Origin of the sequence: Kitasatospora griseola (assembly GCF_044999035.1) — a bacterium.
Lineage (GTDB): Bacteria > Actinomycetota > Actinomycetes > Streptomycetales > Streptomycetaceae > Kitasatospora > Kitasatospora griseola.
Window position 1 is genome coordinate 1113567 of sequence record NZ_CP173360.1, and the last position, 228263, is coordinate 1341829.

Annotated in this window: 198 protein-coding genes, 1 tRNA gene and 3 pseudogenes (2 of these 202 cut by a window edge); 97 read left to right on the forward strand and 105 right to left on the reverse strand. The window is 72.6% G+C overall.

What is annotated here, in order from left to right:
* The 9 genes from ACI1MP_RS05395 to ACI1MP_RS05435 all read left to right on the forward strand — a co-directional run.
* Positions 1–687: the 3' portion of an FAD binding domain-containing protein gene (locus tag ACI1MP_RS05395; protein ID WP_404867866.1), read on the forward strand. 189 nt of this gene lie to the left of the window's left edge; only the last 687 of its 876 coding nucleotides appear in the window; its start codon lies beyond the left edge, outside the window; its stop codon occupies positions 685–687.
* Positions 684–1169, forward strand: coding sequence for a (2Fe-2S)-binding protein (locus tag ACI1MP_RS05400; protein WP_363469953.1), 486 nt, complete (start codon positions 684–686; stop codon positions 1167–1169). Before ACI1MP_RS05395 ends, ACI1MP_RS05400 begins: the two co-directional genes overlap by 4 nt.
* Positions 1166–3523, forward strand: coding sequence for a xanthine dehydrogenase subunit D (gene pucD, locus ACI1MP_RS05405; protein WP_404867867.1), 2358 nt, complete (start codon positions 1166–1168; stop codon positions 3521–3523). The genes ACI1MP_RS05400 and pucD overlap by 4 nt, the downstream gene beginning before the upstream one ends.
* A 15-nt stretch (positions 3524–3538) precedes the next feature.
* Entirely contained in the window at positions 3539–4969 is a 1431-nt protein-coding gene (locus ACI1MP_RS05410; protein ID WP_404867868.1) for an NCS2 family permease, read from the forward strand.
* Between the two features lie 63 nt (positions 4970–5032).
* Positions 5033–5947, forward strand: coding sequence for an IS982 family transposase (locus tag ACI1MP_RS05415; RefSeq protein ID WP_404867869.1), 915 nt, complete (start codon positions 5033–5035; stop codon positions 5945–5947).
* Between the two features lie 43 nt (positions 5948–5990).
* On the forward strand, positions 5991–7070 hold the full coding sequence (locus ACI1MP_RS05420; protein ID WP_404867870.1) for an XdhC family protein: 1080 nt from the start codon (positions 5991–5993) through the stop codon (positions 7068–7070).
* 293 nt (positions 7071–7363) lie between these two features.
* Positions 7364–7903: a winged helix-turn-helix domain-containing protein gene (locus tag ACI1MP_RS05425; RefSeq protein WP_404867265.1), complete on the forward strand. Its 540-nt coding sequence runs from the start codon at positions 7364–7366 to the stop codon at positions 7901–7903.
* Entirely contained in the window at positions 7900–8427 is a 528-nt protein-coding gene (locus tag ACI1MP_RS05430; protein ID WP_404867266.1) for a transposase, read from the forward strand. The genes ACI1MP_RS05425 and ACI1MP_RS05430 overlap by 4 nt, the downstream gene beginning before the upstream one ends.
* Before the next feature lie 38 nt (positions 8428–8465).
* Positions 8466–8651 carry a winged helix-turn-helix domain-containing protein gene (locus tag ACI1MP_RS05435; RefSeq protein WP_404867871.1) on the forward strand — a complete coding sequence of 62 codons (186 nt, stop codon included), beginning with the start codon at positions 8466–8468 and terminating at the stop codon, positions 8649–8651.
* A 339-nt stretch (positions 8652–8990) separates the two neighbouring features.
* Here ACI1MP_RS05435 and ACI1MP_RS05440 read toward each other — a convergent pair whose 3' ends face one another.
* Positions 8991–9203 carry a hypothetical protein gene (locus ACI1MP_RS05440; RefSeq protein ID WP_404867872.1) on the reverse strand — a complete coding sequence of 71 codons (213 nt, stop codon included), beginning with the start codon at positions 9201–9203 and terminating at the stop codon, positions 8991–8993.
* Between the two features lie 179 nt (positions 9204–9382).
* The gene (locus ACI1MP_RS05445; protein WP_404867873.1) at positions 9383–15562 is read right to left on the reverse strand and encodes an RHS repeat-associated core domain-containing protein; all 6180 of its coding nucleotides are present in this window, start codon (positions 15560–15562) and stop codon (positions 9383–9385) included.
* 644 nt (positions 15563–16206) lie between these two features.
* On the opposite strand from ACI1MP_RS05445, the gene ACI1MP_RS05450 reads away from it, so the two are divergent.
* A complete protein-coding gene (locus tag ACI1MP_RS05450) occupies positions 16207–20094 on the forward strand; it encodes a hypothetical protein (protein WP_404867874.1) in 3888 nt (1295 codons plus the stop codon).
* A 117-nt stretch (positions 20095–20211) separates the two neighbouring features.
* Here ACI1MP_RS05450 and ACI1MP_RS05455 read toward each other — a convergent pair whose 3' ends face one another.
* Positions 20212–21099 carry a hypothetical protein gene (locus ACI1MP_RS05455; RefSeq protein WP_404867875.1) on the reverse strand — a complete coding sequence of 296 codons (888 nt, stop codon included), beginning with the start codon at positions 21097–21099 and terminating at the stop codon, positions 20212–20214.
* Positions 21100–21199: 100 nt separating this feature from the next.
* Positions 21200–22351: a Dyp-type peroxidase gene (locus ACI1MP_RS05460; RefSeq protein WP_380340206.1), complete on the reverse strand. Its 1152-nt coding sequence runs from the start codon at positions 22349–22351 to the stop codon at positions 21200–21202.
* A gap of 31 nt (positions 22352–22382) precedes the next feature.
* Between ACI1MP_RS05460 and ACI1MP_RS05465 the strand changes: the two genes are divergently transcribed.
* Complete coding sequence (locus ACI1MP_RS05465; protein WP_404867876.1) at positions 22383–23717, forward strand: nitrous oxide reductase family maturation protein NosD; 1335 nt, start codon at positions 22383–22385, stop codon at positions 23715–23717.
* A 7-nt stretch (positions 23718–23724) separates the two neighbouring features.
* Here ACI1MP_RS05465 and ACI1MP_RS05470 read toward each other — a convergent pair whose 3' ends face one another.
* Together ACI1MP_RS05470 and ACI1MP_RS05475 are read right to left on the reverse strand one after the other, a co-directional pair.
* The gene (locus ACI1MP_RS05470; RefSeq protein ID WP_404867877.1) at positions 23725–24501 is read right to left on the reverse strand and encodes a hypothetical protein; all 777 of its coding nucleotides are present in this window, start codon (positions 24499–24501) and stop codon (positions 23725–23727) included.
* A gap of 126 nt (positions 24502–24627) precedes the next feature.
* The gene (locus ACI1MP_RS05475; RefSeq protein WP_404867878.1) at positions 24628–27318 is read right to left on the reverse strand and encodes an SdrD B-like domain-containing protein; all 2691 of its coding nucleotides are present in this window, start codon (positions 27316–27318) and stop codon (positions 24628–24630) included.
* Positions 27319–27884: 566 nt separating this feature from the next.
* Here ACI1MP_RS05475 and ACI1MP_RS05480 point away from each other — a divergent pair.
* Positions 27885–28745 (forward strand): LysR substrate-binding domain-containing protein, encoded by an 861-nt coding sequence (locus ACI1MP_RS05480; RefSeq protein ID WP_404867879.1) that lies wholly within the window; start codon positions 27885–27887, stop codon positions 28743–28745.
* 12 nt (positions 28746–28757) lie between these two features.
* Here ACI1MP_RS05480 and ACI1MP_RS05485 read toward each other — a convergent pair whose 3' ends face one another.
* The 4 genes from ACI1MP_RS05485 to ACI1MP_RS05500 all read right to left on the reverse strand — a co-directional run bounded on the left by ACI1MP_RS05485 (position 28758) and on the right by ACI1MP_RS05500 (position 31971).
* Positions 28758–29987 (reverse strand): MFS transporter, encoded by a 1230-nt coding sequence (locus ACI1MP_RS05485; protein WP_404867880.1) that lies wholly within the window; start codon positions 29985–29987, stop codon positions 28758–28760.
* Between the two features lie 177 nt (positions 29988–30164).
* Positions 30165–30587, reverse strand: a complete 423-nt coding sequence (locus tag ACI1MP_RS05490; RefSeq protein ID WP_404867881.1) for a universal stress protein — start codon at positions 30585–30587, stop codon at positions 30165–30167.
* Between the two features lie 37 nt (positions 30588–30624).
* A complete protein-coding gene (locus ACI1MP_RS05495) occupies positions 30625–30891 on the reverse strand; it encodes a WhiB family transcriptional regulator (protein WP_380340224.1) in 267 nt (88 codons plus the stop codon).
* A gap of 246 nt (positions 30892–31137) precedes the next feature.
* Positions 31138–31971: a sterol desaturase family protein gene (locus tag ACI1MP_RS05500; RefSeq protein WP_404867882.1), complete on the reverse strand. Its 834-nt coding sequence runs from the start codon at positions 31969–31971 to the stop codon at positions 31138–31140.
* A 75-nt stretch (positions 31972–32046) separates the two neighbouring features.
* Here ACI1MP_RS05500 and ACI1MP_RS05505 point away from each other — a divergent pair, with 75 nt between their 5' ends.
* Together ACI1MP_RS05505 and ACI1MP_RS05510 are read left to right on the forward strand one after the other, a co-directional pair.
* Entirely contained in the window at positions 32047–32757 is a 711-nt protein-coding gene (locus tag ACI1MP_RS05505) for a FadR/GntR family transcriptional regulator (protein ID WP_380340230.1), read from the forward strand.
* A 303-nt stretch (positions 32758–33060) separates the two neighbouring features.
* Entirely contained in the window at positions 33061–33435 is a 375-nt protein-coding gene (locus ACI1MP_RS05510; RefSeq protein WP_380340232.1) for a nuclear transport factor 2 family protein, read from the forward strand.
* Between the two features lie 189 nt (positions 33436–33624).
* Here ACI1MP_RS05510 and ACI1MP_RS05515 read toward each other — a convergent pair whose 3' ends face one another.
* Positions 33625–34290, reverse strand: a complete 666-nt coding sequence (locus tag ACI1MP_RS05515) for an alpha/beta fold hydrolase (protein ID WP_404867883.1) — start codon at positions 34288–34290, stop codon at positions 33625–33627.
* A gap of 107 nt (positions 34291–34397) precedes the next feature.
* On the opposite strand from ACI1MP_RS05515, the gene ACI1MP_RS05520 reads away from it, so the two are divergent.
* Positions 34398–35432, forward strand: coding sequence for a helix-turn-helix transcriptional regulator (locus ACI1MP_RS05520; RefSeq protein WP_404867884.1), 1035 nt, complete (start codon positions 34398–34400; stop codon positions 35430–35432).
* On the opposite strand, the gene ACI1MP_RS05525 is transcribed toward ACI1MP_RS05520, so the two are convergent.
* The 6 genes from ACI1MP_RS05525 to ACI1MP_RS05550 all read right to left on the reverse strand — a co-directional run bounded on the left by ACI1MP_RS05525 (position 35410) and on the right by ACI1MP_RS05550 (position 41773).
* The gene (locus ACI1MP_RS05525; RefSeq protein WP_404867885.1) at positions 35410–36048 is read right to left on the reverse strand and encodes a LysE family translocator; all 639 of its coding nucleotides are present in this window, start codon (positions 36046–36048) and stop codon (positions 35410–35412) included. The two genes, ACI1MP_RS05520 and ACI1MP_RS05525, sit on opposite strands and share 23 nt — an antisense overlap.
* 6 nt (positions 36049–36054) lie before the next feature.
* A complete protein-coding gene (locus tag ACI1MP_RS05530) occupies positions 36055–36906 on the reverse strand; it encodes a DUF3626 domain-containing protein (protein WP_404867886.1) in 852 nt (283 codons plus the stop codon).
* Between the two features lie 116 nt (positions 36907–37022).
* Positions 37023–38756, reverse strand: a complete 1734-nt coding sequence (locus ACI1MP_RS05535; protein ID WP_404867887.1) for an SDR family oxidoreductase — start codon at positions 38754–38756, stop codon at positions 37023–37025.
* A complete protein-coding gene (locus ACI1MP_RS05540) occupies positions 38753–39604 on the reverse strand; it encodes a M24 family metallopeptidase (protein ID WP_380340247.1) in 852 nt (283 codons plus the stop codon). The genes ACI1MP_RS05535 and ACI1MP_RS05540 overlap by 4 nt, the downstream gene beginning before the upstream one ends.
* A 4-nt stretch (positions 39605–39608) precedes the next feature.
* Positions 39609–40523, reverse strand: a complete 915-nt coding sequence (locus tag ACI1MP_RS05545) for a PDR/VanB family oxidoreductase (RefSeq protein WP_404867888.1) — start codon at positions 40521–40523, stop codon at positions 39609–39611.
* A 332-nt stretch (positions 40524–40855) separates the two neighbouring features.
* Positions 40856–41773: a metal-dependent hydrolase gene (locus ACI1MP_RS05550; protein ID WP_380340252.1), complete on the reverse strand. Its 918-nt coding sequence runs from the start codon at positions 41771–41773 to the stop codon at positions 40856–40858.
* Between the two features lie 223 nt (positions 41774–41996).
* Between ACI1MP_RS05550 and ACI1MP_RS05555 the strand changes: the two genes are divergently transcribed.
* The 3 genes from ACI1MP_RS05555 to ACI1MP_RS05565 all read left to right on the forward strand — a co-directional run bounded on the left by ACI1MP_RS05555 (position 41997) and on the right by ACI1MP_RS05565 (position 43213).
* A complete protein-coding gene (locus ACI1MP_RS05555) occupies positions 41997–42548 on the forward strand; it encodes a pyridoxamine 5'-phosphate oxidase family protein (protein ID WP_380340255.1) in 552 nt (183 codons plus the stop codon).
* Positions 42549–42650: 102 nt separating this feature from the next.
* Positions 42651–42932: a hypothetical protein gene (locus ACI1MP_RS05560; protein ID WP_189272240.1), complete on the forward strand. Its 282-nt coding sequence runs from the start codon at positions 42651–42653 to the stop codon at positions 42930–42932.
* Positions 42929–43213, forward strand: coding sequence for a hypothetical protein (locus ACI1MP_RS05565; protein ID WP_380340259.1), 285 nt, complete (start codon positions 42929–42931; stop codon positions 43211–43213). Before ACI1MP_RS05560 ends, ACI1MP_RS05565 begins: the two co-directional genes overlap by 4 nt.
* 25 nt (positions 43214–43238) lie before the next feature.
* On the opposite strand, the gene ACI1MP_RS05570 is transcribed toward ACI1MP_RS05565, so the two are convergent.
* Positions 43239–44174, reverse strand: coding sequence for an alpha/beta hydrolase (locus ACI1MP_RS05570; RefSeq protein ID WP_404867889.1), 936 nt, complete (start codon positions 44172–44174; stop codon positions 43239–43241).
* A gap of 103 nt (positions 44175–44277) precedes the next feature.
* Between ACI1MP_RS05570 and ACI1MP_RS05575 the strand changes: the two genes are divergently transcribed.
* On the forward strand, positions 44278–45447 hold the full coding sequence (locus ACI1MP_RS05575) for a UDP-N-acetylglucosamine--N-acetylmuramyl-(pentapeptide) pyrophosphoryl-undecaprenol N-acetylglucosamine transferase (protein ID WP_404867890.1): 1170 nt from the start codon (positions 44278–44280) through the stop codon (positions 45445–45447).
* A gap of 7 nt (positions 45448–45454) precedes the next feature.
* Here ACI1MP_RS05575 and ACI1MP_RS05580 read toward each other — a convergent pair whose 3' ends face one another.
* The gene (locus tag ACI1MP_RS05580; RefSeq protein ID WP_380340267.1) at positions 45455–45889 is read right to left on the reverse strand and encodes a low molecular weight phosphotyrosine protein phosphatase; all 435 of its coding nucleotides are present in this window, start codon (positions 45887–45889) and stop codon (positions 45455–45457) included.
* A 129-nt stretch (positions 45890–46018) separates the two neighbouring features.
* Positions 46019–46750, reverse strand: coding sequence for a TetR/AcrR family transcriptional regulator (locus tag ACI1MP_RS05585; protein WP_404867891.1), 732 nt, complete (start codon positions 46748–46750; stop codon positions 46019–46021).
* A 71-nt stretch (positions 46751–46821) separates the two neighbouring features.
* On the opposite strand from ACI1MP_RS05585, the gene ACI1MP_RS05590 reads away from it, so the two are divergent.
* The 3 genes from ACI1MP_RS05590 (at position 46822) to ACI1MP_RS05600 (ending at position 48744) form a co-directional block, all read left to right on the forward strand.
* A complete protein-coding gene (locus ACI1MP_RS05590) occupies positions 46822–47274 on the forward strand; it encodes a PaaI family thioesterase (protein WP_380340272.1) in 453 nt (150 codons plus the stop codon).
* 50 nt (positions 47275–47324) lie between these two features.
* On the forward strand, positions 47325–48056 hold the full coding sequence (locus tag ACI1MP_RS05595) for a hypothetical protein (protein ID WP_404867892.1): 732 nt from the start codon (positions 47325–47327) through the stop codon (positions 48054–48056).
* A gap of 85 nt (positions 48057–48141) precedes the next feature.
* Entirely contained in the window at positions 48142–48744 is a 603-nt protein-coding gene (locus tag ACI1MP_RS05600) for a dihydrofolate reductase family protein (protein WP_100585052.1), read from the forward strand.
* A 66-nt stretch (positions 48745–48810) separates the two neighbouring features.
* On the opposite strand, the gene ACI1MP_RS05605 is transcribed toward ACI1MP_RS05600, so the two are convergent.
* Positions 48811–49095, reverse strand: coding sequence for a hypothetical protein (locus ACI1MP_RS05605; RefSeq protein ID WP_380340277.1), 285 nt, complete (start codon positions 49093–49095; stop codon positions 48811–48813).
* Positions 49096–49424: 329 nt separating this feature from the next.
* On the opposite strand from ACI1MP_RS05605, the gene ACI1MP_RS05610 reads away from it, so the two are divergent.
* Positions 49425–50582, forward strand: a complete 1158-nt coding sequence (locus ACI1MP_RS05610) for a glycosyltransferase family 2 protein (RefSeq protein WP_404867893.1) — start codon at positions 49425–49427, stop codon at positions 50580–50582.
* 222 nt (positions 50583–50804) lie between these two features.
* Here the strand turns inward: ACI1MP_RS05610 and helR are convergent, their stop codons facing one another.
* The 3 genes from helR to ACI1MP_RS05625 all read right to left on the reverse strand — a co-directional run bounded on the left by helR (position 50805) and on the right by ACI1MP_RS05625 (position 54598).
* Complete coding sequence (gene helR / locus ACI1MP_RS05615; protein WP_404867894.1) at positions 50805–52970, reverse strand: RNA polymerase recycling motor ATPase HelR; 2166 nt, start codon at positions 52968–52970, stop codon at positions 50805–50807.
* 197 nt (positions 52971–53167) lie between these two features.
* Positions 53168–54229 (reverse strand): DUF2776 family protein, encoded by a 1062-nt coding sequence (locus ACI1MP_RS05620; protein ID WP_404867895.1) that lies wholly within the window; start codon positions 54227–54229, stop codon positions 53168–53170.
* Between the two features lie 111 nt (positions 54230–54340).
* The gene (locus ACI1MP_RS05625) at positions 54341–54598 is read right to left on the reverse strand and encodes a hypothetical protein (protein WP_404867896.1); all 258 of its coding nucleotides are present in this window, start codon (positions 54596–54598) and stop codon (positions 54341–54343) included.
* 285 nt (positions 54599–54883) lie between these two features.
* On the opposite strand from ACI1MP_RS05625, the gene ACI1MP_RS05630 reads away from it, so the two are divergent.
* Positions 54884–55885, forward strand: a complete 1002-nt coding sequence (locus tag ACI1MP_RS05630) for a helix-turn-helix domain-containing protein (RefSeq protein WP_380340290.1) — start codon at positions 54884–54886, stop codon at positions 55883–55885.
* Between the two features lie 228 nt (positions 55886–56113).
* Here the strand turns inward: ACI1MP_RS05630 and ACI1MP_RS05635 are convergent, their stop codons facing one another.
* The 5 genes from ACI1MP_RS05635 to allB form a co-directional block, all read right to left on the reverse strand.
* Positions 56114–56647 (reverse strand): tetratricopeptide repeat protein, encoded by a 534-nt coding sequence (locus ACI1MP_RS05635; RefSeq protein ID WP_404867897.1) that lies wholly within the window; start codon positions 56645–56647, stop codon positions 56114–56116.
* On the reverse strand, positions 56590–56934 hold the full coding sequence (locus ACI1MP_RS05640; RefSeq protein ID WP_404867898.1) for a hypothetical protein: 345 nt from the start codon (positions 56932–56934) through the stop codon (positions 56590–56592). The genes ACI1MP_RS05635 and ACI1MP_RS05640 overlap by 58 nt, the downstream gene beginning before the upstream one ends.
* Positions 56935–57178: 244 nt before the next feature.
* Positions 57179–57964, reverse strand: a complete 786-nt coding sequence (locus ACI1MP_RS05645; RefSeq protein ID WP_404867899.1) for an IclR family transcriptional regulator — start codon at positions 57962–57964, stop codon at positions 57179–57181.
* Positions 57965–58152: 188 nt separating this feature from the next.
* Entirely contained in the window at positions 58153–59286 is a 1134-nt protein-coding gene (gene alc, locus ACI1MP_RS05650; RefSeq protein WP_380340300.1) for an allantoicase, read from the reverse strand.
* A gap of 22 nt (positions 59287–59308) precedes the next feature.
* On the reverse strand, positions 59309–60658 hold the full coding sequence (allB, locus tag ACI1MP_RS05655) for an allantoinase AllB (protein ID WP_380340302.1): 1350 nt from the start codon (positions 60656–60658) through the stop codon (positions 59309–59311).
* Between the two features lie 154 nt (positions 60659–60812).
* On the opposite strand from allB, the gene ACI1MP_RS05660 reads away from it, so the two are divergent.
* The 6 genes from ACI1MP_RS05660 (at position 60813) to ACI1MP_RS05685 (ending at position 65460) form a co-directional block, all read left to right on the forward strand.
* On the forward strand, positions 60813–61340 hold the full coding sequence (locus ACI1MP_RS05660; RefSeq protein WP_380340305.1) for a GNAT family N-acetyltransferase: 528 nt from the start codon (positions 60813–60815) through the stop codon (positions 61338–61340).
* Between the two features lie 332 nt (positions 61341–61672).
* Complete coding sequence (locus tag ACI1MP_RS05665; RefSeq protein ID WP_100585053.1) at positions 61673–62071, forward strand: helix-turn-helix domain-containing protein; 399 nt, start codon at positions 61673–61675, stop codon at positions 62069–62071.
* A gap of 123 nt (positions 62072–62194) precedes the next feature.
* Positions 62195–62713, forward strand: a complete 519-nt coding sequence (uraD, locus tag ACI1MP_RS05670; RefSeq protein WP_404867900.1) for a 2-oxo-4-hydroxy-4-carboxy-5-ureidoimidazoline decarboxylase — start codon at positions 62195–62197, stop codon at positions 62711–62713.
* A 35-nt stretch (positions 62714–62748) separates the two neighbouring features.
* Positions 62749–63099 (forward strand): hydroxyisourate hydrolase, encoded by a 351-nt coding sequence (uraH, locus tag ACI1MP_RS05675; RefSeq protein ID WP_380340311.1) that lies wholly within the window; start codon positions 62749–62751, stop codon positions 63097–63099.
* 35 nt (positions 63100–63134) lie between these two features.
* Positions 63135–64046, forward strand: coding sequence for a factor-independent urate hydroxylase (pucL, locus tag ACI1MP_RS05680; RefSeq protein WP_404867901.1), 912 nt, complete (start codon positions 63135–63137; stop codon positions 64044–64046).
* A 28-nt stretch (positions 64047–64074) separates the two neighbouring features.
* Positions 64075–65460: an 8-oxoguanine deaminase gene (locus ACI1MP_RS05685; RefSeq protein ID WP_380340317.1), complete on the forward strand. Its 1386-nt coding sequence runs from the start codon at positions 64075–64077 to the stop codon at positions 65458–65460.
* A gap of 156 nt (positions 65461–65616) precedes the next feature.
* Here ACI1MP_RS05685 and ACI1MP_RS05690 read toward each other — a convergent pair whose 3' ends face one another.
* Positions 65617–66831: an MFS transporter gene (locus tag ACI1MP_RS05690; RefSeq protein ID WP_404867902.1), complete on the reverse strand. Its 1215-nt coding sequence runs from the start codon at positions 66829–66831 to the stop codon at positions 65617–65619.
* A gap of 56 nt (positions 66832–66887) precedes the next feature.
* Here ACI1MP_RS05690 and ACI1MP_RS05695 point away from each other — a divergent pair, with 56 nt between their 5' ends.
* Both ACI1MP_RS05695 and ACI1MP_RS05700 read left to right on the forward strand, forming a co-directional pair.
* Complete coding sequence (locus tag ACI1MP_RS05695) at positions 66888–67886, forward strand: ArsR/SmtB family transcription factor (RefSeq protein WP_404867903.1); 999 nt, start codon at positions 66888–66890, stop codon at positions 67884–67886.
* Positions 67887–68028: 142 nt separating this feature from the next.
* On the forward strand, positions 68029–68568 hold the full coding sequence (locus tag ACI1MP_RS05700; protein WP_380340326.1) for a hypothetical protein: 540 nt from the start codon (positions 68029–68031) through the stop codon (positions 68566–68568).
* Between the two features lie 7 nt (positions 68569–68575).
* Here ACI1MP_RS05700 and ACI1MP_RS05705 read toward each other — a convergent pair whose 3' ends face one another.
* The 3 genes from ACI1MP_RS05705 to aceB all read right to left on the reverse strand — a co-directional run bounded on the left by ACI1MP_RS05705 (position 68576) and on the right by aceB (position 72293).
* Positions 68576–70174, reverse strand: a complete 1599-nt coding sequence (locus ACI1MP_RS05705) for a TROVE domain-containing protein (protein WP_404867904.1) — start codon at positions 70172–70174, stop codon at positions 68576–68578.
* Positions 70175–70539: 365 nt separating this feature from the next.
* Positions 70540–70601, reverse strand: a tRNA-Ser gene (locus ACI1MP_RS05710).
* Between the two features lie 51 nt (positions 70602–70652).
* Positions 70653–72293 (reverse strand): malate synthase A, encoded by a 1641-nt coding sequence (gene aceB / locus ACI1MP_RS05715; protein WP_404867905.1) that lies wholly within the window; start codon positions 72291–72293, stop codon positions 70653–70655.
* 125 nt (positions 72294–72418) lie between these two features.
* Here aceB and ACI1MP_RS05720 point away from each other — a divergent pair, with 125 nt between their 5' ends.
* Complete coding sequence (locus ACI1MP_RS05720; RefSeq protein ID WP_100584915.1) at positions 72419–73189, forward strand: IclR family transcriptional regulator; 771 nt, start codon at positions 72419–72421, stop codon at positions 73187–73189.
* Between the two features lie 109 nt (positions 73190–73298).
* Positions 73299–75791, forward strand: coding sequence for a patatin-like protein (locus ACI1MP_RS05725; RefSeq protein WP_404867906.1), 2493 nt, complete (start codon positions 73299–73301; stop codon positions 75789–75791).
* Positions 75792–75829: 38 nt separating this feature from the next.
* Here the strand turns inward: ACI1MP_RS05725 and ACI1MP_RS05730 are convergent, their stop codons facing one another.
* On the reverse strand, positions 75830–76354 hold the full coding sequence (locus tag ACI1MP_RS05730) for a hypothetical protein (RefSeq protein ID WP_380340339.1): 525 nt from the start codon (positions 76352–76354) through the stop codon (positions 75830–75832).
* Positions 76355–76425: 71 nt separating this feature from the next.
* Positions 76426–77688, reverse strand: coding sequence for an esterase/lipase family protein (locus tag ACI1MP_RS05735; RefSeq protein ID WP_404867907.1), 1263 nt, complete (start codon positions 77686–77688; stop codon positions 76426–76428).
* 273 nt (positions 77689–77961) lie between these two features.
* Here ACI1MP_RS05735 and ACI1MP_RS05740 point away from each other — a divergent pair, with 273 nt between their 5' ends.
* Both ACI1MP_RS05740 and ACI1MP_RS05745 read left to right on the forward strand, forming a co-directional pair.
* Entirely contained in the window at positions 77962–78357 is a 396-nt protein-coding gene (locus ACI1MP_RS05740) for a ribonuclease domain-containing protein (RefSeq protein ID WP_380340345.1), read from the forward strand.
* Between the two features lie 102 nt (positions 78358–78459).
* Positions 78460–78786, forward strand: coding sequence for a MoaF-related domain-containing protein (locus tag ACI1MP_RS05745; protein WP_043911147.1), 327 nt, complete (start codon positions 78460–78462; stop codon positions 78784–78786).
* A 116-nt stretch (positions 78787–78902) separates the two neighbouring features.
* Here the strand turns inward: ACI1MP_RS05745 and ACI1MP_RS05750 are convergent, their stop codons facing one another.
* Positions 78903–80090 carry an alpha/beta hydrolase gene (locus ACI1MP_RS05750; protein ID WP_404867908.1) on the reverse strand — a complete coding sequence of 396 codons (1188 nt, stop codon included), beginning with the start codon at positions 80088–80090 and terminating at the stop codon, positions 78903–78905.
* 191 nt (positions 80091–80281) lie between these two features.
* Positions 80282–81046 (reverse strand): SDR family NAD(P)-dependent oxidoreductase, encoded by a 765-nt coding sequence (locus tag ACI1MP_RS05755; protein ID WP_404867909.1) that lies wholly within the window; start codon positions 81044–81046, stop codon positions 80282–80284.
* Between the two features lie 221 nt (positions 81047–81267).
* Between ACI1MP_RS05755 and ACI1MP_RS05760 the strand changes: the two genes are divergently transcribed.
* Positions 81268–81894 carry a TetR/AcrR family transcriptional regulator gene (locus ACI1MP_RS05760; protein ID WP_100584921.1) on the forward strand — a complete coding sequence of 209 codons (627 nt, stop codon included), beginning with the start codon at positions 81268–81270 and terminating at the stop codon, positions 81892–81894.
* A gap of 243 nt (positions 81895–82137) precedes the next feature.
* Here ACI1MP_RS05760 and ACI1MP_RS05765 read toward each other — a convergent pair whose 3' ends face one another.
* The 3 genes from ACI1MP_RS05765 to ACI1MP_RS05775 all read right to left on the reverse strand — a co-directional run bounded on the left by ACI1MP_RS05765 (position 82138) and on the right by ACI1MP_RS05775 (position 84985).
* Positions 82138–83001: a universal stress protein gene (locus tag ACI1MP_RS05765; protein WP_380340352.1), complete on the reverse strand. Its 864-nt coding sequence runs from the start codon at positions 82999–83001 to the stop codon at positions 82138–82140.
* A 166-nt stretch (positions 83002–83167) separates the two neighbouring features.
* The gene (locus ACI1MP_RS05770) at positions 83168–84415 is read right to left on the reverse strand and encodes an alpha/beta fold hydrolase (RefSeq protein WP_404867910.1); all 1248 of its coding nucleotides are present in this window, start codon (positions 84413–84415) and stop codon (positions 83168–83170) included.
* Positions 84416–84712: 297 nt separating this feature from the next.
* On the reverse strand, positions 84713–84985 hold the full coding sequence (locus ACI1MP_RS05775) for a hypothetical protein (protein WP_404867911.1): 273 nt from the start codon (positions 84983–84985) through the stop codon (positions 84713–84715).
* A 78-nt stretch (positions 84986–85063) separates the two neighbouring features.
* Between ACI1MP_RS05775 and ACI1MP_RS05780 the strand changes: the two genes are divergently transcribed.
* Both ACI1MP_RS05780 and ACI1MP_RS05785 read left to right on the forward strand, forming a co-directional pair.
* On the forward strand, positions 85064–85228 hold the full coding sequence (locus tag ACI1MP_RS05780) for a hypothetical protein (RefSeq protein WP_404867912.1): 165 nt from the start codon (positions 85064–85066) through the stop codon (positions 85226–85228).
* Between the two features lie 305 nt (positions 85229–85533).
* Positions 85534–86796 (forward strand): MFS transporter, encoded by a 1263-nt coding sequence (locus ACI1MP_RS05785; RefSeq protein WP_404867913.1) that lies wholly within the window; start codon positions 85534–85536, stop codon positions 86794–86796.
* A gap of 68 nt (positions 86797–86864) precedes the next feature.
* Here ACI1MP_RS05785 and ACI1MP_RS05790 read toward each other — a convergent pair whose 3' ends face one another.
* Complete coding sequence (locus ACI1MP_RS05790; RefSeq protein WP_404867914.1) at positions 86865–87446, reverse strand: recombinase family protein; 582 nt, start codon at positions 87444–87446, stop codon at positions 86865–86867.
* A gap of 125 nt (positions 87447–87571) precedes the next feature.
* Positions 87572–90874 (reverse strand): NACHT domain-containing protein, encoded by a 3303-nt coding sequence (locus tag ACI1MP_RS05795; protein ID WP_404867915.1) that lies wholly within the window; start codon positions 90872–90874, stop codon positions 87572–87574.
* 207 nt (positions 90875–91081) lie between these two features.
* Here ACI1MP_RS05795 and ACI1MP_RS05800 point away from each other — a divergent pair, with 207 nt between their 5' ends.
* Complete coding sequence (locus ACI1MP_RS05800; RefSeq protein ID WP_404867916.1) at positions 91082–91258, forward strand: hypothetical protein; 177 nt, start codon at positions 91082–91084, stop codon at positions 91256–91258.
* 17 nt (positions 91259–91275) lie between these two features.
* On the opposite strand, the gene ACI1MP_RS05805 is transcribed toward ACI1MP_RS05800, so the two are convergent.
* The 3 genes from ACI1MP_RS05805 to ACI1MP_RS05815 are packed head-to-tail and all read right to left on the reverse strand — an operon-like array spanning position 91276 to position 95244.
* Positions 91276–93780, reverse strand: a complete 2505-nt coding sequence (locus ACI1MP_RS05805; protein WP_404870768.1) for a Tn3 family transposase — start codon at positions 93778–93780, stop codon at positions 91276–91278.
* Positions 93720–94634: an IS982 family transposase gene (locus tag ACI1MP_RS05810; RefSeq protein WP_404867869.1), complete on the reverse strand. Its 915-nt coding sequence runs from the start codon at positions 94632–94634 to the stop codon at positions 93720–93722. Before ACI1MP_RS05810 ends, ACI1MP_RS05805 begins: the two co-directional genes overlap by 61 nt.
* A gap of 55 nt (positions 94635–94689) precedes the next feature.
* A complete protein-coding gene (locus tag ACI1MP_RS05815) occupies positions 94690–95244 on the reverse strand; it encodes a DUF4158 domain-containing protein (protein WP_404867917.1) in 555 nt (184 codons plus the stop codon).
* A gap of 219 nt (positions 95245–95463) precedes the next feature.
* Between ACI1MP_RS05815 and ACI1MP_RS05820 the strand changes: the two genes are divergently transcribed.
* The 4 genes and pseudogenes from ACI1MP_RS05820 (at position 95464) to ACI1MP_RS05835 (ending at position 100715) form a co-directional block, all read left to right on the forward strand.
* Positions 95464–95985 carry a hypothetical protein gene (locus ACI1MP_RS05820; protein WP_404867918.1) on the forward strand — a complete coding sequence of 174 codons (522 nt, stop codon included), beginning with the start codon at positions 95464–95466 and terminating at the stop codon, positions 95983–95985.
* Positions 95982–96173, forward strand: coding sequence for a hypothetical protein (locus tag ACI1MP_RS05825; protein ID WP_404867919.1), 192 nt, complete (start codon positions 95982–95984; stop codon positions 96171–96173). The genes ACI1MP_RS05820 and ACI1MP_RS05825 overlap by 4 nt, the downstream gene beginning before the upstream one ends.
* 50 nt (positions 96174–96223) lie before the next feature.
* Positions 96224–96654 (forward strand): annotated as a pseudogene (locus ACI1MP_RS05830) (transposase); the annotation flags it as partial.
* Between the two features lie 425 nt (positions 96655–97079).
* The gene (locus ACI1MP_RS05835; RefSeq protein ID WP_404867920.1) at positions 97080–100715 is read left to right on the forward strand and encodes an ATP-binding protein; all 3636 of its coding nucleotides are present in this window, start codon (positions 97080–97082) and stop codon (positions 100713–100715) included.
* 49 nt (positions 100716–100764) lie between these two features.
* Here the strand turns inward: ACI1MP_RS05835 and ACI1MP_RS05840 are convergent, their stop codons facing one another.
* Complete coding sequence (locus ACI1MP_RS05840; RefSeq protein ID WP_380340377.1) at positions 100765–101715, reverse strand: LysR family transcriptional regulator; 951 nt, start codon at positions 101713–101715, stop codon at positions 100765–100767.
* Positions 101716–101885: 170 nt separating this feature from the next.
* On the opposite strand from ACI1MP_RS05840, the gene ACI1MP_RS05845 reads away from it, so the two are divergent.
* The 3 genes from ACI1MP_RS05845 to ACI1MP_RS05855 are packed head-to-tail and all read left to right on the forward strand — an operon-like array spanning position 101886 to position 104217.
* Positions 101886–102581, forward strand: coding sequence for a type 1 glutamine amidotransferase domain-containing protein (locus tag ACI1MP_RS05845; protein ID WP_404867921.1), 696 nt, complete (start codon positions 101886–101888; stop codon positions 102579–102581).
* A gap of 4 nt (positions 102582–102585) precedes the next feature.
* A complete protein-coding gene (locus ACI1MP_RS05850) occupies positions 102586–103161 on the forward strand; it encodes a TetR/AcrR family transcriptional regulator (protein ID WP_404867922.1) in 576 nt (191 codons plus the stop codon).
* A gap of 42 nt (positions 103162–103203) precedes the next feature.
* Positions 103204–104217: an NADP-dependent oxidoreductase gene (locus ACI1MP_RS05855; RefSeq protein WP_380340387.1), complete on the forward strand. Its 1014-nt coding sequence runs from the start codon at positions 103204–103206 to the stop codon at positions 104215–104217.
* A 524-nt stretch (positions 104218–104741) separates the two neighbouring features.
* Here ACI1MP_RS05855 and ACI1MP_RS05860 read toward each other — a convergent pair.
* From ACI1MP_RS05860 to ACI1MP_RS05870, 3 genes and pseudogenes are all read right to left on the reverse strand, one after another.
* Positions 104742–105452 (reverse strand): annotated as a pseudogene (locus tag ACI1MP_RS05860) (IS701 family transposase); the annotation flags it as partial.
* 20 nt (positions 105453–105472) lie between these two features.
* Positions 105473–106678: a serine hydrolase domain-containing protein gene (locus tag ACI1MP_RS05865; protein WP_404867923.1), complete on the reverse strand. Its 1206-nt coding sequence runs from the start codon at positions 106676–106678 to the stop codon at positions 105473–105475.
* A gap of 379 nt (positions 106679–107057) precedes the next feature.
* Entirely contained in the window at positions 107058–107408 is a 351-nt protein-coding gene (locus tag ACI1MP_RS05870) for a hypothetical protein (RefSeq protein ID WP_380340393.1), read from the reverse strand.
* Between the two features lie 59 nt (positions 107409–107467).
* Here ACI1MP_RS05870 and ACI1MP_RS05875 point away from each other — a divergent pair, with 59 nt between their 5' ends.
* Positions 107468–107914 (forward strand): MarR family winged helix-turn-helix transcriptional regulator, encoded by a 447-nt coding sequence (locus tag ACI1MP_RS05875; RefSeq protein ID WP_380340396.1) that lies wholly within the window; start codon positions 107468–107470, stop codon positions 107912–107914.
* Positions 107915–108009: 95 nt separating this feature from the next.
* A complete protein-coding gene (locus ACI1MP_RS05880; protein WP_380340399.1) occupies positions 108010–108321 on the forward strand; it encodes a hypothetical protein in 312 nt (103 codons plus the stop codon).
* A 114-nt stretch (positions 108322–108435) separates the two neighbouring features.
* On the opposite strand, the gene ACI1MP_RS05885 is transcribed toward ACI1MP_RS05880, so the two are convergent.
* Together ACI1MP_RS05885 and ACI1MP_RS05890 are read right to left on the reverse strand one after the other, a co-directional pair.
* Positions 108436–109086 carry a tetratricopeptide repeat protein gene (locus ACI1MP_RS05885; RefSeq protein WP_404867924.1) on the reverse strand — a complete coding sequence of 217 codons (651 nt, stop codon included), beginning with the start codon at positions 109084–109086 and terminating at the stop codon, positions 108436–108438.
* Positions 109083–109952 (reverse strand): sugar phosphate isomerase/epimerase family protein, encoded by an 870-nt coding sequence (locus ACI1MP_RS05890; RefSeq protein WP_404867925.1) that lies wholly within the window; start codon positions 109950–109952, stop codon positions 109083–109085. Before ACI1MP_RS05890 ends, ACI1MP_RS05885 begins: the two co-directional genes overlap by 4 nt.
* Before the next feature lie 149 nt (positions 109953–110101).
* On the opposite strand from ACI1MP_RS05890, the gene ACI1MP_RS05895 reads away from it, so the two are divergent.
* Genes ACI1MP_RS05895 through ACI1MP_RS05905 form a run of 3 tightly spaced genes read left to right on the forward strand, consistent with a single transcriptional unit; the run spans position 110102 to position 112241 of the window.
* Positions 110102–110428, forward strand: coding sequence for a hypothetical protein (locus ACI1MP_RS05895; RefSeq protein ID WP_404867926.1), 327 nt, complete (start codon positions 110102–110104; stop codon positions 110426–110428).
* A gap of 35 nt (positions 110429–110463) precedes the next feature.
* Entirely contained in the window at positions 110464–111579 is a 1116-nt protein-coding gene (locus ACI1MP_RS05900) for a sensor histidine kinase (RefSeq protein ID WP_380340411.1), read from the forward strand.
* A complete protein-coding gene (locus ACI1MP_RS05905) occupies positions 111570–112241 on the forward strand; it encodes a response regulator (RefSeq protein ID WP_404867927.1) in 672 nt (223 codons plus the stop codon). Before ACI1MP_RS05900 ends, ACI1MP_RS05905 begins: the two co-directional genes overlap by 10 nt.
* A 20-nt stretch (positions 112242–112261) precedes the next feature.
* Here the strand turns inward: ACI1MP_RS05905 and ACI1MP_RS05910 are convergent, their stop codons facing one another.
* The 5 genes from ACI1MP_RS05910 to ACI1MP_RS05930 all read right to left on the reverse strand — a co-directional run bounded on the left by ACI1MP_RS05910 (position 112262) and on the right by ACI1MP_RS05930 (position 118888).
* Positions 112262–113914, reverse strand: coding sequence for a bifunctional aspartate transaminase/aspartate 4-decarboxylase (locus tag ACI1MP_RS05910; RefSeq protein WP_404867928.1), 1653 nt, complete (start codon positions 113912–113914; stop codon positions 112262–112264).
* 55 nt (positions 113915–113969) lie between these two features.
* On the reverse strand, positions 113970–115640 hold the full coding sequence (gene aspT, locus ACI1MP_RS05915) for an aspartate-alanine antiporter (RefSeq protein WP_380340420.1): 1671 nt from the start codon (positions 115638–115640) through the stop codon (positions 113970–113972).
* A 72-nt stretch (positions 115641–115712) separates the two neighbouring features.
* Positions 115713–116063 (reverse strand): DUF488 domain-containing protein, encoded by a 351-nt coding sequence (locus tag ACI1MP_RS05920; protein ID WP_404867929.1) that lies wholly within the window; start codon positions 116061–116063, stop codon positions 115713–115715.
* A gap of 118 nt (positions 116064–116181) precedes the next feature.
* The gene (locus ACI1MP_RS05925) at positions 116182–118329 is read right to left on the reverse strand and encodes an MMPL family transporter (RefSeq protein WP_404867930.1); all 2148 of its coding nucleotides are present in this window, start codon (positions 118327–118329) and stop codon (positions 116182–116184) included.
* 124 nt (positions 118330–118453) lie between these two features.
* Positions 118454–118888, reverse strand: a complete 435-nt coding sequence (locus ACI1MP_RS05930; protein ID WP_404867931.1) for a winged helix-turn-helix domain-containing protein — start codon at positions 118886–118888, stop codon at positions 118454–118456.
* Between the two features lie 430 nt (positions 118889–119318).
* Here ACI1MP_RS05930 and ACI1MP_RS05935 point away from each other — a divergent pair, with 430 nt between their 5' ends.
* Positions 119319–119534 (forward strand): hypothetical protein, encoded by a 216-nt coding sequence (locus ACI1MP_RS05935; RefSeq protein WP_380340432.1) that lies wholly within the window; start codon positions 119319–119321, stop codon positions 119532–119534.
* A 386-nt stretch (positions 119535–119920) separates the two neighbouring features.
* Here ACI1MP_RS05935 and ACI1MP_RS05940 read toward each other — a convergent pair whose 3' ends face one another.
* Complete coding sequence (locus tag ACI1MP_RS05940; protein ID WP_363470178.1) at positions 119921–120361, reverse strand: group III truncated hemoglobin; 441 nt, start codon at positions 120359–120361, stop codon at positions 119921–119923.
* A 105-nt stretch (positions 120362–120466) separates the two neighbouring features.
* Here ACI1MP_RS05940 and ACI1MP_RS05945 point away from each other — a divergent pair, with 105 nt between their 5' ends.
* Positions 120467–121456 carry an aldo/keto reductase gene (locus tag ACI1MP_RS05945; RefSeq protein WP_380340434.1) on the forward strand — a complete coding sequence of 330 codons (990 nt, stop codon included), beginning with the start codon at positions 120467–120469 and terminating at the stop codon, positions 121454–121456.
* A 60-nt stretch (positions 121457–121516) separates the two neighbouring features.
* Here the strand turns inward: ACI1MP_RS05945 and ACI1MP_RS05950 are convergent, their stop codons facing one another.
* The 6 genes from ACI1MP_RS05950 to ACI1MP_RS05975 all read right to left on the reverse strand — a co-directional run bounded on the left by ACI1MP_RS05950 (position 121517) and on the right by ACI1MP_RS05975 (position 127251).
* A complete protein-coding gene (locus ACI1MP_RS05950; RefSeq protein ID WP_380340437.1) occupies positions 121517–122584 on the reverse strand; it encodes an LLM class flavin-dependent oxidoreductase in 1068 nt (355 codons plus the stop codon).
* Positions 122585–122589: 5 nt separating this feature from the next.
* Entirely contained in the window at positions 122590–123498 is a 909-nt protein-coding gene (locus ACI1MP_RS05955; protein ID WP_100584942.1) for an ABC transporter substrate-binding protein, read from the reverse strand.
* 44 nt (positions 123499–123542) lie between these two features.
* On the reverse strand, positions 123543–124259 hold the full coding sequence (locus ACI1MP_RS05960; RefSeq protein ID WP_380340443.1) for an ABC transporter ATP-binding protein: 717 nt from the start codon (positions 124257–124259) through the stop codon (positions 123543–123545).
* A complete protein-coding gene (locus tag ACI1MP_RS05965) occupies positions 124256–125122 on the reverse strand; it encodes an ABC transporter permease (protein WP_380340446.1) in 867 nt (288 codons plus the stop codon). Before ACI1MP_RS05965 ends, ACI1MP_RS05960 begins: the two co-directional genes overlap by 4 nt.
* Positions 125119–126150, reverse strand: a complete 1032-nt coding sequence (locus ACI1MP_RS05970) for an ABC transporter substrate-binding protein (protein ID WP_404867932.1) — start codon at positions 126148–126150, stop codon at positions 125119–125121. Before ACI1MP_RS05970 ends, ACI1MP_RS05965 begins: the two co-directional genes overlap by 4 nt.
* Before the next feature lie 90 nt (positions 126151–126240).
* Complete coding sequence (locus ACI1MP_RS05975; protein ID WP_404867933.1) at positions 126241–127251, reverse strand: ABC transporter substrate-binding protein; 1011 nt, start codon at positions 127249–127251, stop codon at positions 126241–126243.
* A 363-nt stretch (positions 127252–127614) separates the two neighbouring features.
* Between ACI1MP_RS05975 and ACI1MP_RS05980 the strand changes: the two genes are divergently transcribed.
* Positions 127615–128388, forward strand: coding sequence for an IclR family transcriptional regulator (locus ACI1MP_RS05980; RefSeq protein WP_380340453.1), 774 nt, complete (start codon positions 127615–127617; stop codon positions 128386–128388).
* Positions 128389–128602: 214 nt separating this feature from the next.
* The gene (locus ACI1MP_RS05985) at positions 128603–129883 is read left to right on the forward strand and encodes a hypothetical protein (protein WP_404867934.1); all 1281 of its coding nucleotides are present in this window, start codon (positions 128603–128605) and stop codon (positions 129881–129883) included.
* Here the strand turns inward: ACI1MP_RS05985 and ACI1MP_RS05990 are convergent.
* Positions 129877–130236, reverse strand: coding sequence for a winged helix-turn-helix transcriptional regulator (locus ACI1MP_RS05990; RefSeq protein WP_404867935.1), 360 nt, complete (start codon positions 130234–130236; stop codon positions 129877–129879). The genes ACI1MP_RS05985 and ACI1MP_RS05990 overlap by 7 nt on opposite strands.
* An 83-nt stretch (positions 130237–130319) precedes the next feature.
* On the opposite strand from ACI1MP_RS05990, the gene ACI1MP_RS05995 reads away from it, so the two are divergent.
* The gene (locus ACI1MP_RS05995) at positions 130320–131213 is read left to right on the forward strand and encodes an NAD(P)-dependent oxidoreductase (protein ID WP_404867936.1); all 894 of its coding nucleotides are present in this window, start codon (positions 130320–130322) and stop codon (positions 131211–131213) included.
* 302 nt (positions 131214–131515) lie between these two features.
* Here ACI1MP_RS05995 and ACI1MP_RS06000 read toward each other — a convergent pair whose 3' ends face one another.
* The 5 genes from ACI1MP_RS06000 to ACI1MP_RS06020 all read right to left on the reverse strand — a co-directional run bounded on the left by ACI1MP_RS06000 (position 131516) and on the right by ACI1MP_RS06020 (position 136842).
* Positions 131516–132142, reverse strand: a complete 627-nt coding sequence (locus tag ACI1MP_RS06000) for a winged helix-turn-helix domain-containing protein (RefSeq protein ID WP_063856556.1) — start codon at positions 132140–132142, stop codon at positions 131516–131518.
* A gap of 538 nt (positions 132143–132680) precedes the next feature.
* Positions 132681–133289 carry an ATP/GTP-binding protein gene (locus ACI1MP_RS06005; RefSeq protein WP_380344830.1) on the reverse strand — a complete coding sequence of 203 codons (609 nt, stop codon included), beginning with the start codon at positions 133287–133289 and terminating at the stop codon, positions 132681–132683.
* Entirely contained in the window at positions 133270–133779 is a 510-nt protein-coding gene (locus ACI1MP_RS06010; protein WP_380344833.1) for a DUF742 domain-containing protein, read from the reverse strand. The genes ACI1MP_RS06005 and ACI1MP_RS06010 overlap by 20 nt, the downstream gene beginning before the upstream one ends.
* Before the next feature lie 7 nt (positions 133780–133786).
* Positions 133787–134206, reverse strand: coding sequence for a roadblock/LC7 domain-containing protein (locus ACI1MP_RS06015; protein WP_189276164.1), 420 nt, complete (start codon positions 134204–134206; stop codon positions 133787–133789).
* The gene (locus ACI1MP_RS06020) at positions 134203–136842 is read right to left on the reverse strand and encodes a nitrate- and nitrite sensing domain-containing protein (protein ID WP_404867937.1); all 2640 of its coding nucleotides are present in this window, start codon (positions 136840–136842) and stop codon (positions 134203–134205) included. Before ACI1MP_RS06020 ends, ACI1MP_RS06015 begins: the two co-directional genes overlap by 4 nt.
* Positions 136843–137216: 374 nt before the next feature.
* On the opposite strand from ACI1MP_RS06020, the gene ACI1MP_RS06025 reads away from it, so the two are divergent.
* Both ACI1MP_RS06025 and ACI1MP_RS06030 read left to right on the forward strand, forming a co-directional pair.
* On the forward strand, positions 137217–139040 hold the full coding sequence (locus ACI1MP_RS06025) for an AMP-dependent synthetase/ligase (protein ID WP_404867938.1): 1824 nt from the start codon (positions 137217–137219) through the stop codon (positions 139038–139040).
* Positions 139041–139248: 208 nt separating this feature from the next.
* Positions 139249–140379: a polysaccharide deacetylase family protein gene (locus tag ACI1MP_RS06030; protein WP_380332870.1), complete on the forward strand. Its 1131-nt coding sequence runs from the start codon at positions 139249–139251 to the stop codon at positions 140377–140379.
* A gap of 135 nt (positions 140380–140514) precedes the next feature.
* On the opposite strand, the gene ACI1MP_RS06035 is transcribed toward ACI1MP_RS06030, so the two are convergent.
* Entirely contained in the window at positions 140515–141312 is a 798-nt protein-coding gene (locus ACI1MP_RS06035; RefSeq protein ID WP_100587879.1) for an SGNH/GDSL hydrolase family protein, read from the reverse strand.
* A gap of 855 nt (positions 141313–142167) precedes the next feature.
* Here ACI1MP_RS06035 and ACI1MP_RS06040 point away from each other — a divergent pair.
* Positions 142168–142596: a hypothetical protein gene (locus ACI1MP_RS06040; protein WP_380332873.1), complete on the forward strand. Its 429-nt coding sequence runs from the start codon at positions 142168–142170 to the stop codon at positions 142594–142596.
* 149 nt (positions 142597–142745) lie between these two features.
* On the opposite strand, the gene ACI1MP_RS06045 is transcribed toward ACI1MP_RS06040, so the two are convergent.
* Together ACI1MP_RS06045 and ACI1MP_RS06050 are read right to left on the reverse strand one after the other, a co-directional pair.
* Positions 142746–143354 carry a TIGR03086 family metal-binding protein gene (locus tag ACI1MP_RS06045; RefSeq protein ID WP_404867939.1) on the reverse strand — a complete coding sequence of 203 codons (609 nt, stop codon included), beginning with the start codon at positions 143352–143354 and terminating at the stop codon, positions 142746–142748.
* A gap of 89 nt (positions 143355–143443) precedes the next feature.
* Complete coding sequence (locus ACI1MP_RS06050) at positions 143444–144037, reverse strand: hypothetical protein (protein ID WP_380332877.1); 594 nt, start codon at positions 144035–144037, stop codon at positions 143444–143446.
* 228 nt (positions 144038–144265) lie between these two features.
* Between ACI1MP_RS06050 and ACI1MP_RS06055 the strand changes: the two genes are divergently transcribed.
* A complete protein-coding gene (locus ACI1MP_RS06055; RefSeq protein ID WP_404867940.1) occupies positions 144266–145438 on the forward strand; it encodes an exonuclease SbcCD subunit D in 1173 nt (390 codons plus the stop codon).
* Positions 145439–145460: 22 nt separating this feature from the next.
* A complete protein-coding gene (locus ACI1MP_RS06060; protein ID WP_404867941.1) occupies positions 145461–148487 on the forward strand; it encodes an AAA family ATPase in 3027 nt (1008 codons plus the stop codon).
* 29 nt (positions 148488–148516) lie between these two features.
* On the opposite strand, the gene ACI1MP_RS06065 is transcribed toward ACI1MP_RS06060, so the two are convergent.
* Positions 148517–149344 (reverse strand): alpha/beta fold hydrolase, encoded by an 828-nt coding sequence (locus ACI1MP_RS06065; RefSeq protein WP_404867942.1) that lies wholly within the window; start codon positions 149342–149344, stop codon positions 148517–148519.
* A 22-nt stretch (positions 149345–149366) separates the two neighbouring features.
* The gene (locus ACI1MP_RS06070; RefSeq protein ID WP_100587873.1) at positions 149367–149588 is read right to left on the reverse strand and encodes a hypothetical protein; all 222 of its coding nucleotides are present in this window, start codon (positions 149586–149588) and stop codon (positions 149367–149369) included.
* 127 nt (positions 149589–149715) lie between these two features.
* Between ACI1MP_RS06070 and ACI1MP_RS06075 the strand changes: the two genes are divergently transcribed.
* The 5 genes from ACI1MP_RS06075 to ACI1MP_RS06095 all read left to right on the forward strand — a co-directional run bounded on the left by ACI1MP_RS06075 (position 149716) and on the right by ACI1MP_RS06095 (position 156064).
* Positions 149716–149898, forward strand: a complete 183-nt coding sequence (locus ACI1MP_RS06075; RefSeq protein WP_404867943.1) for a hypothetical protein — start codon at positions 149716–149718, stop codon at positions 149896–149898.
* A 9-nt stretch (positions 149899–149907) separates the two neighbouring features.
* Positions 149908–150606: a pyrroloquinoline-quinone synthase PqqC gene (gene pqqC / locus ACI1MP_RS06080; protein ID WP_189276184.1), complete on the forward strand. Its 699-nt coding sequence runs from the start codon at positions 149908–149910 to the stop codon at positions 150604–150606.
* A 3-nt stretch (positions 150607–150609) separates the two neighbouring features.
* On the forward strand, positions 150610–152046 hold the full coding sequence (gene pqqE / locus ACI1MP_RS06085; protein WP_404867944.1) for a pyrroloquinoline quinone biosynthesis protein PqqE: 1437 nt from the start codon (positions 150610–150612) through the stop codon (positions 152044–152046).
* A gap of 19 nt (positions 152047–152065) precedes the next feature.
* Positions 152066–152956 carry a pyrroloquinoline quinone biosynthesis protein PqqB gene (pqqB, locus tag ACI1MP_RS06090; RefSeq protein ID WP_404867945.1) on the forward strand — a complete coding sequence of 297 codons (891 nt, stop codon included), beginning with the start codon at positions 152066–152068 and terminating at the stop codon, positions 152954–152956.
* Between the two features lie 75 nt (positions 152957–153031).
* Complete coding sequence (locus tag ACI1MP_RS06095) at positions 153032–156064, forward strand: choice-of-anchor D domain-containing protein (RefSeq protein ID WP_404867946.1); 3033 nt, start codon at positions 153032–153034, stop codon at positions 156062–156064.
* Between the two features lie 48 nt (positions 156065–156112).
* Here the strand turns inward: ACI1MP_RS06095 and ACI1MP_RS06100 are convergent, their stop codons facing one another.
* Positions 156113–156535: a secondary thiamine-phosphate synthase enzyme YjbQ gene (locus ACI1MP_RS06100; protein WP_189276190.1), complete on the reverse strand. Its 423-nt coding sequence runs from the start codon at positions 156533–156535 to the stop codon at positions 156113–156115.
* Between the two features lie 213 nt (positions 156536–156748).
* The gene (locus ACI1MP_RS06105) at positions 156749–157018 is read right to left on the reverse strand and encodes a hypothetical protein (RefSeq protein WP_100587868.1); all 270 of its coding nucleotides are present in this window, start codon (positions 157016–157018) and stop codon (positions 156749–156751) included.
* An 820-nt stretch (positions 157019–157838) separates the two neighbouring features.
* Here ACI1MP_RS06105 and ACI1MP_RS06110 point away from each other — a divergent pair.
* Entirely contained in the window at positions 157839–160019 is a 2181-nt protein-coding gene (locus ACI1MP_RS06110; RefSeq protein ID WP_404867947.1) for a CDP-glycerol glycerophosphotransferase family protein, read from the forward strand.
* Between the two features lie 234 nt (positions 160020–160253).
* The gene (locus tag ACI1MP_RS06115; RefSeq protein ID WP_083462242.1) at positions 160254–160925 is read left to right on the forward strand and encodes a 1-acyl-sn-glycerol-3-phosphate acyltransferase; all 672 of its coding nucleotides are present in this window, start codon (positions 160254–160256) and stop codon (positions 160923–160925) included.
* 16 nt (positions 160926–160941) lie between these two features.
* Here the strand turns inward: ACI1MP_RS06115 and ACI1MP_RS06120 are convergent, their stop codons facing one another.
* Together ACI1MP_RS06120 and ACI1MP_RS06125 are read right to left on the reverse strand one after the other, a co-directional pair.
* Positions 160942–162744, reverse strand: a complete 1803-nt coding sequence (locus tag ACI1MP_RS06120) for an ABC transporter ATP-binding protein (protein ID WP_404867948.1) — start codon at positions 162742–162744, stop codon at positions 160942–160944.
* A 171-nt stretch (positions 162745–162915) separates the two neighbouring features.
* Positions 162916–163689: an SDR family NAD(P)-dependent oxidoreductase gene (locus ACI1MP_RS06125; RefSeq protein ID WP_380332898.1), complete on the reverse strand. Its 774-nt coding sequence runs from the start codon at positions 163687–163689 to the stop codon at positions 162916–162918.
* Between the two features lie 499 nt (positions 163690–164188).
* On the opposite strand from ACI1MP_RS06125, the gene ACI1MP_RS06130 reads away from it, so the two are divergent.
* The gene (locus ACI1MP_RS06130; RefSeq protein ID WP_380332900.1) at positions 164189–166252 is read left to right on the forward strand and encodes a discoidin domain-containing protein; all 2064 of its coding nucleotides are present in this window, start codon (positions 164189–164191) and stop codon (positions 166250–166252) included.
* 114 nt (positions 166253–166366) lie between these two features.
* On the opposite strand, the gene ACI1MP_RS06135 is transcribed toward ACI1MP_RS06130, so the two are convergent.
* Genes ACI1MP_RS06135 through ACI1MP_RS06145 form a run of 3 tightly spaced genes read right to left on the reverse strand, consistent with a single transcriptional unit; the run spans position 166367 to position 169820 of the window.
* Entirely contained in the window at positions 166367–167257 is an 891-nt protein-coding gene (locus tag ACI1MP_RS06135; RefSeq protein ID WP_043911090.1) for an SDR family oxidoreductase, read from the reverse strand.
* The gene (locus tag ACI1MP_RS06140; protein WP_404867949.1) at positions 167254–168240 is read right to left on the reverse strand and encodes an alpha/beta fold hydrolase; all 987 of its coding nucleotides are present in this window, start codon (positions 168238–168240) and stop codon (positions 167254–167256) included. The genes ACI1MP_RS06135 and ACI1MP_RS06140 overlap by 4 nt, the downstream gene beginning before the upstream one ends.
* On the reverse strand, positions 168237–169820 hold the full coding sequence (locus ACI1MP_RS06145) for a flavin-containing monooxygenase (RefSeq protein ID WP_380332904.1): 1584 nt from the start codon (positions 169818–169820) through the stop codon (positions 168237–168239). The genes ACI1MP_RS06140 and ACI1MP_RS06145 overlap by 4 nt, the downstream gene beginning before the upstream one ends.
* A gap of 234 nt (positions 169821–170054) precedes the next feature.
* On the opposite strand from ACI1MP_RS06145, the gene ACI1MP_RS06150 reads away from it, so the two are divergent.
* Both ACI1MP_RS06150 and ACI1MP_RS06155 read left to right on the forward strand, forming a co-directional pair.
* Positions 170055–170804, forward strand: a complete 750-nt coding sequence (locus ACI1MP_RS06150) for a MerR family transcriptional regulator (RefSeq protein WP_380332906.1) — start codon at positions 170055–170057, stop codon at positions 170802–170804.
* Between the two features lie 373 nt (positions 170805–171177).
* The gene (locus ACI1MP_RS06155) at positions 171178–171978 is read left to right on the forward strand and encodes an inositol monophosphatase family protein (protein ID WP_380333205.1); all 801 of its coding nucleotides are present in this window, start codon (positions 171178–171180) and stop codon (positions 171976–171978) included.
* Positions 171979–171993: 15 nt separating this feature from the next.
* Here ACI1MP_RS06155 and ACI1MP_RS06160 read toward each other — a convergent pair whose 3' ends face one another.
* Both ACI1MP_RS06160 and ACI1MP_RS06165 read right to left on the reverse strand, forming a co-directional pair.
* Complete coding sequence (locus ACI1MP_RS06160; protein ID WP_380332908.1) at positions 171994–173439, reverse strand: pyridoxal phosphate-dependent decarboxylase family protein; 1446 nt, start codon at positions 173437–173439, stop codon at positions 171994–171996.
* Between the two features lie 388 nt (positions 173440–173827).
* Positions 173828–175201, reverse strand: coding sequence for a diaminobutyrate--2-oxoglutarate transaminase family protein (locus ACI1MP_RS06165; protein WP_100587859.1), 1374 nt, complete (start codon positions 175199–175201; stop codon positions 173828–173830).
* Positions 175202–175378: 177 nt separating this feature from the next.
* Between ACI1MP_RS06165 and ACI1MP_RS06170 the strand changes: the two genes are divergently transcribed.
* Complete coding sequence (locus ACI1MP_RS06170; protein ID WP_380332910.1) at positions 175379–175993, forward strand: class I SAM-dependent methyltransferase; 615 nt, start codon at positions 175379–175381, stop codon at positions 175991–175993.
* 64 nt (positions 175994–176057) lie between these two features.
* On the opposite strand, the gene ACI1MP_RS06175 is transcribed toward ACI1MP_RS06170, so the two are convergent.
* Positions 176058–176774, reverse strand: coding sequence for a response regulator (locus ACI1MP_RS06175; RefSeq protein WP_404867950.1), 717 nt, complete (start codon positions 176772–176774; stop codon positions 176058–176060).
* On the reverse strand, positions 176771–178426 hold the full coding sequence (locus tag ACI1MP_RS06180) for an ATP-binding protein (protein ID WP_404867951.1): 1656 nt from the start codon (positions 178424–178426) through the stop codon (positions 176771–176773). Before ACI1MP_RS06180 ends, ACI1MP_RS06175 begins: the two co-directional genes overlap by 4 nt.
* A gap of 191 nt (positions 178427–178617) precedes the next feature.
* On the opposite strand from ACI1MP_RS06180, the gene ACI1MP_RS06185 reads away from it, so the two are divergent.
* Positions 178618–179979, forward strand: a complete 1362-nt coding sequence (locus ACI1MP_RS06185) for a cation:dicarboxylate symporter family transporter (protein WP_404867952.1) — start codon at positions 178618–178620, stop codon at positions 179977–179979.
* A gap of 154 nt (positions 179980–180133) precedes the next feature.
* On the opposite strand, the gene ACI1MP_RS06190 is transcribed toward ACI1MP_RS06185, so the two are convergent.
* The 4 genes from ACI1MP_RS06190 to ACI1MP_RS06205 form a co-directional block, all read right to left on the reverse strand.
* Positions 180134–181090: a hypothetical protein gene (locus ACI1MP_RS06190; RefSeq protein WP_404867953.1), complete on the reverse strand. Its 957-nt coding sequence runs from the start codon at positions 181088–181090 to the stop codon at positions 180134–180136.
* Positions 181091–181612: 522 nt separating this feature from the next.
* Positions 181613–181873: a hypothetical protein gene (locus ACI1MP_RS06195; RefSeq protein WP_404867954.1), complete on the reverse strand. Its 261-nt coding sequence runs from the start codon at positions 181871–181873 to the stop codon at positions 181613–181615.
* Between the two features lie 549 nt (positions 181874–182422).
* The gene (locus ACI1MP_RS06200) at positions 182423–183130 is read right to left on the reverse strand and encodes a response regulator (RefSeq protein ID WP_404867955.1); all 708 of its coding nucleotides are present in this window, start codon (positions 183128–183130) and stop codon (positions 182423–182425) included.
* Positions 183127–184308, reverse strand: a complete 1182-nt coding sequence (locus tag ACI1MP_RS06205) for a sensor histidine kinase (protein WP_380332924.1) — start codon at positions 184306–184308, stop codon at positions 183127–183129. Before ACI1MP_RS06205 ends, ACI1MP_RS06200 begins: the two co-directional genes overlap by 4 nt.
* Before the next feature lie 159 nt (positions 184309–184467).
* Between ACI1MP_RS06205 and ACI1MP_RS06210 the strand changes: the two genes are divergently transcribed.
* Positions 184468–185121 (forward strand): DUF2306 domain-containing protein, encoded by a 654-nt coding sequence (locus tag ACI1MP_RS06210; protein ID WP_380332926.1) that lies wholly within the window; start codon positions 184468–184470, stop codon positions 185119–185121.
* Between the two features lie 41 nt (positions 185122–185162).
* Here ACI1MP_RS06210 and ACI1MP_RS06215 read toward each other — a convergent pair whose 3' ends face one another.
* A complete protein-coding gene (locus ACI1MP_RS06215) occupies positions 185163–186377 on the reverse strand; it encodes an MFS transporter (RefSeq protein WP_404867956.1) in 1215 nt (404 codons plus the stop codon).
* Positions 186378–186853: 476 nt separating this feature from the next.
* On the opposite strand from ACI1MP_RS06215, the gene ACI1MP_RS06220 reads away from it, so the two are divergent.
* Complete coding sequence (locus ACI1MP_RS06220; protein WP_404867957.1) at positions 186854–190051, forward strand: NACHT domain-containing protein; 3198 nt, start codon at positions 186854–186856, stop codon at positions 190049–190051.
* A 17-nt stretch (positions 190052–190068) separates the two neighbouring features.
* On the opposite strand, the gene cynR is transcribed toward ACI1MP_RS06220, so the two are convergent.
* The gene (cynR, locus tag ACI1MP_RS06225) at positions 190069–190977 is read right to left on the reverse strand and encodes a transcriptional regulator CynR (RefSeq protein ID WP_404867958.1); all 909 of its coding nucleotides are present in this window, start codon (positions 190975–190977) and stop codon (positions 190069–190071) included.
* A 125-nt stretch (positions 190978–191102) separates the two neighbouring features.
* Between cynR and ACI1MP_RS06230 the strand changes: the two genes are divergently transcribed.
* From ACI1MP_RS06230 to ACI1MP_RS06240, 3 genes are all read left to right on the forward strand, one after another.
* Entirely contained in the window at positions 191103–191762 is a 660-nt protein-coding gene (locus ACI1MP_RS06230) for a carbonic anhydrase (protein WP_404867959.1), read from the forward strand.
* A gap of 19 nt (positions 191763–191781) precedes the next feature.
* Positions 191782–192252, forward strand: coding sequence for a cyanase (gene cynS / locus ACI1MP_RS06235; RefSeq protein ID WP_404867960.1), 471 nt, complete (start codon positions 191782–191784; stop codon positions 192250–192252).
* Between the two features lie 79 nt (positions 192253–192331).
* Positions 192332–192832 carry a nucleoside deaminase gene (locus ACI1MP_RS06240; RefSeq protein WP_380332940.1) on the forward strand — a complete coding sequence of 167 codons (501 nt, stop codon included), beginning with the start codon at positions 192332–192334 and terminating at the stop codon, positions 192830–192832.
* A gap of 12 nt (positions 192833–192844) precedes the next feature.
* Here ACI1MP_RS06240 and ACI1MP_RS06245 read toward each other — a convergent pair whose 3' ends face one another.
* The 6 genes from ACI1MP_RS06245 to ACI1MP_RS06270 all read right to left on the reverse strand — a co-directional run bounded on the left by ACI1MP_RS06245 (position 192845) and on the right by ACI1MP_RS06270 (position 198049).
* Positions 192845–193276 (reverse strand): CBS domain-containing protein, encoded by a 432-nt coding sequence (locus tag ACI1MP_RS06245; protein ID WP_380332942.1) that lies wholly within the window; start codon positions 193274–193276, stop codon positions 192845–192847.
* Between the two features lie 120 nt (positions 193277–193396).
* Positions 193397–193987, reverse strand: a complete 591-nt coding sequence (locus ACI1MP_RS06250) for an ATP/GTP-binding protein (protein ID WP_043911071.1) — start codon at positions 193985–193987, stop codon at positions 193397–193399.
* Complete coding sequence (locus tag ACI1MP_RS06255) at positions 193968–194294, reverse strand: DUF742 domain-containing protein (RefSeq protein ID WP_229848276.1); 327 nt, start codon at positions 194292–194294, stop codon at positions 193968–193970. Before ACI1MP_RS06255 ends, ACI1MP_RS06250 begins: the two co-directional genes overlap by 20 nt.
* Positions 194295–194398: 104 nt before the next feature.
* The gene (locus ACI1MP_RS06260; RefSeq protein ID WP_100587842.1) at positions 194399–194809 is read right to left on the reverse strand and encodes a roadblock/LC7 domain-containing protein; all 411 of its coding nucleotides are present in this window, start codon (positions 194807–194809) and stop codon (positions 194399–194401) included.
* Complete coding sequence (locus ACI1MP_RS06265) at positions 194806–197235, reverse strand: nitrate- and nitrite sensing domain-containing protein (RefSeq protein ID WP_404867961.1); 2430 nt, start codon at positions 197233–197235, stop codon at positions 194806–194808. The genes ACI1MP_RS06260 and ACI1MP_RS06265 overlap by 4 nt, the downstream gene beginning before the upstream one ends.
* Positions 197236–197266: 31 nt before the next feature.
* Positions 197267–198049 carry an MHYT domain-containing protein gene (locus ACI1MP_RS06270; protein ID WP_100587840.1) on the reverse strand — a complete coding sequence of 261 codons (783 nt, stop codon included), beginning with the start codon at positions 198047–198049 and terminating at the stop codon, positions 197267–197269.
* 294 nt (positions 198050–198343) lie between these two features.
* Between ACI1MP_RS06270 and ACI1MP_RS06275 the strand changes: the two genes are divergently transcribed.
* Entirely contained in the window at positions 198344–199219 is an 876-nt protein-coding gene (locus tag ACI1MP_RS06275) for a hypothetical protein (protein ID WP_404867962.1), read from the forward strand.
* 65 nt (positions 199220–199284) lie between these two features.
* Here ACI1MP_RS06275 and ACI1MP_RS06280 read toward each other — a convergent pair whose 3' ends face one another.
* The gene (locus ACI1MP_RS06280) at positions 199285–200661 is read right to left on the reverse strand and encodes a cytochrome P450 (protein ID WP_380332948.1); all 1377 of its coding nucleotides are present in this window, start codon (positions 200659–200661) and stop codon (positions 199285–199287) included.
* A gap of 272 nt (positions 200662–200933) precedes the next feature.
* Here ACI1MP_RS06280 and modA point away from each other — a divergent pair, with 272 nt between their 5' ends.
* The 5 genes from modA (at position 200934) to ACI1MP_RS06305 (ending at position 205751) form a co-directional block, all read left to right on the forward strand.
* Entirely contained in the window at positions 200934–201722 is a 789-nt protein-coding gene (gene modA, locus ACI1MP_RS06285) for a molybdate ABC transporter substrate-binding protein (protein WP_189276245.1), read from the forward strand.
* Positions 201719–202558 (forward strand): ABC transporter permease, encoded by an 840-nt coding sequence (locus ACI1MP_RS06290; protein WP_404867963.1) that lies wholly within the window; start codon positions 201719–201721, stop codon positions 202556–202558. The genes modA and ACI1MP_RS06290 overlap by 4 nt, the downstream gene beginning before the upstream one ends.
* Complete coding sequence (locus tag ACI1MP_RS06295; RefSeq protein ID WP_404867964.1) at positions 202555–203610, forward strand: ABC transporter ATP-binding protein; 1056 nt, start codon at positions 202555–202557, stop codon at positions 203608–203610. The genes ACI1MP_RS06290 and ACI1MP_RS06295 overlap by 4 nt, the downstream gene beginning before the upstream one ends.
* A gap of 138 nt (positions 203611–203748) precedes the next feature.
* Positions 203749–204627 (forward strand): glycosyltransferase family 2 protein, encoded by an 879-nt coding sequence (locus tag ACI1MP_RS06300; protein WP_404867965.1) that lies wholly within the window; start codon positions 203749–203751, stop codon positions 204625–204627.
* A 215-nt stretch (positions 204628–204842) separates the two neighbouring features.
* Positions 204843–205751: a DMT family transporter gene (locus tag ACI1MP_RS06305; protein WP_404867966.1), complete on the forward strand. Its 909-nt coding sequence runs from the start codon at positions 204843–204845 to the stop codon at positions 205749–205751.
* 35 nt (positions 205752–205786) lie between these two features.
* Here the strand turns inward: ACI1MP_RS06305 and ACI1MP_RS06310 are convergent, their stop codons facing one another.
* Positions 205787–206320 (reverse strand): winged helix-turn-helix domain-containing protein, encoded by a 534-nt coding sequence (locus tag ACI1MP_RS06310; RefSeq protein ID WP_100587833.1) that lies wholly within the window; start codon positions 206318–206320, stop codon positions 205787–205789.
* A gap of 57 nt (positions 206321–206377) precedes the next feature.
* Here ACI1MP_RS06310 and ACI1MP_RS06315 point away from each other — a divergent pair, with 57 nt between their 5' ends.
* Positions 206378–207289, forward strand: coding sequence for a S41 family peptidase (locus ACI1MP_RS06315; RefSeq protein WP_404867967.1), 912 nt, complete (start codon positions 206378–206380; stop codon positions 207287–207289).
* 149 nt (positions 207290–207438) lie between these two features.
* Here the strand turns inward: ACI1MP_RS06315 and ACI1MP_RS06320 are convergent, their stop codons facing one another.
* Positions 207439–213330 (reverse strand): TIR domain-containing protein, encoded by a 5892-nt coding sequence (locus tag ACI1MP_RS06320; RefSeq protein ID WP_404867968.1) that lies wholly within the window; start codon positions 213328–213330, stop codon positions 207439–207441.
* A gap of 171 nt (positions 213331–213501) precedes the next feature.
* Between ACI1MP_RS06320 and ACI1MP_RS06325 the strand changes: the two genes are divergently transcribed.
* A complete protein-coding gene (locus tag ACI1MP_RS06325) occupies positions 213502–214710 on the forward strand; it encodes an SLC13 family permease (protein ID WP_404867969.1) in 1209 nt (402 codons plus the stop codon).
* 56 nt (positions 214711–214766) lie between these two features.
* Here ACI1MP_RS06325 and ACI1MP_RS06330 read toward each other — a convergent pair whose 3' ends face one another.
* Genes ACI1MP_RS06330 through ACI1MP_RS06340 form a run of 3 tightly spaced genes read right to left on the reverse strand, consistent with a single transcriptional unit; the run spans position 214767 to position 217288 of the window.
* A complete protein-coding gene (locus ACI1MP_RS06330) occupies positions 214767–215651 on the reverse strand; it encodes an inositol monophosphatase family protein (protein ID WP_380332957.1) in 885 nt (294 codons plus the stop codon).
* Positions 215629–216288 carry a hypothetical protein gene (locus ACI1MP_RS06335; protein ID WP_404867970.1) on the reverse strand — a complete coding sequence of 220 codons (660 nt, stop codon included), beginning with the start codon at positions 216286–216288 and terminating at the stop codon, positions 215629–215631. The genes ACI1MP_RS06330 and ACI1MP_RS06335 overlap by 23 nt, the downstream gene beginning before the upstream one ends.
* A gap of 28 nt (positions 216289–216316) precedes the next feature.
* A complete protein-coding gene (locus ACI1MP_RS06340; RefSeq protein ID WP_404867971.1) occupies positions 216317–217288 on the reverse strand; it encodes a hypothetical protein in 972 nt (323 codons plus the stop codon).
* A 257-nt stretch (positions 217289–217545) separates the two neighbouring features.
* Between ACI1MP_RS06340 and ACI1MP_RS06345 the strand changes: the two genes are divergently transcribed.
* The 3 genes from ACI1MP_RS06345 (at position 217546) to ACI1MP_RS06355 (ending at position 219636) form a co-directional block, all read left to right on the forward strand.
* The gene (locus ACI1MP_RS06345) at positions 217546–218064 is read left to right on the forward strand and encodes a MarR family winged helix-turn-helix transcriptional regulator (RefSeq protein WP_100587827.1); all 519 of its coding nucleotides are present in this window, start codon (positions 217546–217548) and stop codon (positions 218062–218064) included.
* Between the two features lie 155 nt (positions 218065–218219).
* A complete protein-coding gene (locus ACI1MP_RS06350) occupies positions 218220–218684 on the forward strand; it encodes a hypothetical protein (protein ID WP_404867972.1) in 465 nt (154 codons plus the stop codon).
* An 88-nt stretch (positions 218685–218772) separates the two neighbouring features.
* Positions 218773–219636, forward strand: a complete 864-nt coding sequence (locus tag ACI1MP_RS06355) for an NmrA family NAD(P)-binding protein (RefSeq protein WP_404867973.1) — start codon at positions 218773–218775, stop codon at positions 219634–219636.
* Between the two features lie 70 nt (positions 219637–219706).
* On the opposite strand, the gene ACI1MP_RS06360 is transcribed toward ACI1MP_RS06355, so the two are convergent.
* The gene (locus ACI1MP_RS06360) at positions 219707–220423 is read right to left on the reverse strand and encodes a class I SAM-dependent methyltransferase (RefSeq protein WP_404867974.1); all 717 of its coding nucleotides are present in this window, start codon (positions 220421–220423) and stop codon (positions 219707–219709) included.
* A gap of 268 nt (positions 220424–220691) precedes the next feature.
* Between ACI1MP_RS06360 and ACI1MP_RS06365 the strand changes: the two genes are divergently transcribed.
* On the forward strand, positions 220692–221495 hold the full coding sequence (locus ACI1MP_RS06365; RefSeq protein WP_404867975.1) for a phytanoyl-CoA dioxygenase family protein: 804 nt from the start codon (positions 220692–220694) through the stop codon (positions 221493–221495).
* Positions 221492–221968: pseudogene (locus ACI1MP_RS06370) on the forward strand (DUF6309 family protein); the annotation flags it as partial. The gene ACI1MP_RS06365 and the pseudogene ACI1MP_RS06370, both read left to right, overlap by 4 nt.
* A 36-nt stretch (positions 221969–222004) precedes the next feature.
* On the opposite strand, the gene ACI1MP_RS06375 reads toward ACI1MP_RS06370, so the two are convergent.
* Positions 222005–222754 carry an SDR family oxidoreductase gene (locus ACI1MP_RS06375; protein WP_404867976.1) on the reverse strand — a complete coding sequence of 250 codons (750 nt, stop codon included), beginning with the start codon at positions 222752–222754 and terminating at the stop codon, positions 222005–222007.
* 88 nt (positions 222755–222842) lie between these two features.
* On the opposite strand from ACI1MP_RS06375, the gene ACI1MP_RS06380 reads away from it, so the two are divergent.
* The 5 genes from ACI1MP_RS06380 to ACI1MP_RS06400 form a co-directional block, all read left to right on the forward strand.
* The gene (locus ACI1MP_RS06380; protein WP_404867977.1) at positions 222843–224186 is read left to right on the forward strand and encodes an aspartate aminotransferase family protein; all 1344 of its coding nucleotides are present in this window, start codon (positions 222843–222845) and stop codon (positions 224184–224186) included.
* Positions 224187–224864: 678 nt separating this feature from the next.
* Positions 224865–225215 carry a calmodulin gene (locus ACI1MP_RS06385; RefSeq protein ID WP_404867978.1) on the forward strand — a complete coding sequence of 117 codons (351 nt, stop codon included), beginning with the start codon at positions 224865–224867 and terminating at the stop codon, positions 225213–225215.
* 366 nt (positions 225216–225581) lie between these two features.
* Positions 225582–226607 carry a ferritin-like protein gene (locus ACI1MP_RS06390; protein WP_404867979.1) on the forward strand — a complete coding sequence of 342 codons (1026 nt, stop codon included), beginning with the start codon at positions 225582–225584 and terminating at the stop codon, positions 226605–226607.
* Positions 226608–227018: 411 nt separating this feature from the next.
* On the forward strand, positions 227019–227375 hold the full coding sequence (locus ACI1MP_RS06395; protein ID WP_043911048.1) for a helix-turn-helix transcriptional regulator: 357 nt from the start codon (positions 227019–227021) through the stop codon (positions 227373–227375).
* Positions 227376–227483: 108 nt separating this feature from the next.
* Positions 227484–228263, forward strand: partial view of an MFS transporter gene (locus ACI1MP_RS06400; RefSeq protein WP_404867980.1) — the 5' portion only. 576 nt of this gene lie beyond the right edge of the window; only the first 780 of its 1356 coding nucleotides appear in the window; its start codon is at positions 227484–227486; its stop codon lies beyond the right edge, outside the window.

The window sequence follows — 228263 nt, forward strand, 5'->3', positions numbered from 1 at the left end:
GTGCGGCTGGGCGCGGCCGTGCCGTACGCCCGGATCATCGACGAGCTGTCCGTTCCGCTGCCGGGGCTGGCGTTGGCGGCACGGACCGTGGGCTCGCCGCAGATCCGCAACCGGGGCAGTGTCGGCGGCAACCTGGGCGCGGCCTCGCCGGCCGGCGACGCGCATCCGGCGCTGCTGGCCGCGGGCCGCGGGGTGCGGGTGGAGGCGCACTCGGTGCGCGGGGTGCGGCTGATCCCGATCGACGAGTTCTACCTCGGGGTGAAACGCCACTGCCTGGCCCCGGACGAGCTGATCCGGGCGGTGCGGATCCCGGTCGCCGACGGCCCGCAGCAGTTCTCCAAGGTCGGCACCCGCAACGCGATGGTGATCGCGGTGTGCGCGTTCGCCCTCGCGCTGCACCCGGCGGACCGCACGGTCGGCACCGGCCTGGGCTCGGCCGCGCCGACGCCGCGCCGGGCCGCGCGGGCCGAGGCGTACCTGGCGGACGCGCTGGCCTGGGAGTCCGGCGACCCGCCGGCCCCGGAGGTGGTGCGGCGTTTCGGCGAGCTGGTGGCGGCCGCCGCCGATCCGATCGACGACGTCCGGGGCACCGCCGCGTACCGGCGGCACGCCCTGGCGGTGCTGGCCCGGCGCACGCTGGCCTGGTGCTGGAACGACTACCGCGAGCAGCTGGGGAGGACCGCATGAGGGTGGTGTTCACCGCGAACGGCCGGCCGGTCGAGGCCGACGACGTGTGGGAGGGCGAGTCGCTGCTGTACGTGTTGCGCGAGCGGGTCGGCCTGCCGGGCTCGAAGAACGCCTGCGAGCAGGGCGAGTGCGGCTCCTGCACCGTCTACCTGGACGGGGTGCCGGTCTGCGCCTGCCTGGTGGCGGCCGGTCAGGTGCAGGGCCGCGAGGTCCGCACCGTGGAGGGCCTGGCCGGCCCGGACGGCGGGCTGGGCCCCGTCCAGCAGGCGTTCCTGGACGCGGGCGCCGTGCAGTGCGGCTTCTGCACGCCCGGCCTGCTGGTGCAGACCGACGCCCTGCTGGCCCAGCACCCGCGCCCGTCCGACGCCGACATCCGCGAGGCGCTGTCGGGCAACCTGTGCCGCTGCACCGGCTACGAGAAGATCATGGACGCGGTGCGGCTGGCCTCGGCCCGCATCGCAGGGGCGGGGGGCGGGGAATGACGACGACCCGTCCGGTCCAGGCCGAGAAGAACCTGCAGCGGATCGACCAGGCGTCCAAGGACGGCATCGGGCAGTCCCCGCTGCGGCCCGACGGCACGTTGAAGGTGAAGGGCGAGTTCGCCTACTCCTCCGACCTGTGGCACGAGGACATGCTGTGGGGCACGGCGCTGCGCTCCCCGCACCCGCGCGCGAACATCCGCTCCGTCGACGTCTCGGCGGCCCTCGCCGTCCCCGGCGTCCACGCGGTGCTCACCCACGAGGACATCCCGGGCGCCAAGTTCTACGGTCTGGAGATCGCCGACCAGCCGGCCCTGGCCGTCGACAAGGTCCGCTACCAGGGCGAGCCGGTCGCCTTGGTGGCCGCCGACCATCCGGAGACGGCCCGCCGGGCGGCGAAGCGGATCGTCGTCGACTACGAGGTGCTCACCCCGATCACCACCGAGCAGCAGTGCCTGGATCCGGAGACCCACGGGTACGTCCACGAGCCGCACGAGTACAAGGCCCGCGCGCACGGCAACCTCTGCCACGAGCAGCGGCTGGTGGCGGGCCGCGGCGTCACCGACGAGGTGCGGGCGCTGGCGGACGTGGTCGTGGCGGGCGAGTACGAGGTCGGCATGCAGGACCAGGCGTTCCTCGGCCCCGAGTCGGGTCTCGCGGTGCCCGCCGAGGACGGCGGCGTGGACCTGTACATCGCCACCCAGTGGCTGCACGTGGACCGGCAGCAGATGGCCCCGGTGCTGGCCCTGCCGGAGGAGAAGATCCGGCTGACGCTGGCGGGGGTGGGCGGCGCGTTCGGCGGCCGCGAGGACCTGTCGATGCAGATCCACGCCTGCCTGCTGGCGCTGCACACCCGAAAGCCCGTCAAGATCGTGTACTCCCGCGACGAGTCGTTCTTCGGCCACGTGCACCGCCACCCCGCCCGGATGCGCTACGAGCACGGCGCCACCCGGGACGGGAAGCTGGTCTTCGCGGACTGCCGGATCGTGCTGGACGGCGGCGCGTACGCCTCCACCTCGGCCGCCGTGGCCGGCAACGCCGCCTCGCTCGGCCACGGCCCGTACGTCATCCCGAACGTCCGGATGCACGCCCTCGCGCTGTACTCCAACAACCCGCCCTGCGGCGCGATGCGCGGCTTCGGCGCGGTGCAGGCCGCGTTCGGCTACGAGTCGCAGATGGACCGGCTGGCGGCCGCGCTCGGCATGGACCCGGTGGAGCTGCGGCAGCTGAACGCCGTCGCGCAGGGCGACCTGATGCCGACGGGGCAGCCGATCGACGCGCCCGCGCCGGTCGCCGAGCTGCTGCAGCGCGCCAAGGACCGGCCGCTGCCGCCGCCGCTCGACCCGTCCGACCAGCGCGCGCTGCCGGGCGCGCTGTCCAACACCTCGCACGGCGAGGGCATCGTGCGCGGCGTCGGCTACTCGGTGGGCATCAAGAACGTCGGCTTCTCCGAGGGCTTCGACGACTACTCGACCGCCCGGGTCCGGCTGGAGGTGATCGGCGGCGAGCCGGTCGCCCTGGTGCACACCGCGGCGGCCGAGGTCGGCCAGGGCGGCATCACCGTGCACGCCCAGATCGCCCGCACCGAGCTCGGCGTCGAGCGGGTCACCATCCACCCCGCCACCACCGGGATCGGCTCGGCCGGCTCCACCTCGGCGTCCCGGCAGACGTACATGACGGGCGGCGCGGTCAAGCTCGCCGCCGAGGCCGTCCGCGAGGTGCTGCTCGACCGGGGCCGCCGCCGGTACGGCTGGACGCACCGCGACCTGACGCTGACGGGCGGTCAGGTGGTGTCCGCCTCCGCCGGGGTGCTCGCCCCGCTGGCCGAGCTGCTCGGCGACGAGCCCGTCGAGCAGACCCGGGTGCACCGCCACCGGCCGACCGCCGCGCTGGACCCGGAGACCGGCCAGGGTTTCGGCCACGTCCAGTACTCCTTCTGCGCGAACCGCGCCGTGGTGGACGTGGATGTGGAGCTCGGTCTGGTCAGAGTGGTCGAACTGACGGCCGTTCAGGACGTCGGCCGGGCGCTCAACCCGCTCGCCGTGGTCGGCCAGATCCACGGCGGCTGCACGCAGGCGCTGGGCCTGGCGGTGATGGAGGAGATCGTGCTGACGGACGGCAAGGTGCGCAACGCCTCGTTCACCGACTACCTGATCCCGACCATCCTCGACACCCCGCCGATCCCGGTGGAACTCCTCGAACTCCCCGACCCGCACGCCCCGTACGGGCTGCGCGGCGTCGGCGAGGCCCCGACCGTCTCCGCCACGCCGTCCATCGTGGCGGCGATCCGGCAGGCCACCGGGAAGGCGCTCACCCGCATCCCGGTGCGGCCGGAGCACCTCACCGACACGCCCTGACCCCTTGGAACCGACATGGCACAGACCCCGGCGGAACCCGGCCCCATCTCGCGCGGCACGCTGGACCGGTACTTCCTGATCTCGGCGCGCGGGTCCACCGTGGGCACGGAAGTCCGCGGCGGCCTCACCACCTTCATGGCGATGGCCTACATCCTGCTGCTCAACCCGATCATCCTGAGCGGCGCGGACGTCACCGGGCACCGCCTCGACCACGCCCAGCTGGTCACCGCCACCGCGCTCGCCGCCGCCGTCACCACCCTCGTGATGGGCGTGTTCGGCAAGGTGCCGCTCGCACTCGCCGCCGGCCTGTCCGTCTCCGGCGTGATCTCCGCGCTGGTGGTGCCGCACAGCACCTGGCCGCAGGCGATGGGCCTGTGCGTGATCTACGGTCTGCTGATCGTGCTGCTGGTGGTGTCCGGCCTGCGCGAGAAGATCATGCACGGCATTCCGCTGGCGCTGAAGCACGCGATCACCATCGGCATCGGCCTGTTCATCTCCGTCGTCGGCTTCGTCAAGGCCGGATTCGTGCACACCGGCGGGCCGACCCCGCTCTCCCTCGGCCCGTTCGGCGAACTCGTGGGCTGGCCGGTGCTGCTCTTCTCACTCACCCTGCTGCTGATCTTCGTGCTGCTGGCCCGGGGTGTGCGCGGCGCGATCCTGATCGGCCTCGCGGTCGGCACCGCGGCCGCGATGATCGTCAACAAGGCCGCCGACCTGACCGCCGACGACTGGGGCGGCTCGGCGCCGGTCTGGCCGGGATCGCCGGTCGCCGCACCCGACTTCGGCCTCTTCGGCCACGTCGACCTGTTCGGCGCGTTCGGCGCGCAGGGCATGGGCGCGATCAGCGCCTCCGTCGCGGTGTTCACCCTGGTCCTGGCCGGCTTCTTCGACGCGATGGCCACCATCATCGGCGTCGGCACCGAGGCCGGCCTCGCCGACTCCAAGGGCCGGATGCCGGGCCTGTCGAAGGCGCTGTTCATCGACGGTGCGGGCGGCGCGATCGGCGGCGTGGCCGGGGCGTCCGGACAGACCGTCTTCCTGGAGTCCGCGACCGGCGTCGGCGACGGCGCCCGCACCGGCCTGGCCTCCGTCGTCATCGGAGCCGTCTTCTCCCTGATGCTCTTCTTCTCCCCGCTCGCCGCCATCGTGCCGGTCCAGGTCGCCGCCGCCGCGCTGGTGGTGATCGGCTCGCTGATGATGAGTCAGGCCCGGCTCATCGACTGGTCGGACCGCGAGGTCGCCGTCCCCGCCTTCCTCACCAGCGTCGTCATGCCCTTCACCTACAGCATCACCGCGGGCGTCGCGGCCGGCATCGTCTCCTGGACGGTCGTCCAGGCCGGCACCGGCAAGTGGCGCGAGCCCGGGGTGCTGATGTGGATCCTCACGGTCGTCTTCGTCGTCTACTTCGCCCTCGCCCCGATCAAGTCCTGGCTCGGCGTCCACTAGATGATTGATGCCAAGGGCTCGCTGGCGTGCATGAAATGACGCGAGGGAGTCCAAAGGTCGGTTGTGACGCCTGACCTGGACTCCCTCGCGACCGCACTCTACGTGAAGACCGACGACCTGCTGAAGGAATCGCCCCATCTGGCGCCGTGGCGACCCGAGATCGGGATCGCGCCCCGGCTCAGCGATGCCGAACTGGTCACCCTGGCGGTGATGCAGGCCCTGCTCGGCTTCACCTCCGAGCGCCGCTGGATCCGTTACGCCACCGCCCGCCTGCGGCACCTGTTCCCGTACCTGCCCGGGCAGTCCGGCTACAACCGGCGCCTGCGCAAGGCCGCCGGCCTGATCGCCCGCGTCAACCGCCTGGTCGCGATCGACACCTCGCTGTGGACCGACAGCGTGTGGGTCGTCGACTCCACCCCGGTGGAATGTGGGCGCTCACGCGAGACCGCCAAGCGCTCCGACCTGGCCGGATGGGCCGAGTACGGCTACTGCGCCAGCCACTCCCGCTACTTCTGGGGTCTGCGCCTGCATCTGGTGTGCACCCTGCACGGCCTGCCCGTCGCGTTCGCGCTGACCGGCGCGAAGGCCGACGAGCGCCAGACCCTGCTCGGCATCCTCCACGCCGAACCCGACCTGGCCGGTTCCCGACCGGGCCAGACCCTGATCGGCGACCGGCACTACTACGGCCGCGCCTTCGAACACGAACTCGCCGAGTGGGGCGTCCACCTGCTCCGCCCGGCCCGCAAGGGCGAACCCGAGCGGGCCGGAGCCAGGCTGTTCAAGCCGCTGCGGCAGATCATCGAGTCGGTCAACCAGACGTTCAAGGCCCAACTCGACCTCGAACGCCACCAGGGCCGCACGCCGGCCGGGGTGATGGTCCGTGTCCTGCAACGCATCCTCGCACTGACCTCGGCGATCTGGCACAACGACCGGACCGGTCAGCCCGTCATGCGCTCGCTGACCGCCTACGACCACTAACCCTTCGCATCATTCATCTAGCCACCCGGAGGGAGCACCTTTCGTGCAGGACATCGCCGCGCAGCTCCACGACTGGCACACCACCGGACGCCCCTTCGCCGTCGCCACCGTGGTCCGCGCCTCCGGCAGCGCCCCGCGCGGCCCGGGCGCGGCGCTCGCCGTCGACGCGTACGGCGAGGCCGTCGGCTCGATCTCCGGGGGCTGCGTGGAGAGCGCGGTGTACGAGTCCTGCCAGGAGGCCCTGGCCTCCGGCACCCCCGTCCTCGAACACTTCGGCTACAGCGACGAGGACGCCTTCGCCGTCGGCCTGACCTGCGGCGGCTCCCTCGACGTCTTCGTCCACCCCGTCGTCCCGGGCACCTCCCCCGGCCTGGACGCCGCCGTCCGCCTGGTCTCCTCCGGCGTCCCCGTCGCGGTGGCCCGGATCGTCGACGGGCCGCCGGCCCTGCTCGGCCGCACCCTCGCCGTCACCCCCGAGGCCTCGTACGGCGCCCTCCCGCTCGCGCACCCGGTGGTCGGCGAGACCCGCGCCATGCTGGCCGCCGGCCGCACCGGCCTCCTGCCGGTCGGCGACGCCACCGTCTTCGTCGAGTCCTACGTCCCGCCCCCGCGCCTGCTGATCTTCGGCGCCATGGACTTCGCCGCCGCCCTCGCCCGCATCGGCAGGTTCCTCGGCTACCGCGTCACCGTCTGCGACGCCCGCCCGGTCTTCGCCACCCGCCGCCGGTTCCCCGACGCGGACGAGATCGTCGTCGACTGGCCCCACCGCTACCTCGACGCCGAAGCCCCCCGGCTCGACGCCCGCACCGCCGTCTGCGTCCTCACCCACGACGCCAAGTTCGACCTCCCCCTCCTCGAACGGGCCCTCCGCCTCCCCCTCGCCTACGTCGGCGCCCTGGGCTCCCGCCGCACCCACCACGACCGCCTCACCCACCTCCGCGAAGCCGGCCTCACCACCGCCGAACTGTCCCGCCTCCACTCCCCCATCGGCCTCGACCTCGGCGCCCGCACCCCCGAGGAGACAGCCGTCTCCATCGCCGCCGAACTCGTCGCCCACACCCGCGGCGGCACCTGCCTGCCCCTCACCACCACCAGGGGGCCGATCCACCACGAACAGGCCTGACAGGGTGTCCGATCGGCACATCAGTCGGTGTGCAGATCTCACTGCCTGCGGAACGGACGGGCCGGTGCCGGCCCGCTGGTGGGCGTCAGGCTGTCCACTCGCTCCCCCGACTTCTCGAAGAGCGGTTCGATATCACATGAACTACCAGGCTTATAGAAGTCCGGCAGGACGATCTCAATGCCCGACCCTGAGTCGGAAACCTCCTTGTAGTGCCAGGTGCTACTGAACTTGATTGGGTGATGTCGGAGCCGTTCGCCTGACAGTGGTGGGTGGGCTCCGGTAGCTCTGGGTTCGTGAGGTACGCGCAGGGCGGCGGGCTGACCGACGCCGAGAGGGCCGCGCGGGAGCGGATCCGGCTGCAGGCCGTGGAACGCTTCGAGGGCGGGCAGAAGAACCGGGAGATCGCTGTCGCGCTGCGGGTGAGCGAGCGGTCGGTCGAGCGGTGGCGCCGGTCCTGGCGCGAGCGGGGCGAGGCCGGCCTCCAGTCGAAGGGCTCACCAGGCCGCCCGAGACTCGGCCCGGACCAGATTGCCAGGCTGGAGAGGGAGTTGGAGCGTGGCCCGCTCGCCCACGGCTGGGCGGATCAGCGGTGGACGCTCGCGCGGATCAAGACGCTGATCGGCCGACTGTTCCACGTTTCCTACACGGTCGAGGGCACGTGGCAGTTACTCAAGCGGCACGGCTGGTCGTGGCAGCAGCCCGCCCGCCGGGCGATCGAGCGCGACGACGCGGCGGTCGAGGTGTGGAAGAAGGAGACCTGGCCGCGGGTAAAAGCTGTGCGGCGGCCCTCGGAGCCTGGATCGTCTTCGAGGACGAAGCAGGGCAGTCGATGACGCCGCCGCGCGCCAGGACATGGGGCCGGATCGGCCGGACCCCCGTCGTTCGAGTCCGGGGGCGGGGTTCCGGCCGGGTGTCGATGGCGGGCATGACCTGCTACAAACCCGGCGAACGGTCCCGGCTGATCTACCGCATTCGCGAGTACCGGGGCCGCAAGGACGAGCCGAAGGGCTTCGGCTGGCGCGACTTCCGGGACCTGATCGTCCGCGCCCGGATCCAGCTCGGCGGCCCGATCGTACTGGTCTGGGACAACGTCCGCCTCCACCTGACCAAGCCGCTGCGGGAGTTCATCGCCGCGAACTCCGACTGGCTCACCGTGTTCCAGCTGCCCACCTACGCGCCGGACCTCAACCCACAGGAGGGCATCTGGTCGCTGGTCAAACGCGACATCGGCAACCTCGCCGCCGCCGACCTCGGCCAGATCACCCGAGCCGTGAAGCACCGGCTCAAACAGATCCAGCACCACCCCGACCTCGTCGACGGCTGCCTCGTCGGCACCGGCCTGATCATGGACGGCTGACCGACATCACCCAATCAAGTTCAGTACTACCGACTTCCTTGACAGATGCAGACCCGCGGTGGACGCTCGCGCGGATCAAGACGCTGATCGGTCGGCTGTTCCGGATCTCCTACACGGTCGAGGGCGCGTGGCAGCTGCTCAAGCGGCACGGCTGGTCGTGGCAGCAGCCCGCCCGCCGGGCGATCGAGCGCGACGACTCGGCGGTCGAGGTATGGGAGAAGTAGATCTGGCCCCAGGTAAGAGCACCGCGGCGGCGTGCGACGGCTGGATCGTCTTTTGAGGACGAGGCCGGGCATTCGATGACGCCGCCGCGCGCGCGGGGCTGGGGCCGCAAGGGCGAGCCGAAGGGCATCGGCCGACGCGACCTGCTGGTCAGGGCGCACATCCGGCTCGGCGGCTCGATCGTGCTCGTCTGGGACTACCTGTGCATGCCCCCTGGAACGGCAATTGGCCGGTGGATCTGGGGGGCAGCACCCTCGCCAACATATCCCAGCAGAAAGTTCCGAGCGTCGGCGCTCGCCGACAACAAATGCCTATTGCAGACCCTCGCGGTCGCTTTTACTTCATCGAATAATAAAGTAGGCAGCACAACCGATGAGCCCGACGCCGAAGACGGTAAAGAAAAATCCTGGGGCCATCATCGATGCCGCGGAGATTTTTCGCGCACGGTCCGGCGAGACATCCTTGAGTCGCAATCTCCAAAATTCTGCAATGCGCTCCGAGGCAGTGATGAAAACAATTCCAATCGTCAAGAACACGACACCAGTGAAGGCCATGGGAATATACTCCCCCACGGCTGATTCCGACGGCGCAGATATGAGCAAGTGGTGCATGATGATTCCCGCTTTCCTGGCGAGGCAGGTCGAGGCCGGTGAATTGTATCACCAGGACAGTCGGGCGCCGGGGCTGCATGTCGATGCAGCCCCGGCGCTCTATGATTCCCGCTCCACATGTTCTAGTTGAACCGGTACAATACGTCGGTTTTTCCAGCCCCACCCGACATCGAAATCGGAAGCCCTGGCGGAAGATAGTCATAACCGCCAGCCAGACCTATCTGGCCGGTATAGACCATTCCGCCGTGACTATTTATCGACCCTCCTGTACCAATGGATTCGTGAAGCAGCATTCCCTCACCGGCGGTAAAATCGAATTGCCCGCCCCACCCTTCCAGTTGAGCCAGGTCGTCCGCATTGGAGAAGAGCATGTCGCCACCATAGTTGACTCCGACCCCTCCGAGCCCGATAGGACTGACCGTGCTGGTCAGCGCCGAATGCCTTTCCCCGTCCGGGCCCTTTACCGAGACAATACAAACACTCGCGCTGGCTGCGTATCCGACCGCGAATCCACCTGTCAGACAGAAGCCCTCGGTGTGCGGCAGGTACTGGTGGGCAAATTCCTCGAGACCGGACTTTATGCCGTCATACCAGTGCTTCTTGGCGGGCTTCTTCGGCTTGTCGCCGCCCTTCCCCTTGGGGGTCGGGCGCACGTCCGGGTGCGGCTCGTTCGCAACGTCCTCCTGGGACTTGGTCCCGTTTCCGGGCGCGGGTGCATTCGGCCTGCTGGTGGCCGCCGTGTTCGATCCACCGGTCTCCTCGACGCAGCTGGCGGTGACGCACCAGTCTCCATAGAGGCCGTCGGCGTCCACGCGGCTGAGCGGGTTGCTCGCCCCGTAGGTGTAGCCGCCGAGTTGCTGGGAATCCGTCGTGTCGAACAGTGGGTCCGGACTGATGAAGCGTCCGGTAAGCGGGTCGTACTGGCGGACCCCCAGGGTGGTGAGGCCGGTGGTGGTGTCTGTGGGCTTGTTGAGGAAGCCACGGTTGTCGAACCAGGCCACGGCCGCTCCGCGCGAGGCACCGTACGGGGTGAACTGACGCCAGGTCGGAGTCTGGCACGTATTGTCGAGCGCCAGGCCGGCAGTGCCGTGCGGGTCGGCGATCTCGAACTTGTAGTTGGTTCCGGCGCCGGTGCGGACGGCGGTGCCGCCGCCCGGGAGGGGGATGTAACGGACGCCGCTGACCGTGGTTCCGGTCAGGGTGATCTGCTCACCCGGCAGGTAGAGGGTGGTCGAGCCGGGGTCCTTCTGGAGCAGGACCTTGCCTTCGGCGTCGTAGACGTACTTGGTGTCGCCCGCCGGTCCGCTGACCTTGCTGAGGCGGTGAGCGTCGTCCCAGGTGAGGGTCTGTGTGCCGTTGGCGGGAGTGGTGCGCTTGGTGGTGTTGCCGGCGGTGTCGTAGGAGTAGCTGGAGCCGTTGCTGGTGGAGGTCAGGGTGTGTGCCTGGCCCGCGTTGTTGCCGTTGTAGGTGTAGGTGGTGGTGGTGTCGGCGCCGCCGGTGGTGGAGTGCTCGGTCTGCTTGGTGCGGTTGCCCAGCGGGTCGAAGCTCCACTCGGTCCAGTACGCGCCGCCGCTGATCGCGTCGCCGACCTGGGAGTGGTTGAGCGCGGTCGGGACGGCCGCGCAGGAGTCGGTGGCGGTCCAGGCCTGGGTGAGGCGGTCGAGCTGGTCGTAGGTGTAGCACTGCGTCTCGGTGGTCGCACCGAGACGGGTGGACGTCTGGCGGGTGATGTTCCCGGCCTGGTCGTAGTCGTAGTGCTGCTTGTCGACGTCGCTCGCCACACCGGTGTTGGAGCGGGAGACGAGCTGGTCAGTGAGTTTGCCGGTGTGCGGGTCGTAGGTGTTGGTGATGTACGCCAGGTTCGTGTCCATGCCGAGCGTGGTCTGCTCGACCCGGCTGTGGGCGTCGTACGTGGTGCCCTGGGTGTAGCCGATGCCGCCGATGATGCCGAGTCCGTTGGGCAGGTCGAACGCGGTGGCGTACGTGCGCGTCACGGTCTCCAGCGGCAGACCGCCGCCGGCGGGCGAGGTGTCGCCCAGCGGCAGGCCCTTGATGGCGCTGTAGTCGTGCTTGAACGTGTAGGACTTGCCGAGCTGGGCGCCCTCCGTGGCGGAGGGGATGGTGATGGTCTCGCCCTTCGACCTGCCCATCGTGGTGAACCCGGTGGCCTGGGTGACGTAGGGCTGGCCGCCGTCGTAGGAGGTGACGGTGGTGGCCTGGCCGACGGCATTGGTGACGCCGGCGACGTTGTTGTCGTTGTCGTACACCCACGAGGCGGTCTGGTTCGCGGCGCTCCTGTTGGCCAGCGTCGCGGCGTACGTGCCGGTCTTGCGGTTCAGCGCGTCGTAGGTGGTGCTGACGCTCTTTCCGCGCGAGTCGGTGCTCTGGACGAGGTTGCCCACGGCGTCGTACTGCATGGTGCTGGCGCCCGCGTCGGGGTCGCTCTTGGCGACCGCGTGTCCGAGCAGGTTGTACGTCGTCGTCCAGGTGGAGCCGTTTGCGGTGACGGTGTTCTGCTTGCCGTGGCCGTCGAAGCCGTAGGTGATCGCCTGGCTCGTGCCGCCGCTCAGGGTGAAGTCACCGGTGAACGTGTTCGCCGGGGTGTTCACGGTCGGGCGGGCGGTGTAGTCGTCCAACTCGACCGTGCGCCCCAGCGGGTCGGTCACCGTGCTCTTCACGGTACCGCCGGTCGGCGGCACCACAGTGATGCGGTCACCGCCGTAGACCGTGGTGGTGACCTCCTTGACCTGCGAGTACTGGTACGAAGTGGACACCACCGCACGGCCCAGACCGTCGAGTGTCGACACGACCTGGTTCGGAATCTTCGAGTCCTGCACCGACCCCACCGACAGGGACGGCGAATTGTCCGGATCCCAGTAGCCATTGCTGGTCTTCCACGCCCAACCATGCGAGTCGAAGAACGACTCCGTGATCAGACGTCCGCCCTTCGGCGTCGATGCCTGAGTCTGCCGCTTCCGGCCGAGCGAGTCGTACACCGTGTAGGTGTCCACGTAGCCGCTGGAGTCGTTCAGCGCTTGCGTTCTGGTCCCCGACACCCCGGCCTGCGACACCGTGTACGAGAACAGGAGGTTCGCCTTGTCGCTCGTCGCCCGAGAGTTCTGCCACACAGCAGTCGGCCGACCCAGCGCGTCGTAGCGAACGGTCGTGACAACGCCATTGGCATCGGTCGACGTAAGACGCAGTCCGCGTGCCGGAGACAGCGAGTTGCTTACCGCCTGCCCCTTTGCGTTGGTGACAGACTGAGCGGTCGTCAGACCGACGGAGTTCACGGAATAGGCAGTGGTGCTGAGGTTCCCATTGCCGTCGTATCCGGCCAGCTGGCGGCCGTAGCCGTCGTAGGTCGCCCGCTTGACGGTCTGCCAGGAGAACGACCCGTTCGCATAGTCCGCCGCCTGCTGCGACATGGTCACGTTGCCGACGCTCGGAGCGTTGGTCTGTGGGAAGGCGGTGTTGTAAGTGGCGTCGTCATAGAACGTCCGGATCGCGGAGACGACCTGCGCCGGGCGGTTCACCGACGACGGCGCCTCAAGAGTGTTGAACGATCCTGGAACGGACGGCTTCGCGCCGGCCGTATAGCCGGAGCAGGCCACCGAGTCCGTCTCCTGTGAGGCCACCAGACCCACCAGGTTCTTCGCCGTGTTCGCCGGTGCGTACGTGGTGACAGTGCAGCTGTCGTACACCGGATTCGCCGGGACAGTGTGGGTGTAAGTAGCCTTCAGCAGACCGAAGTTGACATCGCCTACAGCGGCATAGTAGCTGCTGTCCGTCTCGGTGTACCGCCAGCCGGAGCCGACCGCCTGCCGGGTCAGGACCTCCACCGGCTTGACCGTGTTGGCGGTCAACGTTGGCAGACCCGTCCGGCTGCGGCTGGCAGTGGCCGAAGACACCCAGTAGGACGTGATCGTCGAGTTGTCGACGTTGCCGCCGTCGCCCTTGTACGCGGTGGCCTCCAGAGGAATCCCGCTGAGCCGATCGCTGTCCGAGTGCACACCGCCCTGCGAATCGGTCAACGTGACTGTTCGAGTGGTGGTCGGGGTGAGGTAGTCGCCGTCCATGCCCCGGTAGAAGGCGGTGACGTTCTTGGTCTTCGGATTGCTGGTCGTGCCATCGCCGGTCCGGACGGTGGTGGTCGCATAGCCGCGGAACTGGCCCCAGCTGCGGTCCTTGGCCTTCACGATCTCATTGTCGTCGTAGTGCCAGGCCGCGCCGCCCCCGTACTCGTAGCTGGTGGCCTTCTGCAGCGCGCCACCCGTCTTGTCCGCTTCCAGGACCTGGGTGACCGCGTACTTGTGGAACCAGTCGGTGATCGGCGCCGTGTAGAACTTCGGCGTCCACCGCACCGGGTAGCAGGAGTTGGTGTTGGTCGAGGCGTTGGCCGAGGCTACGTACGCTGCGGTGCAGGGGTTGGGCAGGCCGTAGGTGATGCCGGTGACCGCGCCCATCTCAGTGGTGATCGAGGTCAGCCGGTAACGGAACATGCCCGGATAGTTCGCGGTGTCGACGCGGTTCTGCATCGTGGTGCCCGCAAACTTCACCGGCGGCAGCGGAACTGTGCCCGTGCCACCGCCGGAAACGTCGCTCGCCGTGCGCGTGATGGAGTTCAGCCACAGGGTCGGCGACGTGCCGTCACCTGTGGGAGGCTCGGTCTGCGCGAGGTCGTACGTGTCGACGGCCCGGTACTTCGACAGCGCAACATCCCACTGCTGAGCGGTGATCTGCTTCAACCGCGCCGTCGAGAAGAACGACGGCGACTTCGGCGTGCAGGTAGCACCCTGGTTGCAGATCAGGTCGAACGGCACGTCCGGGTACTGGGTGGCATTGTTCGCCGCCGAGATCGGATCGCAGGTCGCCGCCACACAGCGCGAGCCAGGCGTGAACACCACTTGGTCCGGAACGGTGCCGTACGCGCCGCCGTCCTGGAAGCCGTAGTCGATCCGAGACAGGTACGAGTCGCGCACGTACTTCGTGTTCGACGCCCCGTTGTTCTGCCCGTAGTAGTTGCTGTCCTGCGTGTAGTAGTACGCCATCGCACCACCGCGGACGTCCTTCACGTAGTCCAGGTGCCACTTGTAGGCCATCGTGCACACCGAGGCGTCGAACCCGGAGGACTTGTAACACGGATCGCCCGCGTGCGCAGAGTAGACGGGCATCGAGTCGACGGAGTTGGTGACCGGTTTGCCTGACGACCAGCCCGGCAGTTGGTTGCGCCCGAAGTAGTACGTCGTGCCCAGACGGTCCGTCAGCGTCCAGTAGTCCGTGTTATACGTCCCCGTCCCGTTGTTCGCCCCTGTGACATGCGCGACCTTCGAACCGTCGTCGTTGGCGGCTGTGAACGTACCCTTGTCCTTGTCCCACACCAGAGCCGTCGAGGAACCGTCCAGTGACATCGTCAGGATCTGACCCGCGAAGCACTGGTCGCCGGTCGCCTTCGGCGCGGCCGAACCCTCCGGTTCCTCGGAGCATGACGTGAAGGTCTGCTCGATGAACGAGTCCGGGGCCGCCCAACCGTCGCCCACCCATGACGCCTGTGCCTGCGTGCTGGCGGTCTTCCCGTCCACCGACGCGGAGTTGTAGCTGAGCGACAGCTTCGGCGCCAAGGTCGTCGAGGACTCCGGCGTCACCACCGGATACGAGTACGTGAACGAGCCGGAGGATGCGCCACCGGTCCACGTCCCGCTGGGGCTCAGCGCACTCGCAGCGTACGAGCCCGCTCCGTCGGTGTCAGTTGAGGCCGAAGCGGCCAGCACCAGAGGCGCGGATGCCGCTCGGGCCGCCTGACCGGTCGGAGCCGACGTACCGAGATCGATCTCGGCCGAGACCGACTTGGCGCTCACATCGCGGTCCGTGACCAGCGGCGTCTGGACCTGACACGCCGCCACCTCGGGCGTCGTCAACGCGCACGCCGGCAGCGACACCAACTGGAGCCGCGAGGCGTAGTTGCCGCCGAACGCCTCCGCGAAGGACGAGTAGTCGACGCCGACGCGCACGATCCCGTGCGCGTCACCGCTGTCCACCGTGAACACCGTGCCCGAGACGCCGAGCTGGGTGCTCCTGGTGTGGTCGAGGACCTTGACGTCCACGCCGGAGTCAGACGACTGCTTGCCGGCCTTCACCCAAACCGGGGTTCCGGTGACCTGCGCCTTCGTGCCTTCCGGCTTGCCCTTCAGGCTCGCCTGTCCCGACGCGGCCTTCGGCCATGCCGTCGCCTTCGGGGTGAACACTCGCTGCGCATCGCCCGGCACGTCGATCTTCTTCGCACCGAGGGACTTCACCCCCTTCACCGGCGCTCCATCCGGCACACCGGGCTTGCTTGGGCCGGACGATGCGGCAAACGCGGGCGTTGCCACCAGGGACGCGATCAAGGCCGCGGCCGTCAGCGTCCCCAGCCCCCTCAATCTGGGCGGTTTGGGCAGGCCCCGTGCCCTGCCCCCTCCCCTGCCGGTTGGGCCAAAAATGGGCATGCGAATGAAACCCCCTCCACTGCGGGCTGCGTGGACACAACCCTCCACCCCCGGCAGATGCCGGCTCGCCAGCGACTATGGCAGTGCACGACCAGCCCGGTCACCTGAAGTTTCGGATCAACTCTGCATACTTGATCAAATCTTTACATAATCTCTAGATGAAAAATCGGGCAAAGCATCAGTAATCCGCCGCCCGTCGACTTTTGCCTCCGGGCGACCCGCCCAGATGCCCGTCTGTCGTGGCAGGCTGCTCCCACTTGATCATCGAACACTCCTCTCACCAGGCTGTTTACCCCAAGTGGAAATGACTCACCATGACCAGACCGATGTCGGTCGCCCTACCTGAACGCCTTCTGGCCGGAGTGGTGTCCGCCGCCTTGACTGCAGCTGCACTCGGTGCACTCACTACTTCTGCACATGCGGATGCAGCCACTCCTGTTCCTGAACCAGCCACGCAGACCGAATTGCTGACCTCCGATCAGGCCTCCGCGCTGGCCCGGCAGACGGGCAAGGCGGTCAAGGCGGACGCCGCCACCACCGCCACCGACGAACTGGTAGCCAACGCCGACGGCACGTTCACGCTCACGCAGTCCGTGATGCCGGTGCGCCGCTACCAGGGCGGTGAGTGGAGGAGCCTCGACGCCACCCTGGTCAGGCACAAGGACGGCACCGTCGGTCCGACACTCGCGAGCACGGACCTGGTGCTCTCGGGCGGCGGCTCCGGCCCGCTCGCGACCATGAAGTCCGGTGCGTCATCGATGTCGCTGGACCTGCCCGCCGACCTCGGCACGAAGCTACCGGCCCCGACGCTGGAGGGTGCGACCGCGACGTACGCGCTCCAGCCGGGCATCGACCTGAAGGTCACCGCCGACACCCTCGGCGGATTCTCCGAAGTCCTCGTCGTCAAGGACGCCACCGCCGCCACCAACCCGGCCCTGAAGAAACTGGCGTTCAAAACCACCGCCAAGGGCGTCGATCTCGCCATCGACCCGGCAGGCAACATCACCGCCAAGGACAAGGCCGGCAGGACCCACTTCTCCGCCCCCTCTCCCGAACGGGGTGTCTGGGACTCCGCCACCGACCCGAGTGCCGCGACCACTCCGGATCCGCGTACCGGCATCCTGCTGGACGCCAAGTCGGGTACCCCGGCCGCCTCCTCGCACCTTGAGCCCGGAGCGCACGCCCGCATCGGGCGGCTGAAGAGCGAGTACCAGGACGGCGCGATCACGCTTGCGCCCGACCAGGAGCTCCTCGCCGGGAAGGACACGGTCTGGCCGCTGTACATCGACCCGTCGTACGCGGCGGGTAGCTCTCTGCAGAACTGGACGTACGTCAGTTCCGCGTTCCCGAACCAGAGTTACTGGCGCACCACCGACGCCAGCGGCCTGCGGGTCGGCTACAACGGCTGGGAGTCCCCGTACTTCGCCGCCCGCGCCTTCGCTCAGATGAGCATGCCGTCGCAGCTGTCCGGCGCGCAGATCATCAGTTCCACCTTCTATGCCACCGAGACCTACGCCCCGTCCTGCGGAGGCCGAAACGTCGAACTGTGGTTGACCGGTGCGGTCAACTCCGGCACCACCTGGAACAACCAGACGAGCTGGATCAACAAGCTCGACACCAAGAGCGAGGCCCACGGCTACAGCAGCGACTGCCCGGCCGCAGGCATCGGCTTCAACTCCCAGGCCGCCGTCCAGGCCGCCGTCAACATCAACGTGGACAACGTCACCCTCGGCTTGCGTGCCACTGACGAGTCGGACAGCTACGGCTACAAGAAGTTCCAGCCGGGCTCGATGTACATGACCACCACGTACAACCACGCGCCGAGTACCCCCGACGGGCTGAACACTTCGCCCCCCACCTCCTGCTCGGCCAACCCGCCCAGCCTCGTCGGCAACGGCGACATCGCCCTCTACGCGAATGCCAACGACTCCGACGGCGGTGCTCTCAACGCCGCGTTCAAGGTAGTCAAGGACGGCACCAGCACGGTGGTTGCGTCCGGAACTCCGGGGGCGACGGCGGGCACCACCGCCTCGTTCCTCATTCCGCGCAACACGCTGGTGAGCGCCGCGAACGGTGCGGCCACCACCTTCGCCTGGAACGTGTACAGCAGCGACGGCAGCCTCAACAGCCCCACCAGCACCACCTGCAAGTTCACCTTCGACCCCACCGTCCCCGGTGCGCCGAGCATCACCCCGCCCGCCAACCCGACCTACACGGTCGGTACAGCAGCCACCTTCACGTTCAAGTCGAACGCGTCGGGTGCCACGCCGTCCAGCTTCCTGTACCAGCTGAACGGCGCGGCACCTGCCTCGGTGACCCCCGTCTCGGGCGCGGCCACGGCGTCGATCAAGCCGACCCGGGCCGTCAACACGCTCACCGTCACCTCGGTCTCGCCCGGCGGCAACATCGGCAACACCGCGGTCCTAATCTTCAACGCGGCCGCACCCGCCACCGCCGCGGAGAACGACCTGACCGGCACCGGCCGAGCCGACCTCGCCGTGGTCGGCGGACAGGTCGGCCTGCCGTCCGGCTACTGGCTCTCCTCCGCCGCGTCCAACCGCTCCATCAACGCGGCCGCGGACAACATCGGCACCAAGGGCACCGGCCTCAACGCGCCCGGCTCCGCCGCCGACTGGAACGGCAACCAGGCGATCACCGGGCGCTACGCGAGCGGCACGGGCTTCAACGACGTCCTCGCCTACAACCCGTCGACCGGCTCCGGCAGCATCCTCTACGGCAATGGCGACGGCTCACCCCTGTCGCCGAACAGCGGCTCCCAGGTGAACGTCAACTCGGCGGTCTTCGTCGACAGCAACACCAGCGCCAAGGCCACCCAGGTCGCCAACGCGGGTGCGCTGTACCAGATCGCCAACGAGATACCGGGCACCCGGCCGGGCATCCTGATGCTGATCAACGGCCAGCTCTCACTCTCCGGCCCGGCCGGCATCCCTGGCGCGTTCGAGCTTGCCGCGAACAGCGTGCCGCTCACCACCGCCAACCCCACCGGAGCCGGCAACTGGACCGGCTGGACCATCACCAGCGCCCTGGTCAACAACAGGCCCGCCCTGTTCGCCCGCAACGCCACCACCGGACAGCTCTGGTACTACAGCCCCACCGTACTGACCAACCTCGCCACCAATGCCTTCCTCGGCACCGACAACGGCCCGACCGCCCCGGTCAAGGTCGCCGCCTCCGGCTTCACCGGCAGCGCGTTCCCCGTGCTCCAGGCCGCCGACATCAACCGCGACGGCACCGTCGACCTCTGGTCGGTCGCGCCCACCGGCACCGTCACCGCCCGCCTGTTCAACGGGTCGGCACTGACCGTCCAGACCACCCAGACCCTCACCCCGCCCACCCATGAATGGGCACTGGCCGAAGGCGGCACCGAGGGCAGCCGAGTGGCATCCACCGCCGACCTGGCCAGCGGCCTCACGCTGACCGGCAGCACGGGCGCGACCTGGAGCAACCGCGGCCTGTTCACCCCGAACGTCCGCCTGAACACCGCCTCGTCCGGTGTGCTGAGCGCGTCCGGGCCGGCGGTCAACGCGTCCACGAACTTCAGCGTCTCGGTGTGGGCCAACCCGGACGACGTCAGTGGTGGTGTGGTGCTGTCCCAGGACGGCACCAACAACTCCCGGTTCATGCTGTTCAGCGACGGCCCCGGTACCAAGCAGTGGCGGTTCTGCATGGCCACGCGGGAAGACGGCTGGTACTACGACTGTGCCCGGGGCGAAGGCCCGCAAGGTCTGATCCAGACCGGTGTCTGGACCCACCTGGGCGCGACGTACAACGCCACCACGAAGATCATGGCGCTGTACGTGAACGGCCTCTGCGTCGCCACCGCCGTCCACGCCCCGGTCACCGGAACCGACCGCGGCTTCCGGGTCGGCGACTACATGTACACCGGCAACCACGAGGTGTACTTCCCGGGCGCCGTGTCGGACGTCCGCACCTGGGCGGGCACCACACTGGGCACCGACCAGATGGCGATCCTCTCCGGCACCCCCGGCTACGTGCTCTTCCCCAGCGACGACACCAACTACCCCAGCAAGTCCACCTGGACCAGCGGACGCGCCACCATGACGTTCGACAGCGGCGTGCTCACCGTCCGCTCGGTGACCGGCGCCACCTGGACGGGCGGCAAGGCCGGCTACCCCAACGCAGTGCTGTGCCTGCAGTCGGACGGCAACCTGGTCATCTACCCGGACGCCAGTCGCACGTCCGGAACCGCTCTCTGGACGTCGAACACAGGCCCGCGGAGCAACGCCAGCATGTTCCTGCAGCCCGACGGAAACCTGGTGATCTACAACTTCGACGGCCAACCCCTTTGGAGCACAGGCACCTGGATGTAACACCCACTCAATGACCGACAGCCGGTGCCCCGTTGCCCTTCCGGGCGGCGGGGCACCGCTCGTTTCCTGCGGAACCGGTCGGGCGACGCCGGCCCGGGGCCCGGAACCGACGGTAGATCAGGAATCGAACGCCCGCGTCGCGCCGTACTTCTCGGCGTCCTCCAGGACGACCGGGCTCACCTGCGATGGCGCGCCCAGCCACTCGCGCTGGGTCGGCAGGCCGGTGGGGAGCATGGGGGCCACCGCTTGGAACATCGCCCACACCGCCGAGCCGCGGTAGTCGGTGAACTCCTCGGTGGCGGCCAGCCAGAGGGCGCCGGACGGGAGTTCGTCGACGGTGGAGAGGGCCGAGCCGGCGAACGCTGCGGCGCCGCCGTGTTCGGCTGCCAACTGCCGTGGTACGACGGTGATCCAGTCGTAGCCCCGGAGGATCCGGCGGGCGTCGTCGTAGGTGTCGCCGAGATCGCGGAGGCCGAGGGCGCGTTCCAGTTCGGTGCAGGTCATGTCCCCGCCGTGGCCGATGGATCCGAACACCGGGTCCACCTGCTCGGCCAGCGTGCGGATGCTGTCCACCAGGGCGCCGGAGTCCGGGGTCTCCATCCGCAGGACCGCCCACCGGTCGTCGGCGTCGTCCCGCCACGCGCGCAGATGGCACACCACGTCGACGTGGATGCCGCCCTGGCCGGCGACCTCCGCCAGCGCGGACACGATCCGGCCCTCCGCCGCCCGGTCGGCGAGCCAGGCGAGGTTCTCGGGGCTGTACGGGCGGTGCTGGTACATGCCGCCGAGCTCCAGCGACGCGGCCGACAGCTTGATCCGGCCGGTGAGCGCGTCGCCGTGGACCCGCCCGGCGCTCCCGTCCGCCAGTTCCTCGACCCGCGCCTTCAGCAGGACCTCGACGCGACCGAGCGCGTCGCCGAGGAACCGCAGGACGACCGCCCGGTACTCCTCGGGGCTCCCGACGTCCAGCAGGACTTCCCCGGAGAGGCGTGCGTTGTCGGACATGTCCATCCCCATCCAGGCAAATCCTCGGTCCGTCAGATCTCGGCGCCGTCGCGGTAGTTGCGCACGTTCCCGGATCGGCGGCCCCAGGGTACCGAGGACCTCAGAGGGCCGCACCCAACGGCCGGCCGGGCTGGGAGCCGGGGAGGACCCAGGCGACGGCGGAGGCGTTGTGGGTGAGGAAGGGGTTGAGGGCGTCGTTCCCGGCGAGGCGGTTCTGGACGCGGGTGAAGAGGGCGGGGTCACGCATGAAGGCGCAGAAGAGGAGGCCCCGGTCGTCGGGGGCGTCGTCGTAGGAGTAGCCGCGACGGAGCATCCGGGCGCCGCCGTCGAGGCGGGGGCTGCTGAGGCGGACGTGCGCGTCGGCGGGGATGACGTAGGAGCCGTCGGGGTGCTTGATGTAGATGTCGGGGTCGTCGTGCTCGGCGGTGCCGGTGAGCGGGGCGCCGGAGGCGAGGCGGCGGCCCATCGCCAGTTCCTGACGGTCGGTCGGGAGCGCGGTGAAGGCGGCGCTGTCCATGCGTATCCGGCGGTAGACCAGGATGGTGCCGTCGGAGTGCCAGAGGCCGGGGTCGGCGGGGTCGGGGTTGGCGCTGCCGTCCTTGAAGCCGAACAGGTTGCGCGGGGTCTCGCCGTCGGGGACGGGCGGCAGCAGGCCGGCCTGGCTCCATCGGGACGAAGCGCCGAAGGGCTTGGCGGCGGCGAGCAGATGCTCCGTCAGGACGCCGGTGGTCCAGGGCTGTTCGGCCGAGACCTGGAGCAGCAGGTCGCCGCCGCCGCGCTTCTCGTCGAGCCGGTCACCGGGGAAGGCCGGGAGTTCGGCGAGTTCGGCGGGCGCGTCGAGCTTCAGCCGGGCGGCCAGTGCGGGGCCGATCGCGACCAGCGATGAGATCGGGGCGGCGGCCAGTCGCGGGTCGGCGAGGCTGCCGTCGGACGCGGCGGCGAGCACCTTGTCGAGGCCGGCGAGCAGGCCGCGCAGCGCCTCGCGGTCGACGGAGGCCGGCAGGTCGAGGGCCAGCAGCCTGGTGGCGGGGAGTTGGCGGTACGTCAGGCCGGACTGTCGCGCGCCGTGGTGCGGAATCGGGGCGGGCGGCGCGGCGGCCGGCGCGGGCCCGGGGTTGCGGCCGAAGGCGGTGGCGGTCGCGGCGCCCGCCCCGGCGGCCAGCACGGCGCCGGCCGACAGCAGCGCCCGACGGCCGATCCGGGGCCGGGCAGTGGCGGCGGCGTCCTGCGGGTTCCCCGATTCGATGTGCATGGCCGCTATTGGAGACGATAGAACACGTTTCATGCAACTCCTCCATGATTTCCACCCGTTGATGCGCCGTCGGACCGGTCCGCGCCGGTTCCGGGCCGGCCTCGTGGCACTGGGCCTGCTGCTGCCGGCGCTGGCCGCCTGTTCCTCGTCGGCGTCGACGTCCGCCGACCGCCACCCGCCGGGCACGGTAATCCAGGTGCCCGAGGACGTCCCGACGGTGCAGCGGGCCGTGGACGTCGCCAACCCGGGCGACCTCGTCCTGGTGCATCCCGGCGTGTACAAGGAGAGCGTGCGGATCACCAAGCCCCGGATCGTGCTGCGCGGTTCGGACCGCAACACGGTGGTCTTCGACGGCGACCTGAAGCTGATCAACGGGATCACCGCGACCGGCGCGGGCACCGTGGTCGAGAACCTCACCGTGCGGGGCTTCCTGGCCAACGGCGTGCTGTTCACCGGCGTCACCGACGAGAAGCTGCAGCGCCACGGCGCGGGCGGCTCCGCGTACGACCCGCTGGACACCACCCGGTTCCCGGCGGTGCAGGGCTTCCGGGCGAGCAAGGTGACGTCGTACGGGAACGCGCTGTACGGCATCTACGCGTTCGACGCGCGGGACGGGATCATCGAGGACTCGTACGCGTCCGGGATGGCCGACTCGGGGATCTACGTCGGCCAGTGCAAGCCGTGCAACACGCTGGTGCGGGGCAACACGGTGGAGCGCAACGCGGTCGGCATCGAGATCACCAACGCCTCGGAGAACCTCACCGTGGTGGGCAACCGGGCGGTGAACAACCGGGTCGGCGTGACCGTCAACTCCAACGACCTGGAGTCGCTGGCCCCGCAGCACGCCGCGGTGATCGCCGGCAACGTGGTCGCGAACAACAACTCGGCGGACTCGCCGCAGCAGGCCGACGGCGGTTTCGGCATCGGGATCGGCATCGGCGGCGGCACCGACAACCGGGTCGAGCGCAACCTCGTCCAGGGCAACCGGGCGGCGGGCGTCGTGGTCACCGACCCGCCGGGGCACCCCGCGTCGGGCAACCGGGTGACCGGGAACCGGGCCACCGGCAACGGTGTGGACCTGGTCAGTTCGGCCGTCGACCCGGGCAACTGCTTCTCCGGCAACGGCCCGGGCACCCAGAGCCCCGCCGACCTGGAGCAGCTGGCCGCATGTGGGGCGAGCGGCGGCGGCAAGGTCCCGCCGGGCCGGGCCGCCGGGGTGCAGGCCCCGCCGGGGATGGCGTTCAACGCCGTGCCGGTGCCGCCCGCGCAGCCGTCGATGGCCGACCCGAACGCCCCGGCCGTCCCCGCCGTGGACCTGCCGGGCAAGGTCGACCCGGACAGCTACCCGCTGCCCGCCGCGGTCTGACGGCATCTCAGCCCGCGGTCGCCCAGGGCGCTTCCGGGAGCTTGGCCCCGGCGTCCTGACCGCCGATCTCCAGGGTGGTCGGGGTGCCGAGGCCGGCCATCCGCATGGTGACCCGGCGCAGGCCGCCGTCGCCGTCGAGCCAGTAGGTGATCGGCGAGGTGGCGCCGGTGTCCTTGTCGGCGGCGTCGCGGGAGCGCGGGCCGGCGATCCGGTCGTAGTCGCGGCCGTCGATCCGGTCCCGGCCGAGCCAGCGCGGCCCGGACTGGACCAGCAGCAGCGGGTTGTCGGGCCGGTCCGCGCCCAGCTGGATCAGCAGTTGGAGCCCGGCGTCCAGCGGGTCGGTGCCGTAGCTGCGCGAGGACCAGCCGGCCCGCGGCACGTGCTCGGCCTGCTCCCAGGCCGGGCCGCTCGCGTCCGCGGGCGCCTTGGCCAGGCCCAGGCCGCCGGTGTCCCACACCACCAGGCCCTGGTCGATGGTGCCGTTCTTGCCGCTGACGGTGTAGCTGCCCGCCGCGTGCTTGCTGCGGTAGTCCACCACGCCCTGCACCTCGACCACCATGCCGTTGCCCTCCTGCGCCTTCAACGTCACCCGCAGCGGGCTGGCCTGGTAGACCTTCAGCCGGGACAGCGCCAGCCGGGACGCCTCCTCGGTGGACAGCGGACGGCTCTCCTCCTCGTCGCCCACCAGCTGCCAGGCCGTCACCCCGCCGCCCGCGAGCACGGCCGCCGCCACGGCGGTGACGATCAGGCTGCGGCGGGACGGGCGCTTCTTCTCGGATGCCATCGGGGTGTGTCGCTCCTCGGTGCGGGACGGACGGTGCTCGGGGAAGGGCCCCGGGAGAGTATCCCGGGGCCCCTCGGTCGCGCGTCGGTGCTCGGGCATCAGTGCTCAAGCGTCAGTGCTTGTGCGTCAGTTGGTGCGGCGCTTCCGGGCGACGATCAGGATTCCGGTGCCGACCACCAGCAGGACCGCTCCGCCGACCACGGTCCAGGTCAGCGCGGTGTCGTCCATGCCGGTGAAGGCCAGGCCGCCCGACGGCTGCGGCGGCGCCGGAGTGGGCGTCGCCGGCGGAGTGGGTGCCGGGGTGGTGGGCGGCGGCGGGATCAGCTTGTTGACGGCGGTGGTGCTGATGCCGTCGTCCAGGTGCTCGTCGTCCAGCACGATCGGTCCCAGGACGGGCTGTTCGGGGGTCTGGTAGCCCTTGGGCGGGGTGACCTCCTGCCAGTAGTACGTGCCCTTGTCGACATTGCTGGCACAGGTGCCGTTGTCGCCGGTGGTGCACGGGTCGCCGACCTTGGTGTCCGCCTTGTCGCCGTCGGTCTGGAGGCCGTCGGTGCCGTTGGTCTCGCGCCACAGCTGGAACACCGCGCCGGGCAGCGGCTTGCCGTCCTGATCGTGCTTGACCAGGCGCAGCGCGCCCTGCTGCTGGCTGAACCCGAAGTCGAAGGTGTGGTCGTTCTGGCCCGGGCCGCCCGTGGTGAGCGCGCGCTCGACGTAGGTGCCGCCCTTGGGGACGGTGCCGTCGGAGTCGATCGCCTTGTTGTCGCCGACGTTCGCCTTGGTCGGGACCCAGTGGTACAGCGGGCCGCCCTTGGCGTAGTCCGCCGGGTCGTCCAGGCGGATCGTGTACTTGGTGTTCGGCTTGAGCCCGCCGGTGACGTTGGTGTTGTCGAAGTAGTACTCACCCCGCGCGGTGGTCTTCGCGGTACCGACCTTCTTGCCGTCGGCGTCGTACAGGTTCACGGTCGCGCCCGGAACGGGCTTCTGCTGCGGCAGCTGGAGGCCCGAGCGCTCCGGGTCGTACCAGACCCGGTTGCCGATCTGCAGCGGCGCCTTGTCGCAGAGCACTTCGAGGTCGGCCATCGCCGCGCCCTTGCCGAAGCGGGACGTGCCGTTGGACAGTTCGTTGCCGAAGCCCGGGTCGATCCCGCCGTTGCGGAGGGTGAACATGGTGCCGGCGGTGACGATGTGGTTGGAGACGTCGTATCCGGAGGTGGCGATGGAGTTCTCCACCTTGGACAGCGCCATGCCCGCGAACGACGCGTACGGGTGGCCGACCGGGGCGGGGCGGTTCAGGTTGAAGAAGCCCTTGCCCTTGGTGGTGATCCCGCAGCCGAGGTTGACGTCCATGACGTAGGCGTCGCCGGACTTGCAGGCCTTGTTGAGGTCGGCCGAGGCGAGCACGTAGACGAAGCCGTTCGGCAGCGGGCCCTCGGGCGGGGCGGCGGCGGCCTGGTCGGCGTACCGGTCGCGGAACGAGAGCAGCATGGAGCCGTCGGTCTCGAAGCCGATCTCGCCGAGCTCGGGCTCCGGGTTGAGGCCGCAGACCTGCCCGTTCGCCATCGGCACGGTGTCCTGCCAGGGGTACCAGAAGTAGCCGCCGCAGGCGTTCCCGGCCGGCGTGCCGTGGTAGTCGATCGGCTGGTCGAGGACGGCCGCTTCGAACGTCCCGGTGGCCGGGTCGAACGGCAGGACGATCGCCCGCAGGTCGCCGATCTTCTGCGTCGACTGGCCGGAGCAGACGCCGCCGACGTAGCCGACGCCGTCCTGCATGCCGAGGCCGAACGGCCGCCAGTCGTCCGCCGACGGGCAGTCCGGCGTCGGGATCGGGTAGACGGCCTTGGGCTTCTCCACCGTCTTCGCCGTGGCGTCGTACCGGTACAGCTTCCGGTCGTGGAGGTTGACCACGTACAGGTCGCGGCCGTCCTCGGAGAGCTTCAGCCCACCGAGGCTCTCCTTGCCGACCGGGGCGACGAACGCGTCGTCCTGGGCGTTGCCGGCGTGCGCGGTGCTGCCGGCGTTCGGGACGACGGTGAACAGCGAAGTGGTCTTCGTCGCCGGGTCGGTGACGTAGATCGCGCCCGGTCCGCCGGAGCCGTACACGGTGGCGCGCTTGGCCTGGGCGGAGCTGAACAGCCGCCGGTCGTCGCGGTTCCAGGCGATGCCGAAGACGTTGCCGGTGTCGCCGGTGTTGGCGATGTTGGTGACGTCCTGGTTCACGCCCCGGGAGCGGTACGGGAAGGTCAGCAGGGTGCGGCCGCTCGCCGGGTCCAGGGAGGCCGGCTGGCAGGCGGTGGCCAGCGGGGCGTTCTGCTGGCAGTAGTCGGCCGGGTTCCAGAAGCCGGTGGTCAGGGCGGCGTGCTTGCCCGCCGAGAGGTCGACGAACTCCTCGTTGCTGCTGAGCTTGTCCGGCGCGCCGGGCAGGCCCTCGCGGGAGGCGAAGGCCGGGAACAGCACGCCCGGCTTCGGATTGACCACCTCGACGCGGTACTTGCCGCTCGCCGTCGCCTTGGAGGGCTTCAGCGTCACGGTGCCGTCGGCGGCGGTGACCGCGGTGCTGATGGCGCCGTCGTCGCCGGTCAGGGTGACCGTCACTCCGGCCATGCCCGGCTCCAGCGCCGGTCCGGACCAGGTTCCGCTCTCGTCGACCGTCCGCACCACCTGGACCGTCACCGAACCTTCGGCGGTCACCGGCGAGGCGGAGGGCGCGGTGACGGCTGCGGTGGCGGCGAGGGCCGCCACCACGGCGGCGGCCCGCCCGGCCGTCCGCCGGCCCGCGCGGGGCGCGGGCGCTCGGGTTTCCTGTTCTGTCTGGGTCATGCCCTGCTCTCGTCGTCAGGAAGGCACGCCGAACCCCCGCAGCAAGTTCACCGATTCGGTCCCGCGCACTCCTCGTTTGGCCGAATAATAAGCGGAATAGACACGTCCCGCTTACTTACCAGGCAAATTGACGGTTCATCAGGAAGCACGACCGATCGGTTCCGTGCGCTCCCCACGCCCCGAAGCCCGGCCCGCGCGCCCGCACGCCACTCCCCACCGCGCCGCTCCCCACCGTTCCCCCGCAGCTCGCGCGCCCGGCGCGCGGCAGAAAATCCCCGCGCCCATTCCGCGGGGCCGGTGCGTGAGTACGACTGCAGATCATCACGACCGAACCGCCCCGCCGTCAAAGCGCACCATTGCCTCCAAGTCGACTTTGAGACAATTCCCCTGACGGTTCCTCGGCCCGGTGACGGGGCGCCCCGACATCTCCGCATGACCCCCGGGCTCGACTCCGCGACGACCCGTCGGGGTGACCCACCGCGGCATCCGCTTCGCCGACCGCACCGCCTAGCCTTGACCGCAGGCCCCGACAGGCGGGCCGACCTGCGAGGACGGAGCGGAGCGGGATGGAACTGCGGCAGCTGGAGGTCGTCGTCGCGGTGGCCGAGGAGGGCGGTTTCACCGCGGCGGCGCGGCGGCTGCACGTCGTGCAGTCGGCGGTGTCCGGCACCGTCCGGACGCTGGAGAAGGAGCTCGGCGTCCAGCTCTTCGAGCGCACCACGCACCGGGTCACCCCGACCTCCGCCGGGACGGCGTTCGTCCCGGCCGCCCGGGCCGCGCTGCGGGCGGCGGATCTGGCGCGGGCGGCGGCGGACGAGGCGCGCGGGGTGCTGCGCGGGGTGCTGACCATCGGCACCATGCAGGGCGTCTGGCTCGGGCTCGACCGGGTGCTCGCCGAACTGCGCGCCGAGCACCCGGGGTTGACGATCCGCCTGCACCAGGCCGCGGCCGTGGACATCCGCGCCGGGCTGCGCGACGGCACCGTGGACGCGGCGATCGTCGCGTTCGACCGGCAGCAGCAGCGCGGCCTGACGGTGCGTTCGCTGGCCTGCGAGCCGATGGTGCTGGCCGCCGCGCCGGACCGCGCCTTCGCCCACCCCGGCCGGGTGCGCTTCGAGGAACTCGCCGGCCTGCCGTTCGTCGACTTCGCCCCGGGCTGGGCGGTCCGGTCCGCGGTCGACCGGGCGTTCCGGGCCGCCGGTGTCGAGCGGACGGCGGTCTTCGAGGTCAACGACATCGTCGCCGCCGCCGAACTGGTCCGCCACGACCTCGCCGTCTGCGTCCTGCCCGAGTCGATCGCCGCCCACTTCCCCGACCTGGCCCTGCGCCGCTTCACCCGCGGGCAGCCCCGCTGGGACGTCGCGGTGGCCTGCCCCGCCGGGGAGCCGACCCCCGCCGTGGCGGCGCTGCTGCGCCACCTCGGCTGATCCGCCCCCGCTTCAGCCGGCGGCGCCCTTCCGGTCCGTCGCCCAGTGCACCAGCGGCAGCAGCGGCAGCACCGCGGCGAACCCGGCGACCGCCCACCAGCCGCCCGCGTGGAAGGCGACGGTGCCGAACTCCGAGCCGAGCGCGCCGCCGAGGAAGAAGGTGGCGATGAAGACGCTGTTCAGCCGCGCCCGGGCGCCCGGGTCGAGCTGGTAGACCACGTGCTGACCGAGGATCAGCGTGGTCTGCACGGCGACGTCGAGCAGGATCGCGGCGAGCGCCAGCAGCACGATGCTGTGCCCGCCGAGGCCCGCGAGCACCGCGCTCCCGGACGCCACCAGCAGCGCCGCCCCGGTCAGCGGCCGCCCGAACCCGCGGTCCGCCCAGCGGCCCGCCAGCGGGGCGACCAGCGCGCCCGCGGCGCCGACCAGCGCGAAGACGCCGACGCCCGCCTCCGAGTACCCGAACGCCGGGCCGGTGAGCTGGAACGAAACCGTCGTCCAGAAAGCGCTGAACGACCCGAAGACGGCCGCCTGGTACAGCCCGCGCTTCAGCAGCGCCGGGTGGGTGCGCACCAACCGCACGGTGGAGCGCAGCACCTGGTGGTACGGCAGGTCGGTGGTGGCCGCGTGCGCCGGCAGCGCCCGGTACAGGGCGACGGCGAGCAGCGCCGTCAGGGCGGCCGAGCCGAGGTACACCACCCGCCAGCCGGCGGCGCCCGCCACCAGGCTGCTCAGCGTGCGGGAGAGCAGGATGCCGGCGAGCAGGCTGGCCATCACCCGCCCGACGATCCGGCCGCGGGCGTGGTCCGGGGCCAGGCTCGCCGCGAACGGCACGAGTATCTGCGCCACCACCGAGGTCGCCCCGCTGACCAGCGAGGCGACCAGCAGCACCGCGAAGCTGCCCGCCGTACCGGCCACCGCCATCGCGACGGTGGTGACGACCAGCAGCAGGGCCACCAGCCGCCGTTTCTCGACCCGGTCGCCGAGCGGCACCAGGAACAGCATGCCCAGCACGTAGCCGATCTGGGTGACCGTCACCAGCGCGCCCGCCGTGGTCGTCCCGACGTGGAACACCTCGGCCAGCTTCGCCAGCAGCGGCTGCGCGTAGTACAGGTTGGCGACCGTCATGCCGGTGGAGACGGCGAGCAGCGCGACGAGCCCGCCGGGCACGCCGCTCTGCGTCGTCTCCGTCGAGGTGGTGGTGGACGTGGTCGAGCTGTTGCTGCTCGGTGAGGTGGCCATCGCTGCCTTCCTGGGTGGTCGTGTCCTACCGCTGCGGCCGATCGCAGCGTGCACCTGTGTGAGCGCCGGGGGCCGGGCCCCCGCTTCCCGTCCGATCGCGATGATCGACGACAACTGTCATCTCCGTTCGCGATGACCGTCCCCGCGGGCCGGCGGCTCTCGGCGGGCCGGCGGCTCTCAGCCGGCGTCGGGGACCAGCAGGACCGGAACGCGCGAGGCGTGGCCGACGGCGTCCGAGACCCTGGGACGGAACCAGGACGCGACCGCACCCCGATGGTGCGGGCTGAGCACGATCAGCTCCGCCCCCAGCCGCTCGGCCGCGTCGGCGATCACCGTCGGCACCTGGCCGCGCATCCCGTCCACCAGCTCGCCGTCGGCCTCCACCCCGGCCTCGCGCAGCGCCCGCACCGACTCGTCCAGCACCCGCCGCGCCGCGTCGTCGTCCTCCAGCGCGACCACGCTGTACTCCACCACCACGCTCGGCGCCAGGTGCAGCACGTGGACGGTCGCGCCGAAGCGCCGTGCGAGCTCGGCGACCGTCGAGACGGCGTGCCGTCGGGCGTCGCTGTCGTCGACGGCCAGGACGATGCGTGTGAACACGTGAACTCCTTCTTGTTGGACCGGCATCGATCCGCCCTCAACCCTTCCGGGCGGCCAGGCGGTCGGCCTCCGTGAGGCCTCCCCAGATCCCGAAGTCCTGGCCGGTGCGGACCGCGAAGGACGCGCAGGCCGAGCGGACCGGGCAGTCGTGGCACACCGACCGGGCCCGCCGCTCGCGCATCCGGCGGGCCTCGCCCTGCTCGCCGCACGGCGAGAAGAACACGGCGGAGTCCATGCCCCGGCAGGCGGCGCGGGCCTGCCATCCCCACTGGTTCAGCAGCGGCTCGGTGGTCGGCGGCTTCATCGCGCTCACCCCTGACGCGGGGCCGGCGGGTTCGCCGCCGCGGAGGCCTGCGCCTCGGACTCCAGGACCGGCCCCCGGCCGACCGTGTTCGCGCCAGTCACGGTGCGCTCCCTCGAAGTTGGGCTCGGATCGACCTCCACCCTAGGAACGCGCCCCGCCCCCGGCTGGCCCGACGACGCACCCACCGCGTCCGGTCCGTGCACACCTCCCGTCCCGTCCGACCGACTCCCGGCTCCCGGGTTCCCGTCAGGCCTGCGTCGGCTTCGGCGTCCAGCCTGGCCCGCGCAGCACGTGGCCGAACCGGTCGGACCAGTTGCGGGCGCCGCGCACGTCCCGGGCGATCGCGACGAGTTCGTGGGTCTGCACCCGCAGGATGTTGTAGGTGTCGATGTTCTTGGTCAGGCCGTAGCGCACCCGTTCGCCCTCGGGCTCGAAGGTGCCGAAGAGCCGGTCCCAGAGGATCAGGATCCCGCCGTAGTTGATGTCGAGGTACTGGCGCTGCGATCCGTGGTGGGCCCGGTGGTGGCTCGGGGTGTTGAGGACGAACTCGACGGGCGCCCACATCCGGTCCACCAGCTCGGTGTGGATGAAGAACTGGTAGACCAGGTTGATCGCGAAACAGGCCGTCAGCACCTCTGGCCGGACGCCGATCAGCATGACCGGCACCAGGAACGGCAACGCCGTGACCGCCAGCAGGAACGGCTGGCGCAGCGCGACCGACAGGTTGTACCGCTCACTGCTGTGGTGCACCACGTGCACCGCCCACAGCACCCGTATCTCGTGGTGCGCGCGGTGGAACCAGTAGTACGCGAAGTCCACGGCGATCATCCCGGCCACCCAGGCCGGCCAGCCGTCGAGGTGCCACGGCACCGCCGAGTGCAGCCGCAGCAGCACCACGGCCTCGACGATCGCCCATGGCATGGCGACCAGTTGGTTGCCGACGGCCGTCGCGATGTTCAGCAGGGAGTCGCGCCCGTCGTAGGAGGGCAGCCGGCGTCGGCGCAGCACGAACAGTTCCACGAGCATGCCGAGGAGGAAGACCGGGGCGGAGAGCCAGAGTACGAGCGATGCGAGATCCATGAGCCCGGAGCATAGGGTTACTGGTCCAACCAGACAACGAGTAATGCGGACGGCCCGCCTGAGTATGCTGACCGCGTGAACCTCCGACCCGTGGGCCCCATGCCGCTCTCCGGCCAGATCCACCGTCAGCTGATGGACGCGATCCTCGACGGCACGCTCACCGGCGCCCTCCCGTCCGAGCGCGAACTCGCCGAGACCTTCGGCGCCAACCGGCACGCCGTCCGCGAAGCCATCAAGCGCCTGCAGCAGGGCAACCTCGTCGAGGTCAACCAGGGCGGCGCCACCCGCGTCCTCGACATCCCCGCCCACGCGGGACTCGACCTGCTCCCCGAACTCGTCATCGCCCGAGGCACGTTCAACGACGAAGCCACCGTCGGCGTCCTCGAACTCCGCGCCTGCATCGGCGCCGACGCCGCCCGCCTCTGCGCCGAACGCTCACCCCACGTCGGCGCCCACCTGCTCGACCTGCTCCCCCACGACGCGATGTCCGACGCCGAACTCGCCGCCACCGGCGCCGCCTACTGGACCGCCCTGGTCACCGGCACCAACAGCCTCCCGTACCGCCTCGCCCTCAACACCCTGATGGCCGGCCTCGAAGCGATCGACGACTCCCCCACGGCGAAGCACTTCATGGCCGCCCTCCGCGACGAATCCCGCCGTACCGCCGACCTCGAACAGCTCGCCCGCACCATCACCCGCAGCGACCCCGCCGCGGCCCACGCCACGGCCACCCGCCTGCTCAACACCTCGATCACGGCCGTCCGGAACGCGGCAGACCGGCCCTGACACCCCCGCCCTCGGCGAACGCGCCCGTCGCAGGCTCAACCGCCTCGGCCGACGGCGCGCCGCGCGCACTGCGGCCGCCCGACGACCGACCTCCGGCATGCCGCCCTCCCCCGGCTCCGCGCCGTCCGGGAAGCCGCCGCAACGTGAATCGGCGTACCGCCACGGAGGATGAACTGCCTTTGGTATAAGAGCAGTTACATCAGCGGCGACAACGGGTTCCGGCCGGCCGGCGCCTCGGCTCCGGCCCACCGCCCGGCGGTCCTTCCGGCACCGACGTCGCCGTCCGACACAGGGAGTTGCAGCATGCCTCGCACCGACATCCGGGCCGCCCTCGACGACATCGTCTTCTCCTCGGACCTCGATCTCGACAAGGCCGCCGAGCGTCACATCACCCCCGACTTCGTCCAGCGCATCGACGGCAGAACCGTTGAGCGCGACGCGTTTCTCGTCAACATGGCGAATCTCCGCGAGGCCGTGGTCTCCGGGGTGATCGAGATGCACCAGGAGCTCTTCGACGGCGACAACTACGCCGACCACCACACCGCCGCCATCTCGATGAAGGACGGCTCCACCCTCCACATGGAGGTCTACCTCTTCGCCGAGTTCGCCGCGGACGGCCGCTTCCGCCGCATCAACGAGACCACTCTCGTCCTCGAAGGCCCCGCCGACGCGAGCTGAGCACGCGCAGCGGGTGTGCGAATCGCCTCGCGCCGGGAGCCGCCGGCCCGGAGCTGTCCGGGGCAGCCCGATCCGCACCCGCTGCCCGGACGGCATCGACCCCGAGGACCTGGGCCGCCCCGGTCCCGTTCCGGAACGCCGGCGCGAGCGACAGCGTGGAGGCCGCCGGGCGGTGGTCGTGACGGCCTGTCAGGCGAGGGTGGCGAGGAGGCGGGCGAGCTCGGCCGGCTTGGTGAACATGGGCCAGTGGCCGGATTCGAAGTCGAGGTACTCGACGTGCTTGGCGGCGGCGAGTTCGGGGGCCCGGCCCTCGGCGACCCAGGTGCGGACCTGGTCGGGGTCGAATTCGGGGCAGACCATGGTGATCGGGACGTCGAAACGGCGCGGGTCCGTCAGGTGGACGATTCCGCGGGCGACGTGTTCGGGGACGGGGATCGCCTCGGCGGCGATCCGCTGCCGCAGGCCCTCGTCGAGGTCGGCGCTGTCCCGGCCTTCGAACGGCCCCCAGCCGGGGAACGGCATGACGCCGTCGCGGATCTCGAAGAATTCGGCGTAGGGCGCGCCGTCCTGCTGCGGGTACCCGCCGACCAGGACGAGCGAGGCGACCCGTTCGGGCCGCGCGTCGGCGGCCAGCCAGCCGAGGGTGCAGGCGGCGGAGTGGGCGACCAGCATGACCGGGTCGGCCGCCGCGTCCACTGCCGAGACGACCGCGGCGAGTTGCTCGTCCAGCGTGGTCGAGGGCCCGGCGGGCAGGGTCAACGGGTCGGGCCGGTGGCCGAGTTCGCGGAGGACGGGGGTCACGCCGTCCCAGGCGGTGCCGTCCAGCCAGAGACCGCCGATGAGCAGGATGTCCACGATGAGCTCCCGAAGTGGAGAGAAGAGAAGCGGGCGCTTCAAAGGCTAGGTGCGGTTCCGGACGATCTGCTTCCTGATTGTCGCGGGATCGGCCTACGCTGGCCGACATGTCGACCGGAACGAGTCCCACCGCCCGCGCGCTGCGCACTCTGGAGATCCTGCGGGCCCGGCCGGGCACCACGTCGGAGGAGTTGGCGGAGCGGCTCGGGGTGACGGACCGGGCGGCCCGGCGGTACGTGGCGATCCTCCGGGAGGCCGGGATTCCGGTGGAGTCGGAGCGCGGGCCGCACGGCGGGTACCGGTTGCGGCGCGGGACGCGGCTCGCGCCGGTGGCGTTCACCCAGGCGGAGGCGTTGGGCCTGGTGATGGCGGTGCTGGACGGGCGGCCGGCGGCCGGTGAGCCGGGCGATCCGGTGGGCGCGGCGCTGGACAAGGTGGTGCGGGTACTGCCGGAGGAGGTCGGGCGGCAGGCCGCGGCCCTGCGCGAGCATGCGGCGGCCGCGCCGGACCCGCGGGCGGTGTACGCGGATCCGGGGGTGACGAACACGCTGGTCGAGGCGGTGGCGGCGCACCGCCGGGCGGTGATCACGTACCGGAGCGCGGCGGGCGACGAGTGGCGGGCGGAGGTGGATCCGTGGGCGGTGGTGGTGCGCCGGGCCCGCTGGTACCTGCTCTGCCATTCGCACCGGTCGGACGCGATCCGCACCTTCCGGATCGACCGGGTGCTGGCGGCGGAGGAGACCACGACCGGCTTCCGGATGCCTGCCGACCTCGACCCGGTCGCGCTGCTGGAGGCGCATCTCGGTTCGGGCTGGGCCTACCCGACCCACGTGGTGTTCGACGCCCCGTTGGCGCAGGTCGCCCCGTGGGTCGCCGGGCCGATGGGCCGCCTCGAAGCGGCGGGCGAGCGGCGGTGCGTCCTGCGCGGCAGCACCCGCAACCCGGCGATGTACGCCCAGGACTGGCTGTCGGGAGTCCCGTTCGACTTCCGGGTCGTGGGCGGCCCGGAGCTGCGTGCGGCGGTCGCCGCGGCGGCGGCCCGCTTCGCCGCCGCCGTCGCAGGACCGACAGAACCGACAGAACCCGAGGAGCCCGGGGAGCCCGCGGGGCCCGGGGAGGTCAGTCGCTCAGCGCCAGCTTGACCCCGAAGCCGACCACGGCGGTCCCGGTGACCCGGTCGAGCACCCGGCGGGCGGCGGGACGGCACAGCCAGCCGCGCAGGGTGTGGGCGAAGCCGATCAGGACGGCGGACCACAGGGTGCCCTCGATCACGTGCACGGAGGTGAGCAGGACGCCGGCCGGCAGGTGCGGGGCGCCGGCGGGGATGAACGGGGGCAGCACGGCGACGTAGAACACGCCGACCTTCGGGTTGAGCAGGTTGGTGAGCGTGCCGCGCCGCCAGCCGGCCCACCAGCCACCGGGGTTGTCGGTCTCCTCCGGCCCGTCGGAGGAACTGTCGTGCTTGCGGCTGCGGAGCAGCTGGACGCCCATCCACAGCAGGTAGCAGACGCCGGCCCAGCGCAGCGTCTCGTACGCGACGCGGGAGGCGGTGAGCAGCACGCTGAGGCCGGCGGCGGAGGCGGTGCCCCACAGCATCGTGCCGGTCTGGATGCCCATGACGACGCCCCAGGCCTGGCGGCGGTGGCCGAGGGCGGCGGTGCGCAGGATGAGCGCGGTGTCGAGGCCGGGGGTGAGGGTGAGCAGGCCCACGACCAGCGCGAAGGAGGCGAGGGGGGCGGCCATGGCGGTGAGATCCATGGACTGTCAGTCTACGGGCCGGCCGAACCGGGCCAGACAGTGCCATACCTTCTTCAGCTCCTGCGGGTCGTACTGCCCGCTGCGGACGGCGGCCCCGATGACGGCCGGGTCGAGCACGCCGCCGGTCGATCCCTCGGGCGAGCCGTCGCGGGCGATCTTCGCGCCGAGGGCGGTGATGTGCGGGCCGCGGTAGTCGTCGTGGCGGGCGAGCTCGTCGACGGTGAGCCGGTGGCCGGGGTGCCATTCGAGGCGACAGGGCAGCGCGCGGGCGGCGGTCTCGACGGCGGTGCCCCGGTAGCAGGGGTCCAGGACGAGTGCGTCGAAGTGGTCCGGCACTCGGACGCTGCCGTGCAGTTGGGCCTCCACGTAGGCGTCCAGCAGGTCCGGTCCGTCGGCCTCGACCAGGGTGATCAGGGCCATCGCGGCGGCGGTGCCGAAGTGTTCGGGCTCGAAGACGCTGTCGGGGTAGCAGAAGGTGGCCCGGTCCAGCGCCCCGGGCGCGAGCCGGAAGTGCGCGGAGCCGAAGCGGGGTGCGCCGCCGTAGGGGCTGCGCAGGTGGTTGAGCGCGCCGTAGACGGGGCGGCGCTCGGCGGGGGCGTCGTCGTAGGCGCCGCCGAAGATCCGGCTCTCCCACGTCCACCGGTCGCCGCCGGGGTGGGCGGTGAGGCCGCCGTTGCTGGTGCCGGTGGAGAACTGGGAGCGGTACACGCCGTCCCGGGCCAGCGACTCCAGGATCGGCACCCCGTCGAGCTCGCGGTCGGGGTGGAAGTTGAGCGTGACGTCGATCCCGGCGGGCAGCGGGTCGCCGCTGCTGCGGGCGGCGACGTGCCGCAGGGCTCGGGCTTCGGGTGTGTCCATGGACGGCAGTCTTACGCCGAGAACCCGCGTTGTGCAGCCGGTTTTCCCCGCGCCCGGCGGGTGCGGCCCGGCCGGTTCTCCCACCGGCCATGCCGCCTCCGCCAACTGCCGTTCCGTCAGCCCGCGTTGATCCGGGCGGCGAGGCGGAGCAGCCCGGGGCTGATCCGGCCGAGCAGCTTGGCGGCCTTGGCCTCGACGGTGACGGGGACGACGGCCTTGCCGGTGCGGACGGCGCGGACGATCTCGGCGGCGACCCTCTCCGGCGGGAAGCCCCGGCGGGCGTACATCTTGGACACCCGGGCCTGCTTGGCGGCCTGTTCGTCGGTGTCGAGGCCGGAGAAGGTGGTGGTGCGAGTGATGTTGGTGTTGACGATCCCGGGGCAGATGGTGGAGACGCCGATCCGGTGCGGGGCGAGTTCGGCCCGCAGGCAGTCGGAGAGCATGTACACCGCCGACTTGGAGGTGGCGTACGCGGCCAGCACCTTGGACGGCAGGTAGGCGGCGGCGGAGGCCAGGTTGACGAGGTGTCCGCCCCGGCCGTGGTCGACCATCAGCTGCCCGAAGGCGCGGCAGCCGTGGATGACGCCCCACAGGTTGACGTCCAGGACGCGCCGCCACTCCTCCTCGGTGGTCTCCAGGAACGTCCCGGAGTGGCCGATGCCCGCGTTGTTGACCACCACGTCGGGGACGCCGAAGTCCGCGGCGACCTGCTTGGCGAAGGCGGCCATGGCCGCGCCGTCGCTCACGTCCACCTGGTACGCGCCGGACTTGACGCCGGACAGCGCGCACAGTTCGGCGGTGCGCTGCGCGGCGGGCAGGTCGCGGTCGCAGACCACCACCCGGGCGCCCCGGTCGGCGAAGGCCAGTGCGGTGGCCCGGCCGATGCCGCTGCCGCCACCGGTGACGACCACCAACTCGCCGCCCCCGGAGGGTTCCTGACGCAGCGCGCCGTGGTCGCGGGCGACGAACTCGCGGACCAGCGCGGCGACGGTGGGGCCCTTCTCCAGCAGCGCCGACCAGTGGGTGGCGTTCAGGGTGCGGCGGGTCAGCCGGGGCGCCCACCGCTCCAGGCCCTCGGAGAGGAACTCCGCGACGTAGTGGTCGCGCTGCAGGGTGATCAGCTGGACGGGCACCTCGGTGTGGCGTTCGCGCGGCCTGGCGATCGAGGGCCGCATGTTGGCCCGGTACAGCTCGATGCCGTGCACGGCGTCCTTGGCGAGGGTGCGCTGCGGGTGGCCGGGCCGGGGGCGGACGGCCTCCAGGTCGTTCAGCACCCTGGGCCACAGCCGGGCCAGGCCGAGCTTCCACGCGGCGGGCGCGACGACGGGCAGGTGGAACAGGCCGATGTACCAGGAGTGCACGCCCTGGCGCAGCAGTTGGGAGACGTGCCGGGGCGTAGGCCGGCGCAGCCGGTGCCGCATCCAGAAGCCCATGTGGTCCAGGCAGGGGCCGGACATGGTGGTGTAGCTGGCTATCCGCCGGTACGAGCCGGGGGCGGTGACGGCCTCCCAGGACTGCACGCTGCCCCAGTCGTGCGCCACCACGTGCACCGGCCGGTCGGGGCTGACGGCGTCGGCGACGGCGAACAGGTCCTGCCCGAGCAGTTCCAGCCGGTAGCCCTCCCGCCCGCCGGGCGTCCCGGACGCGCCGCAGCCGCGGACGTCGTACCGCACCACGTGGTGGTCGACGGCCAGGTCGGCGGCCACGTCGTCCCAGACGCTGTGGTCGTCGGGGTACCCGTGCACCATCAGCACGGTGGGGCGGGTCGGGTCGCCCTGCTCGTACACGGCGAGCTTCAGCCCGCCGGAGTCGACGGTGCGGCGACGGATCTCGGTGCTGCGGCCGGTCATGCGGTGCCCTCCTGGAGTGCCCAGCGCCGCACGTGCGGCAGGTCGTCGTCGAGCCAGTACGCGTCCTCGTCGGTGACCACGAGGAGTTCCTCGAACTTGATGCCCACCTCGCGGAAGCCGATGTGCGGCTCCACCGCCCACAGGCCGGGCGTGGGGGCGTGCCGCGACGCGCGGCCGCCGGCCCACAGCGGGGAGCGCCCCTCCAGTCGCTCCTTCACCAGCTCCCGCCCGAGGGTCTGCAGGGTGCGCACGCCGAAGCCGAACAGGTTGACGCCGGCCGGGCCGCGCGCGGTCGTTCTGGTCACCTGGTGGCCGATCACCCGGCCCGGGTACACCTGGTGGCGGTTGTCGTAGCCGTGCTCGGCGATCTGCGCGTCCACCGCCGCGTACACCTGGTCCAACGTCCTGCGCGCCTTCACCTCGCGCAGGATCAGCTCCCGGTACACCCGCAGGTCCTGCGCGAGCCGGTCCCACACCGGGTTCTCGCCGACCTTGCCGCCGTACCCGATGTCGGCGGTGTAGCCGTCCACCACCGGCGCGCAGTCCAGCACGTACGGCATGCCCTCCTGCAACACCCGCGAGCCGGCGAAGAACTGCAGCGGTGTGTGGAAGTGCCGGAACGCGGTGCGGTCGCCGAACCACGCGAACGGCACGTGGAAGAAGTCCTGCACCCCGGCCCGCACCAGGCTGCGCCGCAGCTTCGCGGTCGCCTGACGCTCCGTCACGCCGGGCTCGATCCACGCCGCGACCTGCTCCGCGCAGTGGTACGCCAGCTGCTGCACCTCCCGGAACTTCGCCAGGTCCCGCTCGTCGAACGGGAATCGGGGCAACTGTCCGCGCTGCTTCATCGGATCACACCTCCAGGACGAGGGTCTCGCCCTCGGCGGCTCGGGACACGCACGGCAGCATCAGGCCCGCGGCCCGCTGCTCCTCGGTCAACCTGCGGTCGCGGTGCTCGGGCGTCCCGGACGCCACCTTCAGCACGCACGTCCCGCAGAAACCCTGCTTGCAGGAGTACGCCAGATCCGGCTTCGACTCCCGCGCCACGTCCAGCGCGGAACGGTCCGCCGGAACGGCCACCGTCTCCCCGCCCTCCCCCAGCCTGATCGCGAACGGCCGACCGTCCACGACCGGCGCGGCCCCGAACCGCTCGAAGTGCAACGACGCCGCGGGCGAGGCGTCCAGCGCCCGCTGCACCGCACCCAGCATCGGTGCCGGACCGCACACGTACACCGCGGCGTTCCGCGCGGCGTGCGACAGCAGCTCCGCCGCATCCGGGACGCCGTGCACGTCGTCGGTCCGGATCTCGACCCGGCGCGGATCGAGCGCCGTCAGCTCGGCGGTGAACGGAAGCGCGGCAGCCGTCCGGCCCACGTGGATCAACTTCCAGTCGATGCCCGCATGTTGAGCCGCCCGCGCCATCGGCAGCAACGGCGTGACCCCGATGCCGCCGGCCAGGAACAGCACCTGCCGCTCCCCGCAGAACGCGAACCCGTTCCGCGGCCTGCGCACCCGCAGCCGCACTCCCACGTGCAGCTCGTCGTGCACCTCCACCGACCCGCCGCCGCCGTCGGCGATCCGCCGCACCGCGACCCGGTAGACCAGCCGATCGGCCGGATCCCCGCACAACGAATAGTGCCGCTCCCGCCCCGACGGCAACGTCACCAACACCCGCGCCCCCGGCTGCCACTCCGGCAGCGCCCCGCCCGACGGATCGGCCAACCGCAGCTCGACCACATCCTCGGCGACCACCTGATGCGACGTCACCACCAGGTACAACGGCGGCACCGGCCGCGACTCGGCCCGCCGAGGACTCCGCCGCAACCCCGGCCGCCCCAGGGCAGGGCTGTACCAGTCACCGAACGCAGTCAACCGCGAGAACATCCGATCGGCCCGAGGACGGCCGTAGAGGTCGGGCGGCGGGGTTTCGAGATCCATGGGCGGGCAACTCCGGGGTTCTTGGGGGGACGGAGGGAGGAAGCAGGGGCGCAAGTGGGTGCGAAAGCAGAGGCGCGAGTGGGTGCGAAAGCAGGGGCGGGCCGGGAGGTACCCCCACGCGCCCCTGTTTTCGCGCCCGCCTGCGTTTCGCGCCCCCTACATCAATGCGCCGCGGCAGCTCTCGCCGCCGGCGACTTCGCCAAGTACGCGAGCGCCTGCGACGAGGACCCCTCGTTCGTCGGGTGGTACCCCGGGGCGAAGTACCGCAGCGCCGAGCGGACGAACCGCCCCGGTTCGGGGAGCAGTCCCCGCCTCGCGGCCTTCTGCGCCTCCCGCCACGTCGGCACCAGGCTCCCGTTCAACGACGGATCGGCGGCCAGCATGAAGCGCGTCCCCCGGATCCACAGGTGGACCAGCAGCGGTCCGGAGACCGCCATGCCCCGGACCCGTCGCAGGTAGCCCGGGTCGAGGTGGCGCATCAGGTCGTAGGCGACGCTGCGGTGTTCGACTTCCTCCGCGCCGTGCCAGCGGAGCAGGTCGACCATGGTGGGGTCGGCCTTGGCGCGGTCGAGGCCGGGCGAGTTGAGGGCCCAGTTGCCGAGGAACGCGGTGAAGTGCTCGATCGCGGCGATGAAGGCGACCCGTTCGATGACGTTCTCGCGGCGTTGACGTGCCGTCAGCCCGGGCTTGTCGCCGAGGACGCGGTGGAACAGCCAGCTGATCTGCCGGACGTACGGTCGCGGGTCGAGGCCCTGGCCGAGCAGGTGGTCGAGGACTTCCTGGTGGGCCTCGGCGTGGATCGCCTCCTGGCCGATGAAGCCGAGGACCTCCTCGCGCAGTTGGTCGTCGCGGATCAGCGGCAGCGCTTCCTTGAACACCTTGACGAACCACCGTTCGCCCTCGGGGAGCAGCAGGTGCAGGACGTTGATGGTGTGGGTGGCCATCGGCTCGTCGGGGATCCAGTGCAGGGGCAGCCGCGACCAGTCGAAGTGGACGTCGCGGGGTTCGAGGACCAGGTTGTCGTGCACGGACGCGGGCTGCCCGGGCCGAAGGCTGCGGGAGGGGGTGGTGCGCGGCATGGGGGTGCCTCCAGTACCTGCGGGTGGACACACGGCTGGGGTGGGGTGGAGTGGGCGTCGGCCCGGCCGCCGGGAGGGGGTCGGAACGGTCCCGGCGGGCCCGTGGGCACAGGGGCAAACTACTCGCGGGTAGCGGGCCCGACAAGGGTTTCGACGGTTCTTATCAACATTGAGTCTAATAAGCCGCTCGATAGGGTGATCCGAAGCCACCCCGGGAGACGCCTTGACCGACCGCACCGCACCCGACCCGCTGGTCCGGGCCCTGATCGGCCACCCGGTCCTCGCTGCCGCCGGCTACCCGGCCCCGGACCCGGCCGCCCCTGCCGACCCGGCCGCCGTGTTCACCGCCTGGCTGTTGGACGCCCTCGCGGCGGGCGTCCCGGACGCGCAGGTGATGACCCTGTCGACGGTCGACGCCGAAGGCCGCCCGGACGCCCGGGTGCTCGTCCTGCGCGACGTCGACCGGGCCGCCGGCGCCTGGCACTTCTGGACCGAGCCCGGCTCCCCGAAGGCCCGTCAGTTCGCCGCCCGACCGGACGCCGCCCTCACTTTCTACTGGCCGCAACCGGGCCGCCAGGTCCGCCTGCGCGGCCCCGTCCGGCCCGCACCGCAGTGCGCCACCCCCTCCCCCGCGCTGAGTTGCTACGCCCTGCACGCCGTCACCGCCGAGTTCTGGCAGGCGAGTGGGGACCGCCGCCATCGGCACGTCCTCCTCACCCGCACCCCCGCCGGCTGGGCCTCCACCGGCTGGGTCCCGACCGACGTCCCGGGCTGATCGAGCACTCACCGCCCGACCCCGTGCCCCGGCCGTCGGCCGCGAATCCGGGGAGAGCACACTGGGCGGTGGCCCCGCCCGCCCGAGACTCCGGAGGACATGGTGAGCGCCGCATCCCTGCACGGCCATCACGACGGCACCCCGCCCATCCCGCGCACCCAGGACGCGGTGGCCGCCGCGCTGCCGCCGGCGCAACGGATGGAGTTCTACCGGGAGATGGGCGAGGCGGACGACACGACGATCGGCGGTGTCCTGCGGCGGTGGTGGCTGCGGGCCGAGCTCTACCGCGACCCGGAGGGCGACCGCATCCACACCGCCGTCCGGTCCGGCACCGCGCCCGGCACCCCGGCGTCCGCGGTACTGCGCCGCCTCGAGGACCGGTGAGCGGCCACGGCGAGTCCGAGGACGATCCGCTCGTCCTCTCCCCGGCCGTCGCGGAGTCCCTGGGCGATCCGGGCACGCCGCCGGACGTGTTCTCCGCCGTGGTGGCGTTCCTGGTCGACCTGCGGGAACACCCGTTCCCGCAGCTGAGCCTGCCGGTCCCGGGGCGGCCCGGGATGCACTCGGCGCCGCTGCCCCGCGATCTCGGCCTGGTGGAGTACACGGTGGACGACGACGCGGACCCGCCGCGGATCTACCTCTCGCGCATCCTGCGGGCGGACTGAACGCACTGAGCGCACTGACGGCCCCTCACGCCAGCAGTCGCCGCAGCCACCCCTGCCGGGCCGCCACGGCCGCCCGGCTGACGGCCGCACCCGGCGCCAGGGTGTCGAAGCCGTGGCAGGCGCCGGGCCACACGTGCAGTTCGGCGCTGCCGCCGCACTGCCAGAGGGCGTCGGCGTAGGCCACCACCTCGTCCCGGAAGGTCTCCGCCGATCCCACCTCCAGGTAGGCCGGCGGCAGCCCCGCCAACGAGGTGGCGCGGGCGGGCGCGGCGTACGGCGGGACGTCCGGCGTGCCGTACCGCGCGCCGAGGGCCGCCCGCCAGGCGGTGGCGTTCGAGGCGGCGTCCCAGGTGTCGCGCCCGGCGAGCTGGCGGGCGGACGCGGTGCCGCCCCGGTCGTCGAGCATCGGGCTGAGCAGCAGCTGACCGATCGGCGCCGGGCCGCCCTCGTCGCGCAGCAGCAGGGCGAGGGCGGCGGCGAGGCCGCCCCCGGCGCTCTTCCCGGCCAGCACCACCCGGGCCGGGTCGAGGCCCAGCGGGGCGGCGTTGGCCAGCGTCCACCGGAGGGCGTCGCGGCAGGCGTGCAGGGGCCGCGGGTACGGCGCGTCGGGCGCGAGCGGGTACTCCACCGACACCACCGCGGTCCCCAGCGGCTCCGCCAACTCCCGCAGCACGCGCGGCAGTACGGCGTACGCGTTGCCGCCGATCAGCCCGCCGCCGTGCAGGTAGTGCAGCACCGGCAGCCGCCCGCTCGCGCCGGCCGGGCGCGCCCACACCACGCCCTCGCCGAGCCCCACCTCGAACCGGCCCCCGTCGGCCAACTCCCGCAGCCCGGGCCGCGGTCGGGCCGCCGCGTCCGCCCGCTGCCACTCCCGCAGCCGCTCCGCCGTCAGCGGCTCCGGCACGCCGCCGCGGGCCGCGACCGCCGCCGCGACGTCACGATCCATGTACGCCTCGCGCACCCGTTCCCCACCCTTCTCATCGTTCCGCCACGGGATGTGACGGCTCGCCAGGTAAGCGTGCACCCTTGGGGACGGCACGGAATCGATCGGGAGGAGTACGAGGATGGGCAGCGAACAGCGGGCGCTCCGGTTGGTGGTGACGGGCGGCGGCACCGGCGGGCACACGTATCCGGCGCTGACGGCGGTACGGGCGTTGCAGGCGCGGCTGGCGGCCGAGCGCCGTGGCGTGGACGTGCTCTGGGTGGGCACCGCGAAGGGCCTGGAGGCGCGGATCGCCCCGGCGGAGGGGATCAGCTTCGAGCCGGTCGCCACGGGGAAGGTCCGGCGGTCCAAGAACCCGCTGAAGCTGATCTCCCCGGCGAACGTGCGGGACATGCTCCGGGTGCCGTGGGGCGCGTTCCAGGCCCGGTCGCTGATCCGCCGGTTCGGGCCGGACGTGGTGCTGGCGACGGGCGGGTACGTCGCGGTGCCGGTGGGGCTGGCCGCGCGCTCCTGCCGGGCGCCGCTGGTGGTGCACGAGCAGACGGTGCGCCTGGGGTTGGCGAACAAGGTGCTGGCCCGGGCCGCGACCCGGGTGGCGGTCTCCTCCGAGTCGACGCTGCCCCTGCTGCCGGCGGCCGCCCGCAGCACCGCCGTGGTGACGGGGAACCCGGTCCGTCCCGCAGTCCTGACGGGCCGTCCGGACAAGGCGGTGGCCGCGCTCGGGCTGTACGGCTTCGACCCGTCGCTGCCGACGGTGTACGTGACGGGCGGCGCCCAGGGCTCGGTGCAGATCAACACCCTGGTGGCCGACGTCCTGCCCTGGCTGCTGGAGCGGGCCAACGTCGTCCACCAGTGCGGCCCCGCGAACGAGGCCGACCTGCACGCCCGGGCGGCGCGGCTGCCTGCCGACCTGATGGGCCGCTACTTCCTGACCGGCTTCCTGGGCGCCGAACTCCCGGACGTCCTGGCCCTGGCGGACGTCGTGGTCAGCCGCAGCGGCGCGGGCACCCTCGCGGAGCTGACGGCCCTCGGCAAGGCCGCGGTCTTCGTCCCGCTGGCCTCCTCGGCGGGCAACGAACAGGCCCACAACGCCGCCCACCTGGAACAGGCCGGCGCCGCCGTCGCCCTCCTCGGCACCGTCACCCCCGACCACCTCCGCTCCGCCCTCGGCCCCCTGCTGGAGGACGAGCCGCGCCGCACCGCGATGGCGGCACGCGCCCGCGAACACGGCCGCCCGGACGCGGCGGAGCGCCTGGTGGACGTCCTGCTGTCGGTGGCCCGTCACGGTTGACGCACCGTCAGGGCAGGTGGTTCGCCGCGCCCGCCTCGATCAGCAGGGCGCAGTAGACGAATTCGACGGCGGAGCGGCCCATCGGGTCGGGGACGTCGCGGTCGTGGTCGAGGTAGAGGCGCATCTCGGTGGTGCTGTCGGGGCCGACCAGGGCGTAGAGGCGGTCGAGGACGGCGTGGTCCATGGCGAGGACCAGGTCGGCCCACTCGATCAGCTCGGGGGTGACGGGGGCGGGGTGATGGCCGGTCAGGTCGTAGCCGAGGACGGCCGCCACCGCGACCATCTCGGGGTGTGCCTCCTGCCACGTCCCGATCAGGCCGGCGGAGCGCGCCTCGACCGCGTCGCCCCCGAGGTCGGTCAGCACCCGGGCGGCGAACGGGCTGCGGCAGTAGTTGCCGAGGCAGACGACGAGGATGCGCCGGGGCGGGCTGCTGGTGGTCATCGGAGCCTCCAGGGGCGAGGGCCGGGCACGGAGCGGTGCATGTGATCATCGGCCAGGTCCGTGCCGCTCGGGCCGCCGGCGGCCGGGGCGGCCGCACGGAGTGCCCCAACGAGTGGCCGGGCTACGCCATCAGGTCGATGCGGACCGGCTCGCCCGCCTGGGCGAACCGCCCCGGCCCGGGGCGGATGCCGCCGGCGGTCGGCGCGCGGTGTGCGGGTAGCGGTGGAGGAGGGTCTCGACGAGGAACCGGGCCATCGCGGTGAGGCGTTCGGGCGGGTAGTGGTCGGGGTCGTCGAGGACGAGTCGGCCGCCCTCCTCAAGTGCCGCCAGCAGTAGGCGGATCAGCAGCTCGACGTCGAGGTCGGCGGCGGCGTCGGCAGCGTCGGCGGCGTCGCGGAGGAACCAGCGGACGGCCCGGGCGAACTGCTCCCGGATCAGCGCGTCGCTGCGCTCCTTGTACTTGCGCACGGCGGGCGGCGTGCCGTCCACCGGGAGCAGGATCGCGCGCCAGCGGCCCGGGGCGGTGACCACCGCGTCGTAGTACCCGCGGGCGACGCCGGTGAAGACCTCGACCGGGTCCGCTCCGTTCAGGTCGCCCGGCAGCGTGGCCGCCATCTGGGCCTGGGCCCGCTCGCCTTCGCGTTCGAGCAGGGCGCGCAGCAGGTGGTCCGCGTCGGTGAACTGCCCGTAGACCACGGGCCGGGTGACGCCGGCGGCCTTGGCCACCGCGTCCACCGAGACGGCTGCCACGCCGTCGCGGTTGATGATCTCCAGTGCCGCGTCCAGGAGTTGCTCCCGCCGCTCGGCGGGGGCCATCCGCGGGGCGTACGGGCGCTTCGCGGGTGTGGGCGGTCGAACCATGGCGCCAGCCTATCTTGTGAAAGCTTCACTCCTGTAGCTACAGTCCTGAAGCAATTACCGGAAGGAACGCCATGACCAACCAGGCACTCCCGCTCGACCCGCTCCAGGACCTCCCCGACCAGGTCGCCGACTTCAGCACCGACCCCGGCCTCATCCCGCTCGGCCGCCTCGCCGAACGGCTCGGCATCCGCATCCTCGAGGCCGGCCCGGACCGGGTCGTGGGCACCATGCCGGTCGACGGAAACCAGCAGCCGTACGGCCTGCTGCACGGCGGCGCCTCCGCCGCACTCGCGGAGTCGCTCGGCTCGATCGGCGCAGCCCTCCACGCCGGACCCGGCCGGTACGCGGTCGGCGTCGACCTCAACGCCACCCACCACCGCCCGGCCGTCTCCGGCCACGTCACCGGCGTCGCGACCGCCGTCTTCCGGGGCCGAACCGCCGCCACCTACGAGATCGCCGTCACCGACGACGCCGGGAAGCGCATCAGCAGCTGCCGCCTGACCTGCATGCTGCGCGACGCCTGACCGCGGGGCGCGAACCCGCTTCGGCGGTGGAGCGGTTACCATCCCCGCCCATGGACTACCGACGTTCGATACCACCGGCGGGGAAGTGGCCGCGACTGTTCTGGCTGCGCTGGGTGCTGCTGGCGATCGCGCTCGGGGTCGGAGTGGGCGGCGGGTGGCTGACCGGGGCGGGGTACCGGGAGCAGCCGACGACGCTGGTGATGACGGCGGCCGCGGCGACGTACGGGGCGTTCATGGCCCTCGCGGTGGCGGGTTGGGACACCCTGGACCACGTGTACCCGGTGTTCGGGCCGTGGACGGCCACCCTGGCCGCGGTCTTCACCATGGCGGTCGGCGCGACGGTCGGGTTGCCCGGCCCCTGGCCGCTGCCGGTGGCGGCGGCCGCCGCGGTCGGAGTGGTGTTCACCGCCCGGCGCGATCGTGAACGGCGGCTGTTCTCCCTGAACCAGCCGCGTGAGCGCGCCCTGCACGAGCGGCGGTTCGCCGCCGAGGCGGTGACCCGCCGGGCCGTGGTGGTCGGGATGGGCGAGACCCTGGAGGAGATCGACCACCGGGGCCGGACGGCCACCGTCCTGACGCTGCGTTACACCGACCGGCAGGACGGGGAGTCCACCGTCCGCGTGCGGTACGAGTTCCCGGTGCACCTGCCGCCGCAGCTCGGCGCGGAGGGCACCGTCCGCTACCTGGCGGACGACCCGACCGCCCGCCGCGTCCGACTCGACCCGCCCGAGCTCCCGATCGACGACACCCCGGAAGACACTCCGCCGCCCGGCTCCCGCTGAACGGCGGCCCGGCTGCCTAGCATCGCCGGGGGAACACCGCCGTCGAAAACCACCGGGAGCCCTCGTGGGAATCGTCACCGCCAACATGGCCGTCTCGCTGGACGGGTTCACCGCCGGGCCGGACCAGAGCCTGGAGCACCCGTTCGGCACGGGCGCGCGGGAGGCCCTGACCTCCTGGATGTTCGAGACCGACCGGCCGGGGCGGGAGCAGGACGCGCACCTGCTCGGCACGCTGCACGCCAACACCGGCGCGCACATCATGGGACGGAACATGTTCGGCCCGGGCCGGGGCGCCTGGGACGAGACCTGGACGGGCTGGTGGGGGCCCGAACCTCCGTACCACGCACCGGTGTTCGTGCTCACCCACCACGCCCGCAAGCCGCTCCCGATGGGCGGCGGCACCACGTTCGAGTTCGTCACCGACGGCATCGAGGCCGCCCTCGACCGGGCCCGCGCGGCCGCCGGCGAACAGGACGTCGAGATCGCCGGCGGCGCCTCCACCGTCCGCCAGTACCTCCGGGCCGGGCTGCTCGACGAGCTGGTCCTGCACCTCGTCCCCGTCACCCTGGGCGCCGGCGAGCGGCTCCTCGACGGCCTCCGGATCCAGCTGGAGCCCGCCGAGGTGATCCCCTCCGCGACCGTCACCCACCTGCGCTACCGGGTGCTCGGCCCGAACACCGCCGACTGACTGCTGCTCATGACCGCTCCGACCACCGGATCGGCCCGGGCTCGACGGCCCGGGCCGTGACGGGTGTCAGTGCTGACTGACCTGGAAGCAGGCGACGTCGTACTGCGACGGCGCGCCCGCGTTGTTGTAGGCCGCTCCGCCGGTGCCGCCGTTCGTGCTGCCGAAGCCGGGTTCGTTGAACACCGACCCGGGTGATGTCCCGGAGTGCCCCGGCGCCCCGGCACCGGTGCCGGGGGTCTCGAAGCTCTGACAGGACTGGTTCGGGGGCCCGGTTCCGCTCGGGTTGGCGGCGGCCATGGCGGTGGCCGCGCCGCCGAAGCAGAGCAGGCCGACGAGGAGTCCCGTTGCCATCGTGCGAAGCATCCGTCCTCCATCGGTGAGGGGTTGCGCGAGGCCGGACGGCCAAGCGCCCCCGTCCGGGCGGACGGCCCGCCGTGTTCAATGCGCATGGATCTTCCTGCTCGGGCCGCCCCGGGACCGGCCGAGTTCGGCCTTCGCGGCCCGGACCCTGCGCCTACGGCGCCGAGTTCCACCAGAGACGCGAGCCGACAGGATCGGAACCTCGAACCAGCTCCTAGCCCGGCCCGCCGGCCCTGTGGGACCCTGGCATGCGCGGGATGCGGCCGCGGTGGAACACCGGGACGGGGAGTCGAAGTGAGCGCACGCCTGGTCGGGTCACGATGAACATCAGCGTGGTCGTCCCGTCCTACAACGCGGGCCCGCAGGTGCGGCGACTGCTGTCGTGCCTGGCCCTCTGCGAGCTCGACGCCGGCGACTCGTTCGAAGTCGTCGTGGTGGACGACGGCTCCGACGACGGCACCGGGGAACTCCTCGCCGCACTGGCGCCGCCCTACCCCCTGGAGTACCTGTTCCTGCCGCGGACCTCGGCCTCCGGCCGGGCGGCGGCGCGCAACGCCGGGATCCGCGCGGCCTCCGGCGACGTGGTCGTCCTGGTCGACGCCGACCAGGTCGTCGAACCCGGCTTCCTCGCTGCGCACGCCCGGTACCACCGGCTCCGCACCGACCTGGTCGTGGCCGGCCCCCGGGGCGACATGGCCGAGGGGGAGATCGACGACGAGCGCCTGGCCCGGGAGTTCTCGCTCGACGCGATGCCGGAGATCGTCGGCTGGGACGGCCGGGAGTTCCTGCTGGCCGAGTTCTCGGAGAACTTCGACAACCTGGAGACCTGCTGGCACTACGCGTTCACCTGCAACCTGTCGGTGCGCCGCGAGCACCTGCTCGCGATCGGGGGCTTCGACGAGGGCTTCCGGGGCTGGGGCCTGGAGGACTCCGAGCTCGGCTACCGGCTGCGGCGCCGGGGGCTGGCGTTCGCGTTCCAGCCGGAGGCGCTCTCCTACCAGACGCGGCGCGAGGTCACGGCGGAGATGCTCGGCCAGTGGCGCACCAACCTCGACCATTTCGTCGCCAAGCACGCGGCGGTGGCCGATGTGGCGATCCAGCAGGTCATCTGCCGGGCGTTCGACCCGGCGGAGGCGGAACGCCGTCTCGGCTGGCTGGACTGCACGGTCCGGATGGAGTACGCCGCGCGGGCGCTGGCCGGCCGCCTGCCCGAACCGACCTCGTACGCGTTGCTGGAGGTGGACGAGGACAATGCCCGGGACGTCCTCGCCCGGCTGCCCGGGCTGGCCGCCGAACGCGATCTGCTGGTCCTGGACGACACCGAGCGGGCGATGCTGGCCGGGCCGGCGCAGTGCGCCGGGACGACGCGTGAGCTGGTGTACTTCCACCGACCGTCCGCCGACGCCAGGAAGAAGATCCTCGCCCGCTACCCCGTCGGACCCGACGGGCTGACACCCCGACTGACCGTTCCGGAGTGAGTTCGGTCCAGGGGCCCGGAAGTCGAGGGTTGCGGACGGCGGAGTGCTGCACGTGCCGGACGATCCTGCGCCTGACCATCCGTGGGAGCGGGTGGCTCCACTGCCGCCGCCACGCCCACCGCCACGGCACCGCCACCCCGGGCGGTGGCCTGCGCCTTCGCGGATCGATCAGGTGGCTGAAGTCCCTGACTCCAGCCACCTGATCCGAACTTTGAACAGTTCCTAGTGGCGCAGGACGGCGAGCTGCCCGGTGGCGCGGGTCATCGCGACGTACCGGTCGACCGCGCCCTCGATGCCCTCGCCGAAGGACTCCGGGTCGATCAGCACGACCAGGTCGAACTCCAGGCCCTTGACCAGTTCGGGGGTGAGCGAGCGGACCCGGGGCAGGCCGGGGTAGTCCGGGTCGCCGATGACGCAGGCGGTGCCCTCGGGATGTTCGGCCAGCCAGGCGTCCAGCAGGGCGTCGCGGTCGGCGGGGGCGCCGTGCAGGACGGGCAGGCCGCTGCGGCGGATCGAGGTGGGGACGTTGGCGTCGGGGAGGGCGGCCCGGATGACGGGCTCGGCCTCGGCCATGACCTCCTCGGGCGTGCGGTAGTTGACGCTCAGTGAGGTGAGGGTGATCCGCTCCAGGCCGGCCCGCTCCAGGCGTTCGGTCCAGGACTCGGTGAAGCCGTGCCGGGCCTGGGCGCGGTCGCCGACGATGGTGAAGGACCGCGACGGGCAGCGGGCGATCAGCATCTGCCATTCGGCGTCGGTGAGTTCCTGCGCCTCGTCGACCACGATGTGCGCGAACGGGCCGGCCAGCAGGTCGGGGTCGAGCGGCTCGGGCTCGGAGTGGTCGATCAGCGCGTCCCGCAGGTCCGCGCCGCGCAGCATGGCGACCGCGCCCTCGCCGTCGTCGTCCGCGGTCAGCAGGTGGTCGACGACGCCGTCCATCAGCTCGCGTTCGGCGGCGAGGCGGGCGCGGTGGGCGCGCTGGCGGCGGTCCGCGTCGGTGTCGCCGAGCCGGCGGCGGGCCGCGTCGAGCAGCGGCAGGTCGGAGAGCGTCCAGGCCGCCGGGTCGGTGCGCTGCAGGGTCCGGATCTCCTCGCGGCTCAGCCAGGGCGCGCACAGCCGCAGGTACGCGGGGACGGTCCACAGGTCGCCGACCAGGTCGGTGGGCTCCAGGATCGGCCAGGCGCGGCGCAGCGCGCCGAGCAGTTCGGGGTCGCGGCGCAGCTCGCGGCGGAGCACCTCGGGCGAGATGCCGTCCTCCTCGTCGTCGAAGGAGTCGGCGTTCTTGTCGAGCAGGATGGTGATGAGTTCGTCGAGGATCAGTTCGCGGGCCTCGTTGTGCGGGGTGCCGGGGCCGGGGGCGGCGAACGCCTCCGACCAGTCCTCCGGGTCGATCCACAGCTGGTACCACTCGGTGGAGAGCTTGCGGCCCTCCGCGGGCGGCTCCTCGTACACCGCGACGGCCCGTTCGATCGCGCCGACCATTCCGGCGACCGCCTTCAGCCGGGCCACCTCGGCGTCCTCCTCCTCGGCGACGCTCGCGCCCTCGGGGAGCAGGTCGCGCAGCGTGCAGGTCTGCACGCCCTCCTCGCCGAGGCTGGGCAGCACGTCGGCGACGTAGGCCAGGTACGGCTGGTGGGGGCCGACGAACAGCACCCGGCCCTTGCGGTGGCCCAGGCGCGGGTCGGAGTACAGCAGGTGGGCGGTGCGGTGCAGGGCGACCACGGTCTTGCCGGTGCCGGGGCCGCCGTCAACGACCAGGGCGCCGCGCGAGCCGGCCCGGATGATGGCGTCCTGGTCGGCCTGGATGGTGGCGAGGACGTCGCGCATCCGCTCGGAGCGGGCGGAGCCGAGGCTGGCGATGAACGCGGACTGGTCGTCGAGCGCGGCGTGGCCGTCGAGCGCGTCCGCGGTGAACACCTCGTCCCAGTAGTCGCCGACCTTTCCGCGCTGCCAGCGGTAGCGACGACGGCTGGTGAGGCCCATCGGGTTGGCGTGGGTGGCGGCGAAGAACGGTTCGGCGGCGGGCGAGCGCCAGTCGATCAGCAGTCGGCGGCCGTCGCCGTCGGCGAGGCCGAGCCGGCCGATGTACACGGGTTCGGACTGGTCGGCGTGGACGATCCGGCCGAGGCACAGGTCGCTGCCGAAGCGGCGCAACGTCCGCAGCCGGGACGAGAGTTGGTGGACCTCGTTGTCACGGTCCATGGCGGCGCGACCGGCCCCGCCGGGGCTGCGGCGGACCTGGTCGAGGCGGGCGGTCAGCTCGGCGATGTCCTGTTCGAGGGTCGCGGCGACGGTGGCGAAGTGCCGCTCGTCGTCGGCGATCAGGGCCGGGTCCGCCTTGGCGGCGAGCCGCTCGGGCAGCTCGAAGGCACTGGTCGTCTGCTGGGTCATGTCCTGCTTCTCCGATCCCCTGCCGGGCACTTCGCGCGCTCTGCCCGGTTTGATGCTCTTTGCGCTGCTTTCCCGATTCAGTCAGCGATTGTGCGCCATCGGGGGGGCCTTGCCGCAAGGCCCCCTGTCGGATATAAGTTGGATAGCGGCAGGAGAGCATCGACTCCCTGCCTTTTCTGTTTCTCCCCGGCGGTTCCTCAGTCCCGGCCGCCGGTGCCGCTCTCCAGGATGGAGGCGAGGGAGAACAGCGCGAAGCAGACGCCGCCGAGGCCGACCAGGACCCGGGCCGCGACGATCACGTCCGGGTCGGCCGACTCGAACAGGAACGCCGACATGAACAGGCAGACCAGGGCGGTGCCGATCGGGATCAGCGGGATGCGGTCGGCCGACGGAGCGTCGCGGCGCCAGACGAGGGCGAGTAGCAGCAGCTTGCCGAGGACGGTCCAGGCGATCAGCCCCAGCCCGATCTGAACGTAGCCGGTGGCCAGTTGGGTGGGCCTCGGGTCCAGGGCGACGACGACCAGGCCCCCGGTGATGTCCATGGCCCCGAGCGTGCCCGCCACGACGGGCCACCAGATCCGGTCCCGCCGGCTGTAGGTGTTCTGGATCTGCCGCAGCAGGCTGACCACCAGCCCGACCAGGCAGGTGCAGACGATCGCCAGGTCGACCACCACGTGCCCGGCCGTGAAGCGCCCGGCCTCGTCCCCGCCGCCCCCGTTGGCCAGCAGGACGGTCGCCCATGCCGCGGCGACGACGGTTGCCAGGACCGGGACCGCCACCAGGGTCCGGGCCGCGAAAGGACGGAACGGCGCGGGCGAGCGCGGCGGGGAACCCTCGGGAAGGGCGGCGTTCTCGCTGATCAGCGCGAACCGGGTGGAGACGGCGGCCACCGACGAGACGCACACGCAGACCAGGCCGATGCCGAGGACCGCGCTCCCGGCCACGAAGTCCGGCGGCGGCCGGCGGCTCTCGGTGAGCAGGCAGACCCCGTAGCCGATGGCGACCCCGGCGACCGCGAAGCCGAACGCCGGGTAGCCGAACCGGTCCAGTGCGGTGAAGCGGCCGATCAGCTGCCGGACGATCGTCGCCGCGGTGGCGAACAGGCAGAGGCAGACGGCCGCCAGGAAGACCAGCACCAGGCCCGCGACCCGGGCGCTCGGCCCGGTGGAGTGCGCGAGGACGTAGCCGCCCAGCGCGGCCGACACCGCGCCCATGAGCAGGGGAATCGCCCGGAACAGCACACTGATTCCGTGGTTCACCGTTCTCCTCGTTCGGTCTCGCCCGGTCTCGCCCGGTCTCGTTCGGCGCGCGGCCGGTCCTGGCGGCGGGTACCGGGCAACTCGGCGATGCCGCGGACGAGTTCGCTGTCGCTACGGTCGACGCCGGTGCTGACGAGTGCGCCGAGGCGGTCGGCCGAGCGCACCGAAGGCGGTCTCGGCCTCCTCGCCCGGCACCCGCTCGTACGCCGTGCCGACCCGGAAGCCGGCCGCCCACGGCGCGGCGGGGGTGAACGCCCCGGTGCGCAGCTGCGGTGGCAGATCGACCTGGACGCCGCCGCGCAGCGAGGCCGTCAGGCGGCCCGGCGGTTCACGGTCCAGGGCTCGGCGCAGGCCACGGGCCGACACCATGCGTCACGTTTTCTCCTGAACACTCCAGGACTTCCGTTGTCGGTGAACTACGTCGGTGAAATACGGTGGCCCGAACCCGAACTGACTGGTATGCCCTGTTTAGTCCGGCCCGGAGGCGCGGCCGCTCCGGCCGCGCGCGTGTTCACCGATTTCGCCCGGTCGGCCCAGGCGCGGCCGTCGCATCCACCCCGTGGTGACACCCGCCCTACGAGGCCCTGGTGGCGGCCTGCGATGCTGTCGGCGGACACGGCGAGTCGCCGAAGGGCAACGGAAGGTGGGCACAGCATGGCCACGGCGGCGGAGAACGACGACCCGCTCGGGGAACTCCGACCACACGAGCGGTTCGAGGTCTGGCGCGACCTGATCGGACTGACCAGGGACTGCGACGCCACCAGCGCCGACATCGACCGCTTCGACGCCGAACTGCGCCGCTCCGCACTCGGACCGGTGACCTTCCTCGGAACCTCCTTCCCGTCCGCCCGGTTCCGCCGCACCGACGCCCGGGTCCGGCGCTCCGACCCCGGGGTGTTCCACCTGACGTTCGTTCAGCACGGCGCGCTCGCGCTGACCCGCGACGGCGAGCCGACCCAGCTGTTCCGCCCCGGCGAGGTGACCATGCTGGACAGCTCCCGTCCGTACGAGCTGCGGGCGCTCGGCGAACGCACCGCGACGGGCGGCGAGCCGCGTGTCGAGGGCGTCGGCATCGACTTCCCGACGGCGCTGCTGCCGATCCCCCCGCACCGGCTGCGCGGACTGCTCGGCCGGGGCTTCCGGGCCACCGAGGGGTCCGCGGCGATCCTCGCGGACTTCCTGCTCAGCGTGGACCGCCAGGCCCCCGTCCTCGGCCCCGCCCTCACCGACCGGCTCGGCCCGATCGCGGTGGACCTGGTCGCCGCCTGGCTGGCCGACGAGTTGGCGGACGACGCCGAACTCCCCGAGACCGCCCGGCAGCGCGCCACCGTCGAACAGGTCCGCGCCTTCGTCCGCCGCCACCTGCACGACCCCGAGCTGTCCCCCGCCACCGTCGCCGCCGCCCACCACATCTCGGTCGGCTACCTGCACCGCCTGTTCGCCCAGCACACCGACGGCGACACCGTCGCGGCCTGGATCCGCCGCCTGCGCTTGGAGAAGGCCCACCGCGACCTCGCCGACCCCGCCCTGCGCCACGTCCCGATCGGCACCATCGCCGCCCGCTGCGGCATCCCCCGCCCCGACGACTTCAGCCGCGCCTTCCGCACCGCGTACGGCCTCGCCCCGCGCGACCACCGCCGCCACTCCTGCCCCTGACAGTTGACGCCTCGCCAACCGGCCGGACACCCAGTGCCAAACCGCACCCCACCCGTCCGCCCTAGCGTGGAGTCCAGGGGGGAAGCCCGTTCCGGGGGACGGGCTCGACCTTCGACGTCACTCCGGACCGTCGGCCCGCCCGCCGGTCCGGAGAACGAGGGGGGAACGTCGAAACCGACGGGGGCTGTCGCACCGGATCGCCGGATCCACGCGACGGCCCCCGTTCTGCTACCCCGCGAGCACCTCCCGGGCTGCGACCGCCCCGTGGTGCTCCTCCCCGAAGTGCGCCCGCCAATCCGCCACCGTACCGGCCAATGTGCTGTCGCCCCTCCCCTGCCGCAACTTCGCGATCCCGAGCACGGTACGCAGCTCCAGCACCCGGTGGGACGCGGCGTCCGCACACCGGGTCAGGGCCTCCCGGGCCTGCTGCTCGGCCTCGGCGGGCTGCTCCAGGGCGAGGAGGACGTTGGCGGCGGGCAGCCCGAGCGCCGAGAGGTCCTGCTCGGTCAGGGCGGACATCTCGATGCCGATCGACTCGACGGTCTCGACAACCTGTTGGGCGGCGGCCGGCTCGCCCTGGCCGAGCAACGCCCGGGACAGGTGGAGGCTCAGCTGGAACCCGAACCGGTCCGCACCGCCCGTCTCCGCCATCGCCTCCCGCAGCAGGCCCTCGGCCTCGGCGTGGCGGCCCCTGAGCAGCAGGCTCACCGCCAGGTTGTGGCCCGCCCACAGCCGGATCGGGGTGGCGACGGGCTCGGCCACCGCGGCGGTGGCCGCCCGCACGTGCAGCGCGAGCGCCTCGGCCTCGGCGGCGCCATGTGGCGGGCCACCTCGGCGAGGTCGACGAGCACTTCGACGGCCTCCCGGTGGCGTCCCGCCTCACCCGGCATCAGCGCCTGCGCCTGCGCCTGACCTGCCGACAGCCGCAGGCCGGTCGCCCCGGCCACCGCCACGGCCCGGCCGATCTCGTCCATCGCCTCGTCGCACCGCCGGTCCGCCCACAGGGCGTCGACCAGTTCGAGGCGCAGCACCACCTCGGCCACGCCCACCACGCCCGGCGTGTCCAGCGCCGCCCGGCCGGCCCGCCCCGGTGTACAGCTCGACGGACTCCCGCGCCAGCTGCTCGGCCGACGCGAACCTGCCCGCCTCGTGCTCCTGTTGAGCGGCCGTCAGCAGCTCTCCGGCCCGACTGGGCTTGCGGTTCGCGTGAACAGGGGCATCGCGTCGTCCCCTCCGTTCGATCGGCGTCGGCGACCGTAATGCCGGGGTACGACGCCCCCACCCGTCAGCCGGTCACACCGCCATCGCGAGCATCAGCGGCGTGGCCCGCGCGGTGAGCAACTCGGCAGCCTCGCGCAGCCGGTGGGCCTGCTCGGCGGGCAGCGAGGTGGCCAGGCAGCCCACCGTGTTCCCGGCGACTATCGGGACAGCTGCGCAGACCGCGTCCATCGAGTACTCCTGGAAGTCCAGCACGGGGACGGTCGCGGGCTGCCGGTCGAGCCGGTGCAGCAGGCGGTCGGTCTCGGTGATGGTCCTCGCGGTGAGCCGGGCCACCGGGTGCCGGGCGAAGTGGTCCAGCCTCGCGGCGTGGTCGAGTTGGGCGAGCAGGCACTTGCCGATCGCGGACGCGTGCGCGGTGGCCCGGAAGTCCACCCACTCGTGCACGGCCGGCGCGTCCTCGCCGTCGCAGACCGCCTCCACCAGCAACTCGCCGTCCTGGTACCGGCTGAAGTACACGGCGGCGCCCAGCTCGTCCCGCAGATCCTCCAGCCGATGGTGCAACCGGGCCCGCACCAGCGGCTCCCGGTGCTGCGCCCCGAGCAGCGTGAACGCCCCGCCGAGCGTCCACACCCCGTCCAGGTGCATCAGGTACCCCTCGGTCTCCAACTCCTCCGCGAACTGCCGGACGGCCGACTCCGGCATGCTCAGCGCCCGCGACAACTCCGCCGTCGTGCACCCGTCGGCGTACCGGTCCACGACCTCCAGCAATCGCAGCGCCCGCCGCAACACCCCGAACGGGCCCGCACCCCCACCACCCGGCCCCAGCAGATCACTCCGACCCCGGCTCACCGTCGTCATCTCCCGGACCCCCTCCCTCGCATCCCACCGTCAGCCCAGCGTATCCAGCCGATCACCGCCCCATCATCAGCTCACCGGATATTCCCCCACCAGAGCGCCACCCCCTTGACAGGCATATGCCCCGAAGAGTCCGTGCGCGGGAGCTCTCGCAGGGGCTCGGCGAACGGCGAGGCCGGGTCTGCCGGCGATCAACAGGGCGCGTCGCGTCCCGCCGTCTCCGGTCCCCTGTTCCGGCCCGCGCCCGAAAGCCCCCCGATCGCCTCCGCTCTCGTCTCCCCCTCCGGCAATGCCCGCACCCACCGCCCCACCAACCCGTCCCACCCCGCCTCCGTCAGGCGCCCCGTCAGCCGGACCCGCGCCAACCCCCCGTCCGGATACACGTTCACGCGCACATGCGTCACGGGCGCACCCCCCGGGAGCCGGTACCGATGCCGGGTGTCCGGCTGCAACCGCGTCCGCGGCAACAGCACCACCTCGCCCTCCCCGCCCAGACCCACAAGCTCCACCCACCCCGGCGCGTTCGCGACGAAGCACGAGGTGTCCACCTCCACCGCCAGCACCTCGCCCTCCCCGGCCAGCGCGATCCGCACCCAGTCGTGGGACTTGTCGCGTCGCCGCCGGGTCTCCCACCCTTCCCCCATGACCCGCGCCCGCCCGGGCGCGTTCAGGTGGTGCGGGGAGGAGTAGTACCGGTCGGACGCGTCCTCGGCGACGCCGCCGTACTCCTGCGCGGCGAGGTCGAAGGTCAGCCCGGCCAGCTCTCGCGGGTCGGGCAGCACCACGCCGTGCACCCGCAGCCGGGCGACGCCGCCGTCCGGCCAGATGTTCAGCCGGACGTGCGTGTACCGCACGGGGTCCGACACCGCGAAGAGGTGCGCACTGTCGCCGCGCAGCGCCGTCCGCGGAACGATCTCGGTCCAGGAGGCCGCGGCGACCTCCGCCGGCGAGGGGTGTCCGGGGACCGACGCGGCCTGGACGGACGCCGTCTCGGGGTGGTTGCCGGTGAAGTGCGCGGTGTCGACCACCACGCCGCGCACCACGCCCGCCGCGCCGAGCCGGACGATCACCCAGTCGTGGTCCTCGTCGGTGGGGTGGGGGTGTTCGGCGCTGACGCCGCGTCGGCGGCGGGATTCCCAGCCGTCCATGATCTGGCCCTTGTGCCCGAAGGTGTGCGGGCGGAACTCGGCGGGCGCGGCGACCAGCAGGTTCTCGGCGTCGGCGAAGGTGTCCTCGTTGGTGGCGACCACGCCCGCGCCGAGCGCCCGCGAGGCCAGGTCGACCAGCTCGGTGAACGGCACGTCCGGATCCGATCCAATACTCAACCGACCCTCCTCCTGACGGACTTCAACGACGGACGAGCTGTCGACCGTGCGGCGCGCCGTCGAGGTCGACGACCCGTCCGCGCAGCCAGGTGCGGCGGACCAGCCCGGTGAGGGTGCGGCCCGCGTACGGGGTGACGGGGTTCTTGTGGCGGAGCTGTTCGGGCCGGACGGTGAACTCGCCGTCGGGGTCGAACGCCACCAGGTCGGCGTCGCAGCCGGGCGCGATGGCGCCCTTCACACCCGACAGACCGATCAGCCCGGCCGGCCCGGCCGCCATCCAGCGCACCACGTCCGCCCGCGAGTGCCCCCGCCGTCGCGCCTCGGTCCACACGGCGGGCAGCCCCACCTGCAACGACGCTATCCCGCCCCACGCGGCAGCGAAGTCGCCGCTCCCACCCAGGCGTTGACTCAGCTTCAGCTCGCTCGTCGACGGCGAGTGGTCGGAGACCACGGCGGCGAACTCGCCCGCCGCCAGCGCCTGCCAGAGCAGCTCCCGGTTGGCCGCGTCCCGGATCGGCGGGCAGCACTTGAACGCGGTGTCCCCGTCGGGGACTTGTTCGGCGGCCAGGGTCAGGTAGTGCGGGCAGGTCTCGGCGGTGACCCGCACGCCGTCCGCCCGGGCCTGCCGCAGCAGCGGCAGGACGGCGGCGCTCGAAACGTGCAGCAGGTGCACGCGGGCGCCGGTGCGCCGGGCGCAGTCCAGCAGCCCGGCCACCGCGACGCTCTCCGCGGCGTCCGGACGGGACGCCAGGAAGTCCCGGTAGCGTGCGCCGCCGATGTTCGGGGCGGCGTCCAGCACGGCCGGGTCCTCGGCGTGGACGATCGCCAGCGCGCCGAGCCTGGCCTGTTCGGTCAGCGCGGCCACCAGCTCGGCGGGACCGGTCAGGTGGGGGAATTCGTCCACCCCGGACGGGGCCAGGAACGACTTGAAGCCGAACACTCCTGCCCGGTGCAGCAGTTCCAGCTCGCCGAGGTTCCCGGGCACCGCCCCGCCCCAGAAGCCGACGTCCACCCAGAGCCGGCCCTCGGCGGCCTTCCGCTTGGCCGACAGGCCGGCCGAACTCGTGGTGGGTGGAACGGAGTTGAGTGGCATGTCGACGATCGTGGTGACTCCGCCGGCGGCCGCCGCCCTGGTCGCGGAGGCGAATCCCTCCCACTCGGTGCGGCCGGGTTCGTTGACGTGCACGTGGGTGTCGACCAGCCCGGGCATCAGCACGAGTGCGCCTAGGTCGGTCACCCCTCGGCCGCCCACCGCCCCGTGGGCCGCCACCTGTTCGATCCGTCCGCCCCGGACCACCACGTCGGCCGCCCGTTCGCCGTCCGGCAGCACCACCCGCCGACTGCGGATCACCACACCATCGCCGAGCGGCACCAGGAGCCTCCGAACGCCGGGAGAGTCCTGGGAGCGTAGGCCCGCCCCGATCGACCGTCAATGCGACCGGCATGCTGCTGTCTCTCACCACCCACAGCGAACTCGCTCGCATCCGGGCCGGGTTCACCCGCTTCGCCGCCAGGAGGACCACCACGTGACCGTCGAACTCCGCCACCTCACCGCCCTCACCGCACAGGCCCGCCAGGACCTGCTGGACGTCTACGCGGACGTCCGGGCCCCGCTGCTTCAACTGGCCAACTACCGCGTCGAAGCATTCGTCGAACGCCTCGACCGGCACCTCGCCGACCCCGGTTTCGGACTCGTCCTCGGCTACCGCGGCGGATTCCCGGTCGGGTACGCCTACGGCAACACCGTCGACGCCGACGACCGGTACTGGGCGCGGATGGCCGAGCCGCTCCCCGACGGCTTCACCGACGCCCCGGTGCTCGCCCTCAAGGAGATCGGCGTCCGCGCCGCCTGGCGCGGCACCGGCACCGCCCGCCGCATCCACGACGAACTCCTCGCCCACCGCACCGAGAGCCGCGTCACGCTCATGGTCAACCCGCTCGCCGGGGACGGCAAGGTCCAGACCCTTTACGGGACTTGGGGCTACCGGGCGTTCAACAGCCAGCGGGCCGAGCCCGACTCGCCGCGGCTCACCGTCATGGTGCGCCCGCGCTGACGCCGAACCCGGCAGGTCGGCAGTGATCACCGAATCCGACCGATCGCTCCATTTGGTCATTACATCCGACAATCATTTCGACGGACGATCGCTAAGGTGAGCGTGTGCGAGTGATGGTGGAGTTCACGACCGAGCCGTTCGAGCTGGACGGCTTCCCCGAGCACGCCAGAACCGCCCGCCGCGCGGTCGAGGACGCCGGACTGGCCGTCGCCGTGGGGCCGTTCGGCACCAGCGCCGAGGGCGACGCCGAGCAGGCGCTGACCGCCACGGCCCGGCTGCTGCGGGAGACCCTGGCGGTCGGCGCCAGCCGGATCTCGCTCCAGGTCAGCGTGCTGGCCGACGGCCCGGCGCCGGCCGGCCCCGCACCGCTCGACGAGCACCCGTTCACGGCGGCCCTGCGGCCGCTGCTGGAGGCGATCGGCGCCACCGCCGTCGATCCGGCCGAGGCGCGGGCCGAGGACGTCGTCCTGGAGTGGGACGGCGCACCGGCCGTCGCGGTGCGGCTGCCGCACCTGGGCAGCGCGCTGGACCGGCTGCTGGCCGAGACGGCCCGCCAGTTCGACGGCCGCCCGCTGGCCGAGCTGAACCGCACGGAGAAGCAGCGGGTGGTCGCCCTGCTGGAGGAACGCGGGGCGTTCACCGTCCGCCATGGGGTGGAGACGGTCGCGTCGGCGCTCGGGGTCAGCCGGTTCACCGTGTACAACTACCTGAACCGGCAGGAGAAGTCCTGACCGGCAGGCGCCACGCACGGCCGCCGCCGCACGCCCTCGCCACAAACAGTTCAACAAAGCGTTGACGGCCCGTCGGGCCCGCTCTAGCTTGTCCGGGTGGCACCAACCCCAGGAGGTCCCTCCGTGACCGAGCCACCCCCGGAGCCGCCCGCCGCCCCTCTCCCGCTCACCGCGCTGTCCTCCGCCGAGCCCGCCCACCTGCTGGCGATCCTGCTGGAGGTCTGCGCCAGCCCCGCCTGGGCCGCCGCCGTCGCGGCCTCCCGCCCCTGGCCCGACCGCGCCGCGCTGCTGGCCGCCAACGCGACGGCCACGGCCCGGCTGTCGCCGGCCGAGCTGACCGAGGCGCTGGCCGGCCACGCCCGGATCGGCACGCCGAACGCCGGCGACGCGGCGTCCGAACGCGAGCAGGCCGGCCTCCGGGGCGTCGAGCCGTCCGTGCTGGACGAGTTGGCCGCGGCCAACGCCGCCTACGAGGCGAAGTTCGGCCACCTGTTCCTGATCTGCGCCACCGGCCGCACCGCGGCCGACCTGCTCGCCGCCCTGCGCGAGCGGCTGCCGCACGACGCCGCCACCGAGGCGGAGACCGTCCGCGAGGAACTGCGCCGGATCAACGAGCTCCGCCTGCTCGCCCTCTCCCTCTGACGCACCGTCATGTCACCCGCACGCAAGGACGGTTCATGGCCGGCATCTCCACCCACGTGCTCGACACCAGCCTCGGCCGCCCGGCCGAGGGCGTCCCGGTCGAGCTGGCCGTGCACGCCGAGGGCGGCTGGCAGGTGCTCGGCGCCTCCGCCACGGACGCCGACGGCCGGGTCACGGACCTGCCGGACGTGGCGGGCGGCTCGGTCGCCCGACTGCTGTTCGACACCGCGAAGTACCACGCGGCGCAGGCGGCCGACCCGGGGTCGGGGCAGCCGCCGTTCTTCCCGGAGGTCTCGATCGTCTTCACCGTCGCGCCCGCCCAGCGGCACTACCACGTCCCGCTGTTGCTGAACCCGTTCGGCTACTCGGTCTACCGCGGCAGCTGACCCCCTGGACGCCGCCCACCCTTAGGAGACACGTCATGGCCCACGTGCTCGGGCAGAACCAGTACGGCAAGGCGGAGAACCGCATCGTCCGGGTCCGCCGCGACTCCGGACGCCACGAGATCAAGGACCTGAACGTCTCGGTCTCGCTGCGCGGCGAGTTCGACGACGTCCACCTGACCGGCTCGAACGCCAACTGCCTGCCCACCGACTCCACCAAGAACACCGTGTACGCGTTCGCCAAGCAGTACGGCATCGAGTCCGCCGAGGGGTTCGCCGCCCTGCTGGCCCGGCACTTCGTGGAGCACACCGAGCGCGGCGTGGTGCACAGCGCCCGGATCCGGGTCGAGGAGTACCGCTGGGAGCGGATCCGCACCGCGGACCGGGCCGCGGAAGCCGGCGACAGCGGGCACTCCTTCGTCCGCAGCGGGCAGGAGGTGCGCACCACCGAGGTGCTGTACGACGGCGACCGGTTCCGGGTGGTCTCGGGGCTCAAGGACCTGGTGGTGATGAACACCACCGACTCGGAGTTCTGGGGCTACCTCAAGGACCGGTACACCACCCTCCGGGAGGCCTACGACCGGATCCTGGCCACCCAGGTGACGGCTCGTTGGGCGTTCGGCTTCCACGGCCGCGACGGCCAGCCGCAGCCGGAGTGGAACCACTCGTACCAGGAGGTCCGGCGGCACCTGCTGGAGGCGTTCGCCGACACCTACTCGTACTCGCTGCAGCAGACCCTGCACGCGATGGGCACCCGGGTGCTGAACCACCGGGCCGAGGTGGACGAGGTCCGCCTGGAACTGCCGAACAAGCACCACTTCCTGGTCGACCTGGCGCCGTTCGGGCTCAAGAACGAGAACGAGGTGTACTTCGCCGCCGACCGGATGTACGGCCTGATCGAGGGCACCGTGCACCGGGAGGGCGTCACCCCGGTCATCCCCGTCTCCTGACGACCCGTCGCCTCCCCCAGGAGTTCCCATGGCAGTGCAGCCCCCGGCCGCCGCTCGACGGATCGTGATCGAGAACGCGGCGATCGCCACCGTCGACGCCGCCGGCACCGAGTACGCGCGCGGGCACGTGGTCGTCCTCGGCAACACCGTCGAGTCGGTCGGCGACGGGCCCGCGCCGCCCCGTCTGGCCGACGTGGCACGGCGGATCGACGGCGAGGGGCACCTGCTCACGCCGGGGCTGGTCAACACCCACCACCACTTCTACCAGTGGCTGACCCGCGGACTGGCGCAGAACCGCATCCTGTTCGACTGGCTGGTGGAGCTGTACCCGTCCTGGGCGCGGATCGACGCCGAGCTGGTGCACGCGGCGACCCTGGGCTCGGCGGCGGCGCTGCTCACCTCGGGCTGCACCACCGCCGCCGACCATCACTACGTCTTCCCGCGCGACGCGGGCGACCTGCTCGGCGCGTCCATCGAGGCCGTCCGGCAGCTGGGCCTGCGGTTCACCGCGCTGCGCGGGTCGATGGACCGCGGCCGGAAGGACGGCGGCCTGCCGCCGGACCACGCGGTGGAGGACACCGACGAGATCCTCGCCGCCTCCGAGGCCGCGGTCGACCGGTGGCACGACGGCTCCTTCGGCTCGATGCTGCAGGTCGCCCTGGCTCCGTGCTCGCCGTTCTCGGTCTCCACCGAACTGATGTCCCGCTCGGCCGAGCTGGCCCGCCGCAAGGGGGTTCGGCTGCACACCCACGGCTCGGAGACCGCCGAGGAGGCGGCCTTCTGCCACCAGCTGTTCGGCATGGGCCCCACCGACTACTTCGAGTCCACGGGCTGGCTCGGCGAGGACGTCTGGATGGCGCACTGCGTGCACATGACCGACTCCGACCTCGCCAAGTTCGCCGAGACCGGCACCGGCGTCGCCCACTGCCCGTCCTCCAACGCCCGCCTGGCCGCCGGCATCGCCCGCGTCCCCGACATGCTCGGCGCCGGCGTCCCGGTCGGCCTCGGCGTGGACGGCACCGCCTCCAACGAGTCCGGCCAACTCGGCACCGAACTGCGCAACGCCCTCCTGATCAGCCGCCTGCGCGGCGGCCCCGACACCCTCACCGCCCGCCAGGCCCTGCGCCTCGCCACCATGGGCGGCGCGAGGGTCCTCGGCCGTCAGCACGAGATCGGCTCCGTCGAACCCGGCAAGCTCGCCGACCTCGCCCTCTGGAAGGTCGACGGCCTCCTCCACTCCACCATCGCCGACCCCGTCGCCGCCCTCGTCCTCGGCGCCCTCCCCCCACTCACCCTCCTCCTCGTCGACGGCCGCCCCGTCGTCGAACGGGGCCACCTCACCACCGCCGACGAGCCCACCATCGCCCGCACCTGCGCAACGGCCGCCCGCACCCTGGCCGCCCGCCACGACTGACGGCCCGTCGGCCGGGGACGGCGGGCGCACCGCGCCGCGGGGGGAGAAACGTGCGGTGGACCGGGAAGTACGTCGTCCTGCACACCGACGGCGAGCCCACCCACTTCGGTGTGTTCGGCTTCTCCGGCGACTGACGGCGACCCGCCCGGCGGTCCGTCAACGGCGGGCGGCGACCGCGGGCATCGCCAGGCCGGCCGTCGCCAGCAGGGCGCCCAGGACCGCCCAGCCGGCGACGCCGTGGGCGAGCACGGTGGCGGTGACGATCAGCGGGCCGATCACGTGCGAGCCGGCCTGGCCGCTCATGAAGACGCCCTGGTACTCGCCGTGCGCGGCGGGGTCGGCGAGGTCGAGGCTGAGCGTCCAGCCGCCCGCCGAGGTGAGCAGTTCGGCGAGCGAGTGCAGCAGCACGCCGGCCAGCACCAGGGTCACGGCGAGCACGGTGCCGCGTCCGCCCGCCGCCGCGTACACCAGGCAGGCCGCGCCGAGCAGGACGCCGCCGCGGGCGCAGGCCCTGGCCGCCGAGCGCACGTCGACCACTCCGCGGCTGGCGCGGACCTGGAACAGCACCACGGCAAGGCTGTTGACGATGGCGACCACCGCGACCAGGGCGCGCGGCGCGGTGGTGTGGACGGCGATCCACAGCGGGATGCCGATCTCCAGCATCGCGAACTGGAGTTCCAGCACCGCGTGCAGGAAGGCGACAAGCAGGTAGCGGCGGTCGGCGAGCGCGGTGCGCGGCCGCGATCGACCGGCGGCCGGAGCGGCGGGAACCGTCGCGTCGGGGAGGCCGCGCAGCAGCAGCGAGGTGGCGGCGAAGCTCGCGGCGTCCAGGGCCAGCACGGTGGCGTACGACCAGTGGGTGTCGGCCTGGAGGGCGAGCATCGCGCCCGCGCCGCCGAGCATCAGTCCGGCGTTCATCACCGAGCGCAGCAGGGCCCGCGAGCGCACCTGGTCGGCGGCGGGCAGCAGGTGCGCGATCAGCGCGCTGCGCACCACGACGGCGCCGCGTTCCAGCACGGTGGCGACGACGATCGCGGCGACGAACGGCGCGAAGCCGTGCACGAAGACGTAGCCGAGCACGGCCGCGCCCTGCAACGGCCCGAGGACGTACAGCAGTCGGCGGTGCCCGACCCGGTCGGCGAGCCGCCCGAACGGAACGCCGGACAGCATCCCGGCGACTCCGGCCGCAGCCAGTCCGAGGGCCAACTGTCCGGCGCTCAGCCCGACTTGGCGGGTGAAGTAGAGTGCGCTGACGGAGTAGTAGAGCCCGTTGCCGACGGTGTTGACGCCGGTCATCACGGCGAGCCGGCGCAGCACGGGCTCGGCGGGCAGCAGGGAGCGGCGCCCGGCGGGCGCGGCGGTGGCGGTCATGGCCGTCAGCACACCAGGGTTCCCAACTCGCCGGAATCCTTTTACCGTTGGGGTCAATGTTCGAGTTCGCCCTCGGCGTGGACGACCTCGCCACCACCTGGTTCACCTACTCCCCCGTGCAGGAGGCGGTGTTCAGCCTGCGGGCGCGCCGCTACCTGCACAAGTACCCGTTCCAGCAGCGGTGGATGGAGTCCTGGGAGTCGGCGTACCGGGCGCTGGACGTCCCGCTGCTGGAGTCCCTGGTGACGCCCCGGGCCTGGGCGCCGGACTTCCTGACGCCCAGGCCGATGGTCCAACGTCCCTCCTTCGAGAGTGAGTTGGAGACGATCGCGGGCACGCCGCCGGAGACGGTGGTGAAGGATTTCGCGGCCGCCTACCGGGGCGACGGGGCGCCCGTCCCGGAGCCGGTGGCCTCGCTGCTGGCCGATCCGGCGGAGCTGTTGGCGCGCTGCGTGGCGCAGCTGCGCGGGTACTGGGAGCGCTGCCTGCTGCCGCAGTGGTGGCCGCGGGCGCGGACCGTGCTGGAGGCCGATCTGGGGTACCGGGGGCGGATGTTCGCGGAGCGCGGCGCGGAGGGCCTGTTCGCGGAGTTGGACTCCCGGCTGTCCTGGCGGGCGGGGGTGCTGCGGCTGGACGACCCGGATCCGCGGGTGCAGGCGCTGGGCGGCCGGTACACGCCGGTGGCGGGCCGCGGCCTGGTGCTGATGCCGACGCTGTGCGCGTTGGGCGCGCACACCGTCATCGACGCGGACGAGCCGCCGGTGATCACCTACCCGGCCCGCGGCAACGCCCTGATGGGCGAGAGTTCCCCGCCCCGGGTCCCGGACGCGCTGGCCGAGTTGATCGGCCTGCCGCGGGCCCGCCTGCTGGTCCTGCTGGACCAGCCGGCCTCCACCACCGCGCTCGCCCACCGGCTCGCCGTCACCCCGGGCGCGGTCAGCCGCCACCTCTCCGCCCTGGCCACCGCGGGCCTCCTCACCCGTACCCGCGCCGGCCGCTCCGTCCTGTACGCCCGCTCCCCGCTCGGCGACGCGCTGGTGGCCGGCGGGGCATAGGCCGGTGTCCGGATCATTCCTCGGCCCGACCGGAGCCGCCGGCCTTCCACCTGGCGGAGGAGGCGATCTCCTTCGCACGGGCGAGTACCTGACACTGCCTCAGGCCGATCCCCGGCGCCGGTCGGGTCGGGAGGATCGGGGCATGCGATTCGAGCTGCTTCACCCGACTCCGAGGCTGGGCGGCACCGCACGGCCGGTCCCGCCCTGGGCCGTCCGCGCCGCCCGGTTGATACCGCTGGCCGTCCTGCCGTCGTGCCTCTGGCGACTGCCCTTCGCGTTCGAGTTCGAGATGGGCCAGGTCTACGAGGTCCACAAGACCTGGCACTGGTGGGTGATCCTCTACGTCTTCGGGCTCAGTGTCCTGTCCGAGGGGATCGCCTACCTCTCCTTCGGTCTGGTGGCCGGTTGGGGCGAAGTCGCGCCTGCCTGGCTGCCGTTGATCGGTGGCCGACGCATTCCGCCGTTCGCGGCGATCGTCCCGGCAACCCTGGGCGGGTTGGCCCTGGTCGCGCTGTGGGACCCGCTGCCGCTGGCCTTCCTCGACCTCGGAGTCCCGCTCGTCGAGTACTCCAACGGCTGGTGGAAGGCCCTCGCGGCGGCGGCCACCCTCCCGCTGACCCTGTGGGGCCCGCTGGTCCTGGCCCTGACCTGGGCCTACCACCGGCGCCGCCGGGAGGAGTGAGCCGCCGTCACTCCTCCCACGGCCAGGCCGCGTCCTGCCCGGCCTCCAGCAGCGGGACGAGCCGGAACGCGGCGTCGGTCAGGCCGCCGAAGGTGTGCCGGTAGGCCGTGCCGGACGCGGCGTGGCCGGGGCGGTAGCCGGCCAGGTTCCAGGTGTAGACGGGGATCCGGGCGGGGACGGACTCCAGCGGGTGGCTCGCCCGACCGCCGTACGCCTGCTCGTCGGTGACGATCACCACCCGGTCGTGGTCGCGGTAGTGCCGGCGGACCGCCCCGGCGGTGTCGGTGCCGCCGAGGTTGCCGAACCGGTCCAGCACCCGGAGCACCGCGTCGCCGCGCTCCAGCGGGACGGCCCGGCTGGTGGAGCCGAACTCGACCAGGTCCGCCCCGGCGGCCCGCAGGGCCAGCGCGGTGCCGAAGATCGCGGCGGTGTCGGCCCGGTTGAGCTGGGTCTGCGCACTCGGCCGGTCGAACATCGAGCCGGACCGGTCCACCAGGATCAGCGAACGGCCGGGCAGCGCGGGGACGTTGGCCAGCGAGTGCTTCATCGCCCGCTCCAGCGCGTGGCCCCAGCGCAGCGACGGCGCGTGCCGGTACGCGGCCAGGTAGCGGAACGGGAACTGCCGGGAGCGGGTGACCTCGCCCCGGTCGGAGATCCGCCGGGCGACCTCTTCGGCGGCCTCGTCGGACACCCCGGCCTGGTCGAAGTTGCGCAGGTTGCGCACCAGCGCCATCGCGCCCATGGACGGGATGACGGCCTCCCAGACGGCGGCGTCCAGCGGGCCCTGGAGCCAGCCGGCCAGTGCCTCCCAGGTCATCCCGGCCTCGGCCAGGCGCTGCGCGCCGTCGGGGCCGGTGACCAGTGCGCGGCGTTCCTCCACGGGGACGGCCAGCAGCGCGCGATGGGCGGTCAGCAGGGCGTCGCCCGCCGGCGGAACGGCGGTGTCGGGGCGGTGCCGCCGGTCCAGCGCGTAGCGGAACAGCTCGCTCTGCCACGGCTTGTGGGGATCCGGCGTCGGGTGGGTGAGCTCCAGTACGTCGCCGAACCGGTAGCCCTTGGTGCCGGTGTCGTACCTGAGCAGCGCCCGGCCGTTGTACAGCCGGGCGACGGCATCGGCGACGCCGCGCTTGACGGGCTTGGGCAGCGCCCGCCCGTACCGGGACGTCCAGTAGGCGAGCAGTTCGCCGGGCTCGTCGGGGCGCTGCAGGACGGCGTCGATCACCTGCCGGGAGTGGCCGGGGAGCTTCGCGTCCAGCCGGGCGCGGGTGAACTCGGCGGCGCCGACCAGCGAGGCGGTGCGCATCGCGGCGCCGTGGCGCAGCCAGCGCAGCAGGCCGAGCGTCCACTCGGGATCGCTGACGGCGAGCGAGCGCACCAGGGCGGTGTAGCGGTCGTCGCGGGCGCCGCCGCGCTCGTAGAAGGTGTCCTGGCCGACCAGGTTGGCCATCGCCAGCAGGAAGAGTTCGGACTTCTCGTCGCGCAGGTGCCCCGGCCCGCCCTGGTGGTTCGCGGTGAGCTGCCCGGTCGTGGTGACGGGCGAGCCGGGCCCGGCCTCGGTCACGGCGGGGGCGGTCTTCTTCGAACGGCGGAAGTTGAAGCGGGACATGGTCGACTCCTCCTGCGGGCAGGCAGGCCGAACCGGGGCGTCCGAGAATTGCCGACCGCACGGGCCGGCCTCGGCGGAGGTAGAAGTCTGGTGCTCTCCCTTGAGCTATCGGCCGTGCTGACGCACGGTCGACCGGGACTCGAACCCGGAACCGCCAGATCCGGAAGTAACCCCCGACCTGCGCACCGGACGCCCCGGCGCGGTTGCCCTCCCGAGATCAAAGGTGGCGCCGGTGGGATTCTTTGGAGGAAGTAACCGGCGCCTGCGCACCGGGAGGTGGCAGTTTTCTGAAGTTGGACGTCCGGAGAACAGAAGCGGCGGAGGCGACATTGGCTGCTCTACCGACTGAGCTACGCCGGCTGGAAAGCCGGCGGCGGGACTCGAACCCGCGACCTGCCCATTCAGAGTGGAAGTAACCCCTGCCTGCGCACCTGGACGAGGACGACCCTAGTCGCCCGCCGCCACCGGCCGCACCGGATTATTCGTCGCCGCTCGGGTCGAGCAGCGCGAGGGCCGGCAGCGTCAGGAACTCCGGGAACTCCTCGCCGAGCGCCACCTGTTCGAACAGCGCGGCGGCCTCGTCCCACCGTCGCCCGGCGCCCGCCTCCTCCCGCAGCGCGGCGAGTTCCTCCGCCAGCAGCCGTCGCACCTGCTCGGCCGTCACCTGCTCGCCGGTGTCGGCCAGCACCACCTCGTTGTGGATCCACTGCCAGATCTGCGAGCGGGAGATCTCGGCGGTGGCGGCGTCCTCCATCAGGTGGAAGATGGCGACGGCGCCGATCCCGCGCAGCCACGCCTCGATGTACCGGACGCCGACCCGGACGGCGTTGCGCAGCCCCGCGGACGTGCAACTGCCTTCCGCGCCGGCCACGTTCAGCAGCTGCTCCGCCGTCACTTCCTCCGCCGCGCCGGGGTTCTCCTGCTGGTGCGGCCGCTCGCCCAGCACCGCGTCGAAGCATTCGCGCGCCACCGGCACCAGGTCGGGGTGGGCGACCCAGGAGCCGTCGAAGCCGCCGTCGGCCTCCCGCTCCTTGTCGGCCCGGACCTTCGCCAGCGCCGCCGCGTTGACCTCCGGGTCGGTGCGGGACGGGATGAACGCGGCCATCCCGCCGATCGCGTGCGCACCGCGCCGGTGGCAGGTCCGCACCAGCAGCCGGGTGTAGGCGGCCATGAACGGGGACGCCATGGTGACGCCGTTGCGGTCCGGCAGCACGAAGTGCGCGCCCGCGTCCCGGAAGTTCTTCACGATCGAGAACAGGTAGTCCCACCGTCCGGCATTCAACCCGGCGACGTGCTCGCGCAGTTCGTACAGGATCTCGTCCATCTCGAAGGCCGCGGTGATGGTCTCGATCAGCACGGTGGCGCGGATCGTGCCGTGCGGGATGCCGAGTGCGGCCTGCGCGTGGGTGAAGACCTCGTTCCAGAGCCGGGCCTCCAGGTGGCTCTCGGTCTTCGGGAGGTAGAAGTACGGGCCGGAGTTGGGGTCCTGTGCGCCGCGCGCCAGCAGCCGGGCCGCGTTGTGGAAGAAGTACAGGCCGAAGTCGACGAACGCGCCGGCCACCGGCTCGCCGTCCACCGTCAGATGCCGCTCGTCCAGGTGCCAGCCGCGCGGGCGCACCACGACGGTGGCCAGCTCGCCGGCGGGCTTCAGCGCGTACGCCTTGCCGCGGGCGTCGGTGAAGTCGATCCGGCGCTCGAACGCGTCGATCAGGTTGAGCTGCCCGGTGACCACGTTCGCCCAGGTGGGGGCGGTGGCGTCCTCGAAGTCGGCCAGCCACACCCGGGCGCCGGAGTTCAGCGCGTTGACCGTCGTCCTGCGGTCGATGGGGCCGGTGATCTCCACCCGACGGTCCGTCAGCGCGGGCGGCGCGGGCGCGACCCGCCACTCCCCCGCCCGGACGGCCGCCGTCTCCGGCCGGAAGTCGAGCGTGCCGGTGCGGGCGATCTCGGTGCGGCGCGCCGCCCGGGCGGCCAGCAACTCCCGCCGGCGGCCGTCGAACGCGCGGTGCAGGCCCGCGACGAACGCCAGCGCCTGCGGGGTGAGCACCTCGCCGGCGCGCTCCACCGGCGGGCCCGCCACCACCGCGCCCGGAACAGTCGCACCCTGATCTGCAGCCATCGGCGGCACTCCCCTCGGGCCGTTCCGCTGTTCCGTTCTGTACAGTGAGATTAGTTTCCGCGATGCAGAATTTCAACGCTCCGTTGAGAGGTCGCGCGAAGTCCGCCCGTGTAAGGAACCGTCCCGTGGCCAGCAGCCCCACCGAACGCACCACCGGCTCGGTGCAGTCCGTCGAGCGCGCCTTCCTCCTCCTGGAGGCCCTCGCCGACGCGGGCGGCATCGCCACCCTCAGCGAACTCTCCGCCGCCTCCGGCCTGCCGATGCCGACCATCCACCGCCTGGTCCGCACCCTGCTCGCCCAGGGCTACGTCCGGCAGGACTCCGCCCGCCGCTACACCCTCGGCCCGCGCCTGATCCGCCTCGGCGAGACCGCCAACCGGCTGCTCGGCTCCTGGGCCCGCCCGTTCCTCGCCGAACTCATGGAAGCCACCGGCGAGACCGCCAACCTCGCCGTCCTGGAGGGCTGCGAGGTCGTCTACGTCGGCCAGGTCCAGTCCCGGCGCTCCATGCGGATGTTCACCGAGGTCGGCCGTCGCGCCCAGCCGCACTGCACCGGCGTCGGCAAGGCGCTGCTCGCCCAGCTCCCCGAGGACGAGGCCCGCGCCCTGCTCGGCCCCGGCCCGCTCCAGGCCCACACCCCGCACACCGTCACCGACCCCGCCGTGCTGCTCGCCCAGCTCGCCGCCGCCCGCGAGTCCGGCTACGTCGTCGACGACCAGGAGCAGGAGATCGGCGTCCGCTGCCTCGCCGTGGCCGTCCCCGGCGCCCCCACTCCCACCGCCCTCTCGGTCTCCGGCCCCGAGGCCCGCGTCCACGCCCTCGAAGCCCAGTCCGGCCCCGCCGCCCTGGTCCCCCTCATGCAGTCCGTCGCAGCCCGCCTCGGCTCGGCGCTCTGACCGACCGTCCGCCGCCCCGGCCCCGCCCGGCTCGCCCCGGGCCGCGCACTGGACCAACCGGCTCGCACTGCGTGAGCGGTCCGGAGGCCGCCGCCCTACGGTGCGAGACATGGCGGTGAAGGAAGAGGTCCGGCTGGCCCTGGTGATGAACGGCGGCGTCAGCCTCGCGGTCTGGATGGGCGGTGTCACGCACGAGCTCGACCTGCTGCGCCGCGCCTCCGCCGACGAACCCGACGAATCGCTCTCCCCGTCCGAACGGGAGGTGGCCGAGATCTGGCGGCAGATCACCGACGCGACGGGGGCGAACGCCCGAGTGGTGATCGACATCGTCTCGGGCACCTCGGCCGGCGGCCTCAACGGGCTCCTGCTGGCCACCGCGATCGGCCGTGGTTCGGAGCTGGGCTCGCTGCGCGAGGTCTGGGAAGCGGCCGCCTCGCTGCCGGAGCTGCTGAAGTCGCCCTCCCGGCAGAGCCTGCTGGACGGCACCTACTTCGAGAAACGGATCAGGGCGCAGCTGGAGGACATGCCCGAGGCCGAATCGCCCGAGCAGCCGATCAGCCTCTTCATGACGGCCACCTCGCTGGGCGGCCGGGCGCGCAACTTCAAGGACGGCTTCGGCAGCCGGTTCGACGTCCGTGACCACCGGCGCGTCTACCGGTTCCAGTACGACAAGCACGCGGAGGTCTTCCGGAAGCAGGACGACGGCACGATGGGCTTCGAGCTCGACAGCCGTTGTGACTTCTGCTCGGTGAACAACAACGCGCTGGTTCAGGCGGCGCGGGCGAGCGCCGGCTTTCCGGTGGCCTTCCCGCCGGTCGACGAGCAGCCGATGGTCCACTTCCGCGAGCTCCCCGCTCCGGCCGCCGACGCCCCGGCGAGCTGCGTGATCGACGGCGGGGTGCTCAACAACGCCCCCTTCGGCCCGGTTCTCGAAGCGATCACCGAACGTCAACTGGACGAGCGGGTGCGCCGGGTGGTCGTCTACGTGACCCCTTCGGTCGGCCTGGAGACGGTGAACACGGCGGGACAGTCGGCCTGCGGTGACGTCTCGTTCGTCACCTCGGCCCTGAACGCGCTGCAGTACCCGCGGGAGGCGGACTTCCGGTCCGGGACGCAGGAGCTGTCGACCCGGCTCGGGACGAGCGTGCGCGGCACGCAGCTGAGTCTGTTCGACCGGATGAGCAAGGAGAAGGACCTCCGCGACTACGTGCGGGACGCGGCCGAGACGATGCTCGGCGAGTACCGGCTGAGCCGGGCCAGCGCAGTGCTCTGGGAGACCCGTCAGCGGCTCGCCGAAGTGGGCACGGTGACCGAGCTCGTCGCCGTGCCGGAGGCGGACCCCGACGAGCTCGGTCGGATCCTCGGGGAGAACCCCAACTGGAGCCCGCAGTGGCCGAGCCAGGACATCAACAGCCCCGACATGTCCCAGTGGCGCTGGGGACTCATCACCGCCGAACGGCTCTTCGAGACCCTCGGCGGCTACCTCCAGCAGTACCTCGACTCCAAGGACCTGCACGCGGATCCCGACGGACAGCGCGCACTGCTCGACGGCGCGACGGACATCAGCCGGCAGCAGCGCCGCGCGCTCGCCGTCGCGAAGGCCGTCAGACACCGGATCCGGGACCAGTACCGGCCGGGGCTGGAGCTGTCGAACCTGGAACTGGGCGGGCTCCTCGGCCGGGTCTTCGACGATCTGGACGTCCCGGCCACGATCGGCGGACTCGTCGCGAAGGCCTGCAGCCGGTTCGCCGAGGCGACCCGGCAGGCCGGCCTCGGCCACTGGAAAGGCCTCGGGGACGTCGTGCACGACTGCCTGGCGGTCGAAGTGGTCACCAGGATGTACGCACCCCCGTCGAAGGCCGCCGGGCCGCTCACCCCGGCGTTCGAATTCCTGCGGCTCGGGCCGGACAGCATGAGTCCGGTGTTCAACGTCGACCGGTTCGCCGATCTCGGCGACCGGAAGCTCTACGGCATCCGCTTCCAGCACTTCGGCGCCTTCATCAACCGCGAATGGCGCCGCTCCGACTTCATCTGGGGCCGACTCGACGCCGCCCACCACCTGCTCTTCCTGCTCGTCCCGTCCCGCGAGGAACGCCTGGCCTGGGAGGAGAAGCTCCACCTCGCCATCCTCGAAGCGGAGACCCGGGAGCACGCGGCCGAGACCTCCGCCAAGGACCAGCTGGAGCACAACCTGGAAGAGCTTCGGACCACCAGGGACAGCGAGCTGCTGGACCGGATCCTGGAGACCGAACAGGGCGAGGCCGGCCTGCGGGCCGTCATCTGCTCGGCGACCGCGCTGCTGGGCAACACCGACCGGGACGAGGCAGCCGCGGCATCGGCGGCCGCCGGCCCCCAGTGGCGCAAGGTGCTCGCCGTCACCCGCCCCCTCGTCGCCACCGACCCGAAGGCCGTGCAGAAGGCCGACAAGCGCTGGCTCCGCTGGGTCACCTGGTACGTCCGCCTCAGAGCCTGCAGGGCACTCGACAAGAAGGACCCCCGCACCATCCCGCGCGTGGTGAAAAGGGCCCTGACGGTGAGCGTCGTCGCCTGCGTACTGATCCTGATCGGCATCGGCATCGCCATCGGCCTCGCGGTCGGCTGACCTCCGGCCGGAAGAAGCCGGCCGTCCCGTCGAGGGCGTCAGCCGATCAGCGGCCGGTAGGACGTGCCCTCGGGTGTGTAGATCAGGTCGAACTCTCGGCCGATGCCGGTGGCGGTCAGGTGCAGGCGGGCGAGGGCCTCGGCGGCGGTCGGGTAGGTGAGTCCGAGGGTGGCGGCGACGGTGTCTCGGGCGGCGAGCAGGGCGGGCTCGTCCTCCAGGTACTCGACGGCGGCCTCGTCGCTCTCCTCCGCGGTGCAGGTGGGGCAGTCGCGCCACCAGGGCGCGGCCAGCAGCAGGCGCAGCAGCTCGGGCAGGCCGACGGCGAGGAGGGCCGCGCCGCCCTCGGAGTCGGCGAACAGGATCGGGCGCCCCTCGCCGCCCTCCCCGCAGAAGAAGTACGTCCCGCCCCCACCGTCCCCGGCGAACGCCTCCAGCCGGAGGCCGGACGCCAGGTGGACCGGTTCGACGTGCTCGGTCCGGGTGAGGTCGAGCTCTCCCGGCCAGCGGAAGTAGTCGGCGACGGCGGCACGGTCGCGGACGATGGCAAGCAGAGACGTCGTCATGCGCGGCACTGTAGTGCGGACGCCCGACAGCGGGTACGGGGCGGGTGGACGACGGCCACCCGCCCCGGTGGTCAGGCCAGCCAGGCCGTCACCTGTGAGACGGCCGCGGGGGCCCAGGCGAGTTCCATGTGGTTGAGGCCGCCGAGCAGGGCGGTACCGCCGACCTTCGCGATGCCGGTGGTGTCCAGCGCGCTGGCGGTGAGGACCAGGCCGTCGCTCGGGCCGCGGCCCTCGTTGAGGATGCCGGGGATGTCGGCGGAGCCGCCGGCCAGCAGGTAGGTGGGGACGGTGACCGGAACGCCGGCCTGCTGGAGGGGCTTGATCAGCGAGCCGGCGTCGATCGCGGCCTGGATGCCCTGGCCGGAGGTGTAGTAGCCCTGGCCGCCGTAGTAGGTGGTCCACCAGTCCTGCATGGTGGCGTCCACGCCGTAGGGGCCGTCCCAGCGGGCGAGGAGTTGGCGCTGTCCGGGGAAGCAGTCGTAGCCGCTGGTGGGCAGCACGCCCAGGCAGGGCTGCGCGGTGTAGGTGCCGTAGCAGGTCATGTACAGGTGCGGGGAGGGCGCGTTGGCGGTGCCGCCGCAGGCCGGCCAGGTGGCCAGCGAGAACGCCCAGCCGTGGGCGTAGGTGTAGTCCAGGCCGCCGTTCGGGCCGCCGAGCGTCACCAGTCGGCGGACGTCGCCCGCGTAGGCGCGCCCCCAGCCCGGCTTCACGGACGACACGTAGGAGCGCGCGGCGACCTCGCCCTTGCTCCAGGCCACCACGTCCACCTGGGCCGCGCCGGTGCGGGCCTTGATCACCGCGATGGCGTCGCCGACGGCCTGGGCCTGCATCAGGTTGTCGCCCTGCTTGTGCGCGAACCCGATCGCGAACACCCGGTGGCCGGACGCGGCCAGCGCCTGCGCCATGCCGGTGCCCGGGCAGCCGGACGCGCCGCAGTTGCCGGTCTCGCCGGGGTTCGCCCAGGCCCGGTCGGCGTTGTCGTTGGCGCCGTGCACCAGCAGTACGGGCGTTCCGGTGGCGGTGTTCCAGCCCTGCGCGCTGTACAGCAGGAACCGGCCGGAGAACGGCCGCTTGACCCCGCCGAAGTAGCCGACCCGCGCACCGTCCTGGTCGCCGCGCCCGTCGGACGGGTACTGCTCCTGCGTGAACCCGGACGTGCCGTCCAGGTAGCGCTCGACCTGCGCCCAGCCGTTGCCGGGCGAGCCGAACACGGCCTCCTGGCTGAGGTAGGAGGGGACGGCGGGGGCCGCGGCGGCCTGGGTGGGGGCGAGGCCGAGCGCGAGCAGCGCACCGGCCGACAGGGCGGTCAACACGGACCTGAGCGGGTGGCGCACCTGGTCCTCCTTCGACGGACGGGTGGACCGCCGGCGGCCGGCCACGTGGGGGTGGGCCGGTCGGCGGTCCGACTGTGGGTCAGGTCACGCTAGGGGCGGTGCGTCCGGCCACCCATGTGTCGGAACCACAGGGCGCGGGGTCCGGCGGTGTCGGCCCGCCACAGGCCGGTCCTGGTACGCCGCGCGTCGTCCGGGTTTTCCGGCCGCGGCCAGCAGGTGAAGTGTTCGCGACAAGGGTTACGGCGGCGGCTGACGCCGCATCACACTGGCGGCATGCGAATGACTCCACGCGCGCTGAAGGTCCGTGCCGTCTCGGTCGCCGCCCTCGGTCTGCTGACCCTCGCCCCCACCGCCGCGCTCGCCACCGAGGCGCACGCGGCCGTCAGCGGGAACGTCTGCTACACGGCGCTGCCCAGCCAGGGCCGCGACACCATCCGCCTGATCGACGCCGGCGGGCCCTTCCCGTACTCCCAGGACGGCGTGGTCTTCCAGAACCGCGAGGGCGTCCTGCCCGCCCAGTCGACCGGGTACTACCACGAGTACACCGTCATCACCCCGGGCAGCCCCACCCGCGGCACCCGACGGATCATCACCGGCAAGGTCCACCACGAGGACTACTACACGGCCGACCACTACGTGACGTTCCGCCGCGTCGACTTCGCCTGCTGATCGGAGCCCCGCGTCCGACCCCGGTCCGATAGGTTGGGACGGGTGCGACCCCACCGGTCGCACCCGTCCACCGCACCGACCCGCCCGAAGGACCGCCCACACATGACCGCCGCTCTGCCGGGCTTCGCCGGCCGCACCTACCTCTTCCAGGTCGACAACGGCGCGGCCTTCCGCAACTCCTACTCCGCGGACGGCGCCCGGCTCCGCTGGGAGGGCCTCGGCGAGTCCGCCGGCCAGTTCGAGGACGTCCCGCTGCACACCGCGGCCATCGCCCCGGGCATCTGGTTCGTCTCCTGGACGGAGCGCAGCGGCCTCACCGTCAGCCACGTCATGGACCTCAACTCCCTCACCGTCAAGGCCTTCTGGACGTGGGAGGGCGAGTCCGGCCGGGTCGGCGAGCTGCACACCGGCACCCTCACCCCGGCCTGACGCCCGGCCCGCCGGCACCTGCGCACTGACCTTCCTGCCGCACTTGCCCGCCGGCCCGTCCGGCCGCGGGCCCGCGCCCGGTCACGCCCCGGGTCGGATCACGGCCCCGGGCCGGGTCACGGCTTCAGGTGGGCGGAGAGGAACTGGAAGCCGGCGGGGAGCAACTTGATCCAGGTGGTGAAGTTGTGGCCGCCCTCGGGGACGGAGGCGACGCCGGTGGTCATCGGGGCCTTGGCGGCGGCGGTGAACGCATCGGCGTCCTTGCGGAAGTCGCCGTCGCCCTTCTCGGCGCCGCTGAGCATGATCGCGGTGGCGGGCATCGGCAGGTGCTGGAGCCGCCAGAGCAGGTCGGCCTCGTCGCGGCGCTGCTGACTGCCCTTGAACAGGTCGCCGGTGGTGACGTCCTCGGCGGCCTTCAGGTAGCCGGAGATGGAGACGCTGCCGGCGAACACCTCGGGGTGCCGCATGGCGAGCTTCGCGGCGCAGTACCCGCCGGTGGAGTTGCCCATCACGCCCCACGCCCCGGGGGCGGTGGAGATCCGGTAGGCGGCGGCGATCGAGCGCGGGACGTCCTTGGCGAAGTAGGTCTCGGCCTGCGGCCCGCCGGGGACGTTCTCGCACTCGGGGTCGGCGGGCATCGCGGGCGAGGGCCGCATCAGGATGAGGACGGTGGGCTGCATCCGGCCGGCCCGCATCTCGTCGAGCGCGACGCCGGGGTAGTTGAAGCGGGTGATCAGCGCCTTGGCGTCGCCGGGGAAGCCGGTCATCGCGATGACCGCGGGGAACTTCCGCTGCTCGTTGCCGGACTGGAAGTACTGCGGGGGCAGGTAGACGTACCCGTCGGTGCTCAGGCCGGTGCGCGCGCCGGGGATGCGCACGGAGCGGATCTCGCCGACCTTCTGCGGGTCGCGTCCGACCGTGGTGTCGACGGGTTCCTGGCCGAGCTCCTGCGCGGGCAGCACCGGCAGGTTGGCGGGCTCGGGCTCGACGGTGGGGGAGGCGCTCGGGGAGGCTGTCGCCCCGAGCGGCGGGGCGGGCGCGGCGGCGGCCTTCACGGAGACCGGGCCGTCCTTGCCGGTGCCCAGCAGGTCGTTCCAACTGCTGTAGAACGAGAAGTAGTTGTTCACCAGCAGGCCGATCACCGCGAGCAGCGCGAGCTGGCTGCCGAACAGCAGGCCGACCCGGCCGAGGACGGCCCGCCAGTGGCGCTTCGCGAACGCGGGCCACCACCAGACGGTGGCGCCCAGCACCACGAGTGCGATCTCGATCGTGAACAGCAGCAGCGTCGTGCCGGTCAGCCCCATGGCCGTGATCCCCGTGTCTTCCCCTCGCCGCGCATCCACCAGCCGATGACGAACGGGCTCGGCGCGGCCGTGCCGAACGTGCCGGCTAAGTATGCACGCTGCGGCGCCCGCGCCGGCGGCCGCCCGGGAAGTTCCGTCCCGCCGTCCCGGTCACGGACGGGCGGGACGGCGGGGGTCGGGTTGACGGAGTGTCAGGCGTGGGTGCCGCCGTCGATGCGGATCTCGGTGCCGGTGACGAACGCGCCGTCGTCCGAGGCCAGCATCGCGATCACGCCGGCCACCGTCTCGGGCCCCGCGAAGCCCTGGCCGAGCGCGGGCTGGAGCTTGGCGAACCAGGACATGTCCGCGTCCTCGGGCAGGCCCGGGGCGGCCGTCATGCCGGAGGCGATCGAGCCGGGGGCGACGCAGACCGCGCGCAGGCCCTGCTTGGCGTACTCGGCGGCGATCGCGTGCGTGAAGGACTGGATGCCGCCCTTGGTCGCCGCGTACGCCGCCATGTAGGGGTGGGCGAAGGCGGCGGAGGTGGAGGAGAAGTTGACCACCACGCCGCGGCCGGTGGCGAGCAGCGCGGGCAGCGCCTCACGGGTGACCAGGAAGGTGCCGGTGAGGTTGACCGCCAGCATCCGGTTCCAGAGCTCCAGCGTGGTCTGCTCGGTGTGGGCGGAGCGCAGGATGCCCGCCGCGTTCACCACCGCGTCCAGGCCGCCGAGCTCGGCGATCGCGGCGCCGACGCCGGCCTTGACGGACGCCTCGTCGGAGATGTCGACGACCTTGGTGATCAGGCGGTCGGCGGTGCCGTCGGCCTCGGCCTGCGCACGGGTCGCGGCGAGCCCGGCCTCGACCACGTCGGCGCCGACCACGGTGCCGCCCTCGGCCAGGATCCGGTGGACGGTGGCCCGGCCGATGCCGGAGCCGGCGCCGGTGATCAGGACGCGGCGGCCTTCGAAGCGGTTCATGGGGGTCTCCCTGTCGTGCGGCGGGTCGGGCGGGGTGCACTCCGACCTCTCGTTCATGCACGGTACGCCAACATGGCACGTTGTGCCACACCCGCATCCCGTGACGCCCGGGCGGCTACGCTGAGGACCGCCCGGCCGCCGCCGACCCGTCCGACCTGCACCGGTTCGCAAACCGCCCGGCGGCCGCCCACCGCCCGACCACCACCCCGGGGGACCACACCATGGCCGAACCCGAACGCCCCGCGCTCTCCCTCACCGAGCGCCGCAAGGCCGCCACCCAGCAGGAGATCGCGCTCACCGCCGCCCGACTGTTCTCCGAACGCGGCGCCGACGGCACCACCGCCGAGGACATCGCCCGCACCGCCGGCGTCTCGCTGCGCACCTTCTACCGCTACTTCCGCACCAAGGAGGACGCCGTCGCCCCGCTGCTGGCCGACGGCTCCCGCCAGTGGATCGAGCTGCTCGCCGCCACCGCCCCCGGCACCCCGCTGCTGCCCGCCCTGCTCGACTCCGCCCGCGGCTCGCTCGACCCCTCCCCCGGCCGCCCCGCCGCCGCCCTCGCCTGGACCCGCGGCCTGCTCCGCGCCATGCCCGACGACCCGGCCCTGCGCGACGTCTGGCACCGCACCCAGCACGACGCCGAGACCGCGCTGCGCCCGGTCCTGGCCACGCTCGCCGACCTGCCCCCCGACAGCCTCGACATCCGTCTGCTGGCCGCCGCCGCCAACGCCGCCATGCGGGTGGCCGTCGAGGCCTGGGCCGCGGGCGACACCGACCCGGCCGGCGCCGCCGAGCTCGCCGAGACCGCCTTCCGCCGCCTGACCGGACCGCTCACCGAGCCGAACTGACGCGCCCGGTTCGCCCCAGCCCATCGCCGCGATGGGCTGGTTGACGTCTCATCAGCTCGTCCGACGTACGACCAACCGACCTATTGCGCCGATCGGATGGCACGGCCCGTACCGCCCTTGCCGCGCCACCGCGACCACCGGATCGTTGCTGCACGAACCGGCAGCGCCGCCCCGCCGGCGGCAGCCGGGCGCGTACCGGGCGGGCCCGTCATGTGGCGACGGGTCCGCCCGGACGGGAGGGGTTCACACCGGGACGACGGCCACCGGGCACTGCGCGTGGTGCAGGACGGCATGCACGGGGGTGGCCAGCCGGAGGCCGAAGCGCGGGGCCGGCTGGTGCCGGGACATCACCACCAGCGCGGCGGTGCGGGACTCCTCCACCACGGTCGCGGCGGTGCCGCCGGTCAGTTGCTGGGTCTGCACGTCGACGGCGGGGAACTCGTCGCGCACCGGGTCGCAGGTGCGCAGCATCAGTTGCTCGTGCAGCCGGCTCTCCTCGCCGAGTTCGTCGACCATCGGCGCCATCCGGCCCACGTCGGCGACCACCGGCGACCAGGTGTGCAGCGCCCGCACCGCGAGGCCGCGCCGGGCCGCCGTCTCGCAGCCGAACCGCAGTGCGGCGGCGTCCCGTTCGTCGTGGACGGCGACCAGCACCGGCCCGTCCGGGTGCTCGGTGCCGCGGACCACCACCACCGGGCAGGCGGCGTGCGCGGCGACCCGCAGGCTGACCGAGCCGAGCAGCAGCGACGCGAACCCGCCGTGCCCGCGCGTGCCGAGCACTGCGACGCCGGCGTGCTCGGCCGCGGTCAGCACGGCCTCGGCGGCGTCGCGCGGGACCACGTCACCGGTGATCCGCAGTCCGGGGTGCGCGGCCTCCAGCCCGGACCGCACGCTCTCCAGCAGTTCTGCCGCCTCACGCAGAATCAGGTCGGTGACGGTCGTCCCCGTGCGGGGCGAGAGGGTGACGGTGCCGGTGTTGACGGCGTGCACGAGGTGCAGGCTCTCGCCGCGCCGCTCGGCCTCGCGGGCCGCCCACTCGGCAGCCTCGTTGCCGGGCACCGAACCGTCGACCCCGGCGACCACTCCGCTGGGTCCCCTGATCTCCATGGCACTCTCCTCGGAGCCGGGTTGGTCCTTCTCCAGCATGCGCCGCCCCGCGCCGCCCGGACAAACAGGGACGGCGCGGGGTGCGGAAAGCGGTTTCCGAGCGCGCGCGGGAGCACTCGGCCGACCGAATGCGGAAAGCGATTTCCCTCCGGGGTCGCGGCCGCCGTCACCGCTTCGCGGGGTCGTCCGCGCCGGTGTACGGGGCGCCGGGCAGCGGGGCGCCGGTGAGGAAGGCGAGCACGGCGGCGCGGTACGCGGCGGGCCGGTCGACGGCGATGGCGTGGCCCGCGCCCGGGACGTACAGCAGCCGGGCTCCGGGCAGGGTGTCGCGGTACTCGCGGGTGACCTCCCAGTGCTTGTAGTCGCACTCGCCGCGCAGCACCAGCGCCGGGACGTGCACGGTGCGCAGCACGGGCCGGGGGTCGGGGCGGTGGCGCAGGTCCGCGGCGATCAGCTGGTTGGCGTAGAAGCCGGGGGTCTTGACGGGCAGTTCGGCGGCCTCGCCGGGGTGGCAGGTGGCGGCGGAGCCGGAGATGGCCAGCAGGTTCCGGAACAGCGCGTCGGCCTGGTCGTCGGGCAGCAGGACGTGCGCCTGCGCGGGGTCGAGGGCCATCAGCGCCGACCAGAGCGGAAGGCGCGGCCCGCTGCCGCCGAGACCGTCGACCCGCCGGCGCTGTTCGGGGGTGAGCCGGTCCCAGAGCTGCCCGGCCTGCTCGTCGGTGTACTCGGGGGTCCAGAGTGCGCCGGGCGAGGTGAACACCACCTGCGCGACGCGGTCGGGGTGCGCGGCGAGGTACTCGGCGGCGAGGGTGCCTCCCCAGGACGCCCCGATCAGCACCATCCGTTCCGCGCCGAGCCGCTGCCGGATCGCCTCCAGGTCGTCGACCTGCCGCTGCACCGTGTACCCGCCGAGGCCGGCCGGTCGCGGCGAGTCCCCCGACCCCAACTGGTCGTACGCGTACACCTGGTAGCCCGCCAGGCTCAGCTCCTCGTCCAGCCCGTCCGCCGCCTCGCCCGGCGTGCCCGGGCCGCCGTGCAGTCGGACGACGGGCTCGGGCCGGACCGTCCCCCGAGCCGCCGTCAGGTGGTACGCGAGCCGCGACCCGGTGGGCAACTCCCAGTACGCGGCGGCCTGTCCGGGCACCGCCCGCTCCCCCGGCCACAGCACGGCCGCCCCCAGCGCCGCCGCCAGCACCGCGCTCGTCACCACCGGCAACCAGCGCGGCCACCCGACCAACCGCCGCGCACCCCACACCGGCAGCCCGCACCCGACGGCCACCCCGCACACCGCGCCGCCCGCCATCACCCCCGACGCCGGCCACACCGCGCCCGCCACCACCGTCCCGACCGCGGCCCCCACGACCCCGCCGAGCACCCCGACCACCAGCAACCCACCCGCAAAAAGCTTCTTCATGCCGCCCACCTTCACGCCCCGCCCGCCCCACCGGCGTCCCCTCCGAAGCTCGACCCGGTCCCCCTCGCGGTGGACCCTCCCTCGGCCCGCGACACCATTGCCGCCACAGCAGCCCCGGGAATTCCCTCGCGAATCCAGAAACCCGCAATTACCTGTTGGCGCACGTTCTCAGAATTTCCACACGCCACCCAGGTGAATCAGGCCCACCAGCCCGAAAACGCAGATCCGATCGAACATCACGACCGGTCAAATCGCCCTTTTTGCAGCATGTCCCACCATCCGGTATCGAACAGTCGGTCAATTGCCTCCCGCATTTCCCGAACACCCTTGCGTCGATTCAAATCGAATGACATGCTCATTCCCGTTCGCCAGGTGGGCGAACAAAGGGAGGGACGACAACATGATTCGTGGAACGAAGACCGCCAAGCGGATCGCCGCCGGCGCAGCCGTACTGGCCACCGCGAGCGCCGGCCTGCTGGCCGCCCCGACGACCGCCCAGGCCGCCTCGTACAACGGCGCCTGCGGCTCGGGGTACTCGGTGATCGACTCGCTGCCGGTCAGCGGCGGCACCGTGTTCCTGACCTACAACAGCGGCAACGGCAGAACTGTGTCGTCACGGTCCGCAACAGCTCCGGATCGACCGTTTTCGTGGATGCCGGCATCAAGATTTCCGGCAGCTCCACCTGGATCCACGACGGCGGCAACTACACCACCTACGCCGGCCCGGTGAAGGTCTACGCCCCGGGGCAGTGCATCGACTGGTACGGCACCATCGCGTCGACCGCGGTGCAGTACAACTCCCACTGCGGCTGAGTCCGAGGACAATCGCGGGCTGAATTGAACCCGTAGCGCGAAAGGGCCGCACGGGCCGGCTGGGTCATCACACCCACCCGCGCCCGTGCGGCCTGCTCGAAATCCGAATCCTCCTGATTCTCCGCACGCATTTTCCGAAGTTCCACCGAAACTCCTCCGAAATTCCTCCGCGATATTCGTCCGGAAGCGCGAAGCGGCTCCGGATCCTGTTCGAAGCCGGCGCCACCGGCGCGTCGCCGCCGCCCGGAGAAATGGGCTAGGGTCCTCGGCGTGCCTGAGCCCGCGCCCTCCCCCGTGTGTGCCTCGTGAGTCTCGCCCGAGCCCTGATCGATGTCCGGCCGCTACGGACCTCCCGCCTGTTCCGGTGGCTGCTGTTCGGGCGGACGGTGTCCACCCTGGGCAGTTTCATGACCGTGGTCACCGTGATGTTCCAGGTGTGGGACAGCACCCGCAGCCCGGCGTGGAGCGGCGCTGTCGGCCTGGCGCAGGCGCTGCCGATGATCGGGTTCGGCCTGTTCGCGGGATCCTGGGTCGACCGGGCCGACCGGCGCCGGATCTATCTGCTGGGCAACGCGGGGCAGGCGACGTGCTCGCTGCTGCTGGCGGTGCAGGGATTCGCCGGGCAGGTGCCGGTGGCCGTGGTGCTGGCGTTGGTCGCCGTGCAGGCGTCGTTCGGTGCGCTGGGTGCGCCGGCGGCGGGGGTGTTCGTGCCGCGCCTGCTGCCGAAGGACCAGGTCGCGGCAGGTCTGGCGCTCAATCAGGCGACGGGGCAGGCGATGATGCTGCTCGGTCCGGCGGTGGCGGGCGTGGTGCTCGGCTGGTGGGGCGTCGGGGTCTGCTACCTGCTGGACGCCGCGAGCTTCGGCGTCTCCTTCGCCTGCGCGTTCGGACTGCCGCCGCTGCCTCCGGTGGGCGGCGCGTCCCGGGCGGGCCTGGGCGGAGTGGCGGACGGGCTGCGGTTCCTGACGGGCCATCGGGCGGTGCGGGGCGCGCTGCTGACGGACCTGGCAGCGACCGTGCTGTCCATGCCGGCGGCACTGTTCCCGCTGGTCAACACCGAACGCTTCGCCGGGAACCCGCGCACCCTCGGCCTGTTCCTGTCCGCGCTGGCCGTGGGCGGCATCATCGCGACCGCCTTCTCCGGCCCCGTCACCCGATTCGGCCGCCCGGGCCCGGTGATGCTGGCCGCCGCGGCGACCTGGGGCGGCGCGCTGACCGCGTTCGGCCTGACGCACCGGGCCTGGCCCGGCCTCCTCCTGCTGATCGTGGCGGGCGGCGCCGACGCACTGGCGGTGCTCGCCCGGACCACGATCGTCCAGACCTGCACCCCCGACGCGATGCTCGGCCGGGTCACCGCAGCCGAGACCGTCGTCGGCCAGGCCGGACCACAACTCGGCAACCTGCGCGCCGGCCTCGTCGCCACCTGGGCCGGCGCCGCCACCGCCCTGATCAGCGGCGGCCTGCTCTGCCTGGCGGCAGTGGCCGCAGTCGCCGGATCGACCCCGGAGCTGCGCCGTGAACCGGCGGCCGCCGCCAACGGTGAACAACCGGCAACCGGATCCGGCTAGTAGGGGTGCTGTTAACGAACGTGTCACCAGCCCCAAACGGTGGCTGATTGACCCCGTGAGCTGTGGGTTCATGTGTTGGTACGGGCGCGCTCCAAGACGCGGTACACCGTCGGCCGGCTGACGGAGAACAGCTCGGCGAGGTCGGCGATGGTGTGCTCGCCGGCCTGGTGGAGCTGGACAAGATGAGCCTGCTGCCGAGAGCTGAGCTTGGGCTGCTTGCCCTTGAGCTTGCCCTTCGCTCGGGCGACGGCCATGCCTTCTCGGGTCCGCATCCGCAGGAGGTCGACCTCGAACTCGGCGAAGGTGGCGAGGATGTTGAAGAACATCTTGCCCATGGGGTCGGTGGGGTCGTACAGGGCACCGCCGAGTGAGAGCCGTACGCCGCGGGCGACGAGGGAGTCGCCGATGTCGCGGGCGTCGGGTACGGATCGGGCGAGGCGGTCGAGCTTGGGCACGACGAGGGTGTCGCCGGCGCGGACGGAGGCGAGGGCCTGGTCGAGACCGGGCCGGTTGCGGTTGGTTCCGGTGAGTCCGCGGTCAAGGTAGATCCGATCCTTGGCCACGCCGAGGCCCAGCAGGATCTCCCGCTGGGCCGTCAGGTCCTGGGAATCGGTGGAGCATCGGGCGTAACCCGTCAGGAGTGCGCTCATGCTCGCAGAGTGTACGGATAGCCCCCGCTGACCGTACAGATCATCGGACACCCTAAATGAGACGGCGTCAGGGCTGTTCGGGTCCGTGGGCGGCTCGTGATCATTGGTGTCCGTTAGGGGATCCTCTAACGGACACCACCATTGCCAGGCTCCGCACCCCCGTCACTGTGGATGGCGGTCAGCTTCTGGGCCGCCCGTATGCGGGCGGCGCTGTCGAGGGTGGTGTCGCCGGCAAGTTGGGCGAGAAGTTGGGCAGCGCGGTCCCCGTACCCATTCACCTCGGCCAGGTTCTCGGCTGCCTGCACACGGTCCACGCCGTTGAAGCTGGGGTCGCCAGCGAAGGCCATCAGCCGGTCGGCACCCTCTTCCAGGTACCCGTCCACCTTGGCCAGGCCCTCAGCTGCCCACATGCGGTGCGCGCCATCGAGGGTGGCGTCGTCGGCGAGCTCGGCGAAGAGCCGGGCAGCGCGGTCCTGGTACCCGTCCACCTTGGCCAGGCCCTCAGCTGCCCACATGCGGTGCGCGCCATCGAGGGTGGTGTCGCCGGCAAGTTGGGCGAGAAGTTGGGCAGCGCGGTCCTGGTACCCGTCCACCTTGGCCAGGCCCTCAGCTGCCCACATGCGGTGCGCGCCATCGAGGGTGGTGTCGCCGGCAAGTTGGGCGAGAAGTTGGGCAGCGCGGTCCCCGTACCCATCCACCTCGGCCAGGTTCTTGGCTGCCTGCACACGGTCCACGCCGTTGAAGCTGGGGTCGCCAGCGAAGGCCATCAGCCGGTCGGCACCCTCTTCCAGGTGCCCGTCGACTCTGGCCAATCCCAGGGCTGCTGACAAGCGGTGGAAACTGTCGAGGGTGGTGTCGTTGGCGAAGGCGATCAACCGGGCGACACCGTCCTTCTGGTGCCCGTCGACCTTGGCCAGGCTCTCGGCCGCCTGCACACGGTCCACGCCGTCAAGGGTGGCGTCGTCAGCGAGCTGGGCGAGGAGTTCGGCAGCACGATCCCGCTGCCCGTCGACCTCCGCCAAGACCACAGCCACCACTTCGCGGTCGGTGCTGTCGAGGGTGGTGTCGTTGGCGAAGGCGATCAGCCGGGCGACACCGTCCTTCCGGTACTCCTCCACCCCGGTCAGGAACGCTACTGCGCGCACGCGGTCTGTGCTGTCGAGGGTGGTGTCGTTGGCGAAGGCGATCAGCCGGGCGGCCCCCTCCTTCTGGCACCCGTCCACTTGCGCCAAGGCCCCGGCTGCCTGCACGCGGTCCATGGTGCTGAGTGTGTTGTCCTTCGTGAAGGCAATCAGCCGGCTCACACCCTCCTTCTTGTGTTTGTCCACGTTGGCCAGGCACAAGGCCGCCGTTACCCGGTCAGAGCCGAAGAGAAAGCTAAGGGCGGATGTGAACGTGGTGTCGTCGGCGAGCTGGGCGAGGAGTTTGGCAGCACAGTCCCGCTGCCCGTCGACCTTGGCCAGGCGCTCGGCCGCTGAGACGCGGTAGGTGCCGTGGAGGGCCTTGTCCTGAGCGAAGCGCGTGAGTTGTCTTGCGGTGGGGGCAGGGGGGAGGCTGGTCCTCAAGTCCACCTGATCCAGCAGGAAGCGGAGGGCGTGATCTCCCGCCCCGCGGGTGATCTTTTCAATCCTGTCGACTGTCTCGGCAGCAATGCCATCGGGGCTCGCGAGGAGACCGTCGAGCAGGAAGCCCAGGTAGGACGATTCGATGGCGGGAACCCGGTGCGTCTGCCCATGCGGGAAGAGCTCGTCGAGGACGGTGCGAGCTTGTTCGTCGCGGGTGGCGTGGCGGGCGGCGTGGAATTCGAGGAAGGTTCGGTGAGGGAACTCGAGGCCATTCGCGCGGTGGACGACCAGGCCAGTGTGCAGGAGAAGGTCCTCCAAGAATGCCTCCCACAGCACCTGGCGGACCTTGGAGGGGCGGTGGACGGCCTCGTGCGCCGACAGCACCTCGGTCACGGGGGCCTGATGAGGGCTAGTGAGCCATTGGTGCGCCAGGTAGTCGATCAGCTCGGACAGCTGGTCGTGGACCTGCCCTGCGGCGGATCTTGCCTCGTTGCGCGCCCGCGGACTCTGGACATGCTCCACGAGGTTCTCGATCGCTTCTTCGTGGCTCTTCGCGACGTTCTTCGGCTTGTTGTTCTCGAAGAGGAGGTCGGTGAATTCCGTGTACACCGCCGTGCGAGCGTTGGGGAGCGGGCGTTCGGGCTTCTCAAGGTGGAGCTGGCAGAGCATGAACGCCATCAAGGGCGTGCGGGCCAGCTCGATAAGGGAGGCGTCGCGGAGCGCGTCGGTGAACTGACGGGCACGGCGGACGGCTTCTTCCTGCGGCCACCGGGTGCTGAAGTACTTCTCGGCGTAGTTATGCAGGTCATCGACAGTGAAGGGCTGAAGCTCGTAGCGGGGCGCCGTGCCACCGAGGACGTCGAGTTCGTTCTCGCTCAGGGGGCGGGTTGCCACGACGGACCGGTACAGCGGCGGGTCTGCCGCAGCGGCGGCGTTGGCCAGCTTCTCGAGCACGGCGCGGCGCTCGTCCGCGTTGGGGAGCTCGTCCAGCCCGTCGACGAGCAACTGCCAGTGCGCCCCGGGGCACGGCTTTTGAAGGAAGTGGGCCGGGGTGAGTCCCGGCCCGTACCGGGCGAGCTTTCCGGTGGCGGCGGCAAGTGCGTCGGCCACGTGCGTCTCCTCGCCGGCGAGGAGACGCGCGTCCACCAACACCGGGACTGCTGGCAAGGTCCTCCCCACAGCCTTCGGGTTGTCGAGCCATCGATGGGCCGCATCGCGCAGCCGGGCGCGCAGCAGTGTGGACTTGCCGGTTCCCGGGCCGGAGATGACCACGCACACTGGATCGGACTTCCGGAACATCGCGCCGGGTTTCGCCGCAGCAGCAAGCCCGCTTCCCGCAGGGGCGGCATCGTCGCCGCCGGGACCGGTGCGCTCATCCAAGGTCGGCATCGGGCGGATCCGCTGATCTACATAGAGGTGGGCCAAGAAAGGTAGACCCGTGCGGCCGAAATATGGATCTTGCTGCTCGGCGAATTTGCGGACGGCTTCGAGATAACCGAGCACGTCGTCGTCCAAGCCGGTCTTGCGCTGCGCCTCCCGGCAGAGGTTCGCCCAGTGCGCGCGGAGTCTCGACCGCTCGGACGGACTTGCGAGCTGCCCGGTCCAGTCCAGCATCACCTCCACCACGTCCCATAGGTCGTCGACGTCACTCGGCACGCTGAGCTTCTTCGAGCTACTCCCTCTCTGCCGGGGGAACCAGTCGTTGACCCTCGACGTGCTCAGGGGGCGGCGCTCGACCTTGTGTCGGCGGATGTTTGCCTCGACGACCACGGCCCTTTGGTCCTTACCCCTAGCGAGCAGCTTGGCCTGGAGCAGGTTGAGTTGTTCCGCCAGAGCCTCAGGTCCTGTCAGCTCATCCGTCACGTCGGCTTCCTCTCTCTTCTTGCTCGAGCGCTGCTTGCGATCCGAGGCGATCCGGCGGACCTCCACCGGCCGCGCCGTGGCCTGGGGTTTTGTAGCCGGAAATCCGGCGGTCCGGAATCCATGGCCGCGCCCTTGAAGGTCCCGCCATCGTTCTCGTGGCCGCCCCGTCCGGGGCTGCCTAGGCCACTTGGGGAAGGACCGAGATACATGGACATCGCCACCTGGGCCGCCGCGCTGGTGCCCGTCGCCGTCATGCTGGTTGCGGCCGCTGCTGCCGTAACTATCGTGATGGTCGCGCTGAAGGGCACGGCCCCGCGCGACCGCGCCACGGTCCTGAAGGCCGTGGCCGAGGTGATCCGCGCGGTACGCGGGAGCCGTAAGTGACGGACCGCCATCCCGGTTCACCCGGCTTGTGTCGGCACCGGGGCGGGGCCAAGGGGAAGCCGCGTGGCAAGGTCGAGGCGGACCTCGCCGTACGGTCGCACATGGGACCAGAACAGCGGGGTGAGGCCCCGGCGGTCAGCCGGGCCGAGCTGATCGGCCCAGGCTGGCTCGGCCAGCACGTCCTGGAGCATCAAGGTGTTGACGTACACCAGGGACGCCTGGAGGATCCGCAGGCACAGCGCGGCCATCTCGACCTCTTCGCGCCGGCTGGTCGAGATCTCGCCGCCCTTGCCGTAGTAGATCACCGCGTTCGCACGGTTCCACGCCTCCACCACGTTCAGCCCCTCCTCGATCTCGCGCTGCAGCGCACGGTCGCGCAGGTAGCGGGCGACGAAGATGGTCCTCTGGGCGCGGCCGATCTCCAGCATGGCCTGGTAGGCGGGGTGGGAGGCGGCCCGGGTGAAGCGGGAGAGGATCGCCTCGGTGGAGGCGGTGCCGGTGCGGATCGCGGTGGCGTACTTGATGACCTGGTCGTAGTTGGCGTCGATGACATCCCAGCGGATTGGCCGGGTCAGGGCGGCCTGGAGGTTCGGGTAGGTGCTCGGCTCGCCAGCAACGGGCCGGTAGAGCTTCACCCGGTTGATCTGCTTGATGCGCGGCAGCAAGTCGACGTTCAGCAGCCTGGTCACCGCGAATCCGATCTCGGACTGGCCATGCGAGTCGACGTAGTTGCCCTCCACGCTCATCGTGGTGCCGTGCCGGATCGCGCCCTCGACCATCGCCGCGACCTCCGACGCGGAGGCCCGCAGCGTCTGGGAGTGCACCACCACTGAGCCACGCTCGACGTGCCAGTACACCAGCACGCCGCGCCCGCCGTAGCGCGAGTGCCACTCGGTGAACAGGTTCTGGTCCCAGGAGCGGAAGTGCGTGGAGTCCGAGGCCACCGCGGTTGACCCGGCGCCCCACAGGTCACTGTCGCGGGCGGCGAAGGTGGCATTGGCGATCTCGACGGCGATCTGCCGAGCCGCCTCCAAGGTCAGGTAGCGGCGCCGGGTGTAACGGATCTCCTCCTCGCTGTGGCCGTGCGCGCCGCCTGCCACCGACCGGATTCCCGTGTTCGTCCCGTAAGCGTGGATCGCCAGCATCAGCCGCTCGGCCAGTACCTCCTCCAGCAGGGTCCCGCTGCCCGCCACGGAGGTGACCGCCTTGAGGCAGCCGGTCCGCAGTATCGCCTCCTTGAGCATGTCGATCAGCGGGACGGCGGTCCAGCGGCGGCCGACCTCGGCCTTGATCCGGCGCAGGTTGCGCGGCTCCTCCTGGGCCTCCGGGGCGGTGAACTTGATCGACCCCGACGCCCGTTCCTTGATCTCCACCCAGTCCAGGCCGGGCAGGGCCACGTCCAGCATGGTCAGGGCCTCGGTCATTTCCCGCCGCAGCTGGCCGATGAACTCACCCGCGTCCAGCGGCTTGCGCAGCTCCCGGTAGTGCTCGACACGGCAGGCCTCGAAGTCTCCTGGCAGGTCCTCGTCCGGGTTGCGCCACCGTCCGGCGCCGACCACCCACACCTCCTTGCAGCGCAGTTGCTCGCGCAGGGCCTGGAAGGTGGCGACCTCGTAAATCATCCGTACCACCCGGCGCCGACCCCGCTTGTCGGCCCGGTAGACCAGTTCGGCCCACTGCCCCTTGGTGCCCCGGTGCCCGGGGGCTGTCTCGCCGAGCGGGTAGTAGGTGGTGTTCCCAGCCTTCGCGTACCGGGTCACCAGGTCGAGCGCGTCGATCACCGGCCGGTAGGCGGTGTTGTTCGAGCGGAACTCCAGCACGCCCAGCAGCTCGATCAGACCCTTGCGGTAGTGGTTGGTGTAGGACGCCTTCAGCGTCGTCTGCACCGTGCGCCGGTACACCGGCCCCTTCGTCCGGTACTCGTGCACCAGCTCCTTGAGCGTCTGCTCGCCCCCGCGCACGGCCGGGAAGACCACCTCGCGGACCTCGCCGCCCGGCTCCGCCAGCGACGCCTCGGCGATCTGGAACAGCAGGTTCTCCTTGCCCGACACCCGCTTGAAGGCGTTGATCAGCTCGTTGGTCACCCTCTGCTCCGCGCGGGCGCCGATCCGGTGCACCGTGGCGATCAACAGGTCCACCAGGCAGTCCGTCACCTCGCGCTCGCGCTCCACCAGCAGCGCGGACTCCGGCGAGCGCCGCCGCAGGTGGGAAGGGGACTCGACCACCGCCCGCTGCCGCCAGGACGCGAGCACCTTCGGCGCCACGTCCACGAACAGCCCGGATGGCAGGCCGATCGCCCGGATCGCCCTCAGTTTGCGGATCTCCTGCAGCATCGACTCCAGGCTCACGTTGCCCGGCATCGCCTTCACCAGAGCCAGGACCGACTCCCCGTCCTGGTCGTCCTCCTCGGTGCCCTCGGTCGCCTCCGGGGCGGTGGCCACTAGATGAATGATGCGAAGGGTTAGTGGTCGTAGGCGGTCAGCGAGCGCATGACGGGCTGACCGGTCCGGTCGTTGTGCCAGATCGCCGAGGTCAGTGCGAGGATGCGTTGCAGGACACGGACCATCACCCCGGCCGGCGTGCGGCCCTGGTGGCGTTCGAGGTCGAGTTGGGCCTTGAACGTCTGGTTGACCGACTCGATGATCTGCCGCAGCGGCTTGAACAGCCTGGCTCCGGCCCGCTCGGGTTCGCCCTTGCGGGCCGGGCGGAGCAGGTGGACGCCCCACTCGGCGAGTTCGTGTTCGAAGGCGCGGCCGTAGTAGTGCCGGTCGCCGATCAGGGTCTGGCCCGGTCGGGAACCGGCCAGGTCGGGTTCGGCGTGGAGGATGCCGAGCAGGGTCTGGCGCTCGTCGGCCTTCGCGCCGGTCAGCGCGAACGCGACGGGCAGGCCGTGCAGGGTGCACACCAGATGCAGGCGCAGACCCCAGAAGTAGCGGGAGTGGCTGGCGCAGTAGCCGTACTCGGCCCATCCGGCCAGGTCGGAGCGCTTGGCGGTCTCGCGTGAGCGCCCACATTCCACCGGGGTGGAGTCGACGACCCACACGCTGTCGGTCCACAGCGAGGTGTCGATCGCGACCAGGCGGTTGACGCGGGCGATCAGGCCGGCGGCCTTGCGCAGGCGCCGGTTGTAGCCGGACTGCCCGGGCAGGTACGGGAACAGGTGCCGCAGGCGGGCGGTGGCGTAACGGATCCAGCGGCGCTCGGAGGTGAAGCCGAGCAGGGCCTGCATCACCGCCAGGGTGACCAGTTCGGCATCGCTGAGCCGGGGCGCGATCCCGATCTCGGGTCGCCACGGCGCCAGATGGGGCGATTCCTTCAGCAGGTCGTCGGTCTTCACGTAGAGTGCGGTCGCGAGGGAGTCCAGGTCAGGCGTCACAACCGACCTTTGGACTCCCTCGCGTCATTTCATGCACGCCAGCGAGCCCTTGGCATCAATCATCTAGGGCGAGCACCTTCTCCCGCGCCTCGGCCGGCAGCCGGGCCGCCACCGTCGTGAACCAGGTCTCCTCGGCGGTATGCAGCGCGGAGCGGACCATCCGCATGATTCGCTCCGGCGCCGGCGGTTCGATGAACTCCTCCCAGCACCGCTTCAGCAACTCCTCACGCACCCGATCCGCGTTCCGCTCGGCGTGCGCGACATTCGACGCCAGCCAGGTCGTCAGCTTCTCGGCGTCCTGCACGGAGCACGCCCGAAAGCCCAGGTGCTCGCGGATCTGCGACCGGTGGTACTCGATTGTGCTGCCAGACCACTGGTAGAAATCGAAGTCGGCGGCCGACACCCGCATCTGCCGGGCGACGAAGTCAACAACCTCATCCGGAAAGTCCACCCGGCCTCTGGGGAACCGGCCGTGCCGGGTGTAGAACTTCAGCAACAGCGCGAAGCCCAGGCGTGTTCCGCCCCTCTTCCCCGCCACGAGCTCCAGCTCGTCGTCGAGCACCGTCCAGTGCTCCACCAACTCGTCCATGCCGACCGGCTGCCGCCCCATGGCCCCGCATCATGCCGGACAGGCCCAGGTCAGGGCGGCCGAACGGTCAAAGATCACCCGCGTTTGGGGCTGGTGACACGTTCGTTAACGGCACCCCTAGTACTGCAACGGTGCTTATGGTGACGAGGCTTCAGCTCCTGGGCTGTGGCCTCGTCGCTTGTGGTGGCTGGTCCGGGCCTGGTATCGGCGTCGGTGACGCCGGCGGGACCAGTGCAGGACGTGCGCGAGGTCCGACGGCAGCAACTCCTCGACCGGATCGGCTCGAACGAGGCCCACGCCCGCACCGTCGCCTCGCGCCACCTGGACCCCCGCTTCGTCCAGCGCCGCCGCACCGACGACGGCTACGAGGTGTCCTGGAGCCCCGACTCCCATGCAGGCCAGAAGCTGCAGGGTGCGATCAAGCGTCAGCTCGATGCCTTCCGAGCCGAGTTCGGACGCGCGCCCGGCCCCGGCGACCCCGTGTTCCACCCCGACGCGGACACACCCCTCCCGATGCCCGAGGAGCGCATCACCGAGATGCTCGGCGAGATGGCCGTCCTCGCGGAGCAGTCCGGCATCGACCCGGCGTACATCCAGGTCTGGAAGAAGCTGGGCCACGTGGTCACCGAGGACACCCAGCGCCTCTTCAGTGTGGCCGAGGTCCACGCCTTCTCCGACACCGTGAGGTCGTTCCAGGAAGCTGCCGACCCCCGGCCGGCGCCCCGCCGCCCGGCAATCCGCCGGACGCCCTGCGCGCAGTGATCAGCACCGTCATCACGCTCACCGATCCCGGGGTCGACAAGAACGTCGTCCTCGTGGATCGCCCGGACGGACTCTCCCCTGCAGGCGAGCTCAAGAGCATCGTGCTGAACGATCCGCAACCGCTGCAGGACTACGGCTGTTTCATTCCCTGGGGGTATGACCCGTTCGCCGTCCCGCCAGAAGCGTGATGCCGTCGGGTGAGGCCACGTCGCGAAGATCATTTCGCTGAGAAAACCAGGACCGCGAGGTGCTGGCAGCGATCGTCTTCGTGGCGACCTCCGGATGCAGGTGGGCTCAACTGTCGCCCTGCTTCGGTCAGTCCGGGCCGACTGCCCATCGGCGGTTCACCGAGCGGAGCAGGGCCAGGGTGTGGGCCGAGCTGCACCGGGTCGTCCTGGACGAGCTCGGCGCGAGGGGCGAACTGGACTGGTCCCGCTGCGCGGTCGACTCCGTGAACATGCGGGCCCTGAACAGGGGGACCTGACAGGTCCGAATCCTGTCGATCGGGGCAAGTACGGGTCGGAGATCCACCTGCTCACCGAACGTACCGGTTTACCCCTGCCGCGCGCGATATCCGGTGCCAACGTCCATGACGGCCAAGCCCTGATCCCGTTGACCGATGCCGTCCCGCCCATCCGATCGCGCCGCGGCTCCAGACCGCAAAGTCCTGTGATCTTGTGATCACGCTGGTCAAATGACCCGGTCCGCGTCGCCGACGAGAACTGACCGGGCGTCGGGCGGCGGCGCCCCCGGCGTCGGCCGCACCCTTCGCGCGGGCCGACGCCTCGACGCGCGGGCCGGCTTGCCCTCCTCCACATGCATGGTTCGATGGAACACGGGGCCCTTTCCGGATGTCACGCATGGCATGCCTTCCAGACTCACGGAGGAGCGAGCCGGTGAGCAAGGTCGTTCGGCACCCCAGGGGAAGACGGCGCCCGCACGGCGCACCCTGGTACACGCTCTATCCGAGGCGGTTGTTGGCCCTGTGGGCGTGGTTCCGGCACTGGTGGCACGGTGTGCGGACGAAGCGGGAGGCACGCCGCAGCATCGTGCCCAACAGGAGCTGGTTCAGCCCCCGGCTCTCCTCCGTGCTCGTGCGGAGCTTTGCCGTCCTCGGAGCGATCTGTCTGGTGGCGTGGGTCGGCCTGCTGATCTGGACCGGGGTCGTCGGCCCGGTTGGGTGGTTCAACAGCATCCAGAACAGCAACTGGTTCGGCACGATCGTGCCGTTCCTGCTCACCGCCTTCGGCGTGACCGTGTTCCTGCTCGTCGGCTACCGCTGGACCAGGAAGCCCGTGGTCGTCAAGGCGAGGAAGCGACCGCACGATCTGGTCCCCACTGCCGGGACGATCATCGACGAGATCGTAGGTCGGGACGAGCTGTCGCAGGTCATCGCCCAAACCCTGCGCAATCGGCGGACCCGTAGGCCGTATGTGCTGATCGGCGGGGTGGGGGTCGGGAAGACGGCTGTCCTGGTCGAGCTCACCAGGATGCTGGCGGAGCACGGGGCCGTCCCGGTGCCTGTCCGACTCCGTGACGCGACCGTGGACGGCGAGTTGGACTTCGAGGCCCTCGGCCGGAGCTGCTTCCTGCGGGAGGCGGGCCGGGGCGTGCTGTTCAGCGGTCAACTGGATCGAACCTGGAGGCAGTTGCGTCTCGACGACAAGGTGGTCGTCATCGCCGACGGGCTGGAGGAGGCCCTGCTCGACGATGCGCATCGGGACGACCGCGACAACCTCATTCGCCGCGCGATCGATCGAGCGAACCGCGACGGCCTGCCGTTGGTGGTGGCCTCGCGCCCGCACGCCCCGTTGGAAAGCTCCCCGGCCGCGATCGCGGTACTGGAACCGCTCAGCGAGGAGGCGGCCCTGGACTACGTGCTCCGGGACGCCGAGGAGGTGGACGAACGCCGCTTGGACTGGATCGTCGAAACTGCCGGCGTGACCGACTCGCCGTTCTACCTGCAGATCGCCCGTCGGCTGAGGGAGGTGGGCCTCCTGGAGCATCTGGCGCTGCGCGAGCAGCCGGACCGGCTGGACACCCGGACCCAGGACGCCGCTGCCCTGCGGCTGGGGCTCTTGGACACCTACCGGACGGCGTTGGAGGAGGGCCGCCTGTACGGGGATCTGGTACTGGACCGTCGCGAGCGGCAGAAGACGATCCAGATCATGGCGGCCCTCGCCTGTCTGGGACTGATCCAGGACAGCCTCGAGGTGACCTTCGACGACCTCGTGACCGCGTACGAGGAGACTCGCCCGGACGCCGCCAAGCCTGCGGAACCGCAGTCCGATGCGGTCCGGCTGACCGTCTCGGTGCAGCAGCGCGGCGCGATCTGGGAGGCGCTCACGGCACGCTTCGGCGGGCAGGAGAAGTGGCTCGGCGACCGCTACAGTCCGAACGAACTCCGCACCGAGCTCGCGCGGTTCGCCCGTAATGGGCAGCAACTCGGTCTGGTCACCAGTCATGAGAACAAGGTGCGATTTCCGCACAGCATCCTCCAGGCGTACCTGGGCTTCCACCTGCTGAGCACCATCGACGACCAGAACAAGATCCAGGCCCTTGTCGAGCAGGCACTCCAGCCCCCCGGACCGTCCCGGGAACTGCTGATCGCTCTGGTGCTCCTGTCCCGCCACGGGCAGGGACCCACCGCCCCTGGGCCCTCGGAGCCCCTGCGCCACCTCGCAGTGACCGACAGCGTCGACGACTTCCCCAGTCAGGAGCGCCATGATTCCTGGACACTCGCCGAGGTGCTTTGCGCCGCCGCGAAAGGCCGGCACGACGCCAAGTTCTTCGACCTCTACGCCGCCGCACTGGAGATCGACAGTGTGGGACCTGAGTCGGTGCAACCCGCCATCGCTGTGAGTCTCGCGAACCGGTGGCCGGAGGTGAACCAGCAGATCAAGGACGACCAGCGCACCGTCGAGGAGGCGAAACTCGGTCTCGTCCGGCGCTTCGGCGCCGCGCTGCGCGAAGTCGATCAGCACCGGGGCCGGTGCACGCCCGGCGCTACCCCTCGCCGCGGAGAGTCGGCCGTCGCGTCGAAAGGCCCCGTCTGGAAGAGCGAGCTCCAGGGAATCGACCGCATCACAGGCACCGACCGACTGACCCCGGCCTACGCGTACGAGAGCTTCGCCCTGATCGGCCGACGGGAGCCGTCTCGCCCGGTTCGCCTGGCCACCGCCCAGGAGATCGCCGCAGGGGGTGACGACGCCTATCGCGTACTGCGGGAGCACTTCCGTGAGTTGCGTGACCCCGTGCAGCAGTACCTGGAGAAGGTGAACAAGTCCAAGAGGGACGAGGACGAGAAGTTCCGGAGCACCGTGGGCGACGTCACCGGGATCGTGGGCGTGGCCGAAAGCGGCCGCCCGTCCAAGGAGCAACCGCCCGAACTGCAGGAGATCGTCGACGGCTACTTGCAGGACCGGGCCGAGCTGTGGCGGGAGTTCGTGATGCGTGCGTGGTTGGTTCCGATGTTCGTGGGTTCGCTCAGCGAGACGTATCGCGAGGAGGCCAAGGACCGGCTCGACATCTGGTTGCGGCACCTCGACCCCGCCGCCTCCCTCGGGAAACCCCTTCCGGCTGCCGAGGCGCCGTCTCCCGATTCCGCCGCCTCCACACGCTCGCCGGACCCCGCCACCTCCGCTGCATCGTCGATCGCACCGCTCACCACTCCCCGCCGAGAGCCGGACCTCCCGCTCTCCCTGGAGATCGCTCTCGCGCAGGGCTTCAAGTACGCCGCCAACCGCAGGAGACGGCATCCCAACTCCTGTGACGAGACCCGTCCCCACCTCGTCCGGCAGGCAGAGAAGATGCTCACGTGCAGCCGGTACTGGCACGCGCAGGTCAGCCTCCTGCACGCCCTGTGTCTGTGGGAACTCCCCGACGGCACCGGGCCCGCCTGGCCGAGGGCGACCGCAGGGCGGGCGAGGCACCGCCGGGGCCACATCGCCACGAACGGTACGGCGCCCGCCGGCCACGGCGGCACCGACGACCCTGTCCAGGCGGTGGCCCGCTGGCTCTCCATGGCGGGCAGCGCGCACGCCCGGTCGGCAGTCGCGAGTAGCGGCGGAGTCGACTCCAAGCGGCCCCTGCACCCCTTCGTCGCCGAAGCCGGCGACCTGGTCGCCCTCGCCCTGGAGGCCGGGCGACCTGAGCGGTTCCTCTGGATCGACGAGAACGGCGCCATTGACAGCGTCGGCTCCCGCCCGGCCGGTCCCGACCGGTACCGCAAGCACAACCTCTGGATTGCTCCCTCGGTCGGCTGGAGCATCCTCCACCCCCGGGCCCAGCAGCTCGTCGCGGACATGCTGATCATGCTGAACCTCACCGAGCGCAACACCGCCTCGCCGGACGACCTGGAGGAACGCCTGGTCAGGGCCGCCCCGGACACCCTTCCGCCGTGCCTCACCCACGACCGCACCCGGCTCCATCCCGAGCGCAGCGTCGGTCGGGCCGAATCGGACCAGCCAGGATCCACCTGCCTGTACGAGTGCCGCTTCCGGCTCTGCCCCTATCCACCGAAAGCGGGAAAGACTCAGACCGAGATCGAGGAGCCGTTCTGCCGACAACAGCAGGCACTCCTGCACAGCCGCTCGCGCTGGCCCCGTCCTGCGATAAGACGTACCACCCCGACCTGGGTCGGCATCCCCGTGAGAGCGCTCGACCGGTTCTGGGAGACGATGGCCAGCCGCAATCACAGGTCCACCGAGAGCGACCAGTCCGTCTCATGACGCTGGGAACTCGTGTGATCACCCTGCAACTGATCGGCGGCGGCGACCCTCAGGCCTCGCGGGCGGAGCGCAGCAGGTGGTCGCGGACCAGCGCGACATGGGGGTTCGTGGACGATCCTGGGCGCTGGACCAGGAAGCCCGTGTTGATCGGTGGGTCGTCCGGATCGTTGAGGAGGGTCAGGGCGCCCGAGGCCAGATCGTCCGCGCACAGGTAGCGGGGCAGCACACTGAACCCGGCGCCGCCGACAACCGCCGCCTTGACTGCTCCTAGGTCGGGGACCGTGACGGTCGGCCGGCAGGTCAGGCGCCTGTCGAACACGTGGCGCCAGTAGCGGCGGACGATCGGCAGGTCCTCGGCGTACGAGACGAGCGGCACTCCGTGCAGGGCCGCGGGCCCCTCGGCGGCAAGGCGTGATCCGATCCGTTCCGCCCATGAAGGTGCGGCGACCAGGACGAATTCCTCGTCGGCCAGCGGTACGGAGGCGAGTGCGCGGCCGCGTGGGCGCAGGGTGGCCACCACCAGGTCGTGCCGGCCCGCGCGCAGTCCGTCGAGCAAGTCGTCGGTGAGGCCGAATGCGACGCGCAGGCGCACGCCCTTGTCGACGAGCGGGGCGAGCGTCGGCATGACGCAGTGCGTGAGGTACTCGGCAGGCCCCGCCAAGTGCACGGGCTCCGCGTCGCTCTCGCCGAGGAGGGCGCCGCCGCTGACCGGACCGAGGGCGTCCAACGGCTCCATGACCCGCGCGGCCAGCTCGTCGGCGAACGGGGTCGGGGCGACGCCGCGGGACAGCCGCTCGAACAGCTCCCGGCCCAGCTGGTTCTCCAGCGAGCGGATCTGCGTCGTCACTGTCGGTTGTGACAGGCCCAGCACGCGGGCGCCCGCGGTGAAGGCGCCGGCGCGGTACACCGCGAGGAACGTGCGCAGCAGATTCAGATCGAGAAGGCCGCTGCCCTGCGGCGGCGGTATTCCCGGCGGTCCATTGGGATCCCTATCTCTCACATGCACGAGCCTATTGGATTCCGATGGGACAGGGGTCCTACCTTCGAGGACATGGCCGCACTGACGAACTGAGCACTGAGTGTCAGTCCTTCGGAAACGTCAGCGGCGGCGACCCACCGTCCCCGATCCCTACGGCCCGTACGGGATCCGCACCCTCGGAGAACCACCTCATGTCGAAGATCCTGTTCGTCGTCACCGGCGCCGACCACTGGACGCTGGCCGACGGCACCAAGCACCCCACCGGCTTCTGGGCCGAGGAGGCCGTCGCTCCCTACCAGGCCTTCAAAGCGGCCGGTCACGAGATCGTGGTCGCGACGCCCGGCGGTGTCGTTCCCACCGTCGACAAGGGCAGCCTCGCCCCCGAGGCCAACGGCGGGCAGGAGAACGCCGACCGCATCGCCGACGCCCTGGCCGGCTTCAGCGAGCTGCAGTCTCCGATCAAGGTCGGAGACGTCGACCTCGACGACTACGCGGCCGTCTTCTACCCCGGCGGCCACGGCCCCATGGAGGACCTCGCGGTCAACGCCGACTCCGGCCGCCTCCTCACCCTCGCCCTGGAGTCCGGCAAGCCGCTCGGCGTGGTCTGCCACGCCCCGGCCGCGCTGCTGGCGGCCGTCAAGGCCGACGGCGCCAACGCCTTCACCGGCTACGACGTCGCCGCCTTCACCAACGCCGAGGAGACCCAGGCCGGCTTTGCCGACAAGGCGAAGTGGCTGCTCCAGGACCGCCTCACCGAGGCCGGCGTGAACGTCCGGGTCGGCGAGCCGTGGGCGCCGAACGTGGTGGTCGACCGCAACCTGGTCACCGGCCAGAACCCGGCCTCCTCCGCCCCACTGGCCGTCGAACTGCTCAAGAAGCTGGCCTGACCCGATGGGCACCGACCGGCTCGACGAGGTCCTCGACGCCACGTACGACTGCCTGACCAGGTACGGCGTGCGGCGCACCACGATGGACGACATCGCCACCACCATGGGCGTGTCCCGGTCCGCGGTCTACCAGTACGTGCGCAGCAAGGACGACGCCTTCCGGCGGCTCGCCGGGCGCCTGCACGAGCAGGCGCTCGTGCGGGCCCGCCGGGCAGCGGCCGACAGCGCGGTCCCGTACGCCGCCCGCGTCCGGGGCGTGCTCGCCGCCAAGCTCGAACTCGTCCTCGCCCTGTCCGAGGACTCGCCGCACACGGCCGAGCTCCTCGACGACAAGGCCCGCCTCTTCGGCGGGATCTGCTCCGACTTCACCGCCGAGCTGCGCCACCTGCTCACCGGACTCTTCGCCGAGGCGGGCACCGCAGCAGGGGTCGGGCCCGCCGAGGCCGCGGACATCTGCATCTCGCTCGTGGTCGGCCTGGAGAACGCGACGGACGCGCACCGCCTGCTGCCCCTGGGATCCGATGCCCTCGTGGCCGGACTGCTGGGCGCACCCGACCCCGCCAGGACCACGGGCAACTGACTTCCCCGCCTCCCTCACACCGCACTACTTCTTAGGATCGTCATGTCTTTTTCCAGCCGTGAATGGCACCTCGCCGCCCGCCCCCTCGGCGAGCCCAAGGACTCGGACGTCGCGTTCAAGACGGCCGCCGTGCCCGACCCGGGCCCCGGCCAGGTCGTCGTCCGCAACGACTACCTCTCCGTCGACCCCTACATGCGCGGGCGGATGAACGAAGGCGAGTCCTACATCACGCAGTTCGAGCTGGGCGAGGCCATGACCGGCTCGGCCGTCGGCACCGTCGTCGCCTCGCAGGCCCCCGGGGTCCCGGTCGGCGCGACCGTCACCCACTTCCTCGGCTGGCGCGAGTACGCCCTGCTGGGCGCCGCCGACGTTCAGCTCGTCGACCCCGAACTCGCCCCCGCCCAGGCCTACTTGGGCGTCCTCGGCACCACCGGCCTGACCGCCTGGGCCAGCCTCAAGGAGGTTGCCCCGGTCCAGGAGGGCGACGTCGTCTTCATCTCCGGTGCCGCGGGCGCCGTCGGTTCCGTCGCCGGGCAGTTCGCCCGCAAGCTCGGCGCCTCGCGCGTCATCGGCTCGGCCGGCGGCCCGGCCAAGGCCGAGCGGCTGACCGAGGACTTCGGCTACGACGTCGGTCTCGACTACCGCGCGGGCGACATCGCGGGGCAGCTCGCCACCGCCGCTCCGGGCGGCATCGACGTCTACGTCGACAACGTCGGCGGCGACCACCTCGACGCCGCTCTCCGGGCCATGAACCTGCGCGGCCGCGTCGCCCTGGTCGGCGCCATCTCGATGTACAACGCCACCGAGCTGCCCGCGGGCCCGCCGCACCTGCCGCTCGCTATCGGCAAGCGCATCAACCTGCGCGGCATGAACGTCAGCGACCACTTCCACCTCGCGCCGGACTTCGCCCGACAGGTGGGCGGCTGGCTCAAGGACGGTTCGCTCGTCACCGACGAGACCGTCGTCGACGGCATCGAGAACGCCTTCGAGGCCTTCCAGGCCATGATGCGTGGCGCCAACACCGGCAAGATGCTCGTCCGTCTCCCGCAGGCCTGACTCGCAAGGCCGGCCGTCCGCCGTTGCGGTCGCCGGGTCGGCCCCGCCGCACCGTCGGGCAACTGTCCTGACCTGCTACGTTGCCGTACTGGAACGCGGAGTGCGTCATGGGTGCCGAAGGCACGGGGTGGGGCAGTAGCGCGTGCCGCGTTCTTCGGCTGACGCGGCGTCAGCGACTCCGCAGGGCCGGGTGGTCGGCGACGACGGTGCAGCTGCCGGGGGCGATCCCTCTGCGCCTGCGTCCCGCACTTGCACACCGGCCTGGCTCTGCTCCTCGGGATGAAACGCTCCGCGATCGACCGGGCGACGGCGACGTCAGGAAGCTGCTTAGTACTGCAACGGTGCTTATGGTGACGAGGCTTCAGCTCTTGGGCTGTGGCCTCGTCTCTTGTAGTGGCTGGTGCGGGCCTGGTGTTGGCGTCGGCGGCGCCAGCTGGACCAGTGCAGGACATGCGCGGTGCTGCGGCGGACAGGCCGGGTGAGATGCGTGATCAGTCGGCGGATCTCGGGGACGGCGAGTGGGATCAGGTCTGGCGTTCGAGCCGGTGGGGCCCCTTTTCGAGCTGCCCGGCCCGCAGGACGGTGAGGTAGGCGCGGACGGCCATGGCGAGGGTGATGTGCCGGTACCAGCCCTGGTGGCGGCGGACCTGGTGGTCGCCCAGGCCGCACTGGCCCTTCGCGGTCTGGAAGCACTCCTCGATCGCCCAGCGGGCGCCCGCGACGGCGATCAGCTCGTCGAGTGTGGACCCGGCGGGCGTGTAGGCGACGTAGTGGGCGACCTTCGTCGGGTCGCTGATGCTGCGGCGCGCCAGGACCCAGTGCCTGCGGTCGGGCCGGTGCCAAGGCCGGACCTCCACCCGCGCCCAGTCGTAGACCCTCGGGCCGTGGGCGCCCGCTCCGCACGAACGACGCTTCCGCTTCTGCCTCGGCAGGCCGGCGATCAGGTCGTGCAGCGGGTGGTCCAGGGCCTGCCGGGTGACGACGGTGTCATGCCGGGTGACGGCCACCACACGGAAGACGTCGGCCTCTTCGAGCTCGCTCCGCCAGCCCTTGCTGTAGCCGTACCCGGCGTCCGCGGTCACCCATCGGAACGGGATCCCGTCGTCGATCGCGCGGCGGACCATCGCCCTCGCGAGCTGGACCTTCGTGGCGAACTCGACCTCGTCGCCGATCCCCGCCTCCCGGCAGCGCTCGTGGTCGTCCGTCCAGGACTTCGGCAGGCAGAGGGCCCGGTCGAACTGTCTGCCGGGCGGGGTCAGCCGGTGCAGGTTGCGGCGTCGATCAGCTTCTCGAAGGCCTGCCGGGTGGGCAGCGGGGTCGACAGGCCGTTGCCGCTCATCGAGACGGAGAGCTGACGGCGCAGGTCGGTGCTGGTGTACAGGAAGGTGCTGAAGCCCGGGATACCGCCCGTGTGGCCCCAGAACTCCCCGCAGTCGGTGGTGGTCCGCTCCAGGCCCAGGCCGTACCTGCCCTGGCTCTGCGGGGTGACCGTCATCATCTCGGCGAGCTGCGGCCTGGGCAGCAGCCGTCCGCCGAGCAGGGCGGTGAGGAAAGTGTTGAGGTCGGCGGTGGTGGAGATCCCGGCGCCGGCCGCGCCCGCCATGCTCGGGTCCAGGTCGGTGACGTCCACGCGGCCGGTGGGCAGGTCGAAGTAGCCGTGAGCGTGCGGGCCGGGGACGGCCGTCTCGTGGTCGGGCATGGACGTGCCGGTCAGGCCGAGCGGGCGGACGATCCGGCGCTCCACCTCCCGCTGCCAGCTGCGGCCGGTGGTCCGCTCGATGATCTGCCCGGCCAGGATGTAGTCGGTGTTGGAGTAGTGGTAGCCCTGGCCGGGCGGGAAGTACGCCGGGTGGTTGTTGGCCAGGGCGATCAGCTGCTGCGGCGTCCAGCGGGTGTAGCGGCCGGACTCCAGCCATCGTTCGAGGGAGCCGGGCGCCGTGGGGTCGAAGGCCTGGTCCTCGGTGTAGTCGAACAGCCCGCTGGTGTGGTTGAGCAGTTGACGCAGGGTGATGTTCGCGCCGTTCGGCACCGCGCCCGGCAGCAGCCGCTCCACCGGGTCGTCCAGGCCCAACCGCCCCTCGGCGACCAGCTGGAGGACGACGGTGGAGACGAAGGTCTTGGTCACGCTGCCGATCCGGAACCGGCCGGTCGCCGAGGCGGGGGCGCCGGTCGCGTAGTCGGCGGTGCCCGCGGCGCCCTTCCACCGGGTGCGGCCGTACTCGCCGACCCGGGCGAGCGAGGCCGAGGCGCCACCGGAGTCGACGATGGCCTGCATCGCGGCGTCCAGGGCCTTGGGGTCGACGCCCTTGCGCGATCCCCGGTCGGCGGTGTCCTGCGCCGGGTCCTGGGCGGCGGTCACCGTCACCACTGCGCCCGGTCCCTTCGTGCCGAGGGCGTCGGCCGCCGGGGCCGTCACCCCCACCAGGCCCGCGCCCGCCAGCGCGAGCGCGAGCAGGCGCACGGCCGGGCGCCCGCGCCGGAGCCCCGTGCTCCCGCTACCGCCCGGACCCGTTCCGCCCCTGTGTTCCGCCATGTCCGTCCACCTTCCCGCGTCCATGCCGAAGGGTGAAAACCCAACACCCCTGCAATTTCCGACAATTGACACGCTGCCAGGTGACGGCGACCCGGGTCGTCAGCCCACGGTCCAGGCCGACCCCGACCCTGGACCTACCTTCGGACGATGGACGGCTCCCCCTCAGGGATGGGCCACCCCCTACTGGGGCTGGGGGTTCCCCACCAGCCCCCGGCAGTGCCCGCCCTGGGCCGGCGAAGGCGGCAGCGGCACCGAGGGCGGCCGGTTCGGCGGCGGAAGACCCGGGTGCCGAAGGGGTCGATGCCGCTCATCGGCCCAGCCACCAGGCGGTGGCGAGGTGCAGGACGGCGGTGGTGGCGGCGCCGATCGTCATGCCGGCGTTTCGCCGGCGGACGCCGATCGCGGTGTCGCCCACCTGCGCCAGCCCGGCCACCAGCAGCACCGGCCAGGCCGCGGCGCGCGAACCGACCGTCAGTACCAGCGCGGTGAGGACTCCGAGCGGGACGGCGCGGGCCGCGTAGGCCCGGGCGTAGAGGTGCGTCCCGGCGGTGATCGGTTCGTTCGCGGCCAGCACCAGCCCCGGGCGGATCGCCCCGACCACCCCGGATCCGGCGCTGAGCAGCGCCACCAGCGCGTTGGCCACCAGCAGAGCGGTCATTTCATCTCCCCCTGAATCATTCGAACTGTGAACGATATGGGGACGCTACCATTCGAACCGTGAGCGATGCCAAGGGAGCAGCGGCGCTGCGCGCCACAGTGGTCTTCAACCTGGGCGTCCTCGGTGCCCTCGCGTCGGACCGCTTCGCGGGCCGGGTCGAAGCGCTGGGGATCAAGCCCAAGCACGCGGCCCTGCTGGCCGCACTGGATGACGGATCGGCCGCGTCCCAGCAGGAGTTGGCGACCCGCCTGGGAGTCGTGCCGAGCCTGATCGTGGCGCTCGCGGACCAGTTGCAGGAGCTCGGCGCAGTCGAACGCGTCCGCGACCCCGAGGACCGCCGCCGCCAGGTGCTCACCCTCACCGCCGAGGGCCGTCACCTGCTCGCCCGCTGCGCCGAAGCCGCCGAGGCGGTGGACGCGGACCTGACCGGCGGCCTCACCCCCGCTCAGCACACCGCCCTCGCCCGCCACCTGCGTACTCTCGGCGAGCGGCAACTCCCGCACTGAGCAGGCGAGTCGGCGGCCGATCAGCCGCGGAGGCACCGCCGTTGAGCTCGGGAAACCGGCTTGCCAGGGTGACGGCCGCCGGGGATGCTGACCGAATGCCAGGTCAACGGAAGAGAAAGCGCCGGCAGCAGGAGCGCGTTCAGCAGCACGCCGCCCGCTTCGCGCCGGAGGCGGGCAGCTGGACGTTCCTGTTCGCCACCGGTGACGCCCACGAGTTGAAGGCCTACGTCAACGAACTCGTGCTCGCCGAACCGGACTTGCGCTCCGACGAGCTTCGGATCGACGCGCCCTGCAGCCGCGACGGCTCCCCGCCCCACTACTCGCTGAGCCGCTTCATGCCGCACCCTGCGCCGGAGCCGCACCCCGCACCCGAGCCGGAGCCGGGCCACCGGCCCGCCGAGAGCTGAGGCCGAACCGGCCCACCGGCCAAGGCCGTTCACCCCGCCCGCCGGGCCGACCTGCCGGCGCTCCGGCCCGGCCGACCCCTGCCGGCGCTCCGGCCCGCCGACCACTGCCGGCGCTCAGGCCAGGTCGAGTTCCGCCCGGGCCTCCGCCACCCAGCGCTGCACGCCGTGCGCTTCGCTCTTCTCGGCGAGTCGGCCCGCCTCGACGAGCAGCTCCGCGGCGTCCTCGCGCCGGTCCTGCTGGGCGGCCAGGAAGGCGAGGCCGATCAGGTTGGCGGCCACGCCGGGCAGGAAGCCGAGCTCGCGTCGCAGTCGGGTGGACTCCTCGAAGTGGGCGCGGGCGGAGTCGAGTCGGCCGGCCATGTGGTCGGCGAACCCGAGGTGGCGCAGCACGTAGGAGAGGGTCAGCCGGTCCCCGGCCCGGGCGGCCAGCTCGCGGGCGCGGCGGAGGGCCGGCAGCGCCGTCCCGTTGTCGTCCCGCACCAGCTGGTGGAACGTGCCGATCCAGAACAGCGCTTCCGCTTCGCCGCGCTCGTCCCCCAGTCGGCCGTACAGCTCGGCGGCCCGCTCGAAGAGACCCAACTCCCGTGGGTCCTCGACCCGTTCGCGCAGGTAGCGGGCGTGGATGAGCCTCCCCCGGGCGAGCGCGAGATCCGCCTCGACTCCGTCCAGCCCGCGTTCGGCAGGATCGAAGACGCTGCTGTCGTCCCCGAACACGGCGCGCTCGTAGAGGAGTTCCGCTTCTTTGATCCGTCCGTCCACAGTCATGGCGCGATCGTAACGGGCTCCGACCGGAGACGAACCAGCATTCGACGGGCCTCCCGGCAGGCGGCCACGGGGGACTCGTCGGCGGCGAGGTGTTCGAGCGAGTACGCGCCCCGGTAGCCCGCTGCGGCCAGTGCGCGGAGGCAGTCCCGCACGGGGACGCAGCCGGTGCCGAGCGGGGCGGGGTGGTGGGTGCCGGGTGCGGCGACGTCCTTGAGCTGGACGTGCAGGAGGTGGCCGGACAGTGCGGTGATCGCCTCGACCGGGTCCTGGCCGTGGGTGGCCCACCAGCCGGTGTCCAGGTTCACGCCGATCGTTCCGTCCACCGACTCGCCGACGTCGGCGAGCAGTTGGGCCGGTGCGGCGTGCTCGGGGTGGTTCTCGATCGCCAGTCGGATGCCGTGGTCGCGCAGCATGGCGACCGCATCGGCACGGTGGGTGTCGAGGAAGCGGCCCCCGCCGCCGGTGAGCAGGCCGGCGCCGAGCGCGGCGGTGATCCGGCAGGCGCGCCGGGCGGTGTCGCGGCTGTCGCCGAGGTAGCCGTGGAAACCGACCACCCGGAGGCCGAGTTCGTCGATCAACTCGCGGGCGATGGCGAGGTGTTGGTCGGTGACCCAGTGCGGGTTCAGGTGTCCGGACCACAGTTCGACGGCCTCGAATCCGGCCCCCCGCACCTCCGCCAGCAGGGCGCCGAACCGCGCGCGGTAGGCCTCCACGGGCGCGAAGGCGGCCCGCACGGCCTCCGCACACTCGGCCCATCCGCCCAGGAACGAATGCGCGGGATCGTCCTGCCGAAATCCGCCGGCCAGCGAGCAGCCCAGTTCGCGCGCGATGAAGTTCGAGGTGGCGAACGCCGGTTCGAGGACCATGGCGAACCATTCTGCCGCCCCGACGGACTCTCCTCCCGGAGGGGGACGACGCGTCAACTCCTGGGCGGACGCGCGGATCCGACCACCCGGCCTACCGTGGGGCGGCGCCACTTGCACCCACGGCAGGCGGCCTGCCGCCGAGGGGGAGCATGAGGGCCGAACAGCTTTTGTCCGACAGGGAGTTGGCTGCCATCGAGCAGCGTGCTGCCGCTGCCACTCCGGGGCCGTGGGTCGCCTGGCTGGAGAGTCGGCAGGCGACCGGCGGTTGCAGCTTCATTCGGCTCGACGCCGACCCGGACGAGGATGACGAGCGCTACCTGACGCGCGTCACCGGCGGTCGGGAGATCCGGGGAATCGACGCCCGGACCGATGCGGACATCGACTTCATCGCCGCCGCCCGCCAGGACGTGCCGTGCCTGCTCGACGCGGTGCGGCGGCTGCGCGCCGCGCTCGAGCAGGCGCAGTCGTCCGGCTGACGGCCGAGCCGGTCGTCCGGGAGGGGGAGACACGAGTGGCACGACGCCTGCGAGGTGCGGACGCCTGGTGGCGCCCGGACCGGCCCGTCGCGCGCGGCTGGTGGGTGGCGCTGGACGGGGTGGTGGCGTGGGCGTCGGCGGGGATCGCGGTGGGGGGCGCGGGGTGGACGGCGTCGCTCGATCACGGGACGGTGGCGTCGCGGGTCGCGGTCGTGGTGTGGTTCGCCGCGCTGGTGGGGCGGCGGATCGCGCCGGTGGGGGCGCTGTGGGCGGGGGCCGCGGCGACCGTCGCGGTGGTGCTGGCGGGCGATCCGGTGACCAACCTGTCGCTGGCGTCGGCGCTGCCGCTGGTGGTGCTGGGCCGGAGCCGGCCGCCGGTGGTCGCGGCGGCGCTCGCGGCCGTCCCGGTGGCGGCCGTTCTGGTCGTTCTCTCGACCCGCCCGGGGTTCGTCCTCGTCTGCGTCGTGCATGCGGCGTCGGCGGCGGTCGGGGTGGCGACCCGGCTGCGGCTGGAGCGGGCCGAGCAACGTCGGCGCGCGGCCGCCGAGTTGCGGGCCGAACGGCTGATCGCCGATGAACGGGCGAGGATGGCGAGGGAGTTGCACGATGCAGTGGGGCATGCGGTGACGGTGATGGTGACGCACGCGGGCGCGGCCCGGCTCTGTCTGCCGGGCGGGCCGCCGGAGGTGCGGGTCGCTCTGGAGCGGATCGAGCGGGTGGGCCGGGACGCGATGACCGACCTGGACCGTGTCCTGGGCCTGCTCCGGCCCGTCCCGCCGCTCGTCCACGCCCTCCGGGCGCTGCTCGCCGATCTGCCCCCGCACCTCTCCCCCACCCTCGAACTCGACGACGAGGCGGACCGGTTGACCGAGCGGCAGACCGAGACGCTTCGCCGCATCGTGCAGGAGTCCCTCACCAACACCCTGAAGCATTCGACGGCGACCGCCACCACCGTCCGGCTGGTCGCCGCCCCGGCCGCGCTGCGCCTCACCGTCGCCGACAACGGCTCACCCACGCCCGGGAGTTCGCACCGCACCTCGCACCGCGGCCTGGCCTCGATGCGCCGGCGGGCCGCCGCGCTCGGCGGCACGCTGACCGCCGGGCCGGTCGCCGACGGGTGGCGGGTGGAGGTGGAACTGCCGTGGCAGTGAGGGTACTTGTGGCGGACGACGAGGATCTGATGCGGGCCGGCCTGCGGATGATGATCGGGACGCAGCCGGACCTGCTGGTGGTGGGCGAGGCCGCGGACGGGGCGCAGGCGGTGCAGGTGGCACAGGCGTGCCGGCCGGACGTGGTGCTGATGGACGTCCGGATGCCGGTGCTGGACGGGGTGGCGGCGACCGCGGAGTTGGCGGTGCGCTGCCCGCAGGCCCGGGTGCTGGTGCTGACCACCTTCGAGTTGGACGAGTACGTGTTCGCCGCGGTGCGGGCGGGCGCGGCGGGGTTCCTGTTGAAGCGGACGCCACCGGAGGCCCTGCTGGCGGGGGTTCGCACGGTGGCGGCCGGGGAGGCGCTGCTCGGGCCGTCGGTGACACGTCGACTGCTGGCGGAGTTCGCCCGCTCGGCGCCGCCGGGCGGGTCGGCGGCGGGGCAGCGGGCGCTGGCCCGGTTGACGCCGCGTGAGCGGCAGGTGCTGGAACTGCTGGGCCGGGGGCGGTCGAACGCGGAGATCGCAGCGGCGCTGCACCTGGGCGAGGCGACGGTGAAGACCCATGTCCGGCGCGTGCTGGACAAGTTGGGGGTGCGGGACCGGGTGCACGCGGTGGTGTTCGCCTTCGACCACGGCGTGGTCCGGGCCGCCGCCGAGCAGTGACAACCGGGCCCGAGAACCGTTCAGCGCAGCTCGGTCGCCGTCCACTCCGCCCGGTACTCGTCGAGGATGGCCTTCAGGTGGTGGCCGATCTTCAGGTAGTCGAGGTCGTCGAGGTTGGCCAGCGAGACCCGCACCGACCATTCGGGGCCGTCGAAGCCGCCGCCGTTGAGCAGCACGACGCCGGTCTGTTCGGCGAGCCGGAACAGGGGTTCGGTGGGCTCGTAGGTGGACTTCAGGTAGGCGGCGAACGCGGCGCCGGAGGTGCGTTCGGCCTCGGCGAGCAGGTCGAGTTCGACGTAGTAGCCGGCCCGCTCGGGGTCCTGGGAGATCTTCATCCCGGAGCCCTCCAGCAGCAGTTCGAGGCGCTGGTGGACGATGGCCTGCACCTTCGCCTTGTACGCCTTGCCTTCGGGGAGCAGCCCGAACAGCGAGAACAGCGCGAGTTGGGCCTGCTGGGGCAGCGAGAGTCCGGCGGTGTGGTTGAGGGCGACCTGTCGGGAGTCGGCGACCAGGCGGTCGATGAAGCGGATGCGGCCGGGGTCGAGGCTGAGCCGTCCGTAGCGGGCGGCCAGTCGGTCCTTCTCGGCCTGCGGGAGTGCGGCCAGGGCGTCGTCGACGACGTTGTCGCGGTGCAGGCCGATGAGGCCGAGGCGGTGGCCGGTGCAGCCGTAGTGCTTGGAGTAGGAGTAGACGAGCAGGGTGTTGCGGGGCAGGTCGGCGGCGAGGCTGCGGAAGTGGTCGACGAAGGTGCCGTAGACGTCGTCGGTGACGATGATCAGCCCGGGGTTGGTGCTCTCCACGATGGACCTGATCTGATCGGTGACCCGCTGCGAGAGCGCGAGCGAGGGCGGGTTGCTGGGGTTGACCAGGCAGACCAGTCTGATCGAGGGGTCCGCCAGCTTGGCGACCTCCTCGGTGGGGTAGCGCCATTCGCGTACGCCGGCCTCGGCGAAGGAGGAGGCCTCGATCCGGACCACATCGAACTCGTAGGTGTCGAGTTCGGGGATCTCGATGTAGGGCGTGAAGACGGGCACCATCAGGGCGATCCGGTCGCCCTTGTGCAGCAGGCCGTTCTGCACGAGGGAGTCGAAGATGTAGCACATGGCGGCGGTGCCGCCTTCGGTGGCGAACAGGTCGAGGCGGTCCGCGGGGGGCCGGCGGTCCATCAGTTCGTCGCGCAGGTAGCCGGCGGCGATCTGTTCGACGGCGGTCAGCATCCGGCCGGGGACGGGGTAGTTGTCGCCGATCGCGGCGTCGGCGAGTTCGTGGACGAGGGCGTCGCGGTCGAAGTCGAAGCGGTCGACGGCGAGGCTGAGGCAGGCGGAGAGCAGGTCGATGCCGGGCAGTTCGGGGTGGCTTCGGGCGAAGCGGTCGTAGCGGGCGGCGATGCCGATCCGCTCGGGCATGCCGCCGAGGTTGTCGGCGGTCCAGACCCGGCGGGATTCGGTGAGGGCGAAGTGGCCGAGCGCGAGCATCGCCTCGCGCGGGCCGGTGCAGATCCAATTGGGGTTGCCGCGCCCGGCGTTGAGCATGTGGGCGGTGCTCTTGTCCTTCTGGCCCGGCCGGTCGGCCTGGTAGTGCTCGGCGAGCCGGACGAACTCGCTCTTGAGCTCGAACGGGCTGAGCCGGGAGAGCCGGTGGATCTCCTCGCGGCTGATCGACGGCTTGGTCATGGGTGGCGTCTCTCCTAGCGTTCGGGTCAGCTGTTCGACTGCCGCCGACGGGGGCTCAGAGCCCGACCAGGCCCACCAGTACCGGACCGGTCAGCGGCAGCAGGAAGTTGGAGATGGTGTACGTGATGGTGTAGCCGAGCATCGGGACGCTGCTCTGCGCCACGTTCCCGATGGCGGTGATCGCGGGGGTGGAGCACTGCTGGCCGGCGATCGCGCCGATCAGGATCGGCGGTTCGATCTTCAGCAGCCTACGGCCGACGAACAGGCCGAGGAAGGCGGGGACGGCGACCATCAGGATGCCCGCGGCGGGCAGCAGCACCGGGTACTGCTTGAGCAGCGGGCCGGCGTCGGGGCCGGCGGCCATGCCGGTGACGGCGATGAACATCGCCAGGCCGAGGTCCTTCATGGTCTGGGCCGCGACCGGCGGGTAGGCGCCGAAGGTGGGTCGCAGCGAGCGGGCCCAGCCGAAGACCAGCCCGACGATCAGGCAGCCGCCGCCGGTGCCGAGCGTGAGGTTGACGTCGCCGAAGTGGACATTGACCTTGCCGAGCAGGACGCCGAGGCAGATGCCGAAGGAGAGGTAGATCCAGTCGGCGGTGTCCTCCCGGACGGTGGCGCCGACCCGGCTCGCGAACCGGTCAAGCTTGGTGGGGGCGCCGACGACGGTGAGCGTGTCGCCGATGTGGACCTCGGTCTCGCCGACGGCGGGCAGGTGGTGGTCGACGCGTTGGATGTCGGTGAGGAAGACGCCGCCGGTGGCCTGGCTGTCGCGGTCGCGGACGTCGTTCAGCGGGTGCCCGGCGACCTTCTTGTTGGTGACCACGACCTGACGGACCGCCAACGCCCGGTCGAGGCCGGGTGTGCTGGTCTCGGGGCCGAGTTCGTGGCCGGTGTCGATGACGGCGGTCCGGCGGCCGACCACCAGCACCTGGTCGCCGCGGCGCAGCACCGGGTCGTCGTCGGGGTCGAGTCTGCGCCCGCCCCGGCTGATCGCCTCGACGGTGATCAACTGTCCGGAGGCTTCCTGGAGTCGGCTGATCCGGGTGCCTTCGCCCTGGGACACCAGGTAGGTCCGGCCGACCAGTGCGGGCAGTGAGGGCTCCTCGCCGGGCTGCTGGCCGGCGTCGCCGCCGCGCATCTTCTCCCACAGCTGCCGGGACGCGTCGGCGAGGTCGATCCGCATCAGCATCGGGAACAGCTGGCTGGTCAGCAGGACGATGCTGATCAGGCCGAACAGGTAGCAGACCGAGTAGGCGGTGGCGACGTGCGCCTGCAGCTGGGTGGTCTGCTCGGCGGTGATGCCGGGCAGTTTGGCGATGGCGTCCTGCGCGGTGCCGACGGCGGCGGACTCGGTGGCCGCGCCGGCCAGGATGCCGGCGGCGGTGCCGACGTCCAGGTCGAAGAACGTGGCGAAGCCGAGCGCCATCACGATGACGACCACGGCCTCCATCAGGGAGAGCACGCCGAAGCGCAGACCGCGGGCGTTCAGGTTGGCGAAGAACTGCGGGCCGGCGATGTATCCGAGCGAGAAGATGAACAGCGCGAACGCGACGTTCTTGACGTCGGCGTTCACCGAGACGTGCTGCGCGCCGATCAGCATCGACACGATCAGGACGCCGCAGATGCCGCCGAGTTGGATCGGTCCGATCCGCAGTTTGCCGACCAGGTAGCCCAGGCCGAGGCAGAAGAAGAGGGCGAGAACGGCGTTCTCCCGCAGCAGGCTCATGTCCGCATTACATCCTGTCTGCACACCTATGCCGGAGAGAACACACCGCCGGGCCGCACCGGCCGGGCGGAGCTAGTCCACCTGCTCCAACTGTTCGAGCAGCACGTTCACATGACTGTGCGACGGCTCCTTCACCGCCGTCAGCAGCACCAGGTCGCCGTTCTGCGCCAGCTCCCGCAGCTCGGCCAGTTCCTGCTGCACCTGCGGCGCGTCCAGCTCGGTCCGGTAGCGGCGGGCGAACTCCCCGTACTCGCTCTGCGGGCCGTGGAACCACTGGCGCAGCTCGGTGGACGGCGCGATCTCCTTGGCCCACCGGTCGAGGTGCGCGTCCTCCTTCTTCAGCCCGCGCGGCCAGAGCCGGTCCACCAGCACCCGCACCCCGCCGTCCGGCGCCTCGTACACCCGCTCCACTCGCACGCTCATGCGCCCACGGTACGCACGGGCGGGGCCGGGGCGGGGCGGACCACGCGGGCGGCCACCCGCACGCAGCAAGGGCCCGCCCCGGGGGGCGGGCCCTTGTCGGCAGGTCGGACGCGGCGCGTCAGACCGCGGCCGGCCGGAGCGGCTCGGCGGGGGCGGGCGGTTCCTCGCCGTGCTCGATGCGCAGTTGCGGCAGCAGCCGGTCGAGCGGGCGCGGCAGCCACCAGTTGTAGCGGCCGAGCAGGGTCATGGTGGCGGGCACCAGCACCAGGCGGACCACGGTGGCGTCGATCAGGACGGCCACGGCCATGCCGACGCCCATCATCTTGACGGTCATGTCGGGGTCGATGGCGAAGCCGGTGAACACCGCGACCATGATGGCGGCCGCGCTGCTGATCACCCGTCCGGTGGCGGACAGGCCGCGCACCACGCTGCCCTTCGCGTCGCCGGTGGCCAGCCAGTCCTCGCGGACCCGGGCGAGCAGGAACACCTCGTAGTCCATGGACAGGCCGAACAGCACGGTGAACATCAGGATCGGCACCCAGCTGGACACCGGCACGGCGTGCGGCAGCCCGAGCAGCTTCGCGGTCGCGTCGTGCTGGAACACCGCCGTCATCACGCCGTACGCGGCGGCCACCGACAGCAGGTTCATCGCGGCGGCCTTCACCGCGATCACCGGCGCCCGGAACAGCACGGTGAGCAGCACCAGCGACAGCGCCACCACGAACGGGACTACCAGCCACAGGCGGGCGGAGAGCCGGTCGGAGATGTCGGAGAAGGTCGCGACCACGCCCGTCACCTCGGCGCCGGCGGGCAGGTCGTGGTCGCGCAGTCGCTTCACCAGCTGCGCGGTGGCCTCGTCCTGCGGGCCGGTCCTCGGCTGGACGGTGATCACGGCGGCGTTCCCGGCCTGGTTGAACCGGGCGGGCTGGACCTGCACCACCGCCGGGTCCTGTGCCACCTTGGCCGCCAGCGCGGGGAGTTCGCTCTTCGGCAGCCGGTCGAGGTCGACGGCCAGCAGCAGCGGCCCGTTGGCGCCGGGGCCGTACGCCTCGGCGATCAGGTCGTACGCCTTGCGGGTGGTGTTGTCGGCGGCCTGGCTGCCGGCGTCCTGCGGCCAGGTGCGCATGCCGAGCATCGGCGCGGCCAGGCCCAGCAGAACGGCCAGCGACAGCACCGCGGCGGCGACCGGGCGGCGACCGATCAGCCGGGCCCAGCGCTCGGTGCGGGTGGGCGTGGCCGTGGTCCGGGCAGGCTCGCCCCCGGCGGTGGCGCGACGTTCGGCGCGGCGCAGCAGGCGGGGGCCGGCCAGGGCGGCGAGGGCGGGGACCAGGGTGAGCGAGGCGAGCATGACGCCGCCGACGGTGGCGAAGGTCGCGTAGCCGAAGGATGCGTAGATGGAGAGGCCGGCGAGTTTCAGGCCGAACAGCGAGACCAGCACGGTGGAGCCGGCGACCACCACGGAGGAGCCCGCAGTGGCGTTGGCGACGGTGGCGGCGGCCCGGGCGTCCAGGCCGCGGCGCAGTCCTTCGACGTGTCGGGCGACCAGCAGCAGCGCGTAGTCGATGCCGACGCCGAGGCCGACCATGGAGGCCACGGTGGGGGCGATGTTGCTGATGTCGGTGACGGCCGACAGCAGGGTGATCAGGCCGGTGCCGAGGGCGAGGCCGGCGAGGGCGACCAGCAGCGGCAGACCGGCGGAGACCACGGTGCCGAGGGCGAGGACCAGGATGATCAGGGCGGCGCCCATGCCGATCGCCTCGGCGGTGCCGTCGGGGGCGCTGAAGTGCTCGGGGACCTGGCCGCCGAGCTCCACCTGGTAGCCGGCGTCGGTGGCGGGCCGGGCGGCGTCGTGCAGCGCGTCGATTCCGGCGGAGTCCTTGAAGGCCGTCACCTCGACGTCGTAGCTCAGCGTCAGCAGCGCGGTGTCACCGGCCTGCGAGGGTATCGGCGGGGAGACGGCGAGCACGTGCGGCAGGCCGGACAGGCGGGTGCGAAGCGCGGTCAGGGCGTCTTCGGGAAGCGCTTTCCCGTTGCGGTCGTGGACCACCACGCGGGCGTCGGCGCCGGCGGTCTCCGGGAAGCGCTCGTGCAGCAGGTCGAGTCCGGCGGTGGAGCGGGTGCCCGGCACCCGGTAGCTGTCGCGGGACTCACCGCCGAACGCCCGTGCCAGGCCGAAGATCGCGGCGATCAGCAGCAGCCAGGCGGCGACGGTGCGCCAGGGCCGGGCGGCGGCGGCCCCGCCGAGGCGGCCGAGGAGTGTGGACATGGTGCGGGTGCCTCCCGTAAGGCGTTCGAGTCACTGACGAACACCAGTGTGGGAGAGGCGTCTTGGAGTCCACTTGGCGCGGGCGTGGCGATCTTCCAAGTGGCGCTGCGGGGGTGACCGGGCGTCAGCCGTCCAGCGCGCCGAGCGCCGTGCGGGCCTGGGCTTCCCAGCTCGGCGACTCCCAGCGGCGGGCGACCTCGGCGGCGTGCCGGAAGTGGTCGGCGGCCTCGGCGACGGCCCACGGCCGGTCGGTGAACTCCCCGTACGCGGCGCCCTGCCACAGCGCGAGCGCGAGCGCCGGTTCACCCGCCGTCGTCAGCGTCTCGAACTCGGCCGCGTCGACGTCCACTTCGCGCAGTGCGTAGCCGCGCCCGGCACTTACCAGCAGTCGTGACTCCTGCCGGGGGCCGCGCGCGGGCTCCAACAGCCGCCGCAGGTTGGAGACGTAGGCCTGGAGCGAGACGGCCGCCTTCGCGGGCGGGTCGCCGTCCCACAGGTCGTCGATCAGCCGCTCGGCGGACACCGCCGCGCCGCGGGCGACCAACAGGCGGGCGAGCACGGCACGCTGACGCGGGCCGCCCAGCCACTGCGTCCCCCGCCACTTGCGCCGTGAGTGCCCCGAGCACAGTGATCCGCACCATCGTGCGCCGAGCCTATGCGATGGCTGTCCGGAACCGTCCACCACCCGCGCACCGGGCGCTCCGCCCGCACCCGGGGGCGCCCCGTCCGACCGCTCCCACCTGCGGATTCACCCTCGCCACCGCCTGCCGGGGCAGTGCCCTACCACGAGGCGCTCGTGGACGACTTGTGCCACTGCATGATCCGTCCACCCTCAGACTCTTCCCTGCGGTCGAACGAGCGGCCAAAGTATGAGGCGTCGGCAGGGAGCAGCAACGAACCGGACGCCGACGAAAAGGAAATACCGGTAAAGCAATTCACCGGGAAAATTTCCGAATTCGCATCGAGATCATCCCAGAGAAGAGAATTCCGTGAACGTCACCCGCCTGTCCCGCACCGTCCTCGTCGGTCTGCTCTCCGCCGGAATCGCCGTCCTGGTCGGAATCTCCGCCGCGCCTTCCGCCTCCGCCCACACGGTCCGGGCGAACGGCGTCTCGCTGTCGGCCCCGGACGACCGCGACGAGGACGTGACCTGGGGCCAGGCCCCGGCCGGCCCCGACCCGGACGTCACCTGGGGCCAGCGCTGAACAACTGCCGACCGCAGCGCGTGAATTGACCGCCACGGCGAACTCCCCCCGCCGCCGCTCCGGAATCCCGCGGACCACACCGCAGGTGTTGCCGACAGCGCCCGGCGCGCCGACGGTCAGGAAATGGCCACTGCCCGCATACCGGAACTCCCCCACCCTCTCCGGCCCGACCGCAGGCCGAGGAGCGGGAGAACCGGAATTCGGGCGCACCACGAATCCCCACCCCTGCGTGCCGAATCCGCAGAAAACGGGTGGACGACGCCAACGACGCGCATCCCCCGCTCGGACGTTCCCCGCTCAGGCGTTCCCCGCTTGAGCGCCCCCGCCCCGGCGTCCCCCGCTCAGGCGTCTCCCGCTCCGACGCCCCCTGCTCAGGCGTCTCCTGTTCAGGCCCCGGAGGCGAGCCGGACCGCCGCCAGCGGGACGAACCCTCCGCTGCCGCCGCCGGTGTCGCCCTCGCCGAGGCGGCGGAGCATGGCGACGGCGATCCGCTGGGCCTGCGCCTTGGCCCGTTCGGTGACGGGGCCGGCGTGCCGGCCGTCCAGGGTGGCGCGCCAGAGTTGCACCCAGCGGCCGAAGTGTTCGGCGGTGAGCGGGCTGATCGCGTGCAGCGCCGCGTGCGGAGCGAGCGCGTTGCCCCGGTAGGCGGCGGTGCGCAGCAGGGCGCTCTCCCAGAAGTCGGTGATCCTCGGCAGGTGCGCTTCCAGGTCGAGGCGGGCGATCTCGGTGAAGACCGGGCCGATCAGCGGGTCCGCGAACGCGGCGCCGTAGAAGCGGCGCAGGGCGGATTCCAGCTCGGCCCTGGTGGTGATGTCCGGCAGCGCCACGGCTTCCTCCTCGTACGTCTCGCGCCCGGTCAGGCTACGTCCCGGGGTTCGGGAACGGCAGGGCCGTTGGTCCCGTTCACGGCGCTCACCTGGCAGGATGCCGGTATGACCTTCCTCGCCGCGGACGACCGCTATGCCTCGATGACCTTCCGCCGCGCCGGGCGCAGCGGCGTGCAGCTGCCCGCCGTCTCGCTCGGCCTGTGGCACAACTTCGGTGACACCCAGCCGCTGGAGGTGCAGCGCGCGGTGCTGCGCCGGGCGTTCGACCGCGGGGTGACGCACTTCGACCTGGCGAACAACTACGGCCCGCCGTACGGCAGCGCGGAGCGCAACTTCGGCTACCTGTTCGCGCAGGACTTCCGCCCGTACCGGGACGAGCTGTTCATCGCGTCGAAGGCCGGCTGGGACATGTGGCCGGGCCCGTACGGGGACGGCGGCAGCCGCAAGTACCTGCTGGCGAGTCTGGACCAGTCGCTGGACCGGATGGGTCTGGACTACGTGGACGTGTTCTATTCGCACCGGTGGGACCCGTCGACTCCGCTGGAGGAGACGATGGGGGCGCTGGACACCGCGGTGCGTTCGGGCCGGGCGCTGTACGCGGCGATCTCGAACTACCCGGCGGAGCAGCACCGGCAGGCGGTGGCGATCCTGCGGGACCTGGGCACGCCGTGCCTGCTGAACCAGGCCAGCTACTCGATCCTGAACCGGGAGCCGGAGCAGGGCCTGCTGGACGCGGTGGGCGAGACGCAGACGGCGCTGATCGCGTACTCGCCGCTCGCGCAGGGGCTGCTGACGGACCGCTACCTGAGCGGTGACGTGCCGGTGGGTTCGCGGATGTCGGTGGGGCACTTCCTGAAGCAGGAGGCGCTGACGGAGGCGAAGTTGGCGCAGCTCCGGGCGCTGGCGAAGGTCGCGGAGGGCCGCGGCCAGAGCCTGGCGCAGCTCGCGCTGTCCTGGGTGCTGCGGGACGAGCGGGTGGTGTCGGTGATCGTCGGCGCGTCGAGCGTGCGCCAGCTGGACCAGAACCTGGACGCGCTGGCGGCCGGCCCGCTCACCGCGCAGGAGCTGGCGGAGATCGACCGCCTGACCGCCTGACGTCCACCGGGACGCGACGGGCGGGCGGCCGGTTCTCCCCGGCCGCCCGCCCGTCCGCGGTCAGTGCAGCTGCGGCAGAACGGTCTCCGCGACCCGGTACGCCTCCTCCAGCAGCGGGTTGCCCGACAGGATGAAGGTGTCGACGCCCAACTCCTGGTACTCCCGGAGTCGTTCGACGACCTGTTCGGTGGAGCCGACCACGGCGGTGCCGGGGCCGGGCCGGAACAGGCTCATGCCGGGCCACAGGTTGGGGTGGGTCTCCAGCTCCCGGGCCCGGGCCGGCACCCGGCCGCCGTGCTGACGGAACTGTCGCTGCCAGCCGACGCCGTCCTCGCCCTGCCGGGTGCCGAGTTGCCGCGCGTACGTGGCCTGGCTGGTGGCGTCGAGCAGGCGGTCGGCGGCGGCCCAGGCCTGTTCCTCGGTGTCGCGGACGATCAGGTGCAGCCGCAGGCCGAGCCGCAGGGTGCGGCCGTGGGCGGCGGCGCGTTCGCGGACCAGGTCGAGCTTCTGCCGGAGCAGGTGCGGGGGTTCGCCCCAGGTGAGGTACACGTCGACGTGTTCGGCGGCGACCTCGATGCCGGCCGGGGAGGATCCGCCGAACCAGAGCGGGATGTGGCCCTCGCGCAGCGGCGGCAGGTCGCGCAGCGACTCGCCGGCGTTCTTCAGCCGGTAGAACTCGCCTTCGTGGTCGAAGACTTCGCCGCTGGTGAGGCGCTTGACCAGGCTCCAGTACTCGGCGGACAGCCGGTAGCGGTCGTCGTGGTCGACGTGCAGCCCGTACTCGCGCAGCTGGTTGGTGGAGCCGTTGACCACGTTGAAGCGGAGCCGGCCGGCGCCGTGCAGGTGCTCGAAGGACAGCGCCATCTTGGCGAGCAGGGTGGGCGAGACCAGCCCGGGGTGGACGGCGAGCAGCGGCTGGAAGCCGGGGCCGGTGGCGGCGGCCAGCGCGGAGCCGAGCGCCCACACGTCGTACTGGTCGGTGGCGAGCAACGCGCCGGTGTAGCCGAGGCGTTCGACGGTGGCGGCGAGGTGCTGGAGGTAGCCGAGGTCGACGGGTCGGCGGCCCTCGGGCTCCCACGGGTAGTGGCCCTCGCGGGGGATCAGGTACCACAGGACTTCGGTGGCCATGGTGCTCAGTTCCCCTTTCCGGCACGGGAGATGGCGTCGGCGACGGGCTGCTCCAGGGCGGGCAGGTGGATGTCGGCGACGGTGACGGGCCGGTCGATGAAGCCGACCCGGTGGAAGATGTCCGCGGCTTCCTGCTGCTCGGCGACGAACTCGGCGGTGGCGGGCTCCAGTTGCCAGGGCAGCGCGGTCAGCGCGGTGTGCCAGTCGGCGGCCTCGCCGCCCTGGTCGGCAGCGGCCAGCGCGGCGGCCTCCTCGGGGTGGGCGGCGGCCCAGTGGTCGGCGCGCTGCAGGGCGGCGACGATCGCGGCGACCACCTCGGGCCGCTGGACGGCGAGTTCACGGCGGGCGAAGAACACCGAGCGGTCGGTGATCACGTCCGTGGTGCGGATCAGTTCGCGGAACTCGCCGGTGCGGCGGGCGGCGGCGAGTTCCGCGCCCTGCGCGATCCAGCCGGCGATCGCGCCGCTGCGCAGCCGCTCCGCCTCGTCCCCGGCGGGGCGTTCGGCCGTGATGTCGTCCCGGTAGGAGAGCCCGTGCTGGTGCAGGGACTTGGCGAGCAGGTGGGTCTGCCAGGAGCCGACGGCGAGCACCACGGTGGCGCCCTTCAGGTCGGCGACCGAGGCGATCGGCCCGTCGGCGGCGACCAGCAGCGCCCCGTGGTCGGGCCGGGGCGCGGACACCGCGGTGTACACGATGTCGTGCCCGGCGGCCTGCGCGGTGATCGGCGGGGTGGAGCCCGTCCCGCCGAAGTCGATGGTGCCGTCGGCCAGGTGGGCGCCGGTCTTCGTGCCGTCGGCGTAGTGGTGGAACTCGGCGCTCTCGCCGAGCGGGGCCAACTCCTGCTGCAGGTAGTCGAGTCGGGCCAGGTGGTAGAGGGACGGGTTGGAGCGGTGCACACCGACGGTGACGGTCATGGCAGCGGTTCTCTCTTCTTCCTTGCGATCTGACGTGACGTCAGTCAGTGGGCTTCGGTTGCCTGGTGCACGCCGAGGTCGGCGAGCAGGTCGCGGCGCAGCGCCGCGAAGGCGGGGTCGGCGGGGTCGCGGGGGCGGTCGACGGCCACGGTCTCGTCCCGGACGAGTGCGCCGTCGCGCAGTACGGCGACCCGGTCGGCGAGGCGGATCGCCTCGTCCACGTCGTGGGTGACCAGCAGCACGGCGGGGCGGTGCCGGCGGCACAGGTCGCCGACCAGGTCCTGCATGCGCAGCCGGGTGAGCGCGTCCAGGGCGGCGAACGGCTCGTCCAGCAGCAGCAGTTGGGGTTCGCGGACGAGCGCCCGGGCGAGTGCGGCGCGCTGTGCTTCGCCGCCGGAGAGCGTGCTGGGCCAGGCGTCGGCGTGGTCGGCGAGGCCGACCTCGGCGAGCGCCTGCCGGCCGGTCTCCCGGGTGCTCTCGCCGCGCGGCAGGCCGACGGTGACGTTGCCGAGGACGCGCTTGGACGGGATCAGCCGGGGTTCCTGGAAGACCACCGTCCGCGCGGGCGGCACCAGGACGGTGCCCTGGTCGGCGCGGTCGAGTGCGCCGAGGATCCGCAGCAGCGTGGTCTTGCCGGTGCCGGACGCGCCGAGCAGGGCGAGGAACTCGCCGCGGGCGATGTCCAGGTCGATGCCGTCCAGGACGGCGCGAGCGCCGAACACCCGTCGCAGTCCGCGGACGTGAACGGCGGGGGCGCTCATCGTCCCACCACCGCCCGGCCGTTGACGGGGCGCCAGGGCATCAGCAGCCGCTCCAGGACGCGCACCGCGCCGTCGGCGGCCAGGCCCAGCAGGCCGTAGATCAGGATGCACACGGCGAGCACGTCGGTGCGCGAGAAGTTCTGCGCCTGGGCCATCAAGTAGCCGATCCCCTCGGTGGAGTTGATCTCCTCGGCGGCGATCAGCGCGATCACGCTGAGTGTCATCGACAGCCGCAGGCCGGACAGCAGCGCGGGCAGCGCACCGGGCAGGACGACCTCACGGACCACCGCCCAGCGCGACAGGCCGAAGCTGCGCATCGCCTCGACGAGCTTGCGGTCGGTGTTGCGCACGCCGCCGGAGGTGGAGACGTACATCGGGAAGGAGGTGGCGACGCCGATCAGCGCGACCTTCGCGGTCTCGGTGATGCCGAACCACACCATGAACAGCGGGACCAGCGCCAGGAACGGGACGGTCCGCAGCACTTGGACGGCGGAGTCGAGCAGTTCCTCGCCGAGCCGGAAGAACCCGGTGACCACGCCGAGCACCAGCCCGACGCCCGCCCCGAACAGCAGGCCGAGCGCGGCCCGGGTCAGCGAGGTGGACAGTGCGTCGGCCAGCTGCCCGTTGCCCCACAACTCACCCACGGCCTGGACGACCTGGCCGGGCGAGGCGAGCACGTCGGGGGTCAGCACCCCGGTGGCGGAGGAGAGCTGCCAGGCGGCGAGCAGCGCGAGCGGGCCTAGGGTGCGCAGGGCGAGCGAGACGCCGCGCGGGCGGTCGGCGGTGGTCCGGGCGCGCGGGGCGACCAGCCCTGCGGCCTGCGCCTGCTCGGTGGTGACGGAGGTGGCGGCGGTGACGGTCACTTCGCCGCTCCACCGAGTGCGTCGATGTCGATCAGGTAGGGCTTGACGTCGACCTTCGACTTGGTGACGCCCTGGTCGGCGTAGAACCCGGCGACCACCGCGAACCGGGCGACATCCGCGTCGGTGATCGGCGAGTCCACGGCGCGCTTCCTGCCGAAGTCGACGGCGACCTGCTGCTCGGCGGGGGTGACGGCGGTCGGCCCGGCGTCGGTGAACACGTTCAGGTAGGCGGCGGGGTCGGCCTTCTCCTTGGCGCCGTTCTCGTGCAGGTAGCCGTAGAACGCCTTCAGCACCTCGGGGTGCTGCTCGGCGAAGGCCGAACGCGCCGCCCACACCGCGTAGTTGTCGCTGCCGACGGCCTTGCCGTCGACCAGGAAGTGCGCGCCGGTGTTGGCGATCGCCGGGATGGAGAACGTCCCCCAGGTCGCCCAGGCGTCCACCTGACCGGAGTTGAACACCCCGGAGGTCTGGTCGGCCCGCAGGTAGACCCGCTGCACCTGGTCGACCGGAATCCGGTTCTTCTCCAGTGCCTTCAGCAGCAGGTACTCGGAGGTGCCGCCCTGGGAGACCGCGACCTTCTTGCCGACCAGGTCCTTGACCTCCTTGATCGGCGAGCCGTTCTTCACCAGGATGCCTTCGCCGGCCTCGTCGGGTGCGATCTGCGCGAACAGCTTGAAGCCGGGCTTCTGGGCGAGCGCGGTGACCGCCGAGGTGATCGAGCCCTGGGCGACGTCCAGTTGGTCGGCGTTCAGCGCCTGCGCGGCCGGGGCGAACGGCCCGGCGCTGCCCGTCCACGCCACCTTGGCGTGCACGGCCGCCAGCGCCCGGTCCAGCGACCCGTCCTTCTTCCCCTTCGCCAGGAACCCCGAGTTCCCGGGGTCGGGCACCCGGAGCACCACCTCGCCGCCCTTGCCGTCGGCGCTGCTGGCGGCGTCCGGCCCGGACGAGCCGCAGGCGGTGAGGACCAGGGTGGCGGCGACGGCGGTGAGCGTGGCGGTGACAGGGGTGCGCGAAGTGGTGCTGCGCATGGGTCTCTCCTCTGGAATCACGGAAGGTCGGGCGCGGGTCGGGCGCGGCCGTCAGGGGTGGGTCTCAGGGACGAACGTCGGGGACGGGCGTCAGGGGCGGGCGGCGAGCAGGGCGCGGGCGGCGGCCAGCGGCGCGGGGTCGGCCCAGGCCTGGACGTCCACCCGGTCGGCAAGGAAACCGTGGGCGTGCAGGAACCGCTCCTGCTGGGCGAGCAGGTCGAGGCGCTCGGCGGACAGGTCCAGGTGCAGGGTGCGGTGCCCGCCCCCGGCGTACGCCCCGGCGACGCCTTCCGGCCCGGCGCCGGTCTCCGCGCCGAGGATCCGCGCCACCTCGGCCGGTCGGTCGGCCGCCCAGTCGGCGGCCCGCAGCAGCACGGCGACGAACCGGGCCACCAACTCGGGGTGTTCGTCCAGCAGTTGCTGGTGAACGGTGATCGGTCGCGGGGTGCCGTTGTTGACCCGGTGGCGGCGGTCGGCGAGCGCGTCCAGCTCCACGGCGGGCACCGCGCCGTACCGGCGGGCGGCCTCGACCGCCAGCGCGCCCTTCACGTACACCGCGTCCACCCGGCCGTCCCGCAGCGCCGCCAGCTCGGCCGCCCACTGGTCGCCGTCCGGCTCCGCCGGAATCTCCGTCAACTTGACGTCGGTCAGGCTGAGTTGTGCTGATTTCAAGGCGCCTCGATGGCCGGCCAGGGCCATCGCCCGCCAGAAGTCGATGCCGATCGGGTGCCGGGGCACCGCGAGCCGGGCCCCCCGCAACTGCTCGGCGGAGCGGATGCCGCTGCCCTCCCGGACCAGGATCGTCTGGCGCTCCTCGATCCAGGTCAGGCCGATCAGCCGGGTCCGCTCGCCACGCGAACGGGCCCACAGCGCAGGCACGTTGCCGCCCTCGCGGAACAGCCCGGCCAGTGCGTGCGTGTAGTGGTGGTCGGCGGCGACCTCCGGCGGGGCGTCCTGCAGGGAACGCACTTCGATGCCGTCGGCCGCGAACTCCGCGGCCAGCCAGCCCTGATCGGCGGCGATGCCGGTGGCGGTGGGCACCGGGCAACGGGTGAACCACAAGGTGTCGGGGTACGGGGGCGCGGCGGGTGCGGGGCTCATGGCGGGGCTCCGGAAATCTGGGAAAACGCACAGATATCCCACAGAATGGGAACTGTACGACGGGAAAAGGGAGTTCAGGGGAGAGCTCTCAACAACAACAGCAGGGGCGCTGCCGGACGGTGTTCACGGCGCGCTCCCTCCTGTCGGACCGGCCCGATGGGCCGGTGGCTGCCGATGTCGGCCGATGGGTCGAGCGTTCCACGACGCCAGGGCCTCGATCAAGCCTTGCCAGATGATGGGATCGGTTGTTCATGTGCGGGTGAGCCGCCGCAACACCGCCGACATGCTCCGTTGGCGATCACCCCCATATCCTGGAAATCCCAGCCCAGTTGACCCCGATTGAGCCAATCCCTAAGAGGTGCGATGCCCGCCAGCCCCGGAACCCTGCAGTCACCGCCGGCCGGCGCCCAGGCAGTCCACCGGGCGCTCGGCCTGCTGCACTGCTTCCACGACAACGGTCCCGACCTCAGCGCCTCCGAACTCGCCCGCCGGATGGGCCTGTCGGTCTCCACCGCGCACCGCCTAGCCCGCACCCTGGTCGCCACCGGATTCCTCGACCAGGACGAGCGCACCGCCCGCTACCGGCTCGGCCCGGCCGTCGCCGAACTCGGCCAACTCACCTTCCACCAGCGCGGACTGCACCTGGCCGGCCCCGAACTCGACCAGCTCGCCCGCCGCACCGGTGCCACCGCCGACCTCGCCATCCGCTCCGGCCCGCACGCCGTCATCCTGGTCGGCGGATCCGTCCTGCCGTCCACCGGCCTCGGCCTGCGCCGCCCGCTGCACTCCACCGCCCTCGGCAAGGTGCTGCTCGCCTGGCCCGCCTCCACCGAGAGCCCGCCGCCCGGACCGCTCCCCGCCTACACCGACCGCACCCTCACCGACCCCGCCGACCTCGACGCCGAACTCGCCCTCACCCGGGAACGCGGCTACGCCCTCAACGACGGCGAGTCCGCCCCCGGCATCCGCACCCTCGCCGTCCCCGTCCTCGACGCCACCCGCACCGCCCGGTTCGCCCTCGCCCTCCGCTCCACCCCGGCCCACCTCACCCCCGAGTCCCTCCCCCACATCCTCGCCCAGGCCCAGACCTGCGCCCAGGCGCTGGCCGTGCTGCTGCTTCCCCCGGACGAGCGCTGACCGGACGCCGGGCAGGCGAAGACACCCGCCGAACGGGAGTGAGGAGGAGAGCCGGGCGGCGACCCCGCCCGGGGCGGTGGGTCCGCTGCGCCCGGCCGAGGCCCGAGGGCCGACGACACACCCATCATGACAGGTCGACAGGCCTTTTCGTAGGACGAACCGCACAGGTCACCGGCCTTGTTCGGGTCCGTCCGGGACGCCCAGAATCCCCGTCATGAATCCCTCGCCGACAATCGATCAGGACGACGTTCTACGGGCCCGGACCAAGCTGCTCGCCGCTACGGGTCCCACCCGGCGCGAAGAGGTCGAGGCCTACCGGGTGCTCGCCCAGGTCAACCCCGCCACCCACCTACCCCGCTTGGTCGACGCCCTGCTGTCGCTCAGCTACGACCACGGCCTGCGGGACAGTCACCCGCTCCGACTCGCGCTGTGCGAGGAGGCGGTGGCCGCTGCGCGGGCCATCGATCCGGGCACACCCGACCGCGAGAAGCTCCTGTTCAGGGCCTTCCTCCTGTGCCACCGGGAGCTCTACGCCCTCGGCCGCCGCGCCGAAGGGCTCGCCATGCTCGCCGAGATGGTCGCCATGGAGCGCAGCTGGGGCGAACTCTCCAAAGTCCCCGCCGTCAGCGCGCTGCACCTGTGGGCCACCGCCCTCGCCGAGGAGGGCCGCCGCGCCGAGGCCGCCGACGCCCTCGCCGAGTGGGTGGCGGCGATCCGGCCGCTGCGACCCGACTTCGACACGCTCGCCCGGCCCCTCGCGGAGTGGGCCGCCACGCTCGCCGACGCCGGCCGCATCGACGAAGCGCTCGCCGCGTTCGAGGTGCTCGTCGGCCTGGACGCGGGGGAAGACGCGGACGACCGGGGCCCGCTGGCCTGCCACTTCTACGCGCTGGTCCGGTACGCGGAACTGCTCGACGGCTGCGGTCACGCCGAACGGGCGGCCGCCGCACGGCAGTCGGCGCTGGCCGCGCTGACGGAGTTGGCCACCACCGGTGAGCGCAAGGTGCGGAGCGGCGACCAGGCGCCGTTCTGGGCGACCCTGCTGTCCTGGTCCGCCGCCGACGGCGAACGGCTGGCCTCCGACGGCCCGTGTCCACCGTCAGGCGCGGGCCCCAGGCAGTGGTCCGCCGGGGTCAGGCAGCGCTACTTCGACCGCCTGGTCACCCTGCGGGAACAGGTGAACGCCCTGGCCGAGGACCCGGACCGGCACCTGCCCGAGTTGCTCCGGCTGCACCGCGTCCTCACCGTCCGTTCCGCCGTCCAGTGCGAGCACCGCACCTACGCCTTCGCCGCGCAACTGCCGGAGCTGCAACCCCTGTTCGACGAGGGCGTGGAGCTGGCCCGTCGACTGGACGCGCACGACCCGGCCGCCGGAGGCCGAACTCTGGCCGAGGTGCTGATCGACCGGTCGACCTTCCGCACCGCCGCCTGCCGGTTCGACGCCGCCCTCGGCGACTTCCGCGAGGCCCTGGGCCTGCGGGGCGAGGATCACTGATCGACGGCGACCGTCCCCAGCCCTTCCCGGCGCACCCGCTCGGTCCCCCACAGCCCGAGCGGCCGCAGCGCCTCGTTGAGCGTGCGCCCCTGGTCGGTCAGCGAGTACTCGACGCGGGGCGGCACCTCCGCGTACACCTCGCGGTGGACCAGCCCGTCCTCCTCCAGTTCGCGCAGGTGCTGCGTCAGCATCTTCTCGCTCACCCCCGGTAGCGCGCGCCGGAGTTGGGCGAAGCGGCGAACGCCGTGGGTGTCCAGCTCCCAGAGGATCAGGCCCTTCCACTTGCCGCTCACCACGTCGAGCGCGGCGTCGATGCCGCAGATGTACGGACCCTGCCGCGGTGCCTTGACCATCCCGATCCCCCTGACAAAAAGGTAAGTACCGCAGAAGATAGTGGGTACTTCCGGAACAGGGGGCAGCCTCCGAGCATGGAGGGGTGAACGAACCACAGAAGCTCAGCGCCGTCACCGTGATCGGCCTCGGCCCGATGGGCCAGGCCATGACCCGGACCCTGCTCGCCGCCGGACACCCCGTCACCGTCTGGAACCGCACCCCCGCCCGCGCCACCGACCTCGTCGCCGCCGGGGCGACGCTCGCCGCGACGCCCGCCGAGGCGGTGGAGGCGAGCGACCTGGTGCTCCTCAGCCTCACCGACTACCGGGCGATGCACGACATCCTCGACCGCTCCACCGCCTCGCTGGCCGGCCGGACCCTGGCCAACCTCAGCTCCGACACGCCCGACCGCTCGCGCGAGGCGGCGGCCTGGGCGGCCGGCCACGGCGCGGACTTCCTCACCGGCGGCGTCATGGTTCCCGCGCCGATGGTGGGCACCCCGGCGGCCCACGTCTACTACAGCGGCGACCCTCGACTGATGGAGCGTCATACTGCGGTGCTGGAGCTGCTCGGCACACCGAAGTACCTCGGCACGGACCCGGGCCTGGCCCAGATGATGTACCAGGCCCAACTCGCCGTGTTCCTCACCACCCTGTCCTCCCTGATGCACGCCACCGCGATGCTGGGAACCGCCGGCATGAAGGCCGCCGAGGCCCTGCCCGAACTGCTCGCCTCCGCCGACCGGATCGGCGCCATCCTGCGCGCCGTCGAGCAGGTCCCCGGCACCGCCCTCGACGCGGGCGAACACCCCGGCCACCTCAGCACCGTCACCATGATGGGTGCGACGGCCGACCACATCGTCGAGACCAGCACCACCCTCGGCCTCGACCTCGCCCTCCCCCTCGCCGTCCAGGCCCACTACCGCCACGCCGTCGACAACGGGCACGGCGGCGACAACTGGACCCGCATCATCGACGCCATCCGCGCCCCGCGCTGACGCCCTGCCACGGCCGACGCCGCCGGCCTTCGACCGCCCGGGTCGGGCCGGGTCACCGCGCGATCGGCGTTTCGCCACGCGGTCGCGTCCGGTCGTCACCGAGGCCCGCCCCGGACGTTCGTCGTCCGGGGCGGGCCCACGGGTTTCGGCCCCGCCCACTGCGACAACCGGCGGTGGCGCTACTCGGTTCGGGTCGGCCGGGAACAGCAGAACGGCGGCCCGCACCAGTTGGTGCGGGCCGCCGCCCGTGTGCCGCACGACCGCCCCGGCGACGCGGCTCGCCGGGCCGGTCGTGCGGAGTCTCAGGCCACCGGCGCGTACTTGTAGCCGACCCGGCGGACCGTGACGATGGTGTCGCGGTAGGCGGCGCCGAGCTTGCGGCGCAGCCGGGCGACGTGGACGTCGACGGTGCGGCCGTCGCCGACGTGGCCGTAACCCCAGACGGTGTGCACGAGTTGGTCGCGGGTGTGGACCCGGTGGGGGTGCTCGGTGAGGTGGGCGAGCAGCTCGAACTCGAGGTAGGTGAGGTCGAGCAGCGAGCCGTCGACGTACGCGTTGCGGCGGTCGAGGTCGACGGAGATGCCGCTGTCGGCGGGGCGGGTGAACGGCCGGACCGGGGCGGGTGCGGCGACGGGGGCCGGTGCGGGCGCGGGAGCGACCTTCTCGGCCGGGACCAGCACCAGGTAGCCGACCAGCGGCGCGTTCGCGTTCGCGCCGAGCTGCGTCAACAGGCCCTGCGGGAGCACGGATTGGGGCAGTGCGGCGACCACGGCCGCGCCGTCCTGGAGGCCCGCGAGCAGGCTCTCGGGGGCGATCGCGGGCGCCGGCCGGGTGATCGGGGCGACTCGGCGGTGCTCGGTGTCGAGGGAGTGGTTCGGCAGGGTGCGGACCGCGCGCAGGTGCGGGGTCGCGGTGGCGGCGTAGGACATCGTGGGCTCTTTCGCGCGTGACGGTCGGTGGGTGGTCGTCGTCTGCGCTTCCGGCGCGCCGTCGCTGACGGTGGGTCAGTGCGGCGGGCGGGAGGCGCGTGGTGCGCGCCGACAGGTCTGATCGAAATGGTGGGCCTGGCGCGAGGGCCAGAACGGGTCGAGAAGGGTTCGAGGGTGCACGGGCTGCTCTCCGGAGCACGGCGGGGATCGGCGGGGGACGCACGAAACCGCCACCACATCCGCGGGAACAGGATGGTGGCGGTGCCTCAGCGACAGCAGGCGCTGTAGATCAGACCCTGGTCGATGTATCGCCGGACGGTGAGCGCGGGAAGCGCCGCTATGCGGGCCGCATCGGCCATGGCGCTGCTCCTCCCCCGGCGCGTGTCATCGGGCCCGCGTCGAACGGCGGGCATGAGTACGAGACTTCCACGCGAAGTGCCCGGAAGGCAACCCACCGTACCGACTGGTCCGCACAGCAAGACAAAATCTGCTCACCATGCGGACAGTACTCCGCTGACCTGCGGCAATGCCGCCAGTCCTACAATCGGATTCCGAGCCGCTCGGCGGCGTGCTCGACCAGCCGGACGAGCAGTTCCTTGCCGTCCTCGCGGCGGCGCGCGTCGCACAGCAGCACCGGCACCGTCCCGGGCAGGTCGAGCGCGGCCCGGACGTCCTCCGGCGCGTACACCTCGGTGCCCTCGAAGCAGTTGACCGCGACCACGAACGGGATGTCGCGCTGCTCGAAGTAGTCGACGGAGGGGAAGGAGTCGGCCAGGCGCCGGGTGTCGGCCAGCACGACCGCGCCGAGCGTGCCGCGGGCGAGTTCGTCCCAGACGAACCAGAAGCGGTCCTGGCCGGGGGTGCCGAACAGGTAGAGGGCGAGGCCGGGCCGGAGGTCGATCCGGCCGAAGTCCATCGCGACGGTGGTGGTGCGCTTGGCCTCGACGCCGGCGGTGTCGTCGATCGGGCGGCCGCGCTCGCTGAGCGTCTCCTCGGTGCGCAGCGGCCGGATCTCGCTGACGGCGCCGACCAGGGTGGTCTTGCCCGCGCCGAAGCCGCCGGCCACGAGGATCTTGACCGCGTTGGCGCCCCAGGGCGCGCTGCGGGTGGTGGAGGTCGACGGGGCGTCAGAGTGCACGGAGGCCATTGATCACGTCTCGCAGCAGGCGCTCGTCCGGTTGCTGGGCGAGCTGGAAGGGTCGGGTGACGCTGATCAGGTCGGCGTCGTGGAGGTCGCCGAGCAGCACCCGCACCACGCTCACCGGCAGGTCGGTGTAGGAGCCCAACTCGGCCACACTGAGGGGTTCTTCGCGGCAGAGCTGGATGATCGCGTGGTGCTCGGGGCCGAACGGCAGATCGGTGGGGGCGCCGCCGGGCGCGAGGGCCTGCCCGGCGGCGGTGACCAGCGAGATCAGGTCGAACAGGCCGTCGTCGACCGGCCGGGCGCGTCCTCCGGTCATCGAGAACAGCCGGACCATCGGACCGGCGTCGTCGTCGAACCAGCGGTCGTCCACGGGCGTGCGGGGCGCGAACAGGTCGACCGACGGTTCGTCGGCCGACGTCTCGTCCGCGGTCTCGCCGCTGGGGCCGCCCGGGGCGGCGCCCTCGGTCGGCTCGGTCGGCTCGGGCTCGCTCATCGGTCGGTCATCTCCCGGGCGGAGTGGTCTCGGTCCTCGGCTCGGCGGCCAGGTGCTCGCCGACGCGCTTCACCAACAGTGCCATCTCGTAGGCGATTTGGCCCACATCGGATTCGGCGTCGCTGAGCACGGCCAGGCAGCTGCCGTCACCGGCGGCGGTGATGAACAGGAAGGCCTCGTCCAGCTCGACCATGGTCTGGCGGACGCCGCCGACCCGGAAGTGCCGGCCGGCGCCCTTGGCCAGGCTGTGGAAGCCCGCGGCGACGGCGGCCAGGTGCTCGGCGTCCTCCCGGCCGAGGCCGCTGGAGACGCCGGTGGCGAGACCGTCGCTGGAGAGGATCACCGCGTGCCGAAGGGTCGCGACGCGGCCGACCAGGTCGTTGAGGAGCCAGTCGAGGCTCCCGGACGGCGGAGTTGTTGCGGTCATGATTCGGTTCCTTCTGCTGGTGCGGGCGGTGCGACCGGCGGCTGGTGCGCCGGGGGGACGGAACGGACGGGGGCGGCCGGCAGCGCGGGCGGCACCGGCGCGGAGGGCAGCGCGACCCGCAGCCGGGGCGGGCGGCCGGGCTGCGGCACGACCGGCACGGCGGGCCGGCCGGGAACGCCCCGGCCGCCGCCGGGGGCGGCCGGGTCGGGCTCGGAGCGGACGACGGTCAGCGAGGCGGGCTGCAGCCGGTCGCCGCGGCCGCGGGCGAAGCCGCGCTGGAAGGAGGCGAAAGCGGAGCGGGCCTCCTCGGGGCTGCGCTCGCGGGGCGACTCGGGGCTCTCCTCGCCGACAGCTTCCCGGAGTTGGGGTGCGAGGTTGGCCTGCCGGACCCGGCGCGGCAGCAGCCCGCCGGCCACCGGCGTCAGCGGCGCGCCCGGCGTCGCGGGGGCCGGTCCGTCGGCGGGCGGCAGCGCGGGCGCGGCGGCGGGCCCGGCGTCCTCGGTCCGGCGGTGCCGCCCGGTCCCCGACGCGGGGTCGGACACCGCTTCCGGTCCGGGGGTTCGACGTCGCGGCAGGCCGCCGGGCCCCGCGGACGGGTCGGGCGCGGACGGCCGCGGGCCGCCGAGCGCCTTGCCGGGGGCGGCGTGCGCCCGGCCGGGCCGGTCGGCGCCGGGGGCCCGGCGGTGGGCGGGTTCGTCGGTGGCGGGCCGGGCCCCCTCGGGGGCCATCTCGGCGCTGTCGGCGAGGAGTTCGCGTGGGATCAGCACCACGGCGGAGGTGCCGCCGTACGGGGAGGGCCGCAGGTGGACCCGGATGCCGTGCCGGCGGGCCAGCCGGGAGACCACGAACAGGCCCAGCCGGTCGGTGTCGGCGAGGTCGAACTCCTGCTCCACGGCGAGGCGCTGGTTGACCTCGGCGAGGTGCTGCTCGTTCAGGCCGAGGCCGCGGTCGTCGATCTCCAGGCAGAAGCCGTGCGCGACCACCTCGCCCTGGACGGTGACCTGGGTCTGCGGCGGGGAGAACACCGTGGCGTTCTCGACGAGTTCGGCGATCAGGTGGGTGACGTCGGCGACCGCGGAGCCGAGCAGCCCGGTGCCGGGGAACGGCCGGACGATGACCCGGGCGTAGTCCTCGACCTCGCCGACGGCGGCGCGCACCACGTCGACCATCCGGACCGGCTTGCGCCAGGCGCGGCCGGGCGAGCCGCCGGAGAGGATGATCAGGCCCTCGGCGTGCCGGCGCATGCGGGTGGTGAGGTGGTCGAGCCGGAACAGGTCCTCCAGCTCGCGCGGGTCCTCGGTGCGGCGCTCCATGGTGTCCAGCAGGGTGAGCTGACGGTGCAGCAGCACCTGGGAGCGGCGGGCCAGGTTGACGAAGACCGCGGAGACGCCGCGGCGCAGCTCGGCCTGTTCGACGGCGGCCTCGACGGCGACCCGCTGCACCTCGTTGAAGGCCCGGCCGACCTGGCCGACCTCTCCCGCGCCGAACTCCAGCTGGGGGACTTCGGCGACCACGTCGACGGCCTCGCCGTGGCGCAGCCGGAGCATCACGGAGGGCAGTCGGGTGGTGGACAGTTCGGCGGCGGCGTTGCGCAGGCCGACGAGTTCGCGCACCAGGCGGCGGCCGATGCGGTAGGACACCAGGATGGACAGCACCACCGCGATCAGGCCGACCAGGCCGGCGATGCCGCCGCGCAGCAGCGAGTTGACGGCGTAGGCGTGCGCCTGGTCGCCGATCTTGGCGGCCAGCCGGGTGTTGATCGCGTCCAGGTCCTCGAGCACCTTGTCGGCGTTGTCGCCCCAGGAGTCGACGGGGCCGCCGCGGACCTCCAGGGCCCGGTCGGCCGCGTCGTCGAAGCCGTGTTCGGCGGTGGTGAGGGTGCTCCAGGTGAGGCCGGAGCGCAGCTCGGTGTAGTCGGCGCGGTCCTGCGGGTCGAGTTCGGCGACGTAGACCCGGAACAGCGTCTGCTGGGCGTGCATGGCGTCCAGCGCGGCCTGCTGCTTGTGGCTGTCGCCCGCGGCGCCGGCACTGCCGGCCCGCAGGGCGCGCATCGCGGCGGTCTCCTGGGCCAGGTAGTCGGTGGCCCGGGTGAGTTCGACCAGGATGGTGCCCTGGCGGGGCAGTTCGCCGCTCTCCTTGGCCACGAACGAGGACCGGAAGGCGAAGACCGGGCTGATCAGGTCGCTGTAGTCCTGGAGCGCGCCTTCCCAGTTGGTCCGCTGCTGGCCGATCTGGCTGCGGATGGCGGCGAGTTGGTCGGCGACCGTGATGATGTCCTGGATCCGGGCGCGCTGGTCGGCGTTGAGCCGGCCGGCGTCGCGGCTGGTGCTCTGGTAGCGCAGCAGCTGCAGGTCCCGGTCGGTGGCGGCCTGGGTCTTCAGGTAGGCGTCGCCGTAGTTCTTGTTGCCGGGGTCGGCGAGGCGGAGCACCGCGGCGGAGCGTTCCTGCCGCAGGTCGTAGGCGTACTGGTCGGCGGGGTTGCCGAAGGCCTCGTAGGTGGCGCTGAGGTCGAGCTGGGTCCACACGTCGCCGGTGGTGACCAGTGTGGAGTAGCCCCACAGGCAGCTGAGCGCCGCGATGGGCACCAGGAGCAGCGCGATGATCCTCGCGCGGATCGAGCTGCGGCGCAGGCGCATGGGGGGTCCTCTGGTGGTCCTCGGTCGGTGTTGGTCGCCGGGCACGAGCGGCCGGGGGGCAGGGGGCGGCGGGGTGCGGCAGGGGGCGCTGGGGGGAATCGGTCGGGGGGCACGGAGGGGTACGAGAGCCGCGAGCCTACTACTTCCTGACCTTCCGTTCGTAGGGTGAATTTGCATCGTGATCGTGTGTTGTCCGGATCGTCCTTTAATTTCCTCGCCGAGCCCCTCCAGTGCCCCCACCTGCGGCACTGTGCCCGGTGCGGGGTGTCGTCGGGCGGTGACTCTGGGCAGCACCGCGCCGATCGGGTAGCTTCGCCGGTACCGCCCGCCGGGTCGTGCGAGCCGGGGTGGGGATCGGCGGGAACGGGGGTACCGTGCGAGAGATCAGCAGCCCCGCGCTCGGCAGCTCGGCGGTGACCGGCGGGCTGGCCGACACGGTGTTCGACCGGGCCGAGCGCGAGCCGCGGCTGGTGCAGTTGTCCCGCTGGGCGGACGGCGGCTGGCAGCCGGTGACGGCCGCACAGTTCCGCGACGAGGTGCTGGCCCTGGCCCGCGGTCTGCTCACCCGCGGGGTGCGCTACGGCGACCGGGTCGCGGTGATGTCCTCCACCCGCTACGAGTGGACGCTGTTCGACTACGCGCTCTGGTCGGTCGGCGCGATCCCGGTGCCGGTGTACCCGACCGCGGCGGCCGAGCAGGTCCGCTGGATCCTGGCCGAGACCTCGGCGGTGGCCTGCGTGGTCGAGGACGAGGACCAGGCGATGACGGTCGGCGCGGTCTGCGACGCGCTGCCCGAGCTGACCGGCATCTGGCAGCTGGACCGGGGCTGCATGCAGCAGTTGATGGCGGACGGGCAGGGGGTGCCGGACGCCCTGGTGCACCGTCAGCGGGTCGGCGTGACACCGGATTCACTGGCCAGCGTCATCTACACCTCCGGCACCACCGGCCGCCCGAAGGGCTGTCTGCTCACCCACGGCAGCTTCGCGGCGGTGGCGGACGCGGTGCTGGAGGGCTGGGCGGAGGTGTTCTCCGACACCGGCGGCGAGCAGCCCGCCACCCTGCTGTTCCTGCCGCTGGCGCACGTGTACGGGCGGCTCACCCAGGTGGCGGCGGTGCGCGGCGGCATCCGGATCGGCCATCACGCCAAGCTGGCCGCGGACAGCCTGCTGCCGGCCCTGGCGTCGTTCCGGCCGACCTTCCTGCACGCGGTGCCGTACATCTTCGAGAAGATCCACCGCCGGGCCAGGGAGGCCGCCGAGGCGTCCGGCCGGCTGGAGACCTTCGTCCAGGCCGAGCAGGTGGCGATCGAGTGGGCGGCCGCCTGGGAGCGCCGGGCGCACCGCAGGGGCCCCGGCCCGTCCCCCGCGCTGCGGCTGCGGCACGCCGCGTACGAGCGCCTGGTGTACCAGCGGCTGCGGGCCGTGCTCGGCGGCCGGGTCCGCTCGGTGATCTCCGGCGGGTCCATGCTGGGGCGGGAGTTGGCGCTGTTCTTCGCCGGCGCGGGCATGACGGTGTACGAGGGCTACGGCCTGACCGAGACGACCGCCGCCATCACCGCCAATCCCCCGGACCGGCCCAGGTTCGGCACCGTGGGCCGCCCGGTGCCCGGCGCGTCGGTGGCGATCGCCGAGGACGGCGAGGTGTGGGTGCGCGGCGCCGGCGTGTTCGCCGGCTACCTCAACCACCCGCGCTGCACCCAGGAGGTGCTGCACGGGGACTGGCTGGCCACCGGCGACCTCGGATCGCTGGACGAGGACGGCTACTTGACGCTGACCGGCCGCAAGAAGGAGGTGATCGTCACCTCCAGCGGCAAGAACCTGGCGCCCGCGATCCTGGAGGAGCGCGTCCGGGCCCATCCGCTGATCGCCCAGTGCCTGGTGGTGGGCGACAACCGGCCGTACCTGGGCGCGCTGATCACCCTCGACCCGGTGGCCCTGGGGCACTGGCTCAAGGCCCGCGGCCGGACCTGGTCGGACGTCCGGCAGGCCCTCACCGACCACGAGCTCCACCAGGAGGTGCAGCGGGCCGTGGCGGCCGCCAACACCACCGTCTCGCGCGCCGAGTCGATCCGGGCGTTCCGCCTGCTGCCGAACGAATTCACCCTGGAAGAGGGCCTGTTGACGCCTTCGCTGAAGATCCGCCGGGCCGCGGTGGCGGCGCGCTACGCGCAGGACATCGAGGAGCTGTACGCGGGCTGAACCGGAACATGACGGTCCGTCACCGTCCCTGCGGGGCGGCGGCCTCGACGGGCGGTACGGCGGTTGACCGATCTCCGCCAGTCCCCCTTGACCGCCGGGATTGGTCCAGTCCATTGTGTGCACCTGGCCCGGTGCGGCAGGGCCGCGACCGACCCCCGCCCCCTCCGGGAGTCACGTCTTCCCTCCTCCCCCACACTGGAGTCGATCCGTGCTCAGTTCCGCACGCCGCCGTCTCGCGACGGCTGCCGCCGCCGCCGTGCTGGCCGCCCTCGCCACCGCCCCGGCCGCGCACGCCGACGCCCCGGTCGCCGCTGCCGACGCCCCCGCGGTCAACCTCGCCACCAACCCCGGCTTCGAGATCCCCGCCCTGCCGCTCGCCGACTGGGGCTCGATCCCCGGCTGGCACTGCGCCGCGGGCGAGGGCGCCGTCACCACCGCGGCCCGCACCGGCGGCTCCGCACTGGCCGTCACCCCGGCCTCCGCCGACTCCACCGGCCAGTGCACCCAGACCCTCGCGGTGCGCCCCAACACCAGCTACACGTACCGGGCGTGGGTGCACGGCTCGTACGCGTTCATCGGCGCCACCGGCACCGGCCACGACGCCCCGCCGGCCTGGACGGCGTCCACCGGCAGCGGCTGGCAGCAGCTGTCCACCACCTTCACCACCGGCGCGGCCACCACCTCCGTCCAGCTGTACGTGCACGGCTGGTACGGCCAGGGCCCGATCGCGGTGGACGACGTCAGCGTCACCGGGGACACCCCCGCCCCCGCGTACGCCACCTGGAACGCGCCGACCGCCGACAAGGTGGTCTTCTTCACCATCGACGACGGCTGGTTCCGCACCCCCGAGGCCGCGCAGCTGATCGCCGACCGCAGGCTGCCGGTCACCGCGTTCCCGCTGCCCATGCCGGAGGGCTTCGAGCCGGACTACTTCAGCAAGGTCACCGCGGCGCCCGGCTCCTCCATCCAGGACCACACCGTCTCACACCGCGACCTGACGACCCTCTCGCCCGCCGAGCAGCAGGCCGAGATCTGCGACGCCCGCGACGCGGTGGCCGCCCGCTACGGCACCACCCCGACGATCCTGCGGCCGCCGTACTTCACCTTCGACGCCACCACCCAGCAGGCCGCCGCGAACTGCGGCATCACGTACCTGCTGACCGCGACCGCCGACTTCACCTCCGGCGCCGCGAACGTCTACCACGGCGGTCCGCTGCAGGCCGGCGACGTGATCATCCTGCACTTCACCGACACCCTGGCGAGCGACCTGCAGCGCGCCCTGGACGCGGCCCGCGCGGCCGGTCTGACGCCTGCGGCGCTCACCGACTACCTGCGGTGACCGCCGCCGCGCCGCTGAAATAAGCTGACGTATCGTCAGTCCGCGGCGGCTCACGAACACCGGTGTCCGGGCCCCTCCCATGGGCCCGGACACCGGCTCGTCCGCCCGTCACGGACGTCTCGGTGAACTCCGGGGTCAGACGCCCGCGGAGAACGACGGCAGGTAGCCGTACGCCTGGCCCGAGGAGTTCGGGTGGTAGCTGTCGCTGATCGGCAGCGTGGTGCTGTTCAGCCACTGGGACGACGAGCCGCAGATCTCGTGGCCGGAGAAGATCGACCGGACGTCCTTGAAGGTGAAGCCGGCCGCCGCCACCTGCTTGGAGATCACCGTGTCCAGAGTGTCCGCCGCGCTGTTGATCGCGGTCCGCTTGGTGTCCGAGATGCCGACCAGGCAGCTGCCCGGCACCTGGTACAGGTGCGGGTAACCCAGCACCACCACATGCGCGTTGGGCGCCTTGGCCTTGATCTGCGAGTACAGGCTGGAGAGCTTGCCCGGCAGCGTGTTGTTGGCGTAGCTCTTCGCCGTGTTCACGGCGCTCAGGCACGAGCTGTCGCTGCTCAGCACACAGGTCTGCATGGTCGACGCGAAGCCCGCGTCGTTGCCGCCGATGGTGATCGAGATCAGCGTGGTCGTCGAGCTCAGCGAGCTGAGCTGGTTGGCGACCACGTCGTTGGTCGTCGCACCCGAGCAGGCCACGAACTTGAACGAGGTCGGGGCGTGCGCGTTCTTCCACAGGTACGGGTAGGCGTTGGTGCTGCGGCTGCAGCTGCCGCTCTCGCTGGTGTAGCTGCCCGAGCCGACGCCGGCCGAGTACGAGTCGCCGAGCGCAACATAGTTGACGCCGGCGGCGCTCGCCTGGGTGGCGGCGACAAGGGTGGTGACGGACAGGGCCGCCGCGGTGAGAGCGACGGTGATGGCACGGACTCTAGTCATGTTTCCTCCATGGGTGACGCAGGCCACACATTGGATACCAGCCAGTAGCCTCGCAGGGAAGCGGTCATGCCAAAGAATTTGACGAACTCTCATCCAACGGTCACTCGATTTTCGCTACGCGCGGAGACCCACCCCTGACCTGGGCTGCGGAAATCCCGCGAAGCACCGCCCGAACGTCCGATCGCCCGATTTTTCACCTGACGCACCGTCACCTCAGGCCTCATCTCCGAGCGCAATGGGGGCGTGACACAGTGTGCTCACGGCGCACTCCAGCCCCACCCGCCCCAAATGGGCAGTCGTGGCACCCCCCGGCGCGAGCCGCCCGCACCGCCGCCGTCCGAGCGCGCACCGAGCGCCGGATCGGGCGCGCCGAACCGTCCCACCCTCCGGACATCGAGGACGAAATACCGGTCGGCGGTCGCCGATTTCCGATGCGCCCGAAGAATTCCGCGCCACGCCCGCCACTTCGCCGCGGACACTCGCCCGGCCGACGAGCAGCGCCGCTGCCCAGCGGCGGGCGGAGGTGGAATTCCCGACCCGCGCGGCTCGCACCCCCACCCGGCCCCGACACCCGCCCGCCGATCGAACGCGAGGTCAACTCGGCCATCACGGAGTGCAGTTAAACCTCGCGCAGCCGTGACTCGCACCACACAGCCGCCCCCCTCCGGCAGGGTTTCGCAAATTGCACACAGTACGGCGGTAAATTTCGGAAAAGGATATTAAACCCTCGACAATGTGAGCTGAATCACGACCGTCGACCATCTTTCCGCCCGCCCCTGCGGCTAGCTTTGATCCGCGTTCGCCGCCGATGAATGCGGCGGGCATGTCGGACACATATTGAGCAAGGGGGCAATGATGAACAAGACCATTCGCGGTGCGGCCAAGGCCGCTGTCGCCGTCACCGCGGCCGCGGCGGCCGTCCTCGGCGCGACCGGGAGCGCGTCGGCGACCTCCAGCCAGGGCATCATTCCGGGCCAGAGCCTCAACGTCGGGGACTCGATCGTCAGCCCCAGCGGCGTCTACCAGCTGATCCTGCAGTCGGACGGCAACCTCGTCGAGTACCGCGGGTCCGGCAGCGGCCGCACGGTGTGCTGGGCGACCGGCACCAACGGGAGCGCCGCCCACCACGCCTCGTACCAGTCGGACGGCAACTTCGTGCTGTACACCCAGTACGGCACCGCGCTGTGGTCGTCGAACTCCGCGGGCACCGCGGCCATCAGCGTCGTCATCGCCAACGACGGCGTCGTCCTGGTGGGCCAGAAGCGGATCACCGGCACCTGCTGACCCGCACCGCCCCGCGCCCCGACCGCCGGGCCGGTGCCGCCCCACCCCCGTGGGGGCGACACCGGCCCGCCCTGCGCCCCGACCGCCGGGCCGGTGCCGCCCCACCCCCGTGGGGGCGACACCGGCCCGCCCCGCGCCCCGAACCCCCGTCAGCCGGTGTGCCCCGGCGCGGACCAGTTCGGGTCGCGGCCGAGCAGCAGCAGGATCCGGTCCAGCACGGAGGCCCCGGCCGGCACGTCCAGCGCGGGCGCGAACGCGGCGCCCTCCCGCTCGCGGGAAGCACCGGTCGGAACCGCTTCGGCGACCGTCAGTGCGGCCGCCAGCACGTCCGCGTCGAACTCGATCCCGACGCCGATCGAGGCGGCGACGTCCCAGCCGTGCACCACGTAGTCGACCAGGTGGAAGCCGACCGCCTGAACGGCCGGGAACCACTGCCCGCCGCGCACCTCCGGAAGCCAGAACTCCCGCTCCGGCACGCCCTCCTCGCCGAACGCCGCGACCACCGCGGCCGCCGAGGCGGCGAACGCCTCGCCCGGATCGTCGCCGACCGGGCGGTCGCGCCACACCTCGCGCCCGTGCAGCTCGCCGCCGGCCGCGAACGCGAAGCCGTGGTTCTGTCCCGTCATGTGCGCGAGCAACTGCCCGAGTGTCCAGTCCCCGCACGGCGTCGGGCGGTCGAGCCGGTCCGCGGCGACGCGGTCGACGACCGTCTGCGTGACCTTCAGGGCACGCGCATCGAACTCCTGAATATCCGTCATGCTGCGGATGCTACCCGCCGGATCCGCCAACTCGGTTGGCAGCAAAACCAGTTGACTCACCGCACCGATTGCGCACCCGGGCGGCGGGCTCAGCGCAGCCAGCAGCCCCCGAGCGGCAGTTCCTCGATCGTCTCGTTCGCCGACGCCGGAACCCCCAGCACCGCGACCGCCGCCGCCACCGCCGCCCGGGCCTGCTGCAGTCCGGCCGCACCCCAGCCGAGGAGTTCGACGGCCAGGCCCGGGGCGACCAGCAGACGACGGTAGTGGCGGCCGGAAGCCGGATCGGGGGCGGACCGGGCGACGCCGTGCAGCGCCGCGGCCATCCGCACCCGGGCGCACTCGTGGCCGCCGTTCGCCGAGCCGACCCGGTCGTACAGGTAACCGAGGTAGACCGGCGGCCCGATCAGCGCCTGGGCCTCCTCGGCCGCCTCGCGGGCCAGCGTCGCGCCCGGATCGCCCGCGTCCTCCGCCTCCAGCGAGCCGCCGGGGAGGCTGACCACGCCGTCCCGGGGGTTGACCAGCGTGAGCACCCGGCCGTCGGGGGCGAACAGCCAGCCCCAGGACTGCTTCACCGGGAGCCCCTCCGGCACCGCCAACCCGGCGTGCCAGGGCCAGCCGGCGTTCGGCCGGCGTCGGACCCGCCCGAGCAGTTCGGAGATCTCCGGGCTGTATTCGATGCCCATGCCACTCCCTCCGCACTCCGGGCGGCCGCCCTCGCCACCTGATGATCTTCCCCGAACACCCGACCGATGAACAGCCCCGGCCGCCACCCGGGTCAGCGCCCCACCCCTCCCGACCGCCCCTCCCGTCACTCCCGACCCGGCCTGTCACCCGTACCTGTGATACTCGGTACCGGCCGGACCACCATGAAAGCGACGAGGAGTGACAGACATGCTGCGGGGAGCTTCGGCGTGAGGCTGCTGCACACCTCGGACTGGCACCTGGGCCGTTCGTTCCACCGCGAGAACCTGCACGAGGCGCAGCGCGCGTTCCTCGACCACCTGGTGGCCACCGCCGTCGCCGAGCGGGTCGACGCCGTGCTGGTGGCGGGTGACGTGTACGACCGGGCGCTGCCCGGGCTGGAGGCCGTCGCGCTCTTCGACGATGTGCTGTGGCGGCTGGCCGAGCGGAACATTCCGACCGTCTTCATCAGCGGCAACCACGATTCGGCCCGCCGGCTCGGGGTCGCGTCCCGGCTGATCGAGCGGGCGGGCATACACCTGCGCACCGATCCGGGCACGCTCGCCGAGCCGGTGCTGCTGGCCGACGGGCACGGGCCGGTCGCGGTGTACGGGCTGCCGTACCTGGAGCCGGCGCTGGTCCGGGACCGGCTGGGCCTGGCGAAGGGCGGCCACGAGCAGGTGCTGGCGGCGGCGATGGACGCCGTCCGGGCCGACCTCGCCGCGCGTCCGGCGGGCACCCGGGCCGTGGTGCTGGCGCACGCGTTCGTGACGGGCGGCGAGCAGAGCGACAGCGAGCGGGACATCGCGGTGGGCGGCGTGCAGTCGGTGCCGGCCGGGGTGTTCGACGGGGTGCACTACGTGGCCCTCGGGCACCTGCACGGCTGCCAGACCCTCGCCCCGCACCTGCGCTACTCGGGCTCGCCGCTCGCCTACTCGTTCTCGGAGACCACCCACCGCAAGTCGATGTGGCTGGTCGACCTGGACGCCGAGGGCGCCGTCGAGGCCACCCGGATCTTCTGCCCGCAGCCGCGTCGGCTGGCCCAGCTGCGCGGCCGCCTGGACGAGCTGCTCACCGCCGACGAGCACGAGTGGGCCGAGGGCGCCTGGGTCCAGGCCACGCTGACCGACCCGGTCCGGCCGGTCGACCCGATGGAGCGGCTGCGGGTCCGCTTCCCGCACACCCTGCAGCTGCTGTTCGAACCCGAGGGCGGCGAGCAGGCCGCGTCCCGGTCGTACGCGCAGCGGGTCAGCGGGCGCAGCGACCGGGAGGTGGTGGAGGGCTTCGTCGCCCACGTCCGCCCGGGGCGGGAGTTGGACGACACCGAGCAGTCCTGGCTGCTGGAGGGCCTGGAGGCGGTGCGCCGCACGGCCGCCGACCGGGCCGAGGAGAACGGCCGATGAACCTCTCGAAGGGGAGCGCCCGATGAGGCTGCACCAGCTCACCGTCACCGCGTTCGGCCCGTTCGCGTCGACGGAGCGGATCGACTTCGACCGGCTCACCGCGTCCGGCCTGTTCCTGCTGCGCGGGGCGACCGGCGCGGGCAAGAGCAGCGTGCTGGACGCGGTCTGCTACGCGCTGTACGGCGAACTGCCGGGCTCGCGCAGGAGCAACGGCGTGCGCAGCGACCACGCCGACCAGGGGCGGCGCACCGAGGTGGTGCTGGAGGCGACGCTGGGCGGGCGGCGGCTGGAGATCACCCGCAGCCCCGAGCAGCTCCGGCCGAAGAAGCGCGGTTCGGGTTTCACCGCGGACAAGGCGCAGACGCTGCTGCGCGAGTGGGCTGCGGACGCCGGCGAGGGCGGGCCGGGCTGGGTCGCGGTCAGCAAGTCGCACCAGGAGGCCGGCGAGGAGCTGACCCGGCTGCTCGGCATGAGCCGGGACCAGTTCTGCCAGGTGGTGCTGCTGCCGCAGGGCGACTTCGCGCGGTTCCTGCGCGCGGACTCCAAGCAGCGCGCCGACCTGCTCGGCAAGCTGTTCGACACCGGCCGGTTCGACCAGTTGGAGCGCTGGACGGCGGAGCGCCGGCTGCGCCAGGAGCACGAGGTGCAGGCCGGGCGGCAGAAGCTGCGCGACCTGGCGGCCCGGGCCGAGGAGGCCGCCGGTCCGCTCGCCGCGGACGCCGCCGCGCACCGGCCCGACGAGAACGCCTCCGCGGTGGACGTGCTGGCCTGGGCGGCGATGCTGCGCGGCACGGCCGCCGAACGCGTCACCGCGACGGCGCTCGCGCTGGAGGGCGCCGAGTCGGCCCGCACCCGGGCCCGCACGCACCTGGACGCCCAGCGCACCCTGGCGGACCGTCAGCACCGCCACCGCTCCGCGCAGCAGGACCACCTCCGACTGACCGACGCCGACCGGGAGTCGGCCCCCGACCGGGCCCGCCTGCGCCTCGCGCTGGCCGCCGGGGCACTGTCCCCGCTGCGCACCCTGCACCAGGGCGCGCTGGCCGCCCACGCCGCCGCCACCGCCACCGAGTCGGCCCACCGCGCGACGCTCACCGCGCGGGCCGCCGCGCCGTGGGCCGTCCAGCTGCTCGGCGACCTCGAACCCACCGCTGCGGAACGCACGTTGCGCACCGAGGCGACCCGCCTCGCGGAGGCCCGCGCGGACGAGCAGCGCCACTCCCGACTGCTGGTCGAGCGCGGCGAGTTGGCCGCCGAGCAGAAGCGGGCGGACGACCTGGCGGAGGAGTCGCAGGACTGGCTGTCCGGCTTCGACGACCAGCTGAAGCAGCTGACCGTCGACCTCGACGCGGCCCGCGACGCGCACGCGCTGCTCGCCCGACTCGACTCCCGGCAACAGGAGTTGACGGCCCGCCAGGACGCGGCCCACCGCCACCGCTCGCTCCGGGCCGCACTGTCCGCCGCCGAGGCCCAGGTCCGCACCCTGACGGACGCCGCGCTGGCCGCCCGGTCCCGCACCCTGGACCTCCAGGAGCGCCGACTGACGGGCATGGCCGCCGAGTTGGCGGCCCAGCTGGCCGACGGCGAGCCCTGCCGGGTGTGCGGCTCGCCCGAGCACCCGGCCCCCGCCCGCCCGTCGGCCGACCAGGTCACCGCCGCCGGCGAGCAGCGCGCCCGCGCCGCCCAGCACGCCGCGGAGGCCGAACTCGACGCCGCCAAGCACCGCTTGGGCACCCTCCAGGTGGACGCCGCGGCCGCCGAGACCGCCGCCGCCGGCCGCTCGGTCGCCGAACTCACCGCCGCCCTCGACGAGTTGACCGCCGAGCGGCGCGAGGCGCTGCACACCGCGGAGCGGCTGGTGCCGTTGGGCCAGCAGGTGGCGCGGCTGGAGCAGGAACGCCGGGCCCGCCACGAGCGACTGCGGCAGGCGGGCGAGCGCAGCGCCGTCCTCGCCGACCGGCTGGGCACCGTCACGGCCGAGCTCGACACGCTGGCCGGGCGGATCGCCGCCGCCCGGGGCGACGCCCCGTCGGTCGCGGCCCGCGCCGCCGCGGTGGACGCCCTCGCGGCCGCCGTCACGGCCGTCCTCGACGCGGCCCGCACCACCGCCGAGACCACCCGCCGACTCGCCGAGGCCACCGGCGCGTTGGAGCGCGCCGCCGCCGACGCGGGCTTCGCCGACCTGTCGGCGCTCGCCGCCGCCGAGCTCCCCGCCCACCGACGCGACGCACTGCAGCGGCAGTTCGAGCAGCTGGACGCCGCGCTGGAGCAGGCCGCCGCCCGCCTCGCCGACCCGGAGCTGCGCGCGGCCGCCGAACTCCCTTCGGCCGAACCGGAGTTCGCGCACGCCGCGGAGGAACACGCCACCGCCGTCCTGCGCGCCGCCGACACCGCGCACCGCACCGCCGACGACCGGGTGGCGGCGCTGGCCCGGATCACCCGCGACCTGACCGCCCTCGCCGACGCCTTCGCCCCCGTCCTCGACGCGTACGCCCGGATCAGCCGCCTGGCCGCGCTGCTCGCGGGCGCGCCCGCCGAGAACGCGCTGCGGATGCGCCTGGAGTCCTACGTGCTGGCCGCCCGCCTGGAGCAGGTCGCGGCCGCGGCCAGCCAGCGCCTGCTGAAGATGTCCGGCGGCCGCTACACCCTGGTCCACAGCGACGGCCTGGTCTCCGGCACCAAGCGCTCCGGCCTCTCCCTCCACGTCGTCGACGCCTGGACCGGCCGCGAGCGCGACACCGCCACCCTCTCCGGCGGCGAGTCCTTCTTCGCCTCGCTCGCCCTGGCCCTCGGCCTCGCCGACGTCGTGACGGACGAGGCCGGCGGCATGCCCCTGGACACCCTCTTCATCGACGAGGGCTTCGGCACCCTCGACGAGAACACCCTTGAGGAAGTCATGGACGTGCTCGACTCCCTCCGCGAACGCGACCGCGCCGTCGGCATCGTCAGCCACGTCGCCGACCTCCGCACCCGCATCCCCGCCCAACTCCTCGTCCGCAAGCACCGCCACGGCTCCACCGTCCACCACACCACCCGCGACGACGCCTGAGCCACTGCCCGGGCGCACGGCCCCGGACCTCACCCGTGCCGACGGCCCGCCAGGAAGTCCGCGGCGAGGCGTCCCCAACTCCTGACGTCCGCAAGGGTGGTGGCGGTGTGCAGCCGGGCGTTCGGGAGGTGTTCGGCCAGGGTGCGGGCGGTGCCGAGGGGGTGGACGGGGTCGGTGGGCCAGGCCAGGATCAGGACGGGGTGGGGGAGGTCGCGGAGGCGGTCGGGGGCGGGGAGGTCGGCGTCGGCGGCGGCCCGCAGGACGGACGGGACGAGGTCCTCGACGGCGTCGAACTCGGTGGCGTACTGGGGGGCTTCGGCGAGGACGGCGGGCGGTCCGGAGAACTTCGCGGCGGCCCTGAGGGTGCCCGTTCCGCGCCGCTCCACCAGCGTCGCGGCGGCCCGCAGCCCGGCTCGGCGCGGCTCGCGGGCCGCCCAGGCGACGGCGGGGATGGCCAGCACCAGGCGGTCGAACCGTTCGGGCCGGGCGAGCGCCGCCCACAGCACCGTCGCAGTGCCCATGGACGCGCCGAGCCCGGTGACGGGGGCGTCCGGCGAGAGGTGGTCGCAGAGCGCGAGCAGGTCGGCGGCGAGCGCGGGGTAGCTGTAGTCGGCGGCGACCGGCCGGCCCGTGGACCGGCCGTGGCCGCGCGCGTCGTAGCGGGCCAGGCGGTGGGTCGCGGTGAGCGGCGTCCAGTCGAACAGGCCGGCCCGCCGCTCGTGGGCCCGGCTGGAGAGCGAGCCGTGCGCGTGCACGGCGAGCGGGCCGGCGCTGCCGGTGGTCTCGAAGGCGAGCGTGGCGTCGGGGCGTTCCAGTCGGTCGGCGGCGGGCCCGGCGCTCGGCGCAAAAACGGTCATTGACCGATTGTCTGATGGATCATCAGCCGGAGCACGCGCCACGCTGGGCCTGCTGCCAGGTGCAGACCGGGCAGAGCGTGGATCCGGGCGTCTCGGCCGGGTACTCGGTCTCCCCGCCGCACAGCACACACGCGGCGCGCTCCCCGGGCCCGCCGGGCCGCAGCCCGCGCCGGGCCTGCTCCGGGTCGGCCGACACCTCGCAGATCTGTTCGGCGCCCCTGGTCTCCGACTGCTGCTCCGCCATGCGTCCAGAGTACGTCCCCCGCCGTCCGGGCCCCGGCCCCACCCTCGCCGGATTGCGCGGTGCAAGGCACCGATCGATGGTGGAAACCGACCGTGTACATCCCATCATGACCACCCCGGGGTGCTGTATGACGAACCGACCGAACACCGCCGCCACCTCGCCCCACCTGCCCGCCGGCCCCGCCGGCCCGCCCCGCCCGGCCCCGTCCGGGCTGCCGCCCCGCCCGGACGTCCGACGGGCCTGGTCGCCGCCGGACGCGCAGAGCATCGAGCTCGCGCACGAGGTCACGGCATATGCGGGCCGACGGTAGCGGCCGGCGATGACGGACCGGACAGCGCGTACCGTCCCGGAGTTCACCGCGGCCCTGCAGGCGCACTCCGAATGCTACTGGGACAACCATCCTTTCCACCTGCGACTGCACCAGGGCGGCCTGGGCGAGCCGGAGTTGCGGTCCTGGATCGCCAATCGCTGGTACTACCAGAAGTGGCTGCCCCAGAAGGACGCGGCGGTGATCGCCAACTGCCCCGTCCCGGAGGTCCGCCGCCGCTGGGTCAAACGGCTCGCGGACCAGGACGGCACCGCGCCCGACCAGGGCGGGAACGTCGACTGGCTCGCCCTCGCCGAGGCCGCCGGGCTCAGCCGGGCGGAGGTGCTGGACGAGCGCCATGTCCTGCCCGGCGTGCGCTTCGCCACGGACGCCTACGTGAACTTCGCCCGCACCCGGCCGTGGATCGAGGCCGTCGCCGCCTCGCTCACCGAGCTGTTCTCGCCGGACCTGATGCGCGACCGGCTCACCGCCCTGCGCACCCACTACGGCTGGGTGGAGCCCGCCGGCCTCCGGTACTTCGAGCAGCGTCCGGCCGTGGCCGACGCCGACTCGGCCCACGCGCTGGGCCTGGTCACCGAGTACTGCACCAGCCGTGAGCAGCAGGACGCGGCCCTGGCCGCGCTCGCCTTCAAGTGCGACGTCCTCTGGTCGATGCTCGACGCCATCGAGCACGCGGCCGCGGCGGGCTGACGAGTGACCACGGACGAGGAGGGCCCCTGGCGCCTGCGCCGAGGCGTCCGGCTCGGCCACGACCAGGTGCGGTCCGTCCCGGTGCTGCTGCATCCGGAGGGCGTGCTGGTGCTCGGCGGGACGGCCGCCGCCGTGCTCGCGCGCTGCGACGGCGCCACCGGCACCACGGCGATCCTCGCCGAACTGGAGCGGCAGTACACCGGGGTGCGACCGGCCGAGGTGCGGTCCTTCCTCGCCTCGCTCGCCGAGCAGTGCCTGCTGGAGGCCGGCCCGGCCGACCCGCCCCGGCCGCCGACCGCTCCCGGGACACCGGCCGTTCGCGAGACCCCCGGGACCCCCGGGACCCCCGAGGCTCGGGACGGCGACCGGCCGGACCGGCCGTTCGGCCTGCTCGCCGAGCTGACCTACCGCTGCCCGCTGCGCTGCGCGTACTGCTCCAACCCGGTCGCGCTGGACGCGTACGCCGACGAGTTGAGCCCGGCCGAGTGGCGACGGGTGCTCACCGAGGCCCGGGCCCTGGGCGTGCTCCAGGTGCACCTGTCCGGTGGCGAGCCGCTGCTGCGGCGCGACCTGCCCGCACTGGTGGCGCACGCCCGTGGGCTGGGCCTGTACACCAACCTGATCACCGGCGGGCAGGCGCTCTCCCCGGCCCGGCTGGCCGGACTGGCCGCCGCGGGCCTCGACCACGTCCAGCTCAGCTTCCAGGACGCGACGGCCGCCCCGGCGGACGCGCTGGCCGGCCGGCCCGTGCACGCCCGCAAGCTCGCCGCCGCCCGCCTGGTCAGGGCCGCCGGCCTGGCCCTGACGGTCAACGTCGTGCTGCACCGGCGCAACATCGAACGCGTCCCCGCCCTGATCGACCTGGCGGCGGAGCTCGGCGCGGACCGCCTCGAACTGGCGAACACCCAATACTACGGCTGGGCGCTGCGCAACCGCGCGGCGCTGCTGCCGACCCGTGCCCAACTGGCGGCGGCCGAGGCCGCGGTGACGGCCGCCCGCGAGCGCCTGGCGGGCGGCCTGCAGATCGTCTACGTCGTCTCGGACTACCACGAGACCTGGCCCAAGCCCTGCATGAACGGCTGGGCCAGCCGCCAGCTGACCGTCGCGCCGAACGGTGACGTGCTGCCCTGCCCCGCCGCCGCGCAGATCCCGGGGCTCGGCGTGACGGGCGTGCGCGACCGCCCGCTGGCGGACATCTGGTTCGACTCCCCCGCGTTCACCCGCTTCCGCGGCACGGACTGGATGCCCGAGCCCTGCCGCAGCTGCGAGCGCAAGGAGCTCGACCACGGCGGTTGCCGCTGCCAGGCCTTCCAGCTCACCGGTGACCCGGCCGCCACCGACCCGGTCTGCCGGCTCTCGCCGCACCACGCGCTGGTCACCCGGCTGGTCCGGGACGGCGAGTCGGCCCCGACCGTGCCTCTGGTGCCTCGCGGGGCCTGAGCCGAGAGAGAGGGAAGCCATGCGGCTACGGGTACTCGGCACTGCCGCCGGCGGCGGCCTGCCGCAGTGGAACTGCGCCTGCCCGACCTGCGCAAAGGCCCGCGCGGCCGGCCCGGGCGCCTGGCGGACCCAGGAGTGCCTCGCCGTCGGCGTCTCGGACGACGCCTGGTACCTGGTGAACGCCTCGCCCGACCTCCGCGTCCAGTTGCTCGCCGCACCCGGCCTGACCCCGCCGGACGGCACCCGCAGCACACCGCTGCGCGGGGTCCTGCTGACCGACGGCGAACTCGACCACACCACCGGCCTGCTGGCCCTGCGCGAGGGCGCCGAACTTGACGTCCACGCCCCGCCGCCGGTCTGGCGCAGCCTCGGGGATGTCCTGCCGCTGCGCGGTCTGCTGGCCTGCTACGGCGCCTCCCGCTGGCACCCGCTCGACCGGCCGCTCCGGCTCGACGGCGGGCTGACGGTCGACGCCTTCCCGGTGAGCGACAAGCGCCCCCGCTACGCCGCCCACTTCGACGCTCCCGGCCCCTGGACCGTCGCCTACCGCCTCACCGACACTCGGACCGGAGCCCGTGCGGTCTACGCACCCTCGCTCGCCGACTGGCCGGACGGATTCGACGCGTTCCTGGCCGGCGCCGACTGCCTGCTCCTGGACGGCACGTTCTGGAGCGACGAGGAGCTGCGCCACGTGACCGGCGAGCGCCGCACCGCCCGCGCCTTCGGCCACCTGCCGATCGCCGGGCCGGACGGCACCCTGCGCCGGCTGCGCTCGCACCCGGGCACCCGGCGCCTCTACACGCACCTCAACAACACCAACCCGCTGACCGACCCGGACTCGGACCGGCACAAGGAACTCGCGGCCGAGGGCGTGGAGGTCGCCGGCGACGGCATGGAGCTGCAGCTGTGAGCAGTCCGTGAACACCCCCATGACCCACCGTCACATCCCCCCGACAGTCGCTCGAAACGGAAGAGGCAGCGCACGATGACGCAGAATGTGGTCGCCCACGACCCGACCGTCTCGATGAATCCGATGCGCACCGGCTGGGACCCGCACCAGCCGCAGCTGGCGCCCAGCAAGGTGAGCGCCGGCGACTTCGGCCAGTTGTTCTCGACGCCCGTGGACGGGCAGGTCTACGCCCAGCCGCTGGTCATCGGGTCCACCGTGGTGGTCGCGACCGAGAACAACCACGTCTACGGCATCCACGCCGTCACCGGTGCGGTCCTCTGGTCCAGGTCGCTCGGCCCGGCCTGGCCGGCCGCCGCGATCGGCTGCGGCGACCTGATCCCCAACATCGGCGTGACCTCCACCCCGGTGTACGACCCCTCGTCGGGGCGGGTCTACCTCACCGCCAAGGTCAACGACGGCCCGGACACCAAGCACCCGCACTGGTTCCTGCACAGCCTGGACGTGGCGAACGGCCACGAAGCCGCGGGCTGGCCGGTGACGATCCAGGGCTCCCCGGTGAACAACCCGGGCAACACGTTCAACCCGTTCACCGCACAGCAGCGGCCCGGCCTGCTGCTGCTCGACGGCGAGGTGTTCGCCGGGTTCGCCTCGCACTGCGACGTCAAACCGTACGTCGGCTACGTGGTCGGGGTGAACACGGCGACGCGTGCGCTGCGCATGTGGTCCACGGAGAACGCGGCCAGCGACACGGAGGCCGGGGTCTGGATGGGTGGCGGCGGCCTGGTCTCGGACGGTCCCGGCCGGATCTTCTTCTCCACCGGCAACGGCGTCTCGCCCGCGCCCGGCCCGGGCAAGCAGCCGCCCGGTCACCTGGCCGAGTCGGTGGTCCACCTGTCCAGCGGCGGGCAGCTCACCGCGGTGGACTTCTTCAGCCCCGGCAACGCGGACAATCTGGATCTGAACGACCAGGACCTCGGATCCGGCGGCCCGGTGGCCCTGCCCTCGCCGCCGTTCAGCACCTCGGCCCACCCGAAGCTGCTGGTCCAGATCGGAAAGGACGGCCGGGTCTTCCTCCTCGACCGGGACGACCTGGGCGGTCGCAGCCAAGGGCCCGGCGGCTCGGACAAGGCGCTGTCCGTCGGCGGGCCGTTCCGCGGCATCTGGGGCCACCCGGCGGTCTGGGGCGGCGACGGCGGCTTCGTGTACGTCCCCGAGAACGACGGCCACCTCCGCGCACTGAGGTTCGGCGTCGACGGCGCCGGCACACCCGTCCTGACCAATGCGGGCTCCAGCAGCGCCGCGATCGGCCACTACCCGGGTTCGCCGGTCGTGACGTCCGACGGCACGACCTCCGGCTCGGCGCTGGTCTGGATCGTCTGCCCCGACCCCAACGGTTCCGACGGCGTCAACGCGCAACTGCGCGCGTACGACGCGGTGCCGGTCAACGGCGTCCTGAAGTTGCGCTGGTCGGCGCCGATGGGGACGGCCGTGAAGTTCTCCAAGGTCGCCGTCGGCGAGGGCCGGGTGTACGTCGGCACCCGCGGCGGCCACCTGGTCGCCTTCGGCAGCCCGTCCCAGGCCGCGCTGACGGGCAGTCCGGTCGACCTCGGGCAGGTCGCGGTGGGCGCCACCGGGAACGCCACGGCGACGGTCACCGCGACGCGCAGCGTGACGGTCACGGCGATCACCACCACCGCGCCGTTCAGCGTCACGCCCCCGACCCTCCCCGTCACCCTGAACACCGGAGGCACCCTGGCCGTCCCGGTGGGCTTCGCGCCGACCGGGCCCGGCGGCGCGACGGCGACGCTGTCGTTCGCCGTGACGACGAACGGCGTCGCCGGCACCGTCGGCATCGACCTGAACGGCACCGGAACCCAGCCCGGTTTCGCCGCGTCGCCGCCGTCGTTGGACTTCGGCCGGCTGCCCACCCAGTCCTCGATGACGCTCGGCGTGTCCGTCACCAACACCGGCACCGCCACCGAGACGATCGCCGGCACCACTCCGTCGTCGCCCCCGTTCACGGTCACCGGCCTGCCCGCGGCCGGCGCCACCCTCGCCCCGGGCGCCTCGATCGCCGTGTCCGTCACCTACGCGCCGACCGTCGCGAGCCCGGCCGGCGGCGACAGCTCGCAGTTCGTCGTCACCGGCGCGGACGGCCACTCGGTCACGGTCCCGCTCACCGGTACGGCCGTCGTCGGCGCCCCGCACCTGACGATCAGTCCGGCCTCGCTCGACTTCGGCCAGGTCGCGGTCGGCGGATCGCTCGGCAAGACCTTCGACATCACGAACACCGGCAACCTGGTGCTGACCATCACCAAGGCCGCACCGCCCACCGCGCCCTTCGCCGCCCCCGACCCGATCGCCGAGGGCCAGAAGCTCGGCCCCGGGCAGGTGGTCCACCAGGCGGTGGTCTTCTCCCCCACCGCGGCCGGAGCGGCCTCCGGCCAGTTCGTGATCACCGGCGACGACGGCCAGGGCAAGCAGCCCGTCCCCTTCACCGGCACCGGAGTCACCTCCGGCAGCCTCTCCCAGCCGAGCGCCGGCAACTGGACGTTCAACGGCACGGCCGTGCTCTCCAACACCGACATCGTGCTCACCGAGGCGATCAACGGCCAGACCGGATCCGCGCTGAACAACATGACCGTGCCCTCGGCGAACCTGCGCGCCCACTTCACGGCCGTCATCGGCGGCGGCTCGGGCGCGGACGGCCTGGCCTTCGTCCTGCTCGACGCGGCCCACGAGACGCCGCACTCGCTCGGCGAGGGCGGCGGCGGGCTCGGCTACTCCGGCCTGCACGGCCTCGCCGTCACCCTGGACACGTCCCAGAACGCCAACGACCCCTCCGCCAACTTCGTCGGCCTGGCCACCGGCGGCCACGGCGACGCGCTGACCTACGCCGCCACCGCGACCAACATCGGCGATCTGCGCACCGGCACCCACGCCGTGGACGTGCAGGTCACCGGCGGCCGCGTCCAGGTCACCGTGGACGGCAAGGCGGCGATCGACGCCACCGTGGCCGTTCCGGCCGCCGTCCTGGTCGGCTTCACGGGCGCCACCGGCGGGCTCGACGACAACCACCGCGTCCAAGGGGTGTCGATCACGTTCTGACGACCGACCGGCCCGCCGGCGGGCACGCCGTCCCGCCCGGCCGGCCGGTCAGCCGAGGAACGAGAGCCGCAGGGTGCGGTCCGGGTTGTCGCCGTTGGTGTCGATCAGGACGACCGACTGCCAGATGCCGAGGGCGAGCCGGCCGCCCACCACCGGCAGGGTGGCGTGCGGGGCGACCAGCCCGGGCAGCACGTGGTCGCGGCCGTGGCCCGGGCTGCCGTGCCGGTGGCGCCAGCGGTCGTCGGCGGGCAGCAGCTCGCGCAGCGTGCTGAGCAGGTCGTCGTCGCTGCCGGAGCCGGTCTCGATGACGGCGATGCCGGCGGTGGCGTGCGGGACGAAGACGTTCAGCAGGCCGTCGCGTCCGCCGGCGACGTCCCGGAGGAAGTCGTGGCAGCGGTCGGTGATGTCGAGGGCGACTTCTCTGCGGCCCGTGGTGACGTCGAGCGTGGTGGTGTGGAAGGTGTCGGACATGGGGCCATCCTGGCCGATCTTGTGACCCCGTCCGAAGGGGCGGCCGCCGAACGCCACCCGACCGCAAGGCCGCCCGCCAGGGCACGCCAGCGCCTCGCAACCCCGCGCCATGGCCCCCCTGCCTACCGGAGGGGACGCCGAAAGCCCGACGGACTCCCGGTCCGTCGGGTTCGTGGAGACGAGCGGTGGCCGCCCGTCCTCACGTCGGTGCGCTCAGCCGCGGCTGCCGAACATGCTCCGCTTGAGCCTGCGCAGCGGGGCCATCAGCGAGACCCGCACGGAGCGCCGGGGCACGGCGACGGGGACGCTGGGTCCACGCGGCGTCAGTTCCCTTATCAGGCCGAGCGCTTCCGCCGTGTCCACCGTCGAGAGCGCGGGAGCGCCGAGCACCGCGAGGTGCCGGTCGATCCGGCGGCCGGTCGCGCCGACGCCGCACTGGATCGCGGGCACCCGGGGCCGCGTCCGCACTTGCATCTGTTCCATCTGTTTCCCACCCCTACGAGGCGCCAGGGCCGTGAGGCGAAGACTATCCGGCTATGACGGTCTTCATGCAACCGTCCTGGTGTTCTGCCACCGTATCGTGCGAACGGACTGCCGTGTCACCCAAGTACGGTGGTCCCGGTCACGACTGCGCATCGGTTGATGGTGCACCATCCAAGCATGACCGGGCGTCAGGTGCCGCAGCGGCTCGGGGCGTTCGCGGGCGCACCGGGGCAGCGGGGTGCGCCGGGCGCACGGACGTCCGTCCGTCCCGCACCGGTTCGACCGCGCGCGAGCCGCCCCGCCGCCGGACCGCCCGCGCCCGGCACCGAGCGGTCGGGCGCGGCATCGAGAGTTCAGAAATTGAACACATACGAGGGATTGACGCCGCCGAAACCTCCAAGCAGTATCTGTATCGGCAAGGGATCACGGGTCGCGCCCGCCGATCCCCGGTCGGATGAGTTCGAACATGAACGAATCACCTGCTCATCCGATGACAGGCTTCCGGCACCACAGAGAGTCACTTGCGGCCGTCTCGACGCTGCGGCGGTCCGACTCCTGCGTGGTGCACGGACCGGCGGTCGACCGTTGAGGGTCGGTCGGGCCGCCAACCGGACTGCCGGTGCCGCCGCTGGTACGGCGCGGCACCGGCGGTCGCCTTCCTACCGGTGGGCACCGCCCGCGGCGCCCCGGACACCCCGACTACCTGCGCCCGGGGTGCCGCGGCCCGGCCGCGCCCGGGGCGGGCCCGTACGCGCTCGGTAGAGTGGGCGGGGACCGGGCGATCTGCCGGAGCCCCCTTCCCTTCGCGGAGTGAACGCACGTGCCACCCCTGCTCAGCATCGTCCTGCCCGTCCACGGCGTGGAACGCTTCCTGCCGCAGTGCCTGGAATCGCTCCGGTCCGACGGCGCCGCGCCCGGCGAGGTCGAACTGATCGCGGTGGACGACCGCTCCCCCGACCGCAGCGGCGCCCTGCTGGACGCCCACGCCGCCACCGATCCCCGGATGCGCGTCCTGCACCTGGCGGAGAACCAGGGCCTGGGCGGCGCCCGCACCGCCGGCCTCGGCGAGGCCACCGGCACCTACGTCTGGTTCGTCGACAGCGACGACTGGCTGCCCGACGGCACCATCGACGCGGTCCTCGCCGAACTGCGCGCCGAGACCACCCGCGACCTGCCCGCCGACGTGCTGCTCACTGACTTCACGCACGTCTACCACGACGGCGGCGAGGAGCCGAACCCCTGGCGGCACGTACTGGCCGGCTCCCCGCTGGTCTCAGGCTGCACCGCCGCCGAGCACCCCGCGCTGTTCAACTCGGTGCTCGCGGTGTGGAACAAGATCATGCGCCGGCAGTACCTGCTCGACCTGGACGTGCACTTCGGCCGCGGGTACTACGAGGACATCTCCGTCACCTACCCGCTGCTGCTGGCCGCCGACCGGCTGGTCTACCTGGACCGCCCCTGCTACCGCTACCGGCGCGGCCGCCCGGGCGCGATCACCGCCACCGCCTCGGCCAAGCACGCCGACGCCTTCGCCCAGTACGACGCGATCTTCGCGTTCCTGGACCGCGACGAGCGGGCGAACCGGCTGCGCACCCTGGTCTTCGACCGCACCGTCAAGCAGGCCCTGACCATCTACGACACCCCGGGGCTCGTCCCCGTCGAGCTGCGCGCCGAGTTCTTCGCCCGGATCACCGGCCACTTCGCCAAGCACCGCCCGGCCGGCTACCGCTTCCCGTCCGGCGTGCGCGGCATCCAGTACCGGCTGGCCGCCCGCGGCTCCCGGCGCGCCTACGCCGAGCTGCGCCGCGGCGGCCGGCTGCCGGGCGCCGTCAAGCGCGGCACCAAGGCAGTCGCGCCGGGCGTGAAGAAGGCGATGCGCAGCAGCGCCCGGTTCACCGCGTACAACGCGTTCCGGCGGCTTCCGATAGACGAGCACCTGGCGGTGTACGCGGCGTACTGGCACCGCGGGTACGCCTGCAACCCGGCGGCGATCTACGAGAAGGCCCGCGAGCTGGCTCCGCAGGTGCGCGGCGTGTGGGTGGTGGAGAACGCGGCACGGGCCGCGACGCTGCCCGAGGGGGTGCCGTACGTGATCGTCAACACCCCGGCGTACCTGAAGGCGATGGCCACCGCCAAGTACTTCGTCAACAACGTCAACTTCCCGCACACGATGGCGAAGCGGACCGGCACGGTGCACGTGCAGACCCAGCACGGCACGCCGCTGAAGGCGATGGGGATGGACCTGCGGGAGCACCCGGTCGCGGCGGACGGGATGGACTTCGAGCGGCTGCGCGAGGCCGTGGCGCGCTGGGACTACCTGGTGTCGCCGAACCCGCACACCAGCGAGCACTTCGCCCGGGCGTTCCCCGGCACCTACCAGACCCTGGACACCGGCTACCCGCGCAACGACCGCCTGGTGCACGCCACCACGGAGGAGTGCGCGACGGTCCGCCGCGAGCTGGGCATCGCCCCCGGACAGCGCACCGTGCTGTACGCGCCGACCCACCGGGAGTCCCGGGGCGGCTACCTGCCGCTGCTGGACCTGCCGGCGCTGGCCGAGCGGCTGGGCTCCGGCTGGACGGTGCTGGTGCGCACCCACTACTTCCACGACGGCGGCGCGGGCGACCTGGCGGCCCGCCCCGGCTCGGCCCGGCTGCTGGACGTCTCCGACCACCCGTCGGTGGAGGACCTGTACCTGGCGGCGGACACCCTGGTCACCGACTACTCGTCGATGATGTTCGACTACGCGGTGCTGGACCGGCCGATCGCCGTGTACGCCCCCGACTGGGAGGAGTACCAGCAGGTCCGGGGCGTCTACTTCGACCTGATGAAGGAGCCGCCGGGCGCGGTCGCCACCGAGCAGGACGCGCTGACCGAGGCGCTGCTCGCGGGCGACCCGGAGCCGGCCGCCCGGCAGCGCTTCCGGGAGCGGTTCTGCCCGTGGGACGACGGCCGGGCCGCCGAGCGGGTGGTCAGCCGGATCTTCCCGGTCCGCAAGTAGACCCGGCAGGCACCGCCCGTCTCACCTGGTGAGAGAGCGCTTTCCCACCAGGTGGGCGTGACGAGGATCGCAGTGCCGGGATGGCCGCGGGCGGTGGACGGGCGGCCGGGGCGATGTCGTAGTCTGCGATTCGAACCCAGTGGTCCGACCTCCGTCCGAGCCGCGCACCTCGCCCCGCGGCGGGCTGTGCCCTTGGGCTTCGGGCGGTCCGAACTTCCGGCCAGGGAGGGCCAGTTGATCGACCTCGTCACCAAGCTCGTGCTCAAGCCGCTCGCGCGGGCCGTCTACCGGCCGACCATCGAGGGCCTGGAGAACGTGCCGCGCAAGGGCGGGGTGATTCTGGCGAGCAATCACCTGTCGTTCGTGGACAGCGTGGTGATCCCGCTGGCCGCGCCGCGTCAGGTGTTCTTCCTGGCGAAGGCCGAGTACTTCACCGGCACCGGGCTCAAGGGCGCGATCTCCCGGTACTTCTTCACCCACGTGATCAACGCCGTCCCGGTGGAGCGCGGCAGCGTCCGGGCCGCCACCGCCTCGCTGGAGGAGGGGCTGGAGATCCTCGACTCCGGCCGGGCGTTCGGCATCTACCCGGAGGGCACCCGTTCGCTGGACGGCCGCCTGTACCGCGGCAAGACCGGCGTCGCCTGGCTGGCGCTGACCGCCGGCGTGCCGGTCGTCCCGGTGGCCCTGGAGGGCTCGCAGCACATCCTCCCGGTCGGGAAGCGCATTCCGCGCATCAGCCGGATCACCGTCCGGTTCGGCGAGCCGCTGCGCTTCGACGACCTGCACGGCCAGGCCCGCTCCGCGAAGGCCCGCCGACAGGTCACCGACGAGGTGATGGCCGCCATCCACGCGCTGTCCGGTCAGGAACTCGCCGAGCAGTACAACGAGTCCCCGAAGGCCGCCTGACCCGCCGTCGCCCCGGTCAGCCGACGGCCACCGGCAGCGTCTCCCGGTTGAGCAGCGCGGCGTAGCGGCCGTCGCGGGCCAGCAGCTGCTCGTGGGTGCCGAGTTCGGCGATGGCGCCGTGGTCGAGGACGGCGATCTGGTCGGCGTCCCGGACGGTGGACAGCCGGTGCGCGATGGTGATGGTGGTGCGGCCCTCGGCGAGGGTGTCCAGGGCCTGCTGGACAGCCAGTTCGGTCTGGTTGTCCAGCGCGCTGGTGGCCTCGTCCAGGATCAGCACCGGCGGGTTGCGCAGGACCGTCCGGGCGATCGCCAGGCGCTGCTTCTCGCCGCCGGAGAAGCGGTAGCCGCGCTCCCCCACCAAGGTGTCGTAGCCGTCCGACAGTTCGGCGATCATTTCGTGGATCTGGGCGGCCTTGGCGGCGGCGACGAGTTCCTCGTCGGTGGCGTCGGGCTTGGCGAAGCGCAGGTTGTCGGCGACCGACGCGTGGAACAGGTAGGTCTCCTGGGAGACCACGCCCACCGCCCGGGCCAGCGTCTCGAAGGACAGCTCCCGCACGTCCACCCCGTCGATCAGCACCCGCCCGCCGGTGACGTCGTACAGCCGCGGCACCAGGTAGGACAGCGTGGACTTCCCGGAGCCGGTCTCGCCGACCACCGCGAGCGAGCCTCCGGCGGGGACGGTCAGGTCGATCGCGGACAGCGTCGGGCGGTCCTGGTCGGCCCGGTAATGGAACTCGACGTCCTCGAGGCGCACGTCGCCGCGGATCCGCTCCAGGTGGACGGGGTGCTCGGGCTCGTCGATCTCCACCGGCAGGTCGAGGTACTCGAAGATCCGCTGGAACAGGGCGAGCGAGGTCTGCACGTCGACGCCGGTGGACAGCAGGCTGACGGTGGGCCGGAACAGGCCCTGCTGCAGCGACACGAACGCGACCAGGGTGCCCAGCGAGACGATCGGCGCACCCGTCGCGGTGGCCAGGCCCGCCGCCCAGTAGATCATCGCGGGCATCGCGGCCATCACGATTCCTATGGTGGACATCCGCCACCGGCCGGCCATGCTGGAGCGCACCTCCAGGGCCGCCAACTCGTCCGACTGGTCGGCGAATTCGCTGGTCAGCGAGGCGGAACGGCCCATCGTGCGGCCGAGCAGGATGCCGCTGACGGACAGCGACTCCTGCACCGCGGAGGAGAGCTTGGCCAGCTGGCGCTGCCGCTCCCCCGTGATCCTCTTCCGCTCCCGGCCGACCCGGCGGCTGATCCACACGAACACCGGGAGCAGCAGCAGCGAGACGATGGTCAGCCGCCAGTCCAGCGCGACCATCGCGACCACGCTGGCCACCACCGCCGTCAGGTTCGACACCAGCGAGGTGGCGGTGCCGGTGACGGTGGCCTGCATCCCGCCGATGTCGTTGGCGATCCGGGACTGCACCTCACCGGTGCGGGTCCTGGTGAAGAACGCCAGCGACATCCGCTGCAGGTGCCGGTACACCGAGGTGCGCAGGTCGTGCATGACGCGCTGCCCGACGGTGGTGGAGATCAGCGTCTGCAGCACGTTGAGCACGCTGGTGACCACGGCCGCCGCGATCATCCCGAGCGCGAGCAGCGTGAGCAGCCCGGTGCGCCGCTCCGGAATCGCGGTGTCCAGCACCGCCCGCAGCAGGAACGGCGTCACCACGGACACCACCGCCGACGCCGCCACCAGCAGCCCCACCACGGCCAGCCGCCCGGCGTACGGCCGGAACAGCCTCAGGATCCGCCGCACCTGCGCAGGCTGCCGCTCCTCCCCCTCGGGCGGAGTCCAGTCGATCCGGTTCAGTCGCACGGGGACCTCCTGGTGGTCGGCGAACACGGCACTGCGAGCTTAGCGAGCTTCACTCACCATTAGCAAACCTAACCTTTTGATCGGCCGAGATATTTCGGGACGAGGGAGAGGGCGAGACCGGGGCGCGCGGAGGTACCTCCCGCGCCCCTGCTCTCGCGCCCGCCGGCTCTCTCACCCCTTCCGGTAGTCCCGTCCCGCCGTGGTCGAGAGCTTGCCGAGCCCGCCCACCGGCAGCAGCCTCGCCGCCGTCACCGCCGCCTTGTAGCGCTTGCCAGGAACGCACAGCGGCCGGTTGCGGGCGAGGTCGCGCAGGGAGTCGTCGACGACGCGGTCGGCGGTGAGCCAGCCCCAGGAGGGGATGCTGGAGGTGCCCATGCCGGCCCGCTCGTGGAATTCGGTGCGGGTGAAGCCGGGGCAGAGCGCCTGCAGTCGAACTCCGCTGCCGGCCAGGTCGCGGGCGATGCCAAGGGTGAAGTTGACCACCCACGCCTTGGTCGCGCCGTAGGTGCCCCGCGGGACGAACGCCGCGACCGAGGCGAGGTTGACGATCCCGCCGAAGCCGCGTTCGCGCATGCCGGGGACGGCGGCCGTGGTGGTGCGCAGGACGGCCTCGATGTGGACCTTCAGCATGTCGAGTTCGTCCTGGACGGGGACGTCCAGGTATGCGCCGCGGTTGCCGAAGCCGGCGTTGTTGATCAGCAGGTCGACGGGGCGGGTGTCGTCCCGCAGCCGGTCCTCGACGGCGCCGATGCCGGTGTCGGTGGAGAGGTCGGCGGCGAGGGTCTCGACCTGGACGCCGTAGCGGGAGCCGAGTTCGTCGGCGGCCTGCTGCAGGCGCGCGGTGTCGCGGGCGACCAGCACCAGGTCGCGGCCGTCGCGGGCGAGACGGTTGGCGAAGGCGGCGCCGATGCCGGCGGTCGCGCCGGTGATGAGGGCTGTCGTCATGGACCCGACCGTACCCGCCGGTAGCCGGATCCGGCGCGGATCCCCTCCGGAGGCCCCGTCGGCCCTTCGAGCGACGCGGGGGGTGTCGGCGGCGCGCCCCGTCGTGGCACCGGTCATATCACCCTACGGTTTCGGGCATCGCCGCCGTCCCACGCGGTGTCCGTCTCGCTCTGGAGAACTGATGCTTGTTCAGCTTCACCCGTTCTGGATAGAAGTCGCGTGCCCGGCCCGTCCCCGACCCCGGTGGTCCTGACAGGTCGGCACGCCTTCGCCCGCCGGGCCCGACCCCTCCCCACGGGGCCGGGCCCGCGTGCGTGCCGGGCGCGGAGGGCGGACGCGGGCGCGGGCACGAGTGCACACGAAGGCAATCTGTCGACAAATCATCTCTCAAGCCCCGCTGGATACTGACCGGTAAGTAATCCGGTCAGATGTATTGACGGAGTGTCAACAGCTCGGGATTCTCGGGAAAACCGCCGCCTCCCCGACCCGAGAGGTGACCATGATCGAAAATGGTCGCACCAGGAACGTCCTCGCCCGCCTGCTGCCGCTGCTCCTGCTCGCGGCCGCGCTCGTCAGCGGCGCCGTGCCGGGCTCGAACGCCCGCGCCGCCGACAGTTGGTGGAATCCCACCGCCCGGCCGGCGCCGGACTCGCAGATCAATGTCACGGGCGAGCCGTTCCGCGGCACCGCCGCCGACGGCAGCGTCCGCGGCTTCGTCGACGCGCACAACCACCTGATGTCCGCCGAGGGCTTCGGCGGCCGGGTGATCTGCGGCGCCGCGTTCTCCCCGCAGGGCGTCGCGGACGCGCTGAAGGACTGCCCGGAGCACTACCCGGACGGTTCGCTCGCCCTGTTCGAGAACGTCACGGGCGGCGCGAACGGGCACCACGACCCGGTCGGCTGGCCGACCTTCGCCGACTGGCCCGCGCACGACTCGCTCAGCCACCAGCAGGACTACTACGCCTGGGTGGAGCGGGCGTGGCGCGGCGGCGAGCGGGTGCTGGTCAACGACCTGGTGACCAACGGACTGCTGTGCTCGATCTACCCGTACAAGGACCGCGGCTGCGACGAGATGGACGCCATCCGCACCGAGGCGCGTAAGTCGTACGAACTCCAGGCGTACATCGACGCGATGTACGGCGGGCCCGGCAAGGGCTGGTTCCGCATCGTCACCGACTCCGACCAGGCCCGCTCGGTGGTCGAGCAGGGCAAGTTGGCGGTGGTGCTCGGGGTGGAGACCTCCGAGCCGTTCGGCTGCAAGCAGATCCTGGACGTGCCGCAGTGCGACCGGGCCGCGATCGACCGCGGGCTGGACGAGCTGTACGCGCTGGGCGTGCGCAGCATGTTCCTGTGCCACAAGTTCGACAACGCGCTGTGCGGGGTGCGGTTCGACGAGGGCACCACCGGGGTGGCGGTGAACGCCGGGCAGTTCCTGTCCACCGGGACCTTCTGGACCACCGAGCAGTGCACCGGCCCGCAGCGCGACAATCCGATCGGGCTGCCCACCGCGCAGGCCCAGGGGATGCTGCCGGCCGGAGTGGATCTGCCCACCTACTCGGCGTCCGCGCAGTGCAACACCCGTGGGCTGACCGAGCTCGGCGACTACGCGCTGCGCGGCATGATGAAGCGCCACATGATGCTGGAAGTCGACCACATGAGCGTCAAGGCCGCGAAGAGCGCGTTCGAGGTCCTGGAGTCGCAGTCCTACCCGGGGGTGATCTCCAGCCACAGCTGGATGGACCTCTCCTGGACCGACCGCCTGTACCGGCTGGGCGGGTTCGCCGCCCAGTACCCGCACGACGCGAACGGCTTCGTGGCGGAGGCGAACCGCACCAAGGCGCTGCGCGACGCCTACGGGGTCGGCTACGGCTACGGCAGCGACCTGAACGGCGTCGGCGGCTGGCCGGGCCCGGTCGGCGCGGGCGCGCCCAACGCGGTGACGTACCCGTTCCGCAGCGCGGACGGCGGTGCGGTGCTGGACCGTCAGGTGACCGGCTCCCGGACGTGGGACGTCAACACCGACGGCGTGGCGCACGCCGGTCTGCTGCCGGACTGGATCGAGCAGATCCGGCTCAGCGGCGGGCAGGGCGTGGTGAACGACCTGATGAAGGGCGCGCAGTCCTACCTGACCACCTGGCGGGCCACCGAACAGCACGGCGCGGGCCGGGAGTTGGCGACCGGCACGGCGAGTGCCACGGCGAGCTCGGCGGAGTGGAACCCGTTCACCTCCTACCAGCCGGGCCGGGCGCTGGACGGCGACCGCTCCTCCCGCTGGGCCAGCGACTGGAGCGACGACCAGTGGCTGCGGGTGGACCTCGGCTCGGTGCACACCGTGGACCGGGTGACGCTGGACTGGGAGCGCGCCTACGCCACCGGCTACCGGATCGAGGTGTCCACGGACGGCAGCACCTGGCGCACCGTCTGGTCGACCACGGCGGGTGACGGCGGGCTGGACACCGCCGCGTTCGCGCCGACGGCGGCCCGGTACGTGCGCTTCCACGGCACGGCGCGGGCGACCCAGTGGGGGTACTCGCTGTACGAGCTGTCGGTGCACGGCGTCTGACCCGGGCCACGCCGTCCGGTAGGACTGTCTGAATATGACGAGCGGACAATCAGCCTCTCTTGGGGCTGATTGTCCGCTCATCATCATGTGCCTGTCCGATCATCCGGCCGCCGGTCACTCCACCTTGGCAGCCAGGGCGTTCCGGTCGGCGTCCCCGCCGGCGCCGACCGGACGCAGCCGGGTGTCGGCGGTGGCCTTCAGCTCGGGCGCGAGCTTGGCGACGTCGCGGGAGCCGACCGCGGCGATCAGGCCGGGGAGCATCCAGCGGACCGGTTGCATGCCGCGCAGCCAGGCCTGCGCGTACACGTGCGGCGAGCGGCGGCCGATGCCGGCCACCAGGCGCTCCACGGCCGGGCCGATCGGGTACGTCTTGTTGGCGGGCCACGGCAGCTTGGCGCGCATCTGCCGCAGCACGGCGTCCTGGTCGGCGCCGCGCACCATGTCGGTGTCCGTCCAACTCAGGTACCCCACGCCGACCTTGACGCCCTGGTAGGCGACCTCGGCGCGCAGCGCGTGGGCGAAGGACTCCACGCCGGCCTTGGAGGCGCAGTAGGCGGACATCAGCGGAGCAGGGGTGAGCGCGGCCAGCGAGGCGATCTGCAGCAGGTAGCCGCGGCTCTCGACCAGCGCGGGCAGGAACGCCCGGGCGGTGGCGACGGAACCGAGCAGGTTGACCTCGACCACCCGGCTCCAGGCCCGGAAGTCGCTGTCCTGCATCGGCCCGCCGAGCGCTATGCCGGCGTTGGCCACCACGGTGTCGATCCGCCCGTACCGGTCCTTGATCCGGTTCGCCACCTCGGTGAGCGCGTCCAGGTCGGTGACATCGGCCTCCCAGGCGGAGGCGTGCTCCCCGCACTGGGCGGCGACGGCCTTGAGCTCGGCGGGCTCCAGCCCGACCAGCGCGACCTTGGCGCCCCGGTCGGCGAGCTTCCGGGCCATCAGCGCGCCGAGGCCGCGGGCGGCCCCGGTGATGACGACGACCTGCGAGGACAGCGGCGGGGTCATGCGGTTTCCTCCACGGCGGCGACGGACTGGGACGGGATGTCAGAGGCGGCGCCGCCGACCGCGGCGGCCGACAGTTCGTCGGCGACCAGGGCGGCGACCCGGCGGATCTCCTCGGCGACCTCGGCGGGGCGTTCCACCGGGCTCATGTGGCCGGCGCCGGGCAGCTCCAGCAGGCCGCGGGCGTCGGCCAGGGCGGCGACGATGCGGTGCGAGTGCACGGGCGGGGTCAGCTTGTCGTTGGTGCTGGTGACGACGGCGGTGGGCGCGGTGATCCGGGCGAGGCCGGCGTACACGTCCAGGACGTCGAGGACGACCGCCCAGCCGTGGCGCGCCTCGGCCGGGCAGGCGTGCACCACCTGCGCGCAGGCCTCGACCCGGTCCGCGGGCGTGGCGGGGCCCATGGTGGCGTACTTGAGAGCGGCCCGGCTGATGCCGTTGACGGGCCCGAGGGACAGCCGGGACTGCAGCACCGGCCGGCTCAGGAAGCGCCGCAGCGCCTTGCCGCGCACGATCGGCGGCAGCACCAGCAGTTCGCCGACGAGGTCGCCGGCACCGGTGTTGATCAGCACGTTGGCGGCGGTGCGGGCGGCCACCTCGGGCCGTCCACCGGCCGCCATGATGGTCATGCCGCCCATGCTGTGGCCGGCCACCACCGCGCGCCGCCCGGCGGGGACGGTCGCGACCAGCACCGCTTCGAGGTCCTCGGCGAGCTTGCCGGTGCCGTACCCGGCGCCGTCGGCCGGCAGGGGGCTGCGGCCGTGGCCGCGCTGGTCGTAGGCGACCACGCGGTGGTCCGCGACCAGCCGGTTGATCACCGGCGCCCAGAACGTGGTGGCGCACGTCCAGCCGTGGGCGAGCACGATCAGCGGCGCGCCCTCGGGTCCGTACTCCTCGACGTTGAGTTCGGCGCCGTCCGCGGAGCGGACGGTGTGGACGGCGGCCGGGTCGGGCAGCACGCAGTCGGCGGGGATACGGGGGCTCATACGGGCACCACCTCGGGGTCGAGCGCGTCGCCCAACGGGGCTGTGCGCTTGAGGAGTTCGTACTCGGCGAGGTCGACGTGCCGGGTGGCACGGCGGAAGGCGCTGGTGGAGGACGGCCACAACACGGTGTTCTTGCCGTCCTCTTCGAGGTACCAGCTGCGGCACCCGCCGGTGGTCCACACGGTGCGGCTCATCCGGTGCTGGAGTTCCAGGTTCCACTGCCGCTGGGCCCGTTCGGTGGGCTGCATCGCGGTGGCGCCGATCGAGTCCAGCGTGGTGAGCGCGTCGATCAGGTAATTGAGTTGGGACTCGATCATCAGGATCATCGAGCTGTTGCCGAGCCCGGTGTTCGGGCCGATCAGGAAGAACAGGTTCGGGAAGCCCCGCACGGTGGAGCCGCGCAGCGCCTCCATACCGTCCTTCCACGCTTCGGCCAGCGCCATGCCTCCGACGCCGTACACCCGCTCGGCGATCGGCAGGTCGGTGACGTGGAATCCGGTGCCGAACACCACTGCGTCCACCTCGTGTTCGCTGCCGTCGGCGGCGACCAGGGTGCTGCCGCGCAGCTCGCGCAGACCGGACGCGACCACCTCGGTGTTGGGCGCAGCCAGTGCCGGGAAGTACGTGTTGCTGAGCAGGATGCGCTTGCAGCCGATCCGGTAGTCCGGGGTGAGCCTGGCCCGCAGCGCCGGATCGGCGACCGCCCGGTGCATGTGGCGCAGCGCCACCTGCTGGACCAGCTTCAGGAATTGCGGACGGCGCACGAAAGCATCCACCTGGAGCTCGCGGATCGCGAACAACGCGGAACGCCGCAGCAGGCCGCTCGGCGGAAGTTTGCCGTGCAACCACTTCTCGACGCCGGTGACCTCGCGGTCGGCGCGCGGCATCACCCAGGCCGGGGTGCGCTGAAAGACCGTCAGGCTGCCGACGGTGGGCTGGATGGCGGGGATGATCTGCACGGCGGACGCGCCGGTGCCGACCACCGCGACGCGCTTGCCCGTCAGGTCGTAGTCGTGGTCCCAGCGGGAGGAGTGGAAGACCTTGCCGGGGAAGCCGTCCAGGCCGGGCAGGTCGGGGATCTTCGGTTCGGCCAGCGGGCCGGCGGCGGAGACCACGGCGTCGGCGGTCCAGCTGCCGACCCGGGTGGTGACCCGCCACCGGGTGTACGCCTCCTCCCAGCGCAGCTCGGTGACCTCGGCGCCGAACCGCAGGTGGGGGCGGAGCCCGAAGGTGTCGGCGACCCGTTCCAGGTAGGCGCGGATGTCGGGCTGGGCGGAGAACACCCGGGGCCAGTCGGGGTTCGGCGCGAACGAGAACGAGTACAGGTGGGAGGGCACGTCGCAGGCGCAGCCCGGGTAGGAGTTGTCACGCCACGTCCCGCCGACCGACTCCGCGCGTTCCAGGATCACGAAGTCGGTGATCCCGGCGCGGCGCAGCCGGACGCCGGCGCCCAGGCCGCCGAAGCCGGAGCCGACGACGGCGACCCGCACGTGCGGCACGGCCTGCGGTGCGGCGTCCGCGCGCGGCGCATCGGGATCGGGCTCGACGGGGAGGGGCGGCTTCTTGGTACGGGGTGCCATGGGCGGGTCCTCCTGGCGAGGGTGGGGCGGCACGGGCCGGTGCGGTGCTGCTCAGCGCTGCGGTGAACTGCCGCTGAGAGGTGGGGGGATGGGGCGTTGGTCGGAGCCCCGGATGCTGCCAGTAATCACTGGCGCGTTTGGCAGAGTAGCCCTTATTGACACTGAGTGGAATAGCGCGGACAGCAGGGATCACACATGTGTTCGCCCCGCCCGGCCGGCCCTATGCTGACCCGCGTGGCGGAGATCGAGCAGGACCGCGAACCCCCCGACGAGTACCGCATCGCCGAACTCGCCGAGGCGGCCGGCATCAGCGTGCGCACCGTCCGCTTCTACCGCGAACGCCGCCTGCTCCCGCCGCCCCGCAAGGTCGGCCGGATCGCCTGGTACGGCCCCGCACACCTGGCCCGGCTGCGCCTGATCGCCGAACTGCTGGAACGCGGTCACGCGCTCGGCGGCATCGCCGAACTGATCGGCGCCGGCGAGGACGGCCGCGACGTCGCCGAACTGATCGGCCTTCAGGCCGCCCTGGTCGCCCCCTGGTCCGACGAGACGCCCGTCCACCTCGGCTGGGACGAACTGCGCGCCGCGTTCGGCGACCAACTGACCGAGGCCAACACCGCCGAATCCCTCGCCCAGGGCTTCATCACCCTCGACCCCGACGGCATCACCCACATCAGCCGCCGCCTGATGGACGCCACCGTCGCCCTGGTCGACGAGGGCGTGCCGCTGTCCGCCGTCCTGGACGTCAGCCGGCGCGCCAGCGAGTACGCCGACGCGATGGCCGACGCCTTCGTCGCCCTGATCCGCGACCACCTGCTCGGCGCGCTCACCCACGTCCAGGACCTCACCCCCGCCGAGGCCGCCCGCCTCACCGAACGCATCCACCGCATCCGCCCCCTCGCCCGGGCCGTCAACGACGCCCAGTTCGCCCTGGCCATGGACCGCCGCGCCCGCACCGAGTACGGCCGGCTCACCGGCGAGTAGTGGCTGCGCCGCCACCGATCACCCGCTCCGCGCCACTCCTCCCCGGCCCCGTCCGTCGAGCACCCGCCGGCCGGCCCTCTCCACGCCCGCGCAGGCGCCCCTCTCGCCCACCGGCCACCTGCCCACCACCCGCCACGCCCCGCACCCCCTCCGTTCCCGGCCCTCCACCCCCGCTCCCGGCCCTCCGCCGCCCCGCACACGGTCACTGATCCCACCAGCCACCTGCACACCACCCGGCCACACCCGGCACCCCCTCCACTCCCGGCCCTCCCCCGCCCCCACACGCGGTCGCGGTCCCACCAGCCACCTGCGCACCACCCGTCACACCAGGGCATGGGAGAGTGGGGGCGGTGAAGGGAGCGCGGGCGTGTTGATGGAGAAGGTCACCGAGATCCTCGTGGAGGCGGCGGCGGAGGCGGTCGAGCCTCGGTTCCGGGCGCTGGCCGAGGGCGAGGTGATGGAGAAGGCCCCCGGCGATCTCGTCACCGTCGCGGACCGGGACGCCGAGCGGATCATCACCCGGCGGCTGCGCGAGCTGCTGCCCGTCCCCGTGGTCGGCGAGGAGGCCGTGGCCGCCGACCCGGCGCTCGCCAGGGCGCTGTTGGACGAGCCCGCGGCCTGGCTGGTCGACCCGGTCGACGGCACCAAGAACTTCGTCGCCGGTGAGCCCTCGTACGCCGTGATGGCCTCGCTGGTCCGGAGCGGCCGGGCCGTCGCCGCCTGGATCTGGCAGCCGTGCTCCGGCACCGCCTACACCGCCGAACTCGGCGCGGGGGCCTGGCAGAACGGGAAGCGGCTGGTCCGGGAGCAGGTCACCACCGCTCCGGAGAGCTGGACGGGCATCCTGAAGTCCCGCTACTTCGACCCGCCCACCAGCCACCGCCTGCTCGCCAACGCCCGCGCGCTGGGCCCGTTGGACCCGGGCCGCAGAGCCGCCGGCATCGAGTACCCGCTGGTCGCCACCGGCGAGCGCGACTTCATCCTGTACTGGCGCACCCTCCCCTGGGACCACGCCCCGGGTTCCCTCCTGATCACCGAGGCCGGCGGCCGCTCCGCCCGTTTCGACGGCTCCCCGTACCTGCCCGAGCCTCCCGGCGGCACCAACGGCCTGCTGGTCGCGGCGGATCCGGACCAGTGGGAGACGCTCAGGGAGATCCTGCTCAAGGGATTCTGACGCCCGCCGGGGCGCCTACTGCTCCTGCACCGCGCGCCCGCTCTCCACGACGGCCGCCAGCAGCGACTCCACCTCCCGTTCGGTGGTGTGCGGGTTGAGCAGCGTCAGCTTCAGCCGTACTCGGCCGGGGCCGCTGCCCGGGAGTTCGGTGCGGCCGACGACGGCCCGGCCGGTGCGCAGCAGGCGGCGGCGCAGCTCCGCGTTGACGTGGTCGCTGTCCTCCGCCGCGTACCGGAACACCACGGTGGTCAGCACCGGTTCGCAGTAGAGCTCCAACTCGGGCTCGTCCCGGACGAGTTCGGCCGCCCGCAGGGCGAGCTGGTGGCAGCGGTCGACCAGCTCGCCGAGCCCGTCCCGGCCCAACGTCCGCAGGGTGACGGCGAGTTTGAACGCGTCGGGCCGACGGGTGGTGCGCAGCGACTGGCCGAGCAGGCTGGGGTAGCCGGCCTCCTCGTCGTCGGCGGGGTTGAGGTAGACGGCGCGGCGGGCCAGCGAGCCGTAGGTGCGGGCGTCGCGGACCAGGAAGACGCCTGCGGCGGCGGGCTGCCAGCCGAGCTTGTGCCAGTCGAGGGAGACCGAGTCCGCCCGGTCGAGGCCGTCCAGCAGCGGGGCGAGCCGGTCGGAGAACAGTGCGCCGCCGCCGTACGCGGCGTCCACGTGCAGCCAGGTGCCGTGGCGGGCGGCGAGGTCGGCGACCTGCTGCAGCGGATCGACGGCGCCGGTGTCGGTGGTGCCGGCGGTGGCGACCACGGCGATCGGGGTGGCGCCCTCCCAGCCGGCCTCGGCGAACGCATCGGCCAACGCGTCCGGCACCATGCGCAGTTGGCGGTCGACGGGGACGGCACGGACGGCGCGCTCGCCGAGGCCGAGCAGCGCGGCGGCCCGCTGGACGGAGAAGTGGGCGACCTCGGACGCCAGGATCCGGGGCCGGACGCCGTGCGGGATGCCGTTCAACTCGACGTCCGGGCCGAGACGTTGGTCGCGGGCCAGCATCAGCCCCATCAGGTTGGACTCGGTGCCGCCGGTGGTCAGCACGCCCGCCGCGCGATCGGGCCGGAAGCCCACCAAATCCGCGTGCTCGGCGAGGAGTTCGCTCTCCAGTGCGGTGGCGGCCGGGGCCTGGTCCCAGGAGTCCTGGGACGGGTTGAGGGCGCTCACGGCGAGGTCGGCGGCCACCGCAACAGCCAGTGGCGGGCAGTGCAGGTGCGCCGCGCAGGCCGGGTCCGCGGGGTCGGCCGCACCGTGCGCCAGCAGTTCCACCAACTGGCCCAGCGCACCCGGCCCTTGAGCCCGCTCCAACGCCTCCCGGACCATCTCCCCCACCGCCGCCGGCTCCCCGGCCACCACCGGCCCACCCCGCCGCACCGCCCCGGCAGTCAGCGCCGCCAGCACCTGCGCCAGCAACGGCCGCAACGCCTCGGGCCCGCCCACACCACCGGAGAGATCGGTTAACCCGCCCACGTCCCACCCACTTTCCACAGAGACAGATCCAGCTTCATGACGCCGGCTCGGCTGCTCGCGACCGAGCAGGCGGAGACGCCCCGGGACTCGGCACGGTGATCGCCGACCCCGCGCGGCCGCCGGAGGCAAGTGGCGCACAGGTCAAGACAGTTGTCCGCGCCCGGGTCGGCCGATGGACGCCCGCGACCCACCCGCCTCCGCCGTCTACGGCCCGGCCGGCCACCGCAGGCCCCTCAACGCAGTCCGACCGCCGCCGCAGCGGGGCAGAGCAAGAGATCGACCGGGAATGCCAGTCGGCAGATCAGCGACCGGCCCCGCCCCACCCACCTCCGGCCGCACGGCTCCGCCGATCCGCCGATCCCACCCGACGACCGCACCCGCCCACTCCTCACCCCGCCGCCGCAGGCTCTCGCATCGCGAACTCGATGGCCTCGCAGAGCCGTTCGAGAACGGCGTCGGCCTGCTCGTCGGTGATGGTGAGCGGGGGGAGCAGCCGCAGGACTGCGTCGTGGCGGCCGCCGAGCTCGACGATCAGGCCGCGGGCGAGGCAGGCTTCGCGGACCCGGACGGCGAGGCCGGGGTTCGCGGGGCGGGCGCCGCAGCTGTCGGATTCGCCTGCGGGGTCGACGAGTTCGACGCCGAGCATCAGGCCGCGGCCGCGGACGTCGCCGATCACCGGGAGGCGGTCGCGGGCGCCGTCCAGGCGGGCGGCGAGCCGGGCGCCGACCGTTTCGGCCCGGGCGGCCAGCCCGTTCGCGGCGATGTGGCGGAGCGTCGCGGCGCCGGCCGCCATCGCGAGGGTGTTGCCGCGGAAGGTGCCGGTGTGCGCGCCGGGCCGCCAACTGTCGTACTCCTCGCGGTAGACGACGACGGCGAGCGGCAGACTGCCGCCGATCGCCTTGGACAGCACCATCGCGTCCGGCTCGATGCCGCTGTGCTCCACCGCCCACATCCGGCCGGTGCGGCCGACGCCCGTCTGCACCTCGTCGACGATCAGCGGGATGCCCCGTTCGGCGGTGATCCGGCGCATCTCGCGGAGCCAGCCGTCGGGTGCGGGGACGACGCCGCCCTCGCCCTGCACGGGTTCGAGGATCATCGCGGCGGCCGGGAGCACGCCCCCCGACGGGTCGTCGAGCAGGCGCTCGGTGTAGGCGGCGGCCAGCTCCGCGCCGCGTTCGCCGCCGAGGCCGAACGGGCAGCGGTAGGCGTACGGGTAGGGCAGGCGGGTGACTTCGCCGGCGCTGGGCAGCGGGGCCTTGACGGCGGTGTTTCCGGTGACGGCCAAGGCGCCGGCGGTCATGCCGTGGTAGGCGCCGGTGAAGGCGAGGGCGCCGCGGCGGCCGGTGGCGGTCTGCATGAGCTTGAGGGCGGCTTCGACGGCGTCGGTGCCGGCGGGGCCGCAGAAGTGGATCCGGGCCTTGGCGGCGAACTTCTCGGGGAGGCTCTCGAACAGCGCGGTGGTGAAGTCGTCCTTCTCGGCGGTGGCGAGGTCGAGCAGGTGGAGCGGGGCGCCGCTGTCCAGCGTGCGGCGGATGGCTTCGAGCACCACGGGGTGATTGTGACCGAGCGCGAGGGTGCCGGCACCGGAGAGGCAGTCCAGGTAGCGGCGGCCGTCGGCGCCCTCCACGGTCATGCCGTTCGCGCGCACCGGAACGATCGGGAACGACCGGGCGTAGGTGCGGGCGGCGGATTCGCGGATGCGCTGGCGGCGCAGGATCGCGTCGCCGGCGGGCGCGGCGGAGGTGCCGACGGTGAGGGTCACAGCGGAGCTCCCTTGGGAAGTTAGGTAAGCCTAACTTTACTCCCGAGGCTCCGACGGGTGCCGCCCCGGGGCACTTTGATCACTCGTCCGAGTGAGCACGCACCATTTCTCGCACCCGCCTCCCCAACGAGCATGACCACGCCGAAGTCACGGCTGCGGCCCAAGTACCCTGCCGCCATGGAAACTCCGCCCCCTGACGCGCACGCCCGCGAACTCGCCGACACCCAAGCCTTTTTCGCCGAACGCGCCGCCGGCTGGGACGCCAGGTTCCCGGACGACGGTCCGCGCTACGCCGCCGCGATCGCCGACACCGGCCTGACGGTCGGCCAGTTCGCCGTCGACGCGGGCTGCGGCACCGGCCGCGCGCTGCCACTGCTGCGCGCGGCGGTCGGTCCGTCGGGCACCGTCCTCGGCGTCGACCTCACCCCGGAGATGCTGGAGCGGGCCGCGGAACACCGCGCCGACGCCGCCCTGCTGCAGGCCGACTGCGCCCGGCTCCCGCTCCCCGACGCCGTCGCGGACCTGGTCTTCGGGGCCGGTCTGATCTCCCATCTGCCGGGCCCCGACACCGGCCTGCGCGAACTCGCCCGCGTCACCCGCCCGGGCGGCCGCCTCGCCCTGTACCACCCCGTCGGCCGCGCCACCCTCGCCGCCCGCCACGGCCGCCCCGTCACCGCGGACGACCTGCGCGCCCGCGACAACCTGTTCCCGCTCCTCGCCGCCAACGGCTGGAAACCGCTTTCCTACACCGACGAGCCGGACCGCTTCCTGGTCCTCGCCGAACGCGCCTGACGCGCACCCGACGCACCCGACGCACCCGACGCACCTGACGTACCCAGCGGCCTGCCGGGTCCGGCTATTCGTGCTTCCAGCGGTACCCGAGTTCGGGGCGCCCGACCTGCCCGTAGCGGGGTTCGCGGGTGGCGTGGCCGGTGGTGACCAGGTGTTCGAGGTAGCGGCGGGCGGTGATCCGGGAGACGCCGGTGGCCTCGGCCGCCGCGCCGGCGGAGAGGCCGTCGGGGGCGGTGCGCAGGGCGGTGGCGAGGGTCTCCAGGGTGGCGGCGGTCAGGCCCTTGGGGAGGCTGGTGCGGTCGGTGCCGCGCAGCAGGGCGAGGGCCCGGTCGACCTCGTCCTGCCCCAGGGCCTCGCCCTCGCGGCCGAGACTGGCCCGGTAGCGGGCGTACTGGCGCAGGCGGTCGCCGAGCGCTGCGGCGCCGAACGGTTTCAGCAGGTACTGGACGACGCCGGCGGAGACGGCCTGCCGGACGGTGGCGAGGTCGCGGGCGGAGGTGACGGCGATGATGTCGGCGCTGTGCCCGGCGGCGCGCAGCGTGGCGCACAGGTGCAGGCCGTGGCCGTCGGGGAGGTAGAGGTCGAGCAGGATCAGCTCGACCGGGGCGCCGGCCTCCCGGGCGCGGTCGAGGGCGCGGACGGCCTCGGCGCGGGAGTGCGCGGTGGCGGTGACGGTGAAGCCGGGGGTGGCGGCGACGTACCGGGCGTGGGCGTCGGCGGCGACCGGGTCGTCCTCGACCACCAGGACCCGGATCGGCCGCTGCTCGGCGAGGCCGGTCATGCGTCCACCGCCGGGCGCCGGAGCGGGAGTCGGACGGTGAGCACCGCGCCGCCGCACGGCCCGCCGAACCGGTCGTCGCCGTGGCCCAGTCGGACGTCGCCGCCGTTGCGGCGGGCGGTCTGGGCGACCAGCGCGAGGCCGAGTCCGCGGCCGTGCTGCTTGGTGGTCCAGCCGCGGCGGAAGACCTCGTCGGCGGCAGCGGGGTCGACGCCGGCGCCGGTGTCGGCGACCCGGAGCAGCAGGTGGCCGTCCTCGGTGCGGGCGGTGACCCGGACTTCGGGGGCGGCGTGGGCGGCGTTCTCGATGGCGGCGTCGACCGCGTTGTCGATCAGGTTGCCGAGCAGGGTGACCAGGTCGCGCGGGGTGAGCCGGTCGGGCAGGACGCCGTCGTCGATCCGGCTGTCCTCGGTGAGGTGGAGTTCGACGCCGCGTTCGGCGGCCTGCGCGGCCTTGCCGAGCAGCAGTGCGGCGAGCACGGGTTCGCCGACCGCGCCGACCACCTGGTCGGTGAGCCGTTGGGCGAGGGCGAGTTCGGCGGTGGCGAACTCCACGGCCTCGCGGTGGCGGCCGAGTTCGATCAGCGAGACCACCGCGTGCAGCCGGTTGGCGGCTTCGTGGGCCTGCGCGTCGAGTGCCGCGGCGATGCCCTTGATGGTGTCCAACTCGCCGGTGAGTCCTTGGAGTTCGGTGTGGTCCCGGAGGGTGACCACGCTACCGAGTCCGGCCCCGATCGGCGAGGTGTTGACCAGCAGCACGCGTTCGGCGGTCAGGTGCACCTCGTCGCGCACCGACTCGGCGGACTCCATCGCCCGGTCCAGCGAGCTCGAAAGACCCATCTGACGCACCGTCAGTCCTTCGACCTCGTCGACTACTTGGAGCAGCTCGCGGGCGGCGTCGTTGCACAGCAGCACCCGGTGGTCGCGGTCGAGCAGCACCAGCCCTTCGCGCACCGAGTGCAGCGTCGCCTGGTGGTAGTCGTACAGGTGGGCGAGTTCCTCGGCGTCCATGCCGTGGGTGTCGCGGCGCAGCCGGGCGGCGACCAGGTAGCTGGCGGCGGCGCCGAGCGCCAGGGCGCCGACGGCGACGCCGGTGAGGGCGAGCAGGGGGACGCGCAGCCGGGCGGAGATGTTGTCGACGGTGATGCCCGCGCTGACCAGGGCGACCACGTGGTGTTCGTCGTCGTAGACGGGGGCGACGACGCGCACGGACGGGCCGAGGGTGCCGGTGTAGGTCTCCTGCTGGAGGCGGCCCTGCTGGGCCTGGTCGATGTGGCCGAGGAAGGGACGGCCGATCTGCGCCGGGTCGGGGTGGGTCCAGCGGATGCCCTGCGGGTCCATGACCGTGACGAAGTCGACGTAGGTGTCGGCGCGGACCCGCTGGGCGTACGGCTGGAGAACCGCGCTGGGGTCCGGACCGACGGCGGCCGCGCGGACGGTGGGGGCGTCGGCGACGGACTGGGCGACGGCGGTGGCCTCGTGGCGGGCGGTGTCCTCGGCGCGGGCGGCGGTGAACAGGTAGGCGAGCACGGCGCCGCCGGCGACCACGGCCCCGACGATGACCACCTGGACCGCGAACAGCCGTCCGGCCAGGCTGCGGCGCCGACGGGGGCGGGCGGCGCGAGCGGCACGGGCGGTCGGGCTGGGCGGGTGCATGCCGACAAGTGTGCCTGGTCACGGGCTTGTCACGACGTTCGCGGGGGTTTCCCGTGAACTCTATGACCGCAATCGTGACGTGCCCCACGAGGGCGCGGATAGTCAGCCGCGGCCCGCCACCCACGGGCCGGTCGCGCCCACTCCCCCCGGTGGCGTGACGAGAACGAGCCTACGGCGAAGGAGCCGAGCGGATGACCCCCACCACGAGCGGGAAGCCGACGCGCAGATCGGATCGGACCCACTACCTGTACCTGGCGGTGATCGCGGCGGTGATCGCGGCGATCGTGGTGGGTCTGGCCGCCCCGAAGTTCGCGGTGGAGCTGAAGCCGGTCGGCACCGGCTTCGTCAACCTCATCAAGATGATGATCTCCCCGGTGATCTTCTGCACCATCGTGCTGGGTGTGGGATCGGTCACCAAGGCGGCGAAGGTCGGCCGGGTCGGCGGTCTGGCGCTCGGCTACTTCCTGCTGACCTCGACGGTGGCGCTCGGCATCGGCCTGCTGGTGGGCAACCTGCTGGAGCCGGGCAGCGGTCTGCACCTGACCGCTGCGCTGGCGAAGTCCGGCCACGCGCAGGCCGCGGCCGGCGCCGCGACCACCACCGACTTCCTGCTCGGGATCATCCCCACCACCCTGGTGTCGGCGCTGACCCAGGGCCAGGTCCTGCAGACCCTGCTGGTGGCGCTGCTGGTCGGCTTCGCACTGCAGGGCATGGGCGCGGCGGGCGCGCCGATCCTGCGCGGTGTGGAGCACCTGCAGAAGCTGGTGTTCCGGGTGATGTCGATGATCATGTGGGTGGCCCCGATCGGCGCGTTCGGCGCGATGGCGGCGGTGGTCGGCGCGACCGGCACGGCCGCGCTGAAGAGCCTCGCCGTGATCATGGTCGGCTTCTACGTGACCTGCGTGCTGTTCGTGGTCGTGGTGCTCGGCCTGCTGCTCCGGCTGGCCGCCGGCGTGAACGTCTTCTCCCTGCTGCGCTACCTGGGCCGGGAGTTCCTGCTGATCCTGTCCACCTCGTCCTCCGAGAGTGCGCTGCCCCGGCTGATCTCGAAGATGGAGCACCTCGGCGTGAGCCGCCCGGTCGTCGGCATCACCGTGCCGACCGGCTACAGCTTCAACCTGGACGGCACCGCCATCTACCTCACCATGGCCTCGATCTTCATCTCCGAGGCGATGGACAAGCCGATGTCGATCGGCGAGCAGCTCTCCCTGCTGCTGTTCATGGTGATCGCCTCCAAGGGCGCGGCGGGCGTCACCGGCGCGGGCCTGGCGACGCTGGCCGGCGGCCTGCAGTCCCACAAGCCCGCGCTGGTCGACGGCGTCGGCCTGATCGTCGGCATCGACCGCTTCATGTCGGAGGCCCGCGCCATGACCAACTTCGCGGGCAACGCCGCCGCCACCGTGCTGATCGGCCACTGGACGGGCGAGCTCGACCGCGAGCGGATGAACGCCGTGCTGGCCGGCGAGCTCCCCTACGACGAGACCGCGGGCACGCCCGACGGCGCCGAACTGCCCGCCCAGGCGCAGGCCCCGGTGACCGAGCCGGCCGCCTGACCGGTCCTCGGCCGCGACTGCACTCCGCCCCTGTCGGCGTCCGGGTCCGCCCGGGCACCGGCGGGGGCGTCGTCGTTCGCCGGCGCCGCGGAGAGGCGCAGCACGTCAGGCGGGGGTGTCGCCGTTCGCTCGCGCCGCGGAGGAGTGCGGCACGTCAGGCGGGGTCGGGGGTGGTGCCGGAGAGCGCCCAGGCGAGGCCGGTGGCCGGGTCCTCCAGGGCGAGGTGCAGATGGCGGAGGTCATCGCCCGGTTCGGTCCAGGCCAGGCAGTGCAGGCGGCCGACCACGGCATCGACGCGAGCCGGGTCCGCGGTGTCGGCGTCCTCCATCGCGGCGAGCAACTGCCAGACGGCGAGCCGCCCTTGGGCCGCGCCGCAGTCGGAGCGGGCGGACGCGAGGTGGACCAGCGCCGGGTACAGCGCGGCGAACGGCAGCTGCCCGCCGGTGACTTCGGGACCGGCGGTGAGCTGCGCAGCGGCATCGGTGGCGCGGCCGCGCACGCACACGGCGCTGGTCCAGTCGGACAGGCCGGCGAGCAGGCCGGTCGCCAGTCGCCCCGTCAACCGGGCACCGGGGGACGGCAGTCGGACGACGCCGAGGCCTTCCCGAGTGGGCGGCGCCAGCTGCAGGGCGCGCCGTGCGCCGCCGCCGGGCAGGTACTCGCGGACCCGGGTGTCGTGCTCCCATCCGCTGTCCTCCCACGGACGCAGCCGATATGGCACCCCTGCCTCGTCGCACCCGCCACCGGACGGGCCGTCGCCGAGCAGGGCGCGGGTGTGGGCGGCCGGCCGGCGGATCTCGGGCGGCAGCGGCAGCTCGGCCAGCACCGTCCAGGGGTGGCGGGTGGCGAGCACCTCCCACAGCGGCCCGGCGTCGTGGTCCCCCACCGTCGCCGCGCCCGGCCCGGCAGCGGGGTCGAACAACCTCGCCGCGATCGCGGCGGGCGCGCCGTACGCCACCAGGTGCCCGAGCGGCCCCGCCAGCCCGTCGCCGAGCGCCCTGGCCACCCGGAACCGCCCGAGCAGCTCCCCCCACTCCCCCTGCGCGGCCAGCCTCTGCCCGGACGGCCCCCACCCGTACCGCGCCGGCCCCGTCCCGTTGTCGACGATCATCCGCTCAATGTACGACCACACCGGAAGAACAGCCCGCCGACGCGACGGTGACGCACCGTCATACGCCTCCCGCGACGGTCGGACCGGCCGGTCGTCCTTCTCGGCGGGCAGCCACGGCTGGGGACGCGCTCCGCACGCCGCACGCAGGTGGTCTCCCGGCCCCCGATCGCCGCCTGGAGGCCGTCCTCGGACGCGGTCGGCCACATGGGCTCCGGTCGCACCGACCGGCCGCGAGTGGAAGACGTCTTCGTCGCCGCGCTCCCCCCTGCGTCAGCCGGTCCCCGGTCACCAGGTCCTCGACCTGCAGCCGGTTGCAGTTGCCCAGGCCACCGACGTCTCCCGGACCTGCCCGTCCGCGCCCCACCTGCGTCCGCCCGCGACCAGGTCGACGAGTTCCTCACCTTCCCACCACAGCGACCTCGCGCGCCCCGCCACCGGCCACATCCGCACTGCCATCACGTTCTCCTCGCCTCGATCGTCGGCCACCCGAACGAACGCGCGGGCAGCTGTGTGCCCGCCCGCTCAGTGCCGCTCGTCGACCGACAGGCAGCGGTCGCCGCTGACGGTGCACACCTCCGCGTCCCTGAACGTGAAGGGCACGTTCTGGTAGTGCGCGAGTCGGAACGTCCGACCGTCGTCCGCCCGCAACACCCGCTGCGGCATGGCCCCGTACTCGGTGTGCGTACTCGGGTCCCGGGCCACCAACGGTTCGTCGGGGCCGGTCAGCAGCAGCACCTTGCCGTATCCGTCCGTCGAGACGAAGGACCCGTTCAGGCCCCCCACGTTCGTCACCTTCGGCCGTTCGGGCACCTGCGCGCAGGTGATCTCCTCGGAATAGGTCGTTGGATCGTCCAGAACCAACGGTTCGAACGACCGGTTCCCGGGACTTGATCCGATCGCTTCGATCGCTTGGACCGCGACGGTGCAGACGGCCGTACTGTCCGGCATCCACGCCCCCAGGGTCTCGCCGTCCGGCAGGGCATCCAGCACCGTCAACTGATCGGCCTCGGGCGGCGGGTAGTGGACGTCACCCGTCGGCAGAATCCTCCGCAGGCTCCGCAACACCGACGGCCCACGTTCCGGCAACGGCTCCGCCGACCGCACCCGGACGGCGGGCGGCGACGCCGTCTTCGCCTTCACCGCGGGACCCCCGGAGCTGGTGCACCCCGCCAGCAGTAGAAGTACTGCCGCGCCGACCACTCGTCGTCCCCTGTGTGTCTGTGCCACGTCGACTCCCCCGAGACCGATCGGCCGACCCGTCGATGGTTCCACCAGCCGTCGGCTGCCAATCGAACCGCCCTGAAACGAGACCGAGTTGAGAGGCCTCCGGAATCAGGGCGCGCCCGGCGGGCGGTACGGGTGCGGGCCCATCAGGCCGTGCCGGTACGCGGCGGCCACGGCCTGCGAGCGGTCGTGGACGCCGAGCTTCGCCAGAATGCGTTTGACGTGGGTCTTCACGGTGGACTCGGCCAGGTGCAGCAGCGCCGCTATCTCGTCGTTGGGGCGGCCGTCGGCGGCCAGCCGCAGGACTTCGCGCTCCCGGGCGGTGAGCGCCGCCAACTGCCCGCTGCCGTCGGCGCCGACGGGCTCGGGGGCCGGGACGGGGGCGGGAGCGGCGAGCAGGTGGCCGAGCAGGTCGCGGGTGACGGCCGGGTCGAGGACGGCCTCGCCCGCGGCGACCGCGTGGACGGCGTCGATCAGCCGCTCCGGGGAGGCCCGCTTCAGCAGGAATCCGGCCGCGCCGGCGCGCAGCGCACCCCACACGTACGCGTCGTGGTGAAAGGTCGTCAGCACCAGCACCCGGGGGCCGACCCCGGCCAGGCGGCGGGTCGCCTCGACGCCGTCGCAGCCGGGCATCCGCACGTCCATCAGCACCACGTCGGGGCGCAGCACCCGGGCGAGTTCGACGGTGCGCAGCCCGTCCTCGGCCTGGCCGGCCACTTCGATGCCGTCGGCGGTCTCCAGGACGACGGCGAGTCCGGCGCGGAGCAGCGGGTCGTCGTCGGCGATCAGCACCCGGACGGGGCGGGGGACGCTCATGCGGGTGTTCCGGTCGACGGGAGGGTGAGGAGGACGCGGAAGCCGCCGTCGGGTCCGGGGCCGTGCTCGGCGGTGCCGTGCAGGCGGGCGGCACGTTCGGCGATGCCGGTGAGGCCGCGGCCGGGGCGGTGGCCGGGCGGTGGCCCGGTGCCGTCGTCACGGATCTCGATCGCGGTGGTGTCGGGGGTGGCGCGGATGTGGACGGTGGCGTGCTCGGCGCCGGAGTGGCGCAGGGTGTTGGTCAGTGCCTCCTGGACCACCCGGTACGCGCAGCGGTCCTGTTCCGGGGGCAGCGGCGGGGCGTCGTGGCGGAGCGTGATGTGCAGTCCGGCGTGTTCCATCCGTCCGATCAGGGCGGGGAGTTCGGCGAGGCCGGGTTCGGTGCGCGGTGCGCCGTCGGCGGGTTGGGGTTCGGTGCGGCGCAACAGACCCAGCACCCGGTCGAGTTCGCCGAGGGCGTCGGCACCGGTGTGTTCGAGTGCGCGGAGCAGGTCGCGGCTGCGTTCGGGGGTGCGGTCGATCAACCGGCGGGCGGCGCCCGCCTGGACGAGCATCAGGGTGAGCGAGTGCCCGACCAGGTCGTGCACCTCGCGGGCGATCCGGGCGCGTTCCTCGGCCAGCAACTCCTCGCGGGCCTGCCGCCGTTCGACGGCCTGCTCGGCGAGCCGGTGCGCGGTGCCCCAGCCGAGCGCCCAGGCCGCCAGCCAGACCGCCAGCACGCCGATCGGCATGATGGTCGAGGTCGGGTGCCCCAGGAAGTAGCCCGCCACGCCGACCGGCACGATCACCGGCCCGTACCCGGCCCGGCCCCGTCCGCCGTACCGTCCCAGCGCGTACGCGCCGAGCAGGTTGGCGTACGGCGAGACCACGCTCGGCAGCACGAGCTGCGACTCGACGGTGAGCGCGACGGTCCCCACCAGGTACGCGGCCAGCGGCGCCCGGCGGCGGACCACGACCGCCGCCGCGAGCAGCAGCGTCAGGGTGAGCGCGAGCGGCATCCGCCCGCCGATCCGGGTCGCCGATCCGAGCCGTTCGACCACCATCGCCACCAGCAGGACGGCGGTGGGCCCCGCGTCGTTGAGCGCGGGCGGCAGGGGCCACAGGGTCCGCAGGACCGCCGCGATCCGGGGTTCGGCGGAACCGGCGGGATACCTGGTGCGAGGTCCGGTGTCGGTCACCCGGTGAGGCTAGCCACCGACCGGCCGTGTTCGCACGCCTGTCCGGGGAGATACCGGGGTTCCCCTGGGGTACGGCGGCCCGCCCTACCCTCGCTGGGGTATCCCGCTGCCCCCAGCGGGGGGACGCCACCGCCCGGGCCGCTCCGTAGCGTCCTCGGCATGACACTCCATCACCCCGCGGCGCCCCCAATACCCACCGCCGGACGGAAGCGGGGGGCCCTGCGACGGGCCGGCCGGATCGCCGTCCCGACCCTGGCGCTGCTGGTCGCCGCGGTCTCCGCCCGCTACTTCACCCTCGACCCCGACACCTTCGTCCCCCAGCAGCGCACCGTCTACCTCGCCCACCTCGCCCCGCTGCTCCTGCACATCGGTGGCGGCATCGTCGCCCTGGTCGTCGGCCTCGCCCAGTTCCTGCCCGGCCTGCGCGCCCGCCGCCCCGCCGTGCACCGCTGGACCGGCCGCCTCTACGCGCTCGCCGCCCTCGCGATGGGCGTCGGCGGCCTGCTGATCGCGCCGCGTGCCCTGTTCCCGCCGTTCTCCCCGTTGGGCTTCGCCGCCCTCGACCTGCTCACTCTCACCACGACGGCGCTCGGCGTCGCCCGGGCCAGGAGCGGGCGGATCGCCGAGCACCGACGCTGGATGCTCCGTTCCTACGCGCTGATGTTCGCCGCCGTCACCTTCCGCCTGTGGCTGTTCGTCGTCGGCCTGACCGGCCTGCCCTTCGGGGTGGTGTACGCCTCCGGCGCGTGGGCGTCCTGGATGATCAACCTGGCCGTGGCGGAGCGGATGCTGCGTCGCCGCCGGACAGCCTGACGGCCCGTCGGCGTCCGCTACCGCCGTACCGGGCCGCCGGCTCAGCCCTCCGTCAGCACCCCGCGGCCGGTGTCGGTCGTCCTCCGCCAGGACGGAGCGGCGGCGAGGGCGGCCAGCACCGGGGCGGCGGCGAGGAGCAGGCAGACCGACAGCGGGAGGCGCTCGGTGAGCAGACCGACCAGCGCCGTGGACGCCGAACCGCCCGCGTTGAAGGCCGTGTTGACCCAGGCGCCGGCCCGGGTGCGCTGCTCGGGCGGGGCGATCTCGTCGGTGAGCAGGTAGGCGGTGGTGAGGGTCGGAGCGACGGCCAGTCCGGCGAATGCGGCGATCACGGCCAGCACGGGGAGGGACGGGGCGAGCGCCGCCAGGGCGAGCGCGGCGCCGAGCACGGCGGTCAGCACGGTGAGCCGATTCCCCGCCGCCGCGCGCCAGTTGACGGCGCCCAGCGCCAATCCGCCGACCGCGCTGCCCGCGGCGAGCGCGGCCTCCACCCAGGCGACGTCCGCGTCCCGCCCGTGCCGGCCCGCGAACACCACGGCCAGCAGGCCGAACGCACCGAGCCCCGCCCCCGCGCCGGCGGCAGCCGCCAGCGGCTGCCGGGCCCGGGACAGCAGGCCCTTGGTGCTCGAACTCGCCGCCTCTTCCGCAGAGTTGTTCCTGGCCGCTTCGCGCGGCACCGAGACCGCCAGCGCGACCGTCCCGCCGAGGACGAGCGCCGCGCTGAGCAGCAGGCCGACCGCGGGCCGGGCCACCGCCGCGAGGGCGCCCGCCAACAACGGGCCGGTGACGTACAGGAGTTCCTCCGCCACCGTGTCCAAGCTGTAGGCGCGGAGGCGCAGTTCGGGATCGGTCACCAGCCGGCTCCACTGCGCCCGAGTGACGGGCCCGAGCGGCGGGGCGAACACTCCCGCCGCCGCGGCCAGCGCCAGCAGCACGGGAAACGGCACACCGGACCGCCAGGTGGCGGCGGCCAACCCGACCAGCGTCACCGCGTACCCGGCCGCCATCGGCGGCAGAACGCGACGCGCACCGTGCCGATCGACCAGCCCCGCCCGGGCCGGGAACAGCAGGACGCTGACGGTGGAGAACACCGCCATCACCCAGCCGGCCCGCGCGTACGAGCCGGTGGTGGCGGCGACGGCCAGCAGCAGGGAGAGCGAGACGGTGCCGTAGGAGAGGCGGCCGATCAGGGCCGCACCGAACAGTCGGGCCGCGCCGGGCGCACGCAGAACAGCCCCGTAGGACGACGAAGACATCGTGAAGTTCCTCGCGGAAGACGGCGCGCAACGCGCCGGAAAGGTGAACAGGAACGCCGAAGGCACCGCGCCACCGATCGTGGTGGGCGGTCGCCGCGCGGGGTCCTAGTCACGGAGGAGGAACATGCCGGCCATGCTAGCCCACCCGCCCCGAACACCGTCCACGCACTTCCGCCCACCACGTCCTGACGGACCGTCACCGCTGATGGAGCCACCACACCGCCAACGCGGTGCCGCCGGCCCCCGCGGCCGCCCGCACCGCGCTGAAGAGCGCCGCCCTGACCAACCGCCTCGCCGTCCGCCGCACATCGTTCGCCATCGCCGGCCCACCTCCGGATCGTCCGCCCCGGCCGGGTGCCCGGGCGCTGCGACCACCCTCGGGCGGACTGCCTCCGGATACCCCGATCCCCGGGCGGTGCGGGCGAGTTGGCCGCTACGCTCCAGGTAGCGGCGCTGCCCGCACCCGCCCGCACCGGGTGGAACGGGCGGGCATCCAGACAGGGAGCACACCGATCGCCACGCCAGACCCTCGCCGACGCCTCTACAGCGAGCTCTCGGCCCTCAAGGACGCCGCCGACGCGGCCCGGAGCAAGCAGGGCCTGCGCCCGCTGTCGCAGGCCGAGATCGAGCGGGCGCTGCGCCAACCGCCGTACGGAATCGCCGATTTCCGGGGTCAGCGGGTCAGCGACTGGGTGCCGAAGGACGTCCGCCAGGCGCAGGCGCCGGCTGCGGACAGTGCGGACGCGCTGTGGGCGCTGGTCCGGTTGTGGTCGGAGACGGCGGGCCGCGCGCCGCATACGCAGAGGTACTGGGCCGGCTTGGCGGAGGAGGCGCGCGAAGCGCCGCTGACGACAGCCGCCCATGCGTTCGGGGCGCACGGGACGGCCGCGCTTCCCCCCGTCCCGACGTACGACCTCGACCGGCTTGGCGAACGGGCGTTCGGGCAACTGGTGCGACTGCTCGCATTCGCCGAGGCAGGCGAGCTCATCTTCCTCAACCACACCCAGCCGGTGGAACTGAACCTCTCAAACCTCGGCAGGCTGGTCCCCGCGTTCGTCCCGTCAGCCGTCCAACGGAGCGATCAACTCCTCTCCGCGTGGCTGACCAAGCTCTCATTGGACATCGCCAAGCACAGCCTTGCTGCCCGGCAGGTAGTGGTGTACACCAACCTCCCCCGAGCCACGAATCTGACGGACGAACTCCTCCGGGCCCGCTCCAGGAACGAACGGAAGCATTCGCTGGGGATGCGCAGACCCCAACAGCTTCGGGTCTGGTATCAGGAGGACATACACGAACATCTCCTCGCTCGCCCCGACTTGCGTCGCCTGTACGCGGGATTCATTGCCCCGAGCGACCCGCTCGCACAGATCGGTGAGTTCATCGACGAGGACGGCGTCGCGGAGACTGCCAAACTGATCCGTGCACATACTGCCTCCGAAGTGCTCAGCGACCAGTGGGTCAGACTCGGCCAGGCGGGCGCGGAGGGCGATCGGCAGCGACTGAGCCTGGGAACCGTGGCCATCGACCTGAAGGCGTCGATGCCTGCCGCTGACGCGGAAGCCACCGTGCCGAGCGCGCGCCACATCATCGAACGCGGCGATCACGTCCTACGACCGTCCACACGTTCAAAGCAGGCGGGACTGCTCGACGTCGCCCTGATCGGTGGACCGGGGCAAGGTAAGAGCACTCTGGGCCAGCTCGTCTGCCAGGCGTACCGCGTGGCCCTGCTCGGCGACGACAGCGAGATGCTACTGCCGTTCGCCACCAGAGACCTGCTCCGCACCCTGCACAGAGACCTGGACGCGGCGGGAATCCCGCGCCCGCGGGTACGCCGCTGGCCAATTCGGATCGCCTTGCACGAGTTCGCCAACCACCTCGCAACCAGCGGCGACCGCAGCATCCTGCGCTACCTGACGTCCCGGATCGGCAGCCGGCTCACCGGGAGCCTCAGCGTGGAGCGCTTGAACGAGTGGCTGGCGAACTGGCCGTGGTTCCTGGTCCTGGACGGACTGGACGAGGTCGCTTCACCCGCAGTCCGCGAGGAAGTCATGGCGGCGATCGGTGACTTCCTGTTCCACGTACGCCAGTTGGATGCAGACCATCTGATCCTGGCAACCACCCGACCACAGGGCTACCGGGGCGAGTTCCACGTCAGCGACTTCGAGCAGCTGAGGCTTTCCACGCTGTCACCCGAAGCCGCCCTTCACTATGCTGAGCGGCTCGCCGACGCCCGGCACGCCGACGACCCGGAGATGCGCGAGGCGGTCGTCACACGGTTCGGCGAGGCCGCTCAGCAGCCCAACACGGCGCGCCTGATGAGCAGTCCGCTCCAGGTGACCATCATGTCGCTGCTGGTAGAGCGTCGGACCAGGATGCCGCAGAACCGCTTCGAACTCTTCGAGGCGTACTACTCGACGATCTACGCACGTGAAGTGGACAAGCCGGGCGAGAACGGACGGCTGCTGGCCGAGCACAAGGGCCACATTGACTGGATGCACCAGTACGTCGGTCTGACCCTGCAGTCCCGGGCCGGGCAGGCCGGCGCACTCGACTCCGTCATGCCGGAGCACGAGTTGCGCGAGTGCTCCCGCGCCCGATTGGTCGAGGAGACCGAAGACCCGCTGTTGGCCACCGACTTGGCCCGGCAACTGTTCGATGCGGCAACCGAACGGCTGGTGCTGCTGGTCGCTTCCGAAGCAGAGCTGGTCGGCTTCGAGGTGCGCAGCCTCCAGGAGTTCATGGCAGCCAAGGCGCTGATCTCCGGCCCGGAAGCGGCCATCCTGCCTCGGCTCCAACAGCTTGTGGGACAACCGGCATGGCACCACACCTGGCTGCTCGCTGCCGCCGGCATCTTCACTCAGCGCCCACACCTGCGGGACGGCCTGGTGACCGTGCTGCGTGCTGCCGACACCGAGAACCGGGTGGCGATGACGCTGCGGCCCGGCCTAACCATGGCAGCCGCCCTGGTCGAGGACGACCTCGCCCGAGCGCATCCCCGGCACCACCGGCTACTGCTCGCCCACGCCTGCGAAGTCCTGGAGGGCGCGATCGGCCCCAGCTTCCGGGCGACCGTGGACACGCTGGCGAAGGCTGCCACCCAGTCCGAAGCTTCGTCGGAGATCGTCGTACGGGCCGTTACGAAGGCGGTCCGCTCGCGTGACATCAGTCTGGTCACAGGACTCGCCCTGCTCCAGCGCTGGGTCATCACCGATGACCACTCGTGGACGACGGCGACCGGGATGTTCGACCGCGCTGTGCAAGCCCTCGATTCCCAGGCGCGGGGAGCGGTACTGACCTCAAACCTGACCGGCCCGTCGTTCCTCGACCTCATCAAGCCCCTGGCCTCCCTCGATGGCCGCTACCCCCTCATCGGATACGCGTCGCTTGCGCACTTCCTCGCCGAACACGACCGGTCCGGCCACCTGGAGACGTTCGAGGTCGACAACCTGCCGATCTGCCGAGTGGACGCCCACGGAACCGAACTCCGCGTACTTCCCGAAACTCCACCGCCGCTCCGTAACAACCCGGCCCTGCTGGCCGCCTTGGCTGAGGCCGCGGACGTCCAGCCTCTGACATCCTGGCCGCTTGCTTCCCAACTACTCGACTGGCTGGCCGAGTCGGCGCTCGCTTCACGGGACGCTCCGACACCGCCCCGGGTCCAGGGCATCAACTGACTTTCCCACCAGTCCCTTTACCCCACCGGCGGGTACCCCCGTGCCCGGACCAGGTCGTGCGTCAGCCGTGTGAACGCCCGGCTTGCCGCGCTGCGGTAGGCGCCCTCGCGGTGGAGCAGGGTCACGGTGCGGGTCGGCAGGGGTGGGTCGAGGGGGACGGGGGCGAGGTGGGGGTGGTCGTCGGTGACGGCGTCGGGGAGGACGGTGGCCAGGTCGGTGCGGCGGACGATCTCGGTGAGGGCCTGGATGGAGTTGGCCTCGACCGAGATGCGGGGAGTGGTCCGATGCTGTGCGAAGTAGTCGTCGATGTGACCGCGGGTGGCGAAGTCACCGGTGAGGAGGGCGAGTTGTTCGCGCTGGAGGGCGGCGACGGGTAGCGGGCCGGGCATGGTCCGGGCGCGTTCGGCGCCGGTCACCAGGCTGAGGGTCTCGGTGAACAGGGCGGTGCCCGACAGGCCGGGGAGGTGGGTGCCGGCGAAGGCGATGCCGAGGTCGAGGTCGTCGGCGAGCAGGGCGGTCTCGATGCGGTCCTGGGCGGTCTCCGTGAGCGTGAGGCCGACACCGGGGTGGCGGGTGTGCAGTTCGGCGGTGAGCGGGCCGATCAGGTAGGCGGTGAACGTGGGGGTGACGCCGAGGCGCAGGTGGCCGCGGGTGAGGTCCTGGACGTCGTGGACGGCGCGTTCGGCGGCGGCCAGGTCGCGCAGCGCGCGCCGGGCGTGTTCGGTGTAGACGACGCCGGCGTCGGTGAGCTGCACGGTGCGGCCGGTGCGGTCGAGCAGTTGGACGCCGACGGTCTTCTCCAGCTGCTTGATCTGCTGGGAGAGCGTGGGCTGCGAGATGTGCAGGTCCTCGGCGGCGCGGGTGAAGTTCCCCTGCTCGGCGACGGCGAGCAGGTAGCGCAGGTGACGCAGTTCGACGGAAGCCATGGACAGCACTATAGATACGGCCAATGGAGACCATGGCCAACGACTCTTGGACGCTATGAGCACAGGTCATGCATGGTGGATCTCACCAGCCCACCGGGGCCGGCACTCACTCGAAGGGAGTGACCATGCAGGACATCACCGACGGCGTCGCCCGTTTCCAGCGCGACGTCTTCCCGGCCAAGAAGGAACTCTTCGCCCACCTGGCCACGCACCACACCCCGGACACGCTGTTCATCAGCTGCTCCGACGCCCGCGTGGTGCCCGAGCTGATCACCGGCACCGAACCCGGCGACATGTTCGTCGTCCGCACCGCGGGCAACCTCGTCCCCGCCCACACCCTTGCGGCCGACGGCATCTCCGCCAGCATCGAGTACGCGGTGGCGGCCCTGAACGTGCGGGACATCATCGTCTGCGGCCACTCCGCCTGCGGCGCGATGACCGCCCTCGCCGAGGGCCACGACCTCACCGGCGCCCCCGCCGTCGCCTCCTGGCTGCGCCACGCGGACTCCTCGCTGGCCCGCACCGCCGCCGTCGGCGACGTCCCGGCGCTGGTCCGCGAGAACGTCCTCGCCCAGCTCGCGAACCTCGCCACCCACCCCTCGGTGGCCCGCGCGCTGAACGAGCACAAGGTCGCCCTGCACGGCTGGGTCTACGACATCCCGACCGGCCGCGTCGACGACCTCACCGCGTCCGACCTCACCGCGTCCGACCTCACCGCGTCCGACCTCGCCCCGTCCGACCGTGCCGCGTCCGACGACCGCACCTCTGCCGCGATCGCGGCCTGACCGAAGGAACCGAGCCACCATGATCCAGTCCCAGTTCGACCGGACCGCCCGCGAGGCCCTGGCCGCCAAGGCCGTCGACGCCAAGGCCCGCAAGGACCTCTCCTGGCAGCAGATCGCCGACGCCTCCGGCCTCTCGGTCGCCTTCACCACCGCCGCCGTCCTCGGCCAGCACCCGCTCCCCCAGGAGTCCGCCGAGGCCGTCGCCGCGCTCCTCGGCCTCGACGAGGACGACACCCGACTGCTCCAGACCGTCCCGGTCCGCGGCTCGATGCCCGACCGCATCCCCACCGACCCGACCATGTACCGCTTCTACGAGATGCTCCAGGTCTACGGCACCACCCTCAAGGCCCTGGTCCACGAGCAGTTCGGCGACGGCATCATCTCCGCCATCAACTTCAGGCTCGACGTCAAGAAGGTCGCCGACCCCGACGGCGGCGAGCGCGCCGTCATCACCCTCGACGGCAAGTACCTCCCCACCAAGCCCTTCTGAGTCGACGAGCACGCCAACGGGGCGGACCGCACCGGCCGGCCCGCCCCGCCCCGCCCGCCCCCAACTGCCAGGAGCCACCGTGGACTTCGCCCAGCGCACCATCGACATCGCCCGTCAGAACGTCCTCGAGGGCGGGCGGCCGTTCGCCACCGTCATCGTCAAGGACGGCGAGATCCTCGCCGAGAGCCCCAACAAGGTGGCCCAGACCGGCGACCCCACCGCCCACGCGGAGATCCTCGCCATCCGCGACGCCTGCACGAAGCTCGGCACCGAGCACCTGACCGGCGCCACCATCTACGTGCTGGCCCACCCGTGCCCGATGTGCCTGGGCTCGCTGTACTACTGCTCGCCGGACGAGGTCGTCTTCCTGACCACCCGCGACGCGTACGAGCCGCACTACGTCGACGACCGCAAGTACTTCGAACTGAACTCGTTCTACGAGGAGTTCGCCAAGCCGTGGCAGGAGCGCCGACTGCCGATGCGCCACCAGGAACGCGAGGACGCGGTCGACGTCTACCGCCTGTGGCAGCAGCGCAACGGCGGTGAGCGCCGCGTCGCGGGCGCCCCCGCCGCCGGCTGACCGACGTGCCCGCTACACCGGGTTCGCCGCGTAGATGTGCTCGGCGAACTCGGCGAGCTGGTGCTCGGGGAGGTGCCGGGCCAGGTCGGCCTCGCTGATCATGCCGACCATCCGCTTGTTCTCGATCACGGGGAGTCGGCGGATGCGGTGGCTCTCCATCTCGCGCAGGACGTCGTCGACGCCCGCGTCCGCGTCGATCCAGCGCGGGGTGCCCTCGATGATGTCGGACGCCGTGCACTCGGCCGGGCTGAGCCCCTCCGAGACGCACTTCACGACGATGTCCCGGTCGGTGATGATCCCGCACAGCCGCTCACTGTGCGTCTCGTCGCCGACGGGCAGCGCGCCCACGTTCAACTGGCGCATCAGCTGGGCGGCGTGCAGGAGTGTGTCGCTCTTGGTGATCCAGTGGGCACCCGGATGCATGATGTCCTTGGCCGTGGTCATGCCGTCCTCCTGGTTACTGCTGGTTACGTCTGGCTGTGCCCCTCGTCCAGGTTCTCCCCGCTCATCGGTCCCCGCGATTCGAACCGATCCGGGGGCGACGCCGATGATGCGTCCCCGCGGTCAACTCCCGGCCCGTGCCAGCACTCTGGCCGCGTGCACCTTCCCGGCGTGCTCAACGAGGTTGATCAGCACGGTCTTTCCCGAGCCCCGCTCCCGCGCGTCGCACAGCACCACGGGGGTCTCGCCGTCGAGGTCGAGGGCCCGGGAGACCTCCTCGGGCGCGAACGCGCGGGTGCCGTCGAAGTGGTTGACGGCGACCACGAACGGGATGCCGCGGTGCTCGAAGAAGTCGACGGCGGGGAAGCAGTCGGTGAGGCGGCGGGTGTCGGCGAGGACGACGGCGCCGAGCGCGCCCTGGGCGAGCTCGTCCCAGAGGAACCAGAAGCGGTCCTGGCCTGGGGTGCCGAACAGGTAGACGGACAGGCCCTCGCGGATGGTGATCCGGCCGAAGTCCATGGCGACGGTGGTGGTGGTCTTGCGTTCGACCCCGCCGAGGTCGTCGACGTGGGTGCCGGCCGCCGTCAACTGCTCTTCGGTGCGCAGGGGTTTGATCTCGCTGACGGCGCCGACCAGGGTGGTCTTGCCGACGCCGAAGCCGCCGGCCACCAGGATCTTCAGGGCGAGGTCGGTGTCAGAGCGCGCGAAGTCCATGGATGACCTCCTGGAGGATGTGCTCGTGCGGGAGCAGGGCCGGCGGGACGGGGCGGCTGACCCGGACGAGTTCGGCGTCGAGGAGGTCGCCGAGCAGGACCCGGACCACGCCGAGCGGCAGGTCGAGGTCGGCGGCGATCTCGGCGACGGACAGTGCGTTGCCCAGGCACAGGTGCAGGATGGCGGCCTGTTCGGGGCCGATCGGCAGAACGGCGGGGTCGGGGACGTCGGTGACCACCAGGGCGATCAGGTCGAAGGGCTGGCCGGGGCGGGTGCGGCCCTTGGTGAGCGCGTACGGGCGGACCATCGGCCCGGCGGCCTCGTCGTACCACTGGACGGGACGCTCGGGCGGCGGCGGGTAGCCGAACGGGGAGCCGGGCAGGTAGTGGCGCGGCGGGTAGGCCAACGGGCTCACCCTTCCCGGTGGCCGCGCGGGGCGGCGTGCAGGTGTTCGCCGACCCGGCGCACCAGGCGGGCCATCTCGTAGGCGACCAGGCCGAGATCGGCGTCGGGTCCGGCGAAGACCGCCAGGCAGGAGGACTGGCCGGCGGCCGCGACGAACAGGAAGCCGCGTTCCAACTCGACCATGGTCTGCCGCACTTGGCCGGCGTCGAAGTGCCGGCCCGCACCCTTGGCGAGACTGTGGAAGCCGGAGGCGACGGCGGCCAGGTGCTCGGTGTCCTCGCGGGCCAGGCCGCTGGAGTTGCCCATCGACAGGCCGTCGGCGGAGAGCACCACGGCGAACTTGACGTGTGCGGTGCGGGTGATCAACTCGTCGAGCAGCCAGTTGAGTTCGCCGCTGTGCTGGGCGGTGCCGATCATCGGTCGAGGTCTCCTCGGTCCAGGGGGTGCGGGTCGGGGGCGCTGCCGCGGGCCCAGCCGCGCTGGAACGCGGCCATCGCGGTACGGGCCTGCTCCGGGTCGCGTTCGGCGGGCGCGGCGGGGCGCAGCCCGGGCCGGACCGGTGCGGGCGCTTCGCGCAGTTGCGGCGCGAGGCTGGCCTGCCGCACCCGGCGCGGGAGTCGGTCGTCGCCGTCGGCGGGAAGCGCGAGCGACGGCACGGCCGGGAGCTGCGGCGCGGGCGGTTCGGCGAGCGCGGTGGCAGTGGCCCGACCGGACAGCGGCGGCGGGGTCAACGGCCGTGCCGGGTAGGCGGGTTCGACATGGCTGTCAAGCTGATCCGGCTCGGCGGCCCGCAGGTCGAGCAGGTCGGTCGGCAGCAGCACGACGGCGGTGGTGCCGCCGTACGCGGACGGGCGGAGGGCGACTTTGACGCCGTGGCGCTTGGCGAGTCGGCTGACCACGAACAGGCCGAGCCGGTCGCTGTCGAACAGGTCGACCTGGTCGCTGGCGGCGATCCGCCGGTTGGCGTCGGCGAGGGCTTCGGGGCCCATGCCGAGGCCGCGGTCCTCGATCTCCACCACGTAGCCGGTGCCGACCTGTTCACCGCGGATGTGGACCTTGGTGTGCGGGGGCGAGAACCCGGTGGCGTTCTCGACGAGTTCGGCCATCAGGTGGGTGAGGTCGGCGACGGCCGGGCCGGTGACGGCGGCGGGCGGGAGGCGGTGGACGTCGACCCGGGCGTACTCCTCGACCTCGGCGACGGCGGCGCGGACCACGTCGGTGAGCGGGACGGGCTTGCGCCAGGCCCGGCCGGGGGCGGCGCCGGAGAGGATGATCAGGCCTTCGGCGTGGCGGCGCATCCGGGTGGTGAGGTGGTCGAGCCGGAACAGGTCGTCGAGTTCGGCGGGGTCCTCGGTGCGGCGTTCCATCGCGTCCAGCAGGGTGAGTTGACGGTGCACCAGGACCTGGCTGCGGCGGGCCAGGTTGACGAAGACGCCGGAGACGCCGGAGAGCACCTCGGCGCGTTCGACGGCGGCGGTGACGGCGGCCCGCTGCACGCTGTCGAGGGCCCGGTGGACCTGGCCGATCTCGTCGCCGCCGTGTTCCCGCAGCGGCGCCTCGGCATCCACGTCGACCTCCGCGCCGGACCTCAACCGCCGCATGGTGGCGGGGAGTTTGCGTCCGGCGAGTTCGAGTGCGGTGTTGCGCAGGGCGTGCAGTTCGGCGACCAGGCCGCGGCCGACCTGGACGGAGATCAGCAGGGCGGCGAGGACGGCGAGCAGGCCGAGCAGCACGGTGGCGCCGGAGGTGGTGAACAGGCCCAGGGCGTACGGGTCGGAGCGTTCGGCGGCGGTCTGTCCGGCCTGCTGTTCGACGGCGGCGAGGTCGTGGGCGGTGGTGGCGGCGACCGTGGTCCAGCGGTCGGCGGGGACGGCGGCGAGGGCGGCGGCAGGGTCGTCGGCGGCGAGCGCGGCTTCCTCGTAGCGGCGCATTTCCTGGTAGTCGGGGCCAGTGATGACGGCGGCCAGCGCGGTGCGGTCGGCGGGGCGCAGGTCGGGTGCGGAGGCCTGTTCGAACTGGCTGCGGGCGTAGCCGGCCTGCAGGACGGCGCGGTACTGGCCGTCGGAGAGTCGGCCGGCCCGGGCGGCGGCGCGCAACAGGGCGTCCTCGCGGGCGAGTTGTTCGCGGGAGCGGGCGAATTCGAGCAGCGCGCGGGCGTCGGCGGCGACCCGGTGGTCCTGCAGCGCGGTGAGCGAGCCGACCACCGCGAGGGCGTGGTCGACGGCGGCGGTGTAGGCACTGTAGGCGTCGTCCCAGCGGACGCCGTGGCCGAGGATCTGCAGGCGCAGCACGGGGAGTCCGGCGAGGGAGCGGGTGAGGGTGTCGAGGCGGTCGGCGGGTTCGCCGCCGAGGCCTTCGGCGTCGGCGCGGTTGTAGCCGGGGGCGAGGCTGAGCGGGGCGGCGGCGCGGTCGGTGTTCTGGGCGGCGGCGCGCAGTTCGCCGTCCCGGGCGGCGTCGGGGCCGGTGGTGGCGAGGAGTTGTCCGGCGGCGGCGCGTTCGGCCTGCAGGGCGGTGACGGTGCGGTCGAGGGGGGCGCGCAGGGCGGCGTCGACGTCCTTGATCCGCAGCAGGTCCGAGACGTCGCCCGCGGTGCTGACGGCGGCGAACGACCACAGCGCCATCAGGGCGACCACGGGGAGCATCAGCACGGCGACGATCCGGGCGCGGACGGTGCGCGGACGCAGGTCGGTCCGGGTGAACGGGGCGGTGGGCAGCGGGGTTTCGTCGGCGGGCGGTCCGGCGTGGGCGCCGCGCCGGGGGGAGCCGGGCCGGCCGCGGGCGGGGCCGCGGGGTGCGCTGGGGGCGGGTGGTCCGCTGCGGGAGGTGCCTCGGGGTGGGCGCATGGGGGGCGGCCTTTCGGGGGGTGACGGGCAGTCAGGCGGCGCGGCCGAGTTCCTCGACGGCGAGTTCGCCGGCTTCGCGGTAGGCGGCGCTCTCCTGGGCGGTCGGGGAGAGCGAGACGAACGCGGCGGTGAGGAACAGGAAGGAGCCGAGTCCGACGGCCAGCGGGAAGACGAACTGCATCGGGGTGGCGCCGCCGAGGCCGGTGCGGGCGGGTTCCATGTGGACGTGCACGGCGGCCATGCCGGTGTAGTGCATGCAGCTGACGGCGATGCCCATGACCAGGGAGGCGGCGGCCGCGGCGTACACGTTGCGGATGGTGATCGCGGCCCAGAGCGCGGCGGTGGCGGCGGCGACGGCGATCAGCACGGACAGCGCCACGGTGCCGAAGCGGTACTGCAGTTCGCCGTGGATGCGGACGGCGGCCATGCCGAGGTAGTGCATGGCGGCGACGCCGACGCCGGTGGTGAGGCCGCCGAGCAGCAGGCTGCGGCCGCGGTGCCGGCCGTGGCCGACGACGAAGACGCCGAGACCGACCACGGCGACGGCGACCAGCAGGCTGAGCACGGTCAGCGGGACGTCGTAGCGCAGTTCGGTGCCGTTCACCGTGAAGCCGAACATGGCGACGAAGTGCATGGTCCAGATGCCGGAGCCGATCGCGGCGGCGGCGGTGAGCAGCCAGTTGCGGCGGGAGGCGCCGGTGGCGGACAGCGCGCGCAGGGTGCACCGCAGGCCGAGGGCGGCGCCCACGCAGGCCATCGCGTAGGACAGGACTGGGGTGAGCCAGCCGAAACTGAAGTGGTCCATCGATCCCATGGGTGCCTCCCGCGAGTGCCCGGCGGCGCTCGCCCACTCTGGTGTTGTTCAGGGCTCCCGGGTGCCATGGCTCTTGTGATCCGGGGACGCTGGACGCTACCCAGAGTTGAGAGATGGTCACCAGAAGATCTGAAAAGCACCACGCGTTGTGGGGGCGGTGTGCTCGAATGGGCCCGCGGCCTATGCCTGCCGCATGTCCCCCGCGCTGCCGACGACTATTCGAGGTGCGGGCTGTCGGCCGGACCCGCTAATCTCCGCGTGCTTCCCAGTTGGAACATCAATTCGAGGATCTACGTGTCCAATCCCGTCCCGCCCCCGCCGGCCGACGCGTTCGCCGCTCCCGCGTACGCCGCTCCGGGTGCCGCGACCACTGCCTCGTACGCCGCTCCGGGCGCCGAGAGCGCTGCCGCGTACGCCGCTCCGGACGCCGAGGCCGCTGCCGCCCCGCAGCCGCAGTTCCACGGCCCGTTCTGCCGTTTCTGCGGTTCGGTCCCGGCCGTGGAGGCCACGGTCCGCGGCCACCAGGGCTTCATCGTGCTCATGCGCTTCCTCAAGCTGCGGGGCCCGTTCTGCCGCGACTGCGGTCTCGCGTCGGTGCGCCGGATGACCTCGAACAGCCTGTGGCAGGGCTGGTGGGGCATCGGCTCGATGCTGATCAATCCGATCACCATGCTGAGCAACCTCGGGGCCTGGTCGAAGGTCCGCCGGCTGCCCGCGCCGCTGCCGGGCGCGCCGGCCACCCCGATGCCGGTGGGCCGTCCGCTGTGGAAGCGGGTGGAGATCCTCGGCCTGCTGCTGCCGGTGCTGCTGATCTCCGCTCTGGTCTGGAACGGCGGCCACTCCTGGAGCGACACGGGCAGCGGCCCCACCCCGACCCGGGTGTACCTCAGCCCCTACCCGACCCCCACGTCCAGCGCCGTCGACCCGGCGAACGTGAAGGTCGGCGACTGCCTGCACCAGGTCGGCGGCTCCACCCGCACGTTCATCGTCGTGGTCGACTGCGGCGCCTCGAACGCGGACTCCAAGGTGGTCGGCCGCTCCACCGCGACCACCGACGACGTCTGCGACGCCTACCCCGACAGCGACAGCCGACTCGTCCGGGAGAGCGGATCCCACCCGGTCACGCTCTGCCTGGTGAAGCTCACCCACGCCACCACCGGAACCACCTGAACCACCTGAACCGCCCGCACCGCCCGCTCCCCTTTCCGCGCCGGGAGCGGGCGGTGCGCTGTCCGCTAGAGCTCCTGACGGCGGGTCAGCTTCACCCGGGCCGGGCCACGGACCTCCAGGGTGATGCCCTGGCCGAGCGGGACGTCCAGGTCGACGGCGGTGATCTCGAACTCGCGCAGCAGCACGGCCAGTGCGAGCACCGACTCCAGCATCGAGAAGTGCTGGCCGATGCAGGCGCGCGGGCCGCCGCCGAACGGGAACCAGGCGTAGCGGTGGCGGGCGGCCTCGCGCTCGGGGGTGAACCGGTCGGGGTCGAAGCGCTCCGGGTCCTCCCAGTGGTCGGGGTGGCGGTGCGTCACGTACGGGGCGACCAGCACGTCCGCGCCGCCCGGGATCTCGACGCCGCCGACCACGGTGGACTTGACGGCCCGTCGACCGATCGAGGGGGCGGCCGGGAAGAGCCGCATCGCCTCCTTGAGCACCTGGGTCAGGTACGGGAGTTTCGGGTAGTCGGCGGCGGTGGGGCGGCGGCCGTCGGCCAGCAGTTCGACGACCTCCTGGTGGGCCCGGCGCTGCTGCTCGGGGTGCTTGCCGAGCAGGTGCAGGGCGAAGGTCAGCGAGGTGGCGGTGGTCTCGTGGCCGGCCAGCAGGAAGATCAGCACCTGTTCGCGCAGCTCGGTGGCGTCGAGCTGGTTGCCGTCCTCGTCGCGGGCCCTGGCGAGCAGGCCGAGCAGGTCCTCCCCGTCCCGCTCCTCGGTGACGCCCTCGGCGGCACGCCGCTCGATGATCCCGTCGCACACGGCGTACAGGGTGCGCTCGGCCTCCAGCGCCTTGCGGTGGCCGGGCAGCGGCCACTCCCGCGGCAGCCGGACCGGGGAGAAGCCGCGGGAGCGGACGAACGCACCGAGGACCGGGAAGGCGTCGTGGACGGTCTCCACGGCCTGTTCGACGTCCTGGCCGAACAGGATCCGGGCGACGGTGCGCAGCGCGAACCGGGACATCTCCTCGGCGGCGTCCACCGTCCCGTCGGGGGCGGTGGCCCAGCGCTCCACCAGCGACTCGGCCTCGACGCCGATGGCGTCCGCGTACTGGTCGACCCGGCGGCGGGTGAACAGCGGCTGGACCAGGCGGCGCTGGCGTAGGTAGTCCTCGTCCTGGGCGGTGAGCAGGCCGTTGCCGAAGCTCTCCCTGATCTCGCTGTAGAAGACGTTGTCCTTGCGGAAGTTGGCCGATTCGGTGGCCAGTACCTGCTGGACGCCCTCGGGCGAGGCGACCAGGTAGATCTCGGCGCGCAGCCCGGGCGGGCCGGCCGTGATCCGCAGCACGTCGCCGTGGTCGCGCCGGGCGGCGAGGTAGGTGGCGAGCGAACTGCGGCGGAGATCGAGCAGCGAGCCGATCAGCGGCAGTCCGGCGGGGCCGGGCACGCGGGTGGTGGCGGTCATGGAGTTCCCCCTCCATCGGCGGGCGAACCTCCGGACAGTGGAGGCTCGCTGACAATGCGTCAGTATGTCCTGGCCGGTCGGGGTGTGGCGAGGATCTTCGCCCTGGCCTAAAGCGGCGCTTGAGTTGAGGCACATGCAGCGCTTAAGTTCGCCTTAAGGTCGCTGATGCGAGGGGGCTGCCCTGTTGGGCCCCGCAGCTGCGGCACTATGATCGGCTGATCGGCCCCCGACAATGTGCCGCGACCGTTCACCACGACCAGGGGAACCCATCCATGCGCAGCGCCAGAAGCCTCCTCGCCGCCACCGCCGTGCTCGCCCTCGCGGCCGCGCTGACCGCGTGCACCGCCAACAACCCGCCGTCGAACAACGGCGCGCAGAACGCCCCCAAGGTCGACGGCACGGTGACGGTGTTCGCGGCGGCCTCGCTCAAGGAGTCCTTCACCGAGCTCGGCAAGCGCTTCGAGGCCGCCTACCCGGGCGCCAAGGTGAGCTTCAACTTCGGCGGCTCCTCGGCGCTCGCCCAGAGCATCGTCTCCGGCGCGCCCGTGGACGTGTTCGCCGCGGCCAGCCCCGCCACCATGAAGACCGTCACGGACGCCAAGCTGACCGGCGAGGACCCGAGGGTGTTCGTCCGCAACACGCTGGAGATCGCCGTCGCCAAGGGCAACCCGAAGCACATCGGCGGCCTGAAGGACCTCGGCGGGGTGAAGACCGCGCTGTGCGCCAAGGAGGTGCCGTGCGGCGCCGCCGCCGTCACCGCGCTGAAGGCCGCCGGCGTCGAGGTCACCCCGGCCACCTACGAGCAGGACGTCAAGGGCGCGCTGACCAAGGTCGAACTCGGCGAGGTGGACGCCTCGCTGGTGTACCGGACCGACGTGAAGGCGGACGCCGCGAAGATCGACGGCGTGGAGTTCCCCGAGTCCGCGCAGGCCGTCAACGACTACCCGGTCGTCTCCCTCGGCAAGGCGCCCAACGCCAACGGCGCCGCCGCGTTCCTCGGCTACCTGAACTCCATGGACGCCCGCCGGGTGCTCACCGAGGCCGGCTTCCAGGTGCCGTGAGCACGCCCCGAACCACTCCCGCACCACACCCCCGGGGCCGGCGGCGGCCCCGGGGGGCCACCCGCGTCCCCGGCGCGCTGCTGCTGCCCGCCCTGCTCGGCCTCGCCTTCCTCGTGCTGCCGCTGCTCGGCCTGCTGATCCGCGCCCCGTGGAGCGCGCTGCCCGCGCTGCTCACCGGCCCCGAGGTCTGGCAGGCGCTGCGGCTGTCGCTGATCTCCGCGACCGCCGCCACCGGCGTCTCGCTGCTGCTCGGCGTCCCGCTGGCCTGGCTGCTGGCCCGCACCGACTTCCCCGGCCGCCGGCTGCTGCGCGCCCTGGTCACCCTGCCGCTGGTGCTGCCGCCGGTGGTCGGCGGCGTCGCGCTGCTGCTGGTGCTCGGCCGGGCCGGAATCGTCGGGCGCTGGCTGGACGCGGCGACCGGCATCACCCTCCCGTTCACCACCGCGGGCGTCGTCGTCGCCGAGACCTTCGTCGCCATGCCGTTCCTGGTGATCAGCGTGGAGGGCGCGCTGCGCGCCGCCGATCCGCGCTACGAGGAGGCCGCCGCGACCCTCGGCGCGTCCCGGCTGACCGCGTTCCGCCGGGTCACCCTGCCGCTGGTCGCCCCGGGCATCGGGGCCGGCGCGGTGCTCGCCTGGGCGCGCGCGCTGGGCGAGTTCGGCGCGACCATCACCTTCGCCGGCAACTTCCCCGGCCGCACCCAGACCATGCCGCTGGCCGTGTACCTCGCCATGGAGTCCGACCCGCAGGCGGCCATCGCGCTCAGTCTGATCCTGCTCACGGTCTCCATCGCCGTCCTCGCCGGACTGCGCGACCGCTGGATGTCCGCCCCGTGACCACTCTGGATGCCGAACTGCGCGTCGGCCGCGGCGCGTTCACCCTCGACGTGGCGCTCTCCGCGCAGCCCGGCGAGGTCGTCGCACTGCTCGGCCCGAACGGCGCCGGCAAGTCCACCGCGCTGCGCGCCCTCGCCGGGCTGCTCCCCCTGACGGACGGTCACATCACGCTGTACGGCGAGCAGTTGGACTCCCCCGCCGACGACGTCTTCCGTCCCGCCGAGCAGCGTCCGATCGGCGTGGTCTTCCAGGACTACCTGCTCTTCCCGCACCTGTCGGCGCTCGACAACGTCGCTTTCGGCCTGCGCTGCAAGGGACTTCGCCGCGCCGCCGCCCGCGCCGAGGCGCTGCCCTGGCTGGAGCGGATGGGCCTCGGCGAGCACGCCGGGCGGCGCCCCGCGAAGCTCTCCGGCGGCCAGGCCCAGCGCGTCGCCCTGGCCCGCGCCCTCGCCGTCCGCCCCCGCCTGCTCCTGCTCGACGAGCCGCTGGCCGCGCTCGACGCCCGTACCCGGCTCGACGTCCGCGCCGAACTCCGGCGTCACCTGGCCGAGTTCGAGGCCGTCGCGGTCCTCGTCACGCACGACCCGCTGGACGCGATGGTGCTCGCCGACCGCCTGGTCGTCATCGAGGCCGGCCGGGTCGTCCAGACCGGCCGCCCCGCCGAGGTGGCCCGCCGCCCGCGCACCGACTACATCGCCCGCCTGGTCGGCCTCAACCTGTACCAGGGCGTCGCGGACGGCCGCCGCGTCACCCTTCCCGAGGGACAGGTCCTCGCCACCGACGAGGAGTTGACCGGCCCCGCGTTCGTCGCCTTCCCGCCCGACGCCGTCACCCTGCACCGCCACCGCCCCGAGACCAGCGCCCGCAACCTGTTCCCCTGCACCGTCGCCGGCCTCGACCTCCACGGCGACCGCTTCCGCGTCGACCTCGCCGGCCCGCTCCCCCTCGCCGCCGACCTCACCCCCACCGCCGCGGCCGACCTCGACCTCACCCCCGGCACTCGGGTCTGGGCCGCCGTCAAGGCCACCCAGACCCACGCCTACCCGGCCTGACCTCCCGAGCCGCCCTGCCCGCCCTGCTCGGACGGTGCAACGGAGGCCGGACCGCCGACGCGTTCGACGGCCGGCCGGCCCTCCGGCACCGGCTACCATCGGGGCCGAACCTGCCCGTCCCGCACCGGAGTCCAGCTGATGAGCGCACCACGGATCGGCGTCGTGATCGTCACCATGGGCAACCGCCCGCGTGAACTCGCCGCCCTGCTGGACTCGGTGGACCGGCAGGACCTGCCCGCACAGCGGGTGGTGCTGGTCGGCAGTGCCTGCCCGCTCACCGACGTCGACCGGCCGGGGCTGCAGAAGCTGCCGCTCGCCGACAACCCGGGCTGCCCGGGAGCGCGCAACGTCGGGCTGCAGGCGCTGCTGGACGCCGGGGACGTCGACGTGGTGGTGGAGCTGGACGACGACGGGCTGCTGATCGCCGACGACGTGTTCCGACGGGTCGCCGAACGGTACGCCGCCGAGCCGCAGTTGGGGATCGTCGCGTTCCGGATCGCGGACGAGCACGGCGAGACCCAGCGCCGCCACGTCCCGCGCCTGCGGGCGTCCGACCCGATGCGGGCCGGCCTGGTCACCGCGTTCCTCGGCGGCGGGCACGCCCTCTCGGTGCCGATGCTGCGCCGAACCGGCCTGTGGGCGGGCGAGTTCCGCTTCGGCCACGAGGAGACCGACCTCGCCTGGCGCGCCCTGGACGACGGCTGGACCATCCAGTACGACCCGCAGGTGGTCCTGCAGCACCCGAAGACCTCCCCGGCGCGGCACGCCGTCTACTTCCGCTACACCGCCCGCAACCGCGTCTGGCTGGCCAAGCGCCGCCTCCCCGCGCCGCTGGTCCCGCTCTATCTCGCCACGTGGCTGCTGCTCACCCTCGTCCGCACCCGCTCCTTCCCCGGCCTCGCCTCCTGGTTCGCCGGCTTCGCCGAGGGCCTGCGCACCTCCTGCCCGCCCCGTCGCCCGATGCGCTGGCACACCGTCTGGCACCTCACCCGCCTCGGCCGCCCGCCCCTGATCTGACGTCCTCCCTCCTGTTCGGCGGCCGGGCGGGCGGAGGTGCGTAGAGTGGTCGGCGTGCATCGTGGTGTGCTGCCTCCTCCCGCCGTCTGAGCGGGCAGGCCGGCCGATCGTCGAACGAGTGCCCGGAGACCGCCGTTGACGGCAGGCGTCCCGGGACGGTGTGGGCTGCCCGCTTCCGTGGCCATTGACCATGACGGCATTTCGGGAGTTCACCCGTGTTCTCGCTTCATTCCGCCCTGCCCGCGCGGCGGGGCCTGCTGTACGTCGCACTCGCCGCGACCGCCTGGGGCACCGCCGGGGCGGCGGCCGCGCTGCTGTTCCGGCAGAGCGGCCTGGGACCGCTCGCGTTGACGTTCTGGCGCTCGCTCGGCGGCGCCGCGGTGCTGCTGGCCGTGCGGGTGGGCCGCGGCGGCGGACGGTCCAGGCCCGCGCCGGTCCGGATCCTGTTCAACGGCCTGGGGCTGACGCTGTTCCAGGCCGCGTACTTCCTCGCGGTCCGGCACACGGGCCTGGCCGTGGCCACGGTCGTGACGCTGGGTTCGGCGCCGGTGATGGTGGCGCTCGGCGGACGGCTGCTGATGGGCGAACGGCTGGGCCGGGCCGGGGTGTCGGCGATCGCGGGGGCGCTGCTGGGCCTGGCGGTGCTGGTGCTCGGCGGCGGGGCGGACGCCGGGGTGGAGCCGCGCGGCCTGGCCTGGGCGCTGGCCTCGGCGGCCGGGTACGCGGCCATCACCGTGGCCACCCGCCACTGGGCCCGCACCGGCGCCGCGGACGACCCGGCGGTCACCACGCTCTGGTCGTTCGCGATCTGCGCGGCCTGCCTGGCCCCGTTCGGGTACGCCGAGGGCCTGCTGCCGACGGCGCACGCGCTGCCGTCCACGCTGCTGCTGCTCGGGTACTTGGCGACGGTGCCGACCGCCCTCGCCTACGCGCTGTACTTCGCGGGCGCGGCGGTGATCCGCGCCGCCACCGCATCCGTCGTGGCGCTGATCGAGCCGCTGAGCGCGACGGTGATCGCCGCCGCGGTGCTGGACGAGCCGCTCACGCCGTCCGCGCTGCTCGGCACGGCGGTGCTGCTGCTGTCGGTGGTGGCGCTGGCCCGCGCGGAGCTGCGGGCCGCCTGAGCCACCGCCCGTGGGGTCGGGCGGGCCGGATCCGGTCACCCGGCCTTCGGGCCGCCCGGCGCCTGCGCCCCGGCCTGCTGGTAGAGCGTCACCAGCAGGCCGTGCACCGGCTCGCCCTCCGGGTCCTCCTCCGTCTCCTCGACCAGTGCGGCCAACGTCTCCGCGAGCCGCGCCGCTCTGGCGGGGCTGAGCCGGATGTGACGCAGTGTCAGGACGTGTTCGACGGGCGAGCGCTCCAACTCCTGGGCGACGGCGCCGAGCAGCGCGGCCGTGCCCTCGGCCCGTGGTTCGGCGACGAAGAGCCGCTCGGCCGTCCGCCGGTAGTACTTCTCGGTGCCGCCGCGCACCCGTCGCGTCCCCGCCTCCTGGACCAGCCCCGCCTCGCACAGCACCCTGAGGTGGTGGGAGACGCTGCCCTTGTTCACCCCGAGCTGCGCGGCGAGCCGGCTGATCGTCGACGGCCGGGCGCTCAGGGCGAAGAGCAGGCGCTGGCGCACGGGGTGGGCCAGCGCGGTGTGCTGCGCGGAGGTGCTGATCTGCTGGACGTCGCCGCTGGGTTGATTGTTCATCAGATCAAGCGTTAAGCATGTTTGACGCTTTGGCAAGCCACTGTTCTACTCCCTGTCATGACCTCCACCACCGCGCGGCCCATGCTGGACACCGACGCCGTCGTCGAGTCGCTCGCCGACCTGGTCGCCGAGCACTACGTCTTCCCCGACACGGCCGGGCAGTTGGCGGCGCTGCTCCTGCGCCGCCTCGCCGAGGGCTGCTACCGCACCGAATCCGCCCAGGAGTTGGCCGAAACGGTCACGACGGATCTCCGGTCGGTCAACGGCGACCTGCACCTGTCCCTCAAGTACCACGCGGTGCCCGCGCCGCCGGAGCGGGGCGCGGCGGCCCTGGCCGCGATGCGCAGGGAGTTCGACGCGACCCTGGGCGGGATTCCGCGGGTCGAACTCCTCGACCACGGCGTCGCGGTCCTGGAGATCGCACCGAACATGTTCCCGCTGGACTGGGCGGCACAGCCGCTGGCGGCGGCGCTCTCCCTGGTGGCGCCGGCCCGCGCCCTCGTCCTGGACCTGCGCCGCAACGCCGGCGGCGATCCGGACACGGTCGCCTTCGTCTGCGGCTACCTGCTCGACGGCCGCACCCACCTCAACACCATGCTGTCGCGGCAGGGAGAGGTGGCCGAGCAGTCCTGGACACCCCCGTTCGTCCCCGGCGCCCGGTTCGGCGGCAGCAAGCCGCTCTACGTACTGACCAGCGGGAACACCTTCTCCGCGGGCGAGGAACTCGCCTACGACCTGCAGCAGCTCGGTCGCGCCGAGATCGTCGGCGAGACCACCCGGGGCGGCGCGCACCCGCGCGAGGGCTGGACGGTGCACCCGAACCTGGAGCTCTCCGTGCCCGTCGCCCGCGCGGTCAACCCGGTCTCGGGCACCAACTGGGAGGGCGCCGGCGTCCGGCCCGACGTGCCGTGCCACGCCGACGCGGCGCTCGACCGCGCGCTGGCCCTGGCCGCGGCACGCCTGGCCTGAACCTTCCGGCCGCACCTGACCTCGCCCCGCCGCTGCACCGCCCTCGTAGGCTGATGCGGCGTCAGCCGGATTGCAGGGCCGGGCGGTCGGCGACGGCGGTGCAGCCGGTGGAAGTCACCGGGCCGGCGGAGGACCGGCGCGACGCCGATTCACAGCTCCGCCTCCGGGGGGAGCCGGTGGACGCCCGGGAGGTGGGGGTCCAGCTCGCCGGGCTCGAACCGGCACATGCCGACGGCGTGCCAGAACTCCCCGGCCACATCGCCTTCGCACTTGTACGCGCCGGACGGCAGCAGCGCCGCCCAGCCGTCGGGCGAGCCGAGCAGCGTCGCCAGGGCGGCGGGCCGGCCGTCGGGGCGGATCCGCCAGAGCCGTACGGTGCCGTCCTCGCCGCCGCTGGCGAGCAGCGAGCCGTCCGGGCTGAAGGTGACCGCGAGGATCCGGCCGGTGTGGCCGCGCAGGCCGGCCAGCTGCTCGCCGGTGCGCGGGTCCCAGAGCCGGACCATCCGGTCGTCCCCCGCGGTGGCGAGCAGCGGCCGGGAGGGGTGGGCGGCCGCGGTCCAGAGCCGCCCGATGTGGCCGGTCAGTCGGTGCCGGACCACGCCGTCGCCCCAGATCAGGGCGGTCCCGTCCCAGGAGGCGCTGGCCAGCCAGGAGCCGTCGGGCGCCAGCGAGACGGCGTACACGCGGTCGGTGTGGCCGTCGAGTTCGGCCTCGACCCGGCCGGTGCCGAGGTCGGCGATCCTCACCCGGTGGTCGTCGCAGCCGGTGAACAGGCGTCGGCCGTCCGGGCTGAACGCGATGGAGCGGACCCGTCCCCGGTGCTCACGCAGGGTGGTGAGGTGGGCCCCGGTGCGGCGGTACCAGACCCGGACGGTGTCGTCGTCGTTGGCGGTGGCGACCAGGACGCCGTCGGGGCTGAACGCCTCGGCCCAGACGTGTTCGGTCTCCATGTCCATCTCGCGCAGGTACTCGCCGCTCCGGGCGTTCCAGAGACAGAGGTCGCCGTCGTTGGTGGCGGTGGCGAGGACCGCCTCCTCCGGGCTGAACTCGGCGGAGACCAGTCGGCTGCTGCGGCCGGAGAGCTCGCGCAGCCGGCGGCCGGTGGCGGGCTCCCAGAGCCGGACCACGCCGTCGTTGCCCCCGGCGGCGAGCAGGGCGCCGTCACCGCTGAAGCTGAGCGAGCCGATCCGGCGGCCGTGGCCGCGCAGGAGCTGGCGGCTGCGGCCGGAGGCCGGGTCCCAGAGCCGGACCAGCCCGTCGTTGCCGCCGGTGACCAGCAGCGCGTCGGTCTCCGCGCTCCCCCGGCCCGCGCCGGGACGGAACCGGCAGGCCCAGACCGAGCCCCGGTGCTCGGGCGGCTGGCGGCGCAGCGGCGCCACCTTGTAGCCGCCGCTGCGGGTCGCCGGGGCGCGGCCCGACCGTCCGGCGCCGTCGGCCCGGAGGGTCCGGGAGACCTGCCAGATCCGCACCCCGCCGTCGCTGTCGCTGGCGGCCAGCCGGGTGCCGGCCTCGTCGAAGGTGACCTGGTAGATCTTGCCGGCCGAGTCCTCCAGCCGTTCGGCGGGCGTGCCGTCGAGCGGGTTCCAGAGCCGGACCTGGCCTTCGGTGTCGCCGCTGGCCAGCAGGTCGCCGTCGGGGTGGAACGCGAGGGTGTAGATCCGTCCGGCATGGCCGGACAGGGTGTGCAGCAGGCGCCGCCCGGCGGCGTCCCAGATCCGTACGCTGCCGCCGACGCCGTCGTCGTGGCCGCCGTCGGCGGTGGCGACCAGGGCGCCGTCCGGGCTGAACGCGGATCGGTAGACGGTGCCCCGGTGGCCGGGGAGCACGGCGCGCCGGCGGCCGGTGGCGGTGGACCACAGCCGGGCTCCGCCGCCGGAGTCCCCGGTGACCAGCAGGGTGCCGTCGGGGCTGAACACCGCCGTGTAGACGGGCGCGGCGTGGCCGCGCAGGCGGTGCAGCGGGCGGCCGGTGGCGGTGTCCCAGAGGGTGACGACGCCGTCCGGGTCGCCGGTGGCGACCAGTCGGCCGTCCGGTCCGAGCGAGACCGGCCAGACGCCGCCGGGGTGGACGTCGAGGCGGTGCCGGCACTCCCCGGAGACCTGGTCCCAGAGCCGGACGGTGCCGTCGGCGCTGCCGGTGGCCAGCACGTCGCCGGCGAACTTGACCGCGTAGACCCGCCCGCTGTGGTCCTTGAGGGTGCGCAGGGCGACTCCGGTGACGGCGTCGCAGACCAGCACGCTGCCGTCCTCGCTGCCGACCGCGAGCAGTCGGCCGTCGGGGCTGAAGGCGACGGGTTCGGGCAGCCGGGTGGAGCGCACGTCGAAGCCGTACGGGACGCCCACCTCCGAGGGGCTGAACCCGGCCTCGACGGGCAGTCCCGGGGCGATCGCGGCGGCCCGCAGCTCCGGCGCGGCCATCACCTCCGGATCGGTGACGGCCGAGATCAGGGCGGCCCGCTGCCAGCGGCTGCCCTGCAGTCGGGCGCCGCGCAGGTCGGTGCCGAGCAGGCGGGCGCCGCGCAGGTCGGCCGAGCGCAGGTCGGCGCCGGAGAGGTCGGCGGAGTCGAGCCGGGCCCCGGCCAGGGTCGCGCCGCGCAGGTCGGCGCCGGACAGGTCGGCGCCGAGCAGGCGGGCGTCGGTCAGGTCCGCGCCGGACAGGTCGACGCCGGACAGGTCGCGGTGCGAGAGGTCCTCACCGGCCAGGGGCGCACCGCGCAGGACGGTGTGCGCGGGGACCCGCAGGCGGTCCAGCACCTTGATGGCGTTGAGCCGGGCCGCCTCGCCGCTGTCCTGGGCGCCGTCCAGGACGGAGCGGGCCCAGTTCTGGCAGGCCTGGCGGTCGGCGAGGTCGCAGAGGAACTCGACGGCGAGCCGGCTGAGCGGGCCGCGGGCGAGCAGTTCCGGGTCGCCGCTCGCCAGGGCGGCCGCGGCGGCCCGGGCCACCAGCCACTCCACCACCGAGCCGTGGATGAAGTGGAACATGCCCTCGTCGGAGCGGACCAGCAGGCTGCCGGAGCCGACGGCGTGCGCGACCTGCGGGGTGGGCATCGGGCTGTCGACCAGGCCGCTGAGCACTTCGGCGATGTCGACGATCTCGTCCAGCGAGACGGAGGTGCGGCCGCTCTCCCACAGCCGCACCGCGAGCAGGGTGACGGCCTGCCAGAGCTGTTCCAGGCGCAGGCCGGGGGCGGCGCCCGGCCCACCGTCGCCGCGTCGTTCCTCGAACCGCAGCCAGGAGGTGAAGAGTTCCTGGTAGAGGCCGGCGGCGCTGAGCGCCCGGCCGGCGCCCGCGACGGTGCGCAGCCGGTCGTGGTCGAGGTCCGCGACGAAGCTGAGCAGCCGGGGGTTGCGGCAGAGCGCGAGCAGGTCGGGGATGGCCTCCAGCAGCCGCATCCGGCGGGCGGCGGCATCCGGGTCGCCGTACCGGTTGGCGAGGTAGCTGCGGATCTGGTGCGGGGTGAAGTCCTGGACGGCGACCAGCCTGCGCTGCGGAAGCAGGCCGACCCGTTCGCCGAGCGCGGTGAGCACCTGTTCGTGCGAGCGGAAGTGCTGGGTACGGCTGGTGACGACGATCTTGGCGTTGTCGACGGCGGCGTCCAGCAGCACCTGGAGGTGGTCGGCGGCGCGCTCGTAGCTGACCCGGTTGACCAGTTCGTCGAAGCCGTCGAAGAGCAGCACGACGCGGCCCTGCCGGAGCATGTAGCGGAACGTCCGCAGGTCGAGGGAGTCGATGCCGTGCTCCGTCAGGTGGGCGGCCACCAGGCCGTCCAGCGAGTGCGCCTTGTCGAGTGCGCTCAGGTCGATGAACAGCGGTGTCAGGTACGGGAGTTCGGTGGGAATGCGGCGGGCCGTCTCGCGCAGGGCGAAGGTCTTGCCGCGGCCGAAGTCGCCGAGCAGCAGGACGAACCGGCCGTGGTCGGAGTCGAGCAGCCGGAGCAGTTCGTCGACCAGGCCGTCGCGTTCCTCGGCGCCGGGCCGTTCGGCGTCGCGGTAGCGCTGCGGCAGGTAGAGGCCGGGCTGGTACTGGCTGTCGGCGGCGAGCCGCTCGCTCTGCGCCGAGACGTAGTCGCGCAGGTCCAGCAGGCCCTGGAACTCCAGGAAGCTGCGCAGCCGCACCCCGCGGCGGCGGGCCCGCTCGCGCAGGGCCAGGGACGGCGGCGGGCCGTCGTGGACGAGTTCGGCGTCCGGGGCGGCGCCGTCGGCGTGCACCTCGTCGATGAAGCGGTCGACGTCCTCCGGCGTCGGGGTCCGCACGCTGACGGCCACCCGCTGCTGGCGGACCAGGCCGGACTCGGCCCAGGTCACGAAGAGCTGCGGCGGGGGGCCCGCCACCTCGCGGATCTGGGCGCCCCGGTGGCGGGTGCGGCACACCTCGGCGACCCGGGCCAGCAGGGTGTCCAGCGGCGAGGCCAGCCTGCGGACCTCGCGCTCCGCCCCGGCGGCAGGGCGGGCCTCGGCCACCTGCGGCGGTTCGACGGTCGGGGCCCGGTCGGCCGGTTCGGGCGCCGGGAACACCCGCCCGGCCAGGCGCCAGGGGACGGCCGCCCGCAGGGGCTCGGCGCCCGGGTCGGACCAGCGGGTCAGCCCCTCGCGGGTGAGCCGGAGCAGTTGGTGGCCGCCGGCGGCCGGGGCGGCGAGCGTGGTCACCTCGCCGGCCGAGGTCGCCAGCGTCCCGACGCCGCTGCGCGCGGCGCCCGGGCCGTTCAGCAGCAGGTTGAGCCGGGGCGCGGTCAGCCGGGTGAACCGGTCCGCGTCGCGGAGCGGTTCGTCGGCCGGTCCGCCGCGCGCCGGGTGGGCGGCCACCGGGTGGCGCATCGCGCCGATCCGCAGCCACCCGTCGTTCTCGTACGGGCGCAGCGCCTGGGCGAACCAGGCCGCCTGTTCGGGGCCCAGCCAGCCGTACCGGTCGTCGGGTCGGTGGGACCAGGCCATCGAGGAGTTCAGGCCGGCGACGACGACGCCCAGTTCGGGGACGGGGAAGAGGGTCCACGGCTGGGCGCTGTCGAAGACCACGTCCAGGCCCTGGTAGAACTCCTGGAACAGCCGTGAGTAGTGCCGCCACTTGGGCCAGTACGGCGGGGCCGGCCGCAGTTCGTCGGCCTCGCAGGTGGCGAAGTAGGCGCGCGAGGCGGCCTGGCTGACGTCCTGTCCGCCGGGGACGATCGCCACCCGGTGCGGCTCCAGGCCCAGCAGGGTGCGCATCCCGCTGAGGAAGGAGAGCGCCTGCTCGCACTCGCGGGGGCTGCCCGAGGCGGTGAGGTCGCCGGTGACCACGACCAGTTCGGGCGCGGGGGCGCCGAAGTCGGCGAGCTCCACCAGGTCGCCCCAGACCGCGGCCTGGAGGTCGGCGGGGTCGTTGCCCCGGCCGAACCCGGGGCCGGCCAGGTGCAGCACCGTCACCGCCTCGCGCCCGCCGGCCCGGCCGGCCGCCAGCGGGTACTCGGGCTGGACGGACGGCCTGCGCCGGGCCGTCCGGCCGGCGGCGCCGGCCGCCCCGGGTGCGGCGGCCGGCGTCCGGGCGGCCGGCGAGAGCGTGCCCGGGGCGTCGGCGGGGCCGAGCGCGCCGCCCGGGTAGCCGGGGCGCAGCTCGGGCCGGGAGCGGCCGTCCATGGCCGCCGCGACCCGGGTGAGCAGGAGCTGCCGGGCGTCGGCCGGTTCGTTGACGCCGACCAGGTCGATGTAGGTGAGGGTGGCGAGCAGGCCGTCCACCGGGATGTCCTCGATCCGGACGGTGACCAGGCGGCGTTCCGGGGCGTCCGGGTCCGCGCGCAGGGCGGCCTGCCACTCCATCCGGCCGTAGCGCGAGCGCTCGTAGTGGCGTGAGAGCAGGGCGATGACCGCCGCGGACTCGGTGATGCCGCGGTCCATGAAGTCGACGAAGTTGGTGCCGGGGACGAAGTCCCACGCCTGGAGGAACGCCCGGTAGCCGGCCTCCTCCAGCGTCCACGCGATCCAGGACGCCCAGCGTTCGTCGGCCGGCGAGTAGCTGATGAAGAAGTCGATCGGCCCGGGGCCACCCGGGATCGCGTCAAGAGCCCCCATACGGAGAACATATGACCGCCCCGGACGGGAGTAACCGTCTTTCCTTGCAACGCTTTTGGGCGATTCCGGGGTGCTCTCCGTTGACCGACGTCCGGTCGACGACCGGCCGGGCGCGGGGGCGGGCCGACGGCGGCCTCGACCCTCGACGGCGGCTGTGCGACCCTGGCGTCCGTGTTTGCGTACTGGCTCGCCGCCCGGCGGCTGCACCCGCTCGACCTCCTGGCCGGCGGTCTGCTCGCCCTCGGCCTCCTCCTCCTCGCCACCGGGCTGCTCCCGGCGGACTCCGCCGGGGCGGCCGTGCAGCGGATCGCGCCGCTGCTCGCCTTCCTGGGCTCGGTGGTCGTGCTGGCCGAACTGACCGGCGCCGCCGAGGTGTTCGACGTGCTCGCGACCCGGGTGGCGCGGGCCGGCCGGGGCAGCTACCCGGTGCTGTTCCTGCTGTGCGTGGGTTTCGCCGCGCTCACCACGGCCGTCCTCAACCTGGACACCACCGCGGTGCTGCTCACCCCCGTGATGCTGGCACTCGCCACCCGGGTGGGCATCGCTCCGCTCCCGCTGGCGATGACCACGGTCTGGCTGGCCAACACGGCGAGCCTGCTGCTGCCGGTCTCCAACCTGACCAACCTGCTGGCCGCCGACCGGGTCGCGCTCTCCAGCGCCGGGCTGGCGCGGGCGATGTGGGCGCCGCAACTGGCCGCCCTGCTCGCCACCATGGCGTGCCTGTGGGGGTTCTACTGGCGGCGCGGGCGGCGGGGCGCGGACGGGTACCGGCCGCCGGAGGTCCGGCGGCCGAAGGATCCGGTGCTGTTCCGGGTCTGCGCGCTGGCCTGCGCCGGGTTCCTGGCGGGCAGTCTGCTGGCCCCCGTACCGCTCTGGATGGCCTCGGGCGCGGCGGCCGCGGTGGTCGTCGCGGCGTACGCCGTGCGCCGTCCGGAGGGGCTGAGCGCCTCGTTGATTCCGTGGCGGCTGCTGGTCCTGGTGCCCGGGATGTTCCTGGTGGTGCAGACCGTGGACGCGCACGGACTGCACCGGCTGCTCGCTGCGGCGGTCGGCGACGACGCCGGGCCGCTGGGCCTGTTCCGGGCCTCGGCGGTCGGTGCGGGGCTGTCCAACCTGCTCAACAACCTGCCGGTCTACCTGGCCGGGGAGGCCGCGGTGCCGGCCGGCAACCACCAGCAGCTGCTGGCCCTGCTGATCGGCACCAACATCGGCCCGCTGATCGCCCCCTGGGCCTCGCTGGCCACCCTGCTCTGGTACGAGCGCTGCCGCTCGGCGGGCCTGCGGGTGCCGTTGCGGAGCGTGGCCGGGACCGGGGCCGTGCTCGCCGTCGGTGGCGTGGCGCTGGCCACCGCGGCACTCGCGGTGGTGGGCTCCGCCTGAGCCCCCGCACAAGGGCTCCTGCGGGGGCCGGCTTCGAGGCGGGGGGGTCCGACGGGTCACGGCCCTGCGGCGGCCTCTTCGGGTCCGGCCGGCCGGGCGGCGCGGGCCACCAGGTCGAGCAGGTACGGCACGACCTCCGCCCGGCCCGCGACGTAGCTGCGGGCCGTGTCCGGCTGCCCGATCCGCGCGTCGAACCCGCTGCCGTCGAGCGCCCGGACCACCAGTCCCGCCTCGGTCGCCAGCAGGATCCCGGCGGGCAGGTCGATCTCCTCGGCCCGGTAGCCGACGAAGCCGTCGATCAGCCCGCACGCGAGCAGCGACCAGGTGAGCAGCGGCGCCCACAGCTGGAGCACCCGGCGGGCGCCGCCCTCCAGGCCGTCCTTGAGCGCCCGGGCCACCGGATCGTCGCGCGCCACCCCGTGCCCCTGCGTCCAGCCGAGCACCGGGCGGCCGGACCGCGGCGGGCGGGCAGCGGCGCGCAGTCGCCCGGACGGGCCGTACGCCCCGCCGCCGTGCACGGCCCGCCAGGTCCGGCCGGCGACCGGGTCGTGGACCACGCCGACGACCGGCTCGTCGTCCAGGCAGAGCGCGATGCCGACCACGTAGGCGGGCAGGCCGATCACCACGTTGTTGCTGCCGTCCAGCGGGTCGACCAGCCAGGTGCGGCGGGAGCCCGGCCGGTCGGCCGCGGTACCGCCCTCCTCGGCCAGGATGCGGTCCGCCGGGAACCGCTCGGCCAGTCGGCGGGTGACCAACTCCTCGGCCAGGAGATCGAGTTCGGTGACGACGTCACCGTCCTGCCCTTTGCTGTCCACGCGGAACGCGTCCAGGAAGCGGGCCCGCAGCAGGGCGCCCGCCTCCTCGGCGGCCCGCACCGCGGTCCGGCACTCGTCCGCGAAGGCGGCCGGCCGGGCTCCCTCACCCGGCGCTGTCGCGTCCACTGATCCTCCTGGCCGCCTCGTCGGCGATCCGGGCCGTCCGGGCCGCGTCGCAGCGCCGTCGCACCACCCGGCGGGCGGCGCCGTCCACCGGCCCCAGCACCACGTCCACCGGACCCGGCACCGTCCGGCCGAGGACGACGGTGGCGGCGGGCGCGGCGTCCGGCAGCATCGTGGCGTGGAACTCGCCGGCGCCCAGGGTGTACGTCTCGCCGCGTGCGCTGGTCTGCTCGGCCAGCGGCTCCCAGCGGACCAGCCGCGGGCTCGGGCGGATCTCGTCCGTCCCTCCGGCGCTGTGCACCTCGAACGCCCGGTGGGTCGGCCGGGCGGGCTCGTCGTACACCCCCACCCGCAGGTTGCCGATCCGGCCGTAGAGCACGCTGCTCTTCAACTCCCAGCTGTGGCAGTGTATTTCGTAATCGGCCCCGACCGGGGCCGGGTCGAAGACGTGCACGCACACGCCGTACGCGCCGTCACGCAGCACCGGCAGGCAGTAGAAGCCCAGCGGGTGCACGACCGCGCGCAACGGCCGCACGCCGGAGGCCACCTCGGCCAGCAGGCCCCCGACCAGACCGTCCAGGCCGGGCGCGGCGGCGGTGGACCCGGCGGCCCGTTCGAGTGCCGTGTAGAGGTTCGTCATCTCCTCTGCCCTCCCCCAGCGGGCGCGGCTACCGTCGGTACGGGTTCTCCGCGTGCAGCGCCCGGTCGATGATGTCGCTGACGTCCCGGTCCGAGAAGGCGGTCGGCAGCGGGATGCGCAGGTGCTCGAACAGCCGCCGGACCTCGTCCGCCGTCGGGTCGTCGCCCAGCGGTTCGGTGTCCCGGAGGTCGAGTTTCACCGCCTGCTCCCGGTAGTGGTGCAGTTCGGTGACGTAGTAGTCGTACAGCGGGCGGCCGCGTTCGACGCAGATGCTGACCCGCTGCGGGTCGTCCTGGGTGATGATCAGGCAGGAGGCGGAGACGTCGAACCGCAGCGACGGCGCCACCTCCGAGAGGTGGACGTCGATCTCCAGGGTGTCCAGGCGCTGCCGGTACCAGGCGGCGGCCAGCACCGTCGCGTACGACTCCTTCCGGGTGCGCTCCACGCTCCAGCCCGTGTCGCTCCTCCCGAGCGCACCGTCCGCCCGGTTCGCGAAGGTGCCCCGGAACCGCGCGTACGCGGCGCAGACCGCCTCGTTGCCCGGGTGCACGATGTCGATCTTCACGGTGAGCGCGCGGCGACGACGGCGGGCCTCCTGGACGCACTCGGGCAGCGTGACCGCCCGCAGGTACGTGCCGGTGCCGCCCTTGAACACCCACCGGTCGGTGTCCTGCCGGGCCCGCTCCAGCGCCCGTTCCAGGTCGACGCCGGCCAGTTCGCGCACCGATGCCAGGTTCTCCAGCGCCTGCCGGGCGCCCTCCGTCGCCTCCCGGATGTCCACCACCCGCCGTCGGCGCTCGGCCAGCGAGCCGTACACCACGGCCGCCAGCACCAGCAGCGTGGCACCGGAGACGACGTTGTCGCCCAGATCCCCGCCGAGCAGGTCGAGCAGACCGACGGCCAGCGCCCCGAGCAGGGCCACCACGCCGTCCGAGTTCCTGAGCCCCCAGGCGATCGCGCTCTCCAGCCGCCGGCCGGGACCTGCACCCCCGCGCACCACGCCGACACCTCCTTCGACGGTCAACATGGTAGGGGCGAGGGCGAGTTGGCGACAGCACGCGGCCGGTCGGATCGAGGTCGCGAACCGGTCCGGGTCAGGCTGCGGGCCTTCCCGGGCACCTGCACCGAACTCCTGACGGGCGGTCCGGTGGAGCGCACGGGCGGACTCGTCGGACCGGCGCCCGGAGCCCGGGCCCCGATCCACCCGCGGCCCGCGGCGCCTTGACGACTCAAGTCGTTAGCTGCCATATTACTTTCATGACGAGGGACGAGGCCGACCGCGAGCAGCCCACACTGGAGCAGGCCGGATGGCAGCTGCGGCACTACGGCCTGGAGACGGATCCGCAGGCGGTGCTGGTCGCGGTGCGGCTGATCTCCGCGGGCGCGAAGGTCGGCCGGGCGGCCGAGGCCCACTTCGCCAGGTTCGGGCTGTCGACGGGCCGCTACCGACTGCTCGCGGACCTCGAAGGCCACGGCGGGGAGAAGTCCCCCTCGCAGCTGGCGGCCGACCTCGACGTCTCCAGGGCCACGGTCACCGGTCTGCTGGACGGCCTGGAACGCGAGGGCCTGATCGCCAGGCGCCCGTCCACCGAGGACGGGCGCGGCACGGTCGCGGTCCTGACCGCGCGCGGTGCGCAGCGCCTGCGCGACATGGCGCCCGAGCACTTCGGGCGACTGGAGGCGATGGTCACGGGGCTCACCGTCGAGGAGCGCACGGTGTTCCTGGACCTGCTCGCCCGCGTCGTGCGCGGCAGTTCGGCCCTGACCGCCGACTGACCCGGCCGACGGCCGGGCCCGGGCTCCCGTCCCGTGGACGGGAGCCCTTTTCGCCAAGCAGTAATTAGCCAACTAATTACCTTGCGGGAAAGGCCCGTCGCGACCCGGCCACACCCTTTCGCCGTTCGGAACTCCCACGAGATGAAGAGGCCAGGATGCCCGCAACGAACGACAGAACCGGCCCGCGCCGGGCGGCCGCCCGGCCGTTCACGCTGTGGCGCGAGGTGTTGACCGCCTACGCCGCCCCCGCCCTGATGGCGGGTACCGCAGGAGTCGTCACCGGTCAGGCGGACCTGACCGTGGCGGCCTGCAGCTCCATCGCCGGCACCTCCGCGGTGGTGGCGTTCCTGGTCGGCGCCTGGCTGCGGCACGGCGGGCGGCCGCGACGCTGGACCACGACCCTGCCGCGCGTCGCCCTGACCGCGCTGCTCGTCGTCGCGACCGCCGGCCTGGCGGCAGCGCTGGGATGGTTCGCCGCCGAATGGCTGCCGGCCCACGCCTCGATCCGCCCCGCCCCCTGGCTGCGGCGACTGCGCATCGACTTGCCCGTCTCCGCCGTCCTCGCCACCACCATCGTCACCCTGCGCTGGCGCGCCACCGTCCCGCAGGCCCGGCCGTGACCGGCCCCGACACCCGGGCGCCGGCGCCCGAACCCACCTCTGCGGCACCGGCTGCCGCGGACACCACCGAGCACCGAGGAGACACCCGATGATCGTCGTCATGGGAGCGACCGGAACCACCGGAACCGCCCTGCTCCACAGCCTGCGCGCACTCGACGTCCCCGTCCGCGCCCTCACCCGCACCCCGAACCGACCGCTCCCCGGCACCGCCGGCCCGCACGACCGGCAGGTCGAGGTCCGGTACGCCGACGCCGGCGACCCGGACTCGCTGCGCGCCGCCTTCGCGGGCGCCTCCCAGCTCTTCCTCGCCATGGCCAACAGCCCCGCACAGGTCGAACTCGAAACCCGCGTCATCGACATCGCCGCCCACAGCGGAATCGGACACATCGTCAAGCTCTCCGCCCCCGCCGCCGAGCCCGCGTCGCCCGTCGCGATATCCCGCGGACACCACGCCGTCGAGGAACACCTGCGCGCCGCCGGACCCACCGGCACCGTCCTGCGCCCCTACGCCTTCATGCAGAATCTGCTGCGCCTCGCGCCCAGCGTGGCCCAGGGTCTCGTCCTCGGCGCCATGCGGGACGCGCCCTGCAACTACATCGACTGCCGCGACATCGGCGACGTCGCGGCCGCCGTGCTCACCCGCCGCCACCTCGCGGGCGGCACCTACACCCTGACCGGACCGGAAGCCGTCTCCCACCCCGACCTCGCCGCCCGGCTGACCGAACTGACCGGCCGCCGGATCCGGTACGTCGACCTCGCTCCGGACGAGCTGCGCGACAATCTCGTCCACCGGGCCGCCATGCCCGCCTGGCTCGCCGACCACGTCGTGGAGATCCAGCAACTCGCCGTCGCCCGCCCCGAGTCCCCCACCACCACCGTCACCGACATCCTCGGCCGCCGGCCCCGCACCCTCGATGCCTTCCTGAACGAACACCGCGCCCACTTCCAGTGATTCCGGCCGCTCCGGCGACAGAGCCCCTGACCCTGCGCCGCCGCCCGGCGGTGGGCGCCCGGAAGCCCGGTCAGGCGCAGACGAGGGCGACGATGAACGGGTCCTCCTGTCCCGGCAGCTCCGACGCCGGGTTCCGGACGGGGTGCCAGGTCAGGTTGGTGAAACCGGCCCGGCGGGCGGACTGCTCGTAGACGTCCGCGTCCCAGCGGGTGAACGCCAGCACGACCGGCGGCTCGACCGGGAACTCCAGGACCAGAGCGGTGCCCCTCGGTACGGGCCGGGCCGCCGTGACGGACGCCCCGGCGGGTTGCCGGTCCGGGTCGGCCGGGTCGTAACCGGGGTGGACCGTCACCGCGACCAGCCGGCCGCCGGGGGCGAGGTTGGCGCGGATGCCCCGGAACATGTCGGCCATCCGCCCGGGGTCCTCGGCGTAGTTGAACAGCCAGACGGCCACCGCCACGTCGAAGACGCCCAGCACCGGCAGCGCGGCCGCGTCGCACTGGTGGTACACGGCCCCGACCGGACTCCGCGCCTCCTCCCGCCGGGCCAGCGCCACCATCTCCGCGGAGACGTCCACCCCCTCGACGTGGGCGGCGCCGAGCTCCTTGGCCAGCCGGGTGTAGCGCCCGAACCCGCAGGCCACGTCGAGGACCCGGGCTCCCGCGAGCTCCCCGAGCAGGGCACGCACCGCGGGCTCCTCGGGCGCATTGCCGTGGTCGCGCTTGAAGTCGGCGTACCGCTCACCGATGCCGTCGTACTGGGCGGGCTCTTGCTCCCTCGCTGCCACGCAACACACTCCTGACCGCACCGGTTCGGACCTGCCGTGCAACAGACTGCCAGAACACCGGGTGCCGAACCCCCGAACGGCAAACAACTCGCCCCCGGCGAACGGACGTTGGCATCCCTCCACGGGCCTCGGCACCGCGGGCGGATCGGTCCGTTTTCGGTCAGATACCGGACGGCAGGCATGGCACTGTCAGCTACCGGATACACACTCTCAGGCACCCGAGCGTCTCCCGGGCTACATGTGAATGAACACAAGGATGTGTCAGCGCATGGTGAATTTCGGAGCAGTCGATTCGCAGTTACAGTGCTTTCGCGAGCTGGGCTACCTGGTCCTGCCGGGCTGGCTTCCGCTCGACCTCGTCGAACGTCTGACGCACGAGGTGAACTACTGGGTGGACGCGGGCTGGCGGCAGCGGTCGATCGACGCCTGCGCGCGTCCCGCCGACGGCGAGGTGCCCGAGGTCGTGGAACTCGATCTGGCGGCGCACGGTGAACTGGCCGTGCACCCACCCTTGCTGGAGCTTCTCTCCTGCAACGAACTGCTCGGCCGTTCCTTCGTCTTCCACCACCTTCACAGTGACCGCCGTCCCTGTGCCGGTGGCGGCAAGAGCTGGCACCACGACTACGAGCAGCCGGCCGGCGATCGACGCCGGCACCCGATGGTCCACGCCCTGCACTACATCCGCGGCTTGCGCCCGGGGACGGGCGGGCTGGCGGTGCTGCCCGGTTCCCACCGGGAGCCCCTCGGCAAGGACGCACGCGGCCACCTGGGCACCGGCCCGCTCCCGGGCGAGGTGCTGATCGACGAGCTGCCGCCGGGATCGACCGTGATCCTGCACTCCGCCCTCTTCCACACCCGTCGACCTCCTGCCGCACCGGAGACCGGGGCGCGGTACATGATCGACGCCTCCTACTGCCGCACCGGTGTGCGGTGGCCGCCGGTCAAGCCGTACTGGCGGCAGATCCTGGACGTCGCGAACCGCCGCGGCCTGGCCCGCGACCGCTGGCCCGATCTGTTCGCCGAGCGGCACTTCACCGAGTATGTCCGCCCGTACGAAAGGACACGGACATGAGGATCCTGGAGGCCGTACCGTTCGACGTGGTCCTGGACCACTTCTCGCGGCAGCACCCGTACGACCCGTTGGACGCGGCCAACTCCAATGACGAGGCCCTGGGTCACATCACAAATGCGCAGCGCCTTCTGCGGGGACGCTGGCACAAGGTGCTCCTGGACGGGCCGGAGATCCTGCGGGTGGTGCTCCCCTGGCACCTGGGCGAGGACGGCGAGGTCGAGCTGATCCCTCGCACGGGCCTGACGGTGACCGCCGCCGCCCGCCGGCTGAGCCGTCTGCACGCCACCTACGCCACCACCAATCCGCTGTGCGCGGACAAGCTCGCCCGGCAGGTCGACGCCCCGCCGCTGCCGCTCTTCCTGAGCACCGCGCCGATGCCCGGCCCCGACTACGAACTCCTGGCGGTGCGCCAGGGTTTGATCCATCTGGACGGCCTGCACCGGATGCTCGCCTGGGCCACGGCCGGGCGCCTGACTCCGGGCCACTGGACGCCGGCGTACGTCGCGGGGCTACCCCCGGCCGACGTACGGCATGGCACTGGGCATGACCAGGACCGACTGGATGTTCACTCCGAGCGGCAGGGCGGCCATGGCCCGGACCGTGTCCACGACGTGGCGCACGTCCATCGTGGGCTCGACCCGCAGTGACCCGTCGGCCTGCCGCACGGCAGGCTGGGGCCGGCCCTCGGGGGTCACGTTGCCGATGTCGATCTGGCCGCAGGAGATGTCGAAGCGACGGCCGTCGAGGGACAGCGACCGGGTCATGCCGGCCACGGCGTGTTTGGCCGCAGTGAACGCGATCGAGTCCGGCCGCGGGACCTGGGAGGAGGGGGCGCCGTTGTTGATGATCCGTCCGCCGCGCGGATCCTGGCGCTTCATCAACCGGAACGCGGCCCGGGAGCAGAGGAAGGTGCCGGTGGCGATGGATCCCATCACCCGGTTCCAGTCCGCCACGCCCACCTCCTCGATCGGGACGTACGGCATGGTGTCGGCGGCGTTGTTGAACAGCAGGTCGAGCCGCCCGAACCGGTGCGCCACCGTGTCGAAGAGCGCTGCCACGGCATCGGGGTCGGTGATGTCGGCAGCCAGGGGCACGGCACGGTCGCGCTGGTCGGCCGGGGCGAGGCCGGCGGTCTGCTCAAGCCGTTCGACCCGGCGTCCGACGAGCACCACCGTCCAGCCGTCGGCCAGCAGGCCCAGCGCGCAGGCCCGTCCGATGCCGGTCCCCGCTCCCGTCACGATCGCAATCCGCCTGACCATCCGTCATCTCCTTCTCCACAAAGCCCACTTGGGCACGTCCGCCACCCGAGCGTGCCCGCCGACCTCACCCTCGAACCGGGAGCGACACATGATTGGCGACATCCAGGCACTGGGCGGCACCGAAGGCAGCCGAGCCTGGTACGAACGGGCGCAGGCATCCCTCGCCGGCGGCATCAGCTCCTCCGCCCGGCTGACCTCCACCGGCCCGCACCCGTACCCCCTGTACATGGCCTCCGGCCACGGGGCGCGGATCCGCGACATCGACGGCAACGAGTACGTCGACTACCTGGCCGCCTACGGCAGCGCCGTCCTCGGACACGCGCCGTCGGTCCTCACCGACGCCCTGGAACCGGTGCTGCACGGCGGCACGATGTTCGGCACCTGCAACACCGCGGAGGTCGAACTCGCCGAACTCATCACGGAGATGGTCCCCTGCGCCGACCTGGTGCGGTTCGCCAACTCCGGCAGCGAGGCGGTCCAGGGGGCCGTGCGCGCCGCACGCAGCCACACCGGGCGGACGAAGATCCTGAAGTTCGAGGGCCACTACCACGGCTGGACCGATGTGCTGGCCGTGTCCAACCGGCCCGGCGCCGACGAAGCCGGCCCCTACGACCGCCCCCACCCGGTGCCGCACTCCCCGGGCATCCCGGCCGGGGTCGTGGACGATGTGGTGGTCTGCCCGTGGAACGACCCCGACGCCCTGCGCACCGTGCTCGACGCCCACCGGGGCGAACTGGCCGCCGTCATCTGCGAGCCGATCGTCGCCAACAACGCCTGCACGATGCCCGCACCCGGCTTCCTGGAGGTGCTGCGCCAGGAGTGCACGCGGCGCGGCATCGTGCTGATCTTCGACGAGATCTGCACCGGCTTCCGGACCGCACCGGGCGGCGCGCAGGCCCTGTTCGGCGTGGTTCCCGACCTCGCAACCTACTCGAAGGCCCTGGGCGGCGGCCTGCCGATCGCCGCCTTCGCCGGCCGGCGCGAGCTGATGGAACCGCTCGCCACCGGTCACCTCAAGCACGGCGGCACCTACAACTCCTCCCCCTTGTGCGCCACCGCGGGCCTGGCCACCCTGCGAGAGCTGAACCGCCCCGAGGTCGTCGAACACATCGACACCACCGGTCGCCAGATCATGGAGGCCATCCAACGGGCCGCCCACGACCGCGGCGTGCCCTGCGCGGTCCAGGGCGTCGGCGCGCTCTTCCAGGTGGTGTTCACTCCCGGCGGCACCCCCACGACGCAGTACCGGGACCTCCTCCGTGCCGACACCGCCCGATACGCGGCCTTCCGCCACGAACTGCTCAAACAGGGCGTGCACACCAACGCCTACGGCATGGCCTGCTGGTTCGTCTCCGCCGCCGTCACCGCCGACGACCTGGCGACCACCTGCAAGGCCATCGAACGCTCCTTCGACGCCCTGTCCGCCAACTGACCTCCACCCACCCGCAGTTCCGCTACTCGGAGCGCGGGATCGGCACTTCGGCGCGGCCCTCGTAGGCTGCCCCGGCGTCAGCGGGCGCGGGGTCAGCGGGCGCGCAGGGCCGGGTGGTCGGTGACGACGGTGCAGCTGCCGGGGGCGATCCCGATGACGGCCCGCTCAGGCACCCGCACCCCGGCACGCGCCCGGTACGAGGCCACGCACGAGTCGGCGGGCTCCTGGCAGGCTCCCGCCGACTCGATTGCCGGTGGTACCAGAGCAACGCGGCTACGGCCCGGTGCAGTCGGTGAACCGACCCCTCTACCTCATGGGCCTCGGCTCACGCCCCGGGCGCATGGCGCACGCCGCGCAGCGTTGAACCCCGCACTTCCGGGAGTCGCCCAGAGGTTGCGGTCGGTCCCGTGACTGCGCCGGGCCGACCGGCGGCAGTCCCGATTCGACGGCCCCGGTTCTCGGTGCTTCCTTCCGGGTGATGTTCCGGGCCGATGAGCGGTCCCGGGACCTCCGCTGCATCAGTGTCCGGATCCGACGGCAGTCTGCCGCCGGGACAGACCGGACCGGGAACATCCTGCCCGTCCGACGAAGCCCGCGGATCGGTGCGGACATGGCTGGTGTCCCGACGCCGTCGACACGGAATACGGCCGCAGATTCAAACTCTCGGAGGGGCACCCGATGGCGACCGCACGCTTCGGTCTCGAAGCAGCCCCGAACGACGACGAGTTCGTGTTCCGACTCGACGACGAGAAGCTGATCGGGCAGGCCCGGGACATCCTGGCGGGGATCGAGACGTCGAAGGTTCATGTCCAGGGGCGGGTCGTCCCGGAGAAGTCGGACCACAACCCGGACTGGGACCTCCACCCGGACCCCGGCAGCATCACCTTCTTCGACGAGGCGGACGACGACTGCGACGCTTCGGCACACTACGTCGCGATGCAGCTTGACCACGTCGGCGAGACGGGCTTCCTGCCGGGCAGCACCTGGGCCCCCGCCCGTTCGAAGATCACCCGCGAGCTCGACACCTGAGGCCACGCTGTTCCGGCAGCCCGCCCGCGGGCGTCCGTTCCGGCGCGGCAGGGGTCCAGGTCGACCCGACGTCGACCACGGACCGGGGCCGCCAGTGCCTGCAACTCCGGTCCCGGCTCGGCCGTGTCCGCTCCGGGCGCGCTACGCCGCCGCGGGTCCGCGCACGGCCCCGGAGGGCGAGTACGCCGAAGGAGTCTTCACCCACCCGTCCGCTTTTGTCACGATCCGCCCCGGGAACGATCGAATGCGCACTCAGCGGCGCGGGGATTCGCACTGAACAGTCGTGATCGGCCGGAGCTCCTTCTCGGACTCCGGTCGTGTCGGCCGTGCCTGCCCGCCGCTCCCATCGACCGAACGGGAACCACCGTGACCACTTCCGCCACCAAGCCGGCGCCGATCGCCGAACTCATGAAGATCCCAGCGGTCGATCACGACCTGAAGTGGATCAAGGACAGTCTGCAGTCCGCCATCGCGCTGGAGTTGTCGACCCTGCCGCCCTACCTGTGTGGCATGTGGTCCATCAAGACCGTGGGCTCCGACGCCGAGGCGGTGATCAAGAGCGTCGTCCACGACGAGATGTACCACATGGGGATGGTGTGCAACATGCTGTCGGCGATCGGCGGGACACCGCACATCCTCGCCGCGGCCCCGACGTATCCGGGCAAGCTGCCAGGCAATGTGCGGCCGACGGTCGATGTGTACCTCCAGGGGCTGACCCAGACGTACGTCCGGGAGGTCTTCATGGAGATCGAGATGCCCGAGAACCCGCTCGCGCGCATGCAGGAGGAGTGGGTCACGATCGGCGCGTTCTACGACGCGGTGCGGGACGCCTTCGACAACGTCAAACCGCCCATCGGGTCGGGCCCTCAGATGGAGGCGCAGATCGGCAGGAACACACTGGAGAAGTTCACCTCGGTCGACCAGATCACAAAGGCGATCGATGTGATCAAGGAGCAGGGAGAGGGCACCAGCCACCTGCCCGACGACCCCACCGCCGGCGGAAAGCTGGCCCACTACTACGGCTTCGGTGAGATCTGGAAGGGACACCGGCTGGTGCCCACGCCCTCCGGCCCCACACCGTACGACTGGGTCGGAGATCCGGTTCCCTTCCCCGAGACGTTCCCCATGGGCAGGCTCACGGCGGGGGCCTGGCCCAACCCCTCGGGCGAGGTGTCGGATCTGCTCACCGCGTTCAACGACCAGTACACCAAGATGCTCGACTTCCTGGAGACGGCCTGGCGGGACGGGGACTCCTCCGCGCTGAGCCAGTCGATCGGCGTGATGTTCACGCTGAAAACGGCTGCGCAGGCGTTGATGGTCAAGCCCCTACCGGGTGACAGCGCACACGTGTACGGGCCCGAGTTCCTCATCCACCGCCCCAACCACGGCTGAACCAACCGCCCTGTCACCGAGACAGCGTTCCAGTACGCCGAGCCGACACCGCACCGATGCCCATGCCGACGCGACCGTCTCGATCCGGTGACCGGACTTCCGGCAGGCCGGCGCTTGCGCCGACCTGCCGGAAGCGCCGAGCGCGATCCCTACCAGCCTGTCGACGGAGAACGGCGCACCGGGATCAGGGGACACATCGAGCGCGAGAACGTGACTCTGCCGGCCGACGGGTCTCACCCCGGTCCCCGTGCTCGAAGCCATCTGCCCGGCAGACTCGACCACCGCTCATCGGCGTCCGGTTCGCCCGCCCTCACCGCTCGCCACCTCACGGGCTGCGGCGATGGTTCCGCCCGCCATCGCCCCTCACGTGTGCGCACCCGCGCATCCCTGAAGGGGCTCTACGATGAGCGGATGGACAACCGCGCACAGGTCGCAGATGCACTCCACTCGCATCGGCACACCGGTGGCGAACGGCTCGACGTCGCCGCCTCCGTCCTCGCCCTGCTCGCGGACCGCACCCGCCTGGCCCTCCTGGAACGCCTGGGCCGGGGCGAGGCCGACGTCACCACCCTGGTCGAGGCCACCGGCGCCGCCCGCCCCTCCGTCAGCCAGCACCTGGCCAAACTCCGCCTGGCCGGCCTGGTCGCCACCCGCAAGGACGGCCGCCACGTCGTCTACTCCCTGCGCCACGGCCACCTGCGCCGTCTGGTCGACGAAGCCCTGAACGTCGCCGACCACCAGATCGCCGCCCTTCCCCCGCACGACTGACTCGCCCACGCCGGGGTCCGGGCACATCCTCGATTCAAACGCGTGCATTCATGCGCACATATTGCTTACGATGGCACGGTCGAGGGACCTCGGATCCGGGGACGGGCCATGCTTTCCGTGCTGCGCAACCGCACCTACCGCCACCTGTTCACCGCCCAGGTCGTCGCCCTGGTCGGCACCGGCCTGGCCACCGTCGCCCTCTCGCTGCTCGCCTACGACATCGCCGGGGCGAACGCGGGCGCGGTTCTCGGCACCGCACTGGCGATCAAGATGGTCGCCTACGTCGCCATCGCCCCGATCGCCGGCGCGCTCGCCGGCCGCACACCGCGCAGGGCGCTGATGGTGGCGATGGACCTCACCCGCGCCGGCGTCGCGCTCGGCCTGCCGTTCGTCACCCAGGTCTGGCAGATCTACCTGATGGTCTTCCTGCTCCAGGCCGCCTCCGCCGCGTTCACCCCGACCTTCCAGGCCACCGTCCCGCAGGTGCTGCCCGCCGAGCGCGACTACACCAACGCCTTGTCCATGTCCCGCCTCGCCTACGATCTGGAGTCCCTGTTCAGCCCCGCGCTCGCCGCGACCCTGCTCACGGTGGTCTCCTACAACTGGCTGTTCACCGGCACCACGGTCGGCTTCCTCGCCTCCGCCGCCCTCGTCGTCTCCGCCGCCCTGCCCAAGGCGCCCGTCCGGGAGCGCACCGGCGGGATCCACCGGAACGCGCTGTTCGGCTCCCGCCTGTTCCGGGCCACCCCACGCCTCCGGGCCCTGCTCGCCCTCGACCTCGCGGTCGCCGCCGCCGGAGCCGTCGTCTTCGTCAACACCGTCATCGTGGTCCGTGAGCACTTCCGGCGCCCCGCCGGAGCCGTGTCCCTCGCGCTCGGCGCCTACGGA

Bases quoted from the DNA above. Each gene is read 5' to 3' on its own strand.
- ACI1MP_RS05400 (WP_363469953.1), top strand. From the start codon at position 684: ATGAGGGTGGTGTTCACCGCGAACGGCCGGCCGGTCGAGGCCGACGAC.
- pucD (WP_404867867.1), top strand. From the start codon at position 1,166: ATGACGACGACCCGTCCGGTCCAGGCCGAGAAGAACCTGCAGCGGATC.
- ACI1MP_RS05410 (WP_404867868.1), top strand. From the start codon at position 3,539: ATGGCACAGACCCCGGCGGAACCCGGCCCCATCTCGCGCGGCACGCTG.
- ACI1MP_RS05430 (WP_404867266.1), top strand. From the start codon at position 7,900: ATGACGCCGCCGCGCGCCAGGACATGGGGCCGGATCGGCCGGACCCCC.
- ACI1MP_RS05440 (WP_404867872.1), bottom strand. From the start codon at position 9,203: ATGGCCTTCACTGGTGTCGTGTTCTTGACGATTGGAATTGTTTTCATC.
- ACI1MP_RS05455 (WP_404867875.1), bottom strand. From the start codon at position 21,099: ATGTCCGACAACGCACGCCTCTCCGGGGAAGTCCTGCTGGACGTCGGG.
- ACI1MP_RS05460 (WP_380340206.1), bottom strand. From the start codon at position 22,351: ATGCACATCGAATCGGGGAACCCGCAGGACGCCGCCGCCACTGCCCGG.
- ACI1MP_RS05465 (WP_404867876.1), top strand. From the start codon at position 22,383: ATGCAACTCCTCCATGATTTCCACCCGTTGATGCGCCGTCGGACCGGT.
- ACI1MP_RS05470 (WP_404867877.1), bottom strand. From the start codon at position 24,501: ATGGCATCCGAGAAGAAGCGCCCGTCCCGCCGCAGCCTGATCGTCACC.
- ACI1MP_RS05475 (WP_404867878.1), bottom strand. From the start codon at position 27,318: ATGACCCAGACAGAACAGGAAACCCGAGCGCCCGCGCCCCGCGCGGGC.
- ACI1MP_RS05480 (WP_404867879.1), top strand. From the start codon at position 27,885: ATGGAACTGCGGCAGCTGGAGGTCGTCGTCGCGGTGGCCGAGGAGGGC.
- ACI1MP_RS05485 (WP_404867880.1), bottom strand. From the start codon at position 29,987: ATGGCCACCTCACCGAGCAGCAACAGCTCGACCACGTCCACCACCACC.
- ACI1MP_RS05495 (WP_380340224.1), bottom strand. From the start codon at position 30,891: ATGAAGCCGCCGACCACCGAGCCGCTGCTGAACCAGTGGGGATGGCAG.
- ACI1MP_RS05500 (WP_404867882.1), bottom strand. From the start codon at position 31,971: ATGGATCTCGCATCGCTCGTACTCTGGCTCTCCGCCCCGGTCTTCCTC.
- ACI1MP_RS05510 (WP_380340232.1), top strand. From the start codon at position 33,061: ATGCCTCGCACCGACATCCGGGCCGCCCTCGACGACATCGTCTTCTCC.
- ACI1MP_RS05520 (WP_404867884.1), top strand. From the start codon at position 34,398: ATGTCGACCGGAACGAGTCCCACCGCCCGCGCGCTGCGCACTCTGGAG.
- ACI1MP_RS05525 (WP_404867885.1), bottom strand. From the start codon at position 36,048: ATGGATCTCACCGCCATGGCCGCCCCCCTCGCCTCCTTCGCGCTGGTC.
- ACI1MP_RS05530 (WP_404867886.1), bottom strand. From the start codon at position 36,906: ATGGACACACCCGAAGCCCGAGCCCTGCGGCACGTCGCCGCCCGCAGC.
- ACI1MP_RS05535 (WP_404867887.1), bottom strand. From the start codon at position 38,756: ATGACCGGCCGCAGCACCGAGATCCGTCGCCGCACCGTCGACTCCGGC.
- ACI1MP_RS05540 (WP_380340247.1), bottom strand. From the start codon at position 39,604: ATGAAGCAGCGCGGACAGTTGCCCCGATTCCCGTTCGACGAGCGGGAC.
- ACI1MP_RS05550 (WP_380340252.1), bottom strand. From the start codon at position 41,773: ATGCCGCGCACCACCCCCTCCCGCAGCCTTCGGCCCGGGCAGCCCGCG.
- ACI1MP_RS05575 (WP_404867890.1), top strand. From the start codon at position 44,278: ATGGGCAGCGAACAGCGGGCGCTCCGGTTGGTGGTGACGGGCGGCGGC.
- ACI1MP_RS05580 (WP_380340267.1), bottom strand. From the start codon at position 45,889: ATGACCACCAGCAGCCCGCCCCGGCGCATCCTCGTCGTCTGCCTCGGC.
- ACI1MP_RS05585 (WP_404867891.1), bottom strand. From the start codon at position 46,750: ATGGTTCGACCGCCCACACCCGCGAAGCGCCCGTACGCCCCGCGGATG.
- ACI1MP_RS05590 (WP_380340272.1), top strand. From the start codon at position 46,822: ATGACCAACCAGGCACTCCCGCTCGACCCGCTCCAGGACCTCCCCGAC.
- ACI1MP_RS05595 (WP_404867892.1), top strand. From the start codon at position 47,325: ATGGACTACCGACGTTCGATACCACCGGCGGGGAAGTGGCCGCGACTG.
- ACI1MP_RS05600 (WP_100585052.1), top strand. From the start codon at position 48,142: ATGGCCGTCTCGCTGGACGGGTTCACCGCCGGGCCGGACCAGAGCCTG.
- ACI1MP_RS05605 (WP_380340277.1), bottom strand. From the start codon at position 49,095: ATGGCAACGGGACTCCTCGTCGGCCTGCTCTGCTTCGGCGGCGCGGCC.
- ACI1MP_RS05610 (WP_404867893.1), top strand. From the start codon at position 49,425: ATGAACATCAGCGTGGTCGTCCCGTCCTACAACGCGGGCCCGCAGGTG.
- helR (WP_404867894.1), bottom strand. From the start codon at position 52,970: ATGACCCAGCAGACGACCAGTGCCTTCGAGCTGCCCGAGCGGCTCGCC.
- ACI1MP_RS05625 (WP_404867896.1), bottom strand. From the start codon at position 54,598: ATGGTGTCGGCCCGTGGCCTGCGCCGAGCCCTGGACCGTGAACCGCCG.
- ACI1MP_RS05630 (WP_380340290.1), top strand. From the start codon at position 54,884: ATGGCCACGGCGGCGGAGAACGACGACCCGCTCGGGGAACTCCGACCA.
- ACI1MP_RS05645 (WP_404867899.1), bottom strand. From the start codon at position 57,964: ATGACGACGGTGAGCCGGGGTCGGAGTGATCTGCTGGGGCCGGGTGGT.
- uraH (WP_380340311.1), top strand. From the start codon at position 62,749: ATGGCCGGCATCTCCACCCACGTGCTCGACACCAGCCTCGGCCGCCCG.
- pucL (WP_404867901.1), top strand. From the start codon at position 63,135: ATGGCCCACGTGCTCGGGCAGAACCAGTACGGCAAGGCGGAGAACCGC.
- ACI1MP_RS05685 (WP_380340317.1), top strand. From the start codon at position 64,075: ATGGCAGTGCAGCCCCCGGCCGCCGCTCGACGGATCGTGATCGAGAAC.
- ACI1MP_RS05690 (WP_404867902.1), bottom strand. From the start codon at position 66,831: ATGACCGCCACCGCCGCGCCCGCCGGGCGCCGCTCCCTGCTGCCCGCC.
- ACI1MP_RS05695 (WP_404867903.1), top strand. From the start codon at position 66,888: ATGTTCGAGTTCGCCCTCGGCGTGGACGACCTCGCCACCACCTGGTTC.
- ACI1MP_RS05700 (WP_380340326.1), top strand. From the start codon at position 68,029: ATGCGATTCGAGCTGCTTCACCCGACTCCGAGGCTGGGCGGCACCGCA.
- ACI1MP_RS05705 (WP_404867904.1), bottom strand. From the start codon at position 70,174: ATGTCCCGCTTCAACTTCCGCCGTTCGAAGAAGACCGCCCCCGCCGTG.
- aceB (WP_404867905.1), bottom strand. From the start codon at position 72,293: ATGGCTGCAGATCAGGGTGCGACTGTTCCGGGCGCGGTGGTGGCGGGC.
- ACI1MP_RS05725 (WP_404867906.1), top strand. From the start codon at position 73,299: ATGGCGGTGAAGGAAGAGGTCCGGCTGGCCCTGGTGATGAACGGCGGC.
- ACI1MP_RS05730 (WP_380340339.1), bottom strand. From the start codon at position 76,354: ATGACGACGTCTCTGCTTGCCATCGTCCGCGACCGTGCCGCCGTCGCC.
- ACI1MP_RS05740 (WP_380340345.1), top strand. From the start codon at position 77,962: ATGCGAATGACTCCACGCGCGCTGAAGGTCCGTGCCGTCTCGGTCGCC.
- ACI1MP_RS05745 (WP_043911147.1), top strand. From the start codon at position 78,460: ATGACCGCCGCTCTGCCGGGCTTCGCCGGCCGCACCTACCTCTTCCAG.
- ACI1MP_RS05750 (WP_404867908.1), bottom strand. From the start codon at position 80,090: ATGGGGCTGACCGGCACGACGCTGCTGCTGTTCACGATCGAGATCGCA.
- ACI1MP_RS05755 (WP_404867909.1), bottom strand. From the start codon at position 81,046: ATGAACCGCTTCGAAGGCCGCCGCGTCCTGATCACCGGCGCCGGCTCC.
- ACI1MP_RS05760 (WP_100584921.1), top strand. From the start codon at position 81,268: ATGGCCGAACCCGAACGCCCCGCGCTCTCCCTCACCGAGCGCCGCAAG.
- ACI1MP_RS05765 (WP_380340352.1), bottom strand. From the start codon at position 83,001: ATGGAGATCAGGGGACCCAGCGGAGTGGTCGCCGGGGTCGACGGTTCG.
- ACI1MP_RS05770 (WP_404867910.1), bottom strand. From the start codon at position 84,415: ATGAAGAAGCTTTTTGCGGGTGGGTTGCTGGTGGTCGGGGTGCTCGGC.
- ACI1MP_RS05790 (WP_404867914.1), bottom strand. From the start codon at position 87,446: ATGAGCGCACTCCTGACGGGTTACGCCCGATGCTCCACCGATTCCCAG.
- ACI1MP_RS05800 (WP_404867916.1), top strand. From the start codon at position 91,082: ATGGACATCGCCACCTGGGCCGCCGCGCTGGTGCCCGTCGCCGTCATG.
- ACI1MP_RS05815 (WP_404867917.1), bottom strand. From the start codon at position 95,244: ATGGGGCGGCAGCCGGTCGGCATGGACGAGTTGGTGGAGCACTGGACG.
- ACI1MP_RS05845 (WP_404867921.1), top strand. From the start codon at position 101,886: ATGTCGAAGATCCTGTTCGTCGTCACCGGCGCCGACCACTGGACGCTG.
- ACI1MP_RS05850 (WP_404867922.1), top strand. From the start codon at position 102,586: ATGGGCACCGACCGGCTCGACGAGGTCCTCGACGCCACGTACGACTGC.
- ACI1MP_RS05855 (WP_380340387.1), top strand. From the start codon at position 103,204: ATGTCTTTTTCCAGCCGTGAATGGCACCTCGCCGCCCGCCCCCTCGGC.
- ACI1MP_RS05870 (WP_380340393.1), bottom strand. From the start codon at position 107,408: ATGACCGCTCTGCTGGTGGCCAACGCGCTGGTGGCGCTGCTCAGCGCC.
- ACI1MP_RS05880 (WP_380340399.1), top strand. From the start codon at position 108,010: ATGCCAGGTCAACGGAAGAGAAAGCGCCGGCAGCAGGAGCGCGTTCAG.
- ACI1MP_RS05885 (WP_404867924.1), bottom strand. From the start codon at position 109,086: ATGACTGTGGACGGACGGATCAAAGAAGCGGAACTCCTCTACGAGCGC.
- ACI1MP_RS05890 (WP_404867925.1), bottom strand. From the start codon at position 109,952: ATGGTCCTCGAACCGGCGTTCGCCACCTCGAACTTCATCGCGCGCGAA.
- ACI1MP_RS05895 (WP_404867926.1), top strand. From the start codon at position 110,102: ATGAGGGCCGAACAGCTTTTGTCCGACAGGGAGTTGGCTGCCATCGAG.
- ACI1MP_RS05910 (WP_404867928.1), bottom strand. From the start codon at position 113,914: ATGACCAAGCCGTCGATCAGCCGCGAGGAGATCCACCGGCTCTCCCGG.
- aspT (WP_380340420.1), bottom strand. From the start codon at position 115,640: ATGAGCCTGCTGCGGGAGAACGCCGTTCTCGCCCTCTTCTTCTGCCTC.
- ACI1MP_RS05920 (WP_404867929.1), bottom strand. From the start codon at position 116,063: ATGAGCGTGCGAGTGGAGCGGGTGTACGAGGCGCCGGACGGCGGGGTG.
- ACI1MP_RS05925 (WP_404867930.1), bottom strand. From the start codon at position 118,329: ATGTCCACACTCCTCGGCCGCCTCGGCGGGGCCGCCGCCGCCCGGCCC.
- ACI1MP_RS05945 (WP_380340434.1), top strand. From the start codon at position 120,467: ATGACCTTCCTCGCCGCGGACGACCGCTATGCCTCGATGACCTTCCGC.
- ACI1MP_RS05950 (WP_380340437.1), bottom strand. From the start codon at position 122,584: ATGGCCACCGAAGTCCTGTGGTACCTGATCCCCCGCGAGGGCCACTAC.
- ACI1MP_RS05955 (WP_100584942.1), bottom strand. From the start codon at position 123,498: ATGACCGTCACCGTCGGTGTGCACCGCTCCAACCCGTCCCTCTACCAC.
- ACI1MP_RS05960 (WP_380340443.1), bottom strand. From the start codon at position 124,259: ATGAGCGCCCCCGCCGTTCACGTCCGCGGACTGCGACGGGTGTTCGGC.
- ACI1MP_RS05970 (WP_404867932.1), bottom strand. From the start codon at position 126,150: ATGCGCAGCACCACTTCGCGCACCCCTGTCACCGCCACGCTCACCGCC.
- ACI1MP_RS05975 (WP_404867933.1), bottom strand. From the start codon at position 127,251: ATGAGCCCCGCACCCGCCGCGCCCCCGTACCCCGACACCTTGTGGTTC.
- ACI1MP_RS05980 (WP_380340453.1), top strand. From the start codon at position 127,615: ATGCCCGCCAGCCCCGGAACCCTGCAGTCACCGCCGGCCGGCGCCCAG.
- ACI1MP_RS05985 (WP_404867934.1), top strand. From the start codon at position 128,603: ATGAATCCCTCGCCGACAATCGATCAGGACGACGTTCTACGGGCCCGG.
- ACI1MP_RS05990 (WP_404867935.1), bottom strand. From the start codon at position 130,236: ATGGTCAAGGCACCGCGGCAGGGTCCGTACATCTGCGGCATCGACGCC.
- ACI1MP_RS06000 (WP_063856556.1), bottom strand. From the start codon at position 132,142: ATGTCCTACGCCGCCACCGCGACCCCGCACCTGCGCGCGGTCCGCACC.
- ACI1MP_RS06005 (WP_380344830.1), bottom strand. From the start codon at position 133,289: ATGGCCTCCGTGCACTCTGACGCCCCGTCGACCTCCACCACCCGCAGC.
- ACI1MP_RS06010 (WP_380344833.1), bottom strand. From the start codon at position 133,779: ATGAGCGAGCCCGAGCCGACCGAGCCGACCGAGGGCGCCGCCCCGGGC.
- ACI1MP_RS06015 (WP_189276164.1), bottom strand. From the start codon at position 134,206: ATGACCGCAACAACTCCGCCGTCCGGGAGCCTCGACTGGCTCCTCAAC.
- ACI1MP_RS06020 (WP_404867937.1), bottom strand. From the start codon at position 136,842: ATGCGCCTGCGCCGCAGCTCGATCCGCGCGAGGATCATCGCGCTGCTC.
- ACI1MP_RS06035 (WP_100587879.1), bottom strand. From the start codon at position 141,312: ATGACTAGAGTCCGTGCCATCACCGTCGCTCTCACCGCGGCGGCCCTG.
- ACI1MP_RS06040 (WP_380332873.1), top strand. From the start codon at position 142,168: ATGAACAAGACCATTCGCGGTGCGGCCAAGGCCGCTGTCGCCGTCACC.
- ACI1MP_RS06045 (WP_404867939.1), bottom strand. From the start codon at position 143,354: ATGACGGATATTCAGGAGTTCGATGCGCGTGCCCTGAAGGTCACGCAG.
- ACI1MP_RS06050 (WP_380332877.1), bottom strand. From the start codon at position 144,037: ATGGGCATCGAATACAGCCCGGAGATCTCCGAACTGCTCGGGCGGGTC.
- ACI1MP_RS06060 (WP_404867941.1), top strand. From the start codon at position 145,461: ATGAGGCTGCACCAGCTCACCGTCACCGCGTTCGGCCCGTTCGCGTCG.
- ACI1MP_RS06065 (WP_404867942.1), bottom strand. From the start codon at position 149,344: ATGACCGTTTTTGCGCCGAGCGCCGGGCCCGCCGCCGACCGACTGGAA.
- ACI1MP_RS06070 (WP_100587873.1), bottom strand. From the start codon at position 149,588: ATGGCGGAGCAGCAGTCGGAGACCAGGGGCGCCGAACAGATCTGCGAG.
- ACI1MP_RS06075 (WP_404867943.1), top strand. From the start codon at position 149,716: ATGACGAACCGACCGAACACCGCCGCCACCTCGCCCCACCTGCCCGCC.
- pqqC (WP_189276184.1), top strand. From the start codon at position 149,908: ATGACGGACCGGACAGCGCGTACCGTCCCGGAGTTCACCGCGGCCCTG.
- pqqB (WP_404867945.1), top strand. From the start codon at position 152,066: ATGCGGCTACGGGTACTCGGCACTGCCGCCGGCGGCGGCCTGCCGCAG.
- ACI1MP_RS06095 (WP_404867946.1), top strand. From the start codon at position 153,032: ATGACGCAGAATGTGGTCGCCCACGACCCGACCGTCTCGATGAATCCG.
- ACI1MP_RS06100 (WP_189276190.1), bottom strand. From the start codon at position 156,535: ATGTCCGACACCTTCCACACCACCACGCTCGACGTCACCACGGGCCGC.
- ACI1MP_RS06105 (WP_100587868.1), bottom strand. From the start codon at position 157,018: ATGGAACAGATGCAAGTGCGGACGCGGCCCCGGGTGCCCGCGATCCAG.
- ACI1MP_RS06125 (WP_380332898.1), bottom strand. From the start codon at position 163,689: ATGACGACAGCCCTCATCACCGGCGCGACCGCCGGCATCGGCGCCGCC.
- ACI1MP_RS06130 (WP_380332900.1), top strand. From the start codon at position 164,189: ATGATCGAAAATGGTCGCACCAGGAACGTCCTCGCCCGCCTGCTGCCG.
- ACI1MP_RS06135 (WP_043911090.1), bottom strand. From the start codon at position 167,257: ATGACCCCGCCGCTGTCCTCGCAGGTCGTCGTCATCACCGGGGCCGCC.
- ACI1MP_RS06140 (WP_404867949.1), bottom strand. From the start codon at position 168,240: ATGAGCCCCCGTATCCCCGCCGACTGCGTGCTGCCCGACCCGGCCGCC.
- ACI1MP_RS06145 (WP_380332904.1), bottom strand. From the start codon at position 169,820: ATGGCACCCCGTACCAAGAAGCCGCCCCTCCCCGTCGAGCCCGATCCC.
- ACI1MP_RS06155 (WP_380333205.1), top strand. From the start codon at position 171,178: ATGGAGAAGGTCACCGAGATCCTCGTGGAGGCGGCGGCGGAGGCGGTC.
- ACI1MP_RS06170 (WP_380332910.1), top strand. From the start codon at position 175,379: ATGGAAACTCCGCCCCCTGACGCGCACGCCCGCGAACTCGCCGACACC.
- ACI1MP_RS06175 (WP_404867950.1), bottom strand. From the start codon at position 176,774: ATGACCGGCCTCGCCGAGCAGCGGCCGATCCGGGTCCTGGTGGTCGAG.
- ACI1MP_RS06180 (WP_404867951.1), bottom strand. From the start codon at position 178,426: ATGCACCCGCCCAGCCCGACCGCCCGTGCCGCTCGCGCCGCCCGCCCC.
- ACI1MP_RS06185 (WP_404867952.1), top strand. From the start codon at position 178,618: ATGACCCCCACCACGAGCGGGAAGCCGACGCGCAGATCGGATCGGACC.
- ACI1MP_RS06190 (WP_404867953.1), bottom strand. From the start codon at position 181,090: ATGATCGTCGACAACGGGACGGGGCCGGCGCGGTACGGGTGGGGGCCG.
- ACI1MP_RS06200 (WP_404867955.1), bottom strand. From the start codon at position 183,130: ATGAGCGTCCCCCGCCCCGTCCGGGTGCTGATCGCCGACGACGACCCG.
- ACI1MP_RS06210 (WP_380332926.1), top strand. From the start codon at position 184,468: ATGACACTCCATCACCCCGCGGCGCCCCCAATACCCACCGCCGGACGG.
- ACI1MP_RS06215 (WP_404867956.1), bottom strand. From the start codon at position 186,377: ATGTCTTCGTCGTCCTACGGGGCTGTTCTGCGTGCGCCCGGCGCGGCC.
- cynR (WP_404867958.1), bottom strand. From the start codon at position 190,977: ATGGCTTCCGTCGAACTGCGTCACCTGCGCTACCTGCTCGCCGTCGCC.
- ACI1MP_RS06230 (WP_404867959.1), top strand. From the start codon at position 191,103: ATGCAGGACATCACCGACGGCGTCGCCCGTTTCCAGCGCGACGTCTTC.
- cynS (WP_404867960.1), top strand. From the start codon at position 191,782: ATGATCCAGTCCCAGTTCGACCGGACCGCCCGCGAGGCCCTGGCCGCC.
- ACI1MP_RS06245 (WP_380332942.1), bottom strand. From the start codon at position 193,276: ATGACCACGGCCAAGGACATCATGCATCCGGGTGCCCACTGGATCACC.
- ACI1MP_RS06250 (WP_043911071.1), bottom strand. From the start codon at position 193,987: ATGGACTTCGCGCGCTCTGACACCGACCTCGCCCTGAAGATCCTGGTG.
- ACI1MP_RS06255 (WP_229848276.1), bottom strand. From the start codon at position 194,294: ATGGTCCGCCCGTACGCGCTCACCAAGGGCCGCACCCGCCCCGGCCAG.
- ACI1MP_RS06260 (WP_100587842.1), bottom strand. From the start codon at position 194,809: ATGATCGGCACCGCCCAGCACAGCGGCGAACTCAACTGGCTGCTCGAC.
- ACI1MP_RS06265 (WP_404867961.1), bottom strand. From the start codon at position 197,235: ATGCGCCCACCCCGAGGCACCTCCCGCAGCGGACCACCCGCCCCCAGC.
- ACI1MP_RS06270 (WP_100587840.1), bottom strand. From the start codon at position 198,049: ATGGGATCGATGGACCACTTCAGTTTCGGCTGGCTCACCCCAGTCCTG.
- ACI1MP_RS06280 (WP_380332948.1), bottom strand. From the start codon at position 200,661: ATGACCGCCACCACCCGCGTGCCCGGCCCCGCCGGACTGCCGCTGATC.
- modA (WP_189276245.1), top strand. From the start codon at position 200,934: ATGCGCAGCGCCAGAAGCCTCCTCGCCGCCACCGCCGTGCTCGCCCTC.
- ACI1MP_RS06300 (WP_404867965.1), top strand. From the start codon at position 203,749: ATGAGCGCACCACGGATCGGCGTCGTGATCGTCACCATGGGCAACCGC.
- ACI1MP_RS06310 (WP_100587833.1), bottom strand. From the start codon at position 206,320: ATGAACAATCAACCCAGCGGCGACGTCCAGCAGATCAGCACCTCCGCG.
- ACI1MP_RS06315 (WP_404867967.1), top strand. From the start codon at position 206,378: ATGACCTCCACCACCGCGCGGCCCATGCTGGACACCGACGCCGTCGTC.
- ACI1MP_RS06320 (WP_404867968.1), bottom strand. From the start codon at position 213,330: ATGGGGGCTCTTGACGCGATCCCGGGTGGCCCCGGGCCGATCGACTTC.
- ACI1MP_RS06335 (WP_404867970.1), bottom strand. From the start codon at position 216,288: ATGACGAACCTCTACACGGCACTCGAACGGGCCGCCGGGTCCACCGCC.
- ACI1MP_RS06345 (WP_100587827.1), top strand. From the start codon at position 217,546: ATGACGAGGGACGAGGCCGACCGCGAGCAGCCCACACTGGAGCAGGCC.
- ACI1MP_RS06350 (WP_404867972.1), top strand. From the start codon at position 218,220: ATGCCCGCAACGAACGACAGAACCGGCCCGCGCCGGGCGGCCGCCCGG.
- ACI1MP_RS06355 (WP_404867973.1), top strand. From the start codon at position 218,773: ATGATCGTCGTCATGGGAGCGACCGGAACCACCGGAACCGCCCTGCTC.
- ACI1MP_RS06365 (WP_404867975.1), top strand. From the start codon at position 220,692: ATGGTGAATTTCGGAGCAGTCGATTCGCAGTTACAGTGCTTTCGCGAG.
- ACI1MP_RS06375 (WP_404867976.1), bottom strand. From the start codon at position 222,754: ATGGTCAGGCGGATTGCGATCGTGACGGGAGCGGGGACCGGCATCGGA.
- ACI1MP_RS06380 (WP_404867977.1), top strand. From the start codon at position 222,843: ATGATTGGCGACATCCAGGCACTGGGCGGCACCGAAGGCAGCCGAGCC.
- ACI1MP_RS06385 (WP_404867978.1), top strand. From the start codon at position 224,865: ATGGCGACCGCACGCTTCGGTCTCGAAGCAGCCCCGAACGACGACGAG.
- ACI1MP_RS06395 (WP_043911048.1), top strand. From the start codon at position 227,019: ATGGACAACCGCGCACAGGTCGCAGATGCACTCCACTCGCATCGGCAC.